This is a genomic window from Cellvibrio japonicus Ueda107 (assembly GCF_000019225.1).
Lineage (GTDB): Bacteria > Pseudomonadota > Gammaproteobacteria > Pseudomonadales > Cellvibrionaceae > Cellvibrio > Cellvibrio japonicus.
Genome location: NC_010995.1, coordinates 3,600,046 through 3,830,731 on the forward strand (window position 1 = coordinate 3,600,046; position 230,686 = coordinate 3,830,731).

General features: G+C 53.7%; 174 protein-coding genes (2 of these 174 running past the window's edge). 63 read left to right on the top strand and 111 right to left on the bottom strand.

What is annotated here, in order from left to right; translation table 11 throughout:
* On the bottom strand, nucleotides 1-3,494 hold the 5' end (the start) of the coding sequence (locus CJA_RS14620; RefSeq protein WP_041551577.1) for an amidohydrolase family protein. Its footprint begins 5,617 nt before the window's first position; only the first 3,494 of its 9,111 coding nucleotides appear in the window; the start codon lies at nucleotides 3,492-3,494; the stop codon falls past the left edge of the window.
* Between the two features lie 13 nt (nucleotides 3,495-3,507).
* Between CJA_RS14620 and CJA_RS19480 the strand changes: the two genes are divergently transcribed.
* A complete protein-coding gene (locus tag CJA_RS19480; RefSeq protein ID WP_158304073.1) occupies nucleotides 3,508-3,657 on the top strand; it encodes a hypothetical protein in 150 nt (49 codons plus the stop codon).
* Here CJA_RS19480 and CJA_RS14625 read toward each other — a convergent pair.
* The 21 genes from CJA_RS14625 to CJA_RS18795 all read right to left on the bottom strand — a co-directional run bounded on the left by CJA_RS14625 (nucleotide 3,647) and on the right by CJA_RS18795 (nucleotide 31,102).
* Nucleotides 3,647-4,591, bottom strand: a complete 945-nt coding sequence (locus CJA_RS14625; RefSeq protein ID WP_012488615.1) for a eukaryotic translation initiation factor 3 subunit E — start codon at nucleotides 4,589-4,591, stop codon at nucleotides 3,647-3,649. The genes CJA_RS19480 and CJA_RS14625 overlap by 11 nt on opposite strands.
* Nucleotides 4,592-4,649: 58 nt before the next feature.
* Nucleotides 4,650-6,656 (bottom strand): ATP-binding protein, encoded by a 2,007-nt coding sequence (locus tag CJA_RS18785; protein ID WP_012488616.1) that lies wholly within the window; start codon nucleotides 6,654-6,656, stop codon nucleotides 4,650-4,652.
* Nucleotides 6,653-8,404 carry a hypothetical protein gene (locus CJA_RS14635; RefSeq protein ID WP_012488617.1) on the bottom strand — a complete coding sequence of 584 codons (1,752 nt, stop codon included), beginning with the start codon at nucleotides 8,402-8,404 and terminating at the stop codon, nucleotides 6,653-6,655. Before CJA_RS14635 ends, CJA_RS18785 begins: the two co-directional genes overlap by 4 nt.
* A gap of 13 nt (nucleotides 8,405-8,417) precedes the next feature.
* Complete coding sequence (locus CJA_RS18790) at nucleotides 8,418-12,419, bottom strand: hypothetical protein (protein WP_012488618.1); 4,002 nt, start codon at nucleotides 12,417-12,419, stop codon at nucleotides 8,418-8,420.
* A gap of 90 nt (nucleotides 12,420-12,509) precedes the next feature.
* Nucleotides 12,510-14,237 carry a hypothetical protein gene (locus tag CJA_RS14645; protein ID WP_148208886.1) on the bottom strand — a complete coding sequence of 576 codons (1,728 nt, stop codon included), beginning with the start codon at nucleotides 14,235-14,237 and terminating at the stop codon, nucleotides 12,510-12,512.
* Nucleotides 14,238-14,269: 32 nt separating this feature from the next.
* On the bottom strand, nucleotides 14,270-15,196 hold the full coding sequence (locus CJA_RS14650; RefSeq protein ID WP_012488620.1) for a hypothetical protein: 927 nt from the start codon (nucleotides 15,194-15,196) through the stop codon (nucleotides 14,270-14,272).
* 28 nt (nucleotides 15,197-15,224) lie between these two features.
* Nucleotides 15,225-17,711 (bottom strand): phage tail protein, encoded by a 2,487-nt coding sequence (locus tag CJA_RS14655; protein ID WP_012488621.1) that lies wholly within the window; start codon nucleotides 17,709-17,711, stop codon nucleotides 15,225-15,227.
* Nucleotides 17,712-17,723: 12 nt separating this feature from the next.
* Nucleotides 17,724-19,886, bottom strand: a complete 2,163-nt coding sequence (locus tag CJA_RS14660; protein WP_012488622.1) for a putative baseplate assembly protein — start codon at nucleotides 19,884-19,886, stop codon at nucleotides 17,724-17,726.
* Nucleotides 19,887-19,913: 27 nt separating this feature from the next.
* The gene (locus tag CJA_RS14665; protein ID WP_012488623.1) at nucleotides 19,914-20,318 is read right to left on the bottom strand and encodes a GPW/gp25 family protein; all 405 of its coding nucleotides are present in this window, start codon (nucleotides 20,316-20,318) and stop codon (nucleotides 19,914-19,916) included.
* A 5-nt stretch (nucleotides 20,319-20,323) separates the two neighbouring features.
* Nucleotides 20,324-22,033, bottom strand: coding sequence for a hypothetical protein (locus tag CJA_RS14670; RefSeq protein ID WP_012488624.1), 1,710 nt, complete (start codon nucleotides 22,031-22,033; stop codon nucleotides 20,324-20,326).
* Nucleotides 22,033-22,683: a phage baseplate assembly protein V gene (locus CJA_RS14675; protein ID WP_202944162.1), complete on the bottom strand. Its 651-nt coding sequence runs from the start codon at nucleotides 22,681-22,683 to the stop codon at nucleotides 22,033-22,035. The genes CJA_RS14670 and CJA_RS14675 overlap by 1 nt, the downstream gene beginning before the upstream one ends.
* Nucleotides 22,680-23,726 carry a phage late control D family protein gene (locus CJA_RS14680; RefSeq protein WP_012488626.1) on the bottom strand — a complete coding sequence of 349 codons (1,047 nt, stop codon included), beginning with the start codon at nucleotides 23,724-23,726 and terminating at the stop codon, nucleotides 22,680-22,682. Before CJA_RS14680 ends, CJA_RS14675 begins: the two co-directional genes overlap by 4 nt.
* A gap of 9 nt (nucleotides 23,727-23,735) precedes the next feature.
* The gene (locus CJA_RS19485) at nucleotides 23,736-23,903 is read right to left on the bottom strand and encodes a hypothetical protein (RefSeq protein ID WP_012488627.1); all 168 of its coding nucleotides are present in this window, start codon (nucleotides 23,901-23,903) and stop codon (nucleotides 23,736-23,738) included.
* A gap of 20 nt (nucleotides 23,904-23,923) precedes the next feature.
* Nucleotides 23,924-25,075: a CIS tube protein gene (locus CJA_RS14685; protein ID WP_049765473.1), complete on the bottom strand. Its 1,152-nt coding sequence runs from the start codon at nucleotides 25,073-25,075 to the stop codon at nucleotides 23,924-23,926.
* Between the two features lie 19 nt (nucleotides 25,076-25,094).
* Complete coding sequence (locus CJA_RS14690; RefSeq protein ID WP_012488629.1) at nucleotides 25,095-25,565, bottom strand: phage tail protein; 471 nt, start codon at nucleotides 25,563-25,565, stop codon at nucleotides 25,095-25,097.
* The gene (locus tag CJA_RS14695) at nucleotides 25,558-27,123 is read right to left on the bottom strand and encodes a hypothetical protein (RefSeq protein ID WP_012488630.1); all 1,566 of its coding nucleotides are present in this window, start codon (nucleotides 27,121-27,123) and stop codon (nucleotides 25,558-25,560) included. Before CJA_RS14695 ends, CJA_RS14690 begins: the two co-directional genes overlap by 8 nt.
* 38 nt (nucleotides 27,124-27,161) lie before the next feature.
* Entirely contained in the window at nucleotides 27,162-27,623 is a 462-nt protein-coding gene (locus CJA_RS14700) for a phage tail protein (protein ID WP_012488631.1), read from the bottom strand.
* Between the two features lie 43 nt (nucleotides 27,624-27,666).
* The gene (locus CJA_RS14705) at nucleotides 27,667-29,250 is read right to left on the bottom strand and encodes a phage tail sheath family protein (RefSeq protein WP_012488632.1); all 1,584 of its coding nucleotides are present in this window, start codon (nucleotides 29,248-29,250) and stop codon (nucleotides 27,667-27,669) included.
* Between the two features lie 42 nt (nucleotides 29,251-29,292).
* Nucleotides 29,293-30,108: a hypothetical protein gene (locus CJA_RS14710; RefSeq protein ID WP_012488633.1), complete on the bottom strand. Its 816-nt coding sequence runs from the start codon at nucleotides 30,106-30,108 to the stop codon at nucleotides 29,293-29,295.
* Nucleotides 30,109-30,157: 49 nt separating this feature from the next.
* Complete coding sequence (locus CJA_RS14715) at nucleotides 30,158-30,772, bottom strand: Pvc16 family protein (protein WP_012488634.1); 615 nt, start codon at nucleotides 30,770-30,772, stop codon at nucleotides 30,158-30,160.
* A gap of 3 nt (nucleotides 30,773-30,775) precedes the next feature.
* On the bottom strand, nucleotides 30,776-31,102 hold the full coding sequence (locus CJA_RS18795; protein WP_012488635.1) for a hypothetical protein: 327 nt from the start codon (nucleotides 31,100-31,102) through the stop codon (nucleotides 30,776-30,778).
* A gap of 527 nt (nucleotides 31,103-31,629) precedes the next feature.
* Here CJA_RS18795 and CJA_RS14730 point away from each other — a divergent pair.
* On the top strand, nucleotides 31,630-33,117 hold the full coding sequence (locus tag CJA_RS14730; protein ID WP_012488638.1) for a sigma-54 interaction domain-containing protein: 1,488 nt from the start codon (nucleotides 31,630-31,632) through the stop codon (nucleotides 33,115-33,117).
* Between the two features lie 129 nt (nucleotides 33,118-33,246).
* Here CJA_RS14730 and xylA read toward each other — a convergent pair whose 3' ends face one another.
* Both xylA and CJA_RS14740 read right to left on the bottom strand, forming a co-directional pair.
* Nucleotides 33,247-34,578 (bottom strand): xylose isomerase, encoded by a 1,332-nt coding sequence (gene xylA, locus CJA_RS14735; RefSeq protein ID WP_012488639.1) that lies wholly within the window; start codon nucleotides 34,576-34,578, stop codon nucleotides 33,247-33,249.
* Nucleotides 34,579-34,620: 42 nt separating this feature from the next.
* Nucleotides 34,621-36,102: a xylulokinase gene (locus tag CJA_RS14740; RefSeq protein ID WP_012488640.1), complete on the bottom strand. Its 1,482-nt coding sequence runs from the start codon at nucleotides 36,100-36,102 to the stop codon at nucleotides 34,621-34,623.
* 327 nt (nucleotides 36,103-36,429) lie between these two features.
* Between CJA_RS14740 and CJA_RS14745 the strand changes: the two genes are divergently transcribed.
* Complete coding sequence (locus CJA_RS14745; protein WP_148208887.1) at nucleotides 36,430-37,158, top strand: NUDIX hydrolase; 729 nt, start codon at nucleotides 36,430-36,432, stop codon at nucleotides 37,156-37,158.
* Nucleotides 37,159-37,415: 257 nt separating this feature from the next.
* Nucleotides 37,416-38,828 carry a sugar porter family MFS transporter gene (locus CJA_RS14750; protein ID WP_041551579.1) on the top strand — a complete coding sequence of 471 codons (1,413 nt, stop codon included), beginning with the start codon at nucleotides 37,416-37,418 and terminating at the stop codon, nucleotides 38,826-38,828.
* Nucleotides 38,829-38,996: 168 nt separating this feature from the next.
* Here CJA_RS14750 and CJA_RS19805 read toward each other — a convergent pair whose 3' ends face one another.
* Entirely contained in the window at nucleotides 38,997-39,314 is a 318-nt protein-coding gene (locus CJA_RS19805) for a hypothetical protein (RefSeq protein ID WP_238526776.1), read from the bottom strand.
* Here CJA_RS19805 and CJA_RS14755 point away from each other — a divergent pair.
* From CJA_RS14755 to CJA_RS14780, 6 genes are all read left to right on the top strand, one after another.
* Nucleotides 39,313-40,839 carry an endo-1,4-beta-xylanase gene (locus tag CJA_RS14755; protein WP_238526777.1) on the top strand — a complete coding sequence of 509 codons (1,527 nt, stop codon included), beginning with the start codon at nucleotides 39,313-39,315 and terminating at the stop codon, nucleotides 40,837-40,839. The genes CJA_RS19805 and CJA_RS14755 overlap by 2 nt on opposite strands.
* Before the next feature lie 28 nt (nucleotides 40,840-40,867).
* Nucleotides 40,868-42,574: a glycoside hydrolase family 43 protein gene (locus CJA_RS14760; protein WP_012488645.1), complete on the top strand. Its 1,707-nt coding sequence runs from the start codon at nucleotides 40,868-40,870 to the stop codon at nucleotides 42,572-42,574.
* 55 nt (nucleotides 42,575-42,629) lie between these two features.
* On the top strand, nucleotides 42,630-45,503 hold the full coding sequence (locus CJA_RS14765; protein WP_041551580.1) for a glycosyl hydrolase 115 family protein: 2,874 nt from the start codon (nucleotides 42,630-42,632) through the stop codon (nucleotides 45,501-45,503).
* A gap of 28 nt (nucleotides 45,504-45,531) precedes the next feature.
* Nucleotides 45,532-46,740, top strand: a complete 1,209-nt coding sequence (gene manD, locus CJA_RS14770; protein ID WP_012488647.1) for a D-mannonate dehydratase ManD — start codon at nucleotides 45,532-45,534, stop codon at nucleotides 46,738-46,740.
* Nucleotides 46,741-46,799: 59 nt separating this feature from the next.
* Nucleotides 46,800-47,927 carry a glycoside hydrolase family 43 protein gene (locus CJA_RS14775; protein ID WP_012488648.1) on the top strand — a complete coding sequence of 376 codons (1,128 nt, stop codon included), beginning with the start codon at nucleotides 46,800-46,802 and terminating at the stop codon, nucleotides 47,925-47,927.
* 167 nt (nucleotides 47,928-48,094) lie between these two features.
* Nucleotides 48,095-48,721 carry a putative glycoside hydrolase gene (locus tag CJA_RS14780; protein ID WP_041551581.1) on the top strand — a complete coding sequence of 209 codons (627 nt, stop codon included), beginning with the start codon at nucleotides 48,095-48,097 and terminating at the stop codon, nucleotides 48,719-48,721.
* Between the two features lie 119 nt (nucleotides 48,722-48,840).
* On the opposite strand, the gene CJA_RS14785 is transcribed toward CJA_RS14780, so the two are convergent.
* The 15 genes from CJA_RS14785 to CJA_RS14855 all read right to left on the bottom strand — a co-directional run bounded on the left by CJA_RS14785 (nucleotide 48,841) and on the right by CJA_RS14855 (nucleotide 68,473).
* The gene (locus tag CJA_RS14785) at nucleotides 48,841-52,308 is read right to left on the bottom strand and encodes a TonB-dependent receptor (protein ID WP_012488650.1); all 3,468 of its coding nucleotides are present in this window, start codon (nucleotides 52,306-52,308) and stop codon (nucleotides 48,841-48,843) included.
* Between the two features lie 305 nt (nucleotides 52,309-52,613).
* On the bottom strand, nucleotides 52,614-53,909 hold the full coding sequence (locus CJA_RS14790; RefSeq protein WP_041551582.1) for an adenylosuccinate synthase: 1,296 nt from the start codon (nucleotides 53,907-53,909) through the stop codon (nucleotides 52,614-52,616).
* 49 nt (nucleotides 53,910-53,958) lie between these two features.
* Entirely contained in the window at nucleotides 53,959-55,134 is a 1,176-nt protein-coding gene (locus CJA_RS14795; RefSeq protein WP_041551583.1) for an ATP phosphoribosyltransferase regulatory subunit, read from the bottom strand.
* 20 nt (nucleotides 55,135-55,154) lie between these two features.
* Nucleotides 55,155-55,385 carry a DUF2065 domain-containing protein gene (locus CJA_RS14800; RefSeq protein WP_238526778.1) on the bottom strand — a complete coding sequence of 77 codons (231 nt, stop codon included), beginning with the start codon at nucleotides 55,383-55,385 and terminating at the stop codon, nucleotides 55,155-55,157.
* 117 nt (nucleotides 55,386-55,502) lie between these two features.
* Nucleotides 55,503-56,378, bottom strand: a complete 876-nt coding sequence (gene hflC, locus CJA_RS14805; protein ID WP_012488654.1) for a protease modulator HflC — start codon at nucleotides 56,376-56,378, stop codon at nucleotides 55,503-55,505.
* Complete coding sequence (gene hflK, locus CJA_RS14810; protein WP_012488655.1) at nucleotides 56,378-57,511, bottom strand: FtsH protease activity modulator HflK; 1,134 nt, start codon at nucleotides 57,509-57,511, stop codon at nucleotides 56,378-56,380. The genes hflC and hflK overlap by 1 nt, the downstream gene beginning before the upstream one ends.
* 27 nt (nucleotides 57,512-57,538) lie before the next feature.
* Complete coding sequence (gene hflX / locus CJA_RS14815) at nucleotides 57,539-58,876, bottom strand: ribosome rescue GTPase HflX (protein ID WP_012488656.1); 1,338 nt, start codon at nucleotides 58,874-58,876, stop codon at nucleotides 57,539-57,541.
* A 33-nt stretch (nucleotides 58,877-58,909) separates the two neighbouring features.
* A complete protein-coding gene (gene hfq / locus CJA_RS14820; protein WP_012488657.1) occupies nucleotides 58,910-59,176 on the bottom strand; it encodes an RNA chaperone Hfq in 267 nt (88 codons plus the stop codon).
* Between the two features lie 122 nt (nucleotides 59,177-59,298).
* On the bottom strand, nucleotides 59,299-60,315 hold the full coding sequence (miaA, locus tag CJA_RS14825) for a tRNA (adenosine(37)-N6)-dimethylallyltransferase MiaA (protein WP_012488658.1): 1,017 nt from the start codon (nucleotides 60,313-60,315) through the stop codon (nucleotides 59,299-59,301).
* A 3-nt stretch (nucleotides 60,316-60,318) separates the two neighbouring features.
* A complete protein-coding gene (gene mutL, locus CJA_RS14830; protein WP_041551584.1) occupies nucleotides 60,319-62,190 on the bottom strand; it encodes a DNA mismatch repair endonuclease MutL in 1,872 nt (623 codons plus the stop codon).
* A gap of 5 nt (nucleotides 62,191-62,195) precedes the next feature.
* The gene (locus tag CJA_RS14835; protein WP_041551585.1) at nucleotides 62,196-63,623 is read right to left on the bottom strand and encodes an N-acetylmuramoyl-L-alanine amidase; all 1,428 of its coding nucleotides are present in this window, start codon (nucleotides 63,621-63,623) and stop codon (nucleotides 62,196-62,198) included.
* Between the two features lie 245 nt (nucleotides 63,624-63,868).
* On the bottom strand, nucleotides 63,869-64,057 hold the full coding sequence (locus CJA_RS14840; RefSeq protein WP_012488662.1) for a DUF2200 family protein: 189 nt from the start codon (nucleotides 64,055-64,057) through the stop codon (nucleotides 63,869-63,871).
* A gap of 4 nt (nucleotides 64,058-64,061) precedes the next feature.
* A complete protein-coding gene (locus CJA_RS14845; protein WP_012488663.1) occupies nucleotides 64,062-66,275 on the bottom strand; it encodes a putative bifunctional diguanylate cyclase/phosphodiesterase in 2,214 nt (737 codons plus the stop codon).
* 194 nt (nucleotides 66,276-66,469) lie between these two features.
* Entirely contained in the window at nucleotides 66,470-66,949 is a 480-nt protein-coding gene (gene tsaE / locus CJA_RS14850; protein ID WP_012488664.1) for a tRNA (adenosine(37)-N6)-threonylcarbamoyltransferase complex ATPase subunit type 1 TsaE, read from the bottom strand.
* A gap of 9 nt (nucleotides 66,950-66,958) precedes the next feature.
* A complete protein-coding gene (locus tag CJA_RS14855) occupies nucleotides 66,959-68,473 on the bottom strand; it encodes a bifunctional ADP-dependent NAD(P)H-hydrate dehydratase/NAD(P)H-hydrate epimerase (protein ID WP_012488665.1) in 1,515 nt (504 codons plus the stop codon).
* Nucleotides 68,474-68,593: 120 nt separating this feature from the next.
* On the opposite strand from CJA_RS14855, the gene CJA_RS14860 reads away from it, so the two are divergent.
* Both CJA_RS14860 and CJA_RS14865 read left to right on the top strand, forming a co-directional pair.
* Entirely contained in the window at nucleotides 68,594-70,276 is a 1,683-nt protein-coding gene (locus tag CJA_RS14860) for a DUF1631 family protein (protein ID WP_041551586.1), read from the top strand.
* Entirely contained in the window at nucleotides 70,273-70,659 is a 387-nt protein-coding gene (locus tag CJA_RS14865; protein ID WP_012488667.1) for a PilZ domain-containing protein, read from the top strand. The genes CJA_RS14860 and CJA_RS14865 overlap by 4 nt, the downstream gene beginning before the upstream one ends.
* Nucleotides 70,660-70,709: 50 nt before the next feature.
* Here the strand turns inward: CJA_RS14865 and CJA_RS14870 are convergent, their stop codons facing one another.
* Nucleotides 70,710-71,441: an SIMPL domain-containing protein gene (locus CJA_RS14870; protein ID WP_148208888.1), complete on the bottom strand. Its 732-nt coding sequence runs from the start codon at nucleotides 71,439-71,441 to the stop codon at nucleotides 70,710-70,712.
* Between the two features lie 96 nt (nucleotides 71,442-71,537).
* Nucleotides 71,538-72,416 (bottom strand): substrate-binding periplasmic protein, encoded by an 879-nt coding sequence (locus CJA_RS14875; RefSeq protein ID WP_041551587.1) that lies wholly within the window; start codon nucleotides 72,414-72,416, stop codon nucleotides 71,538-71,540.
* A 184-nt stretch (nucleotides 72,417-72,600) separates the two neighbouring features.
* Here CJA_RS14875 and queG point away from each other — a divergent pair, with 184 nt between their 5' ends.
* The 8 genes from queG to gnd all read left to right on the top strand — a co-directional run bounded on the left by queG (nucleotide 72,601) and on the right by gnd (nucleotide 82,300).
* On the top strand, nucleotides 72,601-73,710 hold the full coding sequence (queG, locus tag CJA_RS14880) for a tRNA epoxyqueuosine(34) reductase QueG (RefSeq protein WP_041552502.1): 1,110 nt from the start codon (nucleotides 72,601-72,603) through the stop codon (nucleotides 73,708-73,710).
* 246 nt (nucleotides 73,711-73,956) lie between these two features.
* The gene (locus tag CJA_RS14885; protein WP_202944163.1) at nucleotides 73,957-75,390 is read left to right on the top strand and encodes a hypothetical protein; all 1,434 of its coding nucleotides are present in this window, start codon (nucleotides 73,957-73,959) and stop codon (nucleotides 75,388-75,390) included.
* Between the two features lie 30 nt (nucleotides 75,391-75,420).
* Nucleotides 75,421-75,927, top strand: coding sequence for a hypothetical protein (locus tag CJA_RS14890; protein ID WP_012488673.1), 507 nt, complete (start codon nucleotides 75,421-75,423; stop codon nucleotides 75,925-75,927).
* Nucleotides 75,928-75,937: 10 nt separating this feature from the next.
* On the top strand, nucleotides 75,938-77,926 hold the full coding sequence (locus tag CJA_RS14895) for a GMC family oxidoreductase (RefSeq protein WP_012488674.1): 1,989 nt from the start codon (nucleotides 75,938-75,940) through the stop codon (nucleotides 77,924-77,926).
* A 511-nt stretch (nucleotides 77,927-78,437) separates the two neighbouring features.
* Nucleotides 78,438-78,785: a hypothetical protein gene (locus CJA_RS19380; RefSeq protein ID WP_148208889.1), complete on the top strand. Its 348-nt coding sequence runs from the start codon at nucleotides 78,438-78,440 to the stop codon at nucleotides 78,783-78,785.
* Nucleotides 78,786-78,804: 19 nt separating this feature from the next.
* A complete protein-coding gene (locus tag CJA_RS14900) occupies nucleotides 78,805-79,626 on the top strand; it encodes a hypothetical protein (RefSeq protein WP_148208890.1) in 822 nt (273 codons plus the stop codon).
* Nucleotides 79,627-79,755: 129 nt separating this feature from the next.
* Nucleotides 79,756-80,547: a GMC oxidoreductase gene (locus CJA_RS14905; protein ID WP_041551588.1), complete on the top strand. Its 792-nt coding sequence runs from the start codon at nucleotides 79,756-79,758 to the stop codon at nucleotides 80,545-80,547.
* Nucleotides 80,548-80,845: 298 nt separating this feature from the next.
* Nucleotides 80,846-82,300, top strand: coding sequence for a decarboxylating NADP(+)-dependent phosphogluconate dehydrogenase (gene gnd / locus CJA_RS14915; RefSeq protein WP_012488677.1), 1,455 nt, complete (start codon nucleotides 80,846-80,848; stop codon nucleotides 82,298-82,300).
* A gap of 105 nt (nucleotides 82,301-82,405) precedes the next feature.
* On the opposite strand, the gene CJA_RS19160 is transcribed toward gnd, so the two are convergent.
* Nucleotides 82,406-82,732 (bottom strand): hypothetical protein, encoded by a 327-nt coding sequence (locus CJA_RS19160; RefSeq protein ID WP_083766877.1) that lies wholly within the window; start codon nucleotides 82,730-82,732, stop codon nucleotides 82,406-82,408.
* 964 nt (nucleotides 82,733-83,696) lie between these two features.
* Here CJA_RS19160 and CJA_RS14920 point away from each other — a divergent pair.
* The 4 genes from CJA_RS14920 to ce2C are packed head-to-tail and all read left to right on the top strand — an operon-like array spanning nucleotide 83,697 to nucleotide 88,151.
* Nucleotides 83,697-84,332: a gluconate 2-dehydrogenase subunit 3 family protein gene (locus tag CJA_RS14920; protein WP_148208891.1), complete on the top strand. Its 636-nt coding sequence runs from the start codon at nucleotides 83,697-83,699 to the stop codon at nucleotides 84,330-84,332.
* 37 nt (nucleotides 84,333-84,369) lie between these two features.
* Nucleotides 84,370-86,115 (top strand): GMC oxidoreductase, encoded by a 1,746-nt coding sequence (locus CJA_RS14925; RefSeq protein WP_012488679.1) that lies wholly within the window; start codon nucleotides 84,370-84,372, stop codon nucleotides 86,113-86,115.
* Between the two features lie 35 nt (nucleotides 86,116-86,150).
* Nucleotides 86,151-87,026: a sugar phosphate isomerase/epimerase family protein gene (locus CJA_RS14930; protein ID WP_012488680.1), complete on the top strand. Its 876-nt coding sequence runs from the start codon at nucleotides 86,151-86,153 to the stop codon at nucleotides 87,024-87,026.
* 42 nt (nucleotides 87,027-87,068) lie between these two features.
* Complete coding sequence (gene ce2C / locus CJA_RS14935) at nucleotides 87,069-88,151, top strand: bifunctional acetylxylan esterase/glucomannan deacetylase (protein ID WP_012488681.1); 1,083 nt, start codon at nucleotides 87,069-87,071, stop codon at nucleotides 88,149-88,151.
* A gap of 99 nt (nucleotides 88,152-88,250) precedes the next feature.
* On the opposite strand, the gene pelA is transcribed toward ce2C, so the two are convergent.
* Nucleotides 88,251-90,200 carry a pectate lyase gene (gene pelA, locus CJA_RS14940; protein ID WP_012488682.1) on the bottom strand — a complete coding sequence of 650 codons (1,950 nt, stop codon included), beginning with the start codon at nucleotides 90,198-90,200 and terminating at the stop codon, nucleotides 88,251-88,253.
* 772 nt (nucleotides 90,201-90,972) lie between these two features.
* Here pelA and CJA_RS14945 point away from each other — a divergent pair.
* The gene (locus CJA_RS14945; RefSeq protein WP_012488684.1) at nucleotides 90,973-93,429 is read left to right on the top strand and encodes a cellulose-binding domain-containing protein; all 2,457 of its coding nucleotides are present in this window, start codon (nucleotides 90,973-90,975) and stop codon (nucleotides 93,427-93,429) included.
* 145 nt (nucleotides 93,430-93,574) lie between these two features.
* Nucleotides 93,575-95,884, top strand: a complete 2,310-nt coding sequence (locus CJA_RS18800; protein ID WP_012488685.1) for a cellulose binding domain-containing protein — start codon at nucleotides 93,575-93,577, stop codon at nucleotides 95,882-95,884.
* 113 nt (nucleotides 95,885-95,997) lie between these two features.
* Here CJA_RS18800 and CJA_RS14955 read toward each other — a convergent pair whose 3' ends face one another.
* Nucleotides 95,998-97,014 (bottom strand): lipase family protein, encoded by a 1,017-nt coding sequence (locus CJA_RS14955; protein ID WP_012488686.1) that lies wholly within the window; start codon nucleotides 97,012-97,014, stop codon nucleotides 95,998-96,000.
* A gap of 201 nt (nucleotides 97,015-97,215) precedes the next feature.
* Here CJA_RS14955 and bla point away from each other — a divergent pair, with 201 nt between their 5' ends.
* Nucleotides 97,216-98,094, top strand: coding sequence for a class A beta-lactamase (gene bla / locus CJA_RS14960; RefSeq protein WP_012488688.1), 879 nt, complete (start codon nucleotides 97,216-97,218; stop codon nucleotides 98,092-98,094).
* Nucleotides 98,095-98,298: 204 nt separating this feature from the next.
* Entirely contained in the window at nucleotides 98,299-99,291 is a 993-nt protein-coding gene (locus tag CJA_RS14965; protein ID WP_012488690.1) for an alpha/beta hydrolase family protein, read from the top strand.
* Between the two features lie 10 nt (nucleotides 99,292-99,301).
* Here CJA_RS14965 and CJA_RS14970 read toward each other — a convergent pair whose 3' ends face one another.
* The 4 genes from CJA_RS14970 to orn all read right to left on the bottom strand — a co-directional run bounded on the left by CJA_RS14970 (nucleotide 99,302) and on the right by orn (nucleotide 102,189).
* Nucleotides 99,302-99,604, bottom strand: coding sequence for a hypothetical protein (locus CJA_RS14970; RefSeq protein ID WP_012488691.1), 303 nt, complete (start codon nucleotides 99,602-99,604; stop codon nucleotides 99,302-99,304).
* Between the two features lie 101 nt (nucleotides 99,605-99,705).
* Complete coding sequence (locus CJA_RS14975; RefSeq protein WP_012488692.1) at nucleotides 99,706-100,023, bottom strand: hypothetical protein; 318 nt, start codon at nucleotides 100,021-100,023, stop codon at nucleotides 99,706-99,708.
* Between the two features lie 52 nt (nucleotides 100,024-100,075).
* Complete coding sequence (locus CJA_RS14980; RefSeq protein ID WP_012488693.1) at nucleotides 100,076-101,068, bottom strand: alpha/beta hydrolase; 993 nt, start codon at nucleotides 101,066-101,068, stop codon at nucleotides 100,076-100,078.
* A 563-nt stretch (nucleotides 101,069-101,631) separates the two neighbouring features.
* Nucleotides 101,632-102,189 carry an oligoribonuclease gene (gene orn / locus CJA_RS14990; RefSeq protein ID WP_012488695.1) on the bottom strand — a complete coding sequence of 186 codons (558 nt, stop codon included), beginning with the start codon at nucleotides 102,187-102,189 and terminating at the stop codon, nucleotides 101,632-101,634.
* 110 nt (nucleotides 102,190-102,299) lie between these two features.
* On the opposite strand from orn, the gene rsgA reads away from it, so the two are divergent.
* Nucleotides 102,300-103,325 carry a small ribosomal subunit biogenesis GTPase RsgA gene (gene rsgA / locus CJA_RS14995; protein ID WP_041551590.1) on the top strand — a complete coding sequence of 342 codons (1,026 nt, stop codon included), beginning with the start codon at nucleotides 102,300-102,302 and terminating at the stop codon, nucleotides 103,323-103,325.
* Nucleotides 103,326-103,355: 30 nt separating this feature from the next.
* Nucleotides 103,356-104,168, top strand: coding sequence for a sulfurtransferase (locus tag CJA_RS15000; protein WP_012488697.1), 813 nt, complete (start codon nucleotides 103,356-103,358; stop codon nucleotides 104,166-104,168).
* Between the two features lie 84 nt (nucleotides 104,169-104,252).
* Here the strand turns inward: CJA_RS15000 and CJA_RS15005 are convergent, their stop codons facing one another.
* From CJA_RS15005 to CJA_RS19385, 4 genes are all read right to left on the bottom strand, one after another.
* Nucleotides 104,253-106,451, bottom strand: coding sequence for a pectate lyase family protein (locus CJA_RS15005; RefSeq protein ID WP_012488698.1), 2,199 nt, complete (start codon nucleotides 106,449-106,451; stop codon nucleotides 104,253-104,255).
* 216 nt (nucleotides 106,452-106,667) lie between these two features.
* Nucleotides 106,668-107,732, bottom strand: coding sequence for a hypothetical protein (locus CJA_RS15015; RefSeq protein WP_012488699.1), 1,065 nt, complete (start codon nucleotides 107,730-107,732; stop codon nucleotides 106,668-106,670).
* The gene (locus CJA_RS15020; protein WP_012488700.1) at nucleotides 107,716-108,024 is read right to left on the bottom strand and encodes a hypothetical protein; all 309 of its coding nucleotides are present in this window, start codon (nucleotides 108,022-108,024) and stop codon (nucleotides 107,716-107,718) included. Before CJA_RS15020 ends, CJA_RS15015 begins: the two co-directional genes overlap by 17 nt.
* A 44-nt stretch (nucleotides 108,025-108,068) precedes the next feature.
* Nucleotides 108,069-108,644, bottom strand: a complete 576-nt coding sequence (locus CJA_RS19385) for a hypothetical protein (protein WP_148208892.1) — start codon at nucleotides 108,642-108,644, stop codon at nucleotides 108,069-108,071.
* 207 nt (nucleotides 108,645-108,851) lie between these two features.
* Between CJA_RS19385 and CJA_RS15025 the strand changes: the two genes are divergently transcribed.
* From CJA_RS15025 to CJA_RS15040, 4 genes are all read left to right on the top strand, one after another.
* Entirely contained in the window at nucleotides 108,852-110,036 is a 1,185-nt protein-coding gene (locus tag CJA_RS15025) for a DnaT-like ssDNA-binding domain-containing protein (protein ID WP_041551594.1), read from the top strand.
* Nucleotides 109,948-110,625: a replication protein P gene (locus CJA_RS15030; RefSeq protein WP_083766879.1), complete on the top strand. Its 678-nt coding sequence runs from the start codon at nucleotides 109,948-109,950 to the stop codon at nucleotides 110,623-110,625. The genes CJA_RS15025 and CJA_RS15030 overlap by 89 nt, the downstream gene beginning before the upstream one ends.
* Nucleotides 110,626-110,658: 33 nt before the next feature.
* On the top strand, nucleotides 110,659-111,456 hold the full coding sequence (locus tag CJA_RS15035) for a glucosaminidase domain-containing protein (RefSeq protein ID WP_012488703.1): 798 nt from the start codon (nucleotides 110,659-110,661) through the stop codon (nucleotides 111,454-111,456).
* Nucleotides 111,457-111,802: 346 nt separating this feature from the next.
* Nucleotides 111,803-113,623 (top strand): alpha-amylase C-terminal beta-sheet domain-containing protein, encoded by a 1,821-nt coding sequence (locus CJA_RS15040; RefSeq protein ID WP_012488704.1) that lies wholly within the window; start codon nucleotides 111,803-111,805, stop codon nucleotides 113,621-113,623.
* 98 nt (nucleotides 113,624-113,721) lie between these two features.
* Here the strand turns inward: CJA_RS15040 and CJA_RS15045 are convergent, their stop codons facing one another.
* From CJA_RS15045 to CJA_RS15065, 5 genes are all read right to left on the bottom strand, one after another.
* Complete coding sequence (locus tag CJA_RS15045; protein ID WP_148208893.1) at nucleotides 113,722-114,804, bottom strand: polysaccharide deacetylase family protein; 1,083 nt, start codon at nucleotides 114,802-114,804, stop codon at nucleotides 113,722-113,724.
* A gap of 102 nt (nucleotides 114,805-114,906) precedes the next feature.
* The gene (locus tag CJA_RS15050; RefSeq protein WP_041551596.1) at nucleotides 114,907-118,272 is read right to left on the bottom strand and encodes a hypothetical protein; all 3,366 of its coding nucleotides are present in this window, start codon (nucleotides 118,270-118,272) and stop codon (nucleotides 114,907-114,909) included.
* Between the two features lie 88 nt (nucleotides 118,273-118,360).
* Nucleotides 118,361-118,630, bottom strand: coding sequence for a PilZ domain-containing protein (locus CJA_RS15055; RefSeq protein WP_012488708.1), 270 nt, complete (start codon nucleotides 118,628-118,630; stop codon nucleotides 118,361-118,363).
* Between the two features lie 105 nt (nucleotides 118,631-118,735).
* Nucleotides 118,736-120,994, bottom strand: a complete 2,259-nt coding sequence (gene parC / locus CJA_RS15060) for a DNA topoisomerase IV subunit A (protein ID WP_012488709.1) — start codon at nucleotides 120,992-120,994, stop codon at nucleotides 118,736-118,738.
* 72 nt (nucleotides 120,995-121,066) lie between these two features.
* Nucleotides 121,067-121,549, bottom strand: a complete 483-nt coding sequence (locus CJA_RS15065) for an LEA/WHy family protein (protein ID WP_041551597.1) — start codon at nucleotides 121,547-121,549, stop codon at nucleotides 121,067-121,069.
* An 85-nt stretch (nucleotides 121,550-121,634) separates the two neighbouring features.
* Here CJA_RS15065 and CJA_RS15070 point away from each other — a divergent pair, with 85 nt between their 5' ends.
* Nucleotides 121,635-122,036, top strand: coding sequence for a hypothetical protein (locus CJA_RS15070; protein ID WP_012488711.1), 402 nt, complete (start codon nucleotides 121,635-121,637; stop codon nucleotides 122,034-122,036).
* Here the strand turns inward: CJA_RS15070 and CJA_RS15075 are convergent.
* From CJA_RS15075 to CJA_RS15100, 6 genes are all read right to left on the bottom strand, one after another.
* Nucleotides 122,033-122,410: a DUF2750 domain-containing protein gene (locus CJA_RS15075; protein WP_012488712.1), complete on the bottom strand. Its 378-nt coding sequence runs from the start codon at nucleotides 122,408-122,410 to the stop codon at nucleotides 122,033-122,035. The genes CJA_RS15070 and CJA_RS15075 overlap by 4 nt on opposite strands.
* 49 nt (nucleotides 122,411-122,459) lie before the next feature.
* On the bottom strand, nucleotides 122,460-123,188 hold the full coding sequence (locus tag CJA_RS15080; protein ID WP_012488713.1) for a M48 family metallopeptidase: 729 nt from the start codon (nucleotides 123,186-123,188) through the stop codon (nucleotides 122,460-122,462).
* Nucleotides 123,181-123,828 carry an MBL fold metallo-hydrolase gene (locus tag CJA_RS15085; RefSeq protein WP_012488714.1) on the bottom strand — a complete coding sequence of 216 codons (648 nt, stop codon included), beginning with the start codon at nucleotides 123,826-123,828 and terminating at the stop codon, nucleotides 123,181-123,183. The genes CJA_RS15080 and CJA_RS15085 overlap by 8 nt, the downstream gene beginning before the upstream one ends.
* 57 nt (nucleotides 123,829-123,885) lie before the next feature.
* Entirely contained in the window at nucleotides 123,886-124,536 is a 651-nt protein-coding gene (locus CJA_RS15090) for a hypothetical protein (protein WP_012488715.1), read from the bottom strand.
* An 84-nt stretch (nucleotides 124,537-124,620) separates the two neighbouring features.
* Nucleotides 124,621-125,634 (bottom strand): lytic polysaccharide monooxygenase, encoded by a 1,014-nt coding sequence (locus tag CJA_RS15095; protein ID WP_012488716.1) that lies wholly within the window; start codon nucleotides 125,632-125,634, stop codon nucleotides 124,621-124,623.
* Between the two features lie 441 nt (nucleotides 125,635-126,075).
* A complete protein-coding gene (locus CJA_RS15100) occupies nucleotides 126,076-126,441 on the bottom strand; it encodes a DUF6488 family protein (RefSeq protein WP_041551602.1) in 366 nt (121 codons plus the stop codon).
* Nucleotides 126,442-126,649: 208 nt separating this feature from the next.
* Here CJA_RS15100 and asd point away from each other — a divergent pair, with 208 nt between their 5' ends.
* The gene (asd, locus tag CJA_RS15105; protein ID WP_012488717.1) at nucleotides 126,650-127,498 is read left to right on the top strand and encodes an archaetidylserine decarboxylase; all 849 of its coding nucleotides are present in this window, start codon (nucleotides 126,650-126,652) and stop codon (nucleotides 127,496-127,498) included.
* Between the two features lie 69 nt (nucleotides 127,499-127,567).
* Here asd and CJA_RS15110 read toward each other — a convergent pair whose 3' ends face one another.
* From CJA_RS15110 to CJA_RS15140, 7 genes are all read right to left on the bottom strand, one after another.
* Entirely contained in the window at nucleotides 127,568-128,323 is a 756-nt protein-coding gene (locus tag CJA_RS15110) for a TerC family protein (RefSeq protein ID WP_012488718.1), read from the bottom strand.
* Nucleotides 128,324-128,479: 156 nt separating this feature from the next.
* Nucleotides 128,480-129,847, bottom strand: coding sequence for a cyclic di-GMP phosphodiesterase (locus CJA_RS15115; protein ID WP_012488720.1), 1,368 nt, complete (start codon nucleotides 129,845-129,847; stop codon nucleotides 128,480-128,482).
* Between the two features lie 210 nt (nucleotides 129,848-130,057).
* Complete coding sequence (gene hemE, locus CJA_RS15120; RefSeq protein ID WP_012488721.1) at nucleotides 130,058-131,128, bottom strand: uroporphyrinogen decarboxylase; 1,071 nt, start codon at nucleotides 131,126-131,128, stop codon at nucleotides 130,058-130,060.
* 94 nt (nucleotides 131,129-131,222) lie between these two features.
* The gene (locus CJA_RS15125) at nucleotides 131,223-132,806 is read right to left on the bottom strand and encodes a Na/Pi cotransporter family protein (protein ID WP_012488722.1); all 1,584 of its coding nucleotides are present in this window, start codon (nucleotides 132,804-132,806) and stop codon (nucleotides 131,223-131,225) included.
* A 52-nt stretch (nucleotides 132,807-132,858) separates the two neighbouring features.
* The gene (locus CJA_RS15130) at nucleotides 132,859-134,277 is read right to left on the bottom strand and encodes an FAD-dependent oxidoreductase (protein WP_085953161.1); all 1,419 of its coding nucleotides are present in this window, start codon (nucleotides 134,275-134,277) and stop codon (nucleotides 132,859-132,861) included.
* Nucleotides 134,278-134,296: 19 nt separating this feature from the next.
* Entirely contained in the window at nucleotides 134,297-138,751 is a 4,455-nt protein-coding gene (gltB, locus tag CJA_RS15135) for a glutamate synthase large subunit (protein ID WP_012488724.1), read from the bottom strand.
* A 256-nt stretch (nucleotides 138,752-139,007) separates the two neighbouring features.
* Nucleotides 139,008-139,466, bottom strand: a complete 459-nt coding sequence (locus CJA_RS15140) for a hypothetical protein (protein ID WP_012488725.1) — start codon at nucleotides 139,464-139,466, stop codon at nucleotides 139,008-139,010.
* Between the two features lie 236 nt (nucleotides 139,467-139,702).
* Here CJA_RS15140 and CJA_RS15145 point away from each other — a divergent pair, with 236 nt between their 5' ends.
* A complete protein-coding gene (locus tag CJA_RS15145) occupies nucleotides 139,703-140,725 on the top strand; it encodes a flagella assembly protein FlgT middle domain-containing protein (RefSeq protein ID WP_158304074.1) in 1,023 nt (340 codons plus the stop codon).
* Nucleotides 140,726-140,730: 5 nt separating this feature from the next.
* Here CJA_RS15145 and CJA_RS15150 read toward each other — a convergent pair whose 3' ends face one another.
* Nucleotides 140,731-142,230, bottom strand: a complete 1,500-nt coding sequence (locus tag CJA_RS15150) for a tryptophan halogenase family protein (protein WP_148208895.1) — start codon at nucleotides 142,228-142,230, stop codon at nucleotides 140,731-140,733.
* A gap of 36 nt (nucleotides 142,231-142,266) precedes the next feature.
* On the bottom strand, nucleotides 142,267-143,208 hold the full coding sequence (locus CJA_RS15155) for a hydrogen peroxide-inducible genes activator (protein WP_012488728.1): 942 nt from the start codon (nucleotides 143,206-143,208) through the stop codon (nucleotides 142,267-142,269).
* A 220-nt stretch (nucleotides 143,209-143,428) separates the two neighbouring features.
* Here CJA_RS15155 and CJA_RS15160 point away from each other — a divergent pair, with 220 nt between their 5' ends.
* Both CJA_RS15160 and xdp1 read left to right on the top strand, forming a co-directional pair.
* Nucleotides 143,429-144,739 carry a cation:proton antiporter gene (locus CJA_RS15160; RefSeq protein WP_012488729.1) on the top strand — a complete coding sequence of 437 codons (1,311 nt, stop codon included), beginning with the start codon at nucleotides 143,429-143,431 and terminating at the stop codon, nucleotides 144,737-144,739.
* Nucleotides 144,740-144,980: 241 nt separating this feature from the next.
* Entirely contained in the window at nucleotides 144,981-145,808 is an 828-nt protein-coding gene (gene xdp1 / locus CJA_RS15165; RefSeq protein WP_148208896.1) for an exosortase-dependent surface protein XDP1, read from the top strand.
* A 103-nt stretch (nucleotides 145,809-145,911) separates the two neighbouring features.
* Here the strand turns inward: xdp1 and CJA_RS19490 are convergent, their stop codons facing one another.
* Entirely contained in the window at nucleotides 145,912-146,058 is a 147-nt protein-coding gene (locus tag CJA_RS19490) for a hypothetical protein (protein WP_012488731.1), read from the bottom strand.
* A 138-nt stretch (nucleotides 146,059-146,196) separates the two neighbouring features.
* Here CJA_RS19490 and CJA_RS15170 point away from each other — a divergent pair, with 138 nt between their 5' ends.
* The 3 genes from CJA_RS15170 to CJA_RS15180 are packed head-to-tail and all read left to right on the top strand — an operon-like array spanning nucleotide 146,197 to nucleotide 149,060.
* Nucleotides 146,197-146,967 carry a ThuA domain-containing protein gene (locus tag CJA_RS15170; RefSeq protein WP_012488732.1) on the top strand — a complete coding sequence of 257 codons (771 nt, stop codon included), beginning with the start codon at nucleotides 146,197-146,199 and terminating at the stop codon, nucleotides 146,965-146,967.
* Nucleotides 146,968-146,997: 30 nt separating this feature from the next.
* Nucleotides 146,998-148,500, top strand: a complete 1,503-nt coding sequence (locus tag CJA_RS15175; protein ID WP_012488733.1) for a phospholipid carrier-dependent glycosyltransferase — start codon at nucleotides 146,998-147,000, stop codon at nucleotides 148,498-148,500.
* Between the two features lie 2 nt (nucleotides 148,501-148,502).
* Entirely contained in the window at nucleotides 148,503-149,060 is a 558-nt protein-coding gene (locus tag CJA_RS15180; RefSeq protein WP_012488734.1) for a PA14 domain-containing protein, read from the top strand.
* 65 nt (nucleotides 149,061-149,125) lie between these two features.
* On the opposite strand, the gene CJA_RS15185 is transcribed toward CJA_RS15180, so the two are convergent.
* From CJA_RS15185 to CJA_RS18805, 10 genes are all read right to left on the bottom strand, one after another.
* Nucleotides 149,126-149,752: a thioredoxin family protein gene (locus CJA_RS15185; protein WP_012488735.1), complete on the bottom strand. Its 627-nt coding sequence runs from the start codon at nucleotides 149,750-149,752 to the stop codon at nucleotides 149,126-149,128.
* Between the two features lie 46 nt (nucleotides 149,753-149,798).
* A complete protein-coding gene (locus CJA_RS15190) occupies nucleotides 149,799-151,856 on the bottom strand; it encodes a protein-disulfide reductase DsbD family protein (RefSeq protein WP_012488736.1) in 2,058 nt (685 codons plus the stop codon).
* 164 nt (nucleotides 151,857-152,020) lie between these two features.
* On the bottom strand, nucleotides 152,021-155,011 hold the full coding sequence (locus CJA_RS15195; RefSeq protein WP_012488737.1) for a TonB-dependent receptor: 2,991 nt from the start codon (nucleotides 155,009-155,011) through the stop codon (nucleotides 152,021-152,023).
* Nucleotides 155,012-155,086: 75 nt separating this feature from the next.
* Nucleotides 155,087-159,607: an alpha-1,6-glucosidase domain-containing protein gene (locus CJA_RS15200; protein ID WP_012488738.1), complete on the bottom strand. Its 4,521-nt coding sequence runs from the start codon at nucleotides 159,605-159,607 to the stop codon at nucleotides 155,087-155,089.
* 451 nt (nucleotides 159,608-160,058) lie between these two features.
* Nucleotides 160,059-161,339, bottom strand: a complete 1,281-nt coding sequence (locus CJA_RS15205; protein WP_012488739.1) for a glycosyltransferase — start codon at nucleotides 161,337-161,339, stop codon at nucleotides 160,059-160,061.
* On the bottom strand, nucleotides 161,336-162,595 hold the full coding sequence (locus CJA_RS15210) for a TIGR03862 family flavoprotein (protein ID WP_012488740.1): 1,260 nt from the start codon (nucleotides 162,593-162,595) through the stop codon (nucleotides 161,336-161,338). The genes CJA_RS15205 and CJA_RS15210 overlap by 4 nt, the downstream gene beginning before the upstream one ends.
* A gap of 68 nt (nucleotides 162,596-162,663) precedes the next feature.
* Nucleotides 162,664-164,682 carry a sialate O-acetylesterase gene (locus CJA_RS15215; RefSeq protein WP_012488741.1) on the bottom strand — a complete coding sequence of 673 codons (2,019 nt, stop codon included), beginning with the start codon at nucleotides 164,680-164,682 and terminating at the stop codon, nucleotides 162,664-162,666.
* 116 nt (nucleotides 164,683-164,798) lie between these two features.
* Nucleotides 164,799-165,107, bottom strand: coding sequence for a DUF3144 domain-containing protein (locus CJA_RS15220; RefSeq protein WP_012488742.1), 309 nt, complete (start codon nucleotides 165,105-165,107; stop codon nucleotides 164,799-164,801).
* A 92-nt stretch (nucleotides 165,108-165,199) separates the two neighbouring features.
* Nucleotides 165,200-168,079: an insulinase family protein gene (locus tag CJA_RS15225; RefSeq protein WP_012488743.1), complete on the bottom strand. Its 2,880-nt coding sequence runs from the start codon at nucleotides 168,077-168,079 to the stop codon at nucleotides 165,200-165,202.
* Between the two features lie 110 nt (nucleotides 168,080-168,189).
* Entirely contained in the window at nucleotides 168,190-169,017 is an 828-nt protein-coding gene (locus tag CJA_RS18805; protein ID WP_158304075.1) for a GIN domain-containing protein, read from the bottom strand.
* A 245-nt stretch (nucleotides 169,018-169,262) separates the two neighbouring features.
* On the opposite strand from CJA_RS18805, the gene CJA_RS15235 reads away from it, so the two are divergent.
* The 3 genes from CJA_RS15235 (at nucleotide 169,263) to CJA_RS15245 (ending at nucleotide 173,023) form a co-directional block, all read left to right on the top strand.
* Nucleotides 169,263-171,593 (top strand): Tex family protein, encoded by a 2,331-nt coding sequence (locus CJA_RS15235; RefSeq protein WP_012488746.1) that lies wholly within the window; start codon nucleotides 169,263-169,265, stop codon nucleotides 171,591-171,593.
* Between the two features lie 159 nt (nucleotides 171,594-171,752).
* A complete protein-coding gene (gene pyrF, locus CJA_RS15240; RefSeq protein WP_012488747.1) occupies nucleotides 171,753-172,574 on the top strand; it encodes an orotidine-5'-phosphate decarboxylase in 822 nt (273 codons plus the stop codon).
* A gap of 110 nt (nucleotides 172,575-172,684) precedes the next feature.
* Complete coding sequence (locus tag CJA_RS15245; protein ID WP_012488748.1) at nucleotides 172,685-173,023, top strand: zinc ribbon domain-containing protein YjdM; 339 nt, start codon at nucleotides 172,685-172,687, stop codon at nucleotides 173,021-173,023.
* 228 nt (nucleotides 173,024-173,251) lie between these two features.
* Here the strand turns inward: CJA_RS15245 and CJA_RS15250 are convergent, their stop codons facing one another.
* From CJA_RS15250 to CJA_RS15285, 9 genes are all read right to left on the bottom strand, one after another.
* Nucleotides 173,252-175,591: a sulfatase-like hydrolase/transferase gene (locus tag CJA_RS15250; RefSeq protein WP_012488750.1), complete on the bottom strand. Its 2,340-nt coding sequence runs from the start codon at nucleotides 175,589-175,591 to the stop codon at nucleotides 173,252-173,254.
* A gap of 91 nt (nucleotides 175,592-175,682) precedes the next feature.
* Nucleotides 175,683-177,956, bottom strand: a complete 2,274-nt coding sequence (locus tag CJA_RS15255) for a sulfatase-like hydrolase/transferase (RefSeq protein ID WP_012488751.1) — start codon at nucleotides 177,954-177,956, stop codon at nucleotides 175,683-175,685.
* 2 nt (nucleotides 177,957-177,958) lie between these two features.
* Nucleotides 177,959-180,235, bottom strand: coding sequence for a multiheme c-type cytochrome (locus tag CJA_RS15260; protein WP_012488753.1), 2,277 nt, complete (start codon nucleotides 180,233-180,235; stop codon nucleotides 177,959-177,961).
* Between the two features lie 188 nt (nucleotides 180,236-180,423).
* On the bottom strand, nucleotides 180,424-182,220 hold the full coding sequence (locus CJA_RS15265; protein ID WP_012488754.1) for a sensor histidine kinase: 1,797 nt from the start codon (nucleotides 182,218-182,220) through the stop codon (nucleotides 180,424-180,426).
* Nucleotides 182,220-182,897, bottom strand: a complete 678-nt coding sequence (locus tag CJA_RS15270) for a response regulator (protein ID WP_012488755.1) — start codon at nucleotides 182,895-182,897, stop codon at nucleotides 182,220-182,222. Before CJA_RS15270 ends, CJA_RS15265 begins: the two co-directional genes overlap by 1 nt.
* A 160-nt stretch (nucleotides 182,898-183,057) precedes the next feature.
* Nucleotides 183,058-183,555, bottom strand: a complete 498-nt coding sequence (locus CJA_RS15275) for a nuclear transport factor 2 family protein (RefSeq protein ID WP_012488756.1) — start codon at nucleotides 183,553-183,555, stop codon at nucleotides 183,058-183,060.
* Between the two features lie 59 nt (nucleotides 183,556-183,614).
* The gene (locus CJA_RS15280) at nucleotides 183,615-183,950 is read right to left on the bottom strand and encodes an OST-HTH/LOTUS domain-containing protein (RefSeq protein WP_012488757.1); all 336 of its coding nucleotides are present in this window, start codon (nucleotides 183,948-183,950) and stop codon (nucleotides 183,615-183,617) included.
* A gap of 215 nt (nucleotides 183,951-184,165) precedes the next feature.
* Complete coding sequence (locus CJA_RS19170) at nucleotides 184,166-184,297, bottom strand: SymE family type I addiction module toxin (RefSeq protein ID WP_012488758.1); 132 nt, start codon at nucleotides 184,295-184,297, stop codon at nucleotides 184,166-184,168.
* A gap of 255 nt (nucleotides 184,298-184,552) precedes the next feature.
* Nucleotides 184,553-185,134 carry a putative PAP2 superfamily gene (locus CJA_RS15285; protein WP_012488759.1) on the bottom strand — a complete coding sequence of 194 codons (582 nt, stop codon included), beginning with the start codon at nucleotides 185,132-185,134 and terminating at the stop codon, nucleotides 184,553-184,555.
* A 159-nt stretch (nucleotides 185,135-185,293) separates the two neighbouring features.
* On the opposite strand from CJA_RS15285, the gene CJA_RS15290 reads away from it, so the two are divergent.
* Nucleotides 185,294-185,539 (top strand): type II toxin-antitoxin system CcdA family antitoxin, encoded by a 246-nt coding sequence (locus CJA_RS15290; RefSeq protein WP_041551605.1) that lies wholly within the window; start codon nucleotides 185,294-185,296, stop codon nucleotides 185,537-185,539.
* Nucleotides 185,539-185,856 (top strand): CcdB family protein, encoded by a 318-nt coding sequence (locus tag CJA_RS15295; RefSeq protein ID WP_041551606.1) that lies wholly within the window; start codon nucleotides 185,539-185,541, stop codon nucleotides 185,854-185,856. The genes CJA_RS15290 and CJA_RS15295 overlap by 1 nt, the downstream gene beginning before the upstream one ends.
* Here the strand turns inward: CJA_RS15295 and CJA_RS19175 are convergent.
* The 8 genes from CJA_RS19175 to CJA_RS15330 form a co-directional block, all read right to left on the bottom strand.
* Nucleotides 185,790-186,428 (bottom strand): HNH endonuclease, encoded by a 639-nt coding sequence (locus tag CJA_RS19175; protein ID WP_187422471.1) that lies wholly within the window; start codon nucleotides 186,426-186,428, stop codon nucleotides 185,790-185,792. The genes CJA_RS15295 and CJA_RS19175 overlap by 67 nt on opposite strands.
* A 161-nt stretch (nucleotides 186,429-186,589) precedes the next feature.
* Nucleotides 186,590-188,146, bottom strand: coding sequence for an IS1182 family transposase (locus CJA_RS15305; protein ID WP_012488761.1), 1,557 nt, complete (start codon nucleotides 188,144-188,146; stop codon nucleotides 186,590-186,592).
* 175 nt (nucleotides 188,147-188,321) lie between these two features.
* A complete protein-coding gene (locus CJA_RS15310) occupies nucleotides 188,322-188,741 on the bottom strand; it encodes a hypothetical protein (RefSeq protein ID WP_041551608.1) in 420 nt (139 codons plus the stop codon).
* A 188-nt stretch (nucleotides 188,742-188,929) separates the two neighbouring features.
* Complete coding sequence (gene ltrA / locus CJA_RS15315; protein ID WP_202944164.1) at nucleotides 188,930-190,174, bottom strand: group II intron reverse transcriptase/maturase; 1,245 nt, start codon at nucleotides 190,172-190,174, stop codon at nucleotides 188,930-188,932.
* A 575-nt stretch (nucleotides 190,175-190,749) separates the two neighbouring features.
* Complete coding sequence (locus tag CJA_RS19390) at nucleotides 190,750-191,172, bottom strand: hypothetical protein (RefSeq protein ID WP_148208900.1); 423 nt, start codon at nucleotides 191,170-191,172, stop codon at nucleotides 190,750-190,752.
* A 93-nt stretch (nucleotides 191,173-191,265) separates the two neighbouring features.
* Nucleotides 191,266-191,580: a hypothetical protein gene (locus tag CJA_RS15320; RefSeq protein WP_049765477.1), complete on the bottom strand. Its 315-nt coding sequence runs from the start codon at nucleotides 191,578-191,580 to the stop codon at nucleotides 191,266-191,268.
* Nucleotides 191,581-191,725: 145 nt separating this feature from the next.
* Nucleotides 191,726-192,205: a hypothetical protein gene (locus tag CJA_RS15325; RefSeq protein ID WP_041551610.1), complete on the bottom strand. Its 480-nt coding sequence runs from the start codon at nucleotides 192,203-192,205 to the stop codon at nucleotides 191,726-191,728.
* A 104-nt stretch (nucleotides 192,206-192,309) separates the two neighbouring features.
* Nucleotides 192,310-192,504 carry a YodC family protein gene (locus CJA_RS15330; protein ID WP_041551611.1) on the bottom strand — a complete coding sequence of 65 codons (195 nt, stop codon included), beginning with the start codon at nucleotides 192,502-192,504 and terminating at the stop codon, nucleotides 192,310-192,312.
* 289 nt (nucleotides 192,505-192,793) lie between these two features.
* Here CJA_RS15330 and CJA_RS15335 point away from each other — a divergent pair, with 289 nt between their 5' ends.
* The 9 genes from CJA_RS15335 to CJA_RS20045 all read left to right on the top strand — a co-directional run bounded on the left by CJA_RS15335 (nucleotide 192,794) and on the right by CJA_RS20045 (nucleotide 202,875).
* Complete coding sequence (locus tag CJA_RS15335; RefSeq protein WP_012488763.1) at nucleotides 192,794-193,765, top strand: integron integrase; 972 nt, start codon at nucleotides 192,794-192,796, stop codon at nucleotides 193,763-193,765.
* A 104-nt stretch (nucleotides 193,766-193,869) separates the two neighbouring features.
* Nucleotides 193,870-195,252 (top strand): TolC family protein, encoded by a 1,383-nt coding sequence (locus CJA_RS15340; RefSeq protein WP_012488764.1) that lies wholly within the window; start codon nucleotides 193,870-193,872, stop codon nucleotides 195,250-195,252.
* The gene (locus CJA_RS15345) at nucleotides 195,249-196,256 is read left to right on the top strand and encodes an HlyD family secretion protein (RefSeq protein WP_012488765.1); all 1,008 of its coding nucleotides are present in this window, start codon (nucleotides 195,249-195,251) and stop codon (nucleotides 196,254-196,256) included. Before CJA_RS15340 ends, CJA_RS15345 begins: the two co-directional genes overlap by 4 nt.
* Entirely contained in the window at nucleotides 196,241-197,437 is a 1,197-nt protein-coding gene (locus CJA_RS15350; protein WP_012488766.1) for an ABC transporter permease, read from the top strand. The genes CJA_RS15345 and CJA_RS15350 overlap by 16 nt, the downstream gene beginning before the upstream one ends.
* The gene (locus tag CJA_RS15355; protein ID WP_012488767.1) at nucleotides 197,434-198,576 is read left to right on the top strand and encodes an ABC transporter permease; all 1,143 of its coding nucleotides are present in this window, start codon (nucleotides 197,434-197,436) and stop codon (nucleotides 198,574-198,576) included. The genes CJA_RS15350 and CJA_RS15355 overlap by 4 nt, the downstream gene beginning before the upstream one ends.
* Nucleotides 198,573-199,112, top strand: coding sequence for a DUF924 family protein (locus tag CJA_RS15360; protein WP_012488768.1), 540 nt, complete (start codon nucleotides 198,573-198,575; stop codon nucleotides 199,110-199,112). The genes CJA_RS15355 and CJA_RS15360 overlap by 4 nt, the downstream gene beginning before the upstream one ends.
* A 66-nt stretch (nucleotides 199,113-199,178) precedes the next feature.
* Nucleotides 199,179-199,511 (top strand): DMT family transporter, encoded by a 333-nt coding sequence (locus tag CJA_RS15365; protein WP_012488769.1) that lies wholly within the window; start codon nucleotides 199,179-199,181, stop codon nucleotides 199,509-199,511.
* A 194-nt stretch (nucleotides 199,512-199,705) separates the two neighbouring features.
* Nucleotides 199,706-202,624, top strand: a complete 2,919-nt coding sequence (locus CJA_RS15370) for a DUF748 domain-containing protein (protein ID WP_012488770.1) — start codon at nucleotides 199,706-199,708, stop codon at nucleotides 202,622-202,624.
* 23 nt (nucleotides 202,625-202,647) lie between these two features.
* A complete protein-coding gene (locus CJA_RS20045) occupies nucleotides 202,648-202,875 on the top strand; it encodes a cysteine-rich CWC family protein (protein ID WP_158304076.1) in 228 nt (75 codons plus the stop codon).
* Between the two features lie 65 nt (nucleotides 202,876-202,940).
* Here the strand turns inward: CJA_RS20045 and clpB are convergent, their stop codons facing one another.
* From clpB to CJA_RS15395, 5 genes are all read right to left on the bottom strand, one after another.
* Entirely contained in the window at nucleotides 202,941-205,598 is a 2,658-nt protein-coding gene (gene clpB / locus CJA_RS15375) for an ATP-dependent chaperone ClpB (protein WP_041551614.1), read from the bottom strand.
* A 102-nt stretch (nucleotides 205,599-205,700) separates the two neighbouring features.
* Nucleotides 205,701-206,984 carry an MFS transporter gene (locus CJA_RS15380; protein WP_012488772.1) on the bottom strand — a complete coding sequence of 428 codons (1,284 nt, stop codon included), beginning with the start codon at nucleotides 206,982-206,984 and terminating at the stop codon, nucleotides 205,701-205,703.
* Between the two features lie 28 nt (nucleotides 206,985-207,012).
* Nucleotides 207,013-207,768, bottom strand: coding sequence for a thioesterase II family protein (locus tag CJA_RS15385; RefSeq protein WP_012488773.1), 756 nt, complete (start codon nucleotides 207,766-207,768; stop codon nucleotides 207,013-207,015).
* Nucleotides 207,769-207,770: 2 nt separating this feature from the next.
* Entirely contained in the window at nucleotides 207,771-208,982 is a 1,212-nt protein-coding gene (locus tag CJA_RS15390; RefSeq protein ID WP_041551617.1) for a glycosyltransferase, read from the bottom strand.
* An 86-nt stretch (nucleotides 208,983-209,068) separates the two neighbouring features.
* Nucleotides 209,069-216,859 carry a type I polyketide synthase gene (locus CJA_RS15395; RefSeq protein ID WP_012488775.1) on the bottom strand — a complete coding sequence of 2,597 codons (7,791 nt, stop codon included), beginning with the start codon at nucleotides 216,857-216,859 and terminating at the stop codon, nucleotides 209,069-209,071.
* A gap of 429 nt (nucleotides 216,860-217,288) precedes the next feature.
* Between CJA_RS15395 and CJA_RS15400 the strand changes: the two genes are divergently transcribed.
* The 4 genes from CJA_RS15400 (at nucleotide 217,289) to CJA_RS15415 (ending at nucleotide 222,010) form a co-directional block, all read left to right on the top strand.
* On the top strand, nucleotides 217,289-218,668 hold the full coding sequence (locus CJA_RS15400) for a hypothetical protein (RefSeq protein WP_012488776.1): 1,380 nt from the start codon (nucleotides 217,289-217,291) through the stop codon (nucleotides 218,666-218,668).
* An 86-nt stretch (nucleotides 218,669-218,754) separates the two neighbouring features.
* Nucleotides 218,755-220,233: a hypothetical protein gene (locus CJA_RS15405; RefSeq protein ID WP_012488778.1), complete on the top strand. Its 1,479-nt coding sequence runs from the start codon at nucleotides 218,755-218,757 to the stop codon at nucleotides 220,231-220,233.
* A gap of 137 nt (nucleotides 220,234-220,370) precedes the next feature.
* Nucleotides 220,371-221,126 carry a DUF1330 domain-containing protein gene (locus CJA_RS15410; protein WP_012488779.1) on the top strand — a complete coding sequence of 252 codons (756 nt, stop codon included), beginning with the start codon at nucleotides 220,371-220,373 and terminating at the stop codon, nucleotides 221,124-221,126.
* 155 nt (nucleotides 221,127-221,281) lie between these two features.
* Entirely contained in the window at nucleotides 221,282-222,010 is a 729-nt protein-coding gene (locus tag CJA_RS15415; RefSeq protein WP_012488780.1) for a DUF1330 domain-containing protein, read from the top strand.
* Between the two features lie 77 nt (nucleotides 222,011-222,087).
* On the opposite strand, the gene pgeF is transcribed toward CJA_RS15415, so the two are convergent.
* Both pgeF and rluD read right to left on the bottom strand, forming a co-directional pair.
* Entirely contained in the window at nucleotides 222,088-222,855 is a 768-nt protein-coding gene (pgeF, locus tag CJA_RS15420) for a peptidoglycan editing factor PgeF (protein WP_012488781.1), read from the bottom strand.
* A gap of 5 nt (nucleotides 222,856-222,860) precedes the next feature.
* Entirely contained in the window at nucleotides 222,861-223,823 is a 963-nt protein-coding gene (gene rluD / locus CJA_RS15425; RefSeq protein ID WP_012488782.1) for a 23S rRNA pseudouridine(1911/1915/1917) synthase RluD, read from the bottom strand.
* Between the two features lie 144 nt (nucleotides 223,824-223,967).
* Here rluD and CJA_RS15430 point away from each other — a divergent pair, with 144 nt between their 5' ends.
* Entirely contained in the window at nucleotides 223,968-224,885 is a 918-nt protein-coding gene (locus CJA_RS15430) for an outer membrane protein assembly factor BamD (RefSeq protein ID WP_041551619.1), read from the top strand.
* A 50-nt stretch (nucleotides 224,886-224,935) separates the two neighbouring features.
* On the opposite strand, the gene CJA_RS15435 is transcribed toward CJA_RS15430, so the two are convergent.
* Entirely contained in the window at nucleotides 224,936-226,558 is a 1,623-nt protein-coding gene (locus tag CJA_RS15435; RefSeq protein ID WP_041551621.1) for an NAD+ synthase, read from the bottom strand.
* Nucleotides 226,559-226,764: 206 nt separating this feature from the next.
* Between CJA_RS15435 and CJA_RS15440 the strand changes: the two genes are divergently transcribed.
* On the top strand, nucleotides 226,765-228,435 hold the full coding sequence (locus tag CJA_RS15440; protein WP_012488785.1) for a sensor histidine kinase: 1,671 nt from the start codon (nucleotides 226,765-226,767) through the stop codon (nucleotides 228,433-228,435).
* Between the two features lie 23 nt (nucleotides 228,436-228,458).
* Nucleotides 228,459-229,862, top strand: coding sequence for a sigma-54-dependent transcriptional regulator (locus CJA_RS15445; RefSeq protein ID WP_012488786.1), 1,404 nt, complete (start codon nucleotides 228,459-228,461; stop codon nucleotides 229,860-229,862).
* A 136-nt stretch (nucleotides 229,863-229,998) separates the two neighbouring features.
* Here CJA_RS15445 and CJA_RS15450 read toward each other — a convergent pair whose 3' ends face one another.
* The gene (locus CJA_RS15450) at nucleotides 229,999-230,409 is read right to left on the bottom strand and encodes a type IV pilin protein (protein WP_041551623.1); all 411 of its coding nucleotides are present in this window, start codon (nucleotides 230,407-230,409) and stop codon (nucleotides 229,999-230,001) included.
* 21 nt (nucleotides 230,410-230,430) lie between these two features.
* Nucleotides 230,431-230,686, bottom strand: partial view of a pilus assembly protein gene (locus CJA_RS15455; RefSeq protein ID WP_012488788.1) — the final stretch only. The gene runs 4,193 nt beyond the window's last position; only the last 256 of its 4,449 coding nucleotides appear in the window; its start codon lies beyond the right edge, outside the window; its stop codon occupies nucleotides 230,431-230,433.

Below are 230,686 nucleotides of genomic sequence, written 5' to 3' on the forward strand. Positions count from 1 at the left end.
ATCTCTTCACCGTAGCGCCTGTGACTTGGGCCACTTTGGAAAATAGAATCCGTTTGGGCAAATAAATCGCCCACCTGGTTGCTCATCCAGGCTTCCGCCGCTGCCGGATCACTGGCGACATCAGCAGGCGCACCCAAGGCGCGAGCCATCTCTTGCAAGCGCCCGCGATGGCGTGCTCGCTCCTCTGCTAAACGTCGCTCCGCGCGTGAGCGCTCCTGGGGCGTACGCGCTTCGCGGAATTCGCGTTCCAGCGTTGCAAGCGTGCGATTTTCCAGAGCATCGCTTAACCGGGTCTGGGTGGTTTCTGATGGGCTGCCGCCTTCACGGTGCGCACGCGCGATTTCGTAGACACCGCGCGCAGACCTGGCTTCATTACTGTCACTGCCATGCATCACGGCCGCTTCTATATAGCGACTGGCTTCACCGGACATTTGTATTTTTTCCGGGGTTGCATAAAGCAGTGGCCCAACCCCTGCCAACCCCAGGGGATTAATATTTAATACAGCAGAGGTATGAGATTCAGTCGCGTAGTTAATCATGCTGCGCCGTCCCTCTTCTGCCGAAAAGGAACTTGCACTGCGACCTCGGGGATCTCTTAATGAGGCAAATTCCCGATAAACCTGATTGCTACTCGCGCTTAAATAACCATCAATTAAATTACTGTTAGCCAGCGCATTTTCCACAGCCAGTTCACGCTGCAGCATGGCATCCATACCGGCAATTGCATCGACACGGGCCTGATCTGAACGTCGCTGTGCCTCTTCTGCACTAAAAATCCATCCCCAGCGGGCATCGCTAACACCTTTGTCCAGCGCTTCACGTGTACGGGCCGCAACCGCCCGCTCGCGATTTCCCTCCAGGTAGGCCAGCGCTATATCGCGCTGGTGTACATCGAGATCGCCGGTGATCGTCTGGCGAACCTGATCCAGTTGGGAAGCATCGAGTGTTGCCCGTTCGCTGCCACTCATTCCCGATAACACTGCCTCACGGCTTTCACGGTTATAATCACTGTACCAGTGGGTGGAATTATTGATAATGCTCATGCGTGCATCGGCACGCACATCTTCACTGGTACTGAATAAATTCAGTGCATCGGTTTTTTCCGGGTTATCCAGGCGGTCATTAATTCGTCCACGCAATGAGCCATGGTGTTGATCCTGTTCAAACACTTCTTCCAATGCCAAAATTCCTGGCCACATCAATCCACCCAGTTGGGTGACAACCGTGTTTTCACTGGCGTCCGTGCAATACAGGTAAACTCCCATGGCAATGGGACTCGCTAAGCCCAACGCAATGGCAGTACCTGTCGAACGTTCAGGCATAGCATTATCAAGTGCCGTAGAGCGTGTATGGAGATCCTCCTGGGCATCAAACATGGGTTTGGTGAGCGGTCCTTCATTACCCTCACGTTCCATAGTTTCTACAAACGCTGCTAACTGTTGGTATTGCGCTTGCTCCGCCGCACCAATCTGGCCATTCAGGAAACTCACTGCAACCGTATTAACCCTGTCCATACCTGGACCGGATGATTCGGTAATGGACTTAAGGATGCCCTCTGCTGTGCGATTGGCATAATCCTGTGCAGCAGCCATACAGGCACCTGCACCTTCGCGCATGGAGCCTGTCATCTGCATGACAAATACCTCCATGTCAAAACCGGTTTGGGTTACAACATCCTGAATACTCTGTTGGCTATCATGCGCAGCTTTTATCAACCCCTCGATCTGCTGTTTTTTTACCAACTGCATTTGTGCTTCTGTCGCAATCGCCTGCTCTTTTGCGGCGGTTTCATGTTGGGCCTGCAGGTGACGGGCATTATCACGAGCCGTGATTAGCTTGGGCACAATGTCGCGCGAATCCAGGAATTGTCCTGGCGGCAACAGGGCATTCAAGCGCGTCACCAGATCGCGATAGGCCTCTGCCATGGGTGCTGCGTTGTTATTTAATGCTACCTCCGTCGCGACAGCTTGCTTACGCAAACTTTTGGCACCTTTGTTTCCAGCCTTCCATAAATTATTTGTCAGGTTTTCACGCAAATCGCGATTAGCATATTCCTTGGCAAGATCGCGCTTCTGGTTGATGGTCTTGTTAGCTTGGTAGTGGGCAGCTTCCGTTTCCGTCATTTGCGCAAGCAATTGGCGCTCGTTTTCATCCACTGCCTGCGTTTGGTCTTGCTCATGATGCTGGGAGACAGGTGTTGTCAACCCAAGCAGCATTACCAGGAATTGTGCCCGTGTTGATTCCGAGCTTAAGGTTTCTGCTTTCTGCTGGGCGCCTTGAACAAGCTGTGTCTGGGTGTGGTCCTCCATGCCTTGCAAGACGGGGGTAGATCGAAATGAATAATAGTTGGATGTGTTATCCCGACTGCGACCTAAGGTGCGCGATTGGGTATCAATAAAGGAGGTCAGGCTTTCATCGGCATGCGCCATGATTTGATAATCGGCGGTGCGCTCACCCGGTTGAGGTGGGGAGGTGCCGCCACTGCTGCCCTCAGATGAAGGACTCGCAATACGCCCAACAGCACCCTGCTCGGGAATCGTAAATATTTTTCCCTCTGCTTCACTCCGATAAATATCGAATCGCTTTGTGGCAACATCGTTGAGTTTATTAACGTCTTCGGAACCGGATGTAAGGTTATCGGCAATAGTTTTATTCGTAAAATTGCGATTGGCTTCAAGAGCATCCCCTGTCAGCAGGGTGCACCCATCCATGTAGTTGGTGCGCTCCAGCGCAGCAGCGTCTATATCTGCCATCGCGCTATCAATAGCACCGTTAATTTGCGCTACGGCAGCGGAAGTGGCCGCTATTATTTCACCCGCCATTTGTTCAATAGATAGACGCGAGTCCCTGGCGATATTACTAATCGTCCACACCATTCGTCGCTGCGCATCACGCGCAGCCTGGGCAACCTGCTCTACCGTCTGGCGAACCCTGGCATGGTGTAATTCCGGAGGTGAGCCTGTACGCTTGATAATTTCGTCGCGCCGCTCAATGGCCTGTGCTGGTGCACTGGCTACATAGGGAGTGCGTATCGGAGCCATACGTGGCACCTTGGCCACCATGACCTCAATGCCTTGATTTTCCTCTTCACCGCCACCAGTGTTGCTTGCTTTCGATGCAGTATCATCCGAAGCAGCCTCACCCGACTCTTCTGATGTATTTTCTTCGCTCTCTTCTTCAGTCTCTTCGCCAGCTTCTGTATCTGTACCAGCCTCTTCCGCGAGGCTTTCTTCTTCACTTTCTGCCTCCATATCGACTGCTTCTGTGCCACCTTCACCATCGTCACTGGATTCGGTGGATTCATCTTCCTGAAGAGCGTCTTCAACCCCGGGTGCCGATTCCTCCGTAGCAGGGTCTTCTGTAGCAGGCATTGAGGTGTCTGGCATAGACATACCAGCCAGGTCTTCACTCATGCTGGAGCAGTAGCCGGACTGGTCGGCATCAATCGAAGAATAATTGGGTGTGGGAGTACCCAGTACTTCATGGGAACTCATGTATGCAGGCGGTATGACACTGGTATCGGGTGCAGGTACAGCCGCTGACTCACTCAATGCAGAGGAGGAACGGCTTGTGGTTGACGATGAGGATACCGCCGTCGACAAACGCGTAGCTGATGATCCTGTAACCGCTGCCGAGCGAGTCATGATCAGTGCTTGAGGGTTCCGCTGGAACCGTTCATTAAATAGGGAACGAGAAAGCGGAAAATTTTTGGCAACCAACACCAATGATTATCCAGCCACACCAGGCCATCATAGGACACAGATGTTCCAGCCGATTCCTGCTTCCAGCAAACCCAAATTCGGCTTGGCACCATCCAGCCGGCCAGATCGCGATATCCTCCTGGAAACTTATCGCTCAACATATTAGGCCAGCGCAACAAACCTGCCGGACAGGCAACTGCTTTTATCTGAGTATCGCTTGCTGGTGAAATTCGCAAACCGGGATCAGCATACAAACGCTCTATAGCCAGCTGTGCAGCGTCAACCAGTTCAGCATCAAATAAATGTTGTAAATCACTACGGCTCGGTTTTAATGTCTGGATAAACGAGGGATCATTTAAACGGCGGATTAATGCGGGAGTTGCTTCTTCAATCATGCGCATCTGCACCAGCACTTCCTTGCGTGCCTGGTTGATTCGCTCCAGTTTGGCACAGACATCACGCGCCTGCTCGGCTAATACCGGCTCAGGATCATCCTGTAATTTGCGCGCTGTTTCCAGCAAATCAACACGTTCAGTTTCCTGTACAGCCCACAACCCCAGCAATCGTTCACGGACATCATCGGAGGTAAATAATTTTTCTATCGCCAGGTGATCCAGCAATGGCAGTTGCTGAGCAATACCCTCACGCACCCCAGGTGGAACACCAGCCACATCCAAAACACGCATTTTCACGACTGGATTAAAACTGTATATCACAAAAGGCTTATGTCCCTTCCAACTCCAGGTGGCCACTTCAGGTTCATTGGCTATCAGCGATGGAGCTGCCAATTCCAACGTATCCCTCTGCCATCCCATTTGGGTCATCGCATGAGCGATGTCGCTGAACGGGCAGGCCGGATTTACAATCAACACCTGATCCAGGCTACGCATAAGTATTCCTCAACAGATCCACAGGATTATCATTAACCTACACAGTATTGATGCCCCATTAATTGGCAACCAACCCTTCCAACTTGCGCGGCATATCGCGTCCCTGCTTGCGGTATTCCGCACGCAAACCTTCAAGCAGATGTTCGCAACCAATCAATTCGCCTCCCGCAAAAGAAGCGGCAGTCAATACAACATTGCGTACCTGCCCACCCGCCAGGTCACAATAGCTGGCGAGGTTGCGGTAAACCTCATCGCCAGGACCGCGCTCACCCAGATGGCTGCGCCATAAATGCAAGCGCTCCTCAAAATCCGGCAGGGGAAATTCAACAATAACATCGAGGCGGCGGGTAAATGCCGTATCAATACGCTCCCGACTGTTAGTCGTAAGGATGACAACACCGGGATGGCTTTCAATGCGGGTGAGCAGGAAGTTAGTGAGCATATTGGCAAAGCGCTCACCGGTTTCCTGGCCATCACTGCGGCTGCCAAACAGTGCATCGGCTTCATCAAACAACAGGACGACATCAGTTGCCGCTGCATAATCCAATAATTGCGCGAGGTTTTTTTCCGACTCGCCGATGTATTTGTTCATCACCGCCGAGAGATCCACACGGTAAAGTGGCGCCGCCAAACCGGTGGCGATATAACTGGCGGCAAGGGTTTTGCCCGTACCACTTTCACCGACAAAGAGGGCGCGCACGCCCGGATTAGGGGTAACGCTCAAGGTAGATCCCAATCCCTGCCACAGGGATTCGCGCTGGCGGGCACGGCTTAATACCAGTTGTAATCCATCCCTTACCGGGGAGGGCACAACCAATGCGGTATCATCGACCTGGCGCAATACCGGTTGTGCCAGCAATCGCAATTTATCGACACCCAAGCGTGCACGCGCTTCGCGAATATGCACCAGTTCCAATGGGACACCAAGGCGCTGCGCCAATTGTTTTGCCTGGCTGGCCACGCGATGTATAGCACTGGCACTCAGGCGCGCAATACACGCGAGTTGCTCACTTAATGCTTCCGATATTCCTTCAGCTTGCCAGAGCTGTATTCGATCGTTGGTATCCGGTGTATCCACTAACACGTCAATCAAATTGCCCTCGGGAACAGGCAGCATTTCCGGTGCGATAATGACCAGGGGAATACCGGCCCGCTCCAGGTGGAATGGTTGGCTGGGTGTATTTTGCAGGCGCAATACAGGCAGCCAGTTACCGTAGCGGGCAGCGCACCACAACACAGGTTGCTGGCTCCACAGGTCGAGAGGGACATCCACCGGTATACGGTTGAGTAAATGGGCCAGGTAGTCGGCACAGCGACCGCGTCCAGTGTGGGGATTCCCACGCAATACCAACGCGCGTGTACCATCTTCGCCAGAAGCCAATAAGGGAGCGATCAGGGTCAATTCATTGGTAAGGCTGGCAGGCAATGCGCCTTTGATGGCAGAGCTGCCTGCACTGAAACGCAGACCGGGCCAGTAGTTACGCCCGGATACTAATAAAGACCACAGCCAGGGATTAATGCTAAGGCGCTGTAATGGCAGTGGGACATCACCTTCCAAACGCAGAACCTGATTGGCTACCAGGGGATGAGCGGCTAATGCCAGGGGATCAGGTCCCGCACTATCCGGAAACAAACTTTTTGCCAGTGAACACGCGAGATGCACACTTAAACGCGGTGCACGATCCGGAGCCTGCAATTCGGATAACACCAGATTAATCAGGTGCGAAGACTCTAATAATCCTGTTAATACCAACACATACACATGTGAGGCATCCAACTGGTAATCTTTCGCCAGGGACAAGAGTGGCAGGGACGATGCAGTGTTATCACGCTCATGATCCGCCATTGCATCCAGCCAGGGCCAATCGGTTTGCCACTCGCTGGCTAATTCACTCCCCGATAATTCACAAATCCTGCGTTCCAGTAATTGATATACCCCCTGGTCAACGGGTAGGGCTTGTCGCCAGAACATCATCAAACCGCGACAAACCCAGGCTTCCAATTGTCCTGCAGAAAACTGCTGCTGCCCTGTAGCAGTAACAATGTCAGCCATAGGGAGATTCATGGTTGAGCCTCCCCGCGATGATCCATGGATTCAACATAATGAAAGGTCACGACACGCCCCAGCCAGGGCAACCATCCCGGGTTAATATCCCAACCCGCCAGACGTAAATCCAAACGCACATGCGCGAGCGGAAAATAGATATCCCAATGACTGGCCGTTGTAACAACACGAGCAGGCACCTGTAAAAAAGCTGAGCCCTGCACCAGGGACTGCCATAAGGCTTGTGCATCTGGCAATGTCCCCAGTTGTGCAACACATTGGCGGGCCTGGGCTATAGGTTGAAGGCTCTCGCGCTGTTTAATTAACTGGCGACGTGCATTGAACTCCAGATCGGAATAAGCAAGGTGCCAGAAAAAATCGGCAAGGGATTGTTCCATGCACTCAGGCAGTGAAGGAAATTGCTCCACCAAGGCCCGATAAACGTCCCACAGGAAGATACCGGGAGACATATCCGTTGCCGGGATTGCCAGATTATTTGCAAAAAGATGATTGAGGGGATTTAACAAATAGAAAAAACCGCCCATCGCCGTAGAGAGGCTTTCACCAATGTGCTGGTTGGCCTGCGAAGGTTTATCGCTGTCTGTAATGGTTATTACGTCCGCCGCAGGGATAAGCGATGCGTGAATATCGCCCAAAGAATTGCGCGCAATATCCCTCTTCGCACTTGCGGGAATTATTGCGGGATGAATAGATGCTTGTGGCAATGTATGGCTATTGCCTTGCGTCACTTCCTTATCCACCGGGATTGATACGATGGGTACAGGAGCAGGCGCAACCGCGAAGCCATCCTTACGTTGGTTTTGTCCGGACTTAAGACGGTCACTCACCATCAGTGGCTCGCCCCCCAACTCAGGCGATGTGGGTGCAGGAACTTGTGTCCTTATTGCATCGGATTCACCGGCAAGCCTGTGAGTGTCTGTCACCGAGGCTGGTGGTAAAACCTGGGGTGATGGATGATTTTGCGCTGGTACCAGTGTCATTTCTGCCCATAGTTTCATCCATAGCGCAGGGCGCCGCTGTAACCACTGGGGAGCCGCAGCGAGCCCCTGGATAATGGCCGCCAGGAATACCCGACCATCATCGGGTTGCAATCCGGTCAGCAGTGATCGCCAATAAACCTGTTGCGGACGCTGCATGTGCAGATAAGTGCGGATTGGCCCCTGCTCTGTTGCTTCGTACTCTTGTGCAGCCTGCCATGTATCCGGGTAACTCACCCGCCCACAGCGAGCCAACTCACGCACCAGTGTCATAGCGGTGCCCGCACTCAATTGTTTCCAGACCAAGGGTAAATTGCCATTGTTGCGCAACTGTTCAATGACTGCCGGCAGGAACTCAACCTGCTCACACAACAAACGCGCTACGCCCTCCTGGCGAGAATATTTCAGCAGGTGCGCCCAACGCGACCAGTACCAATACGCGGGATTCCCCCTGGCCAGGTCCACCAACAAAAACGCCAGTAATTCAGGAAAACTGGCAAACCAGATAACATTGGCGCTAGCCGCATTAGCATGGTTTGCACGCTGGGCCTGTTGTAATTGGCTGCTCAGGCGTTGCGCCGTTTCCCGGCGCAAGTCGCAGGACTTTCCCTTTACTTTCAATTCACGTACCAATACCCAGGCATTGTGCAACTGTGACGGAAGTGGCTGCGCCCAATGGGTAGTTGAAAGATCGCGCACCCATTGCTCGCTGGTGCGCTTGTCACCGCGCACCTGCAGGCGATGGATCGCAATATCATCAGGGGCGAGCATGGCGCAGTGTTCCCTACTTCAACACGTGTGTTGATTGTTTTAATTGCGCGAATTGCCCGGTTGATTTACTGGCAACCACCCGGAATTGGGTAGTGAGCTGGAGGTTGCCGGGTAAATCCTGGGTGAGCTGGGTAATGCGCGCCACTGTGCCGCGTTCATCGTGGTCATCCACATTGAGCAGGGCCACCACTTGTTGTTGCGGGTTGAGCAATTGCAACAGGGTGCCGGTGCGCGGTGTACGATTGAGTTGCAAGCGCAGTAATTCACCGGGAATAAAACGGCGCGGCGGCATTTGCACATTGCCTTGCAGGATTTCATTGGGGTCGCCCATTGAGGCGTGAATCAGGGTTGCCCGTACCATATTGCGCATGGCCGCGCGCGCTGTGGCGGTGGCATCGCCATCCAGTTGCTTGAACCACCAGGCCACAATTTCGGCAAGGGTGCGCGTTGCATTAAAGTCATCGCGCTCGGCGCGCTCCAGCCCCGGCCAACGGGCCACCTCTTCTACAGGCAGGCGGTCATCCTCTGCCAGCTGCGCCCAATCGAGCCGCAATGACGGCGGCAATTCGTTGAGTTTTTCCAGCATGCACCACACCGCCTGTTCAAGGCGGTTGTGTAATTGCTGTGCCTGTTTCTGCAGGGCACCTTTGGTAGTGGACAGCAAATCCGCCAGCGCTACCACTTCGGCAGCATCCTGCTGGCGCACGCGTGCAGACGGCAGTGCAGCCGGAATCACCAGCTGTGCCAATTGATACAGGGTCGCCTGGCTCTGCTGGCGAATACCAAACAGGCTGACTGCTGCCGGGGTTACACTGGCCGGTGTGATTTTACTGGCCAGTGGCTTGGCTTGCTGTTTAATGAGTGTGCTATTAAAACTGCTGCGATTCAGCGGATTTTCATTGCGCACAGCGACTGCGGATGTAGCCACCGGCTTTATTGTAATCCGCTGCTGGCCAAGGCTCTGCGCGCTGATCTGGTTGTGCCGCTGGGTTTTCTCGGTCAGGCGCAAGCGGCGCAGGGTTTCCATATAGCTGAGTTTTTCCGGCTCGGGCAAATACAGTTTAAAATCCTGCAAATCGCCCCAGGCGGCCATGGGGATTTCCAGGACAGTCTCAAAGAAATCATCCAGCTCGTCGGGTAAGTCCGGATCTATATCGCTGTCGCAACCGGGCACAATATCGCGCGCCTTGCCATAGCGCAGCAGCAGTGGATCCGCCAGTGGCTCGCCCACAAAGGCCTGGCTTGCACGGACAAAATACAAGCCGCGCACCCCCTGGGTCAGTACGCGGGTGCGCTCCTGGTCGAGTTTGTACACATCCAGCCAGTCGTCGTCGAGCAGGCGCTGGGCAACACCGTAATCGCCCAGGAATTCCACGCGGCGCCTGTCGATCGCGGTCAGTTGCTCTGTGGCTACACGAATTTGTGCAGCGAGCTTTTCGATTTCGTCTTCCTTTGCAATACGTGCACGCAGCAGGCCTTGTAGTACTGCTTCCAACTGCTCGTAACGGGATTCCATCCAGGCAATCTGCCCGGTGAGTATTTTTCCGGTATTAAATAATTCCTCGTAGAGTTGGGAAACCACACGGCCATAGATCAATGCGGCAAATTCTTTATTGAATTTGGCAAGACGCGCCGCTTCTGCGGCTTCCCTTTCGGCTCTCTGACTCGCATTTTCTGTTGCTAATTTTTCTATCGGTGGATACTTTTTCGTTAAATCCTCTTGCAGCTCTTTTTTCGCCTCAGCCTCCACCTGGTCAAAGGTTTTCGGCATGCCATAGCTGACCAGTTTGCGATACAGGGTCGCTGCCTCGTTTTTATCAAACAGGCCCTTGAGCGTATTCAATAACTCGGTAATACCGCGATAACACTTTTTATATTCCTGGATTTCAGGGCGAATATGCTCCATAACCCCAAAGCGGAATTCCTTGGTATCAAAGGCCGGTTTGGTTAGGGCTTGCCTGGGTGCCTCGGCAATTTTATCGAGGCGCGAGTTGTTCAAATTGAATTGCAAGGGCGCAAAAATCGTGGGAGTACGGCGCAGGGCCGAGCTAAACACTAGATTGTTGGATGCCTTGGCAATGGCCGTTTTGGAAACCAGGTTCTGCGCGGTCGATGCAATCGAGGTATTGGCTTTTAGCGGAATGGCACTGGTCGATACCGTTTTAAACAAGGGCAGTGTTGTAAAGAGCTTGACGGTATCCGGCAAGAGCATGGGTGCTATTGGCTGTGCCGGTTGTGTTGATGGCGGCTGTGTCGAGGGTGGTGTTATCGGCTCCGGGCTGGGTTGCTCCGGCTCATCTTCCAATAGGGTTTTCTCGGCTTTTAATTGGGTAAACGGCAGCCAGCGGGCCACCTGCAAACCGGAACCGTCACCGGCCACCCCACCGGCCAATGCCGCCAGGGCAACCGTCTGGCTATCCAGTTGCTGGCGCTGCAACAGTAAATAATCGCGCGTGCGCTCCAGGCGCGAACGCTGGATGCGAATTTTGGTATCCAGGGAGTCCAGGTCTACCTGGGCATCGGTGTACTCGATAATTAAGCCTGTGGGGGCATCGGGGTTGTCATGCTCGGGGAAGCTGCGCGGATCTGTCTCGTCCTCCGCGCGCGCCAGCCACCGGCCTCGCCAGGAGGCGTAAAACGCCGGTTCGGCCGGCACCCCCTGGTCATAGGGATAATGGAGCAGGCCGCCGGGCATAGCGCCGACTTCGGTGCGGGACTTTTGGATGACCTGCTCGAAAAAGGCAGCGGGCAATTGTGGATAGGCTAGCGGTTTGGGCAGATCCAGTACCTTGATCGCCGCCGGGTCCAAGTGCTTTTTAGCCAGTTCGGGCAGGTGATAGAGGCGATCAAACTGGCGGCGCCACTCGGCCCAGATATCGTAGGCGCGCATAAAGTAGCGGTAGATATCCGCTGCTAACGTGTGATCAATTTGTGGTACATCGAGCAGATCCGGTTTGTAGTCCGGCTCGTTGACTGCCAGCAATAAACGCAAGCGCTCGCCGCTGGCCTGGCGCAAGTCCACCAGGCGGCGACTCAGGTGCTGGTCAAGCAAGGCGGGCACCGATTCTTCAGGGACAGGGACAATATCGGCCGCCAGGTGCCTGGGGAGCCAATGGATACCCGGCAGGCTACTGGTGTGGCGCGAGTGCAGGTTGCGCAGCAACGCAATGGGCAGCTCGCCCGCGGCGGGCAGGAAGTCCAGCTTGAGTTGTTGCTCAAGGTATTGCCCGTGGGTCAGGACATCTTGTGTACGCGCCTCGGCCAACAGCCGGGCAAAGGCCTCCTGGGCTTGATTGCGCAGTACCTGGAAGCCCCCTTCCGCTACCGCCATGTAACGCCCGGCCGCACTGCTAAACCAGCGCACACCATAGCGTGGTGGATTGGGTGTAGCGCGCTCCAGGTTGTCAATAAACACCAGCCCCAGCGGGACGGCATGGCCCAGGGAGTCCATAAAATCCATATCCACGTGCATAGCCGCAATGGTGTTTTCTACCTGCTCCCGCGGCAAGCCTGCGGCGATATCAACGTTGATGGCCAGGCGGAACAGGCCCAGGGTTCCCACCACCAGGCGCTGGGCATCGCGCGTGGGATCAAACTCGGTGCGCTGGTCCGGGTGCGCCGACAGGTCCTCGCTCACATAGCGGGTTTTGCGCTCAAGGGTCAGGTAAAACAGGCCGGCCGGGTCTTCGGTGAGGTTATCGGCCTGGTAATCCTCAATCAGCTGCTGCCAGCTTTGGTGCAGGGGGTAGAACAGCCCCAGCGCCTGGCGGTTGCCACCGATGGCCAACCCCTCGCGCACCAGTAATCCCGCCTGGTTATCCACCTGGCTGGCACGCACCTCCAAGCCGTGGATAATGCCCCTTGGCATAGCGCTCATGAGTGTGGACAGGCGCCGATCGACATAGGCTTGCTGGCGCTCAAACTCATCCTCGCCCATATGGCGGCCGGGGAAAAGGTTGAGCCGCTCCAGATCAGCGTCGCTGGGAATATGGGGTGTTAACAGAATCTCGTTCATGATGGTTTATCCCGCGTTCTTGCTGCACTTGCGAATCCATACCCTGTTTACCGGGCCATTCACTCCCGGCGTTACACTTGGTCACCGGGGTTAGCTGCCGGCCAGGTCGCTCCAGGCTGTCACCAGCGCACTGCTGAGCTTGAACTCATCGGCGGCAACCGCTTCGGCAATAGCCGTTCCCGTGGCCTTGGCGCGCGCCTCGTCGGTTTGCAACAAGGCGATGAGCCTGGGTAAATCCCCCCCTGCCACATTGGACGCCGTGAGCAACTCCCACAGGCTGCGATAGAGGATGCTGTCGTACTGGCGCTCAATCAGTATCAAGGCCTGGGCAACCAACCGGGTAATCGCGACATGGGTGTCGTAGTTTTCGCGCAGCTTCATGGCCGCCTCCTCTTCCTCCGTGCCCTGGGGTGCGCGCAATCCGGTGAGCCCATAGAGATTGATTTCACGCAGGAAAATACTGGCCTCATCCCGGTAAAGACCGGTATCTGCCGGACTGGGCAAGGACGCCGGGGGATTGGCTGGCAGGGGCACGCCGCGCGCCAGGGTGATGCTGCTCAGGCGCGTCTCCGCCGCCCGCAAAGGGCGGCGGATGTAATGCAGGGTCTGGTTGCTGGCCAGGCTGTCCCAGATTTGCTGCCAGGTCGCCTGGTCGGTGTCGATGTTGTGCACCGGAAACAGGCGCAGGCGCAGCAGGTCCAGGCTGAGCGGCAGTGTGCCGGGCTCGTTGGCTGGCTTTTCCAGGAGCTGTGCCATACGCCCGTAATCGGCGTTGTTGAGCGGCACCACCACAATGATGTCCGCCGGTTCGCGGCTATTGAGGTTAATCGGTGGCAAGGTCATGGAATCGGCGCGCACCTGTTCCAGATCCGAGCGGCGCACGGGGGTAATCCACACATTGAAATGCTGGGGGAAATAGCCCTGGCGACCGGCGACCGGGTTGATGGCCGCCTGGGGTAGCAGGCCTACCGGGGGCAGGAGGCGAAAGTAATCCGTCGCGGCAAAATCGTTGGTGAGCGAAGACAGTGGGCGCTGTTGCAATAGGGTCTTGAGCAGGTTGTCGTAGCGGCGCGACAAGTCGGCCTGCACATCGCCAGGGCGGGTTATGGCGCGCAATGGCTGGCGCAGCAGCTCGCTGTCCAGCCATTGCAGGCGGCCGCTGGCAATGGCCAGCACCCCCAGTCCTACGGCCTCTTCACCAACGATACCACCGGCAGTCGGATCGCCCAGCCATTCGCCGAGCAGGTTGGCGCGCAGGGCAATTTCACTCTGTTGGCCGTAGGGTTGCGGCAGGCGCACCAGGGCCAGGCGCACACCTTCGGTCATTACATCGAACTCGACCCGACGCTCGCTGACCAGGTCCGCCGGGAAGGCTTCGGCCACATCTGTGCCCTCCTCGCTGTATTTGATCACCAGGGCATAGAGCGCGCGCTCGATACGGCGGTAGGCGCCGCCATTGAATTCGGTGATGTCAGCAGTGGCGGTGAGATCCAGGCGCAGGGATTTGGTCAATTCCAGCACCCTGCCCGCCTGGCTGATGGCCAGGCCGGGGGTGACCTGAACCTTGATCACGCCATTGTCATCCACAATCTGCAGGCCCAGCCCATCGATCACGCCATAACCCAAGGCCTGGCCGATTTCGCGCAGGCGACCATCGAGGTAACCCTGGTCGCGGTTGAGGTCCTTGGCGGTGAGCAGGCGACTATCGAAATAGTGGGAGCGGGTCAGGCGCGGGTCCACATCGGCAATACGCTCCAGGCCAATTGCCTCAACTACCTGGTTGCCGGTCGGTTTAAACAGGGTGTTACTCATCATCATCTCCTTCGCATCCGGTGGGTTGACCGACGCGCTTAAGCATTAGCCTGCAGGTAAGCCAGTTGGCTGGGCGTCACCAGGAAGGGGCGCACCAGGTTATTCACACGAATCAGGTTGGGGTTAACCAGGGCCTGCCCCTCTTTGGAGGCCAGCAGGGGTTCCAGGTCGGGAATATCAATTTCAATCCGCGCCAATAGCAGGCGCGCGCCCTCGCCCAGGGCATCGGCAGCCAATTGGGCATTAAGCCCCTTGCCTTCCAGGGCATGCAGCAAACGTGCGTGCAGCGCCAGTTGGGCGCCGGCAGCGGCGCTGTCGGCGGTGACATCGTCCAGGTATTGGCTTTCGCTGTCGGTCAGGGCGGCGGGAACGTCGTTGGCTACCGGGTCATGGGCTCCCCAGGGCTGGTAGAGGTCGTTGCCGGTCGGGGGGCGCTCGGCCACCAGCTCCAACTGGATACTGTCGAGCTGGCGGCTGGGTTGCACCGCATCGGTGGTAAAGTTCAGCTTGCGCGCCAGTACCGGCTGCAATCCCACAGGTACCGCCTGCTGGCGCACAGTCACTTTGAGGTGCAGCACCTTGGCCACATCGTCATAGCCGGCATAGAGTTGGGTAATCGTCTGGGCGCGCAGCCAGTCGGCCAGGTCGATGCCGTAGGACTCGCGCACCAGCACCTCGCGCCCCAGGCCATCAATGCCTATCCCCTGACTGACCAGCAGGCGGGTTTTGGTGGGGTTGTTATTGGCGGCCGTCGCCGGGGCCAGGCTCACCACCATGCCCGCCAGGGTGCCGTAGCCCTGGAACCAGTATTGGTGACGGGTGAGCCGGCGGCGGTGGTACTCCTGTTCGTCGCGCGTCGCCTCCAGCCCCAGCAGCATGCCGGGCTCGTAGGACACGCGCCGCAACGGCTGCTCAAAACTGGCATCGGCTTGCAGCAGCTCGGTGTCTTCGGTGAAGTCGCTCATGGTCTTGCTCCGTCCATCTTCCAGTCAGTTAGGCGCTTGTCGCATCGCCGGTACGGCGCTGGCTGTTGACATCGCGCGGCGAAAAGGCAGCGGCATTGATCAGCAGCCCTTCCTCGCCCAGCCAGGTATCGTCGAGGATTACCGGCCGCGCGGGCGGCTGGGTCTCCAGATAGGTATCTACCCCCAGCAGGGGCGATAACCCCAGCACAAAGGGATGGTCGCTTTCCACCAGTTGCCAGTGCAGGTGCGCCGGCATTTCCCGCGCCAGGCATTCCTCCACCGCTGCGCGCGCCTTGCGCGCCGGCCCGTGCAGCAACACCGTGACCCGGTGGGCATAGCGATCAAAGAAATCTTCCACAATCAGCTGTTCATCCGCGTCCGCCACCTCGGGGGCAAAGAGCGACAGGAACTCGCGCTTTTGGCCATCGGCGAGGATGAGACTATCGCCCACAATGCTGTTGCCATTGAGGCCGGTACCCAGGGTGAGGGGGTGTTCCGCGTCGTCCATCAGCACGCCGAGGATGGTGGCGAAGGTGCGCCGCAGCCGGTAGTTCTCGACCACAATGACCTGGCCGCGCGCAACGGCACCGTCGGTGAGGATGTCGAGTGCCAGGTTCAACCCCGGCAAGGTGCCGCGCCACTGTTGTAGGCGGCCGCTTTCAAGCAGCCAGCGGCGCTGGCGCGCTTCCGGCCAGAGTGGCGGCAGGGTCTGGCCCAGGCTTTGGGCTAATAGCGGCAGGTAATGGGCCGGGGTATAGAGCGGGTGCAGCAGGATTTCGGCCGAGGCGATTTGCGCCTCCAGGGGAGTCCAGCTCGCCTCAAAGGCGGCCAGCAGCCGCTCGCGCACATCGGCGCCATTGGCCGGCAGGCTATCAAGGCCGGTATCGACAGATTGCTCCTGGCGGAAATGCTCCGGCAGGTAGGCTTCCTGATAGGAAAAGCGCGGGTAGTAGACCTTGAGCGCATGGATCGCCGGGGTAAAACGGCCATCGCTCTCCAGCACCACGGCCAGTTCCAGGTAGCGGCCTGCCAGGCGGCGCACCGGCCCGCCATCGCGCTGTAACAGGGTTTCGAACAAACCGGCCTCGCCGGGTATGGCATCGACCAATCCCTTGCCGAACGGCTGGTCGGAGCGGAAGGGACACCAGACCCAATCCGGCTGCTCGATAAACGGGCTGGCCGCGCGGGTATCAGGGGCGTTGTCGGTTGCCTCGGGATTACCGGGTGAATTATAGGCACGGGCAAACAGGCGCAGACGGCTGCCCGGAGGAATCCGCCCCTCCAGGTATACGCGATGCCACACCTGGTTGGGCAGGCCCGAATCCAGCTGCCGGAGAATACGCACCGGTTCGGTTTTGGTGACACTGGTGGCGAAATAGCGCGGCCGCTGCAACACATGTAATTCCCGCGGGCGGCGCTCAAACCCCAGTGCGGCTTCGTCGCTGCCCTCTTCCACCCTGGCCTGGTAGCGCAGTATGCCATCGGCACTGGCGATAAAACGCGGCTGCGCCTGGGACAGCATGGGGTAGCGCTCGCGGATCAGCAAACCGCGTCCGGTTGACTGGGTGGCACTGGATTTAAAGCGCACCAGCTCCACGACCGCACAATCGCGTTTGCGATAGGCATCATCCCCGCTGTCCTGTAGCGGCAGCAGGGCCAGGCGACCGGGGCTGATCCAGCCCATATCCAGCGCAAAAGGCACAGCCTTTTCCAACAGGAAACGCTCGCTGCGACGGCGATTGCCATCGAGGGGGAAACTCACCACCGCCTGTGCCGTGCCTGTGCCGCTGGTGAGCAGGTAGAGGCGTTCACTGTCCGCGCACAGTGCCAGGGTTTGTTCATCATTGGTGAGCAAGGCCAGTGGCTGGTCTGCAGGTGCCAGGTCTACCGGGCGCAGGGCGATGCGTTCGACCAGCGCCAGGGGATGGGGATTGGTCTCTTCCGGCTCAAAGCGATCGCGGCGAGGAATATAGTCGTGGGGCAAGGGCTCACCGCAGCAGCGCATCAGGCTGGTTGGTCCCAGCACCCAGACCTGCTGGTGATTATCCACCCATACCCGCTGGGGCTTTTCGGGCAGGGCCACCGCCACTTGCCAGCGCTTGGCCAGATGGAACACCAGCAACCCGTGGCTGCTATCGTCGGAATAGCCCGCTGCCAAACGGCCCTGGGCATTGATCGCCAGATCGGTAAAACGGCCGGCCAGGGCATCGACCAGGGCCAGGTGATCGTCTTTTAGCGGCAGATAGGCACGTCCGGCGTTGTATTCAAGGTAGGTACCGGAATCGTGGATACGGCATAACTGGCCATAGCTATCCATCGCCAGCGGCTTGGCCTGCTCCCAGGCGCTGAGGCTGGCGGCTTTGGTGGGATTGGCCAGGCGCAGCTCCTGGTTTTGCGCCAGGGTGAACGCCTTGCAACCGCGGTTCCACTGCAGGCGCGGGCTGGGATCGGCATCCTCCGGCTGGAACTCATCCGGTTCGCGCAGCAGGAAATAGGGCAGTTGGTTGCTATCCATCTCGCTGCCTCATCAACAGAGTTGTGGCACAACCGGCGCCGGGACGACGCGGCTGCCTTTCGCCAGGGGCACCAGGCCGCCGGGCATCTGTGGGTCACCCTGGGCAGTAGAGGCACTCACCCCCACCAGTTCGGGCAGCTCATAGGGCAACAGGCCCAGGGGTTTATCCTTCGCCAGGGTCAACCAGGTACCGGTGGGGTTGTGGAAAATCGCCAGGGCGCGCACAGCGCGCACACCGGGCACCCGCGCCACCTGGGTGATCAATTCATTGGCCTCTACCACTTGCCCCAATGGCCAGCCCTGGCCCTGGGTACCGCCAGGGGCCAGGGGCCAGAGGTAATTGATCAGGGTGGACTCCACCTCGCGCAGGGTTTGCTGTTCAATGGCCGGGTCGACCACATCCAGGTTTACACTCACCGCCAGGGGCACAAACTTGGGACTGAGTACATATAACTCGACCCCCAGTACCAGCCGCTGTTTCAGGTAGGCATCCACATCCTTGAGCAGGCCGCGGGTGGGCCGCGGTGTCTGCCCTAACGCGGGATAGCGCGGCGGCAGGACAAATACACTGACAGCACCGGGAATATTGGTGCGCGCACTGCCCAGGTTAATACCCGGCACAAAGCCTTCAATCACCTCGGCGCGCGCCACCGGGTTGATGGGATTGTTCAGGCTCAGTAACTGGTAATCCTCGCGCGTCACTGCGCGGTTGCGATGGGTGAGGAATTGCGGGATGCGGCGCTCCGCCTGGAGCACCGATTCGGCATCCACACCACCGCTGCAGGGCCAGGGCTGGCGCACACTGATACGGGCACTGCCACCACTCAGTTCCTTAATGGAATCCGCTGGCAAGTTGCTGCTACTGCCACCACCAGCGCGATAACTGGCCGCGCGAATACGCTTGCCCAGAGGGGGGCGTTTGCCACCTTCCAGGCCATCGCCAAACTGGACCTGCCCGGTCTGTGCATCGACTTTAAAAACCTGGGCCTCACTGCCCAGGTCCACCAGGAAGTCCACCCGCTGCCAGGGCACCCACAGGCCTTCGTCCTCGACCTCCAGCACCAGCGACTCCGGGTCTATATGCACATCCGGCAGGCTGACTACCTGGTCAGGCATACCGGTGCCCACGCCGAGAACCAGGTCGCGCCTGGTCGCCTGGCCAACCACCTCCAGGCCATTCACATCCAGGTAACCCAACGGCAGTGCGGGCTCATCCGGGCAACTGAGGCGCAGCCAGAAGGCGACATGGTCGCTGCTGAGCGGCTCCGGCAGTTCGGGTGGCAGGTCGCCCAGACCGGCAAACATAGGGTCGGTCACTCCCAAAGGATCCAACAATTGCGCGTTGCGCGGCAGGCGCAGGCGCACCACACCCAATTGGCGACCACCGCGGGTAGAGTCGTCCACCACTTCCAGCGGCAGGGGGATTAAATCGCCGTCTTCCGTCTGGGTCAGGAGCTCCCAGAGCAGCTTGCGCTCCCCCAGGGCATCCAGTTGCTCAGTCTCCAAATCGTCCGCCGGCGCCAGGGCAATATTGAGTGTGATGCCGGCCAGGCGCTCACGCAGCTCCGGCAGGCGGTTTACCAGGGATTTGGGAACCGTTAAAGCCAGGTAGTAAAGGTTATCCAGGCTGCCGTCGAGCCCCAGGATTTCACTGCCATTGGCAAAGTAATAGGGCTGGAAAGGCTGGGGGACATCGCCGCGCTTCAGGCCGTAATGTTCTGCCAGGTCCTGGGGGGTCAAGCCCATATCGGCCAGCTCCTGGTCGGTAATACGACGCTTGATACCGACACTCAGCGCCAGGGGCGTGGGCTGGATTTCGCCCTTGCCGGTAAAGGACTGGGCGCCGGCATTGAGCTGCACGCCATCGCGCACCAACTCCGGCAGGGCGATGCTGCGCGGACTGGAATCCAGGCACACCAGGCCGCGCGAAGGCTTGGCCGGACGCAGCGGAATTTGCAGCAGGTTGAGCAGTACCCGCCGCTGGCGCTCGGGAATCAGGTTGGCGCGGTAGAGCATGGTTTCGGTGAAATAGGCGAACAGGTCCACCAGCGCATAGACAGGGTCGCCGGGTGCGATCTGGGTCAGCTCCGGCAGGTGGTTGCCCAAGCGCGCCCTGGCCTCGGCAACCAGGTCGTCGAAACGGCGATCATCGAGATTGGGAATGGGTAGTGGCATAGGTGCTGTCCGTTTGTCCTTCGGTTATCACAAGCCGCCCAGGTCCATACCCAGAGCCAGTTGCAATGGCTGGGGTGAATGGCGCATCTGGTAGCGGATCAGTATTTGTACCTGGGTCAGGCTTTGGGGATCTGGCACCACGGCCACCTCCTCCACCCTGACCCGCGTCTCCCATTGCTCTATGGCTTTGCGCACCAGGCTGGCAATGAGTGTGCGGGTGGTTTCGTTATTGGGCTGGTGGATAAAATCCAGCAACCCGGCACCAAATTCGGCGCGCATCAGGCGTTCACCGGGTGCGGTCAGCAATACATTGCGGATCACTTCGCGCACGCTCAGGTCATCGCGTGCGTACAGCAAGCGGCCCTGGCTGTCCACACCGCCAAGGGGGAAGCTCATGACCTGGGGAAGCACAGCGGGAAGTACGGCAGCCATCTCAATCACTCCTTTTTAATGCTGGGAAAGGGCAGGCAGATGCGCACCCAGGGCAGCCAGAAGAAGATGATGTTGAGCAGCGAGATCATGATCATCAGCAGGATCATCGCCACCAGGGTAATCACCGGCAGGCTGAAGGAGCAGATCCATTGGATACCCAGCTGTGGTGCATTATTGGGATTGGGCACCAGGTCCTCACTCACCCCTTTCTTGAGGTTGAGCGCATTGAGCAGGCTGAAGGTATCCGATGGCGTAATCATGCTCACACCCTGGGCCATGCCCTTGCGTAAATCCGCCAGGGACGGCATCTGGATTAATGAGGGACGGCTGGCGTTGGGATCAAAGGGTGCTGCCACACGAAACGGCTGGCTGCGCACCTGGGTAGCCCCCCAGACAATCTCTTCACCGCCACAGGCGGTGCGCAGGCGCACAAAAGGCACTATCTCGTACACATCCTCGCGCGCCTGGCCGAACTTGGGCAGGGGGATTTCCTTCACCTTGCCAGTGGCCATGGCCAGAGCGCGCTGATTCAGCAAGGCGCGCAGCTCCTGGGCATCCGCCGGGGTGATGTACAGTGCGTAGTCACTCACGCCGGGAAGCCTGGTCGGGCTGGCCTTAAGTCCACCACCACTACCATCGCGATTGAGCGGTGCTTCCTGGCTGGCGAGATAGCTGACCAGCGGGGCATTGGTGTTGGCGAACATCTGGCGCAGCCACACCAATAAACTAAAACGGCGCGCATTCAGGAAACTGGCGCGCGAGTAATCATTAAATACCGCGGGATTCAAATGGGGATTCAGCGCCTCCTGGTAGAAATACTGGCGCCCAGCCCAGGCTTCCAATGCCGCATTATCCGGGCGTTTGGGTGCACCCAGGTGATAACGGTTAACCAGCACCTTGAGCAGTTCAAACAGCCCAGCCGAGGGATAACCCTGGTTAATCGGGCGGGTGCAAGCCGCTGTCCAGGCTTGTGAACCCGACTTAAACCCAAAGGGCCACAACAGCTGGGCAGCCAGGGCATTGTTAAAGTGCCCCAATGATTCCGCACTAAAGGTATCTGCTGCACTGATACTCTTACCGACCGGTTGACGCACCACATAGCTGCCCCCCAGGGGCAGGTAACCATAGAGGATGGTGTGGTATTTACCCTCGGCATCGACATGTTTGATGGCATGGAGCGGATGGGTCTGCTCGCCGGTATAGGTGGTCGCCGGTGGCGGTGTGGGCGCACCGCGCAGGCGGACTTTGGGGCGCATTCCCTGCACCTGGCAGAGGCGGCGGTTGAGGTCGGGATCGCGCGGGCCTGTCGGCGTGGATTGCCAGCCCAGGGCCTGGTCATCCTCCAGCATCCAGCTCTGTTCACCGGCAGTGCCCTGGCGGCGAATGACAAAGCCGGCCGATGAAATCTGCGCCGGGTCCAGTGCCGGTTTGCCGGGGCGGTCACACACCAGCTCGCAGCTCACCAGGTAAAAACTTTTGTGCATGGGCAGGCGCAATACCGGCTTGTTGTCAAAGCCGCTGAACGCATCCTCCTGTTGCCAATCGGCCAGGCTTGCCAGCTCATGGCGTTGCAGGGCCTGTTCAAAGCGGTTAATAAATTCCGGCTCGAAATAGCGATGCAGTTGGGCGCCACCCGGCTTGCCGCCAGGTGTGAAATAGGGCGGCAGCAAGCGCGCCGGATGCGAGTGAGCTATGGAGTTGAGTGCAATGTTCATTACCAAATATTCCCCGCCCCTGGTGTGTAACTGGTACCGACCACCGCATTGGCGATCACCGTATCGGCCTGAACTACGCCGCTGAAGCGCGACATACCCGCATCCACCTGCACCATGCTGGCACTGATGGTGACGCGCGAAGCATTCACGGCCACCGTCGCGCTGGAGGTGATGTTCACCTCGCTGCTGGTGAGCTTGACGCTCTGCCCCTGGCGCTCAATGGCAATCTCACCGCCGCTGCCATCGGTAATCGTGATGCTGTAGCCCTGGGGCGTGGTCAGGCTCACGCTGGGGCCATCCTGGTCGTTAAAATCGAGAATCGTGCCCGCCGGGGTTTTTACGATGTAGCGATCCTCCACCGCATCGGCCTCCTCAGGGGCGCTGTTATGGCCGCTCCACACACTGCCCAATACCATGGGTAACTCGGGTGTGATAAACGCCAGTACCACCAACTCCCCTACCCGCGGCAAACAGGCGAGGCCATAGCCACTGCCCGCGGAAGGCACCACCACACTGGCCCACAGCTCCAGCTGGTTGGCGTGGAGCAGCACCTTGATACGCCCGCGGTGATCGGGGTCGGCGTTGTCCATCACCTGGCCCAGTTGCAGGCTGTGCATTTGCCCCAGGCTGTGGGGATTCACCAGGCTCATGGCTGCCAATCCGCACGGTTGACCTTGAGGTGTGTCTCAAAGCCATTGCTGACATCAAAGCGGTGGATGCAATTCACCACCTGGTAGCGCCCGGCAAAACGCGGTGAAACCCCCTGCAATAAAATGTCGCGCCCGGCGCGCAACCCCGCCTCGCCCTGTACCCGGACATCACCGCTGACAAAGCGTTTGGCCGCGCGGTTGAAATGCGCCTCCGCCAGCTCGCTGGCCTCGCCGTTGGAACGGGCAAAGGGCTGGGGCACGATTTCTTCACCGTCCCAGCCCAGGCTGACCAGGGTATCGGCAGCGGTAGTGCCATCGGCACCCTGGCGCAGGCTATCGCTTTGGCGACTGATATCCTGGTCGGCATCCAGGTTGAAACCATTCACCCTGACTCGCAGCGGCTGGTGATTAAGGTCTGCAATCAGGCGCACCTTGAGTGCACTGTCCTGGGCACTGAGCTCCACAGGTTCCGGGTCTTCCTCCTCTTCGCGTGCGCGCAAGCGACCATCTTCCAGGCGCAAAGCAATATCCAGGCTGCCCGCCAGACGCAATACAAACGCCAGGTCACTTTCATTGAGCTGGTGATAGGTTCCCTGGCTACTAGAGAGGCTCACATCAGCTTGCAAACCCGCCCCCCTTGCTATCTGCCCAATCACCTCATCCGGAGAAACATCCTCATACACGTTGCTCTGGCGTTTGCGCGCCAGACGATGCAGCTTGTCCTGCGCCAGCAACACAACCTGGGGGGCCCCTTCCCCGTAGCGCTCCTCTATGGCAGTCACCTCGCCTTTGAACAGCGATTTGGGATCATCATCCCCCATCAGCACTTCGATGCCAGCGCCCAGTCCTATCTGGCCAAAGCCGTAATCCATCGCCGCATTGTCGCCCTGGGCAATCCAGTTAGTCGCAGTCAGCTCAGCGTGGGCCATACCGCTTAAAGGCAGGTTGATAACCAGGGCTGTCAGTGCCTGTTCCAGGTCAGCATTGGCCTCGCCATCCACGTGGATCTTGGGTCGGGTACTGACAAGTGCGGCATCGCTCATGGGTAATCCTTAATCAAACTGCAAGCGGGCTTGCCGCTCCTGAATCAGGTTGAGTGTTTGCAATAATTCATATTCCGGTTGGGTGACCGGTGTTGCCCCCTGGGGTGCCTGGGCATGAATAGCCGGCACCGGCTCCGGGGTAATGTCAGTGACGACTTCATTGATAACCACAGGCATAAACGCCTCTCCTTGCCGAACTAATCAAATCCCAGGGACGCCTTGGCTTTCAGGCTGCCCCCACCAAAACCCAGGCGCACACTGGCTCCAGCCACCTGGCCCTGCTTTTTACCGGAGCGGCCGGGAACTTCTCCCGCCAGCAGCAACAAGCTACCTGCCGTTAATCCACTGCATTCGCGGGTATTCACAGAAAAAGCGCCGGGAATGGAAGTCCCAAGGGATGAAGACGCCCCAAAGCGAAAAGCCGGTGGCGACAGATTGACACTGGCACTTGCAGCACTCAGGGATAGCCCTCCCACATTGGCACCGGCGCCAATCCCACCGCCGATGTTTCCACTTATAGAAGCAGCGGCCGAGAAGCTACCGCCCAGGGACAGGCCTGAACCCGCATTGGCACCAATCCCCAAGCCACCGCCCATGCCCAACCCGGCACTGGCCCCCATGCTTGCGCCTATGCCCACACTGCCGCCCACGCTACCTCCGAGATTGGCCCCCAGGGATGCGGATGCAGACATTCCCGGTACCGCCAAGCCATCACCACCGGGCATACGGGGCGATTCAACGCCGTTGTAGAGTGATGTATCACGCCAGTCCTTGGGATCATGACCTGCGTCAGACGCTGCCTGGTGAGGCGCGTCACTGCCACGCCCCAGGCGCGGGGTATTTTGTTTGGCCTTCTTGGCGGCATCTGATTCAAATTGAAAGCGGCTTTCACTCATCTTGATCGAAACCGTGGCACGTAACGGCATACCTTCCCTGGAGAAAAAATCGAGTGTCTCGTCGAAACTCTCCATAATTCCCACAAACTTGAAGCTGCCCCAGATAAACATGCAGCGCTTGGGCTTTGCATTCTTATCCCCGACCTTGTCGCACTTCATGAACTCATTGGCGATTTTCCCGGTGTACTGGCGCACATCCTCCAATTTCTTTTTGTCGCTTTCCGGTCCCATGCTGGTATCAAAAATCAACTCGACCGTTAGCGAGGAAGAACTTTTATCGACATACTGGGCCGCGCGACTATTACTGTTGCGCTGGTTTTCGCTGATAGAGTTGGCCAGGGTGACTTTAAGGCTGGCCGGGTTGAACATCACCGTCACCGGATCGCCGGTGCGCTCGGGGCGATCAATCTCTCCCTTCACGTGGTACAACTTGGCTTTTTCAATTTCGCTCATGGTTGCTCACTTCGCCCGGCTAACCCGTGGCGGTCTCCAGCATCAGGCTTTCATGGATCAGGGTAATTTCCTCAATAGCCACCTGGCTGGCAGTAGAGGACAAATCGGGGCCTTTAAAACGGGTGGGTAATACGTTTTCCAACGCCCAGACCATCACTGGCTTGGGCTGGCCATTGCCATCCATCTCACTGCCCAGCACTTTGATCGTGCCATGCAAGCGGTAACCGTAGCTTTGCCCACGCGTTACCGCATCAAACCAGGCCCACAGGTCATCCAAACGGGTCACCCCGCGCTTGAGCACCAGAGGGGTAAAACGGGTTTGTCCCACCCGCTGGATTTCGCCCCAGTTGCGCCCGCCCTCCTGGATAGCGCGCGGTTCCATGGTCACTTCCAGCCCGGTGACCTCGCTGAAATAACCGCGACAGAGCAACTCTTTCTTGTTGCGCTCATAAAGGCTCACTTCAAAGCGAAAGGGAATAAATTCAGCCACGGCCCGTTCCTCCCAAGCCTGCACTCCATTCGCCATCGCGATTAACAAAGGTGATGATTAATTTATCGATGGGATAGGCCGGGGCAATCTCGATATCAAACGCAATCACATTTTCCTGCCGGCTGGCGCGCTGGATACGAAAGGCATCGCGGTAACTGGCGCCGCGCAGGGCACCGGCGCGATACAGGTCGCGGAAAAAACCTTCCAATACCAATTGCGGACGCGGATCATCCGGATCCAGGTTAAACACCAGGTGCTCGCCCAGTTCGCGCAACTCGCGCATCAGGTAACCGAGGAAGCGCACAACTTCTGCCGAACACAGCCCATTCAAGCGCGCGCTGTAATTGGCGGGAACATTAGGACTGTTTTCCACCGGCAGGAGGTAATCATCGCGATGCAGCGCAGGAACCAGCAAACGCTCATCATCAAGCTTGAGCCGCCCCGCTTTGTAGTGGATCACGCCAATCCCCGGTTGCTCGCGCAGGCGCAGGGTGGTTTGCATATCCACCGGCGGAAAAGGCTGGGCTTGTGATACCAATGCGCGCGGCGCTACCGAGCGCCAGGGCCCCAGCTCGGCACTGTTGGCTGCAATAGCACCGGCAATAACACCGGCGGGACTAAACAGGCGCTGATTAAGGCGCAAGTAGGGGAAAATCAGTTGTAATTGCCGCAGCAAATGCGCGCCCTTGTTGACTCGCGCCTGCCCGAGCAGGTTTAAGGCATCCACATCCGCGGCCGGACTGGCCAGGCTGGCGCTGTAGCTCAGCGGTAATGTCAGCAGGCACTGGATATCCGGCCGGTAGCGACTGATCAGTGCCAGCAGGCGACGCACAACATCCATCAGGGGCTGGACAGGCACATCCGCTACAATTTCCGAACTGTAGCGGCGCTCCCTGTGACCGTCGTCCAGCAAACTGCCCAAGGGTAAAAACGTCGGTTTGGGATTGGCCAGGCGTTTGCGCTGGATATCCGGTAATTGCGCCGGTATCTGCAAACGCTCAAGATCGGGCATGGCCACCAGCGCAAGCTGGTTAAGTACCAGCAGACACGCCACGCCACGCAGTTGATTGACCTCCAGCAGCGACACATTGCCTTCCGGCAGGAAACCGTCAGCCCCCTCTGCTTCGGGTACACGCACCAGCCAGAGTTTTTCACCACCATTTGCAAAAAAATCATCGACCGCCTGTGGCAACCAGGCATGGTTACCCGCTAACTGGCTGCTGTAAGCGGTTGGCGTGGTGCGCGCCTGCGGAAAAATATCGTCAAACTCGGCCGTGGAATGCAGGGGAATGGGCAAATGCGATACCGCCAGATCCAAAGCATCCAGGGCCGCCTCCCGATCCTCCGCCAGCGCCAGATCGGCAACACAGGCATAAAGTTGCCTGAGGCGATCGCCATAACCCGCCGCGTGAATATCGGCCAGGGTTGGCTCCAGCGCTAATAACCGCTCAATGCGTACCCGCCCCGGGCAATGGCCGAGTATACCCACCTCCAGCAGCGCCGTGCGGCGAGCGGGAGGGCGGGGATTAAGCTGAATACGTGCGCCGAGGAAATCCATGCGATACCTGCCTGATCAATGACCTTATCGAATCCGGATTACTCCTGTTCGATATGCTCCACTGCCAACACCAGCTCCTCGATGGCCACATCATTGCCACCCTTGGCGGTCAGGGTCGGGCCAGTCCATTTAATGGGCATGGCACCAATCAACTTCCAGGTCACCACAGCAGACGCATTGCTAGGATTTTCATCCTTCAATTTGATCTGCACCGTGCGCTTGGCATTCACATCGCCCTGGCGAACCTGTTGCAACCAATCGTAGATATTGCTCGCGCCAATGACGCCACGCTTCAGGGTGACATCACCCGCCTTGGTAATCGCCGGGATCTTGGTAACGTAATTGGTTTTGGCATTGCCATTGCGATACTCGGCAATCGTCACCTCGGCATTGAGCCCGGACACCTCGGAAAAACCGCCCAATACAGTGGCTTCACTGCTATCGCCCAGGTTCACCAGGTAATTAAAAACGCTATAGGGTGTTTCGCGTAATTCGGCCATGAATCTTGTCCTCTGTTCAATGGATTAAGGATGTCGGTATTGATCAGGCATCTGCCGTTTTCTGGCCGATACGGAAGATCACAAACTCGGCCGGCTTGAGCGGGGCAACCCCGATCTCGCACACCAGGCGACCGTTATCCAAATCGTTCTGGGTCATGGTGCTGCGATCGCAACGGACGAAATAGGCAGCCTTGGGTGTTGGGCCCAACAGGCGACCGTTAAACCATTCGTTGTAGAGGAAATCCTCCACGGTCGTACGCACATTGCTCCACAAACGTTCGCCATTGGGCTCAAACACCACCCATTGGGTAGATTTTTCAATAGAGCGTTCGAGATAGAGGAAATAGCGACGCACATTGACGTATTTCCATTCAGGATCGCTGGCAAGGGTTCTGCCCCCCCACACGCGATGGCCGCGGCCGGGGAAGGAGCGCAGGCAGTTAATCCCTTCCGGGTTGAGCAACTCCTGCTGGAAGCGATTGATATCCTGCGCAAATCCCAGTGCACCGATTACCGGTTCATTGGCCGGCGCTTTGTGCACGCCGCGCTGCACATCGGTATTGGCATAGACACCGGCGATAAACCCGGCGGGAGGAACATTAATCGTGGTGCGCTGCCCACTGGGATCAGATGCCACTACCCAGGGGTAATACAGGGCCAGGCGCGAATCATCAAACTCCGAGCGGAACTCGCGCACTTCACCCACCGACATGCCTTCACGCGCATCGACAATACCGACGCGATAACGCATTTTGCGGCAGTGCTTTTGCATCTCAACCACAATCGCCTGGTGATTGGTTTCATCCGCGGCGGCGGCAGGCGCTAACACAATCGCAATATCTTCGATGTCTTCCAGTGCGGCAAAACCAATGCTGCCGTTGACTTCATCGGTTATGCCGGCGTAATCAGCCGCATCCGGCGCATCGCCATCGCTGCCACCGGTCAGGTGAATTAAATAACGTGCACCGGTGAGTGGATTGTCTTCCGCACTGGCCGCATCGTCATCAAACAATGCCGTCAGTGCCGCCACCACCTCTGCCTCCGTGTCTGCCGACACAGTTGCACTGACCGGACTGCTCAGGGCATCACTGCGGCGCGCAGGATTTGCAGCCAGCACACTGCCGAGGCTGCGCGGCCCGGTCGGCGCGACTGAAATATTGCTGTAGGTGTAAATCACTTCACCGTTGGAAATGACATCCAAATCAAAATCGGTTGGATCCGTTCCCGTCACCGGCGAGCGCCAGTGCACTTCCAGGGTGTAATTGCTTTGCGCACCGGGGAAACGCGCCGTAAACACCAGGTCATCGTTATCCGCCGAGGTAGCGGCCTCCGGGGTTCCGCCGGCGATACGGGCCACAAACAACTTGCTGCCACCGCCATCGAAAAACGCCTTGGCCGCAATCGCCGTGTGGTTGAGCACCGTGTCGGTACCCAGGGTCAAATCGCGGGCATCACCATAAACGCGCACAAAGTCAGCGAAGCTGGTGAGCAACTCCGGTTTGCCGCGCAAGGGCCCGGTGCGCGTCGGGCCAACCAACCCCGCTACACTGGTACCCACGCCCTCGATGGATTTCGCGCGGTAACTTACTTCTTCTACAAACACTCCGGGAGCCAGATATTCGGGCATGGTTTCCTCCTCATGCTCACCTGTTGGTGATGTCAGTCAATGTCAGACGGTTTGTACTGCAATAAAAGTTTTGTTAGCGGATTGAAGTCGCTGATGGAGCGCCGGCCTCACCGTTAACGACTGGTCTTGGGAAAAACTGTCTTGCTGGGTAAAGGATTCAAGCGCAAGTGCAGGCAATTCACCCACGGCTACCGGGGTATCCACCGTCGCGGCAGGATTACCCAGGATTCGCAAGCTGGCGTTGTAGTGTGTGGTGCCCTGTGGCAATGGCGGCAGGCGATCCAGTGCAATACGAAAATCGCCTTTGGCATCGGTTTGCGCGCGATAGGTTTGGGTTTGGCTTAACCCCAACGCCACCTCCAGTTCTAACAGGCCCCATAGCAACGGGGCCAGTGAAGAGGCCATGGATACACGCCCAAACAACACCCCACCTGCTCCCGGCCTCACCCCCAAAGGCGAGGGATAAAGCACAACGGGCTGGCCATTACCGGCGCCGAGCGACGCCTCGAAAGCCGCCGGGTTGTAGCGCCCGCGCGGGTCGCTCACTTCGCCACGAACCACTAGCGGTGGCTGTACCGGCCGGGCGCGCTGGGCTTCGTTGGCAACACCCTCATGCATGTCTTCAACCGGTGTTTGCCAAAATGCGGTTTTACCCAGTGAATGCAAAAATTTCAGGCTGCGCGGTTTTTGGGTGAAACGGATAGCCAGGGGAATATCGATACGGGCCATGGCACTGGCCTGCTCTGCCGACGCGCCATCCAGCCAGTAAATAACATCGCTGGAATGCAGGAGATTGGTTTCCAATACCCGCACATGGTTGGCGTCAGCCAGTTCAAATTCGTCAGTCTCATCCGTCATCGTTTATCTGCTCAAAAATCCTGTTACAGAACTATTCGTTCACACACGGTTATTCACGTGGCAGTGCCACAGACTCCGCGACGCCCGTGGGGAAAATCCGCGAAACCACCGCCGGCCCCTCTGTCATCTGCGCATTGAGCCGCAAACGCAGCGTGCGAATGACATAGGGCATGCTCAGCGTAAAACTCACCTTGAGCGCATCCCAAATGCGCAGCATGTCCTCATTGGTTATTTCATCCGGCGCTATGGTAAGAATTTCCTTCGCCGTCCAGCTGTCGTCGTATTCCGTCAAGTGCGAGGCATCCATGCGCGACTCGTTTGCCAATGCGGTCATCGCCCAGGCCAACAGATCTGCCTCTATGCTGGCGCTGCCACCTGATGCCATCAGCAGCAGATGCAAATTCACCGGCAACTCGGGGGCAGGTCCTGTATTTTTGTCGGTGCCCTGGGGTGAAAAAAAGCGACTGCGACCATGGGGATCTATCGCCAGGCGATGCAAATAAATACCCAGGTAGTTGCCTGTTTGCGCATCGGCAATGGTGTTACTGCCAAACAATTTGACAGAGGCATTAACACCGCCGGCACGCAACTCCGGTGGCATACGCGTTGTTAAAAAATGCTCAAGACTGAGCAGCACACCGTTAACGGCCCGGTAAGATGCCACCTGTTATTCCTCATCAATGTTGCGGTTGTTCCCTTGTGCCGGAGGATGGACTGTTGCAGCATCGTTCACGCTCGCATCCGACAACCTGGCGCTGTAAAGCAACTCGCCGTCCGGCAGTTGCCGTGCATTCACCACCCCCTGGTCACAGAGGTATTCCATCGCCAATGCCACGCGCCGTTCACTTTCCTGCAAGCGCTGCCGCATGATCCACCAGCGCGCTATTCCTTCAACCGTATCGGCTACCTGGGGGCGCTCACGTAAATAGGTGGCGATCTCTTCAGCGAGTTCCCGCACTTCAGCCTGTAGCTCATTGCTATCGTTCTGCACCATGAGTCCTTACTCGCTTGACCGATACAGGTAATCCGAATCGCATTGGATAGCTTGCCATTCGATCACTGCCACCCCATCAGGTAACAGAGCAATAGCAACCGCCATACCAAACTCAAAAAAAATTATCTAACTGATTGAACAGGTGGGAAAAATCAAAAAAAAGCCTCAACAGCGGGCGGGGCAATTTCCACCCGACTGTTTTCAACAAAAAAGAAAGAAGTGAAATTTTTGATGCCAAACACCGGGAATTCGCAGCCCCAGCCGGGTAAAAAATCACCCGCCCCCCAAGAGAGATAACGATGCAGTGCCCGATGCCATCCGGTATTTTGATCACGGCTTTTTGGTGAATAATGCACTTTACATTGCATAGGCCTGTGCTAACTTCACATGTCTTAGCGCTGGTGAACTACTGCCGGCCTTTTCATGCAAGGATGCAACCTCATCGACAACCAGGTAGTACAAGGGTCACCCCCTCACTGACTCCCTGATAATGCCAATCGCCGAAATCGAGAGAAGGATGCTTTGCCATGTACCAGATCAATCTCCTGATGTTTGCACCCGCCGGACAGGTAGCTACCCCCGGAGTAGAGGCTTTGCTGCGGCATACCCTGGATCAGCAATGGCGTGGACGCTATCAACTGCGCTTACTGGATGAATCCTGTTTTATAACGAAAAACGCCTTATCAGAGATACCTATACCGGCAGCGCATTTGAATGTCATCGTCGATGAAGGCCAACAACTTCATAAGCCTGAACTCTACCAGCCACTGAAACACTATTTACTCGCCCATCCAGGCATGAACAACCTCTGCCTGCTCATGCAACATGAAAAGACACTGGGAACAACACACAAGCTGGTTGAGCTGTTCCACGACTTTTTATTTTGGCCCTGCAGTACAACCGAGTTAAGTATTCGCCTGCAGCGTTTGCTGCGCCAACCAAGCCCAAGGGATAACGGCAAACTCCTGGCCGAATTTGCGCAGATGAACCTGATCGGCGAATCGCCGTTGTTTATGCGCAATGTGCAATTGATAAAAAAGATGGCCGCCTGCCATGCCGCCGTGCTGATTCACGGAGAGACGGGTACCGGTAAGGAAAATGCAGCGCGCGCTATTCATTACTTAAGCAAGCGACGCGAACAAAGTTTTGTGCCGGTGAATTGCGCAGCTATTCCCGATGAGCTGATCGAAAGTGAATTGTTTGGCCATGAGAAGGGAGCCTTCACCGATGCCAAACAGGCACAGGCCGGGCTGGTTACCCTGGCCAATGGCGGCACCCTGTTCCTCGATGAAGTCGATAGCCTCAGTCCCAAGGCACAGGCAGCCCTGCTGCGCTTTTTACAAACCCAGGAATACCGTCCCCTGGGAGGCAAGCAAACCCTGCACGCCGATGTGCGCATCCTGGCAGCCACCAATGCCGACCTGGTTGACTGTGTACGCCAAAAACGTTTTCGCGAAGATCTTTATTTCCGGCTGAATGTTCTCAGCCTGCTGATGCCGCCCTTACGCGAGCGCCGCAACGACATCCCCCTGCTGACCACCCATTTATTGAACCGTTTCGCCGAAGAATACCAAACCCCGCGCAAGCAAATATCCTCTGCCCACATGCACTTCTTATTGCAACAGCAATGGCCAGGGAATATCCGGGAACTTGAAAACTGCCTGCTGCGCGCCTTTGTCCTATCGGCAGGGAATTACCTCGAATTTATTGACGCAACAGAGTCAGCCATCACCGAAGAGGACACGGATAACTCACCGCTGCAAACCGGTTTTGCAGAAGCTCACACACTCGCTCTGACAGGGTCAACACCGACATCCATGTCACTCAGTTTTCAGGATGCCAAAGCCATAGCCATTACCCGTTTTGAATCAGAGTATTTGCAAAACGTTATGCGCCTTACCCACGGCAATGTCTCTGCCGCGGCACGCATCGCCGGTAAAGAGCGACGTGCGCTGGGTAAGTTATTGCAGAAATATGCGATTGATAAGCACCAGTTTCAAACTGCCAGTGTATAAGTACAGCGGCCATCACCGTTAATTTTTGAAAAAGCAGACACAAAAAAGCCGCTGCATTTAACACCTGGGTGGTAAATAGCAGCGGCAACAGGCTTTGCTAGAAACGAGGTTAAATCAGACTCAAAACGCTTAACGGATGTAACGGTTAATGATGTTTTCGTAGAGTTCCTGACGGCCACTGGTCAGAGCCACTTCACCATTGCTGTTACCGATATTGGCCAATTGCTCCAGGGTCAGCTTGCCTTGCTCATAGAGTGAGCCATCACCGGCATCAAAACTGGCATAACGCTCTTTACGCATGGCTTCCAGCGGCGATTTTTGCAGCAGGTCATCGGCAATCAACAGCGCACGGGCAAAGGTATCCATGCCACCGATATGACCGTAGAACAGGTCTACCGGATCGGGTGAATTGCGACGCGCTTTCGCATCAAAGTTCACACCGCCACCGTGCAAGCCACCACTGCGCAGCAATACCAGCATCATCTCAACGGTTTCGTTGATATTCATCGGGAACTGGTCGGTGTCCCAGGCATTTTGGTAGTCGCCACGGTTAGCGTCGATAGAGCCCAACATGCCGGCATCAGCCGCCACTTGCATATCGTGATCCATGGTGTGACCAGCCAGGGTGGCGTGGTTGGTTTCCAGGTTCAGTTTGAAATCTTTATCCAGGCCGTGATGACGCAGGAAGCCGATAACCGTGGCCGCGTCAAAATCGTATTGGTGCTTGGAGGGTTCCATCGGCTTGGGCTCGATGAAGAACGTTCCCTTAAAGCCCTGGGCACGCGCATAGTCACGCGCCATGGTCAGGAAGCGGGCCATGTGCTCCTGCTCGCGCTTCATGTCAGTGTTGAGCAGGCTCATGTAACCTTCGCGACCGCCCCAGAACACATAGTTTTCACCGCCCAGAGCAATGGTTGCATCGAGCGCGTCTTTCAATTGCGCACCGGCGTAAGCCAGCACACTGAAATCCGGGTTGGTCGATGCACCGTTCATGTAGCGCGGGTTGGAGAACAGGTTGGCAGTACCCCACAGCAGTTTAATACCAGACGCTTTTTGTTTTTCCTTTGCGTATTCAACGATGGTCTGCAAACGCTTGGAAGTTTCGGCGCGGCTGCTGCCTTCGTCGATCAGGTCAACATCGTGGAAGCAGTAGTAGGGAACACCCAGCTTGGTGATAAATTCAAAGGCCGCATCCATTTTTTCACGGGCGCGAGCAACAGCATCCGGCGTAGCGGCCCAGGGAAATATTTTGGTGCCTGGACCAAAAGGGTCGTGACCGGCACCACAGAAAGTGTGCCAGTAACAAACCGCAAATTTGAAATGCTCTTTCATGGTTTTGCCGGCAACAACACGATTTTCATCGTAATATTTGAACGCCAGGGGATTGTCAGAATCCGCACCTTCGTAACCGATTTTGCCGATGCCGGGGAAATATTCTTTGCTACCGAGAACAATGCTCATAGTTTTCACCTTGTTTTTTCGAAAAGCGTTACAACTAACTTATTACGGCAGCAGGTCAACCCACGCCCGATAAGCATCCTGATATTGCGCAGATAATTGCGCTTGCGGCTCTACCACAGCCAGTCGCGTCAAGCCCTGAAAGGCTTCATTGGCCGACGCGTAATAACCTTTACCCAAGGCAGCAGCGCGGGCTGCACCTTCGGCGCCATCGGTTTCAAATAATTCCACAGCGGCCTGGGTTGTATTGGCAAAGGTTTGCGCGAATACATCACTCAAAAACAAATTGCCCTTACCCGCGCGAATCACTTCACAGCTACCGCCCAGTGACTTCAATACGTCAAAGCCCTGGTTCAGGGAGAACACAATCCCCTCCTGGGCAGCGCGCACCATGTGCCCCAGGCCATGGCGGTTGAAATCCAGGTTGCGCAGCTGCGCACCGGGATTCCTGTTTTGGAAAATCCGTTCAGCGCCATTGCCAAAGGGATGGAACAACAAACCTTCACTGCCCACAGGCACGGCTTGCGCCAGGGCATTTAATTGCGGATAGGATGGGCTTGCCCCTGCACTGCTTAAGGTCTGGCGCAACCAGGAATACAGGCGGCCACAACCGTTAACACACACCAGCACACCATTGCGTGGCTGCTCTGCGGTGTTGGTGACATGCAAAAACGTATTCACCCGCGATTGCAAATCGGCGGCGGGTTGATCGGTCACACCGTAAATAACACCGGAGGTTCCCGCTGTCGCAGCCACTTCACCGGGTTGCAATACATTCAGGCTGAATGCATTGTTGGGCTGGTCTCCGGCGCGATAGCAAATGCTGACGCCTTCACGTAATCCCAACTCTGCCGCTACCGCAGAACTGACCACCGATTGCTCGCCGAAACTGGGAACCACATCGGGAATCAAACTGGTGTCCATCCCCCAATGTTGCAACAACTCGATTGCAACGCGCTGCCCGGTAAAGTCCCACAGGGTACCTTCGGATAATCCGGATGCCGTGGTGTTGATCTGCCCGGATAATTTCATGGCGATGAAATCACCCGGCAACATGATTTTATGGATACGGGCAAAAATATCCGGCTGGTTTTCCTGCACCCAACGCAATTTGGCGGCGGTAAAATTGCCCGGGGAATTCAGCAAGTGGGAGAAGCAGTAATCGCGCCCCAAGGCATTGAAGGCAGCCTCGCCCAGCGGAACAGCGCGACTGTCGCACCAGATAATGGCCGGACGCAGTACTTGCTGCTGGCGATCAACCAATACCAGGCCGTGCATCTGGTACGAAATACCTATGGCTGAAATATGCTTGGGGTCAAAACTTCCCTTAGCCACCAAACGGGCAAACCCTTTACGCACGCAATCCCACCAAATGTCGGGATCCTGCTCGGCAAAACCGGGCGTCGGGCTGGCAATCGCCAGCTCGGATTCAGGATGCGCCAGGGAACCCAGGCTTTTACCCGTCTGGCCATCCAGTACAGACAGCTTTACCGAAGAGCTGCCAACATCAATTCCAAGAAACAACATAAGGGTTCTCTAGGCTGTCAATTTGTAACCAGGTAGTACCTGTGGAGGGGTAACCGGACTCATTTTGCTGTTATTGATTTCGATGGCCCGGTGCTTTGTGTCACACCAGCCTTATTGCATTGATGACAATATATCTTATTGTCTATCTGACAACAAGATAAAAACAACGTAATTTTTGTAAACCCTGTTGCAGATATGGCACGGGTGAAGCCGCACACAGGCTCGACCCCGGTGATCGCTACTTATACAATGCGAGCACTTTCGCCCGGTTACACCCGGAATTCGGCCATTACCCATAACGAGATTAAGAACCAGAGGACATCCGCTGTGTCAGACCAGCCCCTACATCCCAATAGTCATTTTGAACCACTCAACCTGCCGCCTAATGTGATCAAGGCCCTATCTATCGATAACCTGATTTTCGGACTGGATCACGACGAACTGAAAATCCTGCTGGTCAAACAAACCGACCCCATGCACCAGGGCAAATGGGCACTGCCAGGGGGATGGATTCGCTACGATGAAAACCTGCGCGATGCAGCCTATCGCCTGCTGGAAGAGTTGACCGGTGTGCGCCAGCTGTTCCTGGAACAACTCAAAACCTTTGGCCGGGTAGACCGCTTTCCCAACGAGCGGGTAGTGACCATTGCCTACTACGCCCTGGTCAGTGCCGAAAACTATTCCCTGGTTGCCGGCCAGGCAACTGCCGATGTGAGCTGGCACAGCGCCAACCATCTGCCAGAACTGGTGTATGACCACGCCGAAATTATCGAGCACGGCCTGAAAGTGCTGCGCCACCAGGTCTGCCACCAGCCGATTGGCTTTAACCTGCTGCCTGAGAAGTTCACCCTGTTACAGCTCCAGGCGCTCTATGAGGCGATCCTCAATACCAAGCTGGATAAGCCCAATTTCCGCCGTAAGATCATGAAGATGAACCTGCTGACCCCCTGTAATGAAAAGCAGCAGGGTGTGCCCCACCGGGCAGCCAACCTCTATCGTTTTGACTCAGAGGCCTACAGGCATTTAACCGAATCCGGCTTTGCCTTTGAGATCTAACCTGCTGCCGGCGTGTCGCTTCCACTCCCCTGTGACACGCCGCCGCACAGCAAATCAATATCGCATATAGTCACATAAACCATATTGCTTTAGTATGTTGTCCGACGCCCACCCAAGTGCGTCACCTGGATCACAAACCCCGTACCGCACAGGCTCCGCCGACAGTGAATATGCTATGGTCGGCAACCGTAGCGGCAATAAGAAAAATGCCGGCACCAACATGCTGGCTGGTCATAATTTCAATAACAGGTATTACCATGAACCCAACTGCAAGCCCCAACCAGGCGAACACCCCGTTTATTATCCTGATTAGTGTCATTGCCACCATTGGTGGCTTTTTGTTTGGCTTTGATAGCGGTGTGATTAACGGCACCGTGGATGGCCTGCGCACCGCCTTTAATATCAATACGGCCGGCTTTGAAGTGTCCTCAATGTTGCTTGGCTGTGCGGTGGGTGCCTTCTTTGCCGGAACCCTGGCCGACAAATACGGCCGCAAGATTATCCTGATTATTGCCGCGATTTTCTTTATTGTTTCTGCCTGGGGCTCAGGTATCGCCACCGGCTCCCTGGAGTTTGTGCTGTATCGTGTGCTGGGGGGCCTTGCAGTAGGTGCCGCCAGCATTATTTGCCCCGCCTATATCAGCGAAGTTGCCCTGGCCCGCTACCGCGGCAAACTCAGCTCCGTACAGCAGGTGGCCATCATCACTGGCCTGACGGCAGCTTTTGTGAGCAATTACTTCCTCGCCAAATACGCTGGTTCGTCCCTCGCCGAGCTCTGGTGGGGTTATGAAACCTGGCGCTGGATGTTCTGGGTGGAATTGATTCCCTCGGTGATCTTCCTGGTAGCACTGCTGTTTATTCCCGAAAGCCCCCGCTTCCTGATGGCATCCGGCCAAACCAGCCAGGCGCGCAAGGTATTGACCAAGCTCTATGGCGAGAGCGAAGGTAATGCCAAGGTGAGTGAAATCGAAGCCTCCCTGGCTGCCGACCACCATAAACCGCGCCTGTCTGACATTATCGATAAAGTCAGTAATCGCATCCGTCCGATTGTGTGGGTAGGTGTGGGCCTCGCCGTACTGCAACAATTTGTGGGCATTAACGTGGTGTTTTACTACGGCGCAGTACTCTGGCAAGCCGCCGGCTTCTCCGAGTCTGACGCCCTGCTGATTAACGTTGTCTCCGGCGCTGTCAGCATCGGTGCCTGTTTTATCACCTTCTTCGTTGTGGACAAAATCGGTCGCAAGCCACTGCTGTGGATCGGCTCTGTGGGTATGACAGTGACCTTGACCCTGGTAGCCTTCGCCTTCTCGGGCGCGCCGCTCGACGCAAAAGGCAATCTGATGCTCAGCCCGGAAATGGGTACATTGGCACTGGTTGCGGCCAACCTTTACGTCATTTTCTTTAACGTTTCCTGGGGCCCCGTTATGTGGATCATGCTGGGCGAGATGTTCCCCAACCAAATCCGCGGCTCTGCCCTGGCCATTGCCGGCCTGGCGCAATGGGGCGCCAACTTCCTGATCACATTCACCTTCCCATACCTGCTGGCATCTGCCCTGGGATTACCAGGAGCCTACGGCATCTATGCCTTCTTCTCTGCCTTCTCCATTTTCTTTGTACTCAAACTGGTTAAGGAAACCAAAGGCAAGGAGCTGGAGCAAATGGAAGGCTAAACCATTCGCTTACATGCCTAAAAACCGCCTTCGGGCGGTTTTTTTATGCCTCTTGTTTGGGCACCAAAAACCCTCTGATAAATCCTTACACTTTTTGCTGATCGACTGGTATACAAGAAAAACTCACTTATGGTTTAATTGACAATAATAAAGGCGCGATCACAATAATCAAACTAACGAGACTCCAGCAATGAAAAAGATCCAGCAACTCCTCATGCTCTCCCTGATTAGCTCAACACTAATTGCCTGTGGCGGCGGTGGAGGGGGCGGTTCAACACCAACCACCAGCAGCTCACCCCAATCCTCTAGTCCAGCATCGACGCCATCCAGTGCTTCATCCTCATCGATCATATCCTCCTCATCGCTATCATCATCGCTGTCTTCCTCATCACTATCCTCGTCATCGCTGTCTTCTTCATCGGCGAGCAGTGTTAGCAGCTCCAGTGTCGCTGCCAGCGAGGGCAATGTTGTTATAGAGGTGGACATGGCAAATGGCTGGAGAGGCAACGCATCAGGCAGTACCAGCCATTCCGGTATTACCTACAGTGCCGATGGCGTTACCTTTGCCGCACTGGGTGATGGCGTGGGCGCTGTTTTTGATATTGCCCGACCAACCACACTGGAAGATGCTGTGATAGCAATGGTTGTTAATGTCAGCGCTGAATTTAAGGCCAGTGAAGCCAACTTGCAGATATTTGCCCAGTTAAAAGAAGACTGGTCAAAGGGCGAATGGGATTGTCTGGCGGCCAGCAGCGAACTCACTGCGGATACTGACCTAACCCTGACCTGCACCATTGATGAAGACGACGATAAATTCAACCAAACGGCGCGCGATGTACAAGTCGGTATCCAGGCCAAGGGAACACCCGCCGGAACTATCACCATTAAAAGCGTCACCATTACACTCGCACAGGAAGCCTATTCAGCCAATGTCGATCACCTGCGCGACCTGGCCCCCAGCGATTTCCCCATTGGCGTCGCCGTGTCCAATACCGACTCCGCCACTTACAACCTGCTCACCAACAGCAGAGAGCAGGCTGTGGTTAAAAAGCACTTCAATCATTTAACTGCCGGTAACATCATGAAGATGAGTTACATGCAACCTACCGAGGGCAATTTTAACTTCACCAACGCCGACGCCTTTGTGGATTGGGCCACTGAAAATAATATGACGGTGCACGGCCACGCCCTGGTATGGCATTCCGATTACCAGGTTCCCAACTTTATGAAAAACTGGGCAGGCAGTGCAGAAGACTTTTTAGCGGCCTTGGACACACATATCACCACCATTGTCGATCACTACGAAGCCAAGGGTAACCTCGTCAGTTGGGACGTCGTTAACGAAGCCATCGACGACAACAGTCCGGCAAACTTCCGCACGACGGATTCTGCGTTTTATGTGAAGAGCGGAAACAGCTCTGTCTATATTGAGCGCGCCTTCCAGACCGCGCGCGCGGCAGATCCCGCTGTGATCCTCTACTACAACGACTACAACATTGAGCAGAACAATGCCAAGACCACCAAAATGGTCGATATGGTCAAGGACTTCCAGGCGCGCAGTATCCCGATTGACGGTGTGGGCTTCCAGATGCATGTCTGTATGAACTATCCATCCATCGCCAACATTTCTGCCGCGATGAAGAAAGTGGTCGACCTTGGCTTGCTGGTAAAAATTACCGAACTGGATGTTGCCGTCAACCAGCCCCATTGCGATGCGTATCCGGCCAACAAAATCAATCCGCTGACCGAAGCGGCGCAATTGGCCCAGAAAAAACGCTACTGCGACGTAGTGAAGGCCTATCTGGATACAGTCCCGGTGAATCAGCGCGGCGGTATCAGCGTCTGGGGAACTACCGATGCCAACACCTGGCTTGATGGCCTGTACAGAGAACAGTTTGAGGATGAAAAAATTTCCTGGCCCTTGCTGTTCGACAACAACTACAACGACAAACCTGCACTGCGCGGTTTTGCCGATGCGTTAATCGGTACGCAATGTACTAATACACATTGATTGCATTGATGTAAAAAAGGCTCCACCCATGCCGCTAAAAACGCTAGCCGCTTTTGCGGCATCCATCAGCCTGTTACTGGCCAGCCCATGGGGCCTGGCCAGTAACAGCAGGCCTCACCCACTTCCCCAGGTAAAATTTTTCGATTTTACCTATGAAGGGAAGGACGATATTTTTGCAGCGCCGCTTAAGCCCGGCGAATACCAAAACCCAATCCTTGCCGGGTTTTACCCGGACCCGAGTATTGTCCGGGTTGGCGAGGATTTTTTCCTGGCAACCTCGTCATTCAGTTATTCCCCTGGCGTACCCATTTTCCACAGTAAGGACCTGGTGAACTGGCGTTCGCTGGGACATGCCCTGATAGACACCGAACAGCTCCCCCTGTTTAACCAAAGCACATCGCGCGGCATCTATGCCCCAACCCTGCGCCATCACAAGGGTGTGTTTTACCTGATTACGACACTGGTCGATGTTCGCGGCAACTTCCTGGTAACAGCAACCAATCCGGCAGGCCCCTGGTCCAAACCCATCTTGCTGCCCGAGGTCGGTGGTATAGACCCGGATATCTTTTTTGACGATGACGGTCGCGTGTATATCGCCCACAACGACGGCCCACCCGGTGAGCCGCAATATGAAGGCCATCGCGCTATCTGGATGTGGGAATACGATCCGGATAATCAAAAAATTATCCCCGACTCGCGCCGCTTGCTCGTGGATGGCGGCAGTGACCTCAAGAAAAAACCCATTTGGGTTGAAGGGCCACACCTTTATAAAATTAACGGTTGGTATTACCTGGTGTGTGCCGAAGGTGGCACTGGTTACGATCATTCTGCGGTTGTTTTCCGCAGCAAAAGCTTGCAGGAACCTTTTATCCCCTATGGCAAAAACCCAATCCTGACCCAGCGCGACCTGGATCCCAAGCGCGCAAATGCAATCAACAATGCCGGCCATGCCGACCTGGTGCAAACGGCGGAGGGAGAATGGTGGGCCGTCTTCCTCGCCACACGGACTTATCAGCAGGAACACTTTAATACCGGTCGCGAAACCTTTTTATTACCTGTGCGCTGGCACGATGAATGGCCAGTGATTCTCGATGCCGGCAAGGCAGTGCCCTATCGTTTACCGGCCCCCAGCACCCAGGCGAAATCCCGCGCAGCACAACCCACAACCGGTAACTTTGTGTGGGAAGATTCCTTCACCCGGGATCACCTGGCCCACGACTGGTTACAGCTACGCATAGATCACCAACCCTTTTACCAGTTGTTGCCCCATCAGGGCGCTATTGCCTTGGAAGCCCGCCCGGTTACCCTTGCGCAACTGGAGCAACCCGCGTTTCTTGCCCGCCGCCAACAGCACATGCACTACACCGCCAAAGTGAGCATGGCATTGCCACGCGCCAAAGGCATAGCCGCCGGACTTGCCGCCTTCCAAAGCGAGCAGGCCCATTACTTTTTAGCCGTAGAGCGCAACGACAAGGGCTATGCCTGGTTCGTTGAACAAGCCAACCTGGGCGCGCCACAGATTATCGCGCGCGGGCAATTGGCGCTGCCCTTCAGATTGCAAACCCTACAACTGGGCTTGCGCCTCAACACGGATACCCTGGATTTTTATTATTGGGATAGCGAAGGCAAAAAACGCGAACTGTTAAGCGGCGCCGATGCCAGTATACTCAGCTCCCACAAAGCAGGAGGCTTTGTGGGCAGTATGGTGGGCCTGCATGTCAGGCAGTCACCCTAACGACACCAGACGCTTTTTCTTCATTGTTGCCACCCATCGTCACGGAGTTTTTACCATGACTCGTCAGATCCTGCGCCAGCCCCTGTGGCTGGTCTTTTTTTTTCTTGTAACCCTGTTTTCCAGTGCAGGCAGCCTTGCCCTGGGGGAAGACAGCTGGCTCACCGCCAGTAGTCGAGGCGGACAATTTGTCCTGGTCGGCAATAAAACCCAGGCAAGCCTCTATATCGATAGCAATGATTTTTCCGGTGCACAGCGCAGTGCGCGCCACTTGCAGCAAGATATTGCCAAGGTCAGCGGAAAAACCCTGGCACTCATTCAGGATGCATCACAACTATCCGGCACCGCGGTGATTATGGGCACCATCGGCAAAAGCGCGCTGATTGATCGCCTGATTGCCGAAGGCGAGCTGGATGTGAGTGACATTCGCGACCAATGGGATGCCTATCACGTCCAGGTGCTTAAAAACCCCCTGCCCCATATCAAGCAGGCACTGGTGATTGCCGGCAGTAACAAACGCGGCACCAGTTACGGCATTTACAGCCTGAGCGAGCAGATTGGTGTATCGCCCTGGTATTGGTGGGCCGATGTTCCCATCAAGACCAGGCCACTGTTGTTTATCAACAAAGCGCTGCACCTTCAGGATCAACCCAGAGTGAAATACCGCGGCATCTTCCTGAATGACGAAGCGCCGGCCCTGACCAATTGGGTCAAGGAAAAATACGGCGATTACAACGCATCATTTTATGAAAAGGTTTTTGAACTGCTGCTGCGCCTTAAAGCCAATTTCCTATGGCCCGCGATGTGGAATAACGCCTTTGCCGACGATGATCCACAAAACATGATCCTCGCCGATGACTACGGCATAGTGATGAGCACATCGCACCACGAACCCATGATGCGCGCCGATAAGGAATGGAATCGCTATGGCAAAGGCCCCTGGGAATACTCCACCAATCCCGACAACCTGTACCAATTTTGGGTCGACGGTGCCAAGCGCAATAAGCCCTACGAAAGTATCTACACCCTGGGTATGCGCGGACAGGAAGACGAGCCCATGAGCGAGGGCGAAAATATCGACCTGCTGGAGCGTATCGTACGCGACCAACGCAAGATTATTGCCGATGTATTCGGCCAGGAACAACTCACCCAGGTACCGCAAGTCTGGGCACTGTATAAAGAAGTCCAGGGATTTTACGAGCGCGGCATGCGTGTTCCCGAAGACGTAATCCTGCTCTGGTGCGATGACAACTGGGGCAATATCCGTCGCCTGCCCACACCGGAGGAGCGCCGCCGCCGTGGAGGGGCCGGGGTTTATTATCATTTCGATTATGTCGGCGGCCCGCGCTCCTATCGCTGGATCAATTCCGTCAGCACCGCCAAGATATGGGAGCAAATGCACCTCGCCTACACCTATGACGCCAATAAAATCTGGGTGGTCAATGTCGGCGACCTCAAACCCATGGAATACCCGATTGAATTCTTCCTGCGCATGGCCTGGAACCCGGAAGCCTGGCCCAAAGAGCGCATCCCGGAATTCGGCAAACTCTGGGCAGAGCGCGAATTCGGCAAAACCCATGCCCAGGCGATTGCGCGTATTGTCGATGGCTACTCCCGCCACAACCTGCGCCGCAAACCGGAACTGCAAGACGCCGGCATTTATCACCAACTGCACTATCGCGAGGCAGATCGTGTCACCGCCGAGATCAAAGCACTTGCACAAGAAGCGGAAGCCCTTTACCAGCAGCTGCCAACCAACTACCGCGATGCGTTCTACCAGTTGGTACTCCACCCCACCGCCGCCAGTGCCGTCATCACCGAAATGTATGACATGCAGGCCAAAAACCAGCTGTATGCCCAGCAGGGTCGCGCCTCGGCCAATCGCTACGCCGAAAAGGTGCGCGAGCTATTTGCTGCGGATGAGGCCCTCACCCAGCGCTATCACCAGCTCAATAACGGCAAATGGAACCATATGATGGCGCAAACCCGCATCGGCTATACCCATTGGAATAACCCGCCAGCTAACACCCTGCCACTGCTCTACGACTACCAACCCCATGGCGCAGCGGATATGGGTGTTGCTATCGAAGGGATGACACAAGCCTGGCCAGCACCGGGACAATACGAATTGCCACGCTTTGATCCCTATGGCCAAAGCGAGCGCTACATCGATATCTTTAACAAAGGTAAAACTCCGTTCACAGCTCTTGCCAAAACCTCGGCACCATGGATTATAATTAATAATACTAGTATGCAAGTTAAAGATGAGCAGCGACTGCAGGTTTCCATTGATTGGAGCAAAGTCCCCAAGGGACAGGCGAGTGGAAACGTGCAGATCACCGGAACCGGATGGGGTGGTGCCACAATCAAGGTGAATGCCTTCAATCCCGCCTTGCGCAAAGACCCTAAAGGCTTTGTGGAGGGGGATGGCTATATCGCGATTGAGGCCGAGCACTTTGCCCGGCGTGGCGGCAATACCAGTTTCCGCTGGGACATCATTCCCCAACATGGCCGGACCCTGTCATCGATATCGCCTTATCCGATCACTGATTACAGTTTTGAAGAGCCCGCCAAGGCGCCTTATGTAGAGTACGACCTGTATCTATTCCAGGCTGGCGATGTTGAGATCACAGGATTCTTTGCACCGAGCCTGGCGTTCTTTCCCGGCAGGGGCTTGCGCTATGCCATCAGCCTCAACGGCGAAAAACCGCAGATTGTGGATATCGTGGCCGATATGAGCGAACAGGCCTGGGAAGAATCGGTTAAGCGCGACATTCGCACGATCAGCAGTCGCCATCGGGTAGATCGCGCTGGTCCACAAACCCTGCGTATCTACATGGTTGATCCGGGGGTTAGCTTGCAAAAAGTGGTCATTAACACCGGCGGCCTTAAACCCAGCTACCTGGGGCCCACGGAAAGCCGACGATATTAAATTTAAAAAACCAGTTGAGTTACAGCCGATGAAAATTGTTGACGCTAAAGTCATAGTCACCTGCCCTGGCAGAAATTTCGTTACGCTAAAAATCGTTACCGACCAAGGCATCTATGGCATTGGCGATGCAACCCTCAACGGCCGGGAAAAATCTGTTGTCTCCTATCTGGAAGATTATCTGATCCCGGTCCTCATCGGTCGCGACCCACAACAAATCGAAGATATCTGGCAATTCTTTTATCGCGGTGCCTATTGGCGCCGCGGTCCTGTTGGCATGACAGCACTGGCCGCTATTGACGTTGCACTCTGGGACATTAAAGCCAAACTGGCCAACATGCCACTTTACCAATTGCTCGGAGGCAAAAGCCGCGAGCGAATCCTCAGCTATACCCACGCCAATGGCAAAGACCTGGACTCCACCCTTGAGGCGGTACGCAAAGCCAAAGACAAGGGCTATAAGGCCATCCGTGTACAATGTGGTATCCCCGGCATCGCTAAAACCTATGGCGTTTCCACCAATACCAAAAGTTATGAACCGGCGGATGCCGACCTGCCCTCTGTAGAAGTCTGGTCAACCGAAAAATACTTAAACTATATTCCCGATGTCTTTGCCGCTGTGCGCAAGGAATTCGGCCCCGACATTCATTTACTGCACGATGTGCATCACCGCTTAACCCCTATTGAAGCGGCGCGCCTGGGCAAGGCACTGGAGCCCTACCACCTGTTCTGGATGGAAGATGCTGTACCGGCCGAGAACCAGGAAAGCTTCAAACTGATTCGCCAGCACACCACCACGCCACTGGCAGTCGGTGAAGTGTTCAACTCCATTCACGACTGCCGCGAGCTCATCCAAAACCAGTGGATCGACTACATACGCACCACCATCGTCCACGCCGGCGGCATCAGCCAAATGCGTCGTATCGCCGATTTCGCCAGCCTGTTCCACGTGCGTACCGGCTTCCATGGCGCTACCGATTTATCGCCGGTATGCATGGGCGCTGCGCTGCATTTTGATTACTGGGTTCCCAACTTTGGCATCCAGGAACACATGGCCCACAGCGAGCAAATGAATGCCGTCTTCCCCCATGCCTATACCTTTAATGATGGTTATTTCACGCCAGGGGAAAAACCTGGCCACGGGGTAGATATCGACGAAAAGCTGGCCGCGCAGTATCCCTACAAGCGCGCCTGCCTGCCTGTGAATCGGTTAGAAGACGGAACCCTCTGGCACTGGTAAGCTGGCAAGGCTAATAACGGCACCCCATACACTAAAAATTATTCCAGGAGGTCATTGCCATGCCATTACCACTGCGACATTGTTTTTCCTTCACCCTGCTCGGCCTGTTATTACTGGGCTGCCAGGATAAATCTGCCGAGTCAACACCAGCCACGGCTGCACCCGATGCAACCAGTGCTGGTGTTGCGCCGCCCAAGGTCATCTATGACCGCAATAAATTTATCAACCAGCCACTGGTGTCCCACATCTATACTGCCGATCCATCTGCGCATGTATTTAACGGACGTCTTTATATTTATCCATCGCGTGATATTCCGACAGACAAAACACCCAATGAAACAGGCGATCATTTCGATATGCGCGATTATCATGTCCTGTCACTGGAAAAACCGGGCGATCCGGTTGTCGACCATGGCGTAGCACTCACGTTGGAAGATGTACCCTGGGCCAGCCGCCAACTCTGGGCTCCGGATGCCACCGAAAAAGACGGTAAGTATTATTTATATTTTCCCGCCAAAAATAAGGAGGGTATCTTCCAGATTGGTGTTGCTCTCAGCGATTCACCCACCGGCCCATTTAACGCCGAGCCCGAACCAATTAAAGGCAGCTTCAGTATCGACCCGGCGGTATTCAAAGACGATGATGGCAGCTATTACCTGTACTTTGGCGGCATCCGCGGAGGGCAATTACAGCGCTGGACAACAGGAACCTACAGCGACACCGATGCCTATCCTGCCAGCAACCAACCGGCCCTCAGCCCCAAGATCGCACGCCTGAGCGACGATATGCTGCAATTTGCAGAGGTACCGCGCGATGTCTTGCTCCAGGATGAAGGTGGAACACCGCTGCTGGGGACTGATAATAATCGCCGCTTTTTTGAAGCTGCCTGGGTGCACAAATACAATGGGAAATATTATTTCTCCTACTCAACCGGAGACACCCACTACATCGCCTACGGTGTCGGTGACAGCCCTTATGGCCCCTTCACCTACAAAGGCATCGTATTAACCCCTGTGCTTGGCTGGACAACACACCACTCTATTGTGGAATATCAAGGCAAGTGGTACCTGTTTTACCACGACGCCCAACTCTCCGGAGGGGAAACACACCTGCGCAATATCAAGGTTACCGAACTGGTACATCATGATGATGGCAGTATCCAACCCATAGTTCCCTATTCTAACTAGCCGGCCCCGTTGGTTTATGCTTAAAAATCCCGTAACAGTCCTGCGCTGTTACGGGATTTTTATTGGTGCCGAATTGACATTTATCCGACTTAAGTGAATATTGATACAGATGCATTATCCATGCATAGGCAACTCACAACACCCAATAATAATTTGAGGTCAACATCATGCGCGATAAGCTTTATGTACTCATCTGTAGTAGCTTCCTGATGATTCCCGCGGTTGAAGCCCAGCAACTTAATCCTGATTTTTTCTACATCGACAAGGGCCATCCTGTCGCTCGCGGTATCCAGGTCGGTGATCCCAGCAATTGGTCAACATCCATTGAAAATCGCAATGGAAAATCCAAAAGCGGCAAACTAACCGTCGGCACCACCACATTCCAACAGGACGGCGACGCCCTGCAACTGACCTGGGCACCACGCAAAAAAGTCCAGGGCAGCTTTTCTGTTTACGGCAACGCTATTGATCTCAGTAAATACAAGGATGCAGCATCATTAACCATAGATATGCGCGTCGATGTAAAACCGGATAAAGACGTCAAGGTAGGAATGGATTGCGGCTATCCCTGCCGCGCCGAAGTACAAATCCGCAAAATGATCAGTGCCATGCCCAGGGGGGAGTGGTTCTCCCTACCGATTCCACTGAACTGCTTCAAAAGTGACAACTTCGACCTAAGCAAAATAAACGGCCCATTTTCCATTACCACCGATGGAAAATTTACCGTAAGTATCGCGAATGTTCGGTTGGAAAAGTTACCGGCTGGGGAAAAGGGTTGTGCGGAAGAGGAGTAAATAAATCTTACCTCACTGTAGAATCACCTTGATAAATTTCCATCTTAACGATAATCGAACGAGCCATCTTTCAAAAAGAAAAAAGCCCTGCAATAGCAGGGCTTTTGACAAGCGAAGTATTAGAACTTGGCCCGCATGATAAAAGAATAACGGCGATCCTGAATAAACCAACTGCGTCCTGCCTCAGTACCACCATCATCCAAAATCATGATAGTTTTAGATTGAGTATCTAAAAGGTTTGTTGCTTGGAGACCAATGGTAATGTTGTCATTAATGTTATAAAACAGCGACCCATCCAAAAATCCTGCGTCATCATTCCATAAAGGATACTTGGAAATCACATCTCGCGTAGTGAGCAAATACTTAGAGCGCCAGTTATATGCAAGACGAGCGGACCAATCATTCTTCTCATACATTAACACCAGGTTAGCTGTGTGTTTAGACTGTCCCTGCAAAGGAACTGTAGTCAGATTAACACGAGCGCCGGTATCATTTTCACTACCTGGTTGCGTCCAGTCAGCATCCTCATAGTCTTCTTCATTATTAGGCACACCAGATGCTTCAATCCAAGTGTAATTAGCCTGCATGCCCAATCCATCAAATGGTTCAGGCAAGAAATCAAAAAACTGTTGATAAGCCAGCTCAATGCCCTGCATGCTGCCATCACCACCATTACGGGTAGACACAACATCAACATAACGTACCTCACCAGTATTGATTGGATGAGGGATAGCCTGTCTACTTGCACCATGCACAAAGAAATTGGACAAATCTTTGTAAAAATAAGTTGCAGTCAGCGATCCAGCACTAGCGAAATAATACTCCAAGGAAACATCATATTGTACGGACTCCATAGGCTTCAGATAGGTATTTCCACCTGAACCAGTCCAGTCACCAATATAGGTAGACTCCGTGTAAGTAAATGGTCGCATTAAGGGGTTGCCATCACCATCATAATTGATATTTCCCTGATCATCACGATCAACGATAGAGACCTGCCTTTCATTCTTGTCGTATCCATTCGTACCAATACTAATATTATTACGCACTAAGCTCATATCCGGTAACGCAATAGCTTTCGATGCAGCAAAGCGACCAATGAGATCATCTGTCAATTCAACCTTAATATTAAGGCTTGGCAAAAATGCATCATAAGTATCTTTGGCAGTACTCCAACCTGATCCCATCGCGCCATAACGGCGATCTGATTCAGGCAAGTAGTTCCACGCTTGATTGGCCCAACTGTTTTTTGAGAAAAAATCCGGATAATCAATATAATCACCAGCAGCAATTAACGTGTCTGCATATGCCAATACTTGAGTGCCAGTTAACACAGATGGTAATCCAGATGATGCAGGTATAGCGTCTGACGCTGTTAGATTTCTATCCAGCTCTGCCGAACGCACATAACCCGTAGAGCGACGCTCTATTTCAACATAGCGAACACCAACATTACCATTAAAGCGCAGCTCAGTATCTTCTGATCCAAAATCAACTCTCACATAAGCTGCATTATTTCTTTCGATCGTATTGGTAATTTCACTTGGTAAGAAAATACCGAATTGACTATCTACTCCTTCACGACATGCATAAGGTGTATAGCTTCCTCCTGGTGATTTTTTATAACGTGAACCATTACAATCTGGATTACTGCGCAAGTCTGCAACCACATTACGATTAATAAAGTAAAGTGAGTTACCGCCCTCTATATCCAAAGCACCTCCACGATGGAAATTAGACCAATCAACACTGCTGTAATAGCTTGATTGCTCTGGGACATGATCAAGATAAAGTGTACCGGCACTATACTCTGGCGCTATCGATCCCCAACCATAACTGGTAGAGCGCACTGTTTGATCACGTTCTGCAAAGCGATAACCACCTTGAATACTCTTAATTAAGCCAGCATTTTCAAATTCATACTTAATATCCATGCGAATAGCATCTGACGTACCATCAGAACGCTCATAATGATCCATCGCAGAACGATACCAATAGCTAGTAATATCACTAAAATAATTTGCATCACCCTCAGGATCACCAGTCCAACCAGGACGTACTACATCGTTGTTGTAATTATCTGGGTTAGCGTCACGAATACCATTCCATGGATTGATCAGTGTCAAATGAGGAGTATCACCCGATAAATCATATTTCTGTAGTGCGGCAACTGCTAAATGTACAGCCAAATCATCGACTTCCGTTTCAGCCTTAATATGCTGATAATCCAAATCAATCGTCCAGGCATCATCAGGAGTCCACTTCAAGTTGAGAGACATATCCTCAACCAAAGTATTATTAGACTGTCCACGAGTGTCCAATTGGAACTTATGGCCAAAATTGGAAATACCGCCTACTCCAGTCGCCGTTGTTGGCATACCACTATAAGGGTTTGGATAACGAGTATTCACACTCTCCAAATAAAGAGGATCACCATTTTCCTTAGTGCCAATCACTGGACCGATCTCACTAGTTGCACGCCACGCACCATTAGCATGTGACATGAAGCCAGACTCAAATAAACCATTATCAGTAAAGCTGAATGCCGTATCACCATAAGGACGTGTATTGCGATCGGAGTCTTTATAGCCACCTTGATATTTCAAGGCATTTTCCCACCAATCTAAATTAGCTTCTGATCGAATATATTCAGCGGTGACCAAGTATTTACTATCATGGTCTTTCCACTGAAATGCAGTTGCAAGGCCCTTTCTCTCACGCTGATCTTCCTTCATCAGCAAATTTGCTCCCTGAGGCATCCACACAGTGCCTTGGCCATCTTCACCTACAAAAGCCTCCGCACCTTTAATACCAGCAGCATCAAATTTCTTATACACATCAGACTGAATACCGTGAGATACACCAACAAGTTCTGAATGTGCAATATTGATTAAAAAACCATATTCACCAACATTAGTATCCCAACGATCACTAAACAAACCTGATATTGAGGGCTTTAACTCTTCAGCAATATCACCCCATGTACCATCCGCAGTAAATGCAACTAAACGACCATCTTGATCAAATGGCTTACGAGTGCGCAAACTAACAGTACCACCAATACCGCCTTCAATTAGGTCTGCAGATTGATTTTTATAAATATCAACACCTGACATTAACTCAGGTGGAACATCTTGGAATGATAAGCCACGACCTGAGTCGGCAGTAAAGGAGTCGCGACCATTAAACTCTGAACGTGTAGCAGTCATACCACGAATTACTGCTCCAGAGCCTTCTACAGAAAAGTGATCTGGATCATCTGCAGCCTGGAATCGCTCGATAGAAACACCTGGCAAACGCTGCATAGCTTCTAGCACTGAGCGATCCGGTAATGAGCCAATATCTGTAGCAGTAATAGAATCAACGAAAGTATTTGCATTACGCTTCAAGTCTTGCGCATTCTGCAAATTTTGACGCATTCCGGTAACAATAATTTCTTCAACCGAACCATCACTTACAGCTGGACCTTGCTCTGTCTGAGCAAAACCAGGCGCACTAAATGCCATAACGCACATTGCCAACATCGATTTTTTAAAAACCAGGTTTTGTTTGCTGTTTATAGCTGATTGTTTTTTATGGAAAACCATAGCCAACCCCTTTTAATTAACATTATGTTTTTTGCGGTTTATTCGAATTTCCACACGCAATTTTATTTTCACTATTAAAACTGGTGTACTTGTCGTGCAGATCATCGGTATCTCAATAATAGTCTTGCACACAAGTATATGTCAATCTGACTATAAGTATTTTTATTAACTATTTGGCCGCTGGCGCCACACCAAAATGACAGCGCTGTCAATAAGGAGTGACTTAAAATTACTGGCAACAACAATTTTTAAATATAAAAAACCCGCTTATCGCGGGTTTAGGAAGATGAAATGAAGAGGGGGGATTATTCTGCAAAGGGGTGGCGCAGAACGATAGTCTCGACCCGATCCGGACCTGTAGAAATAATATCGATTGGGGTTTTGATCAACTCTTGCAGGCGCTCAATATAAGCGCGTGCATTGGCAGGAAGGTCGTCAAGGCTCTTGGCACCTACAGTGGACTCACTCCAGCCAGGCATCTCTTCATAAATAGGTTGTACATCTGCCCAACCCTCGGCATCGTAGGGAATCCCTACTGGATTGCCCTGACCATCCTGGTAACCAATGCAGATCTTTACCGTTTTCAAGCCATCCAGTACATCCAGCTTGGTAAGACAGAGGCCTGTAACACTGTTAATACGGTTAGCATGGCGCACCGCCACTGCATCAAACCAGCCACAACGGCGCTTACGCCCGGTCGTGGCACCAAATTCATGGCCTTTTTCACCGAGATAAGCCCCCACTTCACAATCAAGCTCAGTAGGGAAAGGGCCCGAGCCTACGCGGGTGGTATAGGCCTTGGTAATGCCCAGTACATAGTCCAGATAGAGAGGGCCAAAGCCAGAGCCTGTTGCAGTGCCGCCGGCAGTGGTGTTGGAAGAGGTAACAAAGGGGTAAGTACCATGGTCAATGTCAAGCAAGGAGCCCTGTGCACCTTCAAACAGGATACTTTGACCGGATTCGCGTGCAGCGTGCAACTGCTCTGTGACATCAGCCATCATAGGCAGCAATTCTTTAGCCCAGGCGGCACAATCTGCCAGGGTTTTGTCATAGTCTACTTCCGGGGCCTTGAAGTAGTTTGCCAATACAAAATTGTGGAACTTGAGTATTTCTTTCAGCTTAACGGCAAAACGTCCCATGTCTGCCAGGTCGCCGAGGCGCAAACCGCGACGAGCCACTTTGTCCTCATAGGCAGGGCCAATGCCACGGCCGGTTGTACCGATTTTGGCATCACCACGGGCAGCTTCGCGCGCCTGGTCAAGGGCAACATGATAGGAAAGAATCAACGGGCAAGCGGGTGAGAGACGCAAACGCTGGCGAACAGGCACACCTGTCGCTTCCAGCTCATTAATCTCTTTTAACAAAGCTTCGGGAGACAGTACCACGCCATTGCCAATCATACAGGTGACCCCCTCACGCAGTATTCCCGAGGGAATCAGGTGGAGAACGGTTTTCTTCCCGTCAATCACCAAGGTATGGCCGGCATTGTGGCCACCCTGGAAACGAGTCACCAGCGACACCTGGTCGGTCAGCAGGTCAACGATTTTACCCTTGCCTTCATCACCCCATTGGGTGCCCAATACCACGACATTTTTACCCATGACTGGTTTAACTCTCTGTACTTTGATAAACAATTGAGACATAGCCCGCTCACTGGAGCGGGACTACCTGATACTTGCCGTCCAGCAATAACAACTGCCGATCGCACTTCAACTCTGCCAATTGGCCGGCGGGTGTTAGCTGGATAACCCGCTCACCACGCGCGCGAAGCGCTTTAATCGCCGCCCACTGTTGTGGATCCTGATTGACCTCAACAGCAATCGCAGAAACATCATGCTGTCCAATGAATCCCAGCTTGCTTAGCGCGGTGATATCGACAGCAAAACCGGTCGCTGGACGAGCCCGTCCAAATACTTCACCAATATGATCGTAACGGCCACCACTGGCTATCGGGTTACCATAACCCGGTGCAAATGCGGCAAATACAATCCCGGTCAGGTAGTGATAACCACGAACCTCACCCAGATCAAAATAAAGCTCAGCGCTGGGGTAGCGGGCCATCACCACGGCAGCCAACTGCTGCAAATGATCGAGAGCGTCGATTACTTGAGGCAGATGGGCAAATTGGCTGCGCGCCCGATCAAGCACCTCTATGCCACCAGCCAGTGAAGGCAGGAGGATAAAGGCAGCCGCTTTATCGGCAGACGGAATATTCGCCTCTACCCAAGCGTGAATCTCTGTCACGGCCTTGCGCTGCAACAACTCAAAGAACTCTTGTTCCTGCGCAGTAGTCAAACCGGCATCATTTGCGATGGCACGGTAGATTCCCACATGCCCCAGGTCTATGTGCAAGCGTGGCAGTCCTGCGACCTGCAGCGATTCCAGCAACAGTGAAACCACCTCAATATCGGCAGCCAAATCCGCTTCGCCATAAAACTCGATTCCCGCCTGGATGGGAGTTCGGGTGGCAAGCGGGTTCTTGGGCCGGGCATGTACGACATGACCGGCATAACAGAGACGATTAGCGCCCTGGCGATTAAAACTATGGGCATCCATACGCGCCGTTTGCGGGGTAATATCAGCCCGGATTCCGAGGGTGCGGCCAGATAACTGATCAGTGACTTTAAGTGTCAGCAGATCTATATCCCGCCCGGACCCGGTCAAAAGCGAGTCAGTGTATTCAAGCAAGGGAGGGATAACCATGTCATAACCCCAAGCGCTGTAGAGATCCAGCAACTTGCGGCGCAGGCTATCTATTGCTTTGGCCTCCCCCGGCAGGATTTCTTCAACCCCTTCCGGCAAAAGCCAACGATCGGCATAGGTCATGACGACTCTAACCATCCTATTTAATTAATCAGGTATAACAAACCAACCCCTATGGCCATGGATACCAGACCCATAGAGCGTAACTGTTTATCAGTTACCTCGGCCAGACTGGCCACCAGGCGGCGCCAACGGGCGGGGTAGAGAAAGGGAATGATGCCCTCGAGCACCAGCATGAGACAGAATGCCCGACCCAGCTCTTCCCACATAAAAACCTCAGACTGTAACGCGCAGTGTTCACCTACCAGGCTCATGATAGGGACGCACACATAAAAAAACCGAGCTTCTGGCTCGGTTGCAGCATTTTAACACTCTTTGGGCGAAGATTGACAGGCTAAATTTACCCCGCCTCCTCGCCCTTGAGCCTTATCTCAGTTCTTACCTTTGGCGTTTTTCAGGTAACGGAAGAAGTCACTGTTAGGGTCTATGACCATCAGATCATCTTTGGTTCCAAAACTGGTTTTGTACGCATTGAGGCTACGCACAAAGCTGTAGAACTCCGGATCCTTACTAAAGGCAGCCGCATAAATAGCCGCCGCTTTGGCATCACCCTCACCGCGAATACGCTCGGCATCGCGGAAGGCATTCGCTTCAAGCACGGCACGCTGCTTGTCAGCATCAGCACTGATAACCTCAGCCTGTTCTTTACCCTGGGCGCGATATTCACGCGCTTCTTTTTCCCGGTCGGCCGCCATACGATCGTACACAGGGCGACTCACTTCCGCCGGGAAATCGACACGCTTGACGCGAATATCCTTAACCTCAACACCCAGCAGTTTGATGGCTTCTTCATTAATGCTTTGGGTAATTTCTTTCATCAACTCATCGCGTTTACCCGAAACCACATCGTGCAGGGTACGGCGACCAAACTGGTTGCGCAGGCCATCGGCAACACGCTGGGCAAGGCGATCAACCGCAAGGTCCTCAACACCGCCTGTAGCCTTGTAGTAGGCCTCCACGTCCAGAATGCGCCATTTGATGTAGGAATCCACAATCAAACGCTTGTTCTCAACGGTAAAGAAACTGGCCTCTACCATGTCAGCCGTTAACAAACGGCCATCAAACTTGCGCACTTTTTCAGCAAAAGGGATTTTTGCATGGAGCCCGGGCTTAACGTCCATATCAACCAGGCGACCGAACTGGAGGACAACAGCACGCTCATATTCAGTCACAACATAGAGGCTGTTAAAGGCAATGATAGTCCCCAGGAACAGCAAGAATGCTGCGAAAAGACCTTTACTAGACATTAGCGCACCTCCCGGCGAACACTGGGGCTGACGAGAGTTTCAGCAGGTTGCATGGATCGGGTGTTGTAGGGATCCAGCGGTGCGGGAGAAGAATCGACAGACTTCACTGAGCGAGCCCCTCCCATACGATCCAGCGGTAAATAGATCATATTATTGCCGCCCTTAACATCAACCATTACTTTGGATGCACTTCCCATGACACTCTCTACCGCATCAAGGTAGAGACGCTCGCGCGTGACTTCCGGCGCCCGCTTATACTCTGCTAACAGGTTTTCAAAGCGGTCCGTTTCACCCTCAGCACGGGCAATAACTTCAGCCCTATAGGCTTCGGCCTCTTCCATCATACGCTGAGCCCTACCGCGGGCTTCGGGAATAACCGCGTTGGAGTAAGCTTGTGCCTGGCTTTTCAGGCGGGACTCATCTTCTTTAGCCTTAATAACATCGTCAAAGGCCGCACGAACCTCCTGTGGAGGACGAGCTTCCTGGATATTGACGTTCATAACGTTAATACCAGCACCATAGGCCTCCAAATAAGCCTGGAGGCGACGCTGAACCTCGGCGGCAATAGCCTGGCGGCCTTCGGACAACACCTGGTTTAACTCCGAAGAGCCCACCACATGGCGCACCGCAGAGTCTGTTGCATGGCGCAGGCTGGTCTCAGGGTCGCGGACATTCAGCGCAAAGGCTTTGACATCCGCCACGTTGTACTGGACCGTCAAAGGCAATTCAACAATGCTTTCATCTTCTGTAAGCATCAAGCCCTTGGAAGAGTACTGGCGCGCTGAGGTGGTATTCACAATGATCACCTGCTCAATCAACGGCCAGCGCCAATTAAGGCCCTCCCCCTTGATATCCGCAAAGGCACCAAAGCGCAGCACCACAGCACGCTCTTTTGCATCCACCTGATAGACACCCACAGCCACATAGAACACAGCCGCGATAATGAGGGCGATAACAGCCATAAAACCAAACCCGGAGCCTCCCGAGCCCCGCTTGGAACCACCGCCACCACCAAACATGCCGTTCAGCTTGTCCTGTAGCTTTTTAAACGCCTCGTCCAGGTCTGGGGGCCCGTCGTTGTTATTGCGACTACCCCAAGGGTCTTTGTCTTTTCCCGGTTCATTCCAGGCCATAATCAGTCTCCACAGATCAAAGTAAAGCTAGGTTGGGGACGCATCCGGATTTTGCAATTCCCCATCGTCCCCCGGATCGAGCCAGAGAAGTGAATCATATTGGGTGCCACAAGCACTCAGAATACGCAGCAAATCGTCTTTGGGTAAACGTATGTAAATCTCAAGATTGCCATCATCGCGATAATGCTCATCTATTACCGCTTGCTGGCTATACAACATGGCTCTCAAGCGCCCCTGCTGCGGCTCCAGCACAAGGCTCCCGGCAACAATCCCCTTGCCAAGCAGTTCAGAAATTGCCTGGGCCAACAAATCCAGGCCAACCCCAGTCTGGGCAGATAACCAGACGGCAATTGGTTTGCCAGAATCATCGCGGTCAATTTGCGGGGATGCACCTTCTAACAAATCAAGCTTGTTGTAAACCCGTAATTGCGGTAAATCTGCTGCGCCTATCTCTTCCAGCACCAGGTCAACCTGCTCAATATTACGCAGGCGCTCCTCTGCTGCAGAATCTATCACATGCAATAACAAACTGGAGTTACTGGCCTCTTCCAGCGTGGCACGAAATGCCTCCACCAGGCGATGCGGGAGATGGCTGATAAAACCCACCGTATCCGCCAGTACGACCGCACCAATATCTGCCAGCTCTATACGTCGCATGGTGGGGTCCAGGGTAGCGAACAACTGGTTCTCAGCGTACACCTCCGCACCGGTGATGAGATTGAATAGCGTCGACTTGCCAGCGTTGGTATATCCCACCAAAGACACTGTCGGAATCGCTGCTCGCTGGCGCGAGCGGCGCCCCTGCTCACGCTGCGAGCGCACCTTTTCCAACCTGGATTCAATTTGTGTAATCCGGTTGCGCAATAAGCGCCGGTCTGTTTCCAGTTGGGTCTCACCAGGGCCACGCAGGCCTATTCCCCCTTTCTGTCGCTCCAGGTGGGTCCAACCGCGGATCAACCGGGTAGCGGTATGGCGCAGCTGGGCCAGCTCGACTTGCAACTTACCCTCAAAGGTACGTGCACGCTGGGCAAAAATATCCAGAATCAGGCCTGTGCGATCAAGCACTCGACATTGCAATTCTTTTTCCAGGTTGCGCTCCTGGCTGGGAGTCAGGGTGTGATTAAAGATTGCCAGTTCGGCTTTATGCTCTTGCACCAGCTGGCGTAATTCTTCCAGCTTACCGGTACTGATCAGGTATTTGGCTGTGGGAGTAACGCGCGAACCCGTGAGGAACGCAACAGGGTCACCACCAGCGGATAACACCAGTTCTTCAAATTCACGAGGATCTTCGGCTTCTTGGCCATGAGACAAATTCAGGTGAACCAGCACAGCCAGTTCACCTGATTCGGGGCGATCGAAAAACAATTAGCGACCTCGAGCAGTATCTATGGGCGATAATTACTCGGCTTGCTCGTCTTCTTCGCCTTCAGCACCGCCCGCTTCATTCAGCAAAGGAACACGAACAGCACGAGACGGGACAACGGTAGAGATAGCATGTTTGTAAACCATTTGGCTTACTGTGTTTTTGAGCAGTACAACGAACTGGTCAAAGGACTCAACCTGGCCTTGTAACTTGATACCGTTTACCAGGTAAATCGATACAGGCACACGCTCTTTGCGCAGAACGTTCAGGTAAGGGTCTTGTAAACTATGCCCTTTTGACATGTTTATTCTCCTCGGGACAATAAAAAAGACTACAAAATTTACCCTCCAAGAACCCCTCGTACATCCTGAGGAGCAGGGGAGGAAACAAGCATGAAAATCTGACTAGGGTTCTCACTGGGCTATTATATGGCTGTCGGCTTGAGAAAATTCAAGGCGCAACGCACAATTTCTTCCTTTGCCAGTGGTTTTCCCTGTTCAGTCTCAGTGTATAGCCAGTGTAGCTGACTATTTTCACTTGTCGACCGAGCGCCCTCATTCGTCATCCAACCGCGCAACCAGGTAAATTGCCGCTTGGCCAGCTGACGGGTTGCGATTATGCCACGTGCAACCATTTCGTCATAATGCAGTTTGTCATCAAGGTAGTCCCATACCTGGCGATACCCCACTGCACGGATTGCCGGAAGGTCGGTATGCAAGTCGCCGCGCTGGTAAAGTCGGCGCACCTCTTCGACCAATCCCTGCGCTAACATCGCGTGAAACCGCTGCTCTATACGCTGGTGCAAAATAGCGCGATCACGCGGGCTTATTGCAATTTGCCGGACGCAATAACGATCTTCGAATGCTCTGACATCGCCGGATGCCTGTTGTTCACGTCGCAATTGCGTCATGGTTTTGCCACTGACGCGATAAACCTCTAATGCCCGACTGACGCGCTGGGAATGATTGGGGTGTATGTCAGCGGCAACATCTGGATCCACCTCGGCGAGTTGTTGATGTACATAGGGCCACCCGAATTGTGCCGCATCGGCTTCAATTTGCGCGCGCACGCTGGTGTCTGCAGCCGGCATCTGAGCCAGACCATCAAGGAGCGCACGAAAATAGAGCATGGTGCCTCCCACCAGCAATGGAATGTTTCCCTGCCGGTGGATAGCGCTAATCTCACGTTCGGCATCCACTAAAAAATCAGCGACCGAATAAGGCTCAGCCGGATCGCGAATATCGATTAACCGATGGGGGGCTGCCGCCAGTTCTTCCGGTGACGGCTTGGCGGTGCCTATATCCATCCCCCGATATACCAGGGTCGAATCCACACTGATTAATTCCACCGGCAAATGTTCGCGCAGGCGCATTGCCAGATCGGTTTTTCCCGACGCCGTTGGCCCCATCAGGAAAATAACAGGCAGGCGCGTACTATCCATGAATTACTGGCCACGCATAAATAATTTGTCGAGCTCATCCAGCGATTGCAGGAACCAGGTTGGCCGCCCATGGTTGCATTGGCCACTCCGCTCGGTGGCCTCCATATCGCGCAACAGCGCATTCATTTCAGGAATGGTTAATTTGCGATTGGCGCGGACCGAACCATGGCAGGCCATGGTGGCAAGTATTTCATTGATGTGGTGCTGGATGCGCTCACTGGTGCCATGTTCAATCAGGTCAGACAGCACATCGCGCACCAATTGCTCGGCCTGTGCGCGATTGAGGATAACCGGCAGTTGGCGGATCAACAGTGTCTCCGGGCCGGCGCGCTGTAATTCAAATCCCAGGGTTTTAAAAATATCGGCAAACTGCTCGGCGCAATCGGCTTCTTTTTCGCTGACAGCAATCGATTCAGGTACCAAGAGCGGCTGGGTTTGCAGGCCGCCATGGGCATAGGCTGCTTTCATTCGCTCATACGTGATGCGCTCGTGGGCAGCATGCATATCCACCACAATGAGGCCCTGGGCATTTTCTGCCAGGATATAAATGCCCTTAAGTTGAGCAAGCGCATAGCCCAAAGGGGGTATGTCTTCTGTGGGGGTTTGCGGTAAGGCACGCGCGGTCACAGGCTCCGCCGACGCCAGTAATTCGCCATAAGTGTGCATTTGCTCGCGTATTGTTCCCGGCGACACAGAGGTATAGCCCGGGCGATATCCGCCCGAGGTGGACGGGGCAAAACTCATCGCGCCCTGGCCTTTGAATTCTCCCGCGGCAATCCCCTCTACCAACGGACGCGGGGAGACCGCATAGGGGGCAATTCCAGGAGTGTCCTCGCCAAGGTCGGCAGCCTTACGCGCCAGGGTGTCTTCCGGGCGAACCTTGGCAAGGGCGTGATGCAGGCTGGAATAGATAAAGTCGTGCACGGTACGGTTATCGCGGAAACGCACTTCGTGCTTGGTGGGATGCACATTGACATCCACCGTTGACGGATCCAGCTCCAGGTAGAGTACAAATGCCGGATGGCGGCCATGGTAGAGCACATCCTGATAAGCCTGGCGCACCGCATGGCTGACCAGCTTGTCGCGAATCGCCCGGCCATTGACATAAAAATGCTGCAAATCTGCCTGGCTACGGGAAAAGGTTGGCTGGGCAACCCACCCCCACAGGCGCAAGCTACCGCGCTCCATCTCGATAAACACAGCGTTTTCCATAAAGGCCGGGCCGCATACCTGGGCGACGCGACGCTCCTGTTCCAGTTGGGAATCGCCGGCACGCCAGGCATAGATAGCGCGGCCGTTATGGCGCAAATTAAAGGCGACATCAAAGCGCGATAAGGCAAGGCGCTTTACCACGTCTTCCAGGTGGGTGTATTCGGTCTTTTCACTGCGCAGGAATTTGCGGCGGGCGGGCGTATTGAAGAACAGGTCGCGCACCTCAACTGTCGTACCGCGCGGGTGGGGTGCTGGAGAGATTTGGGTTTCCATATCGCGCCCTTCGGCCACGACTTGCCAGCCGGCACTATCCTCCGAGGTACTGCTAACCAGCGCCAGTCGGGCTACCGAACTGATACTGGCCAACGCTTCACCGCGAAACCCCAGTGTCGCTACCGCTTCCAGATCATCCAACTCATAGATTTTGCTGGTGGCATGACGGCTCAGTGCCAAAGGCAGGTCATCCTTATCGATACCACCGCCATTATCGCGCACCCGCATCAGCTTGATGCCGCCGTCCTCTATTTCTATATCCAGGCGCGTAGCGCCCGCATCCAGGCTGTTTTCCAGGAGTTCTTTAATGACTGACGATGGTCGCTCTACCACCTCACCGGCAGCAATCTGGTTAGCGAGGCGGGGACTCAGGAGTTTGATTTTGCGCATGGGAATCAACTGGCAGGAATTTTTAAGGTCTGGCCCACTTTAACGGTGGTGGTGCGCATACTATTGTGGCGCATCAGTTGGTTGACACTGACACCGTAGCGCATCGCAATGGCCGAGAGTGTATCACCCGAGGCAACCGTGTGCTCACGTTCAATACCTTTAACCTGGCCGGACGCCATTTGGGCCGCGAGCAGGGTCCCCGCCGGTGGATGCTGCATAAAATATTGCTTGATGCCTTTAAAGAGCGCATCGGCCATTTGCTTGCGATAGGCCGGCGTCGCCAGTTTGCGCGCCTCATCGGGATTGGAAATAAATCCCGTCTCCACCAGGATGGAGGGCACATCGGGAGATTTGAGCACCATAAACCCGGCCTGCTCTACCTGGCGCTTATGCAAATGGGCGATCCCGCCCATGGAGCGCAGCACATGGCTGCCCACCTGCAAACTGGAATTCAGGGTGGCGGTCATGGATAAATCCACCAACACCCCTGCCAGCACCTGATCCTTGTCATCGAGGCTGATACTGCCCACCCCCCCGATCAAATCCGACTCATTCTCCCTCTCAGCCAGAAAGCGGGCGGTTTCGGATGTCGCCCCGGTGCGCGACAACGCAAATACCGAGGCGCCGCGCGCGCTGGCACGGGTGAAGGCATCAGCGTGAATGGACACGAATAAATCCGCCTTCATGGTGCGGGCAATATCCCGGCGCTTTTTGAGGGGAATAAAATAATCGCCTGTCCGTGTCAACTTGGCACTGAAGCCAGGCTGGGCATTGATCGCAGCAACCAGCTCGCGGGAGATGGCCAGGGTCACTTCTTTTTCACGCAGTCGATTGGGACCAATAGCACCCGGGTCTTCACCGCCATGGCCGGCATCCACTGCCACCACAATATTGCGTTTGCCGTTGATTTCCTGTGTTGGGCGCACAGGCTGGGCCGGCGCCGGTTTTGCCACTTGTGCCGTGGGTGTATTCAGTGACGGGACTGGCGCTGGTACCACAGGTTGGGGCGCAACCGCTGCGGTAGTTTCCGTCAGCGCTAGATCATGCAGGTCCAGCACCAATCGATCATGCATGGTGCCATGGGCCTTGAGCGAGAAACTGTTGGGCCGCACCCGGGTTTTCAAATCCAACACCAAGCGCAGATCGCGCTGGTTCTGTACGGAACTGCGAATCTGGCTAATGGGTGTATCTGCCAACGCCAGCCCCTGGGTACCCGTATTGAGCTTTACATTGGTGATATCGAGAATAACCCGTTCAGGATTGGATGCGGTTGAAAGCGTGTGCACAACAGGGCCGTCGAGATCAAACACAATGCGTGTATGATCCGGAGCCCGCCATACGCGAACACCATTGATATTGGCAGCTTCGACCAGGCTGGAGCACAGCAGCACCATTAGCACACCCAGTCGATACAAACGATGAACAAAACCCATAGGCGTTTAAAAATTCCGCAGCATTTATTATCGACAGCGCCATAATCGCGGTCATTGGGCAACCCGGGCTGAATACCCGGGATAGATGATGATGTGCACTCTACCGCAAAATTTGTATTTTTCTCCACCCAAAGTACCTGCCCAGGTTGTTTTTCGGCCAATTTTTAAAAAATACACTGGGGAGAAAGAGTAGAGCCATGCTCAGTCGTTTGGAACTTCACCCAACCACGACCGCGGTACCATGACTAGCGCAGGATTTTCTCTATTGCCTTTCCCTTGGCCAATTCGTCAACCAGCTTGTCGAGAAAACGTATTTTTTGCATTAATGGGTCTTCGATATTTTCTACACGCACACCACAGACAACGCCTTTGATCAACGAACTATTGGGATGGCTCCTGTGAAATAGGTAGATTGAAGGATCGCGTAAGATCATATCCCTAATTGCGCCCGGTTACCTCAAAGCCTATTTGCGCATGGGCATGCATGAATTCGATAAATTGGTGTTCGGGCAGGGGTTTGGCGATGACGTATCCCTGGGCCAGGTCGCAACCTTCCCGTTTGAGCATTTGCAGGGTTTTATCATCCTCTACACCTTCGGCAACAGCTACCAGGCCCAACTCACGCGCCATCAGCAGTGTGGAACGGACGATGCTGTGGTTGCGTGGATTTATGAGCATATCCCCGACAAAACTGCGATCGATTTTGAGTTCATTGATAGGGAAATGGCTGAGGTAAGAGAGCGAAGAATAGCCTGTGCCGAAATCATCAACCGAGGTGTAGACACCCAGCTCACTTAACTGAGTGAGCATTTTTTTCACACGCTGAGGATCTGCAGCCACGCTGGTCTCTGTTAACTCCAGACGCAGATCGCCCGCACGCCCCTGATGGCGCACCAGCGCCTGGGTGATGATGTCCAGCAAATTGGTTTCGGTCAGGTCATAGGCAGCGACATTAACGCTGATGGAGCAGGCGAGATTGGCTGCGCGCAACTTTGCGGCAACACGTACCGCTTCGTCGATCATGACGGCGGTAATCTGCTCAATTAAACCGGAGTTTTCCAAGAGCGGAATAAAGACTATGGGGGGTACATAACCGAGTCGCGGATGATGCCAGCGCACCAGCGCTTCGGCCGAGTGGATTTTTCCGGTACGCAGGTTCAACTGCGGCTGGAAGACGGGGTAAATGCCCTGCACATTGCCATCAATAAACAGGGAGATAATATCCAGGTCCAGGCGGCTGGGCTCCATATCCGGCTCATAGGCCAACCAGCGTTTGTGGCGCGCCAGGCTCATGGCCAGGGCAGTTTCGGCATGACGCAATAATTTGCTGGCAGAGCGGCCCTGGTCGGGCCAGTAGGACGAGCCACCGACCAGTTGTACATTGAGCCCCGGCTCGGTTTGGCTCATACGCTGGCTGAGCTGATCGAGCAGTTGTGTGGCATTGCAGCGATCCATGAATAAGGCAAACACACCCCGCCCCAGATAAGCTGCGAGGCCGCCCTCAATATTTTTTAACTGCACCGCAAACGCATTGACGATGGTTTCGGCGCGGGCAAAACCAAAGGTGCGCACAATCGTGTCCAGGTCGGCCAGTTTGATAATCAGTATTTCCTTTAATTCACGGATCGGCGCCTGGGAGCAATGGAAAAAATCATCGAGCTGATCTACAAAGCGCTGGGTTTTACACAGGCCTGTCTGGCTATCGAAATGGGCCAGGTGCAGCAATTCCGCCTCGGCTTGTTCACGCAATTCCAACGCCTGGCGCAACTCCTGGGTGCGCAGGGCAACCGTGCGCTTTAGGCTCCAGTACCAGGAACCGCCCAATAGCAGTAACCCCAACAATACGGCTACACCTCCCCCCAGGAAGCGCAACAGCGCCAGGGGTGCGGCGGCGGGTTCCAACTCCGATGACCAATCCTGGTACAGCTCCTGGTAGCGACCGGAAGCCATGGCCGTATTCAGGGCACCCTGCAACCAGGCAGCGATTTCCGGTTTATGGCGGTTGATGGCAAATGCATAGCCCTGTGCCCAGAATGGAGGGCCCATACGCCGCAACGGATACTGGTGATCGCGCAGCAGTCGCTCAGTGGCAAGACTGGCCAATACCGCATAGTCCGCCTGCCCCTGGGCCACAGCCTGGATCGCGGCCAGGGTATTGGTGGTGAGTTGCAAGCGCGGCGGATGGTCGCTGGCGAGAAATTGCTGGTGGGCAAAGGAGGCTTCCTCCACCGCAACACGCTTACCGGCAAGCTGCTCTACCGAGGTGAGGCGCGGGGCATCTTCAAGGGCATAGATGGCGTGGGATGAGTAGTAGTAGGGCGTTGTGAATAAAAAGCGCTGGGCGCGCTCGGGCGAGTAGTACATGGGAACCACATCAAGCTCGCCCCGCTCCAGTGCTGCAACGGTATCCGGCCAGTTGCCCAGGCGATGGGTCGCGCGACGACCGCCGATACGAGCCAACTCGCGCGCCAGCTCTACATTGAAACCGCGCGCCTGGTTGTGCTCCATCCACTCCAGGGGCGGGTAGGCGGCATCCCCCCCAAACAGAACGGATTCGGGTAGCGCCACGGTTATATCAGCCCAGAGCAATAGCCCCACCAGGAAAATCCATAACCTCCCGCTCCCTAACCTGATGGATTCACGGATATACATGGCGGCGCCCTCCTATCTATCCTTTGCGGCACATGGCTAAATCACCATCGCCCCTGGAGGCATCGGCAAGACGTAACGCTGCTCCGGAGAGACAACGCTGTTGCGGTGAAGGGACAAGTGGATAACCCCATAAGCACATCTGAACTGTGACGGTAAGGATAATCCTAGGGCAGGATAGTCAATTTAACCAATAGTCAGCTGGCGGTTTTGTCCAATAAATCCTCAAGGCTTTGCGAGAGTGGCCCTGACCAGGCGATACGGCGCCCTTCGGCTTCAGGCGTCAGCGCAATCATCAAATCAGGCTCGGGTAAGACACCCGCACCGCGGGCGGGCCACTCGACCAGGCACAGGCTGTTATCGCTGAAATAATCGCGGATACCCATGAACTCCAGCTCTTCCGGATCGCCCAGGCGGTAGAGGTCAAAGTGGTAAATCCGACGCTCGCCCAGTTCATAACACTCCACCAGGGTATAGGTTGGGCTTTTGACCGCGCCCTGGTGGCCAAAGGCGCGCAGTAACCCGCGCGTCAGGGTCGTTTTACCCGCCCCCAGGTCACCGAGCAAATAAACGCTGGTAAAGGTGTGCCGCGCCGCCAGCAGCGCGCCCAGGCGCTCACCCCAGGCCAGGGTTGCCTGCTCATCGGCGAGATACAGGGAGTTGTGTGCATCTGTCATAGCGGCACCTCAGCCCAGCAATTCGCCCAGGTAGGGGACCAGGTCCGCAGCCAGCAGGCTGCGCTGGCCGTGCTCATCGGCAGCCAGATCGGCGGCACAGGCGTGGAGTACCGCCCCAAGGCGCGCGGCATCGCAAAAGGCAAGCCCCTGCGCCAGCAGGGCGCCGAGGATACCCGAGAGCACATCGCCCATACCGCCGGTGGCCATGCCCGGATTGCCGTCTGTCACCAGCCCCACCGGACGCTCTGCACTGGCAACCAGGCTGCCGGCGCCCTTGAGGATAACGGCGGCCTCATAGCGGGTTTGCAACTCGGCTACCGCCGCAAAGCGATCGGCCTGTACCTCGGCAGTGGTCACTCCCAGCAGTCGTGCCGCTTCGGCGGGATGGGGGGTTAACAGCCAGCGCTGGCGCCCTTTGGGATTGCGCACCACACGCCCGGCCGCCAGGATATTGAGCGCATCGGCATCCAGCACCAGCGGCAGGCCGGTTTTTACCGCCTGCTGGAGCATTTGCTCCGACCAGGGGGAACGCCCCAGGCCAGGCCCGACCACCAGCACCGTCGGGCGCGCCAGCCAGGGCTCCAGCTCCTGGCCGGACACAACGCCGCAAGCCATGATTTCAGGGCGGCGCGCCAGGATGGCGGGAATATGCTCCGGGCGCGTGGCAATACTGACCAGGCCGGCACCGGAGCGGGCCGCCGCCTCAGCGGCCATAAGTGCGGCACCGCCATAGCCGGTATCACCGCCGATCACCATCACATGGCCGAAATCGCCTTTGTGGGCATCGGCAGCGCGGGGCGCCAACAGCGACTGCAACGCCGGCAGGCTCAAGCGCTCGGCAGCCGCCGGCACCTGCTCAAATACATCAGCGGGAAGATCAAGCTGATCCACCAGCACTTCGCCACAATATGCCGGGCCGCGCCCGGTCAGCAGGCCGCGTTTGAGCCCGATAAAACTGAGCGTCAATCCCGCCCTGACTGCATCGCCCTGTACCGCGCCGGTGTCGGCATTGAGCCCGGAGGGAATGTCCAGCGCGAGTACCGGCAGGCCAGCACTATTAATCTGGGCAATGGCCGCCAGCATGTCCGGACGGGGCTCTCCGCGCAGGCCAATTCCCAGCAGTGCATCAACAATCATCCCTTGTTCAGGCTGGGTATCTGCCGCAAAACGGCGCATGGTAACCCCTTCCTGCAAGGCAAACTCATAAGCCTGGAGGGCTTCGCCTTTGAGATCGCCGGGAGCAACCAGTTGAATCACCTGCACCGGTAGGCGCCGCTGGGCCGCCAGGGCCGCCAGCACATAGCCATCGCCGCCATTATTGCCGCCGCCGCAGTAAACGCTGATCAACCCGGGATTGGCAAAGCGCGCCAGCAACAGGTTGAACGCTGCACGACCGGCGCGCTTCATCAACTGGATGGATGGGATACCGCTGGCAATCGCCGCCGCATCCAGGGCATAGGCCTGGGCAGCGGTATAAAGTCCGTGGCTGGGTGCAGAGTCGGGTGAAGCGGGGGCAATCATCATGGATAGAATCCGGCTGGAAGTAACAAGTGGGCGCGATTATACGCAAGTTCCCGTGTTTTCAGGCGGCAAGACTGCATGGGGTTATCTATAGTGGTAATTACCTTTTCACATAGATCAACCATGACCCAGGATTTCACCCTCGCACAAATCCTTTCCGGCGATACCCAGGCGCTCGGCCAGGCTATTGCACTGGTTGCCAAAGCCAGCCGCCAAACCCCGCCGCAATTACAGCAGGCCATAACCAGCCAATGGCTGGAGCCGGCATGGCAACAACTCGATCCCCGGCTCAAACCATTAATCGACAAACTCCGGCCGGAGTGCGAGCAATGGCTATGCGCTGACGAGGCGACGTATCTCGACAACCGACATCCGGCGCGCCGGCTCTTTGAGCGAATCCATTACCACCTGAATCGCTGGTATCCGCGCGCCAGCAAACCCAGCCAGCAGTTTTATGACCGTTTTGCCCAGGCGGTAGATTCTCCGGACCAGGCAAGTCTGCACGCCTTTGTCGACTGGGCGGATAGCGATGCGCAACGCGCCGCCATGCTGAGTGCACGCCTGGTGGAGACAGAGGCGGGACAGATGCGCCTGATTGCCATTGAGTGCCAGGTGGTGCAAGCGCTTAACGAACACCTTGCCCATCGCCTCTTCCCGCAGGACAGTGCCGACCAACTGGATGCCGTACTCAAAAGCGAATTGCAACACAACCTGTCCACAACCACAGGGGATGAGGCGCCTTTCTGGAAGCTCTGGCAAAAACTCCTGCCGCGCCTGGGGCAGGTATTTGGCGATGGACAAAACCTGCCCGACGACCAATGGCTGTATAGCCAGATTCCCTCACTCATCGGTGAACTGGAGCGCAGCCTGGAATTACCGCTCAGCAATCCCGCCCTTTACCGGCTCTGGACGGAGCAACTCTGCCAGGCACTCATGCTGGCCATCCAGAAAAAAAGCCAACCGCTCAGTATCCTGGAGCCGCTCCCTTACCCGGAGGGTTACAGCCAGACGGGTACACGCATCACCCCCAGCCTGCTGCAGCAAAGCCAGTCGCTGGAAGTCGGCAACTGGCTGGTCTTTGAAACAGAGGCAGCGCCAATCCGCACCCTGCTTGCCCATAAAAATACCGCTGCCGGCCAGCTGCTATTGGTTGATCAGGCAGGGCGCAAAATCATGAGCAAAAGCCTCAAGGACATGGCGCTCAGCCTGTCCACCGGTATTGCCCGCCCGCTGCCGGAATTTAGCCTGCGCCCAAACATAGAGCCCCTGCTCAGCAAACTGGTCGCACAGGCGCACAAGCTGCTCCAGCAACAGCAGGCCATTTACGAAGTGCAAGCACGACAAGCGGCTGAAGCCGCCGAGCGCGCCATGCAAGAACAATTGGAATTGCGCCACGCCGCCGCACGCAAAGCACTGGCCGAAGCCCGCGCGCTGGCAGAAGAAAAAGAAAGGCGCGCAGTCGAGGCTGCACACCTGCGCGAGCAACAGCGCCTGGCCAAACTTGCCGACGCTGAAGCGCGGCGGCTGGCAGCCATAGCAACCGTCAATCAGCTGCGTGTAGGCGCCTGGATGGAACTGGAGGAGCCCCCAGGCCAAGTGCGCCGCTGCAAACTCTCAGTCATCCTCGGCAATAGCGGGAAATATATTTTTGTCGATCAGCTCGGGCGCAAACTCGCCGAATTACAGCGCGAACCCTTAATTGAACTCCTGCAACAGGATCGCTTGCGCCTGTTGCGCCAGGGCGGAGATTTTGAAGACCAACTCGCGAAAGTGATTCGCGGATTACGCAAGGACACTCACTCATGACAACCGATAATAATAATCAAACTCCCAACAACGACCTGCGCCAGGAATATCGCCTGAACGCGCGCGAAACGGTTTACCTCGAAGAGCCCCTGGACAATGGCCCGGCAACCTTACTGGTGAGTACCAGCCTGGATATGTCAGCTAACGGCCTGCGCGTAATTGCCGATTGCCCATTACCTGAAGGCTGCATCATGCAAGCCTGTGTACAATTAAAAACCGGCGAGCGTTTCGTCCTGGTATGCGAAGTCAAATGGAACCAACCCTATGAAACGGACGGGGAATACCTGGTGGGATTAAGCCTGTTTGAATCGGAGGGCACCGATATACAGAAATGGAAGGAGATGATTGCGCAGCGCTGTAACGGCACAACAGCGTCGTCATAAAACAAAAAACTCTCCGGCGGAGAGCTTTTTGCACACAACGATCAATTCATTTATTTAACCAGATATACCACAAACACCTGTGCAGTTAATTTAATCACACCGGGTTCAAAAGGCTCGGAGGAATCGGCAGCGCGCATTTCCATCATCACTTTATTACTGCTGCTGCCCATGAGTTGGCGGCTGGGCACCAACTGCCAACGCTCATTGCCGCGGGTATTAAATTCAGAAATCGACCAGGGCTCGCCCAGTGCCTTGCCCTGGGATTTGGCGAGACGTTCAGCGCGGGCCTTGGCATCGGCCATGGCAGCAACCTGCGCTTTGTTTTCCAAATCCTGTTTATTGCTGAGGGACAAGGTGGTGTTAATGGTTTCGGTGATTTTGGCATCCACCAGGGCTTTCATCATATCGGGGTATTTTTTGAGATCGCGCAAGGTAATATCAACCTGGCGCGAAACCAGGTTACCGGTCAGCACTCGCTCCCGGTCGCGATAGTCATATTCAGGGCGAATATTCAGGGCGGTGGTGGCAATATCGTTGGTTTTGATACCGAATTTTTTACTGGTCTCGATCAAGAGGCGCGAGCGCTGGTCTACATCCGCCTTGGCTTTAGCCAGATCCATATTCAGCGCTTGAATACTGAGTGAAAACGTCATGACGTCAGGTTCAGCTTCGATTTCCGCTGAGCCTTCAACATACACATGGGGTTGGGCGGGTAATGGATTGGCCAACAATGGCAGGCTGCACAGAGACAAAAAAAGCGCACAAATTACATGTTTCATCATGTTCTCCCTCAGGTTAATCGTGACGCGACTATAACAAAGCCAACTGAACCCACGCCCACTGAAACTGTGAAAATTTGTGCGCCCCTATCACCTGGACTATTGGAGCTGGTTAATATCCAGCCAAAGCTCGGGTCGATCCACCGGTGTTTCCCTCGGCAGGTTGGGGTTATCCAGATAAAAAACCTTGCGATTTTTTAAATCGGCCAATTCCACTGCCTTGCGAATAGAGGGATCGGCAAAAAACACCTTATCAAAGCTGCCATCGGCAACAGCTTTGTTTAATCCCTCTTCCAGAGCGCGCGCCAAGCGTGGATTGTCCTTACTGACAAAAAAATAAAACGGCATTTTGTACACCAGCATAATGCGTTTCTCTACCACCAGTTGCAGGCCGGGAATTTTATTCACTTCTTCCCAGGGCTCCTGGATACCGCGGGGAAATGCATCAAAGCGACCGCCATCCAGCATATACAACAGGCTCTCATATTTGTTGGTCTTGACGACCTTAAGGCCATTGCTCTCAAGGATTTTAGTATCTGCCCAGGTGGTGCCCTGCCCCAGTTTTAATCGCTTTAAATCATCCAGTGTCTGGATTTGGTCAAACTTGTATTGATCATTTTTGTGGATCAGGAAAATACGGTGCCCCAGCAATCCCTTAAGCAGGGGAATGCGCACAGGCAAAAGGCGCGACTCCAGGTTCTGGTCACTGGCGGCCCACATTAAATCCACCTTGCCGGAAGCGACATCTTCGATATAACGACTTTGGGTGCGGGTATCGCTCGGGTCAAATTCCAGTCTATAGGGGATGTCCTGGCGGGCAATGGCCAGCTTGAGGATATTGATCGTGTATCTATCAATATCCGTAGAAATGGGCAAGGTGCGAATAACCTGGGGAGATTGGGCATGTGCCAGTAAACTGCCTCCCAGCAACACAATAAAAATGGCACGGGCGATAATTGCCGATACAAAAGAGCGCATAGTGACCTCGGTTGATTATTGTAGTTATGCTGTTGATTTATTGTAGTTATGGTGTTTTTAAGTAGGGTTATGTGGCGTAATTCTAGACCATACGCAGATTTTTGCCGTGTTTTTTAACCACTTTTACCCCTGCGGGGGTTCTCTGGCACAATACCCGTCCGACTTCACCATACCCATACATTCCATGTCCGATCTGGATCTTCATCAACTGGCTGCCGATATCAAACACTGGGGGCGCGAACTGGGTTTCCAACAGTTGGGAATTACTGATATCGACCTGGGTGAAGCTGAAGTACGCCTTAAGGAATGGTTGGCCAAGGGTTATCACGGCAGCATGGAATGGTTAGCTGCCCATGGCAATAAACGCTCGCGGCCGGCCGAATTGTTACCGGGCACCCTGCGCGTTATTTCAGTACGCATGGATTACCTGCCGGGTGATACACGGCAGATCCAGATACTGAAAGATCCCACCAAAGCCTATATCTCCCGTTACACCCTGGGGCGCGATTACCATAAATTAATTCGCAAGCGCCTGGGGCAATTAGCTGAGCGTATTGAGCGCGCGCTACCGGATGATTATCCGCTCAAAGGCCAGAATCGCGCGTTTGTGGATAGCGCGCCGGTCATGGAGCGGCCACTGGCCGAAAAGGCGGGGCTGGGCTGGACCGGCAAACATACGCTGATTATTAACAGCAGTGCCGGCAGCTGGTTTTTCCTGGGCGAAATTTTTACTTTCTTACCCTTGCCTATCGACAAACCTGAGCAGCATAACCAGTGCGGCGACTGCACCGCCTGCCTGAAAGTTTGCCCCACCGATGCCTTCCCGCGGCCTTATGAATTGGATGCGCGCCGCTGTATTTCCTATCTCACCATCGAAAACACAGGCGTGATTCCTGAAGAGTTTCGCGAGCCCATCGGCAACCGGATTTTCGGTTGCGATGACTGCCAGGCTATTTGCCCCTGGAATAAATATGCGCACTTTACCGGCGAGACTGATTTCCTGCCACGCCACGGGTTAGCCGATAGCGACCTGGTGGATTTATTTCTCTGGAGTGAAGAAGAATTCCTCACACGCACCGAAGGCTCGGCGATTCGCCGCGTTGGCTATGAGGGCTGGCTGCGTAATATCGCGGTAGGTTTGGGTAATGCTCCGAGCGATTTACGCATTATCGAAGCACTCACACACAAACGCGAAACTGCTTCCAGTCTAGTGCGTGAACATATTGATTGGGCACTTGCCCAACAGGCGCAACCCCAGCGTCGTCGCAAGCGCAAAATCCAACGCGATAATTAATCCGCCACACCCGCAAAAAAACATTTCCACTCATCACTACTCACTCAAATTGACATGCAATAAGTCTTTTATTGGTGAGCTTTTGTGCCATTTTCCAATTTTGGATGCCACGTTATCCTGGGTAATAACGTCTTCTTTTAATTGTGTGCTACTACTAAGTCTTGCAGGAGGCGTAACAACGGCAAACGTATTTTATTTGCCACAACAAGGTTTGCTATTTCACCAACAAATATAAGGATGATGTATATGACTATCCGAAAAAAACTACCGTGTTATCCGAGTTACCTACACCACAGGTCACACCTTCTCAAATTACTCTTCATCACTGGCGTATTTTCCGGCATTACCGCGTGCTCCGATAAAGAGTCCACCACCGTCGCTACCGATAATCCTGTACCGGTACAGGCAGAATCAGAATGGACCGCCAGTGCCAGCAGCTCCAGTAGTGCCAACCCATTACCGGTATTAAGTTCAACCATTCCACTGGAAATTACGGTAAGCACAACCCCGGTCACACTGGAATCCCTGCAACACGATTTTGATGTATTTTCCTGGCAATCCTTTGTTGCACTCAATTGGCCTGCCAATCCCGATGGCACCCCCAACAATAACCTGGTCATTGGGCAAAACCCGAACGGCCCGGTGGTGTGGCAAAGCTGGCGCGAAAGCTACACGATTTTTTTACCCGATGGCGCCACGCCTGCGCCCTGGGGACAAGCGAGCTCACTGCCGGACGCCTGTAAAGGTATAGACCCAGGCAGTATTCCACCGGGGACACTGCAACTCACCCAGGTGGGCAAAACACCCAACGTACTGGATGAAAGTGGCGAGCCCTTCCAGACAGGCCCCCTGATTGACCAAAACGGCCAATACACCCGCTATGAAATCCTCACCAATGAGACCATGTTTAATTACATTCTCAACAATAAACTCTATTCCAAAGCGGGACAAAAAGCGTTTAACAACGATGCGGATTTTCCACCCAGCATCAGTAAAACCAAGCAGATCGGCTCCATCATGTTGAAAGCCGCCTGGATCAAAATGGGCGGGAAATTTAATCCCAAGGATTACCACACTGCCATGGCGCTGGTGTACAACAATCCCGCCGAGCAGCACGGCGTAACACCGGCCTGCAGCCTGGAACAAGTGGGCCTGGTGGGCTTCCATATCGCGCACAAAACCATCGATGAACCGCAGTGGATTTGGTCCACCTTTGAACATATCGCCAATGTACCGACCAAAGGTGAAAAACCCACACGCACGACCTACAACTATTACGACCCGGCCTGTGCCGATTGCGCGATCAACGAGCCGCCACCGCGCCCCTGGAATCCCGCGACACCTTACACCAAACCTTCGCAAATCGAGCGCGTTATTCCGATCACCGACGACACCAGGGCACTGAATGATTTGTATCACCAGGCACTGGCTGCCGCGGTGCCTAATTCGGTGTGGCTGAATTACGAATTGGTGAGCACCCAGTGGCCCACCAACGCCAAAAGCAAAACCGATCCCACCGGGGTACCGGCACCATCCTTCCTCGCCAACACCACACTCGAAACCTATATCCAGGGTGAAATCAAACAGACGTCCAGCAGCTGCATGGCCTGCCATAACAACGCCACCGGCACCACGGGCAATTTCTCCGATTTCACTTACCTGTTACAGCGCGCGCAATAAGTCGCTGCACTTACGAGAAGGAATGACATCATGGCAAACAATGACATGAACAATTTTATTGGCCTCAGCGCCGTGCTGACCGGTTTTAGTGCAGACATCCTTGCGCCGCAGTTAGACCCGGTCAATATCAAAGCCGAATACCTGCCCTTTTTCACCGCCAAAGTCAGCGAGGAATCCGGCAATCCCAATTTGGCGAGCAGTATTTTCAGCAAATTCGCCAGCCTGCAAAGCCAAACCGATCCCAAGTTGTCCCCCCAGCAAATTGGCGCGTCCATGCTCGACCCGGGCAATGGCGATGCCTTTGTGCTCGCCTGTCGCAAACTGATTTTTATGTGGTATTCCGGCGCCTGGCCCACCGTGATTCCCGCCACGGCTTCTGCGCCGGCCACCACCGTGAGCGACATGATCTCTGCCAAGAGTTACACCTGCGGACTCGCCTGGCAGGTGATGCAGTCCCACCCCATGGGCGATTCCAACTACCGCTACGGCTACTGGGCCAAAACACCCGCCGCCCTCAGCGAATACACCGGCAACTAAGGAGCAGACTATGAGCAATCAAGAATACGACCTGGTGATTGTGGGCTCGGGCATTGCCGGTTCCATCGTGGCCTACCAATTGGGCCTGCAAGGTAAAAAGGTGCTGATATTGGAAGCGGGGCAGGAAGTGCCCGTTGACCGCAGCGGCTATATGGAAACCTTTTTCAAGGCCAATGCCAAAACCCCGGAATCGCCCTATCCGCCAACCACCCAAAACCCGTCGGCATCGACCCCGGACAATCCCCTCGGCCTGCCCGACCCGGCCCTGGAAAATGTGCCGCGCTATACCGTGTTGCAGATAGGTGCCTGGCGCAACGCCAAGCAGTGTTATTTCGATTACACCGCGCAAGATCCCGGCCTGAACGGCAGCAGCCCCGACGCCAAGTTTGCCTTTGGCAGCTCCTATGAGCGTATCGGCGGCGGCACCACCTGGCACTGGCTCGGCACCAGCCTGCGGCTGTTTCCCAGCGATTTCGAGCTGAAGACCCGCTACGGCCAGGGCGTGGACTGGCCGGATGGCGCCGCCTATTACGATGCTCTGGTGCCCTATTACGAGCAGGCGACCAACCACATAGGCGTGGCGGGCGACAAGGAGGCCATGGATCAAATCTATAGCCTGTTCAAGGTTTCTCCCACCGGAACCTATGGCCAGAATTACGACTACCCCATGCCGGGTATCGTCGAATCCCTGGTGGATAATGCGTTTAACTCCCCGACCGTTACCGCCCTGACCGTCGACGGCAACCCGGTGGACATCACCCCCACGCCCCAGGGGCGCAACTCCCTGCCGGGTGAGCGCCGCCAATGCGCAGGGAATACCAACTGCATTCCTATCTGCCCCATCCAGGCCAAATACGATGCGACCGTCACCCTGGCCCTGGCGCAGCAAACCGGCAATGTGGAGGTGCGCTATCGCAGTGTCGCCAGCAATATCCGCGTGGATGACAACAGCGCCGAGGTCACCGGTATCGACTTTATTACCTACGATACCCACAGCGGGATACAGACAGGCTCAGGCACAGCAGTGGGCAAAAAGTACCTGCTCGCCGCCCACGCGATAGAGACGCCCAAGCTGCTGCTGATGTCCAACAAGAACACACACTTCCCCCATGGCGTGGCCAACTCCAGCGACCAGGTGGGGCGCAACCTGATGGATCACATCATGTACCTGGCCTGGGGCCTGGCGAAAGACCCGGTCTATGCCTACCGCGGCCCGCTCTCCACTTCGGGGGTGGAGTCCCTGCGCGACGGCGCCTTCCGTTCCCAGCGCTCGGCCTATCGCATCGAGATCGGCAATGAAGGCTGGCAATGGGCCGCCAACGACCCTTTCACCACCCTGGCGGACTTTGTGTTCGGCCAGGACAACAGCCAGACCAATGGCAATGCGGTCAATGCCCAGGGGCAGGCACTCAAGTTCGACCCCGGCCTGCCGGACAACGCCATGCTCTTTGGCGAGCAATTGGTGAATACCCTCAACGGGATTTACACCCGCCAAATCCGCCTGGGTTACCTGATCGAGCAACTGCCCGACCCAGGCAACCGCGTGGAGCTGTCGGACAGTCTCACCGATCACCTCGGCCTGCCGCGCCCGAAAGTCACCTACCGGGTGCGCCAGGACTACGAGCGCAACGCCTTCGTATCGGCCAAGCAGGTCTCCACCGAGATTTTCAATGCCATGGGCGCACGCGAGTACACCAAGGCACCGCCGGCGCCGGTGTTCTATGGCAACCCCGGCGAGGTGACCGCCACCAACTTCCAGTACCAGGGCAACAACTTCACCTTCTACGGTGCGGGGCATATTGTCGGCACCTACCGCATGGGCAACGACAAGAGCAGTTCCGTGCTCAATCCGCGCATGCAGTCCTGGGATCACAGCAACCTGTATATGGCCGGCAGCGGGGTATTCCCCACGGTAGCCACGGGTAACCCTACCCTGACTATCGCCGCCCTGGCCTTTAAGGTGGCCGATCACATACTGGAGGATCTGGCAGCCGGCTAAGGCTTTCACTCAACGGGCAGTGCCTGGCGCTGCCCGTTTCTTTGTTGTCGCTTTCCGCTCGCACAGATTTTGGCTATAGATGCCTAGTTATACATTGCAAAATGTTATAGCTCTTCCTTTTCCCTTATGTTGATTCATAGCAGAAGCGAAATATAGGATTACCCCGCTCGAAAATGGGCCTCATCACCTACCATTAGGGATTGCCAATACGGCGTTGCTCTTTGGCAAAAAACAATAAGCTTGGCAGTTAACCAGCAAAGGAGATGTGTTAGTGGATATTCCTGTTAGGAATTTCTAAATGTGGATGAAAATACTTAGGATAGATTATGGAAAAGTTATTGTTTAGGAGCTGTTTACTGTTGGCAATTTTGGTTCCGAGCGTTTCAATGGCTCAAATTTACGTGGCATGTACTGAAGGTGGAGGGTGCAACACTTACGACTTAGGGGGAGGCAATAAAATAAACAACCGCACACCTAGGGGGGAGGCCCGTCCATAATCACACGAAGTCTTGTGCTTAATGACAAACAAAAACAAAACATAGAATGTGTTGCTGAAAAAAATAGAATCGAGAAAGAAAATTCAGATTGCAATTACAATGTTGCTTTAGATGGGCTTCGAGAAACCGGAAATTGCAATGCATTTAATAACAGAGAGTTTGGCGGTGGTATCGGCATTCAGCACAGGATCGTTTTTTTAAATGCTGACTATGTAGTTCAAAACCCAACTTACGATAAATGTATAAACCAAGTGAGTGCAGCAATTAAATTAGGTGAAGCTTATTGCTCAGTGGTATATACCAGGAACAAAAACACCGCACGAGCAGCCGACGACGGTGCCTGTTCACGCTATTATCAGTAATTTATCGGGTTTCCTTAAGATGATGAACAAAAAAGCCTCAATACTAATAGTTATTGTGATCATTGCGATTATTGCTCTCTGGCAAGCCCAAACGATTCGAAATCCTGCAATCACGGCTTCTGAAAACGAAATTGTGATTGAGAGCGATCTTTTGAAAGCGACAGATATTGCAGTATCAAACGCCAGCAACTCATCAGCCACGACAGGTAAAGGCATACTGAATGAAAGCGACATTCGTGACATAAACAAAGCGAATGAACAGAACATCGCAAGCCCTGCGTTTTCACAAAGTGATTATGCCATGTACGACGAAGCCACTCTTGAACGGATGGCTGATTCCGGTGATGTGTCCGCAATGAAGGCGCTTTGGGTTAAATATTTAAAAAGCGATGATGTGAATGATGTCGAGAAAATGCGTCAGCTTGTAACTAAGGCTATTGTTTACGGCGATAGAGATATGTTCCAGCATATGCCTGAGCTTTCATCACTCTCTGATCGGTTTACAAATCCTGAGGCCTCTCCCGAGCAAAAACATAATGCCATGATAGATCTACTCGCTTATCATGAGTTTATGGGTATGCGCGGAAACCTGTCTGAAAAATATTCAGGGCAAGAGGTATTTTTTATTGTGCACTCAACCCCTGAGGCCCCAATAAAGCTAACTGCAGCAGATAAAGCTGCAATCTTGGCCAGAGCCAGGGAAATTTACGCTAACTATGAGGGTGAGCGTATGAAGTTAGGTCTCGGGCCGTTTGATAACTCTGTTCCAGATGGCCTGAAAAAGCTGTATGAAATGCAGCGTGAATCTTATTTACAGGCAATGGGTGATAACGCAATTTAAAGGTAAAAATTTGGGGGGATCGAAATTCGATCCCCTTTTTATTATTATTTCCATTACATTCATAAATGTTTTAACACTAACAAAAACTATCACCCAATACCTGTTTTGTCATGTGACGATAACCAGACCTTGGCCAGTATCCTCCACCTGTTCAACCGCCGCCCTTCGCCCAAAGATCGCTTTGAGGCATTGCTACGCCCCCATATCGAACTGCTTTACCGCATGGCCTACCGCTGGACCGGCACCCAGGATCGCGCCGAAGACCTGGTGCAGGATGTGCTGGTGCGCCTGGCCAGCCGGGTAGAGGAAATGGAGGCAGTCGAGCAGTTGCGGCCCTGGTTAGTGCGCATCCTCTATAACCGCTATGTGGATGATTACCGCCGCCAGCGCCTTTCCCCCATAGACACCCGCCAAAGCGGCTGGGAACCGGAGGCAGAGGAGCCGGCGCCCGACCCAGGCAACCGCGTGGAACTGTCGGACAGTCTCACCGATCACCTCGGCCTGCCGCGCCCGAAAGTCACCTACCGGGTGCGCCAGGACTACGAGCGCAACGCCTTCGTATCGGCCAAGCAGGTCTCCACTGAGATTTTCAATGCCATGGGCGCACGCGAGTACACCAAGGCACCGCCGGCGCCGGTGTTCTATGGCAACCCCGGCGAGGTGACCGCCACCAACTTCCAGTACCAGGGCAACAACTTCACCTTCTACGGTGCGGGGCATATTGTCGGCACCTACCGCATGGGCAACGACAAGAGCAGTTCCGTGCTCAATCCGCGCATGCAGTCCTGGGATCACAGCAACCTGTATATGGCCGGCAGCGGGGTATTCCCCACGGTAGCCACGGGTAACCCTACCCTGACTATCGCCGCCCTGGCCTTTAAGGTGGCCGATCACATACTGGAGGATCTGGCCAGTATCTAAAGACCCACCGCAATATCAGCGCTGCCCGGTCAAAAATCAGGTAACGCCATCCATAGCAAGACTAAATAGAAGAAATAGCCAGATCTTTTCCCGTCTGGCTATTTTTTTGTAACGCAAACGGGAATAATAGGCGCCCCTCAAAGAAGCACTGCCCATAGAGCGGTGCCATTAAACAAAATCGGTCACGCACTTCCCGGGTCACAAACAACCAGGGCATGTTCACCTCCGGTGCTGGCTCCCCCTGTTGCATGGTCCTACCCGGGTAGGACATCAACCACAACGATAGGCTGTTACTACTATGAAACCACTTTCCGATATAGGCTTGGTTGGCTTGGCAGTGATGGGCGAAAACCTCATCCTCAACATGGCCAGCAAAGGCTATACCGTCACGGCATACAACCGCTCCGTAGACAAAGTTGACAATTTCCTCTCTGGCCGCGCCCAGGGCAAAACCATTCGCGGTGCCCGCTCCATCGAAGAACTGGTCGCCTCACTGGCCAAACCACGCAAAATCATGCTGATGGTAAAAGCCGGTAAAGCGGTAGATGATTTCATCGAGCAACTGATTCCCCACCTGGAACCAGGCGACATCATTATCGATGGCGGCAACACCCACTTCCCCGACACCGATCGTCGCACCGCCTACCTGGCCAGCAAAGGCCTGCGCTTTATCGGCACCGGCGTTTCCGGTGGCGAGGAAGGTGCACTGACCGGCCCCTCTATCATGCCCGGCGGTTCACCCGAGGCCTGGCCCTATGTCAAAGACATTTTCCAGAGCATCTCCGCCAAAGTGGACGATGGCAGCCCCTGCTGTGATTGGGTCGGCGAGAACGGTGCCGGTCACTTTGTAAAAATGGTGCACAACGGCATCGAATACGGCGATATGCAGTTGATCTGCGAAGCCTACCAGATCATGAAAGAAGTGCTCGGCCTGAGCGCGGACGAAATGCACCAGGTATTTGCCGAATGGAATAAAGGTGAACTCGATTCTTACCTGATCGAAATCACCCGCGATATTCTCGCGTACAAAGACGACGACGGCGAGCCGCTGGTTGAGAAAATCCTCGACACCGCCGGCCAGAAAGGTACCGGTAAGTGGACCGGCGTTATCGCCCTGGACCTGGGTGTACCGCTCACCCTGATTTCCGAAGCGGTATTTGCACGCTGCCTGTCTTCACAAAAAGCCGAGCGCGTTGAAGCCGCCAAAGTGATCAAGGGTCCCGCCGTGAATTTCACCGGCGACAAGCAAGCCTTTATCAACGACCTGCGCAATGCGGTATTTGCCTCCAAAATTATTTCCTACGCCCAGGGCTACCTGCTGATGCGCGAAGCGGCGAAAGAATACGGCTGGAACCTTAACTACGGCGGTATCGCCCTGATGTGGCGCGGCGGCTGTATTATTCGCTCGTCGTTCCTCGGCAATATCAAAGAAGCCTTCGACAAGAATCCCGAGTTGAAAAATCTGCTGCTGGACGACTACTTCACCAAAACTGTGGATGCGGCCCAGGCAGGCTGGCGCCGTGTCGCAGCGGCGGCAATTGTCAACGGCATTCCCGCCCCCACCATCACTTCCGCCCTCACCTATTTCGATGGCTACCGCACTGCCCGCTTGCCCGCCAACCTGCTGCAAGCCCAGCGCGATTACTTCGGCGCCCACACCTACGAGCGTATCGACAGGCCACGCGGTGAATTTTTCCACACCAACTGGACCGGTCGCGGCGGTAATACCGCGTCGACAACTTACAACGTGTAAGTCGTTTGGTGTGATAGAAAATAAAAAGGCCGGATCAGTGATGATCCGGCCTTTTTATACCGCTATTCATAATATGATCAGCGCCCATATTAAATTCTTGTTAAATTATTTTAACTCAAGGGTATTTACATCTTCTCCATCTCGCCAACGAGAACAAGTTCCCGCCCCAGTAACTCGTACTGTTTTTCCTGCAGCATAGGCAGTCATAAGCATTGAAAGCTGTGCCTTGCCAACATTTGAACTTTCATCTTTTATGATCCAGTATCTATATTGTGAAGCGCACTCTGGTCTATTAGTAGCAGTTCCCGTCATATAAAATAAATGCAGCCCATCACTATCTCTTACTACGATGGAAGTTACTTGCCCCTCTTGTGTTCCTGCCACAACTGAACCTGCTACAAGCATCAAGCCAAATAAAATTAATCGCGCCATAGTTTCTCCTAGAATGAAATTAATTTAACTTTAGGTTTTTCAATTTTTACTGTATCAAATATACAAGATCACAATAGTCATAAAAGTCAGCTCAACTACAACTTTGGCAATTGTGATAGCTTAATCTTTTAGCCATAAGGCTACCCAATGCGACATAAAAAGCACGATAAATCGTGCCTTATGGCCTATCCAGCAAACTGACTTAATTTAAATGAATAGACCAGTCATATCGCAACCTGCAGGCACAGATACTATCCCTTTCTGCAGATCAAAACATCAAGATTTTCACCCAAATAAAGAAGGTATATGTTTTGCAGAATGTGTATAGAGGATATGTTTTACTGTATATAGACTCGATATGCCGAGTTGCAGTCGTTTTGATCTAAGCTGGTCAAGATACCTCTGAGGTAGTTAGATACTCAACGAAGCATTATTAGTTCATTAGAGCTTTTTAGCAATAAGGTAAAAAGTCGTTGCAGCAAGAGAGTCGTGCGATTACGTTAATTGCAATAACAGCACGATCAAGCCAATGATTGTGATTACAGTAATCCAGAATAAGCCATTTAGCTAACCCTCCCTACTCCCTATAACCCAAACTTCAAGCAAGTTTAGAATCCAAGAGACTCCTGTGACCGCCTGACACAGTTCAACTATCCAAAGATACTTCCCTCTACTAGTTCACTGAAAATAAAGAAATACGCCATAGATTGATTTTATGCTCTTTTTATGCCGCTTTATTCCACCCCAGAGCATGGATACTGCTCGTATCCCTCAAGTTGTGTTTGTTTGTGTAAAGCCACTTGAAAGGCAGATGTTATCGTTTACATATTTAGCCATCCTGTGTAGCCAGTTTGTTTAACTGCAACTAGTCTGAAACTATCCAGGGCATCCGTGTATCACCCGCCAGGCGTTGGTTTTTGTGGCGTGGTGTTTTGTTCACAATAACAAAATAGGTTTAACCAACATGTTCGGCACTCCCCATCCTCCCCAACGGGATTCCCACCGATTGGCGGCGACAGAGCCCCATTCCCTTAACGGGCGGCGCCAGGCGCTCAAACACCTGGCACTGCTACTGGGGCTGTCGCTATCGGCAAGTTCGCTGGAAGCGCTGGCTGCCAGTTTTAGTGTGCCAACTGATATGGCGCGCCGCCAGAAAACCCTGCTGGATAACAACCAACTGGCCCTGGTGCGCGAACTGGGTGAATTCATTATTCCAACGACAGATACCCCCGGTGCCATTGCCGCCGGAGTGCACGACTTTATTAACTACCAGTTGGCCTATTGCTTTAGCAAAGCCGATCAGGCGCTCTACCTCAAACAGCTGGATCGCTTTTCCAGCCTGGCGCAAGCAGCCCTGGGTAAATCCTTCCTTGAAGCCCCGAGCGAACAACAGGTTGCACTCCTGAGCACGATGGAAAAAGGCGAGGCGCCGTTTGCTCTGGAGGACCGGCATTTCTTCAAACAACTGAAAGCCCTGGTGATTTTTGGCTATTACACCTCTGAGATAGGCGCAAGCCAGGAATTGAAATACCTGCCCATACCCGGCGGTTTTAAAAACCTGAAATTCAAGGATGTCGGCCGCAACTGGTCGCAGACCTGATCGCTAACGCCATATCCAGAATACCGACGAGATAGCCATGAGCAATTCCAACACGTTTTATATTAAAAAAGCGGCCGAGCCCTTTGATGCGATTGTCGTAGGCTCCGGTATTTCCGGCGGCTGGGCTGCCAAGGAACTCTGTGAAAAAGGCCTGAAAACCCTGATGGTGGAGCGCGGGCGCAATGTGGAACACCGCAAGGACTATATCGGCGAAGGCGTTCCCCCCTGGAAGATGCCCTTCCGCGGCCAGGTTGAAAAAGAATTGGCCGATAATGAATATTTCGTGCAGCAACGCTGCTACGCGTTTAACGATGCCACCAAGCATTTTTTTATGAACGATAAGGACTACCCTTATCAAACACCGAAAGGCCGCCCCTGGTCGTGGATCCGCGGCAACCAATTGGGCGGCAAGTCCCTGCTCTGGCACCGTCAGTCCTATCGCATGAGTGAACTGGACTTCAACGCCAATGCCATCGATGGCCACGGCGTCGATTGGCCCATTCGCTACGCCGACCTCGCCCCCTGGTACGATCATGTGGAAGTTCACGCCGGCATCAGCGGCTCCCGTGAAAACCTTGCCATTTTACCGGACAGCAAATTCCTGCCGCCGTTTGAATTGAATGCGGTGGAAAAGGCGATGAAAGTCCGCATCGAAAAACAGTGGAAAGATCGCAAATTGATTATTGGCCGCTGCGCGCACTTGTCGGTGCCGGCGCCCCATCACCTGGCCCAGGGCCGCATCCAATGCCAGGCGCGCAATGAATGCCAAAAAGGCTGTTCCTTCGGCGCTTATTTTTCGACACAAAGTTCAACCCTGCCGGCGGCAGTCAAAACCGGCAACCTGACGGTTGCCACCGACAGCATTGTGCACAGTGTCATTTACGATCCCAACACCAACCGCGCAACCGGCGTTCGGGTGATTGATGCCGAAACCCTGGAGGTGCGCGAGTATTTTGCCAAGGTGGTGTTCCTGTGCGCATCAACCCTGGGCACCACACAAATCATGCTCAATTCTGTCAGTGAACAGTTTCCCACCGGTATTGCCAATTCATCCGGGGCACTGGGGCATTACCTGATGGATCACCTCTACGGTGCCGGTGCCAGCGGGCGCGTGGAAGGTTTTGGTGAGGAATATTATTCCGGCCGCCGCCCAACCGGCATCGTCATTCCGCGTTTCCGCAATTTGAATCCGCAAAAGCCCGATGCCGATTTCCTGCGCGGTTATTTCCTGATGGGCGGAGCCCACCGCGAAAACTGGAATGCAATCGGCAACCAGGAGGGCTTTGGTGCAGAACTAAAACAAAAAATCCGCACCGGTGGCGATTGGATTTTCAGCTTATCCGGTTCCGGTGAAATGTTGCCGCGCTACGAAAACCAGGTTTCCCTGCACCCGACCCTCAAAGACAAATGGGGTATGCCGCAACTCTTGATTGACTGTGCACTGACCGAAAACGATTGGAACATGTTTAACGACATCGCCGATACCTGCGCCAATATCCTGGAGACCATCGGTGTGAAAAATGTGAGCAAACACATCAGTGCCCCGGACAATTGGGAGCCGGGTTTGGCCATTCACGAAATGGGAACCGCGCGTATGGGCAAAGACCCGAAAAGTTCGGTGCTCAATGGCTGGAACCAGGCGCACGATGTGCCCAACCTGTTTGTGACCGACGGTGCCTGCATGAGCTCTTGTGCCTGGCAAAACCCCTCGCTCACCTATATGGCGATCAGTGCACGCGCGGCGGATTATGCGGCGCAACAATTAAAGCAAGGCAAACTCTAGGTATACATCAATAGCGACCATTACAAGGACTCACTATGACTCTAAAAAAACAGCTACAAATCATCGGCATGGCAGGTTTACTGTCCTCTTCGATTGCGCTCTCCACTGGCGTATTGGCCGCAGCACCTGCGCCCACATCACCGCAACTCAGCGTGCAGCTCTGGTCGGTGAAAGATGATGTTACGGCCGACTTTGAAGGCACCTTGACCAAACTTGCGGCCATGGGTTTCCAGGGGGTAGAGTTTGCCGGTACCTTTGGCAAATACGCTGACGATCCCAAGGGGCTGAAAACTTTTCTCGACAAACTGGGTTTGAAAGCTTCCGGCGCCCATGTGCCCTTTGAAAAACTTAACGACGCCAACTTTGAGGCGACGGTCGCCTTCTACAAAGCGATCGATTGCCATTACCTGATTATCCCGATGGATAAGCGCGCCTTCACCGCAGAGGGCGCGAAAGAGGTGGCAGCTGAATTACAGTTGATCCAGGAAAAACTGGCGCCCCACGGCATGCACACGGGTTACCACAACCACAAGGAAGAAATGTTGGGTGAGCAAGGCAAAACCCCCTGGGATGTGATTGGCCAGGGTACGTCCAAGGCCGTAATCCTGCAGCAGGATGTCGGTTGGACAGAGGTTGCGGGAAAAGACCCGATTGACGTTATCAAAGCCTATCCGGGCCGCACCCTGACGACTCACTACAAAGCCTCGGCTCCCGCCGAAGGCAATAGTGAACACCCCATCATTGGCCAGGACACCACTGACTGGAAAGCACTCATTAATGCCAATAAAACCTGGGGCGGCACCCTGTGGCTGGTTGTAGAGCAAGAGTCCTACCCTGAGGGTATGACCCCCATGCAAAGTGTCGAAGCCTCATTGAAAGGCCTGCAACGCATTATTGCGGATATGCAGTAATTTTTTGCGCTGCTACCACCACACCTGATAACGGAACCCTCCATGAAACCACATGCACTCATCGGCCTGCTGGCCGGTATGCTATTGTCTTCCAGCCTTTATGCAGCCGACTCAACCAAGCCGCTCCCACTGCATATCGGCGGCCGCGTTTTGGTAGAAAGCCCGGCAAACCAACCCGTATCCTATACGTACTCCTGGCCTGCCGTGTATTTTGAAACCGCCTTTAAAGGCCAATCCTTAACCCTGAAATTTGATGATGACCAGAATATTTTCCGCCTGATTGTGGATGATAAGGCACCCGTGGTTATCAATAAGCCGGGCAAGGTCGATTACCCGGTCGAATCCCTGGCGCCGGGCAAGCACCGGGTCAGGCTCGAAAAACTCACCGAAACCCAATCCACCAGCGGGCGCTTCCTGGGTTTTTATACTGACCCATCCGCCAAGCCACTGGCGCTGCCCAAGCGCAAGCGCCAGATCGAATTTATCGGTGACTCCTTTACCGTTGGTTATGGCAATACATCGCCCAGCCGGGAGTGTACGGACGAAGAATTATTTAAAACCACCAACTCACAAATGGCGTTTGGCCCTTTGACGGCGAAAGCCTTTGACGCGGATTATCAAATCAATGCCTCGTCCGGATTCGGTATTGTGCGCAATTACAACGGCACCTCGCCCGATAAAAGCCTGTTATCACTTTATCCCTATACCCTGAACAATCCCGACCAGCTTTACCACAACAAACATTGGAAACCGCAAGTGATTGTGATTGGTTTAGGTACGAACGATTTTTCCACCGCGCTCAATGACAATGAGCGCTGGAAAACCCGCGAGGCCTTGCACGCCGACTATGTGGCGAACTATGTCAAATTCGTTAAACAGTTACATAGCAACAACGCCAGGGCCCAGTTTATTTTGATGAATTCTGACCAATCGAATGGAGAAATTGCCGAGCAGGTTGGCAAGGTAGTGGCGCAGCTTAAGGGTGGCGGTCTCCATCAGGTAGAGCAGATTGTTTTTAAAGGATTGGACTACAGCGGCTGTCATTGGCACCCCTCGGCCAACGATGATCAACTGCTGGCCAATCTGCTAATTACCCATTTGCAGCAGAAAAAAGGTATCTGGTAAATCGGGAATGATTTATGAACACCATAGGATGTGTACGAAGATAATCAAAAGGCCTGCAATTGCAGGCCTTTTGATTAGTGCGGAGGGAAGTACACCAGGTTACAGGTAACCCACTTTCTGGGCGAAGTTGATAATCGAGGTTCCATAGTTACCACCCCAGCTATAGCCGGTGCGACGCTCCAGGGACATTTGGGTAATGTCATAGAACTTGCTGCCGTCACGATCACTGAAGAAACCGCGGTTAGTGTTCAAATCGTAAAAACGATACCACATTTTACTGCCTGCCCTGGGTACGATGGGATTGGTAGCCGCGAGGGATGAATCGTAGGTATACCCCTCAAGGTAAGTTCTCGGACTATTGAACCAGGCAACCCCCGCTCTTACCGCGCGTTCGATCTCCGCCGTTTGCGGTTGCGTCATCAGGAATGCCAGGACGCCTACAGATTCACTGCCACTCAATGACTCAAGTTCATAGGCGCGAGCTTTTTTCGGTTGGTAATCCAGGGCACCGTGCTGTGCGCACCAAACGGTTAATACACCATTCTGCTTCCACTGGGCCTTGAGGATATAGTCAGTGCCTTTGGTCACCGCTGTTTTGAAACGCGTGCGATCACTGTCAGAGAATACATCGGTATCAAAAGGCGCGCGCTTGTTGGCCGCAAAATCCAATACCGTTAAGGCATAGGCCATACCGTTATCGTTAAAGGTGGCATGATCAGAATAGCCACCTTTCAACGGATAAAACTGCGGCAGGGCACCGGTGCTGTATTGTGAGTTCACCAAAAAGTTAGCCGCCTTGCGCACGGCATCGCGGTATTTGGTATTGCCTCCGCTTTTGTAAACCTCGGCGAGGAATACCATTTCAGTAATGGTTGCCCCATTGTCGATAGTGCCGCTCTCATTGCCGCCACCGCCATTGCCGACACTGTTGTAATCCAGGTTCTTCGGCCAGCCGCCGTTATTTTGCTGGTAAGACAACACCACATCCGCACGGCTGGCAGACCATTTTGTGCGCGCATTGTTTAACCAATTGGCTGCCGGGTTGCCATCCAGGGTTAGCATCCGGCCTGTCGCCTGGCTGGAGGACGAGCTGCTGGCCACACTGGAGCTGGACCTGACTGAAGAGACACTGCTACCGGTATTGCCGCTGCAGGAACCGGCGGTGGTTGACGCCCCCTCTACTCGCAGGTAGTCAATATTGGCCAGGCCATCGGCAGTGCGCGAGGTCAATTGCACCAGGTTGTTGCCCTGTACCAGGTCTACCTCAACCGTCACCGTTTGCCAGGTCGTCCAGGCGCCGGTAGCGGGCAGGCTCAGGGTGTAATTACCGTTGCTGCCACCGTTAATCAGCAATGAACCATCGCGACTGGCTGAACCACCATTGGCAAAGCGCACTGTGAGCTTGTAGCGGCTGCTGGTACTGGCCGCAACTGCCCACACAATGGCAGCACCCAGCGCGTTATCGGTATTGGCGTAACCGGTACCGGTAAATCCGCCGTTGGTGGATTCATTGGCAATACCATCCACGCGGCAAAAGCCGGCCTGCACTTCCTGGAGGGTCAAGGTTGAGAGCGCCTGGGAGCTCTGTACCGAACTGCTGGAGGAAGAACTCCTGACACTGGACGAACTGCTTACCGGTGTACTGGACACACTGCTCACCGATGAGGTGGCGGTTCCGCACAGGGTGCCGTTCACCCCGGGAGCACCTGCGCTGCCATTGGCCTGGAAGCCAAAGCTGGCGGAGGCGCCCGGCGCCAGGGTGCCATTCCACCCCAGGGAAGCAGCAGTGTAAGGATTGGAGCCACTCAGGGTCGCATTCCAGGCATTGGTCACGGTTGCACCACTTTCCTGCCAGGACACCGACCAGTTGCTCACGGCCTGGCCGGTATCGTTTGTGACGTTAATTTCAGCGGTAAACCCCGAGCCCCAATTATTCGTGACCTTGTAACTGCAGGCGGCCCAGGCAGGCGCCACCTGGCTGATGGCGGTTACTGCCAGGAGCGATGTCATGAAAAAACGGGATACAGGTAAAAAATGAAGTGTTCGCATTGGTTTTCCTTCAGTACATTCTTATTGTTAATGTCAGATGCGCAGGCGAACCAGGCCGACTCGCATTACACACCCCCAATCAGTTATCCGGTGCTGCCGGGCCAGTAGAGACCGATACCCTGTTTCGAAAAGCGCCAAATGACAGCGCTATCATTTCCGAATAAAACACGCCGAATTTTTATTAGTAATCAGACATTCATTAGCCAATAGAAACGAATGGCAGCACCATTCTATTGAGCCCATACAAGGTGCACCAAGCAGGTACAACAGCACCTGTGCCTTATTTGTTGAAACGCTGGTTGTGCTAATGTCGTGCAAAGCAATGTAAACGGTTACTTATTTTTTACAGTGAAACTGACATTCACCTATAAAACATTTGTATGACGACTTATGTAACGCCTGTGCACCATTTTAGTCGCCACCAACGGCAGCAAGGCAGTTTTGCGATTGTCACCAGCAGCCTCACGACCATTGCGAATATATGTGTGCTAATGCGACATAGCAAAGTGCCCTTAACCACAGGGGCATTACACACACAGGGTAGAAGCCTTGTCAAAATAACATCGCCTGTTTGAGAAAGGATTCCAGGATGAACACCAAACAGGTCACCCCGGCAACGGAAATAAATCTTACTTTAACAATAATCACTCAAATACGATTAATGTGTCCTTGATCCGTGACATCGCCAGCCCCTACCCTGCCGCCGCAATCCATTAATAACAATCCTTCAAGGTAGTAATAACAACTCTTCAAGGTCGAGAGGAACAACCCTATGTTTGGATACTCTGTCAAAGGCTATGGTCGCACCGCCCTCCTCGGGCTGGGATTATTAACCGCCGTCTGGAGCACCAGTGCAGCCGCCGCTTGTCGCTACACCGTCACCAATTCCTGGGGCAACGGCTTCACCGCGGCAATACGCATTACCAACGATACCAACACCACCGTTAACAGCTGGCAGGTAAATTGGAGCTATACACGCAACAGCGTTACCAATGCCTGGAATGCGCAACTCAGCGGCAATTACACCGCCAGTAACCTCACCTGGAATGGCCGTCTTAATCCGGGCCAATCCGTCGAATTTGGTTTGCAGGGCGCCAGTAATGGCGGCGCTATAGAAACACCGGATATCCGCGGCGCCCTGTGCAGCGCCGCTACAACCAGCTCAACGGCCAGCTCAGTCAATTCTGTCGCCAGTTCTGCAGCAGCCGCCAATATTGCCGGCCTGGCGAGTGCCTCAACGTCTTATGTATCGCCCTGGGAACGCTTAAGTGCAGTTAACGACAACAGCAACCCCTCCCACTCCAACGATAAATCGGCCGGTGCCTATGGCAACTGGAATAACCCCAACTCCATCCAGTGGGTGCAATACGATTGGCCACAATCCTATCGCCTGGAATCAACCCAGGTTTACTGGTTTGACGACAACGGCGGTGTGCTGACCCCCACGCGCGCCTATGTTGAATATTGGAATGGCAGCAGTTGGATCAACGCCGGTAATGTGCCCCTGGCCAAAAATGCCTTCAACACCTTGGTGTTGAATAATATCGTTACCAATCGCCTGCGCGTGTCCATGCTGAACACCCAGCAATCCACCGGTATTTTGGAATGGCGCGTACTTGGCACGGCTACGGGGGGAACCGCGTCGTCAAGCCTGAGCAGTTCAAGCAGCAGTGTAACGCCCGCCAGTAGCAGTGCTCGCAGTAGTTCTTCAGCCGTCAGTAGTTCTTCGATAGCGAGCAGCCCAAGTAGCAGTGTGTTAAGCAGTAGTCTCTCATCGCGTAGCAGCCTGGCGAGCAGCAGTGCCAGCTCTACCCCCGTCGCCCAATGTGATGCCCACACCTGGCCCAACTACGAGCCTGATTTGAATTACGACCTGCGCACCGATTTCGGCCAAGTGGACACCAGCAAATTCCGCATTTATTACGGCTGCCCGCAAAATGTAATCGCCGGTGTAAAAACCATGGGCCGCTTTGCGTTTATCTGGGGCCACAACCGCAATCCATCCATCACCGATGCCGATATTGATCGTGTGTTGAGAAACCTGAATGAAGATGCGGACTACATCCACAACGTGATGGGCTGGCCCGTGGATCGCCTGCAACAGGAAGGCTATTTCAGCAATGTGTATCTCTATGGTTCAGGCCTGTGTACCGATCGCGCCGCCAACACCGAGCGCGGTGGCTGGCAGAGTGGCATCAATGGCTATCCCATGGTGTTGCTGTCCTATTACCCGGTGGTGACACCGAGCGAGCGCGGCGGGATTACCCACGAATTTATCCACACCATCATGGCCACGCGCGGCAACAAAGCGGCCTGGTTTAATGAGGGCGGCAACACCTGGTTGCAGATGAACCTCGAAGCCTCGCGCAATAACCAATACGGTGTGGGTTTCCTCGACGCCACCTCCTTCCTGGCACCGCACATGCCGATTGAAAACTACAGTGGCTGGTTACAGGATGGTTCGTTTGGCGGCCCCAATGCCGAGGGCGTTAATCGCTCGGTGAACGGGCAACAGATTTCCACCTGGCGCGAATACCTGGGCGGCAACCAATACAACTCAGCGTTTGCGCACTTCCTGGCGGAACATGTCTCCAAAGGTGCCAACGGCTGGATTTGGGCCAAGGGACCGCACAACCACATCCTGCGCTCACTCGCGAGTGGCGCGGGCGAAGAACAGACCCAGCGCATGATCATGGAATTCCGCGCACGCCAGGCCATGGTGGACTTCGGCCCCTGGAGCAACGGATTCAAAGTGCCTATCAATAACAACTGGGGCAGGACCATCAATGCCGAGCGTATCGCGGGCGGTATCTGGCAAGATCCGGGACCACATCGCCTGACCTTCTATGCGGAAACCCGCCAGGAAGGCAGCCTGTTAATCCCCAAAACCGAAACCCTGCCCGGCTGGAGCGGCGCCAACCAGATTCCATTGCGCACCAACGGCAACCAGGTGCGGGTGAACTTCCAACCCCTGGCGCAAAACATGCGCATCCAGCTTGCGTATCGCGCCGCCGATGGCACAGCGGTTTACAGCAAACCGGCAGCCAGTGGCGAGGTGTGTCTGAATTTGAACAAGGCACCGAAAAACGGTGTGGTCGTCGCTATCGTGAGCAATGTGGATTACCTCTATAACGGCGAGGAAACCCGCACCCGCAAACACGATTACCGCCTCCAGCTGATCAACGGTGTTTCCGGTACAGCAACACTGTACGACAAGCACTATCAATAACTTAAATAGCTCGCCAACCGATTCGGCCGCCGACCTAAAGGGCGGCTGAATCGCCTGCCGTTGGCATTGGCCCCAGCCGACATAAATGCCATGTGTTCACAAGAGTGAAAGGCGACTTATTAAAAAATTGCAAAGGAGCGTCCTTATGCCAAGTCACTGCATCAAAGCCTATCGTTTGAAAAGCCTGATTGCCCTCGGAATACTGGCAGCCAGCGGTTATGCCAATGCCGCCTGCCAGTATGTGATTACCAATGCCTGGGGCAGCGGTTTTACCGCCGCTATACGCATTACCAATGACACGGCCTCGGCCGTTAACAGTTGGCAAGTCAGTTGGTCCTATACACGCAATAGTGTGACTAATGCGTGGAATGCACAGCTAAGCGGCAATTACAGCGCAAGCAACCTCAATTGGAATGGCAATATCCAGCCAGGACAAACCGTAGAATTTGGTTTGCAAGGCTCAACCAATGGCGGTTCACTGGAAGCACCGGCTATCTCCGGCGCTCTCTGCTCAAGCAGCGCACAAAGCAGCCAACACACTATCAGCAGTTCGCTCGCCAGCAGCTCCATCCAATCCGCTACATCATCGAGCGCGTTAGCGGCGGGCAATAATATTGCACCGCTGGCCACCGCCAGCACCTCTTATGTATCGCCTTGGGAAACCCTGTCGGCAGTTAACGATAACAACACACCCGCCAACTCCAACGACAAAACCCGCGGCGCCTATGGCAACTGGAATAACCCCAATTCCATCCAATGGGTGCAATACGATTGGCCGCAACCCTACACACTGGGTTCAACACAGATTTATTGGTTCGATGACAACGGCGGTGTGCTGACACCGACACGCGCTTACATTGAATATTGGAACGGCAGCAGTTGGATCAACGCCGGCAATGTGCCCCTGGCCAAAAATGCCTTCAACACCTTGGCATTGAATAATATCGTTACCAATCGCCTGCGCGTGTCCATGCTCAATACCCAGCAATCCACCGGTATTTTAGAGTGGCGCGTGTCAGGCACAGCGACGGGAGGAAGTACCTCATCCATATCATCCTCTATACCCTCCTCGTCCAGCAGTACCGTTTCCAGCAGCCTTAGCTCCAGCCGCTCGTCACAATCCTCCTCCGTGCTATCCAGTAGTGTCATCAGTTCCAGCAGTTCGCTGATCAGTTCTTCCCGTTCGTCCGTTGCCTCCAGTAGCGCCAGCAGTTCGGCACCGGCGGTATTCCCGCCCATTACCAACCAATATGAATATGAAGGCATCAATACCGGTAATGCCGTCTACAAGGACTCCAATCGCTTCCGCCTTTATTACGGCGCGGATAACCGGCGCGGCCCCAAAGGCAATCTGGGCACCCATTCAGAGGCGGATGTCACCCGATTACTGGAACATATGGAAAAAGTGTACGACTACTTTATCGGGGAGCGCGGCTTTAAATCGCCCGCGCAATCCGTCCATGCCAGCAGGCCCGGCCTGTTCAAAATCAATCTCTATTCGGTGACCGATATCGATGCCGGTGGCTTCATGGGCTATAACGGCACAGCGGGGCTTAGTTTCCTGGTCATCCGCAGTAACTTGTTAAATGCCTACAACGTTTCCACCCATGAATTTGGCCATTCCATCACGCTGGCGGAATATGTCTGGGTAGATAAAGCAAGAACCGGTGCCTGGTGGGAAACCACAGCGGAATGGTTTGCCGATACCTTTATGGGCCCTATCACCAATAGCACCAACTTTGATGCAAACTCACTGCATGCCGACTCGCGCCTGAGCATTGTGCACAGAAATAATTTGTATCAAGCCTGGCCCTTTATGACCTATCTCACCAGCAACCCGGATAATTATCCCGGCCTGGGCCGCGACGCCGTCCGCAACCTGATTCGCCAGCACCAGGGCCAGGAAACACCACTGCACAGCCTGGCCAGGCTGACGCAACCGGTATCGATCCAAACACTGGTGGGGCGCTATCGCGCACGCATGGCCTATGCCGATATCGGCCATCCTTTAGCACAGCAGCGACTCTTCAGCGCACAGCGGGATGCCAGTTTCCGCGCCCGGGCCTATCGCAACCTGGAGGCGGTTGATTCCTCAACTTACCGCGTCCTGGCAACGCGTCGGCCACAATACACCGGCAGCAATATCACTCCCTTGCAGGCAACCGGCAGCGGCCTGATCAGTATCCAGGTTACCAACCTGGGCAATGGTTTAAACGACAGTAATTTCACCGCGACGGTTGCGATCAAGGCAGCGAACAACAGTGTCCGTTATGTCGACCTTGCGAATGGCAGCGGGAATTTCCAGCTGTCCTCCGGCGAAGAGGCAAGCCTGGTGGTCACCAATACACCGGATAACCTGTACCTGTACAACGCCTTTGACAGCACAGACACCAGTCCGGAATCTATTGGACTGAATTACCAGGTGCAAATCCTCGGGGCACGGCCGCGGGATTAACACACAAGCATCTGCTCACTGCTGCACACCTTGCAGCAGTGAGCCATTGTTTATTCACTAGGGAATTTTGAAGTTGGGCAAAACCATAGCGTGCAGTCCTCTTTAGAAAAGAATCACACAAGCTGCGCCAGAATACGTTTCACATCCTGACGCGATTTTGCCAACTCCAGTTCGGTGGCACTGGTTGATGGATCAACACTCTCCATCTGCCAGGAATCGTGTTCACTGTCCGGGAATGTCCCTGTCCACACCTGCGGATTGTTCACCGTCGCACGACTGACCACATACATATAATTACTCAGCGCATGCCATGCCAATACCAGCGCGGGCAAATCCACATGGATACCGGTCACGTTAAACGCCACCGGAAACACCTGGCCCACGTCCTGGAAATCAAAGGGCCAATTCTGCGGCGGCACCTTGGGCACCAAATCAAAAGAGTTGCGCACACAAATCGTACGGTTTAACAAGCCATAGGTTTGATCGTAAGTGGATTGCCACTTGCTCTGGCCAACACGCGGGCTGGCGAAATTAATATTCGCCACCGCGATATCAGGCCGGCTAACTGCCACATCCATGGTAAATAACGTGGCCAGTGCCGCACCCAGGCTATGCCCGGTAATCAGGATCTGCCCCGGTGGTGTTGGCAAGGTTTGGATAATCTCGAATAACTGCGCCTGCATGGAGGCTGTCATGGTGTCGTTCTTGGTGGCATAGACTTTATTGAATCCATCGGCCACATGCACATCATCGGGAAAGTTGCCGGGATTTTTATAGGGCACAAACACTGCAGGCGCCGCAGACTCCAGGTCGAGCAACATATCGTATACCGACGATGTCCCACGAAATGCAAACACATACACATCCGCCTGCTCCGACCACTGGAAAATCACACCATAGCGCTCTTCATCGCCCAGGCCCCAGGCAACATCGTCAAAACCGGTAAAACGCTGCACAAAGTTAAAGGTACCGATCGGGAAGGGAATCGCCGCCGGTGTGTAGGCAGGATTATTGCGATTGGCATAATCATCATAAGCCGCACGGGACGCAGCGCCCAATAACACGGCAATATCAGGATCGAGATACACATGGCCGGATGTATCCCTGGTCATGTTAATAGGTAAATTCATGGTTTGCTCCTTCAGCAAATAAAAGGGGATTTGCGCCATTCACCGGCACCCACAAAAGGCGCGCGGCAAACTCCAGTATAGGGACAAATAAAGCATCGCCCATTACAAACAATTACTGGTATTTGAATCCGACTGCCAAGCCAACTAGAGTAGAGGCACACACCAATAACACTCATCCCATAGACAGCCGATATACCGCCTATGCCTTGTACCCGCCGCACACTGCTAAAAACACTCACCGCCAGTGCCATCGCCAGCCAAAGCAGTTGGCTGCTCGGTTGCACCCGCACACAACTCGAAACACCGTTCCAATCACTGGAGCAACAACACCGGGGCCGACTCGGTATCGCCGCACTGGATACACACACCGGAAAACGCATCGCCTATCGCGCGCTTGAATGCTTCGCCATGTGCAGCACCTTTAAAGTGATACTGGCAGGCGCCATCCTGGCACAAAGCACGCAACAAAAAGGACTCCTGGACAAACGCATTCATTACACCGCCCAAGACCTGGTGCCCTACTCACCGATCACCGAACAACACCTGCACACCGGTATGACACTGGGCGAACTCTGCACAGCAAGCCTGCAATACAGTGACAACACCGCCGCCAACCTGCTCATGCACCAACTCGGCGGCCCGCAAGCCGTCACTGCCTACGCACGCACACTGGGCGATAACGACTTCCAACTCGAACGCTGGGAAACCGCACTCAACAGCGCCATCCCCGGCGACAAACGCGACACCACCACACCCCAGGCCATGCTCCACAGCCTGCAACAACTCACCCTGGGCAATGCACTAGCGTCCCAAGCGCAAACTCAACTAATCACCTGGATGAAAGGCAACACCACCGGCAACAAACGCATTCGCAAAGCCCTCCCCCAAGGCTGGCAAGCCGGCGACAAGACCGGCTCCGGCGACTACGGCACCAGCAACGACATCGCCATCCTGTTCCCACCAAAACGCAAACCCATTCTGCTAGCAATCTACTTCACCCAACCCACACAGGATGCGCCCTGGAATAACGATGTCATTGTCGAGGCAAGCCGGTTAGTACTTCAATTGCTGGAAGTTTGATACAACGGAAAGCCCTGGTAATTGTTGTGATGGTTTACTTTTTTGTAATTGGGTGTAATTTGGATGGGGAGTTGTGAGGGATATATTGAGGCGGGGAACCCATCCTGCTATCGCTGAATAAATTAAACTAATATTCTCTTTTAACCAAAATCAGATTGCTCTAACACACAGACAACACCATAAAAATCATAACAGGAACCAACAATGATTCGCCTATCAGCTGTACTCAGCATTCTACTAATCATCACCAGCAGCACATTCGCCAGCCCACTAACAGAAAACCCCTCAAGTTGCTTTACCGGCAAATATGAAACCAGGGAAACCTACCTGACCGCGATGCAAAAAGTGATGAAGGGTGAAGTCAACAAAGACCAAAAAGAAAAAATAGCGGCACGGTATGCACATTGGAAGAAGGTTGATAGCGATAAGGTTTCCTGTCAGTTTTTTACGTATAGGGTTGATGATATTCCGGTGACCGGTTTTATCCTTAAGCCGAGGGATATGAAAGAGGCGGATTTGCTGCCGGTTATTTTTAACCGTGGCGGTAATGCTGATAATGCGATTGAAACACCCTACCTGTATGACAAGCTGGCGCCCCTGGCCCGCAAAGGTTTTTTGGTGGTGGGCAGTTTTTATCGCGGTGCGAAAATTAATGGGGTAGCAAGTCGCTATCGGTTGGCAGACCAATTCGGGGGCGAGGATGTTAATGATGTGCTTCAACTGATACCGATCATCGATAGTATTGACGGTGTAAAGGGAAAGCGCATTGGTATGTGGGGAATTAGTCGCGGTGGTTTTATGGCTTTTTTGGCGGCGAAAAAGTCGGATCGTTTTTCCGCTATTGTTGCCGACTCTGCGCCGGTGGATTTAGTGGCAGAAGCAGAATCCACTACGCGCATGGATAGTGTTTTTGAAACATGGATTCCCCGTTTTAAAGAGCACAGGGAAGTCGAACTGAAAAAAAGATCGGTACGCTATTGGTATAAGGAGCTCAACCAAATCCCGCTGCTGATAGTACATGGGTCAAATGATAAGCAGGTATCTCCGCTCAATATCCTTGCATTTGCCCAGCAATTACAACAATCCGGATACCCTTACGAATTGATGATATATCACGCAGGCGAACACGGGCTGCGGGGATTTGAATCTGATGTCAACACCAGGGTAGCAAATTGGTTTAAAAAATATGCACACTAAACCTGTGCACCTACACATAATCCGTTAGCGCTACCCAACCGCGGATTTCGCTGTTGTACACAAAAGCCATGCCCAGGTTTTTGATATAGCGGGCATCGCCCGATGCGGGAGGTTCGTACTCTTCCAGTCCCTCCAGCGCCAGGCTGGTATCCAGCGGCGGTTTCCACGCTAATGGCTGAGGGCTGTCGGGCATATGCAACTCTGCATCTGACCATACCAAGCCATCGCGCTCTACGGGCGATGCGCTGGCAAAGTTTGCCGGAATAAAGACAGCGGACGTTCCCGCCATTTTTTTGTAAGACCGCTCCCGCATAGCTGCTTTCCCCTATGACTTATCGAGGTTGCCATTAAAGCAGCTGGTTATGGACAGGTATTGATGTGGGTCAAACGTTGTTTACCTTGCCAGAAGCCATTTCAAAAATCATCAATGACACGAGCGCGGCGAATCAGTGCTGTCGCGATGGGAGTAGCCAGGTTGATGTCGACACCCTCGACCATGGTCAGGGTGATCCAATAGGTTGTGCGCTGTTTTTTTAACAGGAAATAGACCTGCTGGTCTGCGCTTTGGTATTGATAGGCACGGAACCACACTGTGTCATTAACGCGGGTGGAAAAGCTTCCCATTTGGCCGAGGGTGAATTCGCCACTGCTGCTGCGCTTGCGGATTTCACTTTCGAGTCGCTTCCAGAGTACGGCATTTTTCTCCCAGGTTTTCACCCGGGTTGCCGCCATAAAATAACCCGGTTCACCGCTTATCTCTCCGGCGATGACATTACTTCAGGTATCAGGGTTTGAACTGCTCGTCCAGAAACGCAACGACCACACGGGCGGCGGGCTTGATCCAGGGCTCATAGAGCCAGAAGGTATGCGGGGTATCCGGCAGGGTAACGACCCGGCTGGAAATACCATAGATTTTCATTTTGGCGACCATCTCATCGCGACCGACATGGAAGCGCTCCTGCGCGCTGTTCAGGAACAGGATGGGCGGGCTGCCCTCCCCGACATAATAGGTGGGCGAGGCATCGTGCCACAGGTCGCGCTTTTCCGCATAGCTGCCGCCAAACCAGGAGCCGGCCGATGAGCGCCCCTTGCCGGGTACGTCTTCATGCTTGCGCGCTTCGGCAGAGGTAAAGTCGGACAGGCCATCGATATTGAGGATCAACTGCACAGCGCTGGAAACCGAGCTGCCTTTAGCTTGCGGATCGAACCGGGCCAGGCCATTGGTCATGCCTGTCAGGCTGGCAATTTGCCCGCCCGCCGAGGAGCCGCCGACAGCAATACGCGCCGGATCAACCCGATACTCAGTGGCGTTGCTGCGCAACCAGCGGATGGCTGCTTTCACGTCATAGACCGCCGCGGGGTATTGCGCTTCCGGTGCTAACCGGTAGGTGATGGTAGCAGCCACATAACCCGCCCTGGCCAATTCGATGGCCATGGGTGTCAGGTGGGTTCGATAGCCTGAGCGCCAACCGCCGCAATGGACCAGGATGACACCGGGTACCGGTGCATTGCCGGTGTTCTCCGCCAGTACCCTGGGCATATACAGGTCCAACTGCAATTCGCGCGCACCATAGCGCACATAGGTAATGTTTTTTTTCTCAACCACCTCAGCAGGCACAGCAGTACTGGCAATCTGAATAGCCGGAAAGTTTTTCACATCCTGTGCAAACCGGTTTTCCACCGTGTAGGTATTTTCATAAGGTGGTGACGATAGGGATGAACAGGCTAAGAGGCCAGTCATCACCACAGCAATAGCCATTAAAGCAATTGGTTTCATGGCGTAACCCATTTAAAGAATACGAAAGTTAAGCAGCGGGCAATATCAGTCTAACCGTTCTTACCTTTAGCGCGGAGGTTGCCAATCTCCAAAAATCCTGTCCAGTGAATAGTGCGCCAGCTGCACCTCCGTCAACTGGGGTCGCTGAGGATTAATGAGGGCACCTGGGCCCCGGCTTTGGTATTCAAAAAAGCGTGATTCTTCCGGGGTAAAGATTCGGCTTTTGCTGCCGTCGCGCGCTGTGCCCACCATACTCGACCAGCCCTGGGCCTTGATATGGCGATCCATAAAAGTGCGGATGAAGACTGCCTTACCGATAGCGTCCGGGTCAGCGTAGCGGCCATCGGCGCGATAACCACGGGAATTACCGGCGTAGGCATCAAAATAAATGCGGGAAAACCAAAGAGAAAAGTAGTCGAACCATTATTCGCATCGGAACGCGCTCCGTTTTTTTTATTGAAGACAGGAAGGGAGAGAGATTGACGACCGGGGGAGGAAAATCCGCTATCAGCACCCATAAAAAAAGCGACCTAACAGTCGCCTTTGCAATACGTCAAACAGCATTAATCCATCTTGAAGAAAGTCGCCCGATAATGCTTCAACTCGTCAATCGAATCGCGAATATCATCCAGCGCCAAATGCGCACCGGATTTTTTCACGCCGGCCATCACATCCGGCCGCCAGCGGCGCGCAAGCTCTTTTACCGTACTGACATCCAGGTTGCGATAGTGGAAGTAGTTTTCCAGCCTGGGCATACCGCGCACTAAAAAGCGGCGGTCCTGGCAGATGGAATTCCCACAAATGGGGCTTTTGCCCTTGGGTACCCATTGCTCCAGGAAGGCAATGGTCGCGGCCTCGGCCTGTTCGATACTGACCTGGCTATCGCGCACGCGCTGGGTGAGGCCGGATTTGCCGTGCTGGTTGGTGTTCCACTCATCCATATTGAGCATGATGCTGTCGGGTTGGTGGATGGCGAATACGGGGCCTTCGGCGAGGATGTTGAGGTGGGCGTCAGTGACAATGGTGGCTATTTCGATGATCACATCCTTATCCGGGTCCAGGCCGGTCATTTCCAGGTCGATCCAGATCAGGTTGTTCTCATTCGGGGCGCTTGTGGTCATGGGAAAATCCTCGTTAAATCAGGCACAATGCTTGCCAGCCTAAACCATAACCCCGCCTCTGGCCAATTTGAGATTGCGCCTCGGCCATTTCGGGATTGATTGACTCACCCATGTCGAAACGCAAACTGACGCGCCGCCAACAATGGCGCATTGAAAAAATCCAGGAAGAGCGCAGTGCCCGCGCGGCCCGGCGCGACCAGCGCGCCGATGAGCAGTTGGGCGAAACCGACCTGGGGCCGGAACAGCAGGGGCTGATCATTACCCATTACGGCACCCAGGTTGTGGTAGAGGGCACTGACGGGGAGTTTGCGGGCCAGCACCGGCGCTGCCACTTTCGCAGCAACCTGGGCTCGCTGGTGACCGGCGACAGGGTGGCCTGGCGCCCCGGTAATCCCATGGGGGTTGTGGTCGCGGTATTACCGCGCAGCTCGGCCTTGCAGCGCCCCGATCCCCACGGCGATATGAAAACCGTGGCCGCCAATATCGACCGCATTATGGTGGTGATTGCGCCCTACCCCGAGCCTCACGCCAACCTGGTTGACCGCTACCTGGTTGCCGCCAATGCAATTGATATTGAACCCGTGCTGGTAATCAATAAAAGCGACCGGATCGATGAGACAACCGGCGACAAGGTCAACCGACTGGAAGCCACGTATCGCGCCTTGGGGTATACCGTGTTGAAGGTGTCCACCAAAACCGAGCATGGGCTGGAGGCGCTGGAAGACTTCCTGGCGGATTACACCAGTGTGTTTGTCGGCCAGTCAGGAGTGGGCAAATCGTCGCTGATCAATGCCCTGTTGCCCGACTCGAACTTGCGCGTGGGCGACCTGTCCGATAGACAACAGGGCACCCACACCACCACCAGTGCCACACTCTTGCACTTTCCCGGTGGCGGCCATTTGATCGACTCGCCCGGTATCCGCGAGTTTGGTTTGTGGCATATGGAAGAAGAGCAGGTGCTCGAAGGTTTTATTGAATTCCGGCCCTATATCGGCCATTGCAAATTCCGCGATTGTTCGCATCGCCATGAACCCGGCTGCGCCATCCTGAAGGCGCTGGACGAGGGGCATATCAGCCAGACCCGGATGGATTCCTATCGCTACATCCTGAGTTCACTGGCCGCCGATCATGATTAATTTCGTTTTGATTGCACAGGAGATGACCCCATGCCACTGCCCTTTATCATGGAGCCTACCGAGCTGGCGGCGCTATTAGCGCAACCCTGCGGTAAATTATTAATTCTGGACCTGGGTGCCGAGCAGACGTATCGCACCGGGCATATTGATGGTGCCGTGCATGTGCCAGCGCAAAAAATTGTCTGCGCACAGCCGCCGGTTCCCGGCAAAATCGCAAGCAAGGAACAGTTGGAAAAATTATTTTCCTTCCTCGGCCTGACACCCGACACCCATGTGGTGGTTTACGACGATGAAGGCGGCGGCTGGGCCGGCAGGATGATCTGGACCCTGGATGCGATTGGCCATAAGCAATACTCCTATCTCAATGGCGGCCTGCACGCCTGGATGGCCTCCGGCCAGTCGCTTACCACCGAAGTTCCCGTGGTAACGCCCACCCAGGTGAACATCAAAATTGATCCCAAGGTGGTGATTGAAATCCCCGATATCCTGGGTGAAATGGATCGTGCGGATTTTGTAGTCTGGGATGCACGCAGCCCGGCGGAATACAGTGGCGAGCGCATCACCGCGCAAAAAAATGGCCATATTCCCGGTGCCATAAATTGTGAGTGGACCAATTTAATGGACCCTAACCAGGCGCTGCGTATTCGCACCGATGCGCGCGACTACGTCACAGCCCTGGGCTTTACACCGGACAAACGCATCATCACCCATTGCCAGGGCCATCATCGCTCCGGTTTTACTTATCTGGTGGGCAAGGCGCTGGGTTTGAATATTCGCGCCTATCACGGCTCCTGGGCGGAATGGGGCAACCATCCGACTACCCCGGTGGTACAAACAGAATAAATCTGACGTTTTTGTATTGCTGAAAAAAAACAGGCCACCTCAAAGGGCGGCCTGTTTTTTTAACGCAGATTGCGTTCAGTCGTATCAGGGCAACTGCTCACTGGTCAGGATGCCAACCCCAACGCGCGTCGGCACACTGGTGCTGATACTCGCACTGGATTCCAGCGTGTATTCATAGGGCACGGTATAGGTACTGGTCGACGAAGGCGCGGCATTGGTGACATCCACATAGGTGTTATCGGCCAAATTCCAGAAGCCGGTGGTGGTGGTCGATGAGGTATAGAAATAGCCAAAGGTATTTTTTGCACCTTCGACATAGTTACCTTCAATCAATCCCTCTGCACCCTGGCGCATATTAAAGATACTATCCACACGCACCTGCTTGCCATACACCGTCGGTAAAGTGCCCTGCACATAATTGTTAAAGAAATGTCCCTTGCCATAACGCAATAAAGGGATACGGCTAATAATGTCTTTAAAGTGGTTGTTATGCAGGGTAATGCGGGTTTGTGCATCGCCATTTTCGGCATTGTCGCCCGAGCCGATCAGAATACCTTTCCAGTGGTTATGGATGTAATTATTGGACAGTGTAATAAACGAGGCGCTGTTTTTAATATCAATCAGGCCATCGTAAAAATCCTTAGCATCGTAATCATCCACAACCCCATCCGGTGTTTCATTCGGACCGCTCAGGTCATATACCGCGGCCGGCGTGAGCGAAGAATAAAGCTCACAGTGATCGATCCACACATGGCGACCGCCATTAATGCTGATCACATCATTGCCCGGCCCCTCTGCGACCAGGGTAGTACCGTTGGAGTCCTTGATCGCCACCGACACCACTTCCGACAATTTCAAATTGCGCAGGATGTAATTTTTGCCGGAGAGTTTTAGCTCGATATTTTTCAAATGGCCCTGGTTGTCCGGGTCACCAAATATCGTGGTATTGGAGGGTACGGTCAGGCTTTCGCTGGGGCTGCCGCTGTTATCAATCAACCCGGAGACTTTAATCACCAGCGGGCTGCCACTGGCCAAGGCCGCTTTCAACTCAGCCAGGGTGGTAACAGTCGTCACAGGCGCACCGGCACCACCGGTCAGGGTATAGGGCACGGCGTCATCGCTCTGGATCGCACCATAGCCCACCAATGTTTCCGGTTGAATGGCAGCAGCGGGAATAAAACGCGCCTTCAGGTTCAGGTTGCCATTGATAACCAAGCTGTAGTTGCTGTCGACCGACGGCTTATCCCCCGTCCAGGAATCAAATTTCTCATCCAGGCCAGGTGTGGCAATCAGGGTGACTTCGCTACCGGGCAAATAGAAATCCTGCTCCGGTGACAGGCTGACACTGCCACTACCGGCATCCATACCCACACTGAGGCTATAGAGCACCGTCGATCCGGTGCCGGGGGTAATGGGGCCGGGGCCGCTGATTTCCAGGTGCTCCAGGTTGGGCAAACCACTCACTATGCCGGTGCCAGTAGTGCCCTGGGTACCGCCGCTGCCATTGCGGGTAAAGGTGATGGTGCGGGTGTAATCCGCCGTATTGACTGCCACCAGGCGGATATCGTTATCGCCCTCAATCAGCGGGATATCGATGTAGTCGGTATAGGCATAGGTGTTCCACTTGCCATCGGTTGCGCCGGTATAGGCGAACTCGATAATCTGGTCATCATCTGTTTGCACCTTGGCACCATTCACATACATCCAGGTATCGCGAATATTGGTTTCCGTACCGCCAAAGGCATAGTGCACACGCAACTGGTAATCGCCACTCTGGGCCACATTGACCGAATAGTTCACAAAAGCCGAGGTAATCGGGGTGGTGGTTTTGTTATTGGACAAGCCCTGCAATACCGTCAAGCCACCGTTGGTGCCGGTGTAAGCCGTGGTGGGGAAAAAAGCGATCATGCCCGGCGAATTTTCCTCGATTTTCAGCACCACCGGCTCCACCGGGGCAGCGCTGGAAGAGGACAGGCTGGATGAAGACTCGGAGGAAGATGACTCCGAAGACACCTCAGCTACAGAAGACGAGGACAACTCAGTCGATGATTCACTGGATGACGAAGAGGATTCACTCGACAGGGACACACTGGAAACCGAAACGCTGGAACTACTGACTGATGAGCTGCTCACCAGGGAGCTGTTAACCGACGAAACTGAACTACTGCCAGCGTTGTTGTTACCGCCGCCACTGCTGCCGCCACAGCCACTCAGTACACCGGCAATAACACAGGAAAGGGTGATAGATACCAGGCCGGATCGGCCAGACCAAAAATGCAACATACTCCCCCCTTAGAGGACAGATGTGCCTGGGACCGAAACAGGCGGGTTGATTTAACTTATTGTTATATGTTGTGATTAATTATCCAAGCGCCGGAGTCTACCCTTGAAACAGTTATTGTTCAACTTACTTTAACCTGAAAGATAAACAATATACCTGGCCTACTACACGTCCATGACAACAACTGACTAAGGTGAATCAAGAAACACACATTAATATTAATGAAAGCGGGCAGCGTACTGTTGGTACAAATCCGGATGACGATTATTCAAATCCTTTAAAAGTTCAGCATGGCTTTGCTCTACAGGAATTCCCATTTGATTGACCTTCAATGCGTATTGAAGCAATTTCGCAGCCTCAGCTTTATCATGTTTTACTGCAGCAAACAGAACAATATCTAAAGCATCTCTCGTTCCATCATTTAATTTAATAGGCACTCCCAAACTTGAAAGTTTATCTAGTTCCTGCAGTTTGTGATCAATAGATGCTGAAAATGGATTAATTGCAAGTTTATCCGCATGTATTTCGAATAAATTCATACTTCGGAATTCATCAATATAATCAGTATTAATATTAATACCCTCTTTATTTAAAGCAACAGCCAAATCGATGTTATCCTGATTTACCATATACTCCATGGCATTATCCGGAAGAATAGCTCCCTCACGAAGAAGACCCAGAACATCAGCAACTGCCACATCTTTATACATACCACTTTGCCCCAACATCATATCCCCATAAAATAGCCCAGTTTTTTCTGCACGAGCTTCAACTCGTTTTTTTAACTCCGAGAAATTAGAGCTTGATGCCATTTCAATTTTGAAGTTTTCCTCTTCTGTTGAAAGCTGAGCCATATAAGATAGAATGTACTCCCAGTCCTTTTCGGTAAACTCTTCATTTAGCATTCTTTGTTTTATATCGTCATCAAGATCAGCACCTTTTTCTAAAAGAGCATGATAAAGAGTTGTACCGGACATTTCTTTCAATTTATATTTTTTTACCGCCAGTACATTCAACTTTTTCTCCATATACAACTTTTCCTTATAAGTCAGCTGGCGGTAATCCATAATTGATGCAGAGGCATTAGCCGGAATAGCAGTTTTTCTAGATGGAGAATCTACTTCTTTTTTCAAAGCGCTATCTATTTTATTTTTCGACAATAAAACAACATTCTGATTTTTAAAAAAATCAATACTGGTTATCCCAATAAATATCCCCCCCCCTATAAAGAGCAACAGAAATAACTTAAACATATGAGGTTTGTAATTATTCGTTGATTCCATCTTTTTTAGTCCCAGAAAACTCTTGCTGCAAAGATATACCTTCAAAAAGTATATCAATTTTTTTATCCACCTTGATAAGAAGAGCAAGCACACTGATAACAAATGGCGACAACAATAGGATAATCGCCACAGGAAAGGTAATTTTGTAACCAAATACCGGCAAAAAAATCAATAAAAATATTGGAGCGAGATGAAATAATCGATAAAAAAGCGAATGCTGATTTAGAGCGTTATAACGGTCACGCAAGCTGGATTTATTATGGGTATCTTTACTCAAGCCTATCTCTTTCATTTCAATAACCTCATGATAATTTTAATACCATCCCTGGTATAACCTTAATTGCACTCTCGCTTCATTTTTTCCGCACCAGCTGAGCAAAACTCCATCGCTTGTGCTGTTAACGTAGTACATGGCACCAGGACATCATCTACCGCGTAACCCGTAGCAGCAGCTCCGCTGACGATCAATTTAGAGGTCTTATCATCAACTGCTGAACCAACAAGCTTGCTATACAACCACTTGGATGTAGCTCCTGCAGCGCCACCAAGAGCCGCATTAAAGCCTGTACAGATATCATGCAGCTGATTATATGAAGCTTTACAGTTTGATTCCGCAGTAATCGCGTTGTTTATACATTGCTGATTGGGAGGCGGCAGGGGCTGTGGAGGAGGCGATGGAGGAGAGGGAGGTGTTGGAACAGGAGATGGCTCAGGAACCCAATGACATTGTATGACTGGTTTACAAACCCTTTCATAATATCCCTGCCGAGCAAAAACCGAACATGCCTCTCCTGCCACATAACAAACCTGCCCAGCACGGACCTGTAAGGAAACACTGTTTACTCCCAATATTATTAAATAAGCAAAAGACTTAATTAAAACATCCCATTTTCTGCAAAAAGCCATTTTCACTGCAAACTCCTCAAAATTTCCATAAAAATTATTTGTATACTCAATTATTAAGCATCAAAATGTTACCGGTTACATAAATTAGGAGTCAACAACCAATTAGTGATAGCTATAAGACGTTCACAGAAAGCCAACTATTCCTGTAGCCGGGGAAGATGATCCCACCTACAATTCCGGTTCTTTTTATGCCAGCCCAACGGCGTTGTAACCATGAGTTCATCCCTGATATCCGAGCGCCCCTTGCTGATTTCCCCGTCCTTGGCCGCCACCATTGGCCTGGAGGAGGCGTGCATGCTGTCGGTATTGAGCGACCTGGCGGCTTATCGCCCCTTGCGCGAGGCCAATGGTCGGCAATGGCTGGAGTTGGATGAAGGCTGGGTCCAGAAACTCATGCCCTTTTGGACCGATTACGATATACAGCGCATCAGTAAAAGCCTGCGCGACAAAGGCATTATCCAACTGGCCTCGGCACCCTACGTCACCAGCCGCCAGCTGATCCTGGCGTTTGATAACCATCTGGCCGATAACCCAACCCAGCCCCATGTCCAGCCCGAAGCGCCGCAGATCCACCCCGGGGCCAACCTGATATCCCCCCATTGGCAGCCGGATACCGAGCTGCTCAAGCGCATTGCCGAGCACAATATCCCCGAGTATTTCATTCGCCAGCAGCTGCCAGAATTTATTACCTACTGGCGCGAGCGCGGTGAAATCAGCCATGCCTGGGGTGCCAAATTTTTAAAAGATGTGCTGCACAAGTGGCGCCACCACCAGACCCAAATCGCCCGCGAAACCCGCGAGCAACAGGAGCGCCGCCAGCGCGACGACGAGGCGGTGTTTTTGCAGCGCGACCAGGAAACCGCCATGCACAGCCACTGGCGCCCCAGCCGCGATGCGCTGGAAGTCCTGGTCAAGCATGCCGGGATCAGCCTGGCGTTTGTGGAAGATGCCATTCCCGAATTCGTGGTCTACTGGCAGGAGCGTGGCGATGTGGGTCGCACCTGGAACAGCAAGTTTATCCAGCACGTCAAACGCCAATGGCTGCGCTACAACACCGCGCTGGAGCACGACAGTGAACCCCGCCGCCTGCCGGAGCACTGGCAGCCGAGCAAAGATGTCTACGATGTGTTGAAATTGGCGAACATCGACCTTAATTTTGCCCAACAGCAACTGCCGGAATTTGTGCTTTTCTGGCGCGACAGCAACCAACTGCACAGCAGCTGGAATACCAAATTTTTGCAACATGTGAAGTTTCACTGGGCCAAACAGCACGCCCTGAACACCGATCCATCGACACAGGTAAATGCCCATGCAGGACAGCCACTCGCTCATCCATCAGGCCGAACAAGAGATAGCAGCCTTGCACAGCAACTCAACGACCGCAGCTGGGCAAGCTGAGGCGACCCGGGCCAGCCCACCCCCCAGCGACGCCCATGTGGATGCGATCAACCAGGTCTTTGCGCTGTTCCGGATCAACTACCACAACCAGTACTACAGCGCCTTTTCACAGCTGGAGCTGCTCAACCAGGCCAAGCGCCTGTGGCTCAATTCCCTAGCCCAGTTCAGCCCGGAAGCCATACTGCGCGGCGCCAAAAAGGTGATTGAGGAAAGCGAGTACCTGCCCACCCTCAACCGCATGATCCGCGCCTGCCAGGGCAGCCCGGAGGAATTTGGCCTGCCCGATGCGCACCGCGCCTATGTCGAGGCCTGCCAGGCCCCCAGCCCTAAAGCAGCCTATACCTGGAGCCATCCGGCGGTGTATCACGCCGGTTGTGCCAGCGACTGGTATTTTCTCGCCAGCAACAGCGAGAAAACAGCATTTCCTATTTTCGAGCGTCACTACCTGAGGCTGTGCGAGCGGGTCATTAACGGCGAGGAGCTCCCCGCACCCAACGCGCCCGTGCTGCCCCAAACCATAGAGACGCCACTGAGCAGGGAAGAAAACCTCAAACGCATGGAGGCACTGCGTAAACAACTGGACCTGTAATGCATCTATCCCTGTCATACCGGTAAAGAATCCATGCCAAACAATACATCCCAATGGTTACTGGGCCTCAGCCTTGTTGCCTATCCGATCTTCTGCCTGCTGCTGGTGTTCTGGCTCATCATCCACACGCCCGCGGATTTCACCAGCGTCGACGACGATGAACTGTCGAGCACCACCTTGCTGCCGGATTTCGCGTCGATCGACCAGACACCGGAGCGCAAGGCGCAGTTTCTGGCCATGCTCACCCCCCTGGTGGAGGCCAAAAACGCCGTGGTGCTAAAATCGCGCGAGCGCCTGTTAAACATCAAAGCCGAGTGGGACAGTACCGGGGCCGTCAGCGGCGTTAATGAGCGCAACCTGGAAAAACTGCGCAGCAAATACAAAGTCAGCCACGAAACCTACCCGGAGACAGACCGCGCCATCGAGATACTGCTGTTGCGCGTCGATATGATTCCCCCGGCGATGGTATTAGCCCAGGCGGCGATTGAATCGGGCTGGGGTACCTCGCGCTTTGCCGAGGAGGCGCACAACCTGTTTGGCCAGTGGTGCTACGAGCCGGGTTGCGGCCTGGTGCCTGCGCGTCGCGTCGCCGGTGCCAAACACGAAGTGAAAAAATTTAACAGTGTTGAAGAGTCGCTGACGGCCTATTTCAACAACATCAATACCCACGGCGCCTATCGCCCCTGGCGCCAGTTGCGCGCGCAACTGCGCCAGGACGCTGAGCAGTTTACCGGCCAGGCCATGGTGGCCGAACTGCACAAATACTCACAGCGCGGACAGGTCTACGTCGACGAGTTGCGTCGGGTCATCCGCCTGAATAACCTCGAATAGTCTTAATGTCCTGTCCGGGCCAGAGGTAACCCAGCCAGTAGCTATCGATGGCTCGGCTATGGCCCGGTTAGTGAGGCAGGGTCAGCGGGACAGATGAATGACCACAATAAATAGGATAAAAATACAACGACTCTCCGTTATAAGTATTTATTTTATCCAGATAGCGCCCTATAACTTCCCTCCACCTTTTTGCCATTTTCCGCCTAAAAATAATTTTATTTTTATCAATAAAACCAAATCCCGCATAGATTGGCGCAAAAAACACTCATACACTAGTAGTGCGCTAGAGAGCCGTACTGAAACCGGTCATGGATACCCTAATAATAATTGTAAGAACGGTGAGAAAATGATTAAGAACGTCATCATGGCAGCAGCCATCTGTGCTGCTGTGGCGCCTGTTACCCAGGCTGCCACAGAGCAAAGCAAATCCAGTAGTGCAATTCTCTTGCAAGGTTTTCACTGGAATTCCCACAACAGTGCCTGGTACACCACCCTGCAGAACAATGCCCAAAGCATTGCTGACCTGGGCGTCACCCATGTGTGGTTCCCGCCACCCTCGGATGCCGCTTCGAATGAGGGTTACCTGCCGCGCCAGCTGAATATCCTCAACTCCAAATACGGTAGCGAGGCACAACTGACATCGGCGATTTCGGCACTGAAATCCAAAGGCGTCAACTCAGTAGCCGATGTGGTGATCAACCACCGCGTGGGCACGACCAACTGGGCTGACTTTACTAACCCGACCTGGGGTTCCTGGGCCGTCACCTGTAATGATGAGTGGAGCGGTGCAACGGGTGAGTGTGATACTGGCGACGGCTATGCGGCCGCACGCGATCTCAACCACATCAATAGCACTGTACAAGCGGACATCATTAACTGGATTAACCAACGCCTCAAAGGGGTCGGTTTTACCGGTATCCGCTACGACTACTCCAAAGGCTACGCGCCCTATTACGCCGGCCTTTACGCACGGGCAACCAACCCCGACTTTTGTGTGGGCGAGGTGTGGACCGACCTCAACTACAACAACGTCAATGCACACCGCCAGTTGCTGATGGATTATGTCAACGGCACTGACGGTGACTGCGGCGTTTTCGACTTCACCACCAAGGGGCTGCTCAACCAGGCACTCAGCTACAACGAGTACCATCGCCTGAGCATCAGCAACGCCCCGGCCGGCGGTATCGGTTGGTGGGCACAGAAGATGGTGACCTTTGTGGATAACCACGATACCGGCCCGAGCGAGTCCTGCGGCGTCGGCCAGAACCACTGGCCCGTGCCCTGCGACAAGGTCATGCAAGGCTATGCCTATGTGCTGACCCACCCGGGTATTCCCTCCATCTACTGGGCACACGCCTACAACTGGGGGCTGTATAACGGCATCAAGGCATTAGTGGATATCCGCAAGGCCCAGGGCATCACCTCAACCTCCAGCGTCAGCATTGCGGCAGCGACCACCGGTCTCTACGCCGCGGTGATCGATGGCAAGGTGGCGATGAAAATCGGCCCCAATGCCTGGAGTCCGAGCGGTACCGGTTGGACCCTGGCCGCCAGCGGCACCAACTATGCTGTCTGGACCAAAGGTACAACCCAGCAAGCTGACTGGAAACGTACCGTGGTATTTGTGTACGGTGTGACCTCCTCCGGCCAGGATATGTTTATCCGCGGTGGTATCGACCATGGTTATGCCAGCAACACGCTGGGCAAAACCTGCACCAACACCAACTTTGAGTGCGCCATTCCCATCCGCCACAACAACCTGCGCAACGCCACCACAGCGCCATGGAAAACCAACGACAATTACCTCGATTGGTATGGCACCGAGTCAGGCCAAAGCAGTGCCGCACAGGGTACGGCGGCGGACTGGACCACCAATGTCTGGCCAAGCTCCTGGGGCACCAAACGCACCACGGCAGTGGATGGTTATGGCGAAGACCCACTCAACCTGTACGGCCAACATTATTGGATGATGGATGTGGATATGGACTGCAGCAAAACCGTTAACGGTTGGTTTGAGCTGAAGACCTTTATCAGCAACGGACCAGGTTGGGAAGCCGATGTGAGCCAGAGCGGTACGCCCTACGCATCCGGCAACCACTTCGCCCAATGCGGTAAGATCAATGTGTTCCAGCGTGGCAGCTCCAGCGCCACTTTCGTTAATTTCTAGGGATTCATGTAAACGGAATTAAACAGCGACGGCTCTCCAGCCACAAAAAACGGCAGCTTCGGCTGCCGTTTTTTGTTATGCGAAAGTCCCCGCACAGATTAATCGTTATGGCTCCAGTTACCGTTTTTATCGGTCACCAACCACTGCTGGGTATACCAGTAAAAACGCCCCTTCCCACCCGCCGGTGCAGTGCAGTTGTAACGCGCACGCCCGGCGTTTAATGGCGCCTTTGCGCGAGTCCAAAGCTGGTCGCGGATAATCTCCACCGGGATAGCGCCCTGCCCTGTTGCAAAGCAGTTAACCGCTTTTAATAAGCGCGGTTCCTCCAGCGTTAACACCAGCCAGGGCTGATCGCCGGCCTTCACCACCAGGTCATCCAGGCGCTGTTGTTTATTCGCATAGAACGCGGTGGAGGCGATAGGCATGGGCAGGCTATTCACCTTGAGTTTGAAGTCATCCAGTTCGGTAAAGCTGCCACCAAACGGAAAGCGCGGCACCGCCTGCAAATCACCGTGTTCTGAGAGCACACCCGATTGCTGGCCAAAGGCGACATAGCCCAGCTTTTTGGCAATCGCCTGCACCTCGCGGTCGTATTCGCCAAAGGGATAGGCAAGGATCATCGGTGCTTCACCGATTTCCTGTGCAATTTTTTGTTGCGCCCGGCTGATTTCCTGCTCGATGCGCTGGCGAAACTCACGCGCACTTTCACCCGGTTGTTTACGCGGCAAGTGATGGTGTGCGTTGGTGTGGTTGGCGATAGTGACGCCTTGCGTTGCCATTTCGCGCAATTGATCCCAGGACACAAACAGGCGCGAGCTGCCTACCGCCTCGGTATTCACAAAAAAGGTAAATGGCCAACCGCGTTTTTTTAGCAGTGGATAGGCCGACTCGTACACACTCGCGTAGGAGTCATCAAAGGTAATAGCCAGGGTTTTATCAGGCAGAGTGCCGCCCTTGCGCAAGGTTTCAACCAAGGTCATCAGCGGTACCACCGTAAAACCCGCTTCAGCCAGGTAATCCATTTGCGCTTCAAAACGCGCGGGGCTGATACTGGTCGACGCCGGGGTTTTATCACTGACGTGATGATAAAGCACCACCACAGCCGCCGGGGCTGGAACAGCAAGCACAGCCAATAGGCTAACCAGGGCGTATTTGCCCGGTGTCACGAGTCCCCTGGTCATACAGGATATGTTGGATAACCACCGCATAGCATAGCTTGCCTCGCCGCCACAACTGAACATCTCAACAGCGTCTCACAACGAGAAGCTGGCCCCCCAAAATCCTCAAGGATTGACACGCAGCTCCACCGGAACCTCCAGGGTGGTTAACTCGCGCGCAGTCTGGAATTCGATCGTAGCGGGAATCTGTTTGATGTCCAGCTCAATCCTGTGTTTGCCAAACACCGTACGCAATTGCGCGGGCTGGCTCACCAGTTCACCGTCAAGGCTCAACGCACGAATGGCCATCAGCGAAGGCAAGTTTCCCTCCATATCAAAGATCAACCGACCGGATTCAACGCGCTGTAATTTTAATAAAGCATCATTGGCATTCCATTGCATTCCGAAGCGGAACGGCAATTGGATGGGAACCGGCTCCTGGGCGGCGCTAAATACCAGCTTGCCCCATAGGGCAACCGTATCGCCCACCGGCAGATCGCCAGCGCGCATCTCCAACAGACCGCGCAACCAGGGCTGGGTGGGATCCGTCTGGTAATTGCCATTAAGCCAGTACCCCCCCTGGTGATCCATGGCAATCGGACTCTGGTAATGCACCGAGTGCAAATTGCCTGAGCCATCCTCAAGCTCGCTAATCACCATGCTCACTGCACCCAATTGGCGACTCAGCGGATGGCTGTTGCGCGTGTAAATATCCGCGCGCAATGCCAGCGTATTTTGCGGCTGAGCCAATAGCTCATGCACGGCAATTAACACTGGGCCAGCAATCACGGAATTAGCCGGTGCCTGGTGGGGAAAACTCACGGCAGGTGCCGTATCTTTTTCCAGCGCGGGCAGTTGTTCTGCACTAAATACCTCCGGCGGAGGCAGCACCATGGAGAAATCGCGCACCGGCGGATAGATGCCCGCCAGGGTAAATTCGTGCGTTTGCAACACCTGTTCGCGCACCAGGATAAGTTCAACCGCAGCGACCTTGCCCTGGAAGTCGATAGTGACGGTTTTCCCCTGGTCGAGCAGGTTACTACCGCGCAAGGCACTGTTACTGGCCAGGACCTTACCGGCTTCGTTCAGGGCATTGACGTGCAAGAGTGCCGCGGTATTACCCGCGACCTGGAAATGCAATTGGCTGGGGCCCGCCGAGAGAAAACGCACAGACACGCCCTGGGCATCGATCTTCTGCCCGGCCAGGGGTTGGGCCAGGGAGAGCCGTTCAATCCGCGTGGGCAGGCGATGTTCAATCACGCCCTTGATCAATCCTGCCCGGGTTAAATCCAATGTCGGGGGCAACAGGATTTTCTTACCGCCCTGCAAACCGACAAAACCCACTGGCTGTCCCTGGTCAAATACATTGCCCTGGTAAATCAGGTTGATGGGCGTCGCCTGCCGCAGACTTTGTGTAGCGCAATCGGTTGTAGCGAGCAAACTATTGCCATAGGCATCGGCAATATCGGTAATACGCAGGCTAACCGAATCGGTTTCACGCCCGAGGTTGGGCAGGTTAAACGCCGCCACATCCAGATTAAGCAGCGCGCCATTGTCAGTTTGCTCCAGGCTGCTGATCGCCAGTCCAAACGGCCCGGTTTCTACCTGGGGTACAAACGACTGGTTGAAATGTTTAACGCTGGCAAAATCCGCCAATGGCGTCGCAGGTACATCGGCAAATAGCAGTGGGCTCTCGTCCACCCGCTCCTGCGCAACCTCCATGGTAAGGCCCAGGGGCGAAAAGGCTTTGCCTAACAGAGAGCTAATCCACTGCTGGATCTCTTGCTGTACCTGCTCATCAAACAGCGCATTAATCGCCACATGGGACTCATCGCCACCCACACTCAGGCGCTCATACAACGGTAAGGTTTCCGGCCAATCGACTGCCAGGGTGTGCCTGGCCTGTTGCAGCGAGTTGCTCAACTGCTGGCGAATAGCCTGGATGGCTTGTGCATCACTGCTGGCTAACGCACTGCTGAATTCCACCGCCGGTGGAAACAGTCGCGGCTCAAGTCCGGCATAAATAGCACTGATCGGTGCAGCATCTATCGATAACCGGCTTAACGCCATCGCGGTGGTGCGCTCGGGGCTATTGCCGGGATGGAACAGGGCTGCCGCGAGCATTTTATCCTTGCTCCAGTCCTGCCAGCCGCTGAGGTCTTTTTCGGCGCGCGCCTGGCTTTCGAGGCGGCCATTAAACATGGCGACAAATTCCGGGGCGCCGATAACCAGACGCTGCTCGCTGATATAGGCCGATTTAACCGGTGTGCGCTCACAATGTTGAATATCCACACCCGAAAAAATAATGCCCTGGGGCGTGTCTGCTTCAATCTGGTAATGCTGTTGCAACCAGGCTTTGATCACGACCGGCTGGAACTGCCCCTCCAATATCCATAGCGGCTGCAGGCGCTGCTGTTGTCCATAGAAGCCCACCCAGGCCTCGCGGGTTTGTTTGCCCAGATCAATCCCGGCGGCTTCCATCCGCGCCCAAAACTCTTTTTCAGGCCCGGGCAAATGTGCCAGGGTACGCGGCTGGTCGTCCTTCACACGGTGCATACGCTCAACATGCAAATAAGCCAGGCCAAACAGCGACGGCGATGCCAGTGCACTGGCCAGCTGCGATGCCTGTTCGCTGGCGGCTACCGGTGTCCACAATGGCCGCTTGAGCCACAGTATGGTGCCGGCAGTGATGCTGATCGCCAGCAGGATCACCAGCATTCCCCACAGGAACGAGGCTTTGTGGCGATGGATTGCCCGCTCCAGTTCGGCAGCCTCCTCCGCTGTTGGCGGTGGCTCTACTTCTTCTTCCGATTCAGCTAGCCATTTCTGTTTTTTAATCCAGTCATCATCGTCGTAATCGAACTCATCACGCAATTCAGTGTTATCGCCCGGCGCCGATGCAAGGGTTTCCAATACAGGCGTAACAACAGGTTCTCCTGAAGATGCATTGGGTGCAGGTGCAGGTGCAGGTGCAGGTGCAGGTGCAGGTGCAGGTGCAGGTGCAGGTGCAGGTGCAGGTGCAGGTGCAGGTGCAGGTTGATCGGAGGTTGTGGCAGGGGGCTGTACCTTGGCAACAGGATGTTGCACCGGTACCGGTGGTGTCAGGGGAACCGGGGTAAAAATAGAGCCGGACGGTTCTTGTTCCGGCTCGGGTTGTGGCTCACGGCGCACCAGAAATTGTGGCAGGTCATCTTCATCATCAACCTCCAGTTCATGCAGTTCCAGGTCCAGCTCGATTTGATCGGCAATATTGCCCACATCCGGGGCATCCAGGCTGACACTATGGAGGCGCACACCGGCATCCACAAAGGCAGCGCGCCAACGCTCCACCTCTGTCGTATTATCGAGTAATTTTATGACGCTGGGACGCCCGGAAAAAAACATCAGGCGTACCACTTTTGGCTTCAACTGTAACAGTTGAGCCAGATTGCCAATTATCTGATCTTCATCAAATCCTTCGACAAAATCCCCTTTGTAAACGAGTTTATACACAAGCACTCCTTCCGTTACCCGGTTATGCCAGCGCTGTACCTCTACGCGGAATCAATGCACCGGAACGCATTAACAGCAACGACCAACCCTATACCTCTTGCACGAAACGCAACCCTACACCGGAGGGCTCTACCCGCACCACCTCCATTTCCAGGACCGGGGCATCATCCATCAAGCCTTGCACCTGGCCGGTGACATGGGTGCCCACCGGCGGAATCTGCTCCGGCTCCAGCACGACAAACACACCGCCATCGGAAATATCGCGGGTTTTTACCAATAGCTCCCCGATAGAGTCGTGCCGGATTTTGATACGGCAGACGAACGGGGTGCGAACGTATTTGCGTTTGTCCTGACTCATGGGGCTATCCCGTTATGTATTGAGTTTGTCGTGTTATCGGTTATTGGGACTGGCTCACACAGAATAAAAAAGGTGGGGAAACCCCACCTTGACCGAGCGCCATTATTACTTGTCATTCACCTCGGCTTTATCCACTTTCTGGAAGCCGCGCGGCAGTTTATTACCACGGCGACCACGCTCACCTTTGTAATGTTCCAGATCACCCAGCTTGAGCGTGATGGTGCGCTTGCCGGAATAGAGCGTCAACACCTGGCCCGGCAGGATAACACTCACGGCCACCACAAACTCTTCGCGCGCCGCTGCACGTGCCGAAGGGATATTCATAATCTTGTTGCCTTTACCGCGCGCCAGCTCCGGCAATTCCGTTACCGGGAAGACCAACAGGCGGCCATCGTTACTGACGGCAGCCAGCAACGCCTGGGCGGGATCATTGATTAATTGCGGCGGCAATACCTGCGCATTATCCGGCAGGGTCAGCAGCGCCTTGCCGCTTTTATTTTTACTGGCCAGGTCATCCAGCTTGGCAATAAAACCGTAACCGGCATCAGAGGCGAGCAGCACCCGCTGGTCATCCGCGCCCATGAGTACGCCCTCAAACGTGGCGCCACTGGGAGGATTGATCCGGCCGCTCAAAGGTTCGCCCTGGCCGCGCGCTGACGGCAGGTTGTGCGCGGGAATTGCGTAGCTGCGCCCGGTGGAATCGAGCAGGATAACGTTTTGGTTGCTCTTGCCATGCACTGCAAACTTGAAGCTGTCGCCCGCTTTATAGCTGAGTCCGGTGGGATCTATATCATGGCCTTTGGCCGAGCGAATCCAGCCCTTGTCGGAGATCACCACCGTAATGGGCTCGACACTCATGAGTTCTGTTTCACTGAGTGCCTGGGCTTCGGCGCGCACCACAATCGGGGAGCGGCGGTCATCGCCATACTGTTCTGCCGCTTGCAACAATTCCTTGCGCACCAGGTTTTTCAGTTTTACCGCCGAGCCGAGGACGGATTGCAGTTGGTCGCGCTCTTTTTCCAGGTCGGACTGTTCACCGCGGATTTTCATTTCTTCCAAACGCGCCAATTGGCGCAGCTTGGTTTCGAGGATGTATTCGGTTTGGTCTTCTGTAAGGCCAAAACGCTTCATCAATTCGGCTTTGGGATCGTCTTCCTCGCGAATGATGCGGATGACTTCATCGAGGTTCAAAAAGGCAATCAGCAACCCCTGCAACAGGTGCAGGCGGCGCTCGACCTTGTCGAGGCGATATTGCAGGCGGCGACGGGTGGTCACAGTGCGGAAACTCAACCACTCACCGAGGATCTTGCTGAGTGATTTCACCGCCGGGCGGCCGTCGATACCAATCACGTTCATATTGACGCGATAGGTGCGCTCCAGCTCAGTCGTCGCAAACAGGTGCTGCATCACCTGCTCCAGGTCAACGCGGTTGGAGCGTGGCACAACCACCAGGCGGGTGGGGTTTTCGTGATCGGATTCATCGCGCAGGTCGGCAACCATGGGCAATTTTTTCGCCTGCATCTGCGCCGCGATTTGCTCCAGGATTTTGGCACCGCTCACCTGGTGTGGCAGCGCGGTAATCACGATATCGCCCGACTCTTCGTCTTTTTGCCAGACCGCGCGCATGCGCACACTGCCGCGCCCGGTTTCGTACATTTTGATCAGCTCATCGCGCGGCGAAATAATTTCCGCCTCGGTGGGCATATCCGGGCCCAGGACAAACTGGCACAGGTCAGTAACACTGGCCTGGGGGTTATCGAGCAAATGGACGCAGGCGTTGACCACTTCGCGCAAATTGTGCGGCGGAATATCCGTCGCCATACCCACCGCAATACCGGTGGTGCCGTTCAACAATAAATTGGGTACGCGCGCGGGAAATACCGTGGGCTCGTCCAGGGTGCCGTCGAAGTTGGGCTGCCAATCCACTGTGCCCTGGCCAAGTTCATCCAGCAGCACTTCACTGTATTTGGTGAGGCGCGATTCGGTGTAACGCATGGCCGCAAAGGATTTGGGGTCATCGGGCGACCCCCAGTTGCCCTGGCCATCCACCAGGGTGTAGCGATAGGAGAAGGGCTGCGCCATCAGCACCATGGCTTCATAGGCGGCAGAGTCGCCATGGGGATGGAATTTACCGATCACATCACCCACGGTGCGCGCGGATTTTTTGTATTTGGCACTGGCCTTTAAACCCAATTCACTCATCGCATAGACAATGCGCCGCTGCACGGGCTTGAGACCGTCGCCGATATGGGGCAGCGCGCGGTCGAGGATCACGTACATGGAGTAATCGAGGTAGGCTTTTTCTGTGTAGTCTTTGAGCGAGATACGCTCTTCAGCTTCCGGTAGTACAGGTATTTCGGTCATTACTAGTCCTGATAGGCGTTAACAACAAAATAACGGGCTGGATGGTGCACCGGGCAAAACGCTGCCTGTGCCTTATTTATTGGCCAGTGGGATGCTGCCCTTTTCTTCCACATTGAGGGCAGGCAACCAGGCACTGAAATCCAGGCGGGCCTTAAAGTTGTAGTTCACATCTTCGCGCAAACCGGTGCGGCCGAAATGCTCCAGCAGGCGCACCAGTTGCAATACATTGGCAGTCACTACCACCTTGAGCGGTGTTTCCTGATAAGCCTTGAGCAACGGCAAATCATTGCTGACACCGCTGAGTACATCGTAATTTTCAATACCGATGGTGTAGGCAATACCGCGCAAGCTGAGGTCGCGGTCGTTGGGATTGGCAATCAGCAAGCTGACTTCGATCGGCTGGGTAAAGCCCTGCGCAGGCAGGAGGCGCAGTCCGGCCACTTTGACCTCCGGCTGCTCCAGCCGGGGCTGGAGTGCGGCACAACCGGCCAGGACCACCGCGAACAGCGCCAGGCAGGAAAGGCGCAGGTAAGACCGCAAAGCAGAATTTATCATCTTGTTGGAATCCATCATGTTTTGTGATTTCAGCCACTGGTGGCGCGGCTGATTTATGCTCTAATCCGCGCACCTGTCGACCAGCGTGCCCATAACAATTGCCATGCATCAACCGCCGCGCTACACCCGTCTCAATGACGAGCAACTACAGGGTGCCAGGGTCATTCGCCTGCTGGATCGGGAGGAGACCCGCTATCCACTGCTCACCCGTTTATGCCTCGACTTCGGCTTGCAGATACTCCAGTTACATCCCCGTGTATTCAGCCTGCTCTCGCGCCAGTGGGTGCCGGGCCCGGTCGAGTATATCCTCGCCTGCAAGGCCCCGGATAATGTCCACTGGTATCGCATGACGCCCACCTATCCATCCCTCAGCGAACTGACGGCCTATGTCAAACACCATGAGGTGGATATTCTGCACGACTATTTATTTGGCGATATCGGGCTTCCTGGTGATACCGGAGAAGACACTCCCGACGCCGGCGCTTAATCGCCCATTTCGGTCTCGAACTCCTCGAGCAAATCAATCGGCTCCATCTCGTCGCCATCCAGCTCCTGGTTCCAGTTGACACCGACTAACAGCAGGTCCTCGTGCATACCGGGCAGCCACTCTTCCAGAAATTCACCCAGGTCGATAGCCGCCGGGGTATAACCGGCCCAATCGTCGACACAGTGTACCCTTGCAAAGGACTCCTGCGACCAGAAAGGCATCACATCCATGTCGTCGTGTTCCTCGGATGCACACAGCGCCCAGCCCTCACTGCCTTGCAAACCCCAGACACAACCGCGCTCCAGGGCTTCGACAATAAACCGGTCGAGGTTTTCATCCAGGTCATCACTCAGGGGTTCAACCTGTTCACTCATGGCTCGTTACCTTTTTGATTGCTGATGATCCTGCACAGGCCGGCCCCACCTACAGGTGAAGCCCCGCCCCCTCCTGCTTCAACCAGTGACGCAGCGTTGCGTATTCGGGGCAAACACTGGCAACCAGCGCCCAGAAGGCGGGGCTGTGGTTGTGGTGACGCAGGTGGCAAACTTCGTGGGCGACAAGATAATCCACTACCGCCTCAGGGGCCAGCAGTATATGCCAATTGTATTGGATGACACCGCGGCTGGTGCAATGGCCCCACTTGGAGCGGGTTGCGCGAATATTGACCTGGTTGCAAACCAGCCCCATACGCTCGCACAGCGCCAGGGTTTTGCGTGTCAGCAGCGCCAGTGCCTGCTGCTGGTACCAGCGCTCCAGCGCCTGGCGAATCTGCACCGGCAAAGGCTGGCGCGAGCGGTTGGATAAGAGCAGATGCAGGGCATCGTCTACACGGGCCACGGCGCTACGGGTGCCATAGCCAATCACCAGGCGCAGGGATTGCCCCAGGTAGGGCAAGGTTGATCCCGACGCGTATTCGCGTTCACGCGGCTGCACGGCCAGTTGGCTGGATTGCTCCTGGATTTTGCGCATCACCCACGCCGCTTTCTGGCGCAGGAAACCCACCGCTACCGACTCGGCAACCCCCATGGGCGCCCGCAGGATCACCTGTGCCTGTTTTACTTCAATACAAAGGCTGCGGCGTTTGGCCGAACGCTTCAGGGTATAGGCAAAACCCGGTGAGGCAGCAGACTCATATACCCGGGACTCAGCCATAGTGCTTATCCGCCACAAAGGGATTGGTGCGGCGCTCCTGCCCGAAGCTGGACATGGGACCATGACCGGGAATGAATTTCACCGCATCCCCCAGGGGAAACAGTTTGGTGCGGATCGAATCCACCAGTTGCTGGTGGTTGCCGCGCGGAAAATCACTGCGCCCCACCGAGCCCTGGAACAGTACGTCACCCACCTGGGCCAGCCCTGCCTCACGGCAGAAAAACACCACATGGCCCGGGGTATGCCCGGGACAATGGAATACCTCCAGCTCCGCCTGGCCAACCATCACCTTATCGCCCTCGTGCAGAAAACGGTCAGGGGTAAAATTGGCCACAGGGGCAAAGCCCATCATTTGCGCCTGCTGGGACAGCATACCGATCCAGAACATATCGTCCTGATGGGGGCCTATTACCGGCAGTTGCCGCAATTGAACCAGGGCCGCCGTGCCGCCCACATGATCGAGGTGGCCGTGGGTGAGCAAAATCTGGGTGAGCTTAAGCTGCAAGCGCTCCACTTCCGCCAGGATCCGCGCCACATCGCCACCGGGATCAACCACCGCGGCCTCGCGCGTCTGGTCGCACCAGAGCAAGGTACAGTTTTGCTGGTAGTGGGTAACGGGAATAATCTGGTATTGCAGCACGGGACACCTCAAATCAATTCAGGCGCCCAAGATACCACAGGCAGATAGCCGGTCGGTTCAATAAAACCCCAGGGCGTAGTCTTTGCGCGCGACATAGACCGAGGTCATACCGACCTCCATGCGTCGGGTAATCGCCGCTTCTGCCTTAAGCGCCCCCTCGCGAAAATTGGCCAGGCCATCGTAAAACATGGCGGTAAAAAAATCGGCATCGGCATCGCGCGGGGTAAACACCTCGATGCGACACATGCTGGTATGGCAGTTGATGGTATTCACACTGACACGCTGCAAACCGTAGTGACGGGCAAACATATCGCGCAATTGCTGTTCGTAATCGCTGGCCCAGGTCACATCGACCGATTCTGCCTCAAACAGGCGGGTGGCGCGCTCATAGACGGTATTTTCCACGCTGTGCACCGCAACCCTGGCCATTTCCGGGTCCGGCACGACAGGGATTGGCGACGCCTTATCGGTGTTGCCGGCCGTATTGGTACTTGTCGTTCCCCGCTTTTCCCGGGGGGCGGAATATCCCGTACTGTCGCGCTTGAGGTCGCGGGACACAGGTGCAGCCACCGGCGGTATCGCACGCACATCACCTGCTGGCTCAGCAGGCTCCCGACCAAACTGCACATAAACCGCAACACACAAGAGTGGCACAACCAACAGCGGCAACCACCAGGGCAGAGGATTGGGTGAGGATTGCTGACTCACAAATAACTCCACACAGATATCAACCAAAAACACCGGCAGCAACCCAACACTGCCGGTGGCGAATCAACCTGTGAATACCCCGGGTTAGCGAGGGGCGTTACAGGTATCACGACCTATACAGGTCTGCTGATTCTCATTACTCCAGCCACTGGTGGTGTTTTTACAAATGGCCACCTGCCAACCGTACCAGTTGCAGTATTCCGTACTTCCACCGGTCGATGATGAAGAGGACGACGCTGGACGACTGGATGAACTGCTCGATACCACGCTGGAACTGGAAGAGCGGCTTGATGACACACTGGAGGAGGAGCTGCTTGAGCGACTGGATGAGCTGGGCGCAAGGCTGCTGCTTGAGCTGCTGCGAGAAGAGCTGGAAGAACTCACCGGGACAGAGCTGTTGCTACCACCGCCAATCTGCACGTCAATACAACCGTGGAAGCGCTCATAGGTGGGTGGCTCACGACCCCACTCCGCATAAATCACATGGCGGCCCGTGCGTGCCGGTACCGTACAGGTGGTATGGAAATGGGTATTGGGCTTGTCCGCCCGCACATTGGGATAGGCTCCCGGATTATCGTCGTTATAGGCCAGGTCACAGAAGGGCTGGTCCTCAAAATCCGCCCAGGTCAATTCCCTGCCAACCTGATACACAAAGCCGGGTTTGGTAATCCAGTAGCGGAAATCCGAGGTGTCATCAAAGTGCGGGCCATTGCTGATATCCCAGGAGAAGGTCAGGGTACCGGAATTGATATTGTTGACTGGCCAGTTAATGGCGTTATCCCAGGGCGTTTTACCACCGTTCCAGGTTTCGCTATCAAAGCCACACACATTTCTTGCAACAGGCCCCAGGACTTTGCGGCCCTGGTGATGGGTAAGCACACTCATGTAGGAGTAGCCCCCGTTAAAATCATTGGCGAAAGCGCCGGCACACTCGGGGTAGCGAGCCACGCCATTCATCACATGATCCGGCTTGGTAACAGCGCCGCAAAAGTAATTGCGGGCACCGGGGCTGTCGACAAAACCATGACCAAAACTCAGGGCGGAAAAAGCCAACAACAGGGCTCCCATGCCACCCATTTTTACGAACTTGTTATTCATTTATGTATCCTCACTCAACCGAAAAACAAGACAATCACCGCCAGCCAAACCGCACCGGTGGCAATCTCCGACACCCACAGGACTAGCCTGGGATAGAGAGTTTCAGTACTCCTGTCCAAGTGCCCGGTCACCAGCAACCCGGACAAGCGGGCCGAAAACCTGAGAGAAGCACAAAGATCATTTGTTATCGTTATGGCGCCTTAAATATCACCCCGGGTTACCCCGGGGTCTCATCCAAGGACAAGTGAACTACTGAACCTGGCAATTTTTTGATCAATTTGACAGCGCTGTCAAATATTAAATGAAGAAAAACCTGAACCCGTCCATAAAAATAATATGTCTTTCCAATCAAAGGCTTATTTGCGCGCCACGGATTATCACGCATTAAAATGCTTCTCATATATCAACAACCAGGCTGACCGGATTGAATGGATAAATGGGTTAATTATCGGCGCCCAGGGGTTCCAATTCTGCCGTTGCTATATCGCCATCCAGGGTAATCTTGAGCAGCAACAACTCGGCAGTAGCGGTATTAACAACCTGCACCCGGTAATACCCGATACCGTTTTCCACCAGGCTCGCCGCGGATTGCGGCAAACCTCGCCACGAAGCAGCGAGGGGCTCCGCTGCAAACGGAGGTGCTGCCCGTGTATAGTCGTCAGCTGTTTTCAGCGCCAGCTCCAACGCAGATTTCATATTGACCGGTGTATGGGTATGGCCCTCATGGGCAAAGCTTGCCGGCATCCATAACATCAAACACCAGCCCAAGGCCAACAGCAAAAAACGAACGGAAACAACCCTGACCATTTTAAAATCCTCCCGGACCACAGTGATAAGTAACAGAGACCAGCATTCAAGCAGATTTACTCCCGGCCCGATATGCACTGGCAAGCATGTTATCAATTGATAAAGCCTCCGCCGCCAACGATTGGAAACCAACAGCCCGGCAGATTTTGCTAGTATTGCCGCCCCGACCCGCCTTGTGCGGGCATGATCAAAACAAAGCGACACACCTATGAACGACAAGCTGTTTATCAAGCTGCAACACCTGGTTCCCCAACATGCCCTCTCCCGGGCAGCCGGCTGGCTTGCCGCAACCGAGATAGGCCTGATCAAAAATACCTTTATCCGTTGGTTCGTAAAACGCTATCAGGTCGATATGAGCCTGGCCGCCGAAGAAAACCCGCTTGCCTATCCCAGCTTTAATGATTTCTTCACCCGTGCGCTAAAACCCGATGCGCGCCCGGTAGATACTAATCCGTTCTCGATTGTTTGCCCTGCCGACGGCGCCATCAGCCAATTGGGCCCCATTGAAGCCGGGCGAATTTTCCAAGCCAAAGGGCAGGACTACTCGGTAGAAGAACTACTCGGCGATAGCGAACTGGCCACCGAGTTTGCCGATGGACAATTCGCCACCGTTTACCTGTCGCCGCGCGACTATCACCGCGTACACATGCCCTATGGCGGCAAACTGCGCACGATGGTCAGCGTGCCGGGCGAGTTGTTTTCGGTCAACACCGTCACCGCTGAAAACGTCCCGCGCCTGTTTGCCCGCAACGAGCGCTCCGTTGCCATTTTCGATACCGACATAGGCCCTATGGCGGTTGTGTTAGTCGGCGCCATGATCGTCGCCGGTATCGAAACCGTCTGGGATGGCCAGGTAGCCCCCTTCGCCAGCCGCGAAATCGCTACCTCCCACTATCCCTATCAAAATATCCAGCTGAAAAAAGGCGATGAAATGGGCCGTTTCAAGCTCGGCTCTACCGCCATTATGTTATTTGCCAAAGATAAAATTGAATGGAGCAAAAAATACCAGGCGGGAACCCCCACCCAAATGGGCGAAATTATGGGCAGGAGAAAATAATTTTTTGCAGCACCCAATAACAAAAAGGCCGATCAATCGATCGGCCTTTTTGTTAGCTTCCAGCTCAAACTATTCATTAATCTCTTCTTTGTATTCCTTACGCAATTCCACCGGCTTCTGCATATTTTTACGCATTTTGATGTTGATCATTTCGACACCGAGGGAGAATGCCATGGCGAAGTAGATATAGCCTTTGGGTACATGGACTTCGAAGCCTTCGATCATCAGTGTGAAACCAACGACGACCAGGAATGACAGCGCCAGGATTTTAATGGTGGGATGGTCATCCACAAAATCACCGATCGGTTTGGCGGCAAACAGCATGACGCCCACCGCGATAATAATGGCGATAGCCATAATGGGTACTTGCGATACCAGGCCTACGGCCGTGATTACTGAGTCAAGCGAAAAGACAATATCCAGTATCGCAATTTGCACCAGTACCATCATCAGCCCGTTGGATGTCACACTGCGCGCTTCTTCGGGGGTTCCCTCCAGGCTGCCGTGAATTTCATGGGTCGCCTTGGCGATCAGGAATAAACCACCGCCGATCAAAATAATATCGCGCCCCGATACCTCGTGATTAAAAAGACTAAACAGTGGATCGGTTAATCCCATTACCCACGCCAGTGAAAACAGCAGCGCCAAACGCGTCAGCATGGCCAGCCCCAAACCCACTGTGCGCGCAAACTTGCGCTGGTGTTCGGGCAATCGGCCAACCAGGATGGAAATGAAAATAATGTTGTCGATGCCCAGGACAATCTCCAGGGCCGTCAAGGTCGCCAGGGCAACCCAGGCTTCGGGGCTGTAAATCCACTCAAACATAAAAAGACTCTCTTAAGATAACAATAGCGTTGCCAGGTGTTGCGACTTATCGGTCATGCGACCTTTGCCTGGAGCGAATCCCCACCATTCCTGCATAAAAAAACCAGAGCCAATGCTCTGGTTTTTGGTCATCCGGATGGTACTTGCCTGAACCTATCAGCTTTTGGATGTTAGCTTGCTCAGCAGCGCCATTAGACCTTTTTTTTCCGTTTTCATCAAATAGTGATCGCGGATACCGGCGATATCCACATCGTAACTGCCCGGCTCCAGGTCGCGGGCGATTTCAATTTTCTCAATCTCGTAGCGGGTTTTCTTACCGGAATCCAGCAGCGCCTGCTTGCGCTTGTCATCTTCGGATAAATCCAGCAGCAGGTATTCCTCTATCGGCTGCTTGTAACTATCCAGCACCACGATCACCTTGGGTTTCAGGCGACGCTCGAAGTTCTGCTCAACCACGACAGCCACTTCACCCGTACTCAGCTCCACCAGGGTTCCGGTGGGATACAGGCCAATAGCGCGAATGAATTCAACTACCAACTCCTCCTGGAACTGGATATTGCGCAGCTCATAGAGTTTGGCGACGGCTTTGGAGGGGGCAATAGGATGGCGCGAGCCGCGCGGATTGGTTACGTAATCGTAGTAAGTCACTATGCCGGCAATCTTACCCAGCAGGGGAATCTTATCGCCCGATAGCCCCTGCGGAAAACCACTGCCGTTCAGCCGCTCGCAATGGGTTTTAACCACACTGATAACCCGTGGCTCCATACCCGGGGTTTTGCGCAAAATATCGCAGCCCCGCTCCACAAAGGTTTCATATTCGCGCTCTTCTTCCGGGCTGCGCTCCACCTTGGCCAACAGGCTTGCATCCAATTGCACCTTGCCCACATCCTTGAGCAGGACGCCCATGGCCAATACATCCAGGTCGCGTTTGGGCAAGCCGATATGACGTCCGAATAAAATAGCCCAGACCGATGAGCGCACCGCATGGCTGTAGGTATATTCGTCTTTTTCCTGCACCCGCGATAACCAGGTAAAGGCATCCGGGTTGCGCAATACACTATCCACCATTTCACTGGCGACACGCTTGGTTTCTCCCAATGAAGAGCCTTCCCACTGGTTTTCTTCGAGCTGTTTCACCACTTCAACAACAGCGTCATAGACCTTCTGGTGTAGAGCCCGCGCGCGCTTGACCTCTTTTTGCAAAGGCTCGACCTCGCGGTAGAGGCCGCGCTGGATTTTGAGGGGAGCCACAGGGTCACTGTACGAGGAGGCGCGCTCGCGTGATACGGGTTTGGATTTGGCGGGGGCCAGGGTTTTGAGGTTGGCCGCTATAGGGCCTCGCCCCTTTTCAATATCGATAAACACATAATGGCACAGGGCTTTGAGCTGGTTGATCTCGCCCAGATCGCGCAGGTAAAACCCCTGCAGGGGAAAAGGCGTCTGTGACCAGGGGCGATCCAGGCCGGACACAAACATGCCGATGGTTAACTCATTGACATCCACTTTAACCTGTTTAATTCCCACGATACTTACTTCCCCATGTGCCGATGCCGGTGCGGCAATTTAACGCCAGACAATAACAGAAAAAGGACAATCGTTATCTGAATCTATTCACTAAACCGTTTATGGCCTATCCAAGTGTATTCACCCCGGCGATTTCAGGGTTTTTATCGGCAGAGTGTAATCAAGAAAAAGAGGCGACACCAGACTGGGCAGACTGGCGCCGACAACCAGTTACCCAGCGGTATGGTATTGGGCAGACAGATCATGTACCGCACGGATAAAAGCGCCCGCATGTTCGGGATCGACTTCGGGGGTAATGCCATGTCCCAGGTTAAAAATATGGCCGGAGCCCTGCCCATAGGCAGCGAGGATATTGCCCACCTCGGCGCGGATGCGCTCGGGCGAGGCGTAGAGAATGCCCGGGTCCATATTGCCTTGCAGGGCGACCCGGTTGCCGACGCGGGCGCGGGCGGCGGCTATATCGGTGGTCCAGTCCAGCCCCAGCGCTGTAGCACCCGTGTCAGCCATAGCGTCAAGCCATTGGCCTCCGCCTTTGGTAAACAGGATGACCGGCACCTGGCGTCCTTCATGTTCGCCGATCAAGCCAGCGACAATCTTTTCCATGTATTTCAGGGAAAACTCCCGATAGGCATTGTGCGACAGCGCACCGCCCCAGGTATCAAAAATCTGCACAGCCTGCGCACCGGCACGGATTTGGGCGTTGAGGTAGACAATCACCGATTCGGCCAATACGTCCAGTAACCGATGCATGACCTCCGGCTGGTTGTAGAGCATTTCCTTCGCGCGCCTGAAATCGCGGCTGGAACCGCCTTCAATCATATAGGTGGCCAGTGTCCAGGGGCTGCCGGAAAAACCGATCAGGGGGACGCGGCCATTGAGTTCGCGGCGGATGGTCTTTACTGCATTGACGACATAGGGCAAATCCTGCTCGGGATTGATCACCTTGAGTGCATTGACATCCGCCTCAGTGCGCACTGCCTTGTGGAATTTGGGTCCCTCGCCGGTTTCAAAATACAGGCCGAGCCCCATGGCATCGGGAATGGTGAGGATGTCGGAAAAGAGAATGGCCGCATCGAGCGGATAGCGCTCCAGGGGTTGCAGGGTGACTTCACAGGCTAACTCAGGGTTGGTACACAGCCCCATAAAATCCCCGGCGCGAGCGCGGGTAGCGCGGTACTCCGGCAGGTAGCGGCCAGCCTGGCGCATCATCCATACCGGCGTCACATCCACCGGCTGACGCAAGAGCGCTCGCAGGAATCGATCATTGTTTAATGGGGTCATGGGCGCCTCTCTTGTTATTCCGGCAATCTGTTCCGGCGCCCCGCACAATGGCGCACCGGCTGGCTATAAAGGGGCGGCAGTATACACTGCCCGTTCATCCGTGCGGTGCCTCGGAGGCAGTGCCCGTCTGTGCCATAACGCCCAGATATTGATAAATGCGCACCAGGTGGGTGCCGACACGATGCATCCAGCGCGCGGTTTCCATACGGCTGACACCGGTATCCAGCGACAGGCTCCCGGTGGCCACTTGCTGCATGGTTAGCTCGCGTAAATGTTGCTCCTGGGTTTGCAGTTGCCCAACCAGTAACCCGGCCTGGTCAGGTGCCAGCGGACGGCTTTCGACCAGCGCCTGGGTCAGGGTCATCAAGACCTGTTTAGCAGAGGTCAGCTGATCTTCTCCGTGCAGCACTATCACAGCCTGGGCATTCTGGCAGCGCTCGTGCAGGCGCTGCATATGGTCGAGCAGGTGGATACTGCTCAGCAGCCGGGTCCAATCCTTTCCATCACTGCTATCCAGGTGAATCTGGTCAATATAGGCCTTGGCCTCGTTAAGGGTGCGCCCGGTGTGTGCTAAAGAGACCGGGCGTGGAGATTGTCCGAGGATGTAAGCGATCTGTTGCACCAAGGGCAGCATTTGCTGAGCCAATACCCGGCTCACTTCCGTCAATGCCAACTCGGGATATTTAAGCAGACTGGTGTCCAGCAGTGGTTTTTCATCTCCACCGCGCTCGGGAAAGAGACGCGCTATAAAGCGCGCGTAGTAACCGATAAACGGCAGGATGATCAGGACACCCACCAGGTTGAACAGTGTATGGAAGGCCACCAGGGCCAATTCTGCCTGGGGTGTATCGGGAAAGCAGAGATGCCAAAGCTGTATATAGGGGGTAATCAGGAAAAGCGCACAACCGCTGACAATGGTATTGAACACCACATGGGAAAACCCGGTGCGACGCACATGGACATTGCCGCCGATAGTCGCTATCGCCGAGGTAAAGGTAGTGCCGACATTCATACCCACGACCAACGCGGCCGCCTGTTCGAAGTTAATGACACCGCTATGCAATGCCGCCAGGGCCGAAATCACTCCGGCCGTCGAGGATTGGGTCAGCAGGGTAAACGCGGTTCCCACCACCATCAACACCAGTTTGCCCCACAAATGATCGGCGGGTACAAAACCCAGGTCGACCTTTTCCTGCAAACCCGCCATGCCCGATTGCAGGCTGTCGATCCCCACAAACACCAAACCAAACCCGGCCAGCGCAAACGCCAATCCCGAGCGACGGCTACCGCCAAACAGGCGCAAAAAGGCTCCGATAAAAATCAGGGGGGATGCGATAGTCGCCAGCTTGAGCTTGAAACCGATGATGGCCACCATCCAGCCGGTAAAGGTGGTGCCGACACTGGCTCCCAACACCACGCCCAGGGCCTGGGAATAGGCAAGCATACCCGCGCCGACAAAGCCGACCGTGATAATGATGGTTGCACTGGAAGATTGGGTGACGATAGTGGCGAGAATACCCGTCATCACACCGCTGGAAGGACTGCGCGTAAAACGCATCAAGGCTTTACGCACAGGTTCACCTGCCAGGCTTTTCAGCCCCTCGGTCATCAAACTCATACCGAGTAAGAACAGGCCTATACCCCCTATCACCTCAAGGGTAACGGCAGACATATCCATAAGAAGCCCCTTGCTTTCAAGCGCGGCAGTGCCGCGCGCAAAAAGGAAGGGATTATACGTTCAAGTAATCGAGAATGCCCTGGGCAGCTTCACGGCCTTCCCAGATCGCGGTTACCACCAGGTCAGAGCCGCGCACCATATCGCCACCGGCAAATACCTTGGGGTTGGAGGTCTGGAACTTGAACGGCTGGTGTTCCGGGGCAATGACCCCACCCCAGTCATTGGTTTTAACACCATTGGTCTCAAACCAGGGCTGCGGACTGGGACGGAAACCGAAAGCAATCAGCACCACATCGGCAGGCAGGATTTCCTCGGAGCCGGGAACCACTACCGGGCTGCGACGGCCTTTGGCATCCGGCTCACCCAATTGGGTAGTGACCACTTTAACGCCTTCCACCTTGCCATTACCGACGACTTCAACCGGCTGGCGGTTAAACAGGAATTGCACGCCCTCTTCTTTGGCGTTGGCGACTTCGCGCTTGGAGCCGGGCATGTTGTCTTCGTCGCGGCGATAGGCACAGGTGACACTGGTAGCGCCCTGGCGAATCGACGTGCGATTACAGTCCATGGCGGTGTCACCACCACCCAGCACTACGATTCTTTTGCCTTTTACACTGATGAAATCTTCCGGGCTCTTTTCAAAACCCAGGTTGCGATTCACGTTGGAGACCAGGAACGGCAGCGCATCGTAAACACCGGGCAGGTCTTCACCGGGGAAGCCACCTTTCATGTAGTTGTAGGTACCCATCCCCATGAACACGGCATCGTAATCGCGCAGCAATTGTTCCAGGGTGATGTCTTTGCCCACTTCGGTATTCAGGCGGAACTCTACGCCCATTTCCTCAAACACTTTGCGACGACGGGACATCACCGATTTTTCCAGTTTGAATTCGGGGATACCAAAGGTGAGCAGGCCGCCGATTTCCGGGTACTTGTCAAACACTACCGGTTTGACGCCGTTGCGCACCAGCACATCGGCACAGCCGATACCGGCGGGGCCCGCACCAATCACCGCGACCTTTTTATCGGTCCAGACCACCTTGGACATATCCGGCTTCCAGCCCATGGCGAAGGCGGTATCGGTAATGTACTTTTCGGCATTGCCGATAGTGACCGCACCAAAGCCGTCATTCAGGGTACAGGCGCCTTCACACAAGCGATCTTGCGGGCACACGCGGCCACAGACTTCCGGCAGCGAGTTGGTTTGGTGGCTCAGCTCAGCCGCTTCAAAAATATTGCCTTCACTGATCAGCTTCAACCAGTTGGGGATGAAGTTGTGTACCGGGCACTTCCATTCGCAATAGGGGTTACCACAAGCCAGGCAGCGATGCGCCTGGTTGGCCACTTCGTCTTTCGTGAAGGGCTGGTAGATTTCCACAAACTTGTGTCTACGGGTTTCCAGGTCTTTCTTGGTGGGGTCTTTACGACCCACATCGAGAAACTGAAAGTCATTGTTTAAACGAGTCATGATAGGTTCTCCTCGCCCCGCCTTATTCGCCGCGCTTGCGGAAACTGTTTAACAGGCCGCCGATCGCTGCCGCCTTGGGTTTTACCAGCCAGAACTTACCGATGTAGTCATCGACGTTATCGAGCAGGTGTTGGCCCCAGGCACTTTCGGTTTCTTGCACAAATTCTTCGATCACACTGCGCAGGTGGTTGCGGTGGGCTTCCAGGGCTTCGGTGTTGATCCGATGGATGTCAACCAATTCGTGGTTGTAGCGGTCGACAAAGTCGTTAGCCTCATCCAGCACATAGGCGAAACCACCGGTCATACCCGCGCCAAAGTTAACGCCGGTCTGGCCCAGCACCGTCACCACACCGCCGGTCATGTATTCACAGCAGTGGTCGCCTGCCCCCTCTACCACCACGTGGGCACCGGAGTTGCGCACGCCACAGCGCTCGCCGGCAGTGCCCGCCGCAAACAATTTACCACCCGTGGCACCGTACAAACAGGTATTCCCCAGGATACTGGTCTTGTTGGACTTGAAGCCGGAATTGCGCGGAGGACGGATCACCAGCTTGCCGCCGGCCATCCCCTTACCCACATAGTCGTTAGCATCACCTTCCAGGTACATTTCCAGGCCACCAGCGTTCCACACACCAAAGCTCTGGCCGGCAATACCGGTGAGTTTCAGCTTGATAGGCTTGTCGGCCATGCCCTGGTTGCCGTAGCGCTTGGCGATTTCACCACTGATACGTGCACCAATAGAGCGGTCACAGTTCGTAATATGGAATTCGAACTCACCGCCTGATTTAGCGTCGATGGCGGGCAGTACCACCTGTACCATGGCCTCCGCTTTTTCGCCCTTGTCAAAGGGCTCGTTCTTGCTGACCGCACATAACTGTGGCTTGGTTGCCAGGTAATCGTCGGTATAAATGATGGGATTTAAATCCAGCTGTTGCTGCTTGGTGGTTTCACCGTCCAGCACTTTCAGCAGGTCAACGCGCCCCACCAGCTCCGCCAGGCTGCGAACACCCAGGCGTGCCATCCATTCGCGGGTCTCCTCCGCCATAAACTTAAAGAAGTTCATGGCCATTTCCACAGTACCTATGTAATGGTCCTGGCGCAGCTTGTCCTGCTGGGTCGCAACGCCGGTGGCGCAGTTATTCAGGTGGCAGATACGCAGGTATTTACAGCCCAGGGCAACCATGGGGCCGGTGCCAAAGCCAAAGCTCTCAGCGCCGAGCATGGCCGCTTTCACCACGTCCAGGCCGGTTTTCAGACCACCGTCGGTTTGCACCCGCACCTTATCGCGCAAGTCGTTGGCGCGCAGGGTCTGGTGGGTTTCAGACAAACCCAACTCCCAGGGTGAACCGGCGTATTTGATAGACGTGAGCGGACTGGCAGCCGTACCGCCGTCATAACCGGAAATGGTGATCAAATCGGCATACGCCTTGGCCACGCCGGCGGCAATCGTGCCCACACCGGGGCGGGATACCAGTTTCACCGATACCAGCGCATCCGGGTTCACTTGTTTCAGGTCATAGATCAGCTGCGCCAGGTCTTCGATAGAGTAAATATCGTGATGTGGCGGTGGAGAGATCAAGGTAACACCGGGCACTGAGTGACGCAGGCGGGCGATCAAATCGTTCACCTTGCCGCCGGGCAACTGACCACCTTCACCGGGCTTGGCGCCCTGGGCCACTTTAATTTGCAGCACTTCGGCGTTGACCAAATACGCGGGGGTTACACCAAAGCGACCGGAGGCCACTTGCTTGATTTTAGATGTTTTGACAGTGCCGTAACGGGCCGGGTCTTCACCACCCTCACCGGAGTTGGAGCGCCCGCCCAAACGGTTCATGGCTTCGGCCAGGGCTTCGTGCGCCTCGGGTGACAGGGCGCCCAGCGACATACCCGCTGAGTCAAAGCGCTTGATGATGGCTTCGATAGGCTCTACTTCTGACAGGGGCACTGGCGTACACAGGTCGTCGCGCAGGGTCAGCAGGTCGCGCAGCATGGCTACCGGGCGCTTGTTCACCAGGTCGGCATAGTTACGCCACAAGGCATAGTTGCCACTTTGTACGGCTTTTTGCAGGGTCTGTACCACATCCGGGTTAAAGGCGTGGTATTCAGAGCCATGGACATACTTGAGCAAACCGCCCTGGACAATGGGCTTGCGATCCAGCCAGGCAGTCTGCGCCACCAGTTGCTGGTCCGCCTCCAGGTCTTCAAAACGGGCACCGCCGATACGGCTGGGAGTGCTTTCAAAACAGGTATTGATCACCTCTTCCGACAAGCCAATCGCTTCGAACAATTGGGCGCCGCGGTAAGAGGTAATAGTGGAGATACCCATTTTCGACAGGATTTTTAACAGCCCCTTATCGATACCCTTGCGGTAATTTTTGTAGGCGGTGTCCACATCGGTCAGCAACTCGCCGGTCTCAATCAAATCGTTGAGTACGTGGTAACTGAGGTATGGATACACAGCCGTCGCACCATAGGCGATCAAGGCCGCCACCTGGTGCGGATCACGCGCCGACGCGGTTTCCACAATCAGGTTGGACTCGCAGCGCAGGCCGATATTGGTCAGGTGCTGGTGCACCGCGCCCACGGCCAGGAGTGCATGGATAGGCAGTACGCCTTTTTCAAAGCCCGCATCACTCAACACGACCAGCACCTTGCCGGATTGAACCGCCGCGGCCACATCATCGCAGAGCTTGGCCAGGGCCGCCTTGAGGTTAGTGGTTTCCGGGTTGTAGTAAAGCGAGAACTTTTGCTGCTCATAACCGGGGCGATTCAACGCCATCAGGCCGCGGAATTTTTCCGGCGACAGCACCGGCGAACTCAGGATCACGCGATCGGCATGTTCCGGCAGCTCGTCATAGACCGAGAGTTCGCGCCCCAGGCACGTCTCCAGCGACATCACAATCGCTTCGCGCAGCGGGTCGATGGGCGGGTTGGTCACCTGCGCGAACTGCTGGCGGAAGTAATCGTAAAGCGGGCGCTGCTGGCGCGATAACACGGCCATGGGAGTATCGTCACCCATGGAGCCCACAGCCTCTTGTCCGCCCTCGGCGAGCGGGCGCAAAAGCTGGTCACGCTCTTCGAAACTCACCTGGAACATCTTCATATTGGCTTTGAGCGCAATCCCCTCCAGGCCATTTTCCTTGGCGTCGGTATTGAGGGTGGACTCAATGCGCAGGGCGCGCTCTTTCAGCCATTGCTTGTAGGGCTTGCTCGATTTGAGCTGGTTGTCCACATCGCGGGTGTTGTGCAGGGTGCCGGTCAGGGTATCGATAGACATGATCTGGCCGGGGCCAAGGCGGCCTTTGGCCACTACATCCGCCGGGTCATAGGCATAGACACCCACTTCCGAGGCAACGGTGATCATATCGTCTTTGGTGATCACCCAGCGCGAGGGACGCAGGCCATTGCGGTCGAGGGTACAGACGGCGTAGCGACCATCGGTGATTACCAGGCCCGCCGGGCCATCCCAGGGCTCGATATGCATGGAGTTGTATTCGTAGAAGGCGCGCAGGTCCGGGTCCATGTTTTCCACGTTCTGCCAGGCCGGCGGCACCAGCATACGGATAGCGCGGTGCAGCTCCATACCGCCCAGGGTCAGGATTTCCAGCATATTATCGAGGCTGGAAGAGTCAGAGCCGGTGCGGTTAACCAGGGGTTTCAGCTCTTGCAGGCCTGGCAGCAAGTCACTGACAAATTTCGGGGTGCGCGCGACCGACCAGTTGCGGTTGCCCACAATGGTGTTGATCTCGCCGTTGTGCGCCAGCATGCGGAACGGCTGCGCCAATGGCCATACCGGCATGGTGTTGGTGGAGAAGCGCTGGTGGAACACACAGATCGCCGTTTCCAAACGCTCGTCCGCCAGGTCGGAGAAGAAGCGCGGCAAGTCCACCGGCATCATCAAGCCTTTATAGGAGAGGACGCTGCTACTCAAACTGGCTACATAAAAGGATTTATCACCCGCCAAACGGATTTCAGCTTTGCGACGGGCTATAAACAGGCGGGCGTTGAACTGTTCTAGAGGAAGCTCTGGTGAGCTGTTGATGAAGATGTGGAAAAAACTGGGGAGAGACTTTAAAGCGATGGGACCTAGGCATTCCGGGTCGGTTGGCACTTCACGCCAGCCGACCACTTCCAAGCCTTGCTGGGTCAGCTCCGCGGTGAAGGCTGACTGCTGTGTTTTCGCGATCTCCTTATCGGAGTTAAGCATGATCGAACCCACGGCATACACGGGTGCAAGCTCAGCACCGCAAGCTTCTTTCGCCACGGCACGCAAGAAACTGTCAGGCTTTTGCAACAACAAACCACAACCATCACCGGTTTTACCGTCCGCATTGATACCACCACGGTGAGTCATGCAGGTCAGGGCTTCGATTGCGGTTGTCAGCAAACGATGGCTGGTTTTGCCTTTCAAATGGGCAATCAAACCAAAGCCGCAGTTATCTTTGAACTCGTCTATCTGGTAGAGGCCAGTGGTCATAGGCTAATTCTCAACAAAAATCACTATCAAGGGATACGCTGCAAGTGAAAGGCGATGCTCATGCGAAAGCCGCGCCAAACCATACCCCAGACAAAAAAGCCCCTGAGGTTTAGGGGCTGGGCAAATGGGCGCAGGATATTACCCGCTCAGCGCTGCAATGGCAAGCAAACCGGCGGGTCAAACGGCGGCGGCAACGCACCAAAAAAGTGCAGCCTTTTGATTCGAACAGGTACCCTGGTGACGGGATCTTGCAGAGTTATTGGCGCTGGCGCCAATGGTCGGAAGTGAGCACTTGCTGACGACCAAAACGTTCCTGGTCTTCCCCGGTTGCCCCCTCCTTGCATTCCCCTTTCACCCACAGGTGACTGGGGGCCAAACTCCGATCCAATTCCATAAAGCCCTCGCGGCAATAACCGGATTGACGCACCACATAGGCCACATTTTCCAGGAGGCGTTCGGGCGTTGAACGGTTGATCTGGATACCCCCTTGCATCGGTGGACGGGCGGGCCCGCCACTGGTAGCCACCTGGATCCGGTCAGGCTGTTGCGGCATGCGCAACCGGTACACGAACATCTTGCTGGTATTAGGCAGAATCTCCACTTCCAGCGTTTCCTGGATGGAATCATTGATATAGCTGCGACCGGGTGAGGAGCATGCGACAAGCAGTGCTGCAAACACGGCTACCACGATCAGGCTGCTGGCCGTTCTAATCATTCATTACCTCATCTTGTGTCTCGGGGCCAGGCCGGCCCCGGTAAAGAGCCGGGTTAAAGGTTTCAGCAAAAAAGCCGACATTATCAGGTATCCAATCCCACTATAGCCGCTATTCTCTGGAGCCTGCTATGGGTTCAACACCAGCCGGTATGGCTACACCATTACTCACATCCTGCAGGCATCCGCTATTGACCCTCCTGCCTGGCGCGGGTTTCCTATTTTGCCTGGGATTATTCATGGCAAGTGCCACCCAATCCCAAGCGGAACCGCTGATACCAGAAGATATCGCCTACCAACCCGGCCCCAGGCCAGTTAGCGATACGACACCGACCAGCCTTCCGCCTCCGGTGGCAGAACCGGAGCCAGACGCCATCCGGATGGAGCCCCCGGTGGCGCCAACCGATACCTGCAAGCGCCAATCACCACTGCGCAAAACCTTAACCCTCACCAGCTTTACACGGCTCAGCCCCCACATGGCCAATGCCGGCGGCCTGCACGAGCTGGAGCAGGGGCTGCCCCAACTGCTGCGCGATGAACTCATGCAGCGCGAGGTTATCAGTGCAAACCTGCTCAACCAGGGCATAGCCCAAGAGGCAACCGAAGATCAACGCCAGCGCCAGGCCCAGGAGTTGGCCCGCCGCCATCACACCCAGTTTGTCCTGGCGGGCAGCATTCTCGACATGACGATGGATGACCCGGGTCGCCAATACAATCCCGGCCTGTGGCAAGGTGCAGCCAATCTGTTTCACGACCTGACGACGATTACCAGCCGCGATAAACGCACACGCCAGTTGGCCCTCTACCTGGAATTGCGCGATGGCTTCACCGGGGAGGCCCTGCTCAGCCGCCGCTACCACACCCAGGGAATCTGGAACCAGCAAGGCGCCCCCAGATTCAATTCCGCCGCCTTCCATCGCAGCGACTATGGCAAGGCCATCTATGAACTGGTAGGGCAAATGGGGGAGGACCTGGCCAACACCCTTGCCTGCCAGCCCTTTATCGCCGCGATTGATGCCGCTCCCGGTCGGCCGCAAGTCATTATTGATAGCGGCGCCAACCAGGGGTTGCGTGCAGGCGACCAGATGGAGCTTTATCAGTTGCTGGTAGTGCCATCCCAAACCCGATACATGGCCAGCGAAACCCGCCTGATCAAACGCAATAGCCGACTGCAACTGCAAGAGGTTTATCCATCCCACAGCACTGCCGTCCTGGTAGACGGCCAGTACCTGAACGGTGCCTTCCTCGCGATTAGCGATTAGACACGTCAAAAACCCCGGGGAAATTGCCTGGCCAGGTATTCATCATGGCTGGGCAGTCCCTCTACCATTTTGGCAATGGCAGTACGTGCCAATTGCAGGGTTTCACGAATCTGTACGTAATCCAGATTATCAACCCGCGGGCAATATTTGTGCGGACGGATCCCCATACCCTCAAACACAGACTGCCAGTTACTACTACGAAAGAGTTCATCGCTGGCTTCCGGAACCAAGCCATGGGCAGTGAATAACGCTATGCGCTCCTGTAATGAATCGGGGATTGGCATTTGGCGGCACCAGCGCCAGAAATCACTGTCATTGCGCCGGCTAGTGCAGTAATGCAGCAGGATAAAGTCGCGCACCTCTTCATAATCTGCCGCAATGCGGCGGTTGTAGGCGCGCGCCAGGCTGGGCTCACACTCGGCATCCGGAAAATAACGCAGGAAAAAATCCATACCGCGAACAATCAGGTGAATCGCCGTCGATTCCAGCGGCTCCACAAATCCGGCCGCCAAACCCAACGCCAAACAATTTCCCTGCCAGACGACCTTGCGGCGTCCACTGGTAAAGTGGATCAGGCGCGGTTCATTAAGCCGCGCAGCATCCAAATGCCGCAATAAGGTACTTTTTGCCTCCGCATCGCTGCAAAAACGACTGGCATAGACATAGCCATGGCCAGTGCCGTTGCGCAGGGGAATACGCCAGGACCACCCGGCCTTGCGCGCCGTAGCAGTGGTGTAGGGCATCCTCGAACCGGCCACGTCCGTCTTTACTACCAGTGCGCGATCACAGGGTAAATAGTGTGACCAATCCTCCAGTTCCACCCCCATCGCCTCACCAATCAACAGCGCGCGGAAACCGGAACAATCAATAAAGAAATCCCCGTCCACCCGCGTGCCATCCTGCAACTGCAGTGCCTGAATAAAACCGCGCTGGTCGCGCTCGCTGGACACACACTTACCCTGGATGCTTTTAACGCCCCGGGCTTCAGCATAACGACGCAAATAGGCAGCAACCAATTTGGCATCCAGGTGCACCGCGTAGTGGGCGCCACCAATCGGGGTATTTTGCGCCTGCCCCGGTGGAAAGAAACGCTCTCTCGCCGCCATGACGGCACAGGGGGAAAAATCCTCCAGTGGATAATGCTCGCCCGCAAGGCTCGCCTTTAACCAGCACTGGTAAAAATCCTGGTTCTCTATACGTTTTCCAATGCTGCCGTAGGGATGGAAATAGCTGTGCCGGGATTCGCGCCAGTCAATAAATTTAATGCCCAATTTGTAGCAGGCCTGGGTTTCACGCATGAAATCCTGCTCATCAATCCCCAGGCTGTGAATGAGGTGCAATATGGGAGGGATAGTGGACTCCCCTACCCCAATCGGCCCCAGCTCCTCGGACTCGATCACAGTGACCCGGCACAGTGTCGGCTTGAGATGGGCAGCCAGCATCGCCGCAGCAATCCAACCGGAGGTGCCACCGCCGAGAACAACAATATCTTTGATGGATTTCATGGATGTATTCATGGATATCTATTGTCTTTATTCCACTTACCAGGAGGCTTGCAGCAGGGACTGGGCGTCGCCGTCTGCCTCTGTGGTAAACCCCCACCAGGAACTGCTGCAGGTTTGAATGGCCCGGCGCAATACATCAATGGCACGATAGCGGGGAAAGCTGCTGCGCCAGGCCAATCCCAACGTACGCTGCCCTATGGCCAATGGTCGCGCCGCTACACGGCTTGCCCGACACAGTGAAACCTCCGCTGCGGAGGCGGGAACTATGCTAACCCCCATACCAGCTGCCACCAGATTACGTAACATTTCCAGGCTATTCACCGAAACCGTCTCCGGCTGCAATGCCGCCCAGGGACACAGGGCCAGCGCCTGATCGCGCAAACAATGTCCTTCCGCCATCAACAACAAGGGCTCCTGCGCGATATCCGGAATATCCACTATCTGTTTGCAGGCCAGGGGATGGGCCCGGGGTACCAGTACCACCAAAGGCTCGTCAAACAAACGCTGGGTGACTACCTCAGGCATGGCAAATGGCAGAGGTATCAGAACCGTATCCACTACCCCGTCGCGCAGCTTTCGTCGCAGTGACTCAGCGGTATCTTCCTGCACATAGAGCGGCATTTCCGGTGCCCACTGCTGCAGCTGGGCAATCAACTGTGGCAACAGATAGGGCCCCAGGGTCGTCAAGGTGCCCAGGACAAGCGGTGCGGCCAGCTGGTCCCTGCCCGCCTCAGCAAGGGATTTGATATCGGCAACACTCGCCAGCACAACCCTCGCTTGCGCAATGATAGGAGCGCCCTCAGGCGTCAACTTAATACTGGTTTTGGTGCGTTCAAACAACACAACACCCAGCTCTTCCTCCAGTTTGCGCAATGCAATGCTGAGGGTAGGCTGACTAACATGGCAGCGTGCGGCAGTGCGCCCGATGTGCAATTCATCGGCCAGTGTCGTTATGTAACGCAACTCAATCAGCGTCATAAAAACGGGATATCCATGGGAAAGAGAGGCCAGGGCTGGCGGCCAGTTTGCCTGTAAAGAATAGATTCGGTAAAGCAGTATCCCTACATTTGAAAATCGTCATAGCTAGAATTAATGACCTTCAAATTGTCCCCGCCATGTCGCTTCCGTTACAACTGTCGTTTTATTTAACAATACAAACAGCATAACAACTTATTCAACAGTTATTCGGTTAATTCCCATGTCTATTGCACAACTGTCTGTCGTCTTTTTCCTGCAAATGTTTATTATCCTGCTCGTCTGCCGCGTGGTCGGCTGGATAGGGCGCAAGTACCTGCACCAGCCCCAGGTGGTCGGCGAGATGGTTGCCGGGGTGATCCTCGGCCCCTCACTGTTCGGCCTGTTGCTGCCGGAGCTCCAGAAAGCCGTTTTCCCGGTGGAAACCAAGGGTGTGCTCTATGTGGGCGCCCAGCTGGGTGTAGGCCTTTACATGTTCCTGGTAGGCTTGGGATTCCGCGCCGACCATTTTAAAACCAACGTGAAAAGTGCAGCGGCGGTATCCATTTCCGGCATGGCGGCGCCCTTCCTGGTGGCCATCCTCATTACTCCCTGGCTGATGAGTGTACCCGGCCTCTTCTCCGAAAGCGCGACCCGGTTCAACGCCACCCTGTTTATGGGCGCCTGTATCGCCATCACAGCCTTTCCCATGCTCGCGCGCATCATCCACGAGCGCGGCCTCAGCCAGACCAAGCTGGGAACATTGTCATTGTCGGCCGGCGCTATCGATGACGCCGGTGCCTGGTGCGTGTTGGCCATCGTATTGGCCAGCTTTGGCGCCGGTGCCGGCGTTGCCTACACCGCCATTATCGGCGGCATCCTGTTTGCCAGTTTTATGATCCTGGTTGCGCCCAAGCTGCTGGCACCGCTGGCTCGCTACGCCGAAGGGCAGCAAACCCTCAGCCCCACCCTGCTGTCTATCGTGCTGATGCTGTTCATGCTGTCGGCCTTTATCGCCGATGCAATCGGCCTGCATGCAGTATTTGGCGGTTTCCTGTTGGGAGCCATCATGCCGCGCGGCAAGTTGACCAATGAAGTAAAACGCCAGTTGGAACCCTTCGTCGTGATCCTGTTACTCCCCATGTTCTTTACCTATTCCGGCCTGAATACCCAACTGACCATGGTCAATAACCTGGAATTGCTGGCAATTGCCCTGGTCATTTTGGCTGGCTCCATTGCCGCCAAAGGTGTCGCCTGCTGGGGGGCGGCGCGCCTGTGCGGAGCAGACAATCGCACCGCGATGGGTATTGGTGCACTCATGAATGCACGCGGCCTGATGGAGCTTATTATCATCAATATCGGTTTGCAGGCCGGGGTGATTGGCCCAGCCCTCTTCTCCATGATGGTGCTGATGGCCATAGTAACCACGCTGATGGCCTCCCCCCTGTTTGAAGTGGTCTACGGCAAGCGCGCCCGTGAAATGGGTGAGCTGGAAGCATTGAGCAAGGATGAACAAAGTCACCAGCCCACGCCCCAAACGACCTCGCCAACCTGACAAGGCACCCGCTTTTGCCAATCCTCAGCCCGGTCTCACGCCCGGGCTTTTTTATGCCATCGCCCATCAATACTGTCGAAATATTTTACGTACATCACACTTAAATCCAGGGCATTCCATTTTTTGGGTAAAACGCGTCGCTTTTTATGATGGAGATCAATGTATTAGGGAATGTGGCGCGGGATTTGCCTTGGGAGGCTCAGCAGTAAAACCACTCAACGTTTCACCATGGACTCTCTCTATGCGTACTCTAACAATCATCATCGCAGGACTTGCGATGGCATTTGGTGCTGCCACAGCCAGTGCCGCCCCTATCGGCTTCGACCTGAACAGCCCTGACAGCCGCACCGGTATTTCTAACAGCACCTATGCCAAAGGCTACAACTACAGTGAAGACGACATAGGTTTGAACATCACCGGCTGGTCTTACGGCACCAAAACCACGACAACCCAAACCTGTACCAAGTACAACAAAAAAGGCCAGTGCACCAAGTACGCAACCACGACCACCACCAGCGTGGTAGAAGCCATTGAGCAGGATTTTGTTGGTAAGTGGGATGGCCTGGGCATAGAGAAAACCGACAGTCCCAATCACGCCATCGATAACGAAAATGGCGACTACGACATGCTGTTACTCAGCTTCGATCAACTGGTAAAACTGACCTCGCTGGACTTGGGCTGGATCTATCTGGATAGCGACATTTCCATCCTGGCCTTCGATGGTGATACATTCGACAGCAGCTCCCTGCTGGGTAAAAAATGGCAAGACCTGCTGCTCGAAAACTGGTTCAGTGTCGGAAATTATTACAATGTTGATTACAGTGCCAACTCCGGACTGGTTAACACCAATGGTTATACCGCCAAGTACTGGTTGATCGGTGCCTACAATCCCAACCTGGGTGGCAGCTGGGATGGCGATAACCTCAACTACACAGGCCAGACCGACTATTTCAAACTCAAGGGCGTCACCGTAGAGAAGCCCCCGGTTATTGAACTCCCCGAGCCATCTGCATTCCTGCTGGTACTGTTGGGCTTGATCGGTATTGGATTGCGCCGCAGCAAACGCTAGACCTGCCTCATACCGCAGTAAAAAGGGCGCCTAAGGCGCCCTTTTTTGTGGCTTGCCATCCCTGGCAGCCACCCTGCGGGCCGTCGTGCCACGACGTCAAAAATCACTCCCGGCGATTTTTTGTGGCTTGCCATTCATGGCAGCCGCCCTTCAGGCCGTCACGTAGTGGTGCCAGCAATTGTTCCTGACGATTTTTTGCGGCTTGCCATCCATGGCAGCCGCCCTCCGGGCCGTCGCGTAGCGACGTCAAAAATCGTTCCCGACGATTTTTTGTTGCCTCGAATTTTCAATCACTTATGATGGCGCTTCCCGACAGTAGACACCCGGGCGATGCCTGCCCGGACGCAAGAATAACAACCTGTAACGGATTTTCCCGAAGGGGTGCATTATGTTCAAACGCTATCTGGCCGCGCTTGGCTTGTCAGCCCTGGCCACCCTGGTGCTCGCTATTCCGGCCCAGGCCCAGCAGTTCAAGGTACTGGTCTTTACCAAAACCATGGGCTGGCACCATGAATCCATCCACGATGGTATTACCGCCATGCGCACCCTGGCGCAACGTCACCATTTCGCAATGGATTGGCATGAGGATGCAGCGGTGTTTACCGATGAGCGGCTCAAACAATACCAGGTGATTATTTTCCTGCTGACCAGTGGCGACATACTGAACGAGGAACAGCAGGCGGCGATGGAGCGTTTTATCCAGTCCGGTAAGGGATTTGTGGGCATCCACAGCGCCTCGGATACCGAATACGATTGGGACTGGTACACCAGGATGGTGGGGCGGACGTTCCATATTCACCCGGAAATACAAACCGCACGCCTGGAGGTACTCAAACCGGATTTTCCGGGCCTGGAGCTGATGCCGAAAAAGCTCTGGTGGACAGAAGAATGGTATGAGTTTGGGGCCGAGCGCAGTAAGCACCTCAACTACATATTGGCCGTGAATGAAAAAACCTATAACCCCGCCGCCCAATGGGGCGAGAAAAAAACCGGGGGCATGGGTAAATTTCACCCCGTTGCCTGGTATCAGCAGTATGATGGCGGCCGCGCTTTTTACACGGCGCTGGGGCATCAGCCTGCTACCTATGCGGAACCCCTGTTCCTCGCCCACGTCTATGGCGGTATTTTTTGGGCGGCGACAGGCAAGGGACTGGATTAATAACAACACATAAAAACGATAGACACGACTATGAAAACCTTTTTGAAGACCTATGCGCGTTTCCTTTATCCCGCTGTGATCCTGGTGCTCTCCTTCGGGGTTTATTTCACTTATTACGGCTCGCCCCAGGCCATGTTCTGGGATGAGAATTACCACGTCGCCTCGGCCCAGAAACATATCGATGGCGTCATGTACATGGAGCCTCACCCCCCCTTGGGCAAAATGCTCATGGCCGTGGGCGAAGTCCTGTTTGGAGGTAACGGCAATGTCGATAAATCCAAACTCAACGAAACGGATTACCTGAACGGTGACCAGGCCCCACCGCAAATGACCTATAAGGGGTTCCGCTGGCCTTCTGTGGTCATGATGGCGATCTCGGTCCTGTTTTTTTACGGCATCTTGCGCTGCATTACCCAGCGGGAGTGGCTCGCCGCCGCATTCACCAGCCTGGTAATTTTTGATAATGCCCTCGTCATCCACTCGCGCGCCGCCATGCTCGAAGGCATCCAGATGTTTTTTATCCTGGCAGCCCTTTACTACTTTGTGCGAGTGGCGACTGACCACATCCATGAGGGAAAGAAAATCCTGCTGCGGCATTACGCCATCCTCGGCGTGTTGATTGGCCTGTCCATCAGCGTAAAGGTCAACGGCATGATCCTGGTATTGCTGTTTGTCATGCTGTACGGGGTCGACCAATGGCAAGCCATTAAGCAATGGCAGTGGCTGCCGCTGGCGCAACGTTTAGCGGTGACGGTCCCCAGCGGAGTTGTCCCCCTGCTGCTGGTATTTTTTGGTGTTTTCTATATCCACATCGGTATGGGCAGCACCATTATGAAAGACCGCACCTATAAAGCGTCGCCCGAGTACCTGGCCCAAATCCGCGCGGGCAATACCTGGGCTCCCGGCACCTTTATGATTGGTATGCGCGATAACTGGAAATACATGAGTGAATACGCCGATGGTGTACCGCGCCTGGATGTGTGTAAATCCGGTGAAAACGGCAGCTATGCCATGAATTGGCCACTGGGCAAGAAGACCATCAGCTACCGCTGGGACAAAAATACGGTCGACGGAAAAACCGTTGTTAAATACAAATACCTGACCGGCAATCCCGTAGTCTGGTTCAGTGTATTGGCGGGGATCATCCTGTCTTCCGGTCTGATTATCGGTCGCTTTATTTACGGCAACGCCATTAAAGATGAGCGCCTCTTTTTCTGGATCTGCGCATTTACCGGCCTCTATCTCAGCTACATGATCGCCATCTTGCAGATTGAACGGGTCATGTACCTCTACCACTACCTGGTACCGCTGGTGTTTGGCGCAATCAACCTGGCGCTGATATTTAATTACGTTTTCCGCGATGAAGTTATTGCCAACAATCGCCATACCATCATCAATGCCAGTTTATTTGCCCTGCTGGTTATTGGTGTGTTCGCGTTTTTCTCACCCTTCACCTATGGTTTCGGCCTGACTGAAGATCAATTCGAACTGCGCAACTGGTTCAGCTTCTGGCAATTACAGGTGGTGAGATAATCATGAACAAATTGATGGATAAAAACTGGATTTTCAGCGGCCTGATTCTGGCCATTGTGGTATTGATCCTGATACGCATCACCCCCGAGTCGGTCGACCCGGTCGTAAAATTGGTAATCAGCAAAAACCGCGCAAGCATCAGCAATATTTATCAGCCGCGCGATGTCGAGTTCACCAAAGAGGTGATGGTGGATCGCCTGAACCTGCTTGACAAAAGCCGCTTCAGCCATCCCAAGCTGGGCAATATCGCGGGTTATTCCGATGACTTCTTTGTCGATGTACAGCACCGTATCCAGGTCCTCAAAGGCGGCCAGTTCCGCTTTATGATCGGCAGTGATGACGGCTTTAGCCTGAGCATCAACGGCAAGAAAATCTGTGAGCATTTGGGCGACCGCCCCTACTCCGTCCAGCCCTGCTTTGTGCAGTTGGAACCAGGTACCCACGACTTCAACCTGTCCTACTTCCAGGGCTTCGGCAATTCCGGATTGACTGTACAATACGCCTTGGGCAGCGACAAACCGCGCTGGTTTGGCGACAACTCCAGCAGTATCAAGTTTTAATCTCCCGCAACAAAAAATAAGGCCCGCCTAGGCGGGCCTTATTTTTTTATGGTGAAAAAAACTTATCAATATTTCACACTGCATCCATAAGGGCGAGTGCTGGCCGTCGTGATTGGTTTACCAGCCAAGGCTTCATCCAGTGCAGCCGCCACATAGTTTTTCGAGGTGGGAATCACCGCCGGATTGGCTGAATCATTATCGTCAATCGCACCGGCATAAACGACCTGGCCGTCCGGATTGATAATGTACATGTGCGGTGTGGTCTTCGCGCCATAGGCTTTGCCTGTAGCGCCACTGGGGTCAAGCAGCAAGGCCTCAGACACCATATTGTGATCTGCTTTCACCTTGACCGCTTGTGCAGGTTCCAGATACCCCTGCTTACCTTTGGCCGATGAGATGATGGTCAACCATTCAACCTGTTCACCGTATTTGGCTTGCAGGCTTTGCATGTTATTGCTGCCGTAATGCTTCTTCACATAGGGACAATCCTTGTTAAACCACTCCAGCACCACCCACTTGCCTTTATAGTCTGCCAGTGCATGGTTTTTTCCGTTGGCATCCTCCAGGCTGAAATCCGGTGCAGGTTTACCGGGCACAGCCTCTGCCAATACCAGTGGGGCAAATAATAACGATGATACGGACATGGCCAGGAATCCAGCCCAGGGTTTCAAATGACGACTGATCAGTTTCATAGTGTTACTCCTTCTAGCTCCGGTGGTTATCAATAAAGAAATGGCCCTAACGCAGGTGCTCGCGCACCAGGGCCGGGGTAAGTACTTGCGGCAATAACTCGGGACTTCGGCTACCTGCCGGGTAATAGGCATAGACAGGAACCGAATTGCGCCCCAGGGTTGCCAGTGCCTGGGTAATACGCTGGTCGTAGCGCGTCCAGTCGGCGCGAATCAGCAATACCTGCCGCTCGGCAAACAGGTTTTGGATCTCGTCGGTATCCAGTACCAGCTTTTTATTGACCTGGCAGGTAATACACCAGGCAGCGGTGTAATCAATAAAAACCGGGCGCCCCTCATCCAGGGCCTGTTGCACTAAATCAGGATCATAGCCCCGCCAGGCACTGGCCGTCGGTTGCACAGACGCGGACGGCTCTGTCGGCAGTTGCCGGAATCCGATAACCAGCACTATCAGGGCCAGTATCCAGGCGAAAGCCTTCATCTTGCGCCCTGCGCCCTGCCCCAACCACAGGGCAAATGCCAGCGACAAGAGTAATGCCGACGCAACCAGCCAAGTCTGTTGCCCAAGGAGTTCATCCAGCACCCACAACAGCCACAGCACAGTCGCAAACAGCGGAAATGCCAGCAGCTGGCGCAAACGCTCCATCCAGGGACCGGGTTTGGGCAACAGAGCGGACAGCCGGGGACTAACCGCCAGCAACAGGAAAGGCGCCGCCAGTCCCGCCCCCAAACCGATAAAAATCGCCATCGCCGACAGCGGTGGCAGGCTGGCAGACGCCCCCAGTGCAGCGCCCATAAAAGGCCCCGTACAAGGTGCAGCAACAAATACGGCCAACACGCCGGTCATAAAAGAGCCACTGGCACTGGAGCGCCCGGCAAGGGCCATCAAGGAGTGCCCAAACTCAAAGGCGCCTATAAAACTCAGTGCCATTAACCAGAACAGAATCGCCAGGCCCAACACAATCCAGGGCGACTGGAGCTGGAACCCCCAGCCTATACCCGCACCGGCAGCGCGCAGCAGTAAAAAAGACAAGCCCAGGAGCGCAAAGGTTGCCAGCACACCCGCGCTATACAACAGCCCCTCCCGCACACGCAGCGCGAGGGCTGCTTCACGGGTTTTCATCAAACTGAACAGCTTGATCGACAATACCGGAAACACACAGGGCATCAGGTTAAGCAACACCCCTCCAGCGAAAGCCAGCAACAGCAACCACCACAAAGGTTCACTGACAGGATTGACTATCTCTCCACCAACCGTCAGGGACACTGCCGACCACTCCCAGGCCCTGTCGCCAGAGACGGCGACAAACCCCAGGTGTTCAGGCACAGGGGCAGCCGGCTCCAGCGTGAACGTTAGGATGCGCTCCATCCCCTTGTTCACTGTCTGTGGGGCAGCCGCCGTCACAAACGCGCCATCCAGGGGATACACCTGGGGCTCAGGGGCATTGGCGTCCGCCGAGTGCAGGTGTAGCGCCAGGGTGCGATTGCCATTGGACACCACGGCCTTTGCAAGCTGCCAGGGCACCTGGGCTTGCCCATCATCAACCACCAGGGGCACACGGGCTTTGAAATGCGCCAGCAGCGATTCACTGGCGCTATCCCAAACATCCCTGCCATCCACAAGCGGCACTTGCAGGCTTAAGGAGCCAAAACCAGGGATACACTCCTCCTGGCAAACCAGCCACTCAAGGTCAACACGGACCTCCAAATGTTCATCCGGTGTTTCCGGCAACACCAATTGGAACAAGTAGGCAACATCCCCTTCATAACCCAGGTTAGTGAGATGCGCGACGGGCAAACGGGCAGGAAAAGGCCACAGGGGCTCGGACACAGACGCGTAGTTACCCCGCCAGTCAAAACGGGGCGCCGCACCGGAATCGCCAGGGTTGCGCCAATACACATGCCAATGGGGATCAACCTCAAACAAAATGCCCAATGTTTTCTGTGAAGACGCCAACCCCATCTGCGAAGGAGCCAGCCAACTAATACGGACATGATCCGCGTCAATAACCGGTTCAGCCCTGCACAAGCCAGCCACACTGATCAGCAGCCATCCCAACAACCAGACACAAAGGCGGCCCATCCGATAAAAACCTTTTACGCGCATGCAACCTATTCTCATTCACTTCGAAAGTGCAGGTTATACGCGCAAATAAGCCAGATAGGGACAGGATAAAGGCAAAGAAGTGTTAACCGGGAAATGCAATAGCCGATCAATAAAAAAGCCGCATATTTGCATATGCGGCTTTTGGCAAGCAGGGGTTTTATACCTTAAAAGGTGTAATTCGCTCCCAGATAGAAGGTGCGACCGAACCACTGCAAGGTGCGGGTCAGGTCTTCGTTGAACATATAGTTGCGATTAGGTTCATTCGTCAGGTTGTTAATTGAAAACACCAGATCCAAGCCATTATCAAATTTGTACGCAGCTTGATAATCCACAACCGTTTCCGGTGCATACACAATCGGATTCAGGTTGATATTGCGAGTCTCACCCACGAATGAATCCTGATAGGTTGTCGATACCCGGGTTTCGAATCCACCATAGCTATAGAACACCGTCAGTTTCGCTGAGTTTTCTACCAACCCTGGGAAAGGCAGTGTTCCTGAATTCAAATCAGAATCTACCGGGTTAACAACCGTAATCTCACTATCTGTCCATGAATAACTGGCTGTCAGGCCAAGCCCAGAAAATAGCTCGGGCAAGAAGTTGAAAGTTTGCGTATAGGATAATTCCAATCCACGGATAAAACCACCATCCAGATTATTGATGGATGTAGAGTAAGTACCGTTTTGTACTTCCACCTCACTCACCAAGCCGCCGAGTTCAACAGGCCATGTATCGGGAACATCAAAACCCGCCGCGCGGAAATCAAAGTTCTCAATAGTAATATCCTGAATAAACGACTTGATTTCACGGTGGTAGCCTGCAATCACAATTGCACCGTTGGTTTCCTCCAAATACCACTCATAAGACAAATCAATTTGATCCGCAATAAATGGCTTCAGGAACGGAGAGGTGTTAGAACCGTAATTGAAATAAGGAATATCACCACGCAACTCCACACTACCGGTAGAGTCGGGTGCAGCCAAGCGATTAATGGGTGCACGCGACAGGACACGGGCCATTGCCAAACGCAACTGGTGTGAATCAGCCAAGCTATAGTTCAGGTTAATTGAAGGCAATGTATCACTGTACTTGATGCCAATGTCTTTGTAAGCATAATCTGTTCTGCACTCACCAAGCTCATCACATATTTCTACCGCACCGGCATTTACATCACCATTCACATTAACAATTGCACGACTGGACTGATCGGAGCGAACATGGCGAACACCAATGTTACCGGTCAGATCACGGCCGGCCAACGTAGTTTCAATATTGGCTTGCAAATAAACGGCTGTGACATTTTCATCAATATCAGCACGCTGTAACATAGACCAAGCGCGATCCTCACCCCAGCGGGCAGCGGGAGTAATTGAACGACGGGGCGCTTCAGGATCCAGATTCTCCTCTGTAGGTACAGGAGTTATTCCACGAACTAAACCCAGATTAGAAGCGGATTGAATAATTGCATCACCATCAATTGCCAGGAATGATGGAAAGTGGGAAAAATCACCTTTCCAATTAACAATATCCGCGGTGTCTGTTGTAATTGGCAAGGAGAAGTCCGATTGATAGTAACGGCTTGAACCTGCACCATCAGTTCCATAAACAAAAACCTGACGACGCTCTTTATGATTACGCTCAGAGTAACGCACTCCGGTTTCTACTGATTTGAGCAGCCCAAGCTCTGTGTCGTATTTAACATCAAACCGTACTGCATCAATTTTGTCATCACTGATGCGTGGATAACGCTCATAACTGGTTAACCGAACATTACTTACACCCTGCTCATCAAAGTAGGTGTAATCGCGGTTCATGCTAATACTGGGAAGGTTAATGCCATCCAGCAAATAGCTTACAGATTGATTAGGATCCCGCTCATAAGGATCTTGCCCAGGCACAAGATTTTCAGCTTCGCGATATAAATGCGCACGCGTCACCGCCTCCGCCTGATTACCAGACGAGTCAGAGTGCGAAAGATCCAGGGACAATGTCAATGCGTCTTCTTTCCATTTCACGTTTAAACCGCTGGAAAGCAAATCATTCTTCTGAGTAACATCGTTGTTGTTGATTTGGAAATTAAATGAGTCACGTTGCTGAATTGAATCATAAACGCCAAACTCACCACCAATAACAGCAATGTTATTCCACAGGATTACGTTCGCAATGTCTGCTTGCGCAATGGGCTGAACACGAAAACCACGGTTAAAGCTATTGGATTCAAAATCAGAATAAAAGATATCAGCCTGAACCGCCAATTGATCATTAGGCTCGTATTGAACAGAGGCTACATAACCATCCCGAGTTTCTTCTCCTCCAGTTTGGAACAATTCAAAACCGTCACTAATCGCAACCAGTGTCGGGCGCTGGGAAGGATCAACCTGATTCAAATTTGAATCCAAAACATTAATACCCAGATTTGCCTCATCCCATAAGTTCAGTGCTTGATCCAGGTTATAGTGCTCAAAACGCACGGCCGCACGCGGTTGGTACATATGGGCATAACCAACAGCAACCCCTAAGGTGTCATCAAATAATTTCTTTTGGTAGGAGATAGATAAACGTCTACCGTAAGGATCTGCTCCATAAATATCTTCAGCCTGGTCATTAAAACTACCTCGAACACTAACCATGACCTTTTGGTTTTCGCTCATTTCCAGTGGATTTGCGGTCTTCAATTCCACAGAGCCTGCCACACCACCTTCAATCAAGGAGGCTTTGGGAGACATATATACTTCAACAGATTGAATCAGTTCCGATGGGAACTGACTGAATTCCATGGCACGGGTACCATTGGGGGAAACTTGTTCACGACCGTTAAGGGTTGAAAACACGAAGCCTTCACCCATACCACGGATTTGAATAGTACTGGCCTGGCCACCTGAACGGGTTACAGTAATGCTGGGAACACGCCCCAATGCATCGGCAATTGACACATCAGGCAAGCCACCAATATCTGCTGCAGAAATAGCCTGGACAACCGTATCAGCATTACGTTTTACATCCAGGGCATTTTGAATGGATTTTGCATAACCGGTAACAACGACTTCTTCAACGGTTGGATCAACTGTTTCTTGTGCAATAAGGGATTGGGAGAGCGATACCAATGCCAGGCCCGACATAGCAGCGGCAATAGGTTTTACAGTAAATTTTTTCATGTGCTTAGTCTCAGCTTGTTATCTGGTGTTATCTGTTTTTTCTAACGCCCCCACCTCAGCGGGGGCTATGGCTGATTAGTCAGCAGAATCAACAGTAACGGTCAGTGCTTCGGGATTTGCAGTATCCAGGGTGAACACATATTCGCCTTCCGACGCTATGCTTAAACCGATATTGCTTCCACCTGCCACCAAATTAACCGGTGTACCCAGTACAGCACTATTACTCGAACCGAAATCCAGCGCGCCCCAATCTGCAGCAGCCACTTTAAATTGGTAACTATTGTTAGCTGCCAGATTGAGTTTCAATGTGTACAAACCACTTCCCGAATAAGCCAGTTGGTTTGCATCAGTAGCGCCCCAGTCACTAGATACATTACCTCTAATATAGATAGGCAAAGAGGAATATACGTTATCTGCATAAACCTTCACGGTTGGAACAGCAGGGTCCTGCATGTTGAGTTCAAATCGATAGGTTGCAGATATGCTTACCGTCAGGCCTATATTGTCCCCTCCTTGCGAAACAGGGGCTTCTTCACCCAAATCAATCGAGCTGCCATTACCAAAGTTAAAGGTACTCCAGTCACTGCTTGCGATTTTGAATGAATATGGGTCTTCAGCAGCAGCTACATCTACTGCAACCGAATAGATACCTTTGCCGGTATAGCTCAGTTGATTGAGGGTAGTGGTTGCATCCCAACCTACTTCTGGAATATTTCCACGCAGATAAACCGTCCCACCATTCAATTGTTCCTTAACAACAGTAATAGTCGGAGCAGTCAAACTCGACGATGCATCAAGCTCGAAGCGATACAAGCCAGACTCAGTAATATTGATACTAATATCACTGCTGTCTCCACCTTGGTTAAGTACAAGAGGAGCACCCAATACGACAGTGGCATTAGCTCCCAAATTGGGGACATTCCAATCTGCGGCAGCTATTTTGAACTTGTAGGCATCCACTCTAGCGTCAATATCGAGTACAACGGAATAGATACCACGACCATGATAGGCCATCCGTGTGGCATCAACAGCAGACCAATCATCGTCGTAAACATTACCACGCACATAAACATCGCTGGCATAAGGTGGTGGTTCCTGATCTGGCAGATCAAGCGTTGCACCTGCGGATAAACCAACGCCCTGACCTCCTGCCTGCTTTTTCACAAACACAGCCGTTGTAAATGCAGGCACAGTGAAATTGCCACCTATCTCATCATTTACGGCTTCAGCAAATGAGGCATTTCTGACAATCTCATCGACAGAGTTTTTCTGGATATCGTGCAGTTCAAAACCGGTAGCCGTTGGTACAGTCAGTGTTTGCGCAGTAGTCGTACCGTTAAAGACAACCACCATCGCATCAAGCGCAGGATCCAAATCGGCGCGCTGAACATCTTCCGTACCACTCACAACACCGGCACCATCATCAATGCTCATCACAATAACGCCCGCTTTCTGCGACTTGCCACCATCCTGGAAGCCTACGCGGTCAAAAACCTCCTGCGCAGTTTGCAGGCTGAACAAGGGGGAGTTTTTCGCGATTGCCAACATCTCCTTGAATATTTCACCAGCAAACTCGATATGCTCCGGTGATGGCTTGGAGTTTACATCGTTGAACGCCGACAGAATTTGCGCATCACTGGGCATCCCTTCTTTTCTCGGAGGCAGGCCGACAGCCCAATTATTGGTTTGCTTGGTAAAGTCAACATAGTTAAACCAGTCACCAGCATTGTAGCTATCGGCAGTCATGGATTTAGAACGGAGTAGATCACTACCCATGTGAATGAAAGGGATGCCTTGGCTTAGCACAGGAATCGACAACGTAATATTTTGCATACGGACACGGTTATCAATACTGGTACCAGCATCAATGGCGTCAGGCTTATGCATCCAATCCCACAATGTTTCGTTATCGTGTTTTTCGACGTAGTTAATAGCCTCTTGCGGATCCAGGTTATAGGCACCAACTGTGCTGGCACTGATAATAGCGCCGTTCTTTGCCTTCAACTTGAAGTCTGCGAGGTTACCAGCCAGACCGGCACGTATCGCATCGACACTACCGCCCTTAAACAACTGGAACTCACGTAAAGGATTACGCATACGGTCATTAAAGGTACCAATACCAGTTCCTGCCAATGACATCTGGGTCGCTAAATTTTCAAGACCAATACGCTCCGGAGCAGGGCTAGCCGGATTCCACGCTTCAGCATAGAAATAATTGTCCGGGTCTATCGCTCTAACAGCATCATAGGATTCTGTCAGTACGGCCTTAGGCATATAGCCTGACTGGTCAAAACGGAAACCATCAACCTTGTAGTTTTGTGTCCAATGAACCAATGAGTCTTTTACGAACTTGGCCATCATACGATGCTCTGTTGCAGTGTCAGAACCTGCACCAGTACCATTTTCTGCAAGGCCGGTGGATACATTCGTACGGAAGTAATAACCGGGAACAATCTTATCGAAAGTGGAATTGGGGCTTGTATTACCTGATTCCAGCGTATGTGGGTACACAACATCAAATACAGTGCGCAAACCAATATTGTGCAGAGCCATAATCATAGCGCGCTTTTCTTTTACGCGGACAAAACCATTACTGTCTGTTGCGTAGCTGCCCTCTGGAGCATTGTAGTGGACAGGATCATATCCCCAGTTAAATCCATCGATATCTTTAATGGCATTAATCAGGTCACGCGCAGCACTGGTCTTGGTATCAAATGATGCGATAACCTCACTGACTTTTTTACTATTAGGAATAGAGCCATCGCATACCGACAGATCTGCCGGATTACTGACACGCTGGCACAGTTCGAAAATATAGCTATCAAGATTGACCTGAGAACCAGCCCCCTCAGGAACTGTTCCACCGTCGTTGGTAGGCAGAAGGTGAATATGGGTCAAACCAGATTCAACCAAGGACTTCAGATGGTTTACTGGCGCAGAGTCAGCAACAGTAAATGCCATATATTTACCGCGATAGGCTTTAGGCGTACTTTCATCCTGTGCACTGAAGTCGCGTACATGCGCTTCATAGATCACGAAGTTTTCGGGGGCTCCAGCAACAGGAACCGTATGCTCATCCCAACCCGATGGTTTGAGATCAGCATCATTCAAATTCACAAACTGTGAATAACGGCCATCAGTCGCCAGTGAAATAGAGTAAGGATCCGTTACTTCCAAACGACGGATACGCTGATCGACCGCGTTAAACGCGGTTACACGAAAACGATAAAACTTGCGATCCAGTTGTGCAAGAGTTCCCTGGTAGTGCCAAATACCGGTAACAGTATCGAGCTGCATGGGAATATTTTCAGCCAAACGCAGAGGCTGGCCACTGAATACGCGTAGCTCAACATTTTGTGCAGTCGGCGCCCAAACAGAAACACCGACACCGCCCGCAGTGTAAGTAACACCCAATGTGGCTTCATCAGCATCATTATCCGACGAGGTGTAAATATCATCCAGCGCACCCGCCGTCTGTAGACGTGTGGCATAACCGCGAACAACAGTAACTTCCTGTTCTTCCTGGGTGACAGGATCTGTCTCAGTCTCTACTGAGTCATAACGACCATACAGGATTAACTCACCTTTGAGTGCGGTCTTAATCTCATCAAGTCCAGTAGTTGACGGAATGTCATAAGCAGAATAACTGGCCAGATGGGGGAAACGACTGATTTCTTCTTCTGTCATTGGACGAGCACCAGAAAGCGTTGCCAGTGCTTGGCCGCCAACGATATCACCTTCTGTATTAGCACTCATACCCGCTTCAGCGGATTGATACAAAACCACATCATAATCAGGATCTATCGTTTTGTTCCACACGATGGTGTCACGATCAATCCAGTGAGCATCAATACCCGTAATTGTAGTAATGGGTCTTTCCAGTGAGCAATCAGGTCTCAAGCAGGCAGGAACCTGGCTCACAATACTATTACGCATGTCATCTTTATTGATAACTACCCACACCATGCGATCAAATTGCCCGCCGGCACGGCTAATCGTGAGGCGCAAGTCATTTGTCTGTAGAACGGGTTCCAAATCCGGACGTTTAACAATAAAGTTACCGCAGGTCCCATCTGCCGAGATAGGGATAATAAAATAAGCACCATAATATGGGTCATGTGGTTTTTCTGCTCCCGGTTCACCAGAGCTGGAAGCAAAAGGACCATTAGGCCATGTAGTCGGAATAACATAGTTAGTGTTTTTACCATCAGTAACGCTATTACCCCATCCTCCACCACATGCCTGCCACAAATGGAGGTTATATTTAGAGAGCAATTCTTTTCTTTCTGATTCAGTACCATCAACGTTTACGTAGATAACGGCTTCGTTGAGCCCTGGTTTATACACTGGTGTTGGGAAGTTACTGGGGATACACACACCCAGCGCATTACGAATCTGGCCATCTGGGCACGCAGGTGGCACAAATGGTTCCGTAGGTAATCCACACTGCCCCCCAGGCAACAACACCTCTGGATCCTGGCATTTGGGAAAATTGACCTGATCAGTACCAGTCCCGGAACCACCGCCGCAACCGGACAATGCTGTCAAGCCGAGTACCAGGGCGAATAGCCCTAACTTGTTTCGGTATTTGAGCATCTTTTAACTCCCCGTTTAGTTATTTTTACGATATAAAAACTGGAAAAAATGAAAGTGCAAAACCTCTTCAGCCGATAACAACCTAATGTTGAATTCCTTTAGTTATCGTTAACTGATTGGCACGTATAAACCGCGCAGGATTCCTATCGTTTTTTTAATCGAAATCTGGGCGCTGCATGCGCTGGCTTTTGGGTCGACTTTCGTAAAAGGATTGTTTCGTTATAGCTATATAAAACAGAAACGCCCTACACATTAAGGGCTTCTAATAAGTCTATGGTGTAGTTCATAAATCCGCAATTTGCATACGTATGCAGATAAACGCGCCAGAAAGGGCGATGCCTGCATACGTATGCAAGCGAGCAGGCGTGAAGAAAAGTAACGATTGCGATACGACAATTTCGCAATGAAATAGTAAAACCGCTGGAGATAGCGTTTTGGCCTATTTGGATTTTTAGCGGTTTTTCGCCTCTATCCACAGGCTTTTAAAACGCAGGCTTTGATAGTTGTGGTGGCGCAGCATCTGTCCGACAAAATTTGAACAGCGCTCACTGGAGATATTTGCCAACAGCGATTGCAATCGATAGCGAAGTCGTGATTGTTGGTCAATTGAAAACAGGTGCTGCAGATAGGGTTCTATTGCTCCATGCCATTTATTCCAACTATTTTGATCCTGATACAACTGGGTAGCCCCTGCCACAAATGCCGCCGCCTCATCGGCAATCATTCCCGGCCAAGACACATCACTACAAAAACCCTCGGCCCCGATTGATGTGGTCACGCTGGGCGTGTGCCAGTAACAAGCATCCATCAGCTTTCCTTTAATACCTGCGCCAAAGCGCAAAGGTGCAAGGCACACGCGCGTATTGCGCATGATTTCGCCGACATCGGCAGCCCAACCTTTTATATGAAAGCCCTGTCCGGGATTATGCAATTGGGTTGCCTTGGGGGGTGGATAGGCACCATAAATATGAAGTTCTGCTTGCGGTAGTTGTGCATGGATCATGGGCCAGAGTTGGTGCTTTAGCCACAACACGGCATCCCAGTTTGGTTCGTGGCGAAAATTACCGATAGTGACGAAGTGCTGGCGCTGTGCAAAATGTGGTAATGCCGTATCAGCTTCAGATGGACGGGTCAAAAAAGGACAATAATGCAGCAGGTTTTCCGGTACCCCAAAGTCACCCTGTAACAGGGACATTTCATAGGTGGAGATAACCAGCGTCAGGTCGCAGCGATAAATCGCCGCGATTTCTCGCAGGGCCATATCATCTTGTGCCATTTGGGCAAATAAGGCCTCACTGGTTGAACTCACCGGCCCAACGGATTGACGAGCACGTTCATTTTCCTGCAGGCGCTGTTCTGCTTTTAGCAATTGATGGCGAACATGACGCAAACTATGCAGGTCCTCGGAATCCAAAATACGCAACGCCTGCGGACAGGCCTGTTCCACCCGCCAGCCAAATTGCTCTTCGGTAAAAAAACGATCAAAGAGCACCAGATCCGGTTGCAACTCAGCAACAAAATGATCAAAGCTGGAACAATTGAGTTTGATTTCCACCTCGCGCACATTCCATTGCCCCAGCTCAAAACGATGAGGGGACAAGGCCGCAGCCGATGCGAAAGTGACGTGTATATCCTGCTCCAGGAAATACTGCACCAGCTCCAGCATCCGGGTACCCGCTGCAGAGGATTTGGGCTCGGGCCACACATAGCCAATAATCAGTACCGACTTCATGGGTGAGACGCCAAATACTGAATGATACCCAAGCCTGCCTGTCGCCCTGTTGCCAGGCAGGCCGTTAGCAAATAACCGCCTGTTGGCGCTTCCCAGTCGAGCATTTCCCCCGCACAAAAAACACCGGGACATTGATGCAACATTAACGTATCCGTGAGGCTTTCCCTCGCCACGCCACCCGCCGAGCTGATCGCCTCATCAAGCGGGCGAGTTGCATGGAGTGATACATGCAATTGCTTAGCCGCAGACGCCAGCTGCACGGGATCACGCCATACATCAGGCGTAGTCCGTTCACGCAATAACGCAATTTTGACGGGCGATAAATGCAATTGCTTGCGCAGGAAATTACTGAGTGAATTTTTACCGCGCGGTTTTTGTAATTGCTGTTGAATCTGTTCAAGTGCCAGGTCAGGCAAGATGTCAATAAATAGATCTGCGTTGCCATTAGCCTGCAGTTGTTCACGCAGGTGTGCTGATAGCGCGTAAATAGCGCTGCCTTCGATACCATAGGCTGACACGATTGCCTCACCGCGCACGCGATGGCATTTTCCCTGCTGACTAACCGCAGCAAACTCACAGGTATGCAGCGGTGATCCCGCATGGTGATCGCGCATATAGTCACTCCAGCAGGTTTCGAAGCCACAGTTCGCCGGCAAGAGCGTATTTACCCTAATGCGGCGTTCACGCAACAGGGAAACCCAGGCACCATCGGAACCAAGGCGCTGCCAACTGGCACCGCCCAGTGCCAACAGGATGGCGTCAGCCTGGATCTGGCATTCACCTTCCACGGTCTGCACGCGCAAGTGTCCACCATCGGACCATCCCAACCAGCGATGCCGGGGATGGATTCGCACACCCAACTCGCGCAGGCGATGCAGCCAGGCGCGCAACAGGGGTGCAGCTTTCATATCCCTGGGGAATACGCGCCCGGAACTGCCGACAAAGGTATCCACCCCCAAACCGGCTGCCCAGTGGCGTAAGGCTTGCGCGTCAAAGTTGCGGATCATCGGCTCAAGCCAATCGAGCGCATCGCCATAACGCAACAAAAAATCATCGAGTGGCTCAGCGTGGGTGATGTTCATTCCCCCCACACCGGCTAACAGGAATTTACGCCCAACCGACGGCATGGCGTCATAGAGATTGACCGTATAGCCCGCCGCGGCGATGACTTCAGCGGCCATTAAACCGGCCGGACCACCGCCCACAATGGCAACGGATGGAGAGTGATGAGAATTGGATGGATGATTAATCAACATAACAACGCCGATGCAAAATACCCTGGCATCGGCGTTTTTTCAGCGAGTATATGAGCAACGACAAACGGCTATTGGCGTGTATCCATAATGCTGGCTTCAAACGGCGATGCAGGCAGACCGGCGCTATTATACAGATTCGCCCCCTCCGGATTATCAGCCCAGGCATAACGCACCCAATGGGGCTCATCGATACCATCAGCCCATACAATAATCTGGTCTTTCTTCACTTGCGCCCTGGCCCACACAAAGCGCTTGTCAGGGCCCGCCAGCGCAATGTGCTTCAAGGCTCCACCGCCCTGTACTTTCAATCCCCTGCCGACCTCACTAAAGCGCAACACCACCTTGTTGCCCTTTGCAGAGACTGAGTCCAGCGCAGGGCCGGAGGCAATCAATTTTTTGCCGTAGGCCACTTTCAGGGCACCGAGCGCCAGGCGTTCACCCACAGTCTTCTTATCCTGTGGATGGATATCGTTCCACTCACCGGCATCAATGGCTACGGCCATAGCGGTGTTCGGTAGTTCCAGGGTGTGGCGTTGGGCCTCGCGCAGCTGTGCCCATTTGCTTTCGGTGGGCTCATCCCTGGCGGGTAAAAAACTGGCAAGCTGAACAAACAGAAAGGGGAAGTCGCCCTGGTTAAATTGCCTGCGCCAATCGCGGATTAGGTCGGCAAACAGGTAGCGATACTCCGAAGTGCTCACCGCACAACTGGGCTCGGCACATTGACCGCCAGGTTGGCGGTGTACACCCTGGGCATCCGCGCGATCCACATTGGATTCCCCCTGGTACCAGATCACCCCCTTGATCGCCATGGGTAATGCCGGTGCCAACTTGGCATTGAATAAGGATGCTGGCTGGTAATGCAGCGTCGTGGACGGTTTCATCGGCTCCATACGCGCGGCAATGCGGTAATGCCATTGTCCCTGCAGGGATACGGTTTCCTCTCCCGTCGCTGCATCGCTCAATAACAGGGCATAACGCTTATCCTTTACAAAGCCTGGGTTATTGGAATAGCTGGTAATACGGATGCGGATCTCATTGGCACCCGCCTTGAGCAGCCCTTCCGGAATAGCATAGATGCGCGGTGGATACTGGTAGCCGGTCTGGCCCACCAGGTGGCCATTCACATACACCTGGTCGCCATCGACAATCGCCCCCAGCCACAAGGTGGCTTTTTTATCGGCCTGTATCGCACTCAGTTCAATCGATTTGCGCACCCAGACAGCGCCCAGCGAAAAGTCACTGCCCTGCTCGCGCAGGAAGCCGGGAACCTGCATCGGCTGCCATCCATCCAGCGAGAGGGAGGCACTCGCCCATTGGTGCTTCAGCCCTTCGTCTGCCGCGCCCAATTGGGCAAACCACTGGTCGCTGTTGGCTTTGTCCTGGGCGATGGTCGCCTGGACATGGGCATCATCCTTAAACGGCTGCAGCTGTTTGAGGTAATGCGGATAGGCCGCCAGTGCCTGCTCGCTCATCCAGGCTTCAGCCGGTGACCCACCGACGGGAATGGAGATAATTCCAATAGGAACCCGGGTCTGTTCCAGCAGTGTTTGCGCAAAGAAAAAGCCAACCGCGGAAAAGCCGGCAATCTGCTCTGGCGTCGCGCTTTTCCACTGGCCCTGGGTGTAATCTTCCAGCGGGCCTTTAAATGCATAGGCCACCGGGACATTAAATTCCCGGATACGCGGCTGCTCGGTATTGGCCAACACCTCGGGGTAGCGATAGCGCACCCGGTTGAGCGGCTGCTCCATATTGGATTGGCCTGCGGCAATCCAGACATCACCCAACAGCAGGTTATTGCGCTGCAGTTGGTTCTTACCGGATACCTCCAGCTGATAGGGGCCGCCGGCAGGCATGGCCGGCAGTGTCACCTGCCAGTGGCCATTGGCAGCATGGGTAACCGCCTCGTGCCCGGCAAAGCGCACGCGCACTTTTTCGCCCTCGTCTGCCCACCCCCAAATGTTCAGCGGCTTATCGCGCTGCAAGACAGCGCCATCGGTCAGCAGGCGCGGCAAGGTGACATCGGCCAAGGCCGTACAGGGAATAAACAGGGCGGTCAACAGCAGGCTGAGGGGACGAAGAAACGACATAGTGGACTCTTGTTATGATCGATGACGACAGGATTGTCATACTTGTATACCAGATATTCCCCTTGATCAACCCCAGGCATCCGACTTTACCCTTTTTAGCGCCCCTCCCGACCTGGTTAGCCTTCCGGATGCTCCCGGGTGCCGATCAACTCGGCATAGTGATCGCGGTAATCCTCCATATGTGCCTTGAGCTGGTCGCGGAAGCGGCCGCTGATAAAGTGGGTAGTACCTTCAACATCGTCCGCAAACTCTTTTTTATCGAGTGATGCATGGGCCACCACGAAGGCATTAAAGCGCGCGGCGGCATTTAACAGGGCCGCGGCCACCACACCCGGATCCGCGTTATCACACGCATTATTCGCCTGCTCAAGGAAAGCATCGACCTGATCCCAATACAGGTCGTCGTCAGTTTTTGGTGCCGTCATGTTTCAATCTCTGTGTAGGTTTCAATATTTTATCGCAGCGAAAACAAACCCCGCTAAAACAAAGCCCGGTATTAACCGGGCTGTGGGGAATATTATTTTACCTTGGCATAGGGTTTGTCTTTGAAATTGGTACCGCGCAACTGAAGCAGTGCTGTACCACCCTTGTCGCCATACAGCAGTTGCTCATAAATAGCGACCAAATCCGCCTTGGTGACCTGCTGCAAGGAAGCCAGGTAGCGATCGCGCGCATCAAAGCGGTACTTGCCCTGCAGGAATTCGTTCAGGTAGAGGTTCATCTCCGCATAGAAATCCGTCGGCTTTTGCAGGACATTGGCAATCAACGCCTGCCTGGCCAGGTCAACTTCTGCCGGTTCGATAGCTTTCAGCGTAGCCAGGTAATCCTTACGGAATTTATCAATGCGCGCTTTGATATGCGGTAAATCCACACTCGAACTCTGCACCAGCATAATAAAACCGGGAATATCATCCACCGGATACTCGCGGCTCATCACCGCGTAACCCAATTGCTCATGGGTACGCAACTGCATAAAGAACGCATTGCCATAGAGCGCATTGAGTACCGCGAGCTGCGCCTGCTCGGCATCCGACTTGGCGGGGCGGAACCAGGCCTGCAAGAGCGCACTGTCTGCCAATTCAACATCACCGCTAAAGACCAGGGGTTTTCCCGCCGCGGGAGTCATATAGCTATTGAGTGCACGCTGCCGGGGCGCACGGGTACCAGGCAATAATTGCGCCGCCGTTTGCGCCAGGTGTTTCACGTGCGCTTCGCTGTAATTACCGGCGGCAAAAATGCGCAACAGCGGGTCTTTTTTCACCGCGGCATAATAACTGAGCAAGTCTTCACGCTTGACCTGCGCCAGCGCCGCCAGTTGTTCATCGGGGCTATAACTCTGTTGGGTAACGACACGCCCCAGGTGACTGAAAAGCTGGCGGAACACATGGTCCTTGCTGCGGTTGGCGAGGTTTTTCTGCAAGGTATCCACCGCTTCGGCAAAGCGCTGCTCATTGATCTCCAGTGCCACAAAACTCTGCAGCAGTTGCGTCAGTAATTGCTCGTGCTTGGTGGTATAACCCTGGATACTAATTCCCTGGGAACTGGTAACGGTTAAATAAAGGTTGACGCCCAAGGACGCGCGCCCGGCGCGATCAACCAGGGTTACATTCTGCTTGTTATAAACCTCGTTCAACAGTTCCGCCAACACCGCCTGGCGCGCCGATGATTTGGCAAAATCCACGTTAATCTGCACCGACAAGGCGCCTTTATCCTCACGATAATGCTCCGGGTGAACCAGGTAGGCTTCCACCCCCGCGGCACTGACAACCGCCTGGGGCTTCAGGTAGAGGCTTTCAACAATCGGGGCCGGTTTATCGGTAAATAAATCATTCAAAGGCGGCAGGTTAAAGCGGTAACCGGCAGACAAGGAGGCCCAGCGTGTGTATTCATCGGCGCGGGTCTCGCGCAGCGCATAGGTGCCATCAAAATAAGGAATGGGTTTATCGGTTTCTACACCGGGATTGATATACCAGATACGCGCACGGCGTTTGTCCAGTTGCGCCAGCAATGATTTGATCGCCTTGGGGTCGTAACGCTCGTAAACATAATCGGCATTCAGCAGGTTTTCTACCGGCAAATCAAACTGGCTCATGGTCAGTCCGACGGCTTGCTGCAGCGGCTGCGGTTTGGGTGCGTTATCAAAATCCTTGGCGCGCATGGCTTGCAATTCACGGAAATAGTTTTGCTTTAAGCCATCGCGCTTGATCAGGTCGACATAGGCAAAAATGGCGGCAATGATTTCATCCTGTTGCTGCAAACCGGCGTCGGTTAATTCCGCCTGGATACGCAAAATACCGTCGGGGCCATAGATATCCGGCTCTACAAACGCGGTGACCATTTTCACCAGGCCCTTGCTGCGCAGTTGTTCGCCCAGGGTGCCCTGCTCTTCCGATGTGATCAGGTTGTTAACATACTCATTGGGCTTCAAGCGCCACTGCTCTTTATTGGACTTCACCGGAAAATCGACATAGAGCGCACGCATATCCTTAATCGGTTTGTAATAAAGGCTCTTACCCATTTCTGCCTTGGTCAACCCGGGCTCAGTCACATGGGGCAACTCGATATTTTTATTGGGAATCGCCGCAAAATGCTTTTCCGCTAGCGCCTTCAACTCCGGCAATGATTGCTTACCCACCAGCGTCAACTTCATGATATTGGCAGAATAATAGCGCTCGTAAAACGCCAGCATGGTCGCATGTAACTTGGAATCGGGCTTGTCTACCAGGGTATCCAGATTGCCAATATTGAATTTGGAACTGGGGTTGGCGGGGTTGGCGGTAACGCCCATCAGCGCAAACAAATTCCAGCCATCCTGTGCTTTTTGCAGCGACCACTCGTTGTGTACCGCATTGCGTTCCTTATCGCTGTAATGGGGGTCGAAGGTTGGCTTTTTAAAGTAATCGCTGAAACGGTCCAGCGCCTCATCAAATTTCCCGGCATTAATCTGGAACATGTAATTGGTTTTATCGTAAGCAGTGAAGGCGTTGGTCATACCACCATTGGCCTGGGTATATTTCATAAAGCCATCGGGCTCGGGATATTTTTCGGTCCCCAGGAACAACATATGTTCCAGGTAATGCGCCAGGCCCAATTGATCAACCGGATTATGTGCACTGCCCACGCCAACGGCCAGGGACGCCGCCGAGTTTTCCAGGCTGGGATCAGACACCAATACCACCTGCAAACCGTTCGGCAATAACAGCGCTTGGTATTGGCGGTCGTCATTCGGACTTTTGATGATGGTAACCAGAGACGGATCTTGCGGCGCAGCCTGTCGCAACTGGCCGGACTGGCAGCCGGCAACAAACAGGGTCAGGAGCAAAAGCGCGGCTATCCAGGCACGCATAATCTTAGCGTTGCCTGTGTGCATCAAAGGCAAGGGGGACGTGATTCGCATGAAGCATTCCTTGTAGGGACAGGTTATTTACAGGGGCCAAGCCTAGCAAAGTCTGCCAGGCTTGGCGAACCAGTCCCTTGTGACAGGGGAGGGCTTACTTGGTTCGGGGATCAGTCGTTGCGGGCATTGATATGGCTGGCGCCATTGGAATTGGTTTCGGTCTTGGGGTTGCCGAAATAATCGATAACCGACGCACCCGACGCATGGGCGCGCAAGCGATGGGTCGCCGTCACCTCAATGCGCGAAGCACCGCTGGCGTCCAGCTCCGCATGGGCTGTCGACAGGACTCGGGCACGCAGGCTGCTGGCGCCACTGACATTCGCACCAAGCTGCTGGGCGCTGCTCGCCTGCCTCACATCGAGGTTGGAGGCCCCCGATAATTCCACCTTGACATTAATCGCATTCAGCTTGGCAATACCCACGTTGGAAGCACCGGACAACCCCACCACCAGGTTCTGGATATTTACCGCTTTGAAATCACCTGCGGCCGCACCGCTGCCCTCGAAACGCAGGCTATCGCCCTGCAAATCGCCCACCCGCGCACGCGCTGCACCCGCCAGTTCCACCTGCGACAACTGCTTGACGTGCAGGATCACCTGGATATGGTCATCACCGCTGCGGAACCAGTCAAAAATACCGCCCTTGTGCTTGACGCTAATACTCAAGCGCTTGCCCGTCTGATCCACCTTGACCCGCTCCATCACCTCCGGGGAGGTCTCAATACGCAGGTATTCCGAGCCATTCTGGGTAATCTCCACATGGGCATTCCCGGTCACCACCAACTCGGAAAAATCCTTGGCGGGATAGGCTTTGGCCACCCGGTCAGAGGCCTGGGCCACACTCGCCATCAACGCCCCCGCCAAGGCGAGGCCAAGGCGCGCCGACACAGGTGAAAAAATAGGCAATACAAACTGTTTTATAGCGACAAGCTGTTTCATGGCGATGAGCCCCATTGGATAACAAAACCGGTAACAAGCGCCGACCTGGCGAGATTAACGGTTTTGATGCGCTAGCCTCCCGCCCGGATTCACCCCTGCCCGGATTTTTTCCAAACTATCCCACGGAACAGCGCAGCGCGAAAAAACAAGTCTGGCAGCTGGCGTCGATTTGGGGATAATGGGCGACCTTGATAACAGCCCGTTGCCTCGCCAGAGGTATGTATCTGCATGACGAGTGACCGCTTATGACCCTACCCAGTATTGCCAAACGCATTGCCGACGAATTAAACGTTCAAGAACAACAGGTCAGTGCCGCTGTCGGCCTGCTCGACGAGGGCGCCACCGTGCCCTTTATCTCCCGCTACCGGAAAGAAGTCACCGGTGGCCTGGACGACTCGCAAATGCGCACCCTGGAAGAGCGCCTACGCTATCTGCGCGAACTGGAAGAGCGCCGTACAGCCATCCTCAAATCCATCGGCGAACAGGGCAAGCTCACCCCCGAGCTGGAGCATGAAGTCTCTATCGCCGATACCAAGAACCGCCTGGAAGACCTCTACCTGCCCTACAAACCCAAGCGCCGCACCAAGGGCCAGATCGCCAAAGAAGCCGGCCTGGAGCCACTGGCCGAAGCGCTGCTCGCCGATCCGACCCTGGCACCGGACGTAGAAGCCGCCAAATATTTCAACGCCGAGCACAATATCAACGATGTGAAATCGGCGCTCGACGGTGCCAAATACATCCTGATGGAAAAATTCAGCGAGGACGCCGAGCTGCTCGGCAAGCTGCGCAACTTCCTCCACGCCGAGGCCACCCTTTCCGCCCGCGCCGTGCCGGAAAAAGCCAACGACAGCTCGCAGGAAGTACAAAAATTCCGCGATTATTTTGAACACGACGAAGCGCTCAAATCCGTTCCCTCGCACCGCGCCCTGGCCATGTTCCGCGGCCGCAACGAAGGCATACTCAGCCTGGCGATTAAAGTGGGCGACGAAGAAGCGCGCGTCGGCCACCCCTGCGAAACCATGGTGGCAGAGCACTGGCAAGTCCAGGACAAAGGCCGCGCTGCCGATGGCTGGTTAGCCGAAGTGGTGCGCTGGACCTGGCGGGTAAAACTGTTAACGCATCTGGAAACTGACCTGCTCGGCGAACTGCGCGAAAAAGCCGAGGAAGAAGCGATTAAAGTATTCGCCTCCAATTTAAAAGATTTGCTGCTCGCCGCCCCCGCCGGGCAAAAAGCGACTATCGGCCTTGACCCGGGCATGCGCACCGGTGTCAAGGTCGCGGTGGTCGATGCCACCGGTAAGGTGCTGGATCACTGTGCGATTTTTCCCACACCGCCGTTTAACAAGATCGCCGAATCCGAAGCGGTGATTGTGCACCTGTGTAAAAAACACAATGTCGGCTTGATCGCGATTGGCAACGGCACAGCCTCACGCGAAACGGAAAAATTCGTTAAAGATGTGCTGAAAACCCACAAGGATATCCAGGCCACCAGCGTGGTGGTTAACGAAGCCGGGGCCTCGGTATATTCCGCCTCGGAATTCGCCGCCAAAGAATTCCCCGATCTGGATGTGACTATTCGCGGCGCCATCTCCATTGCCCGCCGCCTGCAAGACCCGCTCGCCGAACTGGTAAAAATCGATCCCAAATCCATCGGCGTGGGCCAATACCAGCACGATGTTTCGCAATCGCAACTGGCGCGCTCACTCGATGCCGTGGTGGAAGACTGTGTGAACGCGGTAGGTGTGGAAGTCAATACCGCCTCTGCCGCGCTGCTGGCGCGGGTATCCGGTTTAAATACCACCATCGCCAATAATATTGTGGAATTCCGCAACCAGAATGGCGCGTTCAATTCTCGCGCTGCTCTGAAAAAAGTACCGCGTTTAGGCGAAAAAACCTTTGAACAAGCGGCAGGTTTCTTGCGCGTTGCTAACGGTGAAAACCCACTGGATGCCTCTGCCGTTCACCCGGAATCCTATTCGGTGGTGGAAAAAATCGCGCAGAAAAACGCGCGTGAAATCAAAGGCCTCATCGGCGACTCCACTTTCCTGCGCGGCCTGAAAGCAGCGGAATATACCGACGAAAAATTCGGTGTCCCCACCGTCACCGACATTATCAAGGAACTGGACAAACCCGGGCGCGACCCGCGCCCGGAATTTAAAACCGCCCAATTCCAGGAAGGCGTGGAAGAAATCACCGACCTGGTACCCGGTATGATCCTGGAAGGCACAGTCACCAACGTCACCAACTTCGGCGCCTTTGTGGACATAGGCGTGCATCAGGATGGCCTGGTGCATATCTCCGCCCTGTCGCACACCTTTATCAAAGACCCGCGCGACGCCGTAAAAGCCGGTGAAATTGTCAAAGTCAAAGTGATGGAAGTGGACGTACCGCGCAAACGCATCGCCCTCTCCATGCGCCTGGACGATACGCCCGGTGAAAAAGTCGAGGGCAACAGCAAAGGCAGCGGTCGCCCCTCACAAAACCAGCAGCGCGCCGCCCAGCGCAACAACCCCGCCCCGGCGGCTATGGGCAGCATGGGTGCGCTGCTGCAACAGGCCTTAAAGAAAAACCGATAAGGCCAGGAAGTTTCTGTATTTACTAAAGCCCCCAAGGAATACGGCCATGCCGTTATACCGAGGGGGCAGGCTTTAACCGATATAGCACTCATCGAACATACAATCTACAGCGGCTATACCGTCACAGATACTGCATAAACCATCGCAGAGGAAAGTGCCTTGTCATTTATTGAAAAATTAAAAAACGCCTGGGTAAGCAATAATTCCCTTCTCTGTATAGGCCTGGATCCGGACACAGAAAAGTTTCCAGATTTATTCAAAACCATGGCCAAACCAGAGGCTGTTTTTGCTTTTAACAAGGCCATCATAGACGCTACCCATGACCTGGTTTGTGCCTATAAGCCACAAATAGCGTATTTCTCTGCAGAAGCAGCCGAAACATCACTGGAACAAACCATTGCCTATATCAAAACACAATACCCGCACATACCGGTTATCCTCGATGCCAAGCGCGGCGACATCGGCAGCACCGCGCAAAAATACGCAGCAGAAGCATTTGAACGCTATCAAGCCGACGCGGTTACCGTAAATCCCTACCTTGGCCTCGATTCCATTACCCCTTTTACGGCATACCGGGAGCGCGGCACTATTCTGTTGTGCCGCACCTCCAACAGCGGCGCAGCTGACTTACAGGATTTGTCTGTCGATGGTATTCCGCTTTACCAAAAAGTGGCCATCACTGCACGAGACCACTGGAACAGTCACAACAATTGTTTACTGGTTGTAGGCGCCACCTGGCCTGAGCAAATGGCAGCAATTCGCCAGCTGGTAGGTGATATGCCCTTCCTCGTACCCGGCGTAGGCGCGCAAGGCGGCGATGTGAATGCCATGGTCAAAGCGGGCAAAACCGCCGATGGCAATGGCTTGATTATCAGCTCCTCGCGCGCTGTACTTTACGCCAGCAACGGAGACGACTTTGCCCAAGCCGCGCGCGCGGTCGCCCTGTCACTCAGACAACAGATCAACGTCGCCAGAGCCTAACGCCTCTAGCAGCGAACAGTCGTAATACAGGAATCCACCAAGGCCAGGAGGCCCACAAACGCCCGGTAATACCGGGCGAATTTCTTATCCATAATTGCCGAGGAAATTTTATGAGCAATTTACCACCCTGCCCTAAATGCAATTCCGAATACACCTACGAAGATGGCGCCCAGCTGATTTGCCCCGAATGCGCCCACGAATGGTCAGCCAACGACACCGCCATTGATGAAGAGCAATTAATTGTGCGCGATGCCAACGGCAACCTGCTCGCCGATGGTGATAACGCCACAGTGGCGAAAGATTTAAAAATCAAAGGCACATCCTCGGTGTTAAAGGTTGGCACCAAGGTCAAAATCATCCGCCTGGTCGATGGCGACCACAACCTGGATTGCAAAGTCGATGGCCACGGCGCCATGATGTTGAAATCTGAATTTGTGAAGAAAGCCTAAAGCCCGAACAATAGCTCACCAGGTTTGGTGGGCTATTGTTTTTTAATGCTGTGGTTGTCGCTTGTAATGGGCGGCGACAGCAACCCGGTAGATTTGTTCGCAAGCCATACCTGTATTGCGCAAGTGGTTGGGCATACCAATAGCGGCGTGTTTACGTATAACCAGTGATACCCGGACTTGCTGCCCAAGGCTCCTGCAAGAGCCCTGGGCAAACGAATAACCATTCAATTACGGCCGGCAATCATTCCCCATATTGGCCAGGATAATCTCCCCGTCGGCGGCATCCGTCAGGCCATCCCGGTTGAAGTCATACCAGCTCGACAGGCCGCCGCCCTGTTCCGGGTCGGCCCAATAGGCCCATTCCGCCTGATCCTGTTCATCCACCACCAGGTCGCCGTTGCCATCGCCGGGGCAGTCGATGCCACTGTTCAGCAGGTCGGTCAGGGCGCTGCTCAGCGCGGTGAAACTGTCCCGCTGTTCCGGCGTCAGGTCGTCAGGCGTTTTATCCGCCAGCAGGTTGAGTTCTTCCCGGTCGAGCTTGAGTTCGGCGGTATCCCTGCTCTGGTTGATTTCATAGAACTCCTCGGTGGCGGTGGAGCCGGCTTCCACGCCGTTATCGCAATAGGGGCGGGTGATGCGCACCAGCTTGTACTGATCGTCACGCAGGGCGGCCTGGTGGCTGGGGAAGACCTGTACCGCTTCACCGCCGTTGTCCTCGAACCAGGCGTTGACCGCGCAACAGGAGCCGAAGCCCCCTTCCGGTACACCGGCAATATCACTGCCGGCACCGTACCAGACACCGCTCTGGTCTTCGCAGACACCTTTCTGCGTGAAGATCTGCACGCAGGTATTGGCCGCGGGAATCACGCAGGGCGGCGGGGTATCGACGCTGAAGTTGACACCCTGCTCGGTGAAGTTGGTGGTGCGGATGGCGTCGCGTCCCGGCTCTGTCAGGTAGGGCAGTACCGGCTGGGCGTCCAGTTGTCCGCGCCAGCTTTCCGGCAGGCGGCCTTCATCGATACCGGCGATTTCGCGGAACAGGCTGTAGAGGTCGGTGGTGTTCACCATATGTTCCACGTCCCGGTCAGGGTTGCTGACCACCGCGGGCGGGCCGGCCACGATCAGCGGCACCCAGACACCGGTCTGGTACAGCGAACCCTTGGCGCGCAGCGGGTCGAACGGCAGTTTGACGGTGGGCATGTAGGTGCCGTTGTCACTGACGATGATAACCACGGTATTGCTGTCCGGGTTGTACTGGAGGCTGCCGTCTTCAAGCCGCTCGGCAATGCCGGCGGTGACCAGCAGGCGGCCGATTTCGTGATCCATGGCTTCCAGCATATGCTGGGCCACTGCCCGCTGCTGGGTAAACTCGGCCAGGTCGAGCGATTCCTGCGGCAGAATGCCCAGTTCGGTCAGGGCGCTGGCCACCGGGGTGCCGCAGCCCACCAGGCTGAGGGCGGCATCCGGGTGCGGCAGCAGGGCGGCCGGCGGCGGTTGCAAGGGAGTGTGCAGGGCGGAATAGCCGAGGCTTACCATCCAGGGCCGGTCAGGGTGCTGCTCCCGGATGCGGGTGATGGTTGCAATGGCGGCGTCAGTTTCCAGGATGGCACGGTAGCCGCGGGCGCGGGCATCGGAGGCGTGGACAGTCTGGTTGGTGCCATCGGCCAGGTTGATTTTCCATTCGCCCGTGTAATGGCCGTTCTGGGTGTTGAAGTTCAGTGCGGCCCGGCGGGTATCGCTGTATTCGGTGGCACCGGGGTCGAGGATGCCGCCCAGTTCGAGGCAGGTGCGGCCCGGTGTCGGGTAGTCTTCCGGGTCGTCCATCACCAAATGGGTGGACTCGCTGCCCTCGGGCAGGTAGCAGACACCGGTGTCAGCGCCCTGGTCGGGATCGATCAGGGTGGTGGGCACAAAGCCGCAATGGTAAGTGCCTGCCGGAGCCACACCGCCGGCAGTGGTGTCGATTGGATAGGGCGCGCCATCGAGGTAGCCGGCAAAATAATCCCAGCCCAGCTCGCGCATGGCCTCATCGCCCAGGGGATGGTTGTCCGGGTTCAGGTCGGAGCCGGTCAGGTGCATCTTGCCGATCAGGGCGTTGACATAGTTCGCCTCTTCGCGCAGCAATTTCGGCGTTGTCAGGGTGTAGGGCGATACCTGCGAATTGGCCAGGTCGGCGGAGAGCACGGCATTGCGCACCCCGCTGCGGAACGGATAACGCCCCTCGTAAAAGGTGGAGCGGGTGGGCGAGCAGGTGGGCATCGACCAGGTGTTGCGGAAGCGCACCCCGGCGCTGGCAATGGCGTCGATGCTGTCGGTCTGTGGCGGGATGGTTCCTCCATAGCCGAAGGCGGCAAGCTGGTCGACGCCGAGGTCGTCCATAACGATAAACAGGATATTGGGCGGCACATCGGCTGTGCCCCCCGGTTCAGAACTGGAACTGGCACTGGAACTGCTGTCGAGGCTGGCACTGGCACTGCTGGCGCCGCCGCCGGAACCCGAGCTGGAGCCCAGGTTGCAGCCGCTGACGGCCAGCAGGCACAGGCAGGCCATTATCATACGAGTCTTCATGGTTGTTTCCCCTTATGTAATGGGCGCCGCTGCAAGCGGCGGCACCCGTGAATATTGCAGCGCGCGGCGGGCAGGCCACCGGGCGCTTTCCTTAAGGCTGTGGCTGGCATTGATTGCCCCTATTGGCCTCGATCACGGCCCGGTCGGCCGCGTCGGTCAGGCCGTCGTAGTTGAAGTCATACCAGCTCGAATAGCCGCCACCCTGGTCAGGGTCGGCCCAGTAGGCCCATTGCTCCAGGTCAGTGCCGTCCACCATCCCATCGCGATTGCCATCACCCGGGCAGGCAGGCTGGGATGCCAGGATGGCATCCAGCCGGGCGCTGAGCGCCTGGTAGTGCTGCCGCTGGTGCAGGGGCAGGTCATCGGCAGCCTTATCGGCCAGCAGGTTGTTGTCGGCGGTATCCAGTGTCGGCAGCGGCACCGCCTGGTCGATGGCATAAAATTCAACGGACTCGACTTCCACCCCGTTATCGGTCGCTGTGTCGTAGTCCTGGGTTCGATTGCGCACCAGCTTGTAATGGTCGTTGCGGATGGCCAGGTAGCTGGTCCAGCCCATCTCGCGGCGGTTCTGGGCGTAGGCATCCGGGTCGTGCCGGTAGATGGCCTGGTTCACCTGCCAGCAGTGCGCCAGGTCGCCGCTGCCATAGGCGGCGACCTGCGGGTCGTCGGCACCCATGCCCCACCAGGTGCCGCCGTTGTCCTCGCACACCGCCTTGTTCACCGGGGTGTGCGAGCAGAGGTTGTTGATCACACAGGGGCCGTTGCGCCCCTGGTCGAGCTGGATATTCAGGCCGCCCTGGGCAAAGTTGTACGCGCGCAGGCTGGATTGAACCGGGTTTTGCAGATAGGGCAGCATGGCCATCCCGTCGATACCCTGGGGCGCCAGGGTGTCCACCGCCAGCCCGGCGATTTCGCCGAACAGGTGAAAGACATCGGCGGTGTTAACCATATGCTCCACATCGCGGTCCGGCGCCCCCACCAGGGGGCCGGCGACGATCAGCGGCACCCAGATGCCGGTCTGGTAGGCCGTGCCCTTGGCGCGGGTGAGGTCGAAGGGGACTTTGGCCGTGGCGCCGAAGGAGCCGTTATCACCAACGATCACCACCATGGTGTTGCTGTCCGGCTGGTAGGCCAGCCTGCCCTCGCCATCGCGCACCGCGATACCGGTTTCCACCAACAGGCGGCCCAGTTCCTCGTCCATGGCCTCCACCAGCGCGTCGGTCAGCAGGCGCTGGTTGACCAGGGTGTCAGTGGCCATGCGGCAATCGGCTTTCATGCCTTGCGTGTTGTTCGAGGGCAGCAGTGCGCTTGGCGGTGTTTGCAGCGGCGTATGGGCGGCGCTGAAACTGACAGTGGCCATCCAGGGTTTGCTGCCGTCGCGGCTGTTGATCCAGTCGCGGGCGGCAGCGGCCTCGATGGTGGAGCGATAGCCGCGCCCGCGCGGATCGGCGAGCGGCACTTCCTCAATACCATCCGGGCGATTGATCACCAGCGGCGAGACGTAATGGGCGTTTTCCCGCGCGAAGTCGAGGGTATCGGGCGGGGTCGGCGCACAGGCCGCATTGGGTACCAGGATGCCGCCGCGAATCAGGCATTGCAGCCCGGCGGCATCGCCTTCGGGGTCACTGGTCAGCTCTGCGCAGGTGAAATTGTCCGGGCTGTGCGGGATATAGCAGGCGCCCTGGTCGGCCCCGGCTTCCCCGTCATCGGCCAGCGCCGGCACATAACCGCAGGAATAGGTGTCCGCCGGGGCGATACCCCCGGCGGTGGTGTCGATGGAAGCCGGCAGGCCGCCGGTCCACCCATAGAAATAATCCCAGCCCAGTTCCCGCGGCGTGCCATTGCCGGCGGCGTTGTAGTCCGGCCCCGCCAGGTGGAATTTGCCGAACATGGCGCTTTCGTAACCGGCTCCCTTCAGCAGCTTGGGCGCCGTGAGGTCGTAGCGGGAAAGCTGGGAGTTGGCCAGGTCATTGGGGCCGATGGCCTGGTAGATGTTGGTGCGCAGGGGATAGCGCCCGGCCAGCAGCGCGGCGCGCCCCGGCGAGCATTCGGGCATGGACCAGGTGTTGCGGAAACGGATGCCGGCACCGGCGATGGCGTCGATGGTCGGCATGCTCGGCGGATGCAGGCCGCCATAACCCATGGAAGGCATTTGATCCACGCCCACGTCATCCATGATGACAAACAGGATATTGGGCGGCGACGCCGGTTCGCTCGACCCGGTGCTGCTCGATTCAACATGGCTCGAAGCGCTGGATGCGGAAGCGGCACTTGCGCTGGAACCGGCGCCGGAACTCGAACCGGAGTGGCAGCCGCTGATGGCAAGCAGGCACAGGCTGGCCAGCAGTAGTGTGCGAATGTCCATGGTCAATTCCCCTGTCTTGGGTGCTGGGCCAGCACCGGGTCTTGTGGGTTCTGTTGTTTCAATTCACTGAGCAGGGCGTCCCGCTCGCTGCCCGGCGGCAGGTAGCCGAGCAAGGCCAAGCGCAATGGCCGGCGGGCGGGCCGCCGCTGCAACTGCTCGCGCAGCAATTGCAGTGCCTGTTCGCGTTTGCCGGTGTCGTGCCAGGCTACCGCCAGCACATAGGCGTAGGTGTCGTTGTCCGGCTCCAAGGTATGCGCCTGTTCAAGTGCGTGCACCCCGGTGCCGACCTGGCGCGCGCGGATATGCGCCAGGCCCAGGGCGTGGTGCAGGCCGGCATCGCCGGGATAGGCGCGCAGGCTGTCTTCCAGCAACCGGCGGGCAGCGGCGGGATCGCCGTGCTGTTCGCGCCATTGGGCCAGCGATACCACGGCCGGCGCAAAGGCCGGGTCGCGTTGCAGCGCGGTTTGCAGGGCCGCCTCCACCTGCCCGGCCCGGCCAGTCAGCCGGTAGAGGTTGGCCAGGTTGAAATGGGCCTCGGCATTGGCCGGCAACTGCGCCTGTACCTGTTCGTATTCGCCAAAGGATTCGGGCGGCAGGCTCGCGCCGTACTGGTCGGCCAGCATCAGCCAGTGCCCGGCGGCGGTGATGCGCACGGCGCGGAACGGGTCATTGATCAACTCCGCCAGCCGGGCCTCAAGCAGGCCGGGGTCCAGCGCCGCACTGGCCTCGATAGCCGCGCGCCGCACCGCCGCATCCGCGTGCCCGAGCGCCGCCTGCAACAGGCGCTGCGCCCCCGCCGAGGGATAGGCCGGCAATTCTGCGATCAGCGCGGCACGGCGCAGGGCCGGCAGGTCGCTCCGGGCAAGCTGTTCAGACAGGGCGGCAGCGGCGCCGGCCTGCCCCTGGCGGGCCTTGAACAGGGCCTGGGCGTAGCCGCCATCGCGGGGCCGGTGGTCGGGATACCATTGCTGGAACTGCGTCACCAGGGCCTCGGCGGGCCGGTCGGTATGGCAGCCCAGGCAGGCATCGCTGTGCCCCAGGGCCAATGCCTGGGCCGGGTCCGGCGAGCTGAAACTGTGGTCATGGCGCAGGTCGTTGCCCATATAGACCTTGCCGGGCATATGGCAGGCGCGGCACTCGGCCCCGGGCGAACCGGGCGCATGGTGGTGATGGGCCGGGCTGTCGTAGTTCGCCGCCCGCAGGTTATCGCTGCGAATGGCCGGGCGCACCGCAACCCCCGCCGGGTTGTGGCACTGGGTGCACACGGCATTGCCGCTCAGGCGCAACTGGCCGCTGTGGGCATTGTGGCAGTCGCTGCACACCACCCCGGCCTGGTGCATACGGCTTTGCAGGAAGGAGCCGTATTCAAACACCTCGTCCTTGATCTTGCCGTCCACCTCATAGAGTTCCGCGCCCAGCAGGCTGACCAGGTAAGCATCCTCAAGCCGGTTCCAGCGCGCGGGATCGCCCAGCGGCGTGCGGCGGCTGTGGCAGCGGCCGCAGGTTTCTATCTGCTGCGCTCCCGCATCCACGCCCAGGGCGTAGGCAAAGCCCTTGTTTGGGCTGCTGTCCGGGGCCGCTGTCCAGCGCAGGTGGTCGGAAGCCGGGCCATGGCAGCCCTGGCAGCCAACCCCCAGGGCGTGCCACTGGCTGTCGAAACCGCCGGATGCCGCGTCGTAACCGGGCTGGAAGCCGGTGGTATGGCACTCGATACACTGGGTATTGGCGTTCTGCGCCGGCTTGCTCCAGTGCAGGGCATGATGGGCGTCCACACCCTGGCCCTCGTAGAGATGGAACCAGCGCTGCTGTTCGCTATCCCAGGCGACACCCAGGGCCTGCAAGCGCCCGTCATCCAGCGCCAGCAGGTATTGCTGCAAGGGCGCCCAGCCAAAGGTATAGGCCACACGAAATTCATTGGGCGTGCCGGTGGCATCGGGGGTGCGCACCCGGAATTCATCGCCCTGGCGAAAAAAGACCGTGGTTTCGCGGTCGCTGGTCAAAGTGATGTTGTTGAAGTCGCCGAGCACGGTATCGGCCGTCGGGGCCAGCATGGCCAACTGGTGGTGCGAACCGAGCCAGTCTGCGAACTGGCGCGCATGGCATTGCCGGCAAGGGCTTTCGTCCACCAGCTGCAGAGCCGCGCTTTCCCGTGCGGGGGGCGGGGCCGTTACCGGGGCAGCCCCCCCGGCATCGCGCTCGCCAGGCGCAAACCACCACATCCCTACCAGCACAATAGCGGCCAACAAGGCACCGAGGAGGATAAGAAGACGCCAGTGCATAGTGTTATGTCAGCCCCGTGCTACGCGGTTCGGAATGCCTGGACAGGGGGCAGCCCCGCCCCTGTCAGGAAACGTTGCCTGCAATCCAGATAGATATAGTTATTGGTATTAGCCAGTCAGCGATAACCCATTATCGCGGCCCGGGCGCAGCACAGGCATACCATATTCATGGTATGCCTGGGTCGGCCCTAGCCCGGCGTGGATTCCGGCAATTGCAGGGGCAGCCTCAGGGTCAGGCGGGTGCCGCTTGCCAGCGGTTCGATCTCAATGCTGCCATTGAGCTGGCGGATGCGGCGGCGCATATTGTTCAGGCCGTTGCCGGCGCGATCCGGCTGGCGCGGGAAGGGAATGCCATCGTTTTCCACCTGGATACAGGCATTGCCCTCGTCATCCTGCCCACCCTGCACGCGGATATGGGTGGCCCGGCCATGCTTGAGGGCGTTGGTGACGGCCTCCTGCACAATGCGCAGCACGTTCAGGGCATGGGAGGGGGTGACCCCGGCGATTTCCGGCAGGCGCGCCATCGACCAGTGCAGGGACACGCCCATACGCCGGAGCTGCCGCTCCAGCCGCTCGCGCAGGCCGGCCAGGGCGGCAGGGAACTCCCGGTCGCGGATATCCAGCGAGTGGATCACCAGGCGCAGATCGTCCAGCGCCTCGCGCGCGGCGCGCTCCACCTGCACGGAGTTTTCCCGTTCGGACAGGGCGATAATCGACGCCAGGTGGCCGGAGAGGCCATCGTGCAGATCGGCGGTGAGGCGCTGGCGCTCATCGTTAAGCGTCCGCCAGGCGGCCTCCCGGCGCTCCTCCTGGTGCAGGCGTGCCAGCTCCCGCTCCTGCTCCGTCAACCGCTGGGTCAGGTAGGCATTAACGTCATCGAGCCGGTTCAGGCTGATACCCAGGCGGCGCATCAGGATCATGGCGATGCCGATCATCAGCGCCGGGCGATAGTACACAGACAGCAACACCGGGCCATCCAGCCGGGCGGTGACCACCGCATAGTCATGCACCGCCGACAACAGCGCCAGCAGCAGGGGAAACAGCAGCAGCCAGGCTTCGCCGATGCGCTTGATCAAAGCCGCCCAGCCGATGATCACCAGGCTGACCAGCAGCCCGGCCATATTCAGCGGGGCATTCACAAACATCACCAGCCCCGAGGTGGGCAGGATATCCGCAAGCCCCAGCAGGACACAGCCCGCGGGCACACCCGCCGCCGCCAGCTTCAGCCAGCGCGGCGGCGCTATGCCGGCCACCAGCAGCACGGTAATCACCAGGATAATGCTGGCCATGGAGCCAAGCATATACAGGTAGGGCATCAGCTCGGCCAGGAACGGCAGCAGGTTGCGCATCATGCCCAGGTAAATAAACATGGAAGTCACCAGCAGCAGGGTCAGCCAGCCGAACAGCGCCTCCTGGGGCCGGTACAGCCAGAGCACCAGCACCACCAGGGCCAGCAGCAACTGGCCGGCGGGCACCACCAGGCGCAGGTATTCCAGCAGGAACACCCGGCTGCGGTAATAGGGCACCAGTTCGTCGGCGCTGCCGATGTAAAGGGGGGAAAGGTAGCCCGGCACCAGGCTCATGGATTGCAGGTGAATATCGATAACATTGTCGCCCGCCTGCAACAGCCAGGCTGGCAGCGGCACCAGCGCCGTGGTGCCCGACGCCAGCCCGATCATGGTGGTGCGCAGCTCGGTATCGGCGATCTGCTGGCCGGCCAGCTCAACCACCACCCGCTGGCTGACGGTCGGGATAAACAGGTAGCGCGCGCCGGCCTCGTCCAGCGGAAGCGTTGCGCGGTAATGCTCCCAGCGACTGGCGGGCCGGCGCGCCTGTGGCAGTGCAACTGGTTGCCAGGCGCCATTCTCCAGGCGCTGGGCTTGCGCAATCGCCAGCACACCCGGTTCCGGCGGCTTCAGCCACAGGGGGACACTGGCCAGTGCCGCCAGCACACCCCACAGCAGCCCCAACCCCAGTGTGCGCATCACAGTTTTATCAGCCCCCTCTTCGAGGCTTCGTAAACGGCCTCCGAACGGTTGTTGGCCGCCAGCTTGCGGTAAATATTCTTGATATGCACGGGCACCGTGTGGCGGGAAATACCGAGCCATTCCGCCAGTTCGGTATAGGTAAAGCCCTTGGCGATACCGCGCAAAATCTCCGTCTCCCGGGGTGTCAGCTCCGGGGTTGGTGTGGCTGGCGTGGAGCCCCCCATGCGCCGCACCAGGATGCGGGCGATGGAAGAGGAAATCGGCGAGCGCCCGGCGCGCAACTCCTGGATCGCCTCCACCAGCTCCAGGGAATCGGCATCTTTAAGCAGATAACCCACGGCACCGGCCTCGATGGCCCCCAGCACCGTCTCGTCATCGGCCAAGGCCGAAATCACCATGGCATCCGCCTCGGGATACAGGCGGCGCAATAACTGGATAGCCTCAATGCCGTGGCCATCGGGCAGGTTCAGATCCGCCATCAGCAAATCCACCGGCTGGCGGTGCAGCCTATCCAGCGCCTCGCTCAGGGTAGCGCAGGCGGCCACCAGCTCGCCGCCGGGCCAGTCACCCAGAATGCGGGCAAAGCGCTCGCGCAGGGGCGTGTCGTCCTCCAGCAGGAGCACCCGCACAGGCGGCGCGGGTTGTCCGCCGCTGTCATCAGTCGTATTAGTCATGGAACAAGTAAGCCTTTTGGTACAGACCTATCATGGCAGCGCCCGGCGGCGGCCAATATACCCTGTTTATGGTATAGGCGCGTTCGTGTGATTAGGCCATATACCAGCCATGTCATCTACAAGCGTCGTCATCAGCTTGCGACAACACCGGCTATCCGCATTACTGGTTGGGCCTGTGGCCATAACTGAGCACCCGGGTAATCTGCCAGCCCGCATTGAGATTGCCCCACACCATCACAAAATCCGCCACACCCTCGCACTCCCCGGTGGAAAATTGGCAAAAACGATGTGAGCCCTGGGCAATAGCACCATAATCCTTGATGGGAAAAACCTTAAACGTCTCGGGAATCAGTTCGCGGCGAAATTTCCCACACACATATTTTTCCGTGTTGGCAATCATATCCTGCCGCGACCAGGTTACACCGCCCGTATCATGATAAAACTCCACATCCGCCGCAAAATAGCTGGCATGCTTTTTAAGTTGTTCCGGCGAACTGCAATGGTTAAACGTATCGAATACCGCCGCATCCAACGCGGCAATGGTGTCAAACAAGGTTGGCAGTTCGCTTTGTTCATTCGACTGATTATTGGGAGCGCTGAATGTATCCAGAGAGGTGATAACAAATAACACAGCAGCCAAAGGTATGAATTTTTTCATGCACACATCTCCGGGCAAAAACATGGTTTTACTGCATCAAAAGGAGTACCGCCAACATCTCAGTTGGCGGACATGGTAGTAGTTGGAAGTATTGATTTTTTTAGCTGTTTAGTACGTTTTTTATCCCTAACCCACAGCACCGTGCCATTTGTTTTTTTCAGCTCAAACAAATCAATGGCCATAAATAAGTCGCTCAATTTTTTGAAGCCATAATTTCGCTGGTCAAAAGACGCATGATTAGAAATATGGGTTCCAATAGGCCCCAGCATAGCCCAGCCCTCTTCATCTTCCACCGCCTCAATAGCTTGCCTGAGTAAATTGATTAACTTGGTATCACTCTTAATACTTCGGCTTTGTTTCTGCACCGGCAGCTCGGTTTCCGGCTCATCATCCAAATAGAGAAAGCGGGAACAACTGTTGACAAAGGCGGTTGGTGCCTTGCGCTCACCAAAACCGATAACAAACTTACCATCTGCCAGGGTTCTCGTTACATATCTCCTTGTAGTTTGACACTACATTAAAGGCTAAGAGATAACGAACACTCGCTCCCGTATACCGGGGGCGAGCATTCCGTATGGCTAGGCACCAGGTGGTGATTAAGTCATCAATACTATAGACCAGCCTGGTCACCCGATGAAGCCGACAGGATGATTTGACCGGGGTTGATGGTGACTTGCAGTTCTGTGCCAATTGACAAGTTGGCCTGCTCCAGCCAATAGCCTTTGAGAAGGATAAACGGCACAAACCGTGGGCGGGACTTTTTGCGGAAGGTCGGGCTGTGGAACTGATAGTCGTATTAAGGTCTTAAGAGTGAGAGCGAGGGGGTATCGAAACAAGGAGCGATTTAGAACAGCAATACTGTTTAACTTTGGCGGATTGAATCTTTATCCAAAATCGGTATCCACCTGATTAGGGGAAGGGCCATAAATCAACAGTTTCTTGGTGTTTTTTATGCGTGGGATTTTACGCCTAATGCTGCGATAAACGGATGGTATTGTTAGGCATTTACAATGTGAACAAGGAATTGAAAAGATATACCTGCAAACAAACCTAAACCAGCACCGATAGCTAGATCAAGCCGCGTATGCCGTTCAAGGTGAAATCTTGACCAGCCAACCAAAACAGCAAAAAAAAGAAAAAAGGTAGCCACACTTACATTAGGAAAAATAAGGCAGCTTGCAAGTATTGCGAAGCCAAAATGCAGTGATGGTTTTGCGATTTTGCTTAAAAAATAGCAACACAAAACGATAGCGCCGGAAAGACCAACGGCAAATACAATACCAGAATGTACGTCAAACAGAAAAAGAACCAAAGTTCCAATAAACAAAAATACACTTGCACTAATGTTAAGTTCTTTATGTTCGTTTTTTAATGATGCATCTACATGTTCCCATTGCCCGGTTCTTGTTTTAACTTGAGAATATGTGAAAACAAAAATTGCAAAGAAAATAGCGACTATAACTGCCAGTAACTGAACCCTATGATTATCGATGGAATTTGCCGCTATTGCTGCGGCAATTGGCATTAGCAACGCAGGATGCCCCACGATTGAAATAAAACGAGCGATGCTGGTTATCATTTTATGCCTAATGCCCGGCTTTGGGGCGGGCTTGTAGCCGCAGAGCGGCGGAAAGGCCATCCCAGCCCTGAAGGGGCGACAACAGCCGATTGTTATATGCCTTGCCTCTTACGCCATATGCGCATATTGTATGCGCATTGTCCGCATAGAGGAACGACTATGAACCACGCATACAACTCCCAAGCCCCTAAAAAACCTACTAATGTCAGTATAAACAGCGACTTACTTGAAAAAGCCCGAGCGCTTAATATCAACCTGTCCGCGACACTGGAGCAAGCATTAGCCGAACAATTGCGAAACGAGCAGCGGGCACAATGGCTGCGCGAGAACGCCGATGCCATTAAGGCCTACAATCAATTTGTTGAATCCAATGGCACGTTTAGTGACAGTATAAGGAAGTTCTAATGGCACAGTTTTTTGCATATAAGAACTCCAATCCCGGTACGCGAAAACAATACCCCTACTTGTTGGATATTCAAAGCGACTTGCTGAGCGAGCTGAAAACGACTGTTATCATACCGCTCTCTCCTGCCAAAATTGCGGCCCCTATGAGCCTGACAAGACTAAACCCGTCTTTCACTCTCGATGGCGAGACGTTTATCGCAATAACCCAAGACATTGCCGGGATTGATCGCAGCCAGCTTAGCGCTCAAGCTTATGATCTATCAGCATATCGCCCTGAAATTATTGCCGCAGTCGATTTTGTACTCTCTGGCATATAACGCCGCATTGCATGCGCTTTTGCTATTTTTTGCCTTATTTCAGTTGCAAGTTCTTGGGCTTCACGCATAGTTGATTGGACCAAATCCCAATTAGCCCAATGCTGTTTCCATTTTTCCTTACCTACTACAGATTCAAAATCTATCAAAGTTGGCTCACCCCAATTTTCATAATTCTCCAACCGCCGGATACGCTTATCAATATCCTTAATCCCACGGGTTTTTGGTGATAGTTTTGCATTGCTTTGCATCCAAGCTTTCCAAGGCTTGTTACCTTTGGATTGATTACACTTTCCGCAAGAAGGCACAAGATTGTAAATTTCTGAAATATATCCTGTTGGAAGTTTATTGATTACCAATGGACGTAAATGATCCCATTCTGATGCCGCTGCTCCACAGTATGCACACTGAAAATCGGCATATCCCATCTCTAAAATTTCTAATGCCTTTTGAACTTGATTATCTGTAGGGACAATAATTGGAATAATTGAATTAATAAATGAATTAGTAATACTCGAAGATCGACCTGTGATCTTCATCGGTGTTGGCATTCTGAATAGTGATAAGTAATTCATGACTCTAAATTTCTAACGAGCTTGTAGAAAAACGATTTTTAGAGATCGTTATCCAGCAGCTAAAATTGAAATTATTACCTGGCCAGTATTTAACCACAACCCCTTAACATAATCACCCATTATCCGCAGTCGAATGAATTCGATGTGAATAACTCTGTGGATTAACCCACATTCGCGTAATTCATTAACTTTTCGATGTTATGTACCAAACAATATAACTGCCATTGACCTTGCACCTTGCGTTTTCCTCGTAACGAAAATCGATTCAGCTGTTTATTCGCGCAAATATTGGCGAAAACCGGCTCCACAGTCGACATGCGATGACCGTAAATAGCTTTTCCTTGTTTGCTATCAATCCGACGCTTCATCCAGTCTGTCGCATTGGCATGAATCGAAAACGTTTTAGATACCTGACGCCCATGACCTTCGCGGCTATCAGCTGACGAAGGATTACGCATGCATTCATACTTGAGGGGACAGTGACGACAATCCGTTAGCTTACCCTCAAAATACAATTGCATTCGACCTGGCCCTTGACGGTATTCATGTTTCAGCCACATGTCCTTCCCTGCCGGACACTTACAGCTTTTTCGTTGCAGGTCAAAAATAAATTCCGAGGCCGGAATAACGGCTTTTACTCCCTTCACATTATCTTGATGGCGCTTACCATGTTTCTCTTTTTGATGGTCAAACATCTTGTCTCTTGAGCGAAATTGATTATCCGGAATATATGCATTGATACCTTCTTCTTTAAGGTACTCATCGTTAGCACCATTGGAAAACCCCGTATCTGCCGTAATGATCACATTGGATTTTAGGATGTCGTCGCAGATCCCCATCTTTTGGTAACGCGTCTGTATGCTATGCAGAACAGGCTTTAATGTGTGATGTTCCTGACTTTCACCAAAAGCCTCGGCATCAACAATAACCTGATGCTTCTTATCAACGGCGGCTACGCCGTTGTAACCCTGGATGGTACCTTTACTGGTCGTCATCTTGGCCGACTCATTGTCGGTAATATTGCTCTTCACTTCCTTTGGTTTTTTACCTTGCCCCATCCGTGGGGTTGCTGTCTTTAGGAACTTATCTATCCGCTCGAATTCTTTTTTCAGGGTGTCGGTTGCTTTAGCGAGTTGCTGCTTGCGGTCTCGCTCGTTGGGTTTTCGGCCATCCAGTTTTTTGTGTTCTTTCAAGCAGGTGCGGATTTTGCGGCTGATCTTTTCTCGCTTTTGAGCCAGCTCATCCAAGGTTCCGGAGTGCTCCTTGGCGGCATTAGAAGATATCTTGCAACCATCAATGGCAAAGAGTTCATGTCCCAGTAAGCCATGTTGGTCGCACACCAGTATTACTTGTGTAAAAACCGATTCAATCGCATCCGGATAGCTACTGACAAAGCTGGCAATGCTGGTGAAGTGGGGGACGGAATCGCAGGAGAGGGCTTTGAAAATAATATTGTGCTCGCATTGCCACTGAATGTCGCGGCTGGAGGTAATGCCCTTGGAGTACGCAAACAAGATAATTTTTAGCAAGATGGCCGGATCGTAAGCTGTACGCCCACCGCCATCGTTGCTGTACTTTTCGTAGAAAGCCGACAGGTCGATATGGTTGTCGATTAATTTATGAAGGGTAAATTCGAAAGTGCCTGGCTGTAATTGCTCTTCAAAATTAATAACCACCATTGCGCTTTGGCTATAGCTGTATTTTTTGAAGTTTGGCATGGCGCTACTCCTTGAAACGATACCGAATTTTATCAAAAAATCACTATTTTTAGGAGTTTTTCTACAACTTCAACGCCGCGATAAGCGGTGGTTTTTAAGTTGCACTTTTGCCATAAAATGGAGCGAAGCGGAATGGCAAAAGAGCAACTTAAAAACCATCCGTTTGATTGCTTTGTTAGGCATGGTGTTCGTGGCCAAACCCAATTCTATGCCAAGCTTCTTTAAAATTTGATGTGTCGTATGATGTTGGTTGAAGCCAATATGAAATAACACCATTTTTTTCGCCACGATGAGCTAAATTTTTAATTTCTTCAGGGAGCATTACAAATACATTTGGCTCTTTACCAACATTATTAATTATTAGCCAAAAATCACCCATAACTTTTTCAAGAGAGCTACCCAATGGTACGGGATTTCTTTTTGTAAGTGATTTTACTTGAACCCCAATAAACTCAGTTCCTGATTTGTTATAAGCAATAATGTCTATGCCTCTAGCGTTTCTCGCAGTTGGCATAACGTTCCAACCCATACAGGAAAGCTTATAGCACGCGTAATACATTCCGATATTTCCAGTCACCTGAGTTTCCAGCTTCATTACTATTGCCTAACGCCGTGCTCAACGGCAGTTTGTAAGTTGTGGTTTTGTGGGTTACTTTTGCGCAGCAAAACCACAAAGCCGCGAGTCGAGTAGACCAACGGAACCTCCCCCATCAGCCCCTCACAGAACCGTACGTGACACTCTCGCGTCATACGGCTCTTGTTATTCCAACTATCAACAATGTATCACCAGTGCGCAAACAGGGTCGGCCGCCACTGTTTGATTTGCGTTAACCATGAGTAGGCGTTCAGTCGTCGGCTGCGCTTCTGCGGATATTTACCTTTTACCCATTTTGTTAATCGGCATTCAATCGCTTCTCGAATGCCTTGCAGTGCCGATGGATAAAAAGCGCCGTAGTAGGTAAACCACCCTCTGATTTGTGGATTGAGCTTTTTGCTGAGTGTGACTATCGATAGCCTACTCAATCGTCTCACATTCCACTCTCTCATCGTCTTCACAATCGCTTTCTTGGCTTTGTTGCTGATGGCCGGTACAAAACCCGGAACCAATTTGCCATCTTTGCGTTTCACGGTTCTTCGCCGGAAGGTGAAGCCCAGAAAGTCAAACGATTGCGCTTTGGTCCTTTCTATTTTGCGTCGGCCACAGTATACAATTTTGGTTTTCTCAGGGTGCAGTGTTAAATCAAAGCGCTGCATCCTTCGTGAAATAGCACTGAGCAGTTGCTCCGCTTCATGCTCTGTTCGACAATGACAAACAATATCGTCGGCATAGCGCTCGAACGGATTTTGTGGAAAATATTTTTGCATCCAGCTATCAAACACTTTGTGCAAATAAAGATTCGCCAACAGCGGGCTAATAACTCCCCCCTGTGGCGTTCCTTTTGCAGTCTTGTGCAGCTCACCGCCCGGCATTTGCACACCGGCCGTGATCCAGCGCTTGATGTACAGCTTGCACCATGGGTCATCCGTTGCTTGTGCAACAAATTTTTGTAATTGATCGTGATTCAAATTGTCGAAGAAACCTTTGATATCCAGATCAATGACCCATGAATATTTCCAGCAGTTTATTTTCGCCGCTTGCACCGCGTGATGGGCACTCCGCCTGGGGCGATAGCCAAACGAGGATGCGTGGAATTTGCTATCCCATTCCGGCTCCAGTGTCATCTTGACCACCATTTGCGCCACTCGATCTGCCACCGTGGGTATACCCAGTGGACGCAGCTTGCCATCCGCTTTGGCCATTTCAACTCGCTTTACCGGTGGTGCCATGTAGCTGCCTGAACTCATCCGGTTCCAGAGTTTATACAACTCATTTTCCAAATTGTGTTCAAACATGTCGATACAGACATTGTCAGCACCCGCAACACCCGCGTTTGCTTTTACTTTCAACCAAGCCGCATACACCAACTGCTTCGATATACTGTAACTGTGCACTGATTGTTGAATCCTGCCTTGCGGTTGTTGGTTCAATCACTGCTGAATAACATCGCCCCTTCGCTCCATTGTCATTACAACAACTTCAACACTACTACGAACGATTCCGCCACTGTGCGCCGCATCGATACTCTCACCTTACGGGGTCACCGCTTTCGGCTTCTCTCTTAACATCAGCACGACAGCTTCCCGAGTTCCTCACAAAAGCCTGATAAACGGTCACGCCTTCTTTACGCCGGTTGCCATCGGATCAGTAAGCAGTTTTCTTTCCGGTTTCTCTCAGCAATTGTAAGGGTCGCTGATTTTGACAACAGTTAGGGACATCACGACGCCTCATCAAAGGTTCACTTGCGTTCGTCTCCGTTTATCGTACCTGCCGAATTTTATTCCGACTTTTCTTCAACGCTCACGACAATGACTCTTTATCAATGCCGCTTGAAGTGGTTTGCACTCACTTACTGCAAAGCGAATGCGGTGGGCCTGCCACCATCTCTTGCGAAGTTACGTAAACAGTTTGGACGCTACGCGACCCCACCATTTACTCTCGGCACACCTTACAAACTGTCCAGCACGCAAAGCGTGCGAACTAGAACGCCTTGTTAATGATTTGGCTATAACCACATTTGCACAATAATTGTAATGGCAACCCCACAAGAACCCATACCAAACAGAACTAGCTGCCACCAAAACAGACACCACGATAATTTTCCTAGAGCCTTGGTTTCTTGCCGGTCACTAGAACTGACTGGTTCATCTTTATAGCGTGAACGTGCAATCTGCGTGGTAGCACGAAAATCTCGCAGGCGGTTGATGGCGCACCAAACAGATAGACCAATGGAAATTGCGAGCAAGACCATTGAGCATGTTGCGATAATAAGCAAGCAACTGCTAACGGGCTGAACAACAACAAAACCAGAGACTAAAAATGCCAGAAGACCTGTAGATAGCCCAAGAACAAGATTGGATACAGACGAAAAATAATCTCTCGTAATACCTTGCCACCGAACGAAGCTCTCTTTATCTTCTGCTGCCACTTACTTTCTCCTGCTCATTAACGCCCGCAGCAAGCGCGGCTTTGTAGTGAATGCGAAGCCGCAACGGAAGAGTCGTCGCCTTGACTGCGATTGTTATGTTTTTGGTGCCCAGCCATTACGCTCAGCCAAGACTTGCCACTCAGGTTTTTTTGTAGGGATTATACTTTCACAATATTTAATAAGGCTTTCTAGATGAAGATCCTTGCCATTGTATAAATTCCCTGGCGTGGACTTTCCCTTAACTTTTGGATTGGCATGAGAACCTTGCAGCCTCGTTATTACATTGCCTAAAAGCTGCTTCAGTTGAACATCTTCAGTTTTGTTCATGATTTTACCAAGACTTGTAATGTGAGAGGCTACGGTCTTCATTTCCTTCAGTGCATTTATTGTTTCTTCATAAATAGTCATAACTTTTCTCCTTGCCTTGGCAAAACATAACACTTAGGTAAGTCGTGGTTGGTATGTTGTGTTTTTTGGAGCAAAATGAGCGATAGCGAATTCCAAAAAATGCAACATACCAACCATCGGCTTGACCGTTTTGTTATGTAATTATTTAAGCTTTTGGTATCTCTTGCAGATTATTTAAAAGCTCAATACCCGATATTACTTTAAAGCCCTCAGCGTTACAGATATTTTCACACCAACTTTTTTGGCTTGCAATTTCACCATCTCGAGTAGCTTGGTTGTTCCAGTTCCGATCATAAGCCTGTGTGTAGAGAACCATGAATAGCTGTACTTCAGCACCATAGAATTTTTTTAACAATTCTAAATGTTTTGGATGACGCTCCCGCTCACATTTAACATTACAGCCTTCTATTTCAAATGCCGCGATAACTTTCCAATACCTTGAGTTAGGAAGGTTTTGCTCATTCGAATTCGAACTTTGCCTTAGAGCCCAAACCAAGTCGATATGTTTAGGTCGTTCTTCTAAATTCGGAGGACAATCAGAATGCAATGCAAACTCAGGAATTACACAATATCCTTTCTCTCGACCGGCTTCGATTAGAGAAGAGTAAATATCATTTTTTGTCATTTATTTTTTATATCCCATATCAACATAACGTTTGGTTAAGGGGCGGGCTTTAGCCCGTCCCAGTGAGCGAAGCGAACGATTTGAACCAATTGTTATACAGCAGGCTATACGCTAAATGGCATAGCTGTGTCGTACTCCTCTAAGGTGGCCTCCAGAAATTCGTCACGATGAATTTTTGCTTTTTCTGACCATACACATAAAACTTTATTAGGCGTACTTCCGGAGTACCCCTCTACGGTCATAAGCTCACCGCCAGACTTTAGAATCACCACATCACCTACGTTGAATTTATTGCTCATAACGACTCCTTTTTGTTGTTTGACGAAATTCAAAATTTTTATTCATGACGTATAACATTGTTATTAGACGGAAAGTTTCCGTATAACATCCCGGAAAATTTCCACCTAAGTTTTTTGATCAAGCTTTATACCACACCGTCAAACTACCCGCCATTACAGGCTTATAGCACTTTATTATCAATTAACAAGCGAGATAAAAGGTGGAAAGCTTCCTTGCTAATTCACCTATTATGGATACAATAACTGTTTGCATATACAGCTCACTTATTTAAAGGAGCAAGGAGGCATAATGTACAAATCCCCTTTTTTATCAAGCATTTACGATGAAATGATGCGCCGTCGCTACGCCAAGCGAACCATCGAAACCTATTTGCATTGGATCAAGCGTTACATTGTGTTCCATAACAAGCAGCATCCGTCCTTGATGGGCGACAGAGAAGTTGAAGCCTATCTTGATCATCTGGTTTTACAGCACAATGTCGCGGGACCAACACAAGCACTGGTATTAAATGCACTCAGCTTTCTTTATAGGGAGATATTGCACAAACCCTTATCCCTGGAACTAAGGTTTGTCAAAAGTCAAAAAACCCGCAAGCTCCCCGTAGTACTCACCCGTGACGAAATAACTGCGTTGATGGCTAACATAAGCAGCAACCATTACTTACCGGCAGCATTGATGTATGGCAGCGGCCTTAGACTCATGGAGGCCGTACGATTGCGAACAAAAGACATAGATTTTGATTACTGCTGTGTGCGGGTCTGGAATGGGAAAGGAGGAAAGCATCGTACAGTCACCCTGGCCCCAGAGTTAAAAAAGCCTTTAACAGTACAAATACAACGGGTGGAATATCTCCTATCCAAGGATTTGCTAAATCCAACCTATGACGGTGTTTGGCTACCACATGCACTCCGGCATAAATATGTTTCTGCCAATACATCACTGGGTTGGCAATATTTATTTCCATCGGATCGTTTGAGTATCGATCCTGAAAATCAACGGGTCAGACGACACCATATTGATGAAAGCGGATTACAAAAAGCCATCAGAAATGCCTCGCAAAAAGCCAATATCCGCAAACATGTTAGCGCACATACACTGCGTCATTCTTTTGCCACTCACTTACTAGCATCCGGGGCTGATATTCGTACCGTGCAGGATCAGCTTGGACATACAGACGTTAAGACGACTCAAATTTATACCCACGTTTTGCAAATGGGCGGCAATGCCGTAAAAAGCCCCTTCTCAACGCTGGGTATTTAGCAACCCCTGCGCGCCTCATAGCAGCCGCTATACTCAACTCCATCATTCCCTCCCACAGGGAAATCCCCATTACGCCATAGACAACAGGCATGACAGGAGACGCGATGCCTATTCCCCCCAAATGCCAATGGCTGATGCTGTTAATACTCGGCACTGTTGCAGCATCCAGTTGCCTGGCCGCACAGGCCGAACCCTTGGTGTTGAGTTTTGAGGAAGCGCAGCAGCGCCTGTTGGCGGTGTCCGATGCGCTGGAGGGTTCGCGCAGCCAGGTGGAGAATCGGCGGCAGTTGGCGGAGGCGAGCCGGAGTTTGGCTTATCCGGAGGTGTCGGTGGATGTGCGCCGTTTGCGCTTCCAGAAAAGCCTTGAGTTACCGCTGGGGTCGCTGGAGCCGGTGGCTGAGGCGTTTGGGATTCCCGATCCGCTTGAGTTTGAACTGGCCGATTGGCGCACCCGTCCGATTGTGACGGCGACTATGCCGGTGTGGACCGGCGGGCAGATCAGTGCGGCCAAGGCGGCTGCCGATGCGGCGGTGGCTGAGGCGGATGCGGTATTGATGCGCGCTACGCAAACCGAAACGGTGCAGTTGGTGGAGGCCTATTTCGGGCAGCAGGTGGCACAGCAGGTACTGGCGGTACGCCTGGAGGTGCGCGAGGGTTTGCAGCAGCACCTTGCCCATGCGCAAAAATTGGAGCGGGAGGGGTTTGCGACCCGCGCCCAGGTGTTGCAGGCGCAGGTGGCACTGGATAACGCCGAGCGCGAGTACCGTAAATCCATGAATGATTTGCGTGGTGCCGAGGCGGCGCTGGCCGGGTTGCTGCGCAGCGATACCCCGGTGCAAGCGCGCTCGCCGCTGTTTGTGGTGCAAGCGCCATTGGAACCGGTGGAGCATTTTGTTGAAACGGCGTTGCGCGACCATCCGGGTTTGTCGCAGTTAAAAGCCATTGGCGAGCAGGCCCGGCAAAAGGTGCGCGCTGAACAGGCTAACTGGCAGCCGCGGGTGTATTTATTCGGCCAATACGATTTAAAGCGCGAGGACGCGCTGCTGACCGAATCCGATTGGGCTTTTGGGATTGGGGTGAGTTATACCCTCTTTTCCAATAAGGATCGCAGCCGCCAGGTGAGTGCGGCGCGCAGCCAGCAGTTGCAGGCGGAATACAGTTTGCGCGATACCGCGACCAAGCTGGAGATTGGCGTGGCGCGCGCCTGGCTGGCGACCGATAGCGCCCGCCAGCAATTTGCCCTGCTGGACAGTGCCCTGGCCAGCGCCGGGGAAAACCTGCGCTTGCAGAGCCTGTCGTTCCAGGAGGGGCAAGCCACCTCGCTGGATGTGATTGATGCGCGCCTGCAACTGGGCAAGACCCGTATTGATCGCGCCCTGGCTGCCTGGCAGTTTGACCTGGCCTTGGTTCAACTGCTGGAGGTCAGCGGACAAACCGACCGTTATAGCGATTATCTCCGCAAGGCCGACAAGGTGCTTACACCATGACCCGAACGCTGTTGACCCCCGCTTCCCGCCCGCGCTTGCTACTGCTGGTGGCTGTGTTGCTGGCCTTGGCGATTGTTATCGCCGGGCTTTGGCTGGCATTCCGACCGGCAACCGGATTGGTGCAGGCTATGGCCGATGCCGATTCGGTAAAAGTCTCGACCAAGATTTCCGCCCGCATCGCTGAGCTGCATGTGCGCGAGGGCGAGCGGGTGAGCGCCGGGCAAACCCTATTTACCCTCACCAGCCCCGAAGTGGAGGCCAGGTTCCGCCAAGCCAATGCCGTGCTGGATGCCGCCCGCGCCCAGGCCGCCAAGGCGGAGGAAGGCGCGCGCGCCGAGCAGATTCGCGCTGCCGAGGCCAACTGGAAGCGGGCCAAAACCGCCTCGGATCTGGCGCGGGCTACAGCGACCCGCCTCGACCGCCTGCACAAGGAGGGCGTGATCACTCGCCAGCAACGCGACGAAACCCTGGCCCAGGCCACTGCTGCCGAGGCGCTCACCCAGGCGGCCCGCGCGCAATACGATGAGGCTCTGGCCGGTGCCCGCCGCGAAGACAGGGAGGCGGCCAATGCCCAGGTGCGCCAGGCCGAAGCGGCGGTCGCGGAAGTCACCGCCGCCCGCGATGAAACCCTGGGCCTGGCACCCAGCGCGGGCGAAGTGAGCAAACGCCTGGCCGATGTGGGCGAGCTGGTGCCCGCCGGCTACCCGGTATTTACACTGGTGGATATCGACAATATGTGGGTGTCCTTTACCCTGCGCGAGGATCAGTTTGGCGGCGTGAGTATGGCGCGCCGGCTCAAGGGCGATATTCCCGCGCTGGGGTTGACCGGCGTTTATTTCCAGGTGTACTTCATCAGCCCGGCGGGCGATTTCGCCACCTGGCGGGCCACCCGGCAATCCGCCGGTTACGATGTGAAAAGTTTTGAAGTCCGCGCCCGCCCGGTAGCCCCCATTACCGGTTTTCGCCCCGGCATGAGTGTGCTCTTCCCGTGGCCACAACCCTGACCCGCCCAACCTCCGGCTGGCGCCTCTCCCTGGTCAACTCGGCCCGGCGCGAGTGGCAATTCCTGTGCAATTCCCCCTGGGATATGGCGCTGATTACCTGGATTCCCTGGCTGGCCATGGCGCTGCTGGCAGCCATGTTTTACAGCGCCGTGCCGCGCTCCTTGCCGGTGGCGATAGTGGACGACAGCCGCGGCCCGGTCAGCCGGCAGTTGATTCGCGCACTGGAGGCAGCCCCGGCGCTGGATGTACGGGCACGGCCATTGCAGTTGAGCGATGCCTGGTCACTGGCGCGCGCCATGCAGGTGGATGCGGTGATCCATATTCCCGCCAATGCCGATGACCAGGTTCAGCGCGGCCAGCAGGCGACGGTATTTGCCTTTTATAACGCTGCCTTTACCACCGCTGGCGCCAGCGCCTTCCGTGATATTGATGCCGCCGTAAAAAGCCTCTCAAGCCGGGTGGTGCTGGAACACACCGCCTTGCAGCGTGGCCCCGGCAGCGTGAAACCGGCGCCGGTCAGCGCCCAGGTAAGCGTGTTATTTAACCCGGCGCGCAGTTTTGAACAGTTCCTGTTGGGGCTGTTATTACCGGCGATATTGCACCTGATGCTCTGTGTGGCCGTCACCAGCGCCTGTTGCCGCGAATTGCGCGACGGCACCGCCGGGCACTGGCTGGAACAGGCCGGCGGCCATTTGCCGGGAGCTATTCTGGGCAAGTTGCTGCTCTACGTGCCGTTGTTTTCCCTTTACGGGTTCGCGGCGGTGTTGTGGGTGGGCGCGATCCGCGGCGATGGCATCCCCGGTTCCCTGCCGGCGCTGCTGGCGGGCCAGGTATTGATGTACGCCGCCTACGCGGCCATTGGCCTGCTACTGTCCGGCGTGGTGCGCACTATGGGCACGGCGCTGTCCGGTGTCGGGCTCTATGCCGGGACATCCCTGGCGTTTTGCGGGGCAACCTTTCCTATCGACGGCGCTTCGCTGTTTGCCCGGCTCTGGCATTACCTGCTGCCCTTTACCAGCTATGTGAAGCTGGATGCGGCCGAGCGCTACCTGGATGCACCGGCCTCGGTGACCTTTACCCATTTGGGGGCGCTGGGGTTATTTATCCTGATACCGGGCGCTATCGGCTATCACGCTTACCGCCAGGCGGTCTACGACCCGTCCAGTTGGGGGAAACGATGACCGGCACTGTCCTGCGAGGATTCCGTAGCGCTTTTGACGGCACCTTTCGCGCCATCTTTGCAGACCGGGCGGTGGTTACGGTGATGGTGGGCGCGGTCATCCTCTACTCGTTTTTCTATCCCATGGGATACCGGCAGCAGGTCGCCAGCGAACAGCCGGTGGTGATTGTCGACCAGGATCGCACGCCCCTCAGCCGGGAGCTGATACGCCATATCCAACGGGTCAATGCCGTTCATGTGATTGCCATCGTTGAAAGTGAGGCGGAAGCCGCCGCCCAGGTTGCGGCCATGCGGGCAGAGGGTTTTGCGGTGATCACCAGCGGTTTTGAGCGGGATATTTTGCGCGGCAATCCGGGGCCCATTGCCCTTTACGGCAATGGCGCCTTCCTCGGGCGAACCAATAGGGTGCTGACAGGATTGGGCGATGCCATTGGCGGTTTCGCGCACGAGGCGGCGATCAGGCAGGCCGCCTTTGCCGGCGCGGCCACGCCGCCGCCCTTTCACCTGGTACAGCGGCCGCTGTTCAATACCCGCGAAGGTTACGGCAGCGCCGTGGTCACCGGTGTAGCGGAGCTGATCATCCAGCAAACCCTGCTGATCGGCATTGCAGTCATGGCCGGAACCCGGCGCGAGCGGAAGGGGCGCCTGTTTTTCTCTGCCCCCCAACTGATGGGTATTGCCACCGCCTGCGTGCTGGTCGGCCTGATCAATATGCTCTACTACGCCGGGTTTATGTTCTGGTACCAGGATTATCCCCTGGGCGGCAACCTCGCCGGCCTGCTGCTGGGCGGCCTGTTATTTATCGGCGCGGTAGTGGCATTCGGTTTATTCCTCGCCAGTTTTTTCCGCACCCGCGAGCGCGCTTACCCATTGATTCTGGTAACCTCGCTGCCGTTATTTTTCCTGTCCAACCTGTCCTGGCCTGCGACAGCAACACCCGGCTGGTTGGTGTGGCTGGCGAAACTGATCCCCTCCACACCGGGGATTAATGTGATGGTGAAGTTCAACCAACTGGGCGCGAGCTTTACCGAGGCAGCACCGGAAATTGTGAATTTACTGGTGTTAATTATTGTGTTCGGCGCGCTGGCCTGGTGGCGCTATCGCCGCCCCGGCACAACAAGTCCAAGGAGTATTGAATGAATTACCAAAGCGTTCTGGATTTCTGGTTCAACGAATTAACCCCCGCCCACTGGTGGAAAAAAGATGAGGTGCTGGATAAAACCATCGCTGAACGTTTCACCGGGCTGCATGAGCAGGCCACGCGCAATGAATTGTTTGGCTGGCGCACTCATGCCAAAGGAGCACTCGCCGAAATTATTGTGCTCGACCAATTCTCACGCAATATTTACCGCGACCTGCCCGCCGCCTTTGCCAGTGATGCCCAGGCGCTGGCGTTGGCGCAAACAGCGATTGGCCAAGGTGTTGACCAGGCATTAAGCCCGGTTGAGCGCAGCTTTCTGTATTTGCCGTTTATGCACAGCGAATCGCGCCTGATCCACCAGCAGGCGGTTGCGTTGTATACCCAATTGGGCGAAGCCCTCAATTTGGAGTTTGAATTAAAACACAAGGTGATTATCGACCGCTTTGGTCGCTACCCACATCGCAATACAATCCTCGGCAGAAACTCAAGCGCAGAAGAAATGGATTTTTTAACGCAACCTGGCTCCAGCTTTTAAACACCATCACGCCCAATAATCACCGGCTTAAAACGGTACAACACCGTTATTAACAGGAACAACACGATGAACCCATGGATCTTTTTAAGTATTGCCATTATCGCGGAAGTGATTGCCACCTCGGCCTTGAAGGCCAGCGATGGTTTTTCCAACACCCTGCCCGCTACGATTGTGATAGTGGGCTATGGTGCTGCTTTTTATTTTTTGTCGCTCACCCTTAAAGCCATTCCGGTTGGCATTGCCTATGCGGTTTGGTCAGGGGCGGGCATTGTGCTGGTGACGGCTATCGCCTGGATACTCTACGGGCAGAAGCTGGATGTGTGGGCGTTTGTGGGTATCGGGTTAATTGTGAGCGGTGTTGCGGTGCTTAACCTGCTATCGAAAGTAAGTGCGCATTAGTATGTTATGTGCGCCATTCTGCGATGGCGATGTCTGCAGCCTTCGTCTGTGTACTGAGCGTCAGGCCGATCAACGCCGGTGAAATGGACGCTACACCGCTAAAAAATACGTAAAGGTATTCGGAATTCGCCGGGAACAAAGGCTAGAATTCAACGTCTGGTAAATGTGAATCTAGCAGCCCTGCCCTGGTATCTATGTCTTCGTCTCTCGCTACGCTAAAACACTGGTTTTTCCTGGATACAGCACTCGCCAAAGCCCTGCGCTGGCTGTGCTATCTGTACCTGGGCTGGTTTCTGCTCTGCTGTATGATCCTGACCCCATTACTCAACTATGCTGCCGGCAAGGTGTACCGGGAGCAGACGGGGCGCCAGTTACATTACGATCTCATCAGCCTTAATCCCTTTACGCTTAACCTGCTGATTGTGAATGCCAGTGACCGCAATCCGGACCAGAGCGTTTTCTGGCAATTCAAGCGCGCGGATATCAACCTGGCTTTTTGGCAGTCGGTGTTTAACCTGGCCCCCGGATTGGATGAATTGTCCCTGAAAGGCCTCGCGGTCCATATCAGCCAATCAGACAAGGGGTTGTTTAATATCGATGACATTGTGCAACACCGTGCACAGCTTGCCGCCGATGCCCCCACCCCGGTCATGGCAGACGATGGCGACAGCCCCCTCTTTCCGTTTTTTATCACGCAAACCGACCTTCAGATTGATCGCATTAGCTACAGCGAACACCGCGCAACCACAGATTACCGCCAGGCAATTAATGACCTGCGCTTCACCCTGGATAATTTTTCCACCGTCAATGAAGAGGGACAGGGTTACCACCTTAATGCACACCTGGGCGACCAGGGCACTGTGCGTATATCCGGCACTGTCTCACTGGCGTCCAATAACAGCCAAGGTAATGTCCAGGTAGAGGCACTTCCACTTTCACCGGTTACCGATTACCTGCAGCAGCAGCTGGGCTTTCACTTGCAAAGCGGCAGTATCGATTTCAATAGCGATTACCGTATCCATTGGAAAAACGATGTGCACTACGGGTTTGATAATGGCCATCTCACCCTTAACCAGTTTGCCATCCTCAGCCACAACCCGCAGGATTTACAGTTACAACTGGAACAACTGTCGCTTGAAAAACTGTCGTTAAATAGCGAGCAACAACAATTGCATATAGCGAGTGTTGCGCTGGATAAGCCCCTGCTGAAATCCTGGAGCAATGGCCCTGAGTCCGGTTTACTCAAAGCACTGGCATTTACCAGCCCGACGGATGCGGGTAACCCGGGCACGGCTGAAAACGACAATAATGATTGGGATATTCGCATTGATAGCCTGGCATTACTGGAGGGGGATATCACCTGGAAACTCGCCGAGCTGGATAACCGCGACCTTCGGTTGCAGGGCTTGCGCATTGATGCCACACCGCTCGCTTTATCAGGCAAAACCGATACGCAATTTTCCCTGTCAGCCATCGCACTGGAGGCTACGCCCCTAACAATCCACGGCACCTTAAACCCGGTGACACTGGATGGCCAGCTCACACTGGATGTGCAACAACTGCCACTGGCATTGGCCAATAGCCAACTGAAAACTCTGATCGCTGGAAAAATCACCCAAGGGCTATTCAATACCCAGACACAGATCAACCTGATCCAGGGAATACCGGACAAGATACTGACAACAGGTACCATTAACCAATTTGTCCTCGCCCCCTCTTCACAACAGGAAGACGCGCTCCGTTTTGATCATTTGGGATGGGACAATGCACAAGTTGATATGACCCGTGAAAGCCTGCACCTTCCCCTGGTAACCCTATCCGGCCTGGATGGTCGATTTATCATTACCAAAGAGGGAAAAACCAATCTAGATGCTTTGCTTATCACATCCGCCACCCGCGATGCGCAGCCCCAGGCTACGACTCACACGGATGCAGAGCCATCATGGTCGGTGGCACTGGATAAGTTGGTATTGGATAACGCGTCTTTCCGTTTTAACGATGCCAGCCTGACCCCGCAATTTACTGCCGCCGTGCAAAACTTCGGCGGTGAACTCACCGGTTTATCGAGCGATACCCGGACCAGGGCCAGGTTTCTTTTCAACGGTAATGTCGATGGTTATGCCCCGGTATCCCTTAAAGGCGAAGCCCAACCCTTTTTGGCCGATCCCATGGTTAAAGCAGAACTCCGCTTTAAACACCTGGACCTGGGCGGCTTAAGCACCTACTCATCGACCTATGCCGGCTGGCGCATTGAGCGGGGCCAGTTAACCGCCGACCTGAACTATCACCTGGAGCAGGGACGTATCCTGGGCGATAACCATATTGAAATGGACAAATTGCAATTGGGTGAGCGCGTGCGCAGTGCCAGGGCCATGGATATTCCCATTCGCCTTGCACTGGCGCTGGTAACTGACAGCAACGGTTTGGCGGTGTTGGATATGCGTGTTACCGGCGATACCAACGACCCGCAATTTGATATCAGCAAAATTCTGATGAGCACCTTGAAAAACACACTCACCAAAATTGTCTCCGCGCCTTTCCGCCTGTTAGCCAAACTGGTTAACAGCGAAGAAGAGCTGGAAATATTGCCGTTCAATTCAGGTTCGCAAGCCATCCTGGCAACGGCGAATCGCCGTCTGGATACCCTGCATAATGCGCTTAACAAACGCCCCCTGCTCAGCATAGACCTGCAGGGGCGCTACGATCCGGTATCCGACAGGCGCGGCCTGCAAATCCTGCAGGCAAATAGCATCCTGTCCGGCGCAGGATTAGACAGCCAGGATATCAAACAGAAAAATAATCGCTGGGAACTCGCGGTCAAACAACACTACCGCACACTGCCGGATAACCACGGTGATAAGCTCAGCGCTGATGAAATGTTTGAGAGCTGGATTGCTACCCTACCGGTACAAGACAGCGAATTGCAGCAGCTGGCCCTATCCCGCGCCAATGCATCCAAGCAGCATCTGGTAAAAAAATTCGGCATAGACCCCGGACGGGTGTTTATCAATAACGCAACCCAATGTAAGGAAGAAAACCCCGCGGAGTGCCGCCGCCGCGCGGTAAAAATAGAGCTGCACAATACCTGGGACTTATCCGGCACAACCTTGTAAGCGAAACCCACACAGCCATGATTATGTATCCACACCCCACTCTCTTTTGTCCCCTCTGCGGAGGGGCCAATCAATGCGCTCCCGCCAGCGAAGGTAGCTTTGAAGTGGACTGCTGGTGTAAAACGCAGCCTGTCAGCGCCGAAGCCCGCACTCGCGCCGCCCGCACAGGCATTAGCCATGCCTGTATCTGCCCCAGGTGCGCAGCCCCGCTAAAACAAACCCGGTTCGATTGCCCTGGCTCATCAGACTAAGCCGCCAGCGCAACACAAACCGGGTTGTTGTTAACCAGCAATCCAAACGCTTACCAATACCTCACCTACTGCAAGCGCTTGGCCTCAAACGCCAGCCTGTCACCCTGTTCATGCACATGGATGATCGCACCAGGCGGGAATTTTCCGGCCAGGATTTCCTGGGCGAGCGGGTTTTCAATCAATTGCTGGATGGCCCGCTTTAACGGGCGCGCGCCGTATACCGGATCAAAACCAACACTGGCCAGACGCTCCATAACAGCAGCATCCAACTCCAGGCCAAGGTCGCGCTCGGCAAGACGCTTGCGCAGCTGTGCCAGTTGGATATCGGCAATACCGCGAATTTGTTCGCGCCCCAGTGGGTGGAATACCACAACCTCATCAATACGGTTAATGAATTCCGGGCGGAAATGGCCCGCCACCACCTCCATCACCGCGTCTTTCATGGCGTTGTAGCGATTCTCGTTATTGAGCGATGAATTCATGCTGTCCGTTACACCAAAATCGAAATTCACCGTGTCAAAGGATTTATCTTCCGCCAACTCCTGAATACGATCCGAGCCCAGGTTTGACGTCATGACAATTACAGTATTGCGAAAATCCACGGTGCGCCCCTGGCCATCGGTCAAGCGGCCATCTTCCAATACTTGCAACAATATGTTGAACACATCCGGGTGGGCTTTTTCTACTTCATCGAGCAACACCACGGAATAGGGTTTGCGGCGCACACTCTCGGTGAGGTAACCGCCTTCCTCATAGCCTACATAACCGGGCGGCGCACCGATCAGACGCGCCACCGAATGTTTCTCCATAAACTCCGACATATCGATACGCACCATGGCATCGGAGGTATCGAATAAAAACTCAGCCAGCGCTTTGCACAATTCGGTTTTACCCACACCGGTGGGGCCGAGGAACAGGAAGGAACCGTTAGGGCGATTGGCATCAGACAAGCCTGCACGCGCACGGCGCACCGCATTGGATACAGCCACGACAGCCTCGTGTTGGCCGATCACCCGCTTATGCAGTGCCTCTTCCATACGCAGCAATTTTTCGCGCTCGCCTTCCAGCATTTTTGAAACAGGAATACCCGTCCACTTGGAAACGACCTCGGCAATCTCCTCGTCGGTGACCTTGTTGCGCAGCAATTTCATTTCCATCATTTCCGCCTGGCTGGCCATATCCAGTTGTTTTTCCAGCTGCGGAATAATGCCGTATTGCAATTCGCTCATGCGCGCCAGGTCGCCCTTGCGGCGTTTTTCCTCCAATTCGAGGCGCGCCTGTTCCAGTTGGCTCTTGATTTCATGGGAGCCCTGCAATGCCGCTTTTTCCGCGCGCCAGATCTCTTCGAGGTCGCCATATTCGCGCTCGATTTTGTCGATGTCCTGGTCGATTTTGGCGAGGCGCTTTTTACTGGCCTCGTCTTCGTCTTTTTTCACCGCCTCGCGCTCGATTTTCAATTGGATCAGGCGGCGCTCCAGGCGATCCATTTCCTCCGGTTTGGAATCGATCTCCATGCGGATACGGCTGGCCGCTTCATCGATCAGGTCGATGGCCTTATCGGGCAACTGGCGGTCAGTGATATAGCGCTGCGACAACTTGGCGGCGGCAATAATGGCCGAGTCGGTAATATCCACACCGTGGTGCACTTCGTAGCGCTCTTTCAAGCCGCGCAAAATGGCGATGGTATCTTCCTCGCCCGGCTCATCGACCAGCACCTTCTGGAAACGGCGCTCAAGCGCTGCATCTTTTTCCACGTATTTGCGATACTCATCGAGGGTGGTAGCACCCACGCAGTGCAATTCGCCGCGCGCCAATGCCGGTTTCAACATATTGCCCGCATCCATGGCGCCCTCGGCCTTACCGGCGCCGACCATAGTGTGCAACTCGTCGACAAACAGAATGATGCGGCCTTCCTGTTTGGCCAATTCATTAATAACGGACTTCAAGCGCTCTTCAAATTCACCGCGGAATTTGGCACCGGCGAGCAGCGCCCCCAAGTCCAGAGCCAACAGGCGTTTATCTTTCAAGCCCTCAGGCACCTCACCGTTGACGATACGCTGGGCCAGCCCCTCGACAATGGCTGTTTTACCCACGCCCGGCTCACCGATCAGCACCGGGTTGTTTTTGCTGCGGCGCTGCAACACTTGAATCGTACGGCGAATTTCATCATCGCGGCCAATCACCGGATCGAGCTTGCCCGCTTCGGCGCGCGCGGTTAAATCCACGGTATATTTTTCCAGGGACTGACGGTTGCCCTCGGAGTCGGCATCCTCGACTTTGTCACCGCCGCGCACTTTTTCAATGGCTTGTTGCAAACGCTGGGCGTTGCCGTGTTTTTTCAGCAGCTCGCCGATTCCACCCTGGGTTTCATTCATGGCCACCAGCAGCACCGAATCGCTGGAAACAAACTTGTCGCCCACTTTTTGCGCGTGGCGGTCGGCCAGATTGAGCAGGCGCACCATATCCGCCGACATGGTGACTTCGCCGGTGGGATTTTTAATTTGCGGCAGTTTTTCCAACTGCTCGTTTAATGCAGTGCGCAATCCGGCGACGTCAAATCCCGCCTGGGCCAGCAACAGGCGAACACTGCCAGCCCCTTTTTGGTCGAGCATGGCCAGTAGCAGGTGAACAGGTTCCAGTTGGCTATGGTCTTGTCCCAGTGCAATGGATTGGGCATCGGACAGGGCCATCTGTAATTGGTTGGTCAAGCGGTCGATACGCATGGAATACCTCGATAACGGCATTAACTTTTACCAGCAGTTGGGGGCATGCCTCTAAAAAATCAATAGCCGTGCATCACGATATTTGATGTATATCAACCCTTATCAGGTAACCTCAAATGGGTATTTCACGACCGGGGTAGCACCTATGCGACGCATCCCCGGAATCGACAGACTGACCAGGCCCAACAATAAAATGGTGAGCCCCGCAATTTGCAGTACCGCTGTAGCGGGATAGGAGGTCATCAACCAACCGGTAATAACCAATGAGACGGGCACCAGCCCCAGGATTGAGAACATCAAAATACTGATAACCCTCCCCATGAGATGGGCTGGTGTACGCTTTTGAAACCAGGTGGTGCCGGATACCATGACAAAACCGTTAGGGATGCCAATGACTACCAGGGCTACAGCAGCATACATATAACTGGTTGCTGTACTCAGGAAAATCAGCCCCCAGGCGCCGGTAATATCGCAGCAAATAACCAACAGGCCCAGCTTAACGGAAGGGAGTTTTATGAGCATGCCCAATACGATCCCTAAAACTGTGCCTATGCCTAACATGGCATACAGCACTGAATAACCGCGTTCATCGAGCCCTAATTGCAATTTGGCAACCACAGGTAATCCGGCCATTAGGGTGCCATGCAGGAAAAAGGAAAGGACAAATAAATATCCCAATACAACAGCAACACCTTTATCGCGCCAACAAAAAACAAACCCTTCCTTTAGCATGTGGAAAATCCCATCCTTGTTCGCCAGGATGGTGTTCAACCGGATAAAAGACATTAATATCACGGCAATCAATACACCCAATGCATCAATAAAAAATGCAATGGCGATAGCAACTGAATCGGTGTGCGACTCGGGTATTCCGCGATAATACTTTGCCATCCAGATAACCCAACCGGCGGCAAGGGGCCCCAGGATTTGAGCTACCTGGATACTTCCCATCATATAACCATTGGCATGCCCCAAATCATCCGGATGCGTCATACCCGGTAACATTGATTGTGCAGCGGGTATTGACAGGGCGGTTAAGGTACCGAGCAAAAATGAATAAATATGCAGTAAATAAAGAGAAACCTGATTGAAATACACCAACACTGCCAGGGACATGACAACCAGGACAAAAATAATCCGGGATGAAAACAGCACCCCAAAAGGGCTGAACCTGTCGACAATCAACCCGCCAAATAAAAGAAATACCGCCTGGGGTAAACTGGCAGCCGCCAGGACAGTCGCCATGGATACAGGGTCATTATTGGAAATAGAAAGGGCCAACCATGGCATGGCAACCACGGTAAAAAAATTACCCATCTGGGCAATCAAACTGCTTACCCAGTGGATCTGGAAATTGCGGTTATCCTTGATTAATCTCATCGACATATTGATAGCATTTCCTGTAGCAAATTAACTAGGCACGATAAAGTGCTATTTCCGTATTCAACAGGACATTAATATCCTGTAAAAACGGCTGCAATGAAGTGTCAAAAAAGAAATGTCCCCCTGGGTAAACCCTGCTTTCAACCGACCCGGTAAAATGCTCGGCCCAGGCATGCAAATGCCCATAGGGAACCGCCATATCATCAGCGCCCCCGAACAAACAGGCCTTGGTTTTCAATTTGGTTGCATCCGTATATCGATAATTTTCCAAAATAGAAAAATCCGCCCGCAATCCGGGCAGTAATAACTGCATAACATCGGGGTCGTCCAGGACATCATCGCTCGCCCCCTGGTACTCACGCAAACGATGAATAAATTGGTCGTCCGGTAATAAATGGATAGGGGCACTAGCCCTGGGGATATGCGGCGCAGGCGAGGCAATGGAGAAAAACAATCCCGGCACAGGAAACTCAAGCGCCTGTAAGCGCCGGGCCAATTCATAGGCTGTCTTTGCACCAAGGCTGTAACCTAAGAAAACATACGGCCGGTCAATACAAGGCATCATCTCCTGCAGCAGGTCATCCAATAAGGGTTCCATTTCCCTATAGAGGTCATCGTCCAATCTATCTCCGCGCCCGGGAAGCTGTAAGCATATAACCTCTACATTAGCCGTTATGTATCTTGACCATTGCTGAAAAATAGCCGCCGAGCCTCCGGCGTAGGGAAAGCAAAATAACTTTATGGTTGCATTGGGATTCTTCTTAACAACTGCCAATAATCCATCCATGATTACAGTGTCTCCACTACCGGGTCATGCTGACTTGCAACCTTGTCATGCACCAGGATGCTCTCCAGAAAATCTGCCGAGATCACCGCTCCATTTTGATTTAAGCATTCAACTTGCATTTTTTTGCACGCCTGGTGAATGTCATCAGACGTTAAAATGTCGTCTATCAGATATGTTAAGGTCTCCCGGGTAAATGCCTCTTTTTTAACAGCCCTACCGACATTCCGTGTTTCAATAAACGAGGCATTGTAAAACTGATCCCAAAACTCCGGTTTTACCAACTGAGGCACACCAAAGCGCAACGCTTCCGATAAGGTTCCGACACCGGCATGGTGGATAACCAAATCCACTTTATCAAAGATTGCCTCAAACTCTATTTGCCCCAGCAACAACACTCGCCCATGCCATTCCGGCTGCAGCGCCAACTGGCCAATTTGATGAGAAACCACAATACAATGGATACCCAACTGCACGCATGCCTCGATGACAATACCCGCATAAAAAGCCGGATCAGGCATTGAGGTACCTGGCGTAAAAAGTACTATTTTTTCACCTTTTCTCTCTGCCAGAAACACGACAACCTCGCCAGGCAGGGTGGCATCATTTTTTACCGGGTAGGGAAATCCTGCGTGAAAAACCGATTCGCCCAAATTGCCCATCCATTGGGGGAAATAAGCCAAATTATAGGGAGATGACAATATCCAGGTTAAATCCACCGTGGGAACCAGGCTGATATGATTGTCCGATGCAACACGCTGCAAGGCCCCGCTTAGTTTTGCAAGTGAGTCGTCATCAAATATCCCGGTTTCCGCCAATGGGTTGGGAGCATAAAGCACACCGACATAAGGAGCCCCCAAGTGTTCGCACGCAAATTTGACGCCGACATAACCTATATAATTAATAAACACCGTGTTGCCCGGCACATAGGTATCCTGTACATAACGAAAATGTGCACTAACCAGGGGTTCTACCAAATCGCTTAAACTGCGGTGCCCACCTACGTCAAAGGTGGGTTTTTCACCCTGCTCAAAACGGGTATCTGCATTGATACACACCAGGGATATAGGTGTTTTTTCAATAAAAGGACGAATCCATACATATTCATCACTGGCGACAAATGTCACCGAATGCCCTCTGGACAATAATGCTATAGATGTCCGGAATAACGGAAAAAAATCACCTGCACTGCCCATAAAAAAGAAATGAAAATTCATAATCCTTGCCCTGCCGCTTATCGGTTGAGATGAAATAGGTGGTCGAGGCTTACCTGGCGGCAAGCCTCGACAGCGCTGTCAAAAAATTACGCAGGCTCCCCGGTCAACAATGGATTACTTTGCCCTGTCGAAGAAAGGCTCTCGGACAGAACTTCATTCATTATCGTCAGGAATACTTGTCGAATAGCCTCTGACAAGGCCACTGCCCGGGCAGGATGGAAATAGCCAGGAAATAAAGACTCCATATAATCAAACCCTTTGATAACCGTTTTGATATAAAAGCTCTGCTCTCGATAGCCTATTTCAAAATAAATCCGGTCATCGGCGAACAGGGTTGGGTTATTGCGGGTTAAACTGATTTCGAGGGGTGTTATACCTTCGATGGTTCTATCCGCGACAGCCACAAAATCCCGCTGGGTAAAATTAATATCAAATTGGGGCGTTTGCTGCGCCTGCATACCGGGGTGATCGGCCATGTGCTTGAGCGCAAAATAGGCTAACCCATCAGATGGCAATGCCGCTTTAGCCCGGTGTACCCTGTCAATGTGTGCCTGTACATTTACCGCTTCAACCTTTTCCACAAACAGTGGACAGCGATAATGGAAATCACCAATGGAACTCAGGATCTCATCGCCAAATAGATCATTGGTTCTTCCGGATCTGAACAGGTTAACCAGCACAACCGGCGCAGATGTCCATGCAAGCAACACCTGGGTGACCGCACCAACAACAGCATCCTCTAATGAATATCCTTTTTTACCCAGTCGGGAAACAAAGTTTGACAAGGTTTCATCTGCGGGAATAACGGCAACATTTGCATCTTTAATCGCCGCTTTCTCCTGCAATGACAACGCATCTCCAGACCACAACTTATCAAAAACTGCAGATAAATGATGTTTCTCTGCCGGCAAAATATGGCTTGCGCACATCGTTTTCTCATCCTGGGCCGGATTGGCGACCTTAGTCCAAGGTAAATGCAACCAGTAATCCAGTTCTGACCTGGCTTCTGGTGAACGGACATAGGTCAATTGCTTAGACTGCATTCGCTTAAACAAACCGGACTGTCCCTGCCCGCGCCGGTGATTGCCAGATAGTGCTTGATAGTAGTTCTGTATCAGCTGGAGTTTAATCATTTCTAAACTCATGCCATCGGACACCCAATGATGGAATACCATCAACAGGCGCGTTTTCCCGGTCTCCGGTTGCAATAACAGATACGCCTTGGCAAGGGAGTCCTCTACCGAGAAGGTAAATGCATTGGCAATCAGCGAATCGCAAACAGTCGCTAAATCCCCCGCTTGCCCCGCATCAATATTGACCCTGGCCAAGGGCAAACGGGGCACACCTTCTGCAACAGAAAATCTTAGCGTATCGGTTAATGAAACCCGTAACCGCAAGGCTTCATTTTGCTGCACCAACACATTAAAGGCTTCTTCAAGTGCATCGATATTAATACGGGATGTATCAATCTCCATGAGCACAGGCAAAGTGTAATGGGCCAGTTTACGCTCGCGCCCCTGGTGGGCTTTTATTGAGTCTATTTCCTTGACAAGGATTAGCTCCCCAAGGTCTTCGACTACAGCCGTTTCCTGTGTCGGGACTTCCTCGTGCGATGTGTTCAAAGCGGCTTCCAGCAACAGGTAACACTGCTCAGAAAATCCTGCAATTGTGGGATGTTTGAGCAGCAAGGTAGCCGGCAACTTGACCGCAAAGAGATTTTGCAACCGATTTTTGCAATCCATGGCCATCAGCGAGTTCAAGCCATATTCAAACAGATTGGTCGTCACCTCTATCTGTGCAGCATCATCAAATCCCAAAATATCGGCCAATATTCCGCAGGATTTTTCCTGTACAAGGGCTGCCCGCAAAGGGGCTGGTGTCGAGCGATACAAAGAGGCGAAGTCGACACAGTCAGACACCTGGTCGTTTTTCTCCAAAAACCCGGATAGCAGTGTTTTCGATTTCAAACTGGCAGAATTATTAAACACTGCACGCCAGTTCATATCGAAGATACCCGCCTGCTCAACGCCATAGGCCAGCAACTCTTGCATCGCTAAAACCGCGGCCTTGGGATTCAGGGCCTTCATCCCCGAACTTTCCATCCGATCAATATCGCGCACATCCAGCTTGGAAGCCATGCCCACTTCAGCCCATGGCCCCCAGTTGATACTCAACGCGGGTAATCCCTGTTGCTGGCGATAGCGGCACAGTGCATCCATAAAGCTATTGGCCACTGCATAATTTGATTGCCCCGGCCAGCCGACAACTGCTGCAATTGACGAAAAACACACAAATATATCCAGAGGGCAGTGGCGAGTTGCCCGATGCAGGTTCCAGCTACCATTTACTTTTGACGCCAGTACCCGGGCAAATTTTTCCGGCGTTTGCTGGGCAATAACACCATCATCCAACACACCGGCAGAATGAATAACACCGCGCAGGGGTTTCATCTCTGCATTGATGTATTCAACCAGCTGCTGAATATCAGACTCGCTGGTAACATCGGCCCTGGCAACCTTAACGATAATGCCCTGTGATTGGACACGTGCGATTGCCTGTTGCGCATAGGTATTGGGCTCATTGCGTCCGGTTAACACAATGGATTTGGCACCTTCATCAACCAGCCAGTCCATAATAGCCAGGCCAAGTCCACCCAACCCCCCGGTCACCAGATAGGTAGCATCCGGTCGAACAATCCCGGTTACCTTGCCATGTCGGGTAAATTTGCTGAGTTCCTGGTCGCAGGTAAAATCGACCAGTGAAAATCCGGATGACTGCCGTGCAGCATCCAACCAATCCCGGAGCGCTACCGGCGTTACACCCGCATCGCCGGGCATGGCCACTGAGCGCGCTACACACCTGGCGATTAATCTCTCCCGGTGGGCAATGAGATCCTGCCAACTCAAGCGGAGATAATGGATTTTTTGCTCTTGCACGATACGCAATACATCGGTACTGGCAGGCTCGCTGCTCCAATCCAGAAAGGTTGCAAAAACCTGCAAATGCCGCACTAATTTAACGTCTACAGGTGATTTTTCAGCATAAACCAGCAGGTCAATCGGGCGTTGCCCAGCGCAGAGCTCAGGCCAGTCATAATGATCCGTATTCACTTTAGTGATGTTGGCATCACCGGGAAGGTCCAGCTTGTCCAACGCATTGGAGCACACGGTTATGTCAACACCTAAACCCATCGCCCGTTTAATCAGGGCCACACTGGCTTCATTGATGGGCCCGACATACACCATCGTATTGGGCCTGGTTTGTGTCAGCGCATATTCAACATTAATTTCTGACCACAGTTGGCGGGCAGCATTGTCGCAGGCCTCTTGCAATAACCGGTCGTCCGGCACGTGATATAAACCGTCCGTTCCCTGCTTGATGATGTCCGATTGAAGTTCATGCCATGGCAAAAGAACCCGGGTACCGACAGGATAAGCCGCTATGTTACTGCCTGTTGCGATTATCTCCCCTGCACACAAGTATTGGTTGCCAATCACCCAATCCGATACGAAGGTAGAGGCACAATCAACGCGAATCAGCACTTCATTCCCGTCGGGAATAACGCCCCTTGGTGATCGCTCCACCATCGGTCGGTCATGAAGCAGGACCCTAAAAGAATCCCCCGGGCGTAAGGAGACGTTGCGATCGATATAATGACCAAGCTCGGTATTGGAAATCCTGCCCAGCCTATTGACCAATCTCGCTCCGTTACGGATAGCAATTTCCTGCTCCTGTCCGCCATAAAGGATTTCTTGTGACAACCGATCGATGGTGTCCGCACAGTCCCTATTATCAAGGTCAACCATCACCACCGAAAACTCAGGATGCTCAGACGACAGAACCCGTCCCAAGCCCCACAAGGTACTTTGGGAAAGGGTATTAATACCATCCTGATGCTGAGTGGACTGTCCGCCCTGTGTGACCAGGAACAACGAGATATTGCGGGACCATTCAATACGCAACATCGCCTGGATAAAAGGAAGTGGCCCGTCGCAAACTCCGTTTTTCACAACAGCTGCAATATGGTCTACCGACATCTCATCGGAAAAATCCATATCCAGTGAGGGCAAGTACACGATCGATTTACAGGTGGTTGCAGATTCCTTGAGTAAATTTTCCCAGTCCTCCAGATTGCGCGATTGCGCATCCCATAAAACAACCTGGCTGCCAGCGTTTTCAAGCTGTTCACGGATGTGATGCCCTAACCCACTGCAATCCGCAACAACCAGCACATGCCCCTCTTGCACAGCAGTGCGTTCCAGTTCAGCCTCATGCCAACGGAATTCGTAGAGCAAATCTGAAATAAGGGATTGTCCAGCGTTTATGGCTTTTAGCGATATACCCAGCACTTCCACTACAACATCGCCACCTTCATTGGCAATCACCAGGTCACCATAAATTTCCTGATGGTTTTTGAAATGTGTGATGAGATGTGCATAGCCTGTCTCGCCAGGCGTGGCATGAAATCGTAACTGGCGAATTGCAACGGGCAAATAGCCACTACTGATCGTTGGGAAAAGCCCCTGGAAGGCACCATCAAGAATCACAGGATTTAGCCTATGTTGCTGATGCTGCACGTGCATGGCTGCTGGCAAGGCTATCTGCACAAGCGATTCATCGTCCTTAAACCAGGCCTGTTGTACCGCCTGGAACTTATCGCGATAATCCAACCCCAGGGACAAACAGTGTTGATAAAACTCCTGGGAAACATAGTGCGAGGGTAACCGCGATTTTATTGACGCCACATCAATCGATTGTTTAACCGGTAGCGCCGCAACCTTACTAATTCTTCCACTGCTGAAGTAAGACCAGCTATCTGCCCCTGTATCTCGTGCCGCAATCTGATAATGGCGAGTATCCGGCTCCCACAAGGTTTCCATACGCAAGGTGCTGCTTTCCTGCAGAAATAAGGCTTTATGGAAAGCGAGGTCCTCCACTGTCACCGATTGATCCTGGCCAATTTCCCGGGCCAAGGCGAGGGCCATATCAATGTATGCTGCTGCAGGATATACAATATCGCCATCAACCCTGTGATCAGCCAGGAAAGGTAATTCATCCAGCGCAACGGTTTTTTGCCATAAGGGCACTTGTGATGGAACACTGGCCCCCAGCAGCAAATGGCTTTCGCGGTGAACACCGGCACTCGGGCTTACATTGTTAAGCCGGGCATAGCGAACAGCCTCATCCTCTGACCAATAGGCACTTTTTTGCCAGGTGTAATTAGGCAATAAAGTGTGTTTACCACCGTGATATAAATGCTCCCAATCGACCTGGATACCTGCGGTATACAGTGACCCGATGATACGATCCGCCATTTGAGAGGAATCTATATCGCGCTTCAAACAGGAAACAATTGCCCCTTGTTGCCCCTGCTGCCGAAGGATTTTTTCAATGGATGACGAGAGTGCCGGATGTGCAGAAACTTCAATAAAATCAGAAACACCCTCTGCGATCATGGCTTCTATCGCATCCTTGAACAGGACAGGATTACGCACATTATCAGCCCAATAGTGTGCGCCCCAATCATTTTGACCGGAACGCTTGCCTGATACGGTTGAGTAAATTGGAATGGCGGGTGAAAGAACGGCAAGATCGGCCAGAGCATCAATCAAGGGCTCCTTTAGCTGATCCATAACCGGGCTATGGTAGGGAACATTGACACTGAGGAAGCGGGCAAAAATACCTTTTTCATCCAACCTTTCGGCGATACGAATCAGCTCCTGCTCATCACCCGCCAATGTAATGGCATCCTCGCTATTGATTGCCGCAATCGAAATTTTATTTTCCACCCCCGCCAAATATTCCTGTAACTCTCCCTGTGTCAGCCCTACCGCCAGCATTTTTCCCATGCCTTCGGTTGTAAACTGCAATCGGCTGCGGTGATAAATCACGTTAATTGCATCATCAAAGGATAAGGCACCGGAGGCATGGGCAGCGGCAACCTCACCGGCGCTGTGGCCAACAATGTGCGTCGGCAAAATACCCCATGCGTTTAAGAGTTCCGTGAGTGCATATTGCACAGCAAAAATGGCCGGCTGTGCTATATCGGTCCTGTTGCTGAGATCCGGCACAGGATTGGTGTAGAGTTTGTCAACCAATGACCACCCTGTCAGGGGTGCCAGTGCGGCATCACACCGATCCATTGCCGTCCGGAATATTGGATTGCCAGCGTACAATTCCCGCCCCATGCCCACCCATTGGGTACCCATACCGGAAAACACGAAGGCGACCTTGTCCGCTTTGGCTCTATGGTTATCAACACCATTGACATAGCCCTGTTTCTGTTCTCCCGCTACGTATGCATCAAGAGCCTCTATCATGTCCGAGGCTGATGTTCCGGTGATGGCTAAACGATATTTATAGTGATCGCGGCGAGTTGCTGCGGTATAGCAAATATCCAGAATGCTGTCATGGCTCGCAGCCTCAACCAAAAACTCCCGGTATCGCCCGGCGAGGGCTTTCAATGCAGGTTCCGATTTTGCACTTAACGCAAGCCAGTATTTTCGCCCCCAGGCCACATTCACATCGGCGATCACTGTTTCAGGAAAATAATTAATAGCGTCGGTGTTTCTTTCAATGATGACATTCGAATTGGTCCCACCAAAACCAAACGAGTTAACCAGCGCTCGTCGCGGCTGGCCGGCAACATCTGGCCAGGAAGTATTATCCAGGGGTAAATGAAGGTTCAAATCCGCTAATGAAATAGCCGGATTCAGTTTTTTAAAATGAATATTGCGCGGGATTATTCCCGTATTGATGGCAAGAACAGCTTTCATTAATCCCGCCATCCCCGCCGCCGCCTCAGCGTGACCGATATTGCTTTTTACAGAGCCAATCACACAGGGAGTATCCGGGCTGCGGTTTTCACGCAGAATTGAACCCATGGCATTCACTTCTATAGGATCACCGACTGCGGTACCTGTGCCATGGGCCTCAAGGTATTGAATATCGGATGGCGCCATGTTGGCACGCGCCAATGTCGTTTCCAAAAGCCGTTTTTGTGCTTTTCCATTAGGTACGGTAATACCATTCGTTTGGCCATCCTGGTTAACACCCGTACCTTTTATCAGGGCCAGGATTGGATCGCCATCGCGGAGTGCATCACTGTATTTTTTTACAACGACAACCCCGGCACCTTCACTGCGAACATAACCATTGGCCGAGGCATCAAAACTTTTACACCGACCATCGGGCGACAACATGGATGCTTTACAAATGGACATGGTCATTTCCGGGCGCAATAAAATATTAACGCCACCGGCAATGGCGACATGACTATCGCCACGGACAATCGCCTGGCAAGCGAGGTCAAGCGCCACCAGAGAGGATGAACATGCGGTATCCAACGCCACACTGGGGCCTGTAAAGTCGAAGGTATAGGAGATCCTATTCGCCGTCAGCGTCATGGATGGTCCTGTCGCAGAATGGCTGGAAATCAGTTCCCGTCCCATCGCATCTACTTGTAACTGTTCATAGTCATGCATGAACTGGCCCATGTAGACGGCCGTATTGCTACCGCGCAATTCACTCGGTTTCAACCCGGCGTTTTCCAATGCTTCGTAGGTTAACTCAAGCAACCAGCGATGCTGGGGATCTATTGAGGGGGCCTCTTTCGGAGAGATACCAAAAAACTGCGGTTCAAACATCTCAATATCGGATAAAAATCCTCCCTGATTAACATACATGCGATTTTTTTTGTCTTTATCCGCATCAAAATAAGCATCGTTATTCCACCTATCCTGTGGCACCAAACTAATCCCGTCACCGCCTTTTAACAAAAAATTCATAAATTCTTTGGGAGACTTGACACCTCCAGGGAAGCGACAAGCCATGCCAACAATTGCGATATCTTCACTTGCCGATTGTAAATCCTTCATATCTTCACCTTTCCAATTTATCAGTCGCTTTATTTAGATTTGCAATATGGAACTGAAATCATCCAGTAACAACTGCGGCCTGCGGCGCCATTCTATGTTCGCAATTGTAACCTCAGGTAGCATCATAGAAGAACCAAATGCCACACTTGCAAACATTTGGGAACACTATCACAAAAAAAATACCGAAACTTTGATTTTCATAAAAATATATATCTTGAAATAAAACGTTTTTTATTTATTAATGGGCGTACTAATAAAATTAGAAAAATTAAAAGTTAGAAATAAGCAAAAAAAAACCAGGAAAATGTTTTACATGCCATTTCCAAAAAAATGCTTGTTTACTAATGAAAAAGTCAACCAGGAAAATTGGATGCGGCCTAAAACGCGCCTCCAAAAAAGTGACAATTTGACCTACACAAAGGAGCGGTCATGTTTAATAAATATTTAATTACCCTGTTAGCATTAACGTTTTCGGCAGCATCCTGGTCACAACCCATTGACTTTTCTGGCAATGATTTGATGTACAGCTCCGGATTACCCAATAACGCACCAGCACCATCACTCCCTATTGTCGAAAGAAGCCTGCTTGTTACTTATCTAGGCAATCCCAACAATGCGCGCCATGCAGCAGGACTTGGCGCCATTCACTACCAAAAATTTCTTTTGAAGCGGAAACAAAAAAATCGGGGAGATACTATCCGGCATGGAATTATTGCTACTTACTTTTTTGAAAGATCCATAAAACTCGACAAATCCAGCAAACTGTTTGTCGGAATCCCTCTGGCCGACATAAGTCTTTACCTGAAACAACAACTGCCGGCATCATCGAAGCCGACATACCATCAGGATGTGGCGCATGATTTCTTTATTGAGGCATTTAATTACCACGAGGAAAACCGCTATATCGCCGTAGACCTTTTACTACAAGATCTGGCCAATAATCCCCATAACACATTAACCAGCGCCTACTTAACCGCATCCAACATATGGCTGGGCGGAGAAGCAGGTTATGATGATCCCTCCATTCTCTATCACTTTGTCCTCAGTTCGTACTTTTCGGTAAGAACTGTTGCAATGGCCAGGAAAATGGAAGAACTATGGAAGAAAAACCCCAACAAATACTCAAGATTTCGCCTGGCACCTATCCTGGGAGGCTGGACAGTTCCCGCCAGAAGATGGCTGGCAAAACTGCATGGTGATACTGGTGCGGTCAATGCTTTGGATGAAGAACACCGCCACTGGTTGGCACTGAACCGCGTATTCCATAGTGCCAGTGTTGGACTCATGCTGTTTCCGGAGAATGAGAATTTTCTGGAAGCCTTTAACGCCTGGGATGCTGGCAATATACACTGCCAGGAAATTCCCGATATGAATGCCTGCCAATCTTTAGCGAAATTCAGCTTTAATAACATTGCATTCTTTGGTGGCCAAGTCGACTTTTTTATCAAAGCGGGTATGTTTGACTATGCACAATATTTCTTAAGTACCTGGAAACATGTGCCTCCCTTTGCCTATAACGACTGGGATTTGGGGAGAACGCTATGGGAGCATCGCGAACAAAACATGTTTGCTATGCATGAGCTTTTTAATAACGACAACCCCAATGACGACCCTGTACACATGCTGTTGAAAAGGCACAAATGGGGTCCGGACACCATTACCTGCCAACTATGCCATCAGGCACAAAGCAGGGTTTGGACCGAAGAGCAAAAGTCCATTGTCTATTATCCCCATGAAAGCGTAGCGACCATCAATAATTGGCCACTCCAAACCACAACATGGATCGGCTCACTGTCTAAATCCAAGTAACAATTCCACTTCTCACAGGGAGTATCCAGTACGACTGGATACTCCCTGTGGGCTATTTTTATAACTTTTTTCAAAGGAGATGCAACATGCATATTTTACGTAACATTAGCTGCATATTGTTGATGATCATAACCTCATCGGCAATTGCCCATAACAAAGACGCAAGTGATAGCTTTTCAATAAGCAAAAGTGATCTCAAAGAAATACAAAAACTGGAAAAAAATCACATAAAAAAACATTCTAATAAAAGCCAGGATTCATCTGTGACATTTTATGAGACTGTTTTACCACACAACTCCCAACAACATATTCCCAAAAGCGAATCGGCAATTCTGGTCGCCTACCTCGATAACCCTAACAACGTCAATCTGGCAAAGATTAATGCTGCCTACCATCTCCTCGTACTACAAGTAAACGGACTTGCTCATGGTAAAAATGTAAAAGTAAAAATAGACTCCCTAAAACGGGCCATTTATGCCCAGTATTTTCTGCATAGGGCTAAACGATTGGGCGCCAAAGACGCATGGATCAATAACTCTATAAAGGAAACCAACAGGCTGCTCAAAAAATGGCTTCCCCAGGAGGGCAAGTTGGATTTTGCCGAGCAAACTCATGCACAACTATTCTTTTTTCGATCCTTCACACTTAATGAAGCAGATCGATATAAAGCTGACCATTTACTGTTAGAGGAAATACTGGAAAAACCTAGAAACTTATTAACCAATATGTATGTGTCTGCTGTGAACCTCTGGAATGGTTCAGAAGCTGATTATGCAGATCCGACGATGCTTTATTCTTATATTATTTGCTCTTATTTCGCAGAAAGAATCGAGGCACTTGCCCAACAAGCACAAAGTAAATGGATTCAAAACCCAAGTAAAAACCCGTTGTTTCGCGTAGTCACTTCGATAGGGGGATTTACCCTGCCTGCCCGCCGCTGGCTTGCAAAACTCCATAAAGATGAAAACACAGTAAACCGCATTGATGAAGAGATGCTGGAATGGCTTGAAATATACCCCGAATTTTATGCCTGGCCTGCAACAGTTATTCCGATGCAAGAACCGGATAAATTTTATTTCGCTGTCAATGGCTACCTGGCTGGGGTGCAAAAATGTACGACCACTCCCAGTCGCGTTTGCGGCAACACGAACAGAGGCCCATTCAATGTCATTTCATTCCACCTGTTAGGCATGGATTTAGCGTTAAGGCTGGGTGACATGGGCTGGTTTAACACATTACTTACCTTTGAGAACGTTCCCGAGTTCCATTACAACACCTGGTACCTGAAACATGAAGCCTGGGATATCAGGAAAGCCAATGTGGAAGACATCTCAACTCGCTACCACAATGATGACCCCAGCGATGATCCGGTCAATGCGTTTATCAAGACCCAAAAATGGGGCGTATCCTCCACCTGCCAAAGCTGCCACCAAAACCAGGGGTTGTATGTTTCTGACGCCGATCGCGATGCCATTCCTGCCAGACTTGGAGAGGACCGGTTATATATTCCCAATTGGCCTGCTTATACAGCCACCTGGTATGCAGAACCAATTACCAACAACTAACCCACTATTGAAAATATACCAGCACAGGATTTAACACCATTATGTGGACAAGGATCGTCCCCTGACAGCTGGCCTATTTGGCGTTTATATCAAGCGTATTTTTACGACCTCACCAATTTCCATTTAAGGAGATAAACATGAAACACCCATATAAAAACTTTAACCTATTTAAGCTTTTCATTTTTACAATCGCTTTTGTTTTTTCAAGCATCACCCTGGCCAAGTCTCATAACCATAAGCCATCCACGATAAAAATTTCAAAAAACTCCATTGTCGCTATTCATTTATTGGATCTTAAGGACGGGAAAAACAGCGCCTTCCAACTTCATTACTATCCTTTACTGAAGAAGGCCATTAAAAAATCCGGCGGCAATCTTGAAGCAAAATTCGACACCTATCAAATAGCAGAAGGAAAACTGAGGCCACACTATATAATAATGACGGAATGGCCATCTGTAGCAGCCTTCGAGGCCTATCTAAGAACAAGCCAAATAGAGCCCTATGCAACGGCACAAAGGAATATCACTCGCCACTCGGAGTTCAGCCTGTACACAATAGACAACGATATATCTTTCCGTCCCAATAACTCATCTGCGTACGAATTTTGGTTTTTAAGCTATTCCTCACCACAATCGCCAGATTTGATGTACCAGTCCTATATCAAAGTACTCCCCTCAATGACATCTTATGGCAGAGAGTTATTGATTGACTTAAAGCCGCTTAACCATCCACAAAGCAACCATAAACGTGATCTGGCTGGTCTATCTATATGGCCCAGCCCCTCACATTTTTATAAATTTATCACCGAAGATTTAGTTGCAGAGGCATTTAAGGTATACAGGGATCCTGCCGTACGCGATATTGAAATTATCAACACGCAATTTGTTGAATAAATTACTGACAACCCCATTCCTCATCGCGCTGCCTTTTATCTTTTATGGAGGGGCGATGAGGAAGCGCTATAAATACACCATTAAAATTCCGTTTATCCACAGCGACAGATCCATCCAATGATGTCTAAGAAAAAATCTAACAGGAGCAGGTGATTATGCGTTTTCCAGAAAAAATAGTTAAATTGATATTGCTGTTTTCACTTTCACTATCTGTGTCACTCCAGGCATCTGTGATAGAAAAAAACCTTACCCCAGGGCAACGGCTCACAATAGTCTTTAGCGAAAATAAACCCGGCGGTGAAGACGTACAAAAAAAATACTTCGAGCAAGCATTTCCTCTTGCACAAGCTGCCGGGATGCAGGAGATAACAACGTTTAAAGTAGAGAAGACACTGGCTGGTCCAGGCAAGCCGGAAGGTTCCGGGCTTTACTCGTGGCCGAGTAAGGAAGCATCACAAAAATCCCGTCAAAACCCTCAGTATTTAAAAGACATTAAACCCCTGAGAGGTTTGGCCTGGAACGAGCTGCAATCTACCGATGTTGATATCACAGCCCCCCTGGCCCTGACTCTGGATAAAGAAAAACGCTACACCATCGCCTTATTATGGCTTCAGGATAAGGCCGCCTATAAGAGCTATTTCTCTGGTACACAGGCCTTACGCGACAAACTGGGGATTAAGACTATCTTTGCCTTAACGCCCTCCAGGCATGAAACCATTGCCGCTGGAGAAACCACACCTCCGGATTTGGCCGTTTTGTTGGAGTGGCCTCAAACAGCCAGCACCGATGACTATGTAGAATCCCCGGAATTTCAGGCCCATCACGAGCAATTCAAAAAAGGAGTAGCAGATATCAGATGGTTTCAGCTGGGCTTCTGGAACTAAAATCCCTGCATGAACAATCAACCGGGCTGGGCGGAAAAAGCCCCGGCCCTATTTAACACGACGGGCAGTGGTGGCAGTTATTCCAACCAAATCAAACTGGCCATACGCCCGGTCGTTTTATCGCGGCGGTAGGAGTAGAACCGCTCACTGTCTGCATAGGTACAATAATGGCCACCATAGATTTCTGTGACGCCTAACGACAGGAGTTCAGCACGCGCAAGGGCGTAGATATCGGCATAGAAATGCATGGGCCTTTCGCCGGGGATAAATGCTGCCGCGATTTGATCGCGGTGATCATGGCTGCGTACTGCTTTAAAGAAAGCCTCAAGTACATCGATCCCAACCTCAAAATGAGCCTGGCTGATAGCAGGCCCCAGGTACGCCAGTATTTGCTCCGGCGCCGCCTTGAATTTGGGAATTGCACGCGCACAAATGCCCTTCGCCAGGCTGCGCCAACCGCCGTGAAGAGCAGCTACCTGAGTACCGGCACGATCACATAGCAATATAGGCAGGCAATCCGCCGTCATGACCAGGCAGGACTGTCCTGGCTGGTTGCTATAACTGCCATCGGCAGTACGAACCAAGCCATCGCCTTTTGCCTGCACCAGGTTTACGCCGTGGATTTGTGTCAACCATTGCGGCGACCGAACCAGCCCCAGACGGCGACATAACTGCATACGGTTAAGGGCGACATGCTCCGGGTTATCGCCGACGTGATCTCCCAGGTTATTACTCGCATAAGGTGGCAAGCTAACACCGCCCACACGGGTTGTAATGCACGCGCGGATATTGGCTGGCGCCGGCCAGTCCGGCGTTATCCACAGGCTATCAGTCCGGTCATCCACGATAGTTAATCTTCCTGCTGGTAGCCCTGGTCCAAGGCATCCAGCAGTTTGCGAAAGTCTGCCGGCAGGGGAGCTGTCCACTCTGTGTATTCACCAGTACCGGGATGCTCCAGTCCCAATTTAAAAGCGTGGAGTGCCTGGCGGGGGAAATGTTTAAGCGCCTCAATTAACTGCTGGTTAGCCCCTTTGGGGATTTTAAAGCGATTGCCGTAGGTCTGGTCTCCCACCAACGGATGGCCAACATGGGCCATATGCACACGGATTTGGTGTGTGCGCCCGGTTTCCAATTTGACCCGGATATGGGTGTGGTGCGGATAGCGCTTGGCGACCCGATAGTGGGTTACCGCCCGCTTGCCACCCTGCGACAGGACAGCCATCAGCTTGCGTTGCAATGGGTGGCGTCCAATGGGCGCGTCCACCGTACCGCCCCCCGTCATAGCGCCTACGGCCACCGCCTCGTACTCACGGCTGACGCTGCGATCAGCCAGTTGCGCGACCAGGTCGGTATGCGCTTCCAGGGTTTTGGCAACAACCATCAGGCCGGTAGTATCTTTATCCAGGCGATGAACTATGCCGGCACGGGGAATATTCACCAGACTGGGCGCGTGGTTGAGCAGAGCGTTCACCAGGGTTCCGGTGTAGTTACCCGCCGCCGGATGCACAACAAGCCCTGCCTGCTTATTGATAATCAGGAGGTCATCGTCCTCATGAATAATATCCAGCTCAATGGCTTCCGGTTCCCAATCGCCCTGGGCCTCCAGTTCAGCGTGTAACGCCAGGGTTTCTCCGCCAATTAACTTATCCTTGGGCTTGGCCACGCGGCCATCGACAGTTAACAGGCCATCCTTGATCCATCCCTGCAAGCGCGAACGGGAAAAGTCAGGGAACAACTCCGAGGCGGCCTGGTCGAAGCGCATGCCATTCATCTGGATCGGTACCTGAGCGCTGAGTTCAACTACATCTTTCATTCAAGAGTCTCTTTACAAATCACATGTTTGGTCGCAAGCGGCAGGTGTTTCACACCCCTATATTTAACGGGCCGCGCTGTGTTTAAATACCCGGCCGCACCAACTGCGGCCCCCATTTATATTGCAATAAGAGTCAAATGCACCATGCAAGTAGCCCTGCGAGCCCTGCCCCTGTTAGTCCTGAGCCTGATCCTAGTGATCACCGGCTGCGCCTCCAAGGAAAAAGAACCCAAAGTAACCACTGAGGCGGATCTTTACCAGGCTGCCGAGCGCCAGCTCAACAATAGCCAGTGGCAAACGGCCATCAAGAACCTGCAGACCCTGGAAGAAAACTTCCCCTTTGGTACCTATGCCGAACAAGCCCAGCTTGAACTGATTTACGCTTACTACATGTCGGGAGAACCGGACGCAGCCATCGCCACGGCCAACCGTTTTATCCGCCTGCACCCCCAGCACCGCAATGTGGACTACGCCTACTATATGCTGGGCATGAGTTCCTTCACCAAGGACAAAGGTATGTTCGAGCGTGTGCTTCCTGTCGATATTACCCGCCGCGATCCGGGTGCTGCGCGCGAATCACTGGCCAACTTCACCCAACTGCTCAATCGCTACCCCGATAGCGCCTATGCAGCAGATGCCAAAAAACGCATGTTATTCCTGCGCAACCTGCTGGCACGCTATGAAATCCACGTCGCCAACTATTATTTCAAGCGCGGGGCCTATATCGCCGCTGTCGGCCGCGGCCGCTATGTCCTGGAGAACTTCCCCAAAACCCCGGCCATTCCTGACGCCCTGGCAGTGATGGTACAGGGCTATCGCCTGATGAGCATGAGTACACAGGCTGACGAAATGCTCGAGATCCTGCGCACCAATTACCCGAATTATCCCGCCCTGGATAAAGATGGACAATTTAATGACCGCTATATGTACGATGATGGCCACTTTAACCTGTTTGCCTGGCTGACCTTTGGCCTGTTCAGCAAAAGTGAAGTTACCGGCTTTGACACCCGTGAGCTTTACGACCCACAGTACATTAAAGCACCCGCCAAGAGCGTCAATTAACGACTGGATAAAAGGCCGCCCACGCGGCCTTTTTTATTAGGCGTTAACACCTAATCCCCCAGCTGCCAACCCGATGTAATCGGGTAGCGTCGATCGCGCCCAAATCCACGTTGACTGATACGTACGCCAATCGGCGCCTGGCGGCGCTTGTATTCATTGATATCCACCAGGCGTACCACCCTTTCCACCTGCTCACGGGTAAACCCACGCGCAATAATCGCTTCCGCACTCTGATCCTGCTCGACATAGAGCGCCAGGATTTGATCAAGAATTTCATAAGGCGGGAGGCTATCTTCATCTTTTTGATCAGGCGCCAATTCAGCCGAAGGTGGACGGGTGATAACTGTTTCGGGGATTACCTCACCCAAGGTGTTGCGGTAACGAGCCAACTCAAAGACCAGGGTTTTAGGTACATCTTTAAGCACATCAAACCCGCCGGCCATATCGCCATAGAGGGTGGAGTAACCCACTGCCATCTCGCTTTTATTACCGGTGGTTAACACCAGATAGCCCTTTTTATTGGAGATAGCCATCAACACTACCCCTCGGCAGCGGGCTTGCAGGTTCTCCTCCGTTGTATCGCGCCTTGTCCCGGCGAACTCGTCTGCCAAGGCCGCCATAAAAGCCTCATACATAGGCTCGATGCTAATAGAACCATAGCGAACCCCCAAACGGGCAGCCTCATCAGCCGCGTCGTTTTTGCTAAGGTCAGAGGTATAGCGGAAGGGCATCATGACTGCCTCCACCTTGTCAGCCCCCAAGGCATCCACAGCAATCGCCAATGTCAGAGCAGAATCTATCCCCCCGGATAGGCCGAGCACCACACCGTTGAAGCGGTTCTTGGTTACATAATCGCACAAACCCAGTACCAGGGTTTGGTATACCGCGCTCAATCGCTCAGGCACTGGCACCAATAAGGAGGGGTCGCAGTGACCTGTCGCCAGGTCCAGTTGTAATCGATAATTACCTTCGCTATAAGCGGGCACCCGGTAGCGGGTCGTGCCTTGCGCATCCACGACAACCGAGCCACCATCAAACACCAGCTCATCCTGACCACCAACCAGGTTGACATAAACAACCGGCATTTTCCCTTCACGGGCACGCTCCGCAATCATTGCCTCGCGCTCCTGTTGTTTTCCCTGATGGTAAGGGGAAGCATTCAGGTTCAGCATCAAACGCGCACCGGCGGCCCTTGCCTGGGCCATAGGCTCCGGATGCCATATATCCTCACAAACTGTCAGTGCCGTTGGCTGGCCACACAAATCAAAAAGACAGGGCTGATCGCCCGCGACAAAATAGCGCTTTTCGTCAAACACCTGATAATTCGGCAGGCATTGCTTGGCATATTCAGCAACCAGCTTACCCGCCTGTATCACACCGGCCATGTTATACAGCTTATCGCCTCGCCTGCGCGGATAACCCACGACCAGGGTTGTTGGCAACCTGGCGTCCAGCAACTCATCCAAAGCCCGCTGGATACGCCCATCAAGGCTGGGACGCAGTAGCAGATCCTCAGGTGGATAACCCGTTAAGGTCAGTTCAGGATAGATAATGGCATCCACAGGCCCCCGCTCCAGCACCTCTCGGGCACTGGCAAGCACCTTGGCAGTGTTACCGGGAATATCCCCCACTAGCGTATTGATCTGGGCAAGCACTAGCTGAAGCTGCGACATAAAGCATTTAACCTGTAAAAATCTACCATTTGGAAGATAAGCCCTCACCCGTCGTGACATAAAACTGGCACAATCGGCAGGCTGTTGATAAAAAGCCCGGGGATGTCAAAAGCCCGAGAAGAATAACAGCTGCCAGGGAGGAGACGGCCGCGCATTGTCGAACAAACCCCCGGATTGTCCAAGTCATTTTTCATCAGGACAGGAGCATGACCAATACCTCAACCTTCCCACCACTGAAGGTCAGCAGCTATAACCCTTATGATTTGCTGCGGATTTATACCTACTACCGCACACTACTGGGGGGAATCCTACTCTCCATGTTCCACATGGAGGTTGCACCCAAGGTTTTAGGCAGTGATAACCCGACGTTATTTTTCTATACCTCGGCCATTTATACCGCGATTAATTTCTTTTCCCTGGTATTGATGTGGCGATTGCGCTTTAAACCTTCCGGGCGCAATTTATTTAGCTCACTGCTAGTGGATGTAGTAGCCATCACCCTGATGATGCATGCCAGTGGCGGGGCTATAAGTAGCATGGGGTACCTGTTGCTGATTGCGATTGCGGCAGGTGGAATCATGTTGCGCGATCGTATAGCCACCCTCCTGGCAGCAGTGACCAGTATTGCGGTTATCTCCGAGGGCGCTTATCGATATATTTTACTGACACAAGACAACAACCACCTCTTTTCTTCCGGCACATTGGGCGCGCTGCTGTTTTTTACATCCCTACTCTTCCAATACCTGACCCGCAAAATTCGCTTATCCTACGAAGAGGCAGAAGCTCAAGCCGCCCATGTCGCCCACTTGCAAAAACTGGCACAGCTTATTATTGAGCGGATGAGGACAGGCATTATTGTACTCAACAAAAATCAACATATAGAGCTGATCAATCAAGCAGCGATCAAACTGTTTGGCCTGGCCAATAATGCTTCCCCACCTCAGCAACTCACCGAATTACCGGAGCTGCTGGATCGCTTCCAGGCGTGGAAGCGACAGACCAAAGATCCAAGCACTATCAGTAAACAATCTCGCGATTCCTCGGCAGAAATCAAAGCTAACTTTGCTTACCTGGAGCCCAATAATACCAGCGAAACCCTGGTTTTCCTTGAGGATGTCCGCGCACTCAATCAGCAGGCCCAACAATTAAAACTGGCGTCGCTGGGGCGCTTAACCGCAAGCATCGCCCATGAAATACGCAATCCTCTGGGTGCTATCAGTCATGCAAGCCAATTACTCACCGAGTCACCTAACCTGGATGCCGGCGATCAACGGCTGCTGGGCATTATCAATAGCCACAGCAAGCGGGTTAACCAAATCATTGAAAATATCCTGCAGCTATCGCGCAGGCGGCCAGCTAACCCCCAGCGCTTAAATCTCACCCTCTGGATTCCTGCATTCATCAGCGACTATCAAATTAGCAAAGGCGCGGACAAAACACCCAACATTCAATTTGTAGATCGGCTGAGTAGCGGCAAATATGGCTTTGAAGAATTTGATGACCACACAAACTTACGTGCCCAGGCCAAGTTTGATCCTAGCCAATTACAGCAAGTCCTGACCAATCTCTGTGACAATGGCCTGCGCTATACCAGGCCCGCCCCCGGCAGGGCTGATTTACGTTTGGAAATTGGTGAGGACTTACAACACCAACAACCCTATATTCGCATCATTGATTACGGTCCAGGGATTAGTACCGATAACACCAAACATCTGTTTGAACCCTTTTTCACTACCGAAAATACAGGTTCAGGTTTGGGACTTTATATCTGCAAAGAACTGTGTGAGGCAAATCAAGCTATCATTAGCTACCGTCGCACAGAACAAGGGGAAAGCTGTTTTCATATACAATTAGCACACCCTGAAAAAGCGCTCTGACAGATTTTATAAAAGGTTAACTTATGACCATGAAACGCGCCCTGATTATTGATGATGAGCCCGATATCCGTGAGCTCCTCGAAATCACGTTGGGTAGAATGCAAATTACAACCGATGCAGCTGCCAATATTGCACAAGCAAAAAGCCATCTTAATTGCAATCACTATGATCTATGCCTGACTGATATGCGCCTACCTGATGGCAGCGGGCTTGAGCTGGTTGAATATATACAACAACAACACCCGGGGTTACCCGTTGCGGTAATTACCGCACATGGCAGCATAGACACCGCGATTGAGTCAATGAAAGCTGGTGCCTTTGATTTCATCTCAAAACCTGTTGACCTGGCAACATTACGCCGCCTGGTCAACACGGCTATTGAGTCAGCCCAACTACCCCCGCAGGAACCGCCTCAAACAACACCGATTATCGGCCATTCAAAAGCAATCCAGGATCTTATCCGCAGTATTCAAAAACTGGCTCGCTCACAAGCCCCAGTGTACATCAGCGGAGAATCCGGCTCCGGAAAGGAGTTGGTAGCACGCTCCATACATGACCTGGGCCCCAGATCCAGTAAACCATTTATTGCGGTTAACTGTGGGGCAATTCCACGTGAACTAATGGAGAGTGAATTTTTTGGTCATAAAAAAGGAAGCTTCACCGGTGCACACCAGGACAAAACGGGATTATTTCAAGCCGCTGAAGGAGGGACTTTATTTTTTGATGAAGTTGCCGACCTTCCTATCGATATGCAAGTCAAACTCTTGCGTGCCATCCAGGAAAAATCTGTCCGCCCCATAGGGGCGGCAGAAGAAATAACCACCGATGTACGTATACTCTGTGCAACACATAAAAACCTGGAGAAGGAAGTTGCCGAAGGCCGCTTTCGCCAAGATTTATTTTATCGACTCAATGTGATTCAACTTGCCGTTGCGCCATTACGCGATAGAAAAGAAGACATTCCTCTTCTTACCCAACACTTGTTACAAAAACTGGCAACGGAAATAGGTTTACCAACACCGCATTTATCACCCGCCGCACAAAAACGACTGGAAGAGTATCATTTTCCCGGCAACGTTCGCGAACTGGAAAACGTCCTGGAAAGGGCATTTACACTGTGTGACAGCGATACGATAGAAGCAGAAGATTTACAACTCAGAGGCAGCACAAATAGCATTAGACCTGTGATTGAAGCAGGGCAATTGCCAGGCAGCCAAACACCTGCTCGCAACAATACTGTCGACTACCCTGCACGTTGCGCAGAATATCCATCGCTGGACGAATATCTTCAGGATGTAGAAAAAGAAATACTATGCTCTGCACTTGAGCAGGCCAGGTGGAACAAAACCCTGGCCGCCAAGCATTTGGGAATCAGCTTTCGCTCATTGCGATATCGCTTGCAAAAGCTGGGATTGGAGGATGAATGAACTGCATAACTTTTAAAACATTAGCACCCAGTAAGCAGAGCATTGAAACAAGCCAAAAAATATGCTTTCTCAACATATATTCTCTTCTACATTAAATACTAGGTGCCAACGTGTTTTAAAATTTTCCAAACATAAACTACCAACAGACCATAGGTTCTTTTTGCCCCAAGTGATTAAGTTTTAACTCATTACATCCATTCTCAGTATCTTCAGCTTGGGACAAAATGGCAGTTGCTGTTAAGGTATAAGCTGTAGGGCTAACATTCGAAATAGAAATTTCGTAGTATCCTTTACCCGGCGTTACATACCCCCCCAGATCCAATTCCTTATAAACAGCGCAGCTATCGTCATTAAATCGTCCATATGCCGTATAACAGCGCTGCAGGCGTTGAGATAAAGACGTCAATTCAGGCACAGCCTCCGACATTCGATTTGTCTTAAGGACATGACGCTTATATTGAGGAATGGCAATTGATGCCAAAACCCCAATAATCAGCACTACAACTATCACTTCAATCAGAGTAAAGCCTGAATTATGTTTTCGCATATATGATTCCGTCTCTGTCATTTACCGAAGCTGACGCCAAGATTGCCTTCCCTCACCACACTGGCTGTATTTCGCTTCGACATTCATACGTGTTGCATCTGTACCACTGCCCACAATAGCACCCGTTCCTGAAGCACCATCTACACAATCACCCGATGGCGCACTACTGCTACTACCGCTACTACTCGAATCACTCTCTTTTAATTTTGGCACAACGCCAAATGACACATCTCCCAACACCAAGTACCCATTATAAATATTGTCGTCAAGAACACTA

What these genes read in the sequence shown, in the direction of transcription:
- CJA_RS15205 (WP_012488739.1), bottom strand. Translation starts at nt 161,339, where the DNA reads ATGAAGTCGGTACTGATTATTGGCTATGTGTGGCCCGAGCCCAAATCC.
- CJA_RS18795 (WP_012488635.1), bottom strand. Translation starts at nt 31,102, where the DNA reads ATGGTGCAGAACGATAGCAATGAGCTACAGGCTGAAGTGCGGGAACTC.
- CJA_RS14655 (WP_012488621.1), bottom strand. Translation starts at nt 17,711, where the DNA reads ATGGATAGCAACCAACTGCCCTATTTCCTGCTGCGCGAACCGGATGAG.
- CJA_RS15340 (WP_012488764.1), top strand. Translation starts at nt 193,870, where the DNA reads ATGCCTATTCCCCCCAAATGCCAATGGCTGATGCTGTTAATACTCGGC.
- CJA_RS15265 (WP_012488754.1), bottom strand. Translation starts at nt 182,220, where the DNA reads ATGCGCACACTGGGGTTGGGGCTGCTGTGGGGTGTGCTGGCGGCACTG.
- CJA_RS14895 (WP_012488674.1), top strand. Translation starts at nt 75,938, where the DNA reads ATGAGCAATCAAGAATACGACCTGGTGATTGTGGGCTCGGGCATTGCC.
- CJA_RS19480 (WP_158304073.1), top strand. Translation starts at nt 3,508, where the DNA reads ATGACACTGGTATCGGGTGCAGGTACAGCCGCTGACTCACTCAATGCA.
- CJA_RS14775 (WP_012488648.1), top strand. Translation starts at nt 46,800, where the DNA reads ATGCCATTACCACTGCGACATTGTTTTTCCTTCACCCTGCTCGGCCTG.
- CJA_RS15030 (WP_083766879.1), top strand. Translation starts at nt 109,948, where the DNA reads ATGCAGGACAGCCACTCGCTCATCCATCAGGCCGAACAAGAGATAGCA.
- ce2C (WP_012488681.1), top strand. Translation starts at nt 87,069, where the DNA reads ATGAAACCACATGCACTCATCGGCCTGCTGGCCGGTATGCTATTGTCT.
- CJA_RS15395 (WP_012488775.1), bottom strand. Translation starts at nt 216,859, where the DNA reads ATGAAGGATTTACAATCGGCAAGTGAAGATATCGCAATTGTTGGCATG.
- CJA_RS15015 (WP_012488699.1), bottom strand. Translation starts at nt 107,732, where the DNA reads ATGGAATCAACGAATAATTACAAACCTCATATGTTTAAGTTATTTCTG.
- CJA_RS15325 (WP_041551610.1), bottom strand. Translation starts at nt 192,205, where the DNA reads ATGACAAAAAATGATATTTACTCTTCTCTAATCGAAGCCGGTCGAGAG.
- CJA_RS14980 (WP_012488693.1), bottom strand. Translation starts at nt 101,068, where the DNA reads ATGAAACCAATTGCTTTAATGGCTATTGCTGTGGTGATGACTGGCCTC.
- CJA_RS15195 (WP_012488737.1), bottom strand. Translation starts at nt 155,011, where the DNA reads ATGAAAAAATTTACTGTAAAACCTATTGCCGCTGCTATGTCGGGCCTG.
- gnd (WP_012488677.1), top strand. Translation starts at nt 80,846, where the DNA reads ATGAAACCACTTTCCGATATAGGCTTGGTTGGCTTGGCAGTGATGGGC.
- CJA_RS15335 (WP_012488763.1), top strand. Translation starts at nt 192,794, where the DNA reads ATGTACAAATCCCCTTTTTTATCAAGCATTTACGATGAAATGATGCGC.
- CJA_RS15235 (WP_012488746.1), top strand. Translation starts at nt 169,263, where the DNA reads ATGACCCTACCCAGTATTGCCAAACGCATTGCCGACGAATTAAACGTT.
- CJA_RS19160 (WP_083766877.1), bottom strand. Translation starts at nt 82,732, where the DNA reads ATGGCGCGATTAATTTTATTTGGCTTGATGCTTGTAGCAGGTTCAGTT.
- manD (WP_012488647.1), top strand. Translation starts at nt 45,532, where the DNA reads ATGAAAATTGTTGACGCTAAAGTCATAGTCACCTGCCCTGGCAGAAAT.
- CJA_RS14845 (WP_012488663.1), bottom strand. Translation starts at nt 66,275, where the DNA reads ATGTATATCCGTGAATCCATCAGGTTAGGGAGCGGGAGGTTATGGATT.
- CJA_RS15450 (WP_041551623.1), bottom strand. Translation starts at nt 230,409, where the DNA reads ATGCGAAAACATAATTCAGGCTTTACTCTGATTGAAGTGATAGTTGTA.
- CJA_RS14855 (WP_012488665.1), bottom strand. Translation starts at nt 68,473, where the DNA reads ATGATGATTGCCCCCGCTTCACCCGACTCTGCACCCAGCCACGGACTT.
- CJA_RS14755 (WP_238526777.1), top strand. Translation starts at nt 39,313, where the DNA reads ATGGCAAATGGCTGGAGAGGCAACGCATCAGGCAGTACCAGCCATTCC.
- CJA_RS18805 (WP_158304075.1), bottom strand. Translation starts at nt 169,017, where the DNA reads ATGAAACAGCTTGTCGCTATAAAACAGTTTGTATTGCCTATTTTTTCA.
- CJA_RS15160 (WP_012488729.1), top strand. Translation starts at nt 143,429, where the DNA reads ATGTCTATTGCACAACTGTCTGTCGTCTTTTTCCTGCAAATGTTTATT.
- CJA_RS15095 (WP_012488716.1), bottom strand. Translation starts at nt 125,634, where the DNA reads ATGAATAACAAGTTCGTAAAAATGGGTGGCATGGGAGCCCTGTTGTTG.
- CJA_RS14780 (WP_041551581.1), top strand. Translation starts at nt 48,095, where the DNA reads ATGCGCGATAAGCTTTATGTACTCATCTGTAGTAGCTTCCTGATGATT.
- CJA_RS14930 (WP_012488680.1), top strand. Translation starts at nt 86,151, where the DNA reads ATGACTCTAAAAAAACAGCTACAAATCATCGGCATGGCAGGTTTACTG.
- CJA_RS15400 (WP_012488776.1), top strand. Translation starts at nt 217,289, where the DNA reads ATGTTTAATAAATATTTAATTACCCTGTTAGCATTAACGTTTTCGGCA.
- CJA_RS15390 (WP_041551617.1), bottom strand. Translation starts at nt 208,982, where the DNA reads ATGAATTTTCATTTCTTTTTTATGGGCAGTGCAGGTGATTTTTTTCCG.
- CJA_RS15405 (WP_012488778.1), top strand. Translation starts at nt 218,755, where the DNA reads ATGCATATTTTACGTAACATTAGCTGCATATTGTTGATGATCATAACC.
- CJA_RS15440 (WP_012488785.1), top strand. Translation starts at nt 226,765, where the DNA reads ATGACCAATACCTCAACCTTCCCACCACTGAAGGTCAGCAGCTATAAC.
- CJA_RS15310 (WP_041551608.1), bottom strand. Translation starts at nt 188,741, where the DNA reads ATGAAGCTGGAAACTCAGGTGACTGGAAATATCGGAATGTATTACGCG.
- CJA_RS15330 (WP_041551611.1), bottom strand. Translation starts at nt 192,504, where the DNA reads ATGAGCAATAAATTCAACGTAGGTGATGTGGTGATTCTAAAGTCTGGC.
- CJA_RS15025 (WP_041551594.1), top strand. Translation starts at nt 108,852, where the DNA reads ATGAGTTCATCCCTGATATCCGAGCGCCCCTTGCTGATTTCCCCGTCC.
- CJA_RS14790 (WP_041551582.1), bottom strand. Translation starts at nt 53,909, where the DNA reads ATGGGTAAAAATGTCGTGGTATTGGGCACCCAATGGGGTGATGAAGGC.
- CJA_RS14665 (WP_012488623.1), bottom strand. Translation starts at nt 20,318, where the DNA reads ATGGCTGCCGTACTTCCCGCTGTGCTTCCCCAGGTCATGAGCTTCCCC.
- CJA_RS15055 (WP_012488708.1), bottom strand. Translation starts at nt 118,630, where the DNA reads ATGAGTCAGGACAAACGCAAATACGTTCGCACCCCGTTCGTCTGCCGT.
- CJA_RS15140 (WP_012488725.1), bottom strand. Translation starts at nt 139,466, where the DNA reads ATGATTAGAACGGCCAGCAGCCTGATCGTGGTAGCCGTGTTTGCAGCA.
- CJA_RS14870 (WP_148208888.1), bottom strand. Translation starts at nt 71,441, where the DNA reads ATGATGAAACATGTAATTTGTGCGCTTTTTTTGTCTCTGTGCAGCCTG.
- gltB (WP_012488724.1), bottom strand. Translation starts at nt 138,751, where the DNA reads ATGACCACTGGCCTCTACCAGATAGACGAGTTCAAAGATAACTGCGGC.
- CJA_RS14965 (WP_012488690.1), top strand. Translation starts at nt 98,299, where the DNA reads ATGATTCGCCTATCAGCTGTACTCAGCATTCTACTAATCATCACCAGC.
- CJA_RS15190 (WP_012488736.1), bottom strand. Translation starts at nt 151,856, where the DNA reads ATGCGCGTAAAAGGTTTTTATCGGATGGGCCGCCTTTGTGTCTGGTTG.
- CJA_RS14925 (WP_012488679.1), top strand. Translation starts at nt 84,370, where the DNA reads ATGAGCAATTCCAACACGTTTTATATTAAAAAAGCGGCCGAGCCCTTT.
- tsaE (WP_012488664.1), bottom strand. Translation starts at nt 66,949, where the DNA reads ATGACAGATGCACACAACTCCCTGTATCTCGCCGATGAGCAGGCAACC.
- CJA_RS15155 (WP_012488728.1), bottom strand. Translation starts at nt 143,208, where the DNA reads ATGACGCTGATTGAGTTGCGTTACATAACGACACTGGCCGATGAATTG.
- CJA_RS14695 (WP_012488630.1), bottom strand. Translation starts at nt 27,123, where the DNA reads ATGGATTTCCTCGGCGCACGTATTCAGCTTAATCCCCGCCCTCCCGCT.
- CJA_RS15000 (WP_012488697.1), top strand. Translation starts at nt 103,356, where the DNA reads ATGCCACTGCCCTTTATCATGGAGCCTACCGAGCTGGCGGCGCTATTA.
- CJA_RS14800 (WP_238526778.1), bottom strand. Translation starts at nt 55,385, where the DNA reads ATGAGCCTGGTAGGTGAACACTGCGCGTTACAGTCTGAGGTTTTTATG.
- CJA_RS15295 (WP_041551606.1), top strand. Translation starts at nt 185,539, where the DNA reads ATGGCACAGTTTTTTGCATATAAGAACTCCAATCCCGGTACGCGAAAA.
- CJA_RS14890 (WP_012488673.1), top strand. Translation starts at nt 75,421, where the DNA reads ATGGCAAACAATGACATGAACAATTTTATTGGCCTCAGCGCCGTGCTG.
- CJA_RS19805 (WP_238526776.1), bottom strand. Translation starts at nt 39,314, where the DNA reads ATGTCCACCTCTATAACAACATTGCCCTCGCTGGCAGCGACACTGGAG.
- CJA_RS15175 (WP_012488733.1), top strand. Translation starts at nt 146,998, where the DNA reads ATGAAAACCTTTTTGAAGACCTATGCGCGTTTCCTTTATCCCGCTGTG.
- CJA_RS15260 (WP_012488753.1), bottom strand. Translation starts at nt 180,235, where the DNA reads ATGCACTGGCGTCTTCTTATCCTCCTCGGTGCCTTGTTGGCCGCTATT.
- hflC (WP_012488654.1), bottom strand. Translation starts at nt 56,378, where the DNA reads ATGTCTAGTAAAGGTCTTTTCGCAGCATTCTTGCTGTTCCTGGGGACT.
- CJA_RS15430 (WP_041551619.1), top strand. Translation starts at nt 223,968, where the DNA reads ATGCAAGTAGCCCTGCGAGCCCTGCCCCTGTTAGTCCTGAGCCTGATC.
- CJA_RS15170 (WP_012488732.1), top strand. Translation starts at nt 146,197, where the DNA reads ATGTTCAAACGCTATCTGGCCGCGCTTGGCTTGTCAGCCCTGGCCACC.
- CJA_RS15285 (WP_012488759.1), bottom strand. Translation starts at nt 185,134, where the DNA reads ATGATAACCAGCATCGCTCGTTTTATTTCAATCGTGGGGCATCCTGCG.
- CJA_RS15020 (WP_012488700.1), bottom strand. Translation starts at nt 108,024, where the DNA reads ATGAAAGAGATAGGCTTGAGTAAAGATACCCATAATAAATCCAGCTTG.
- CJA_RS15360 (WP_012488768.1), top strand. Translation starts at nt 198,573, where the DNA reads ATGAATTACCAAAGCGTTCTGGATTTCTGGTTCAACGAATTAACCCCC.
- CJA_RS15345 (WP_012488765.1), top strand. Translation starts at nt 195,249, where the DNA reads ATGACCCGAACGCTGTTGACCCCCGCTTCCCGCCCGCGCTTGCTACTG.
- CJA_RS15355 (WP_012488767.1), top strand. Translation starts at nt 197,434, where the DNA reads ATGACCGGCACTGTCCTGCGAGGATTCCGTAGCGCTTTTGACGGCACC.
- CJA_RS14765 (WP_041551580.1), top strand. Translation starts at nt 42,630, where the DNA reads ATGACTCGTCAGATCCTGCGCCAGCCCCTGTGGCTGGTCTTTTTTTTT.
- CJA_RS15065 (WP_041551597.1), bottom strand. Translation starts at nt 121,549, where the DNA reads ATGATAAATTCTGCTTTGCGGTCTTACCTGCGCCTTTCCTGCCTGGCG.
- CJA_RS14840 (WP_012488662.1), bottom strand. Translation starts at nt 64,057, where the DNA reads ATGATCTTACGCGATCCTTCAATCTACCTATTTCACAGGAGCCATCCC.
- CJA_RS15290 (WP_041551605.1), top strand. Translation starts at nt 185,294, where the DNA reads ATGAACCACGCATACAACTCCCAAGCCCCTAAAAAACCTACTAATGTC.
- CJA_RS20045 (WP_158304076.1), top strand. Translation starts at nt 202,648, where the DNA reads ATGTATCCACACCCCACTCTCTTTTGTCCCCTCTGCGGAGGGGCCAAT.
- CJA_RS15005 (WP_012488698.1), bottom strand. Translation starts at nt 106,451, where the DNA reads ATGTTGCATTTTTGGTCTGGCCGATCCGGCCTGGTATCTATCACCCTT.
- CJA_RS14975 (WP_012488692.1), bottom strand. Translation starts at nt 100,023, where the DNA reads ATGGCGGCAACCCGGGTGAAAACCTGGGAGAAAAATGCCGTACTCTGG.
- CJA_RS14635 (WP_012488617.1), bottom strand. Translation starts at nt 8,404, where the DNA reads ATGCTCGCCCCTGATGATATTGCGATCCATCGCCTGCAGGTGCGCGGT.
- CJA_RS14785 (WP_012488650.1), bottom strand. Translation starts at nt 52,308, where the DNA reads ATGGTTTTCCATAAAAAACAATCAGCTATAAACAGCAAACAAAACCTG.
- parC (WP_012488709.1), bottom strand. Translation starts at nt 120,994, where the DNA reads ATGACCGAAATACCTGTACTACCGGAAGCTGAAGAGCGTATCTCGCTC.
- CJA_RS15250 (WP_012488750.1), bottom strand. Translation starts at nt 175,591, where the DNA reads ATGAAGACTCGTATGATAATGGCCTGCCTGTGCCTGCTGGCCGTCAGC.
- CJA_RS14660 (WP_012488622.1), bottom strand. Translation starts at nt 19,886, where the DNA reads ATGCCACTACCCATTCCCAATCTCGATGATCGCCGTTTCGACGACCTG.
- CJA_RS14675 (WP_202944162.1), bottom strand. Translation starts at nt 22,683, where the DNA reads ATGAGCCTGGTGAATCCCCACAGCCTGGGGCAAATGCACAGCCTGCAA.
- clpB (WP_041551614.1), bottom strand. Translation starts at nt 205,598, where the DNA reads ATGCGTATCGACCGCTTGACCAACCAATTACAGATGGCCCTGTCCGAT.
- hfq (WP_012488657.1), bottom strand. Translation starts at nt 59,176, where the DNA reads ATGTCAAAAGGGCATAGTTTACAAGACCCTTACCTGAACGTTCTGCGC.
- CJA_RS14670 (WP_012488624.1), bottom strand. Translation starts at nt 22,033, where the DNA reads ATGAACATTGCACTCAACTCCATAGCTCACTCGCATCCGGCGCGCTTG.
- CJA_RS15275 (WP_012488756.1), bottom strand. Translation starts at nt 183,555, where the DNA reads ATGAAAAAATTCATACCTTTGGCTGCTGTGTTATTTGTTATCACCTCT.
- CJA_RS15185 (WP_012488735.1), bottom strand. Translation starts at nt 149,752, where the DNA reads ATGAAACTGATCAGTCGTCATTTGAAACCCTGGGCTGGATTCCTGGCC.
- CJA_RS15045 (WP_148208893.1), bottom strand. Translation starts at nt 114,804, where the DNA reads ATGACCAGGGGACTCGTGACACCGGGCAAATACGCCCTGGTTAGCCTA.
- CJA_RS15150 (WP_148208895.1), bottom strand. Translation starts at nt 142,230, where the DNA reads ATGAAATCCATCAAAGATATTGTTGTTCTCGGCGGTGGCACCTCCGGT.
- CJA_RS15225 (WP_012488743.1), bottom strand. Translation starts at nt 168,079, where the DNA reads ATGCGAATCACGTCCCCCTTGCCTTTGATGCACACAGGCAACGCTAAG.
- CJA_RS14795 (WP_041551583.1), bottom strand. Translation starts at nt 55,134, where the DNA reads ATGACCTATGCCGATCGTTGGCTTTTGCCGGAAGGGGTTGAAGAAATC.
- CJA_RS14945 (WP_012488684.1), top strand. Translation starts at nt 90,973, where the DNA reads ATGTTTGGATACTCTGTCAAAGGCTATGGTCGCACCGCCCTCCTCGGG.
- CJA_RS15100 (WP_041551602.1), bottom strand. Translation starts at nt 126,441, where the DNA reads ATGGTCAGGGTTGTTTCCGTTCGTTTTTTGCTGTTGGCCTTGGGCTGG.
- CJA_RS15180 (WP_012488734.1), top strand. Translation starts at nt 148,503, where the DNA reads ATGAACAAATTGATGGATAAAAACTGGATTTTCAGCGGCCTGATTCTG.
- CJA_RS19485 (WP_012488627.1), bottom strand. Translation starts at nt 23,903, where the DNA reads ATGCCTGTGGTTATCAATGAAGTCGTCACTGACATTACCCCGGAGCCG.
- CJA_RS15435 (WP_041551621.1), bottom strand. Translation starts at nt 226,558, where the DNA reads ATGTCGCAGCTTCAGCTAGTGCTTGCCCAGATCAATACGCTAGTGGGG.
- CJA_RS15110 (WP_012488718.1), bottom strand. Translation starts at nt 128,323, where the DNA reads ATGTTTGAGTGGATTTACAGCCCCGAAGCCTGGGTTGCCCTGGCGACC.
- CJA_RS15245 (WP_012488748.1), top strand. Translation starts at nt 172,685, where the DNA reads ATGAGCAATTTACCACCCTGCCCTAAATGCAATTCCGAATACACCTAC.
- CJA_RS14875 (WP_041551587.1), bottom strand. Translation starts at nt 72,416, where the DNA reads ATGCGCTCTTTTGTATCGGCAATTATCGCCCGTGCCATTTTTATTGTG.
- CJA_RS15370 (WP_012488770.1), top strand. Translation starts at nt 199,706, where the DNA reads ATGTCTTCGTCTCTCGCTACGCTAAAACACTGGTTTTTCCTGGATACA.
- CJA_RS15305 (WP_012488761.1), bottom strand. Translation starts at nt 188,146, where the DNA reads ATGCCAAACTTCAAAAAATACAGCTATAGCCAAAGCGCAATGGTGGTT.
- CJA_RS15415 (WP_012488780.1), top strand. Translation starts at nt 221,282, where the DNA reads ATGCGTTTTCCAGAAAAAATAGTTAAATTGATATTGCTGTTTTCACTT.
- CJA_RS15255 (WP_012488751.1), bottom strand. Translation starts at nt 177,956, where the DNA reads ATGGACATTCGCACACTACTGCTGGCCAGCCTGTGCCTGCTTGCCATC.
- CJA_RS14970 (WP_012488691.1), bottom strand. Translation starts at nt 99,604, where the DNA reads ATGCGGGAGCGGTCTTACAAAAAAATGGCGGGAACGTCCGCTGTCTTT.
- CJA_RS15445 (WP_012488786.1), top strand. Translation starts at nt 228,459, where the DNA reads ATGACCATGAAACGCGCCCTGATTATTGATGATGAGCCCGATATCCGT.
- CJA_RS15380 (WP_012488772.1), bottom strand. Translation starts at nt 206,984, where the DNA reads ATGTCGATGAGATTAATCAAGGATAACCGCAATTTCCAGATCCACTGG.
- CJA_RS14700 (WP_012488631.1), bottom strand. Translation starts at nt 27,623, where the DNA reads ATGGCCGAATTACGCGAAACACCCTATAGCGTTTTTAATTACCTGGTG.
- CJA_RS14900 (WP_148208890.1), top strand. Translation starts at nt 78,805, where the DNA reads ATGATGAACAAAAAAGCCTCAATACTAATAGTTATTGTGATCATTGCG.
- CJA_RS14645 (WP_148208886.1), bottom strand. Translation starts at nt 14,237, where the DNA reads ATGATGATGAGTAACACCCTGTTTAAACCGACCGGCAACCAGGTAGTT.
- CJA_RS15320 (WP_049765477.1), bottom strand. Translation starts at nt 191,580, where the DNA reads ATGACTATTTATGAAGAAACAATAAATGCACTGAAGGAAATGAAGACC.
- CJA_RS14680 (WP_012488626.1), bottom strand. Translation starts at nt 23,726, where the DNA reads ATGAGCGATGCCGCACTTGTCAGTACCCGACCCAAGATCCACGTGGAT.
- CJA_RS15035 (WP_012488703.1), top strand. Translation starts at nt 110,659, where the DNA reads ATGCCAAACAATACATCCCAATGGTTACTGGGCCTCAGCCTTGTTGCC.
- rluD (WP_012488782.1), bottom strand. Translation starts at nt 223,823, where the DNA reads ATGAAAGATGTAGTTGAACTCAGCGCTCAGGTACCGATCCAGATGAAT.
- CJA_RS18790 (WP_012488618.1), bottom strand. Translation starts at nt 12,419, where the DNA reads ATGAACGAGATTCTGTTAACACCCCATATTCCCAGCGACGCTGATCTG.
- asd (WP_012488717.1), top strand. Translation starts at nt 126,650, where the DNA reads ATGAACGACAAGCTGTTTATCAAGCTGCAACACCTGGTTCCCCAACAT.
- CJA_RS14865 (WP_012488667.1), top strand. Translation starts at nt 70,273, where the DNA reads ATGACAACCGATAATAATAATCAAACTCCCAACAACGACCTGCGCCAG.
- CJA_RS14955 (WP_012488686.1), bottom strand. Translation starts at nt 97,014, where the DNA reads ATGAATTTACCTATTAACATGACCAGGGATACATCCGGCCATGTGTAT.
- CJA_RS14920 (WP_148208891.1), top strand. Translation starts at nt 83,697, where the DNA reads ATGTTCGGCACTCCCCATCCTCCCCAACGGGATTCCCACCGATTGGCG.
- miaA (WP_012488658.1), bottom strand. Translation starts at nt 60,315, where the DNA reads ATGGATAGTACGCGCCTGCCTGTTATTTTCCTGATGGGGCCAACGGCG.
- CJA_RS15080 (WP_012488713.1), bottom strand. Translation starts at nt 123,188, where the DNA reads ATGGCTGAGTCCCGGGTATATGAGTCTGCTGCCTCACCGGGTTTTGCC.
- CJA_RS18785 (WP_012488616.1), bottom strand. Translation starts at nt 6,656, where the DNA reads ATGAATCTCCCTATGGCTGACATTGTTACTGCTACAGGGCAGCAGCAG.
- CJA_RS15410 (WP_012488779.1), top strand. Translation starts at nt 220,371, where the DNA reads ATGAAACACCCATATAAAAACTTTAACCTATTTAAGCTTTTCATTTTT.
- xylA (WP_012488639.1), bottom strand. Translation starts at nt 34,578, where the DNA reads ATGAGCATTGTTCTCGGTAGCAAAGAATATTTCCCCGGCATCGGCAAA.
- xdp1 (WP_148208896.1), top strand. Translation starts at nt 144,981, where the DNA reads ATGCGTACTCTAACAATCATCATCGCAGGACTTGCGATGGCATTTGGT.
- CJA_RS14730 (WP_012488638.1), top strand. Translation starts at nt 31,630, where the DNA reads ATGTACCAGATCAATCTCCTGATGTTTGCACCCGCCGGACAGGTAGCT.
- CJA_RS15145 (WP_158304074.1), top strand. Translation starts at nt 139,703, where the DNA reads ATGGCAAGTGCCACCCAATCCCAAGCGGAACCGCTGATACCAGAAGAT.
- CJA_RS15210 (WP_012488740.1), bottom strand. Translation starts at nt 162,595, where the DNA reads ATGTTGATTAATCATCCATCCAATTCTCATCACTCTCCATCCGTTGCC.
- CJA_RS14685 (WP_049765473.1), bottom strand. Translation starts at nt 25,075, where the DNA reads ATGAGCGAAATTGAAAAAGCCAAGTTGTACCACGTGAAGGGAGAGATT.
- CJA_RS14625 (WP_012488615.1), bottom strand. Translation starts at nt 4,591, where the DNA reads ATGCGTAGCCTGGATCAGGTGTTGATTGTAAATCCGGCCTGCCCGTTC.
- orn (WP_012488695.1), bottom strand. Translation starts at nt 102,189, where the DNA reads ATGACCACAAGCGCCCCGAATGAGAACAACCTGATCTGGATCGACCTG.
- bla (WP_012488688.1), top strand. Translation starts at nt 97,216, where the DNA reads ATGCCTTGTACCCGCCGCACACTGCTAAAAACACTCACCGCCAGTGCC.
- mutL (WP_041551584.1), bottom strand. Translation starts at nt 62,190, where the DNA reads ATGCGCAAAATCAAACTCCTGAGTCCCCGCCTCGCTAACCAGATTGCT.
- CJA_RS15040 (WP_012488704.1), top strand. Translation starts at nt 111,803, where the DNA reads ATGATTAAGAACGTCATCATGGCAGCAGCCATCTGTGCTGCTGTGGCG.
- CJA_RS14710 (WP_012488633.1), bottom strand. Translation starts at nt 30,108, where the DNA reads ATGACGGATGAGACTGACGAATTTGAACTGGCTGACGCCAACCATGTG.
- CJA_RS14860 (WP_041551586.1), top strand. Translation starts at nt 68,594, where the DNA reads ATGACCCAGGATTTCACCCTCGCACAAATCCTTTCCGGCGATACCCAG.
- CJA_RS14740 (WP_012488640.1), bottom strand. Translation starts at nt 36,102, where the DNA reads ATGTTGTTTCTTGGAATTGATGTTGGCAGCTCTTCGGTAAAGCTGTCT.
- CJA_RS15385 (WP_012488773.1), bottom strand. Translation starts at nt 207,768, where the DNA reads ATGGATGGATTATTGGCAGTTGTTAAGAAGAATCCCAATGCAACCATA.
- CJA_RS15215 (WP_012488741.1), bottom strand. Translation starts at nt 164,682, where the DNA reads ATGTCGTTTCTTCGTCCCCTCAGCCTGCTGTTGACCGCCCTGTTTATT.
- CJA_RS15200 (WP_012488738.1), bottom strand. Translation starts at nt 159,607, where the DNA reads ATGCTCAAATACCGAAACAAGTTAGGGCTATTCGCCCTGGTACTCGGC.
- CJA_RS14835 (WP_041551585.1), bottom strand. Translation starts at nt 63,623, where the DNA reads ATGGGTTTTGTTCATCGTTTGTATCGACTGGGTGTGCTAATGGTGCTG.
- rsgA (WP_041551590.1), top strand. Translation starts at nt 102,300, where the DNA reads ATGTCGAAACGCAAACTGACGCGCCGCCAACAATGGCGCATTGAAAAA.
- CJA_RS14885 (WP_202944163.1), top strand. Translation starts at nt 73,957, where the DNA reads ATGACTATCCGAAAAAAACTACCGTGTTATCCGAGTTACCTACACCAC.
- CJA_RS18800 (WP_012488685.1), top strand. Translation starts at nt 93,575, where the DNA reads ATGCCAAGTCACTGCATCAAAGCCTATCGTTTGAAAAGCCTGATTGCC.
- CJA_RS15125 (WP_012488722.1), bottom strand. Translation starts at nt 132,806, where the DNA reads ATGGATATGTCTGCCGTTACCCTTGAGGTGATAGGGGGTATAGGCCTG.
- CJA_RS14760 (WP_012488645.1), top strand. Translation starts at nt 40,868, where the DNA reads ATGCCGCTAAAAACGCTAGCCGCTTTTGCGGCATCCATCAGCCTGTTA.
- CJA_RS15075 (WP_012488712.1), bottom strand. Translation starts at nt 122,410, where the DNA reads ATGAGTGAACAGGTTGAACCCCTGAGTGATGACCTGGATGAAAACCTC.
- pelA (WP_012488682.1), bottom strand. Translation starts at nt 90,200, where the DNA reads ATGCGAACACTTCATTTTTTACCTGTATCCCGTTTTTTCATGACATCG.
- CJA_RS15365 (WP_012488769.1), top strand. Translation starts at nt 199,179, where the DNA reads ATGAACCCATGGATCTTTTTAAGTATTGCCATTATCGCGGAAGTGATT.
- queG (WP_041552502.1), top strand. Translation starts at nt 72,601, where the DNA reads ATGTCCGATCTGGATCTTCATCAACTGGCTGCCGATATCAAACACTGG.
- CJA_RS14750 (WP_041551579.1), top strand. Translation starts at nt 37,416, where the DNA reads ATGAACCCAACTGCAAGCCCCAACCAGGCGAACACCCCGTTTATTATC.
- CJA_RS14650 (WP_012488620.1), bottom strand. Translation starts at nt 15,196, where the DNA reads ATGAGCGACTTCACCGAAGACACCGAGCTGCTGCAAGCCGATGCCAGT.
- CJA_RS15270 (WP_012488755.1), bottom strand. Translation starts at nt 182,897, where the DNA reads ATGACTAATACGACTGATGACAGCGGCGGACAACCCGCGCCGCCTGTG.
- CJA_RS15220 (WP_012488742.1), bottom strand. Translation starts at nt 165,107, where the DNA reads ATGACGGCACCAAAAACTGACGACGACCTGTATTGGGATCAGGTCGAT.
- CJA_RS14705 (WP_012488632.1), bottom strand. Translation starts at nt 29,250, where the DNA reads ATGCCCGAATATCTGGCTCCCGGAGTGTTTGTAGAAGAAGTAAGTTAC.
- hemE (WP_012488721.1), bottom strand. Translation starts at nt 131,128, where the DNA reads ATGACCCCATTAAACAATGATCGATTCCTGCGAGCGCTCTTGCGTCAG.
- hflK (WP_012488655.1), bottom strand. Translation starts at nt 57,511, where the DNA reads ATGGCCTGGAATGAACCGGGAAAAGACAAAGACCCTTGGGGTAGTCGC.
- CJA_RS19175 (WP_187422471.1), bottom strand. Translation starts at nt 186,428, where the DNA reads ATGAATTACTTATCACTATTCAGAATGCCAACACCGATGAAGATCACA.